Below are 224821 nucleotides of genomic sequence, written 5' to 3'. Positions count from 1 at the left end.
TCAACATCTGCGCGCAGATCTGGCTGGCGCTGGCGCGCAACCGCCGCCGGCACAGCTGGCTGCCCTACGCCACCACCACCTACGACGTCACCACCACCACGCTGGTGCTGGCGCTGCTGCACCTGAGCGACCCGGTGGCGCCGTTCAACAGCATCATCGTGTGGGTGTTCTACCTGATCTCGATCAGCATGACCGCGCTGCGCAACGACGGCCGGCTCACGCTCTACGCCGGCGGCATGGCGATGCTGCAGTACTCGCTGCTGGTCGGCATGCTGCTGGCGATGGCCGAGTCGCCCGAACAGCTGGTGTCGGTGGATTACGGCACGGTGTCGGTGGGCGCGCAGATCGAGCGCGTGGTGCTGATGCTGCTGATGACGGTGCTCACCGCGACCGTGGTCTACCGCATGCAGCGGCTGATCGAATCCTCCGGCAGCGACGGCCTGACCGGGCTGCCCAACCGCTCGTGGCTGGTGCAGCGCATGCCGCGCATCCTCGAAGCCGCGCGCGAGGACAACCAGTCGCTGACCGTGGCCCTGCTCGACCTCGACCGCTTCAAGCGCATCAACGACCAGTACGGCCACCTCACCGGCGACCGCGCGATCCGCCACATCGTCGGCTCGATGCGCGAGATCCTGCGCGAACGCGAGCGCCTGGTGCGCATCGGCGGCCAGGAGTTCGTGCTGGTGATGTACTGCCCGATCGGCAACGCCTGGGAACGCCTGGACCGCCTGCGCCAGCTCATGGCCGAGCGCCCCTTCGTGCCCGAGCGCGGCGGCGACCCGTTGCACATCACCTTCAGCGGCGGTCTGTCGGCCTATCCCAGCGACGGCAACAACGTCTCCTCGCTGCTGCGCACCGCCGACCGTCGCCTGCAGGTGGCCAAGCACGAGGGCAGCAACCGGGTCGTGGCCCGGGATACCTGAATGGAGGCGACCCGCAGCCTCGCCCGGGCCCCTGTTGCCCGTACGCCCCCCACTGGCCTACCCTGCCGGGGTTTGGGCCGACCGGCCCGACGATCGGCCCACCACCGGGCCACCTAATCGGCACGGGGAGACGTGATGGAAGCTTTGATGCGGGTCGGATTCGGCCTGTTCGGACTGGCGGTGCTCATCGGCATCGCGTGGGCGTTCTCGAGCAACAAGAAGGCGGTCGACTGGAAACTGGTCGGCACCGGCGTGGCGCTGCAGATCGCGTTCGCGGCCTTCGTGCTGATGACCACCTGGGGCAGCGCCATCTTCGAAGGCCTCGGCTCGGTGTTCGTCAAGCTGATCGAGTTCACCAACGCCGGCTCGCAGATGATCCTCGGCGGCATGGCCGACCAGGAGAAGTACGGCTTCGTCTTCATCTTCCACGCGCTGCCGACGGTGATCTTCTTCGCCTCGTTCATGGCGGTGCTCTACCACCTCGGCGTGATGCAGTGGGTGGTGAAGATCATGGCCCTGGCGATCACCAAGGTGATGAAGGTGTCCGGCGCGGAAACCACCAGCGTCTGCGCCAGCGTGTTCATCGGCCAGACCGAGGCGCCGCTGACCGTGCGCCCGTACATCAACAAGATGACCGAGTCCGAGCTGCTGACGATGATGATCGGCGGCATGGCGCACATCGCCGGCGGCGTGATGGCGGTGTACATCGGCATGCTGGCCGGTGCCGACACCGTGCAGCAGCAGATCTACGCCAAGCACTTCCTCGCCGCGTCGATCATGGCCGCCCCGGCCACCCTGCTGATCGCCAAGATCCTGATCCCGGAGACCGGCACGCCGCTGACCGCGGGTTCGGTGACGGTGCACATCGAGAAGGAAAGCAAGAACATCATCGACGCCGCCGCCGCCGGCGCGTCCGACGGCATGAAGCTGGCGATCAACATCGCCGCGATGCTGCTGGCCTTCGTCGCCCTGATCGCGATGATCAACCACCTGATCGGCTGGGTCGGCGACTGGCACATCCCGGGCTACCAGAGCATCAACATGATGCTCAACGACGGCGCCGTCGCGGTCGCCGAGCAGAAGACGCGCCTCAACCTCGGCCTGATCCTCGGCTACGTGCTGGCGCCGATCGCCTGGGTGATCGGCATCGACTGGAACGACTCGGTGATCGCCGGCGGCCTGATCGGCCAGAAGATCGTGCTCAACGAGTTCATCGCCTACCTGCAGCTGTCGCAGACCCCGGTCGGCACCGGCCCGGGCGAGATCAGCGAGAACTCGCGCCTGATCCTGACCTACGCGCTGTGCGGCTTCGCCAACTTCGCCTCGATCGCGATCCAGATCGGCGGCATCGGCGGCCTGGCCCCGGAGCGTCGCGGCGACCTGGCCCGCTTCGGCCTGCGCGCGGTGCTCGGCGGCTCCATCGCCACCCTGATGACCGCGACCATTGCCGGTGTGCTGATCCACTTGCGTTAATCTCCCCGACCCCACGCGCCCCCGCGCGTCGTCGTCGATTCAATTCCTGTTCCACCGACACCTCCGGAGCGATCCGGGGGTGTCTTTTTCAGAGCACCCACATGTCCACCCAGCCTGCCTCACCCGACGTCGTCGTCGTCGGTTCCTTCAACGTCGACCACGTCTGGCGCACCGACGCCCTGCCCGCGCCCGGCGCCACCCACGGCGGCGAATACGCCAGCGGCCCCGGCGGCAAGGGCTTCAACCAGGCCACCGCCGCCGCCCGCTCCGGCGCGCGCACCGCCTTCGTCTGCGCACTGGGCGACGATGTCGGCGGCCAGCTCGCCCGCGCCCTCGCCACCGCCGACGGCATCGACCTGCGCGACCAGCGCAGCCCCTCGCCGACCGGCACCGCCGGGATCTTCGTCGATGCCCAGGGCCGCAACAGCATCGTCATCGGCCCCGGCGCCAACGCCTGCCTCGACACCGGCTTCATCGACGCCCAGCGCGACACCATCGCCGCTGCGGGCGTCACGCTCGCCCAGCTCGAATCGCCGATCGAGGCGGTCACCGCCGCCCTGCGCCATGCCCGCGACACGGGCCGCCTGGCGATGCTCAACCCGGCACCGGCGAACGTGGCCGTGCCGCGCGACCTGCTGGCGATGGCCGACCTGCTGACGCCCAACGAGACCGAGTGCGCCGGCCTGTTCGCCCGCCACCTCGGCGAGCGCATCGACGGCGACGCCGTGGCCTACCTCGACTCGCCGCGCCTGCATGCGCTGTGCCGCGACCTCCTGCCCGGCGGCACCGTGGTGATCACCCTCGGCGCGGCCGGTTGCTTCGTCTCGCATCCGGACAACGCCACGCGCGGCGACGACACCGCCTGGTACCGACTGGGCGCGGAGACCGTGGCCGTGGTCGATACCACCGGCGCCGGCGACGCCTTCAGCGGCGCACTGGCCGCCGCGCTGGCCACGCGCCCGGGCGAACCCTTCGCCGCCCTGCTGCGGGACGCCTCGCGCTACGCCGCGCTGTCGACCGAACGCCCCGGCGCCGCCACCGCCATGCCGACCCGCGAGGAGGTCGCGGCGCGCTTCGGCGGCTGAGCTTCCGTCCGGCGACAAGCGGTCGCCAAGGCCCGCCGGGTCTTGGCTAAGCTCGACGGTACCCAACACGGAGTACCGCAGATGGCCGGCAAGTTCGTGATCAGCAAGCGCAAGAACGGGGAATTCCAGTTCAACCTCAAGGCCGGCAACGGCCAGGTCATCCTGACCAGCGAGGGCTACGACACACTGCAGGGCTGCGAGAACGGCATCGCATCGGTGCGGAAGCATGCGCAGGACGCGGCGAATTTCGACAAGAAGACCGCGAAGGACGGCAGCCCGTATTTCTCGCTGATGGCGAAGAACGGCGAATCCATCGGCAAGAGCGAGATGTACAAGAGCACCAGCTCGCGCGACAACGGCATCCGCTCGGTGATGACCAATGCGCCCGGCGCGGCGGTGCAGAACCTGATCGCGAAATAAGCGCGAACACCCCGAGTCATCTGCCGATCCGACGCTCGCCCCCTTTGCAAAGGGGGCCGACGCGCGAAGCGCGGCGGGGGGATTTGCTCTTGCGACCGACTCGCAATCGCGGGGAGCGCTGACCGCGCAAATCCCCCGCGGACGCTGCGCGACCGCAGCCCCCTTTTTCAAAGGGGGCAAGCGCTGCCCTACAATGCCGCGCATGCGGATCGGCCCCCACACCATCGACCCCCGCGTGATCCTGGCCCCGATGGCCGGGGTCACCGACAAGCCGTTCCGGCAGCTCTGCAAGCGCCTGGGCGCCGGGCTGGCGGTGTCGGAGATGACCATTTCCGATCCGCGCTTCTGGAACACCCGCAAATCCCTGCACCGCATGGACCACGAGGGCGAGCCGGCGCCGATCAGCGTGCAGATCGCCGGCACCGTGCCCGAGCTGATGGCCGAGGCCGCGCGCTACAACGTCGACCATGGCGCGCAGATCGTCGACATCAACATGGGCTGCCCGGCAAAGAAAGTCTGCAACGCCTGGGCCGGTTCGGCGCTGATGCGCGACGAAGCCCTGGTCGGCCGCATCCTCACCGCGATGGTGAAGGCGGTCGACGTGCCGGTGACGCTGAAGATCCGCACCGGCTGGGCCGCCGACGCGCGCAACGCGCCGACGATCGCGCGCATCGCCGAGGACTGCGGCATCGCCGCACTGACCATCCACGGCCGCACCCGCGACCAGCAGTACACCGGCACCGCCGAGTACGAGACCATCGCCGCGATCAAGGCGATGCTGAAGATCCCGGTGATCGCCAACGGCGACATCGATTCGCCACAGAAGGCCCGGCACGTGCTCGACGTCACCGGCTGCGACGCGGTGATGATCGGCCGCGCCGCGCAGGGTCGGCCGTGGATCTTCCGCGAGGTCGCGCACTTCCTCGCCACCGGCGACACGCTGCCGCCGCCGACGCTGGCAGAGATCCGCGACATCCTCATCGGCCACCTCGAACACCTGCACGCGTTCTACGGCGAACCGCAGGGCGTGCGCATCGCGCGCAAGCACCTGGGCTGGTATGCCAAGGACCGCCCCGAGAACGAAGCCTTCCGCGCCGTGGTCAACCGCGCCGCCACGGCGGACGAACAGCTGCGGCTCACCCGGGCGTATTTCGATGCGTTGATTGCGGGTGTGCCTGCTGTCGCGCAGGCGGCATGAATCACCGATATGGCGCACCGAGCCTTTTCCCTATGGCTGGAATTCGAGGAATACGCCGCGCCTTATCCGCAGCCTGGCGATGACCCCACTTGCGATTTCTGTAACGCGATCATCACGCTGGATGGCCGCAGCTGCGGCATCGATATCTGGACGTTCGGCTTCATCGAGTACACGCGGCATTTCGACGAATCCACCGGATTGCCCAGGCCCGAACCCGAACGCTTCCTTCTCGCACCAGACCTGCTGGTCGAACGCCTGGAGCGACCGCTGATCGAAGCCGCTCTGTCCACCTTGCTGGACCGCGAGGGGTGGCCAGCACACTGGGCATGGGAAGACGCCGAAGAGAGAACGACATGAGCGATTCCGAATCCCACACCTACCTCCACGGCTACACCTCCACCGAGCAGGACCGGCTGCGCCGCCAGGCGCGCTTCCTGGAAGCGGCGGTGTTCCGCGACATCGATTACCCCGGCGCGCAACGGCTGATCGAAGTCGGCAGCGGCGTGGGCGCGCAGACCGAGGTGCTGCTGCGCCGATTCCCCGACCTGCATGTCACCTGCGTGGACCTCAACCCCTCGCAGATCGAGGCTGCGCATCGCAACCTCGACGCCATCCCCGAATGGCGCGGGCGATACAGCCTGCAGCAGGCCGACGCGACCGCGCTGCCGTTCGCCGATGACAGCTTCGACAGTGCCTTCCTGTGCTGGGTGCTCGAACACGTGCCCTCGCCCGCCGGCGTGCTCGCCGAAGCCCGCCGCGTGCTCGCGCCGGGCGCGCGGATCCACATCACCGAAGTGATGAACGCCTCGCTGTTCATCGCACCGCATGCGCCGAACACCATGGCCTACTGGTCGGCGCTCAACGACTTCCAGCGCGAACAGCACGGCGACCCCTTCGTCGGCGCGAAACTCGGGAACCTGCTGCAAGCAGCGGGCTACCGCGACATCAGCGTCCGCGCACGGACCTTCCACCTCGACAACCGCGCACCGGCCGAACGCGCCGCGATGTTCGCCTACTGGGAAGACCTGCTGCTGTCCGCCGCCGATCAACTGCGCGCGGATGGCCGCGTCACCGCGGAGGTGGTCGAAGGCATGCGCAGCGAAACGCGTGCGCTGATGAACGACCCCGATGCCGTGTTCTTCTATTCCTTCGTCCAGGCGCGCGCCACTGCCTGAATGAGCGAAGAAGCTGCGCATGCATGCGCAGCAGGTCCCTGTCGCCAGCCCGATGCGTCCCGCAGGGCAAACAGGTGCGGCAGAAGGGATACAATGTCTCGTCGACTGCGATGGGGATCGCGGACGATGGTGTGCCCACCGATGAAGGCGCGTCGAACCGGCACGGCCGGATCACGTTCCGACCATCGGAAGCCCGCAGCCCAGCGCAATGCCGGACTGCGCTCTTCATCCGATCGCAACGATCAAGGAGTTCCCCATGAAGCACCGGTGGTTCTGTGCAAGCCTGTTCCTGCTCTCCCTGTCCGCCCATGCGCAGATGACGCCTGCGGACAATGTGTCGTCCCCCATCATCGCCGCGAACAACGCGGCACTGAAGAACACCAGTCTCGATCCGGCCATGGCCGATGCCTGGCTCGACGCGCCCCTGTCGGCCAATGGCGATGGCTGCTACCTGGCCACGCACGGCAAGATCACGCCGCAGGCCGAATATCCCGAAACGCTCCGGCATATCAGGACCTGCGGCGGTTTCGACGCGCCCTACAGCAATCCGCAGTGGGTGAAGAAGACCTGCCAGCGCGGCATGACCAAGTCGTGCGTCAACACCAGTGCGACCGGCACCTACGCGTTCACGTCCTTCGCCAGCGGGCTGACCGATGTGGTCAACCTCTGGTTCACCAGCATCCATCATCCCGGCGGCAGCGAGCGTCTCGCGTTCATCCACGAAGAGAACGTCGGCTACACCGGGTTCAACGCGCCCGGACAGGGCTGGGAAGGCCGCACCCGCATCGGTCTCGCCTACTCGAACGACAGCGGCAACACGTGGAAATACCTCGGCCGCATCGCTTCGCCGCACCAGGACCCGATGCCGTTCAATGTCCAGGGCACCCCCTATTTCGTCCATGAGGGGCATTTCTACATCTGGTACAAGGACAGGAACGCTTCGGGTATCGAAGGCTATGCCGTATCGAAGGCCGACGTGTCTTCGGTGTTGACGGCGGCGCGCGCCGGCCACCTGGGCAGCAACCTGTGGCAGAAGAAGACCCCGTCCGGCTGGAACAGCAACATCGCCTCCGAGCCAGCGTTCCCCGCCGGGGCTGCGGAAGGCGTGATCCATTCGCAGGCCGCGCGCGCGGCGGACGGCAACTACTACATGCTGTCCACCATCATGGTCGGCAGTTCCTGGGGAACCACGTCGACCTACGTCCAGTTGTTCACCATCGACCCCACCACGCTCGCGTGGACGAAGAAGATGCACGTGGTGAACGAAGGCAGCGCAGCCTTCGACCCGAGCGCTGCCGGCAAGGGCTACCAGTACGCGAGCATCGTCGATCCCGAGGGTCGCGCGAATGGCGAGGTGGGCTCGTCCTTCTACGTCTACTCGGGCAAGTTCCAGGATACGGCCGCACCGTTCAAGCAGGCGCTGTACCAGTGGCAGGTCAACCTGTCGCCACCGCCCGGCTTCTACAAGCAGTCGCGGGGCTTCCCGTCCGGCACGCAGGGGCAGAACCACTGGAACTACGCCGCCGTGCTGTCCGGCAACCACATGTCCTGGAACGGCGGCGGTTTCTGGTGGCAGCCGACCGACATCTACAACCGCATCTACAACGGCGGCGCCAGCACCGGCCAGAACGACGGCTTCCTGATGATCTGGACCGCGCCGCAAACCGGCAACGTCCGCGTGCGCCAGACCGTGCGCAGTGCGCAGCCCACGCCATCCTGCGGCGACGGCGTGCTGTTCGCCTTCCAGAAGAACGCTTCTGTGCTGTTCTCGGGAAGCGTCGCCTGGGACGACACCCTCGGCCACAGTTCGTCGCTGAACGTGCCGGTGACCGCTGGCGACCAGCTGTACTTCTACGGCACCAAGGGCGGCAACAACTACTGCGACAACCTGTTCTGGGATCCGTCGATCGCGTACCAGTGATCCCGGGCCAGCTTGGCCATCAATGCCCGTCCTCGACCCGCCGGCGTTGCCCGGCGGGTCCTCCCGGCGAAAGCGGCGACCCGTGCAGCACCGGGTCTCGCCAGATCCTGGCCCACACTCCGCGCAGTCGGCCGGCGGCATCCCAGGGCCACTGCAATTGCTGCGGCGGGATCGCGCGCCAGCGGTCGCCGTCGCGTTCGGCGACGGCGAAATTGAAGATGTAGTCCGGCTCCAGGCCCATGCGCAAGTCGCTGACCACCACACGGCCGTCGACGACGCTGGCCTTCATGAAGCCGTGGTTGAACCAGCGCAGGCGCTGCACCGCGGGCAGGTCGGCGACTGCGCGCATCGCCTCGACATCGGAGGCGAGGGCGCGGAAGCGCATCGGGCCGCGATCCGCGACCAGCGAACGTTCGGCCTCGACATGGCCATCCGGTGTCATCGCGACCACGCGCCACAGCAGCGTGTTGAACGGCATCGGCACGCTGAAGCGCGGCGCATCGGCCAGACCCATCGCGGCGAGCGCTTCATCGGCGGCGCGATCGACCTGGTGCTTGGCGACGAGCGACCAACCGAGGTAGGCCGTACTCAGCATCAGCGCGGCGACCAGCGCACGCTGCGCGAGCAGGCGTTCGCGCGCGACCCACGCGACCACGCAGGCGACGAGCAGCCATAGCGTGTACAGCGGATCGATGATGAAGACGCTGGACCACATCGTCGGCGACACCGGGATCGGCCACCACAGCTGCGTGCCGTAGACGGTGAAGGCATCGAGCAGCGGATGGGTGAACAGCGCGAGCTGGATCGCCCAGAACCAGCGCATCGGCGCTTCAGCGACGCGCCCGCCTCCGAACCGGCGAAACAGCCACCAGATCAGCGCGCCGAGGAACGGCAGCACGAACAGCGAATGGCTGGCGCTGCGATGCCAGGTCATCAGGTCGACCGGGTCGCGGGTCAGCAGCGGGATGACCAGCGAATCGAGGTCGGGCAGCGTGCCGAGCGCGGCGCCGGCGAGCAGTGCGGCGCGGCGGTGCCCGGCGGGGGCGATGGCGGCGGCGAGCGCGCCGCCGAGAACGATCTGGCTGAGGGAATCCATCCGGCGATGCTATCGGTCGCGACCGGATGCGGACGTGCCGGAAGCCATGCCCGGGCGCCGGCAGGCATGGCCGCGTTCAGCCGACTGCACCGGGCCCTGCGGCGTCACTGTACCCGGCCTCAGTCCGGGAAACCCTGCTCGATCCACGCCGCGAAGCGCGCGACTTCCTGCTCGGTCAGGGGCGTGTACGGCGGCGGCGGCATGTTGCCGCTGCGGATCCGCGCCAGGATCGGCCGCGCGTGGGCCTTCACGTCCTCGTGCTTCGTCATGTCGAAACGCCACAGCATCGCGGCGCGATACAGCTTGAACATCGGCGCGATGTCGCGCTCGAACGAAACCTCGACACTCGCTTCCGCGTCGCTCATCCCTGCGTTCCTGGTCCTGTCCTGCCGGGCGCCTGCGGCGATCGCACGCCCTCGTGGCGCTGATCTTTCGCGATCCCCGGCCCCGGGGTCAAGCGCCGCGACACTCAAGCAATCAGGCTGCCCTGGGCCAATCTCCTGCAACAGGCATCGGCATGTCCTGCCTCGGCGGCAACGCTGCCAGCACCTCGCCGCGATGCGAGAGCAGGCGCAGGGTGCCATCGGGCTCCTCGACGAAGGCGGTCAGGCTTTCCACCCAGTCACCGTCGTTGGCGTAGACCAGGCCGTCGCGCTCGTGCAGTGCGGCGCGGTGGATGTGGCCGCAGACGATGCCGTCGAGGCCACGGCAGCGGGCATCGGCCAGGCCGGCGTCGACGAAGCGCGCGATGTAGCGTTCGGCGGCGCCGCTGCGCTGTTTGAGGAATTCCGCCAGCGACCAGTAGCGCAAGCCGAGTCGGCGGCGCACGCGGTTGAGCAGACGGTTGCCGGTGAGGATGCGTTCGTAGAGCCAGTCGCCGAACTTCTCCTGCAGGTTGCCGAACTGTGTGATGCCGTCGTAGTCGTCGCCGTGGACCACGAGCAGTCGGCGACCGTCGGCGGTGACGTGGATCGCGCGGCGGCGCACGCGCATGGCCGGCAGTGTCAGCCCGCAGACATGGCGCAGCGGGCGGTCATGGTTGCCCGGGATGTAGACGATCTCGGTGCCCGCACGGCGCATCGCATGCAGGCGTTCGAACACGCGCTGCTCGGCGGCGGTCCAGCGCATGCGGCGGCTGGCCATCCACCACAAGTCGACGATGTCGCCGACCAGGTAGAGGCGCTCGCAGTCGATCGCGCCGAGGAAATCCGCCAGTTCCGCCGCATGGCAGTGGCTGGCGCCCAGATGCAGGTCAGACAGGAACACCGCGCGGCGACGTCCCTGCAGCGCGTTCACGCCGCCGCCTCGCGCGGCTGCAGATAGCGCTGGCGCTTCTTCGGCAGGATGCGCTGCATGTCCACTTCGATCAGGCCATCGATGCTGTCGCTGAACGCCGGATCCACGCCGAACGCGAGGAAGCGCGCGCCACCGGGTTCGCACAGCTCGGTGTACTGCTTGTACAGCACCGGCACACTCGCACCGTGCGCGGCGAGGTTGGCCTTGAGTACGTCGTAGGCGGTGTCGGCATCGAGGTCGCCGAAGTCCGGCGGCGCCGCGAAATAGCGGAACGGTCGCAGCGAGGCCACGGCATCGTCCGCGCCGTAGTAGCGCGAGTAGTACGCGACCAGATGCTCGCGCGCCGGCAGCGGCAGCGCCGCGCTGATCGACACCGCGCCGAAGAGATAGCGCACCTGCGGATGCTTGCGCAGGTAAGCGCCGATGCCCTGCCACAGGTAGTCCAGGCTGCGGCTGCCCCAGTACTCGCGCGCCACGAAGCTGCGGCCCAGCTCCAGCCCCTGGGCGATGCGCGGCAAGGCTTCGTCGCCGTAGTGGAACAGCGAGGCGGTGTAGAGCCCGGCCAGGCCACGCCGCGCCAGCACGCTCGCACCGCGCGCCACGCGATAGGCGCCCGCGATGCGGCCGGCAGCCGCGTCCCAGACCAGGATGTGTTCGTAATGCGTGTCGAAGTCGTCCAGGTCCAGGCTGCGGCCGGTGCCCTCGCCCACCTCGCGGAACGTGGCCTCGCGCAGGCGGCCGATCTCGCGCAACAGCGGCGCCTCGGCGTCGAGCCGGGCCAGGCGGATCTCCTTGCCGTCGCCGGTCCGGCCGAGCAGCTCCGTGCACGCCACCGCCATCAGCAGGGTCGGCGGATCGACGGGTGAGGCCACCGGCGCCTCCAGCGGCGCCGGACCGGCGAGCGACGCACCGCGTCGCCCCAGCGCGTACAGCGCCTTGCGCACCTGGCGCAGCGTGCGGACCGGGTCGGCATCGGCCTCGATGCGCAGCGGCGTGCCGATGTGCAGCCGGACGGGCCGGCCACGACGAGCGAACATCTCGCGCGCCAGCAGCGCCGTGCCGACCGGCTTGTACAGCGCCGAGGCGCCGTAGAACAGCGCGGAGTTGCGCGCCGCGATCCGCACCGGCAGCACCGGCGCGCCGCAGCGCCGCGCGAAGCGGACGAAGCCGTGGCGCCAGCGGGTGTCGCGCACGCCGGCCCAGCCCAGCCGCGAGACCTCGCCGGCCGGGAACACCACCACGCACTGGTCGGCCTCCAGCGCCTGCTCGATCGCGCGCAGGCTGTCCGGCGACGGCCGGCCGCCGAGGATCCTCACCGGCAGCAGCAGGCCGGCCAGCGGTTCGAGCGTGCCGAGCAGGTCGTTGGCGACGATGCGCACGTCGCGACGCACCCGGCCCAGCGCCTGCAGCAGCGCCAGCGCGTCGAGCGCGCCCGACGGGTGGTTCGCCACCACCAGCAAGCGACCGACCGCCGGGATGTTGGCCAGTCCGGCCTCCGCCACCTCGCAGCGCAGGCCGAGGAACCCGGCCGCCGCATCGACGAAATCGAAGCCCCGGCGGTCGCCGTGGCCATCCAGGAAGGTCTCGATGGCATCGAAGCGCGACCAGCGGCCGATGCCCTTGAGCAGCGGACGGGCCAGGCGGGCTCGGTGCCCGGTGAACCACTGGGGATAGCGGGACTGCAGGTGCTGTTCGAGCGCGCGCATGGCAGGAACCGTCGGCCGGGATGGCCGCCAGCCTGCCGCCGCGCCGCGACAGCCCGATGGCGGTTTCGCGGCGGCCGGATGACAACCCTGCCGCCCCGCGCCCCTGCCCCGGCGCTGTCCCCGATACGCCGCTAAGGCCGTCACACGGGGCGGGCCGGAATGCGGTACAACGACCACCCGGGCCCCGAAGGGCCGGTACGGTGCAAACCGTTCCGGGGGGGTGTATCATGCCCGGCCATCTTTTCATCCCGATCAAGGGATAAATCTTCAGACAAAGGAAAACGACCACGATGTCCAGCTATCTCTTCACCTCTGAATCGGTGTCCGAAGGCCATCCGGACAAGATCGCGGACCAGATCTCCGACGCGGTGCTCGACGCCATCCTGGCCCAGGACAAGCGCGCGCGCGTGGCCTGCGAAACCCTGGTGAAGACCGGCGCCGCCATCGTGGCCGGCGAAGTGACCACCACCGCCTGGGTCGACATCGAAGCGCTCGCCCGCGACGTGATCAACAAGATCGGCTACAACAATTCCAACGTCGGTTTCGATGGCCACACCTGCGCCATCATCAACATGCTCGGCAAGCAGTCGCCGGACATCGCCGCCGGCGTCGACGGCACCGACAAGAAGGCCAAGAAGCCGGAAGAGCAGGGCGCGGGCGACCAGGGCCTGATGTTCGGCTACGCCTGCAACGAAGCCCCGGAATTCATGCCGGCGCCGATCTACTACTCGCACCGCCTGGTCGAGCAGCAGGCCAAGGTCCGCAAGCAGAAGAACAGCAAGCTGCCGTGGCTGCGCCCCGACGCGAAGTCGCAGGTCACCCTGCGCTACGACGGCAACGCCATCGTCGGCCTCGACGCCGTGGTGCTGTCCACGCAGCACGACCCGGGCATCAAGCACAAGGACCTGGTCGAAGGCGTGCGCGAACACGTGCTGAAGCCGGTGCTGCCGAAGAAGTGGCTCGACGCCCTGCCGAAGAACAAGATCCACATCAACCCGACCGGCATCTTCGTGATCGGCGGCCCGGTGGGCGACTGCGGCCTGACCGGCCGCAAGATCATCGTCGACAGCTACGGCGGCATGGCCCGTCACGGCGGCGGCGCGTTCTCGGGCAAGGATCCGTCGAAGGTCGACCGCTCGGCCGCCTACGCCGCGCGCTACGTGGCGAAGAACATCGTCGCCGCCGGCCTGGCCGACAAGTGCGAAGTGCAGGTGTCCTACGCGATCGGCGTCGCCGAGCCGACCTCGATCTCGGTCACCACCTTCGGCACCGGCAAGATCCCGGACGCGCAGATCGAGAAGCTGATCCGCAAGCACTTCGACCTGCGTCCGTACGGCATCGTGAAGATGCTCGACCTGATCCACCCGATCTACCAGGACACCGCTGCCTACGGTCACTTCGGCCGCAAGCCGTACGAAGTCGCCTACACCGACAGCGACGGCAAGAAGCAGAAGGCCACCGCCTTCTCCTGGGAAAAGACCGATCGCGCCGCCGACCTGCGCAAGGACGCTGGCCTGAAGTAATCGGCCACGTCGCAACGGTACGCAACGAAGGGCGCCGCGAGGCGCCCTTCGTCGTTTACCGGCCGGCGCGATGCCTGCGAAGCGCCGTGCCCGTCCGGGTGGCCTGGCCCCGCGTGGTGTAGCATGGTCGCGGATGCACGGTTCGCCGCCGTCATCGGTGCGGCGCAACGCACTCGCCGCATGCCGGGCAGATCGCGCCCGAATCTCCATCCAGGCCAACGCCGCGGTGCCGCAATCGCACCGATTCCACCCGCACGACCGCTCCGCGCGAATCACGCGCGCCCCCTCCCCATTCCGCGAGAACACCGCCTTGGCCAAGCCCAACTACAACTTCGAAAAGCGTCAGCGAGAAATCGCGAAGAAAAAGCAGCAGGACGAAAAGCAGGCGAAGAAGCGCGCCGCACGCGAAAGCGAAAAGGCCGCAGGCACGGCGCCGACCGACCCGCAGTGAGCGCGAGCGAGACCCCGACGCCGCAGATCTGGGTCGACGCCGACGCCTGCCCCGTCGTGATCAAGGAGATCCTGTTCCGCGCCGCCGAGCGCGGACAGGTGCACGTCACCCTCGTCGCCAACCAGTGGCTGCGCACGCCGCCTTCGCGCTTCATCCGTGCACTGCAGGTCCACGGCGGCTACGACGTCGCCGACAGCGAGATCGTCGACCGCCTGCAGCCCGGCGACCTCGTCGTCACCCAGGACATCCCGCTCGCCGCCCGCGTGATCGAGAAAGGCGGCGACGCGATCCATCCGCGCGGCGACCGCTACACCCCCGACAACATCGCCGAGCGCCTGTCGATCCGCAACTTCATGGAAGACCTGCGCGGCGCCGGCGTGCAGACCGGCGGCCCGCCCACGCTGCACGCACGCGACCGCCAGGCCTTCGCGAACGCACTCGATCGCTGGCTGGCGCAGCGGCCGAAACCCGCAGCATCGCGCGAGGCCTGACGGCACGCTGCGTCGCGGCTCAGATCAAATCACAAACGCCATGCCGCACAGTCATGCGGGCCGATCACCTCGCCCGCTGGCTATCCATCCCGGTGGCGTCGCCAAAGACGCCGCACTGCGAACACGGGCGCGGTGATCACGGCGCACAGGATCATCGCCACTGCGGAGAACGGTCGATCCAGTGCATAGGCGGTGTCGACATAGCCACGCATGCCATCGGTGCTGCCACGCACTGCGGCGCGGAAAAAGTATCGGTGGGCCATGCGGGTCTGTGGCGGCGATGCACGCATGAGGCATTCGGCGAGACCCACCCAAGCCTCGGAATTCGCGCCGAGTCTTTCGGCTTCGCGGAAGTTCACAAGCGCGAATCGTCAGTCCTGCGGAATGCTGCCGACGATGGCTGCCGCGACACGCGGATCGCTCAGATAGCCGGTGACGCCATGCGGATCATCGTAGCCGTTCTCGACATCCGGATGGTTCTCGATGCCCGGCGCGAAGTTGTCTGCGGTCAATGCCGCATGCAACGCGACGAAGTCTTCCGGATCGGCGAAATTCATCCAGCGCTGCACATGCGCCGGCCTTGTCCGGGGCTTGGTGAAGCCCTTGCGGACACTGTCGATACCGAGCGGTGAGCCCAGGGTGAGCAGCAGCGGCACCTCGCGTGGACGGCCGTTCCGGGAGAACTCGCGCAGCAGTGCCAACGACACGACCGTTCCCAGCGAATGCGAGACCACGATGCAGGGTTCGTCGTCCTCGAACAGCGGACGTACCAGGTCGTTCACCTGCTCATGGACATGCGGGTTGCGGATGTAGGCGTGCGCCTGGCCCAGCACGCGCAAGGCGAGCGTGCCGCGCAGCGGAGACACGCGCTCGATGACACGCGCGATCGCCTTGATCCACGTCTTGTGGATACCCGCGCCCTGCGGAACCGCCACGGTCGCAGCTTCGCTCGCGAGATCCGACTCGGCAATCCCCATGCGCAGGGCCATCGCCTTCAACGCAGTCAACGCGAATTCGTCGAAATCGTCGGAGGCCTCTTCGGCGCCCATCGCGATGGTGCGGCCCGCCAGCAACACGGAGCTGAGCCTTTCAAGCGTGTCGCCATAGAACGCAGTGTCGATGCGGGAAAGCCGGTCGAGCGGATCCTGCCCTTGCCTCGCGAAGTTCGCGCGAAGCGCGGCCAGCCATTCGTCGTGGACGATGCGGTCGCTCTTGCCTTGCTGGTTGATGCCATGGACCAGGATCATGCGCATGGAAGACTCCTGTGGAGTGTCTGGAACGTCGCCGGGAACCCGAGCTGAAATCCGGCCTGGAACACCTCGCCTAGCAGGTCGCCAGTGCCATCTCCCGTTCCGGCATGGCATCGCCCCCCGCGAGCACGGCCAGCGCATCACGGCCATCCGCTGCGACATGCGTGAACGCCCCCGGACCCAGGTGCGCCATCGCCGCGAGCGCCTGGCTGCGCCATGCCTCGGCGCTGGCATCGCACGATGCGGTCGCGATCGCACCCCAGGCATGGCGCATCCACGGGATCCGCCCGGCGATCGGGTGCTGCTCGAAACCCGGCGTGGCTTCGTACGCGAAGCCCTGACGCGCTTCTTCGGGCGTGCGCGGCTGCCGCGCCGGAACCCCGGGAATGTCCGCGAACAGCCGTCCGTCCGACTCGCTGATGCGGCCTCCGCCGTAGAGCACGATGTCCAGCGGCACGGGCTGACCATGCTGCGCGTAGAAGCTGGCCATCGAACGCAGGCTCCAGGCATCGCGGATGACATCGTAGAACTGCGCGGCGATGCAGCCGAGCGTGATGACCCGATGCTTGCCGTGGCGCAGGAACGCAGCGGCGTCGACGATCTCCTCCGGGCTCAGCAACCCGGCGTGCGCCCGCGCGAGCAGATCGATGGCGAAATGGCCTTCGTGGCTGGCCGCACGGAGAGGCCGATGGAACAGACTTGCCGATCTTTCATCCAGGACATGCAACGCGGCGACGAAGCCCTGCACCATGCACACGGCGTGGGTGTGCCCGTTGTCGAGCGTCACCAGGCAATCGCTCGACGCGAGGCTGTTCGATTCCTCGCCGAGGCGCACCCGGAACCAGTTCGGCGGTCCGTCCACGCGGGACACTTCGCCGTACGCGGCCACCACGGAGACGACATCCGCACCGCTCACGCACAGGCCGCAACCGGTCTCGAAATGATCGCGCACCGTGACGCTCTCCACCTCGTCGCGAAAGGCCCTGCGCTGCGCCTCGCGGCTGTCCGCCAACGCATCGTCTGGCGTCTCCGTTCCTGGCTGCGAAGGCTTGGGCCTTGCCAGCGTGACGCGCTCGACCGAACGCGGGCGCGGCGATGGCATCTGCGGAGGCACGCCGATCCCATGGCTGTCATGCGGCGGGCGGTGTACGGCATCGATGTCCGGCGGCGGCATCTTCAGATAGATGCAATCGGTGTAGAAGCCCGGCTTCGGGCGCGGAATCATGCGCACGCCGTACTTGCCCGCTTCCTTCGACACGACGCGGTCGAGATGCCGCGCCAGCGACTGGCTGGTCACGGCCCAATGCCCATCGACCTGCTCCAGCGCCGTGGATGTCGCGTCACCTTCCAACGCATCGAGCAGGACTTCGGTAAACAGGCAGAAATCCTCCTTGCCGTCCACCGCCTTGATCATGAACGCCTGCTTCGCCGTGTCGACCGCGAAGAACTGGTCCAGTTCGTAGGGGCGCTGATCCTCGTCGGGCATGTCCAGCACCGGACTGCCCACAATGTCGATGAACTTCGCCGAGAACTCCTGGCAGGCATCGCCGATGATCGCGACCTGCCGGGGTCCGTAGTATTCCAGCATGCGCTGCAGCGAAGACACCTTGATCGCTTCGGTGGGACGCTTCTTCCAGTGGGTCAGGATCCAGTACTGGTCGCCGACCGCCATCGCGGCGCCATGGCCTGCGAAGAACACCACCAGGCGCTTGAGCTCGGTCGTGTCGGTCACCCGTTCGATCGCCGATGCGATGGCATCGCGCAACAGGTCCACCGTGACCTCGGCATGGGCCTGATCGTGGATCAGTACGGTGTCGTAGCCCTGCGCGGTGGCCCACCCCGCCATGCGCTCGGCCGCCTTGATCGCGCCGGGCAAGGGGTCGAGCCCGCCGCCGGGCTTCGAAACGCCGATGGAAACGAAGATCCGATCCGATGCGTCTGCCATGTCCTGTCTCCTTTGCGACACCGCACGGCTGGTGCCGGCTGGGTCGCCCGCAATCCTGCTACCGCGGTCACACAAACGCAAGGCAACGACAGCCGCAGGGGCTGCCCTCCGCGATTCGGAGCCGCATCACCCCATGACGCACAAAGGGCGACGCGACGGACCGAAGCCCGTCGCGCCCGTTGCCGATCAAGCGAGTGCGCGGCAACGCATCACGACGCTCACAGCCACAGGTTCATGGCGTGGTTCGCGACCGGGTTGATCGAAACCGAACTGCCCCAGTAGGTGCAGCCGTTGTTGCTGCCGACGTGCTGCAGGCCCACCGGCACGGCCCACACCGGATCGAGGTTGCGACAGAACACCTCGACCTTCGCGGTGCCGAGGGCCGAGACCAGCTGCGTGCGGAAGCTGGCATTGCCCACGCGCGCCGGGTTATACGCTTCCAGGTTCGGCCGCTTGCTGCGGATGGTGAACGCATAGGCTTCCGCCATGCCGCCGCCGAGGCTGTGTCCGGTCACCCGGTAGGTGTTGTTGCAGGCCACCGCGTTGACGGCCGAGCGGTAGCTGTTGAGACGACTGGCGTAGCCCGAACCGATCCTCGCCGCGTTGGACGAGGACTCGCCGGGCACCGCGACCGCGCCACCGAACTGGTTTTCGATGTTGTTGAGCCAGTCGCCTGCGGTCGAGCTGCCGCGCCAGGAAACGATGCAGTCCGTGGTGCCGCCGCTGGTGCTGCGCCACACCTTCACCACATCGCGATTCAGCGCCACCGTGTAGCTGCGCGTGCCCAACGTGCGATTGCTCGCTGTCGCCTGATAGGCATTGTTCGCGAACCAGGCGTAATTGCTGCCGGGTGCGATGGCCCGCGTCGCGAACGCACTGCGCATCAGCGCCTTCGCTTCCGTGGTCTGCAGGTAATCGATGCCCACCTCGACCGCCGCCTCGGTCGGCGTGAGATCGGTGATCAGCGTGCTTCGCTTGTCGGCCGCGATGCGCACCGCGACGTTCTGCAGGCCCTTCGTCTCCACGCCCGGATAGTACGCAGCGAGGAAGGCGTGCAGGCGCGGCACGTTCCAGCTGCTGCTCTCGGCCATCACCACCCAGCCCAGGTCGCGGGCGAGGTCGAGGATGGCCTGCGTCTTCCTGCGGTTGAGATCGAGGCTGTCCACATCGAGATAGACGATGGCATCGGTCGTGTTCATCGGCAGCCGGGACAGGCCGACGCGCGGCGTTCTGCCATCGAACATCTCGAAACCGACATCGCCCATGGTCGATGTCAGCGACACGACCGGCGTGCGGCCGTGGTCGACGGCAGGCATTGCCGGCTTCGATCCCGGGCGAGCGGCCTGCAGCGCGGACGCGCCGCTCCCGGCCATGGCGATCGTGCTTGCTGCGATCGTGGTTGCTGCGATCCATGCGGCCATCAGGCCGACTTTCATTGCATTGCGCTGAGTCTTCATGCTTGTCCTTAAACCTGAGTAGGTCATGTTGTCCGTTTCATTGCGAATGCCGACGACGCGCGCGCCGCCGGGCTGCCGGTCGACCTGGATGGCAAGGTCGTTGTCCCCAAAAGGCCGCATCCGCGACCGCTTCGATATCGGCGCCCCCGTGATGAACCAAGCGCACCGATGTTTCCCCGCCGCAACTCGGAGATCGCCCTGCAGCTCAATGGAGTCTAGCCGCTAGGTGCGGCGCACAATCGGCCCATCGACACGCAAGTCAGGGCCGCGGGCAGGCCATGCAATCGATTTCATGGCGAAGCAAAAGCCACTTCGCCACGGTCTCGGCCATGCCATGAGTGACGGATGGCCGCAGGAGATTGCGGCGTCCTGCCCGTGCAGCGAAAGCGACATCGCGACGCGTGATAACCCACGTCCACTGAACAATCACGCGTCGCCCATCGTGCGATACATCGCCCCGACCTTGCATGCGGTCGGGGCATGGCATCGAAGTCAGCGCGCCAGGCACCCGGCATTTCCTGACGAAGCCTTCACAGGATCGATGCGCACGCTGTCCGTTTGGGGATGCAGGGCGGATCAATCCGGCAGAGACTGCCCGCGCGACACCTTGAGGTAGCCGGCGACTTCGTAGGCAACGTTCTTTTCCAGGTCGGGCATGCTCTTCGAGGCACCGAGCCCACCCCCCCAGGCCCACGTGCCCTTGGGTTCGAACTGGGCCAGCGTCTGGCCGGATTCCGCGGAAACCAGCTCCACGATCATCTCGATCTGCACGTTGCCCGCACCTGCGATCATCAAGCGTGCGAGTTCGTTGCCCGGCTTGTACTGCGTGATGCGTGCACGCATCACGACGGTGCCTGCGGCATTCCCGCAACTGGTTTCCCTGCGCACGTCGGTGAAGACGTCCGGGCCCAGTTCATCGAGCACCAGCTGCGCGATGCGATCCGGCGCCGACTCGACAAGATACTGCTGCTTCACGTCCTTGGCCTTGGGATCGGCCATCACGAAGGGTTCCACGCACAGGGTGGAATACGTCGAAAGATCCGTCTTGGGCCAATTGGCGATATGGGCGGCACGACGCTGCAGGCTGGTGGCGCGCGTCCTGTCGTCAGGTCGCTTCGCGGCGCTCGCAACGGCCTTCCCGTATCGCTTGCTGGCCATCTCGGCAGCCTTGGCCGTTTCGCGCGGCGTCGGCGTTGCGTAGGCGGACACGCCGTCGATGAAAGCCTTGCCGGACTTTTCGTCGAGTGGATCGAACGTCATCCAGATGGCGTAGTAGTAGGTCTTGCCCGCTTCGACCTCGATCGTCGTGTTGAGCTGCGCCCAGTTGAGCCAGAGCAGATGCTTTCCCGGCGACAGGTAGGCATAAGTGTAGCTGTCGCTGTCCAGCGTGCCGAGGAAGGTCTGGTCGGCGAATACGAACATCGTCCGGCCTCCGCCGGTAAACCGCTTTTCACGGATCAGGTAGACCAGGGCCTTGTCCGGCTGCACTTCAGCCATCTGCTTGTTCCCGGTCAGGTTGGCGCCGGCCGACATCCCGGCAATGGCCAACCATCCGATAAGAATCCACACGACGGCGCTCAAACGGAATGCATGCATGCCTTGCCCCCTGGCTGGCGAATACGGATTGCGATCGATGTTGCAGGCACGACATGCCCGACCGGCCGTGTTCTACCCCACGAGAGGGGAGCACGTCAATGAAGTCCAGGACTCGGCCAGTCGCACCGACTTTTCACATCTGCGTGAACAAGGCGGTGCGCCGAGGCACACCCTGTTCGGGAATCCGGGCGCGGGGATCGGACGGCAACGATGGACACACCCACACCGTTTCAGCAGCAGTGGCTGTTGCAGGGCGGGCTCATGCCAGCCATTACCATGCAAATGATTCTGCACATGGCCAAAGACGTAGCACGGAGACGCGCCGCATCTTGTGGTTCGCAGTTCCTTTGCGGCGGACTTGGGCCCGCCCTGCGGCCCGACGCGGACGGAACAACAGCACGCAATCCCCGACCATGTCAGGCAGTCTGCATCCGCGCCTTCCGCACGGCATGCAGTGCCAGCACGAGATAGGCAGCACTGAAGACGATCGTGGAGTCCACAATGCTGCGAAACATCAGGACCGGCCATCCCGCCTCTGTTCCAAGCTTCAGCAACGCAATGGCGAGCCCCAGGACTGCAGACAGCAGGGCCGCTGTCACCAGCGGCAGGCTTTCACCCAATGCAGGGAATCGCAGGCAGGCTTCGCCCCCCACCGTGCGCGCCAGCCAGCGACCGTACGCGAAGCCGATCACCAGGATGCCGAAGAGCGTCCCGGCGTGTTGCAGGATGTTGTAAGTCGCAAACCTGCGGCCTGAGACCTCGAACAGCACCTCGCGCAGTGGCGCGATGATCGACACCATCATGCCGCTGGCATGCGTGAACGAATCCCAGGCCACATGCGTCATCGCCCCGATCCACAGCGCTGCGATCATCCTCGCGGCATCCGATGCCGGCCAGCATGATGGCGAAGGCAGGCTTTCGATCGCCCGGCGATGCAGCAGCGGGAGTGGCGCAACCAGGACACGGCGCAGGCGCAGCAGGACCAGCAGCAGCACGAACGCGCTCGGCAAACAGACATCCAGCGTCCCGCGCAGCGTGTGCGCATGCGTGGCCAGTCCGAAGGCGCCGATGTAGTAGCCGAAGTCCGGCGACAGGCTGCCGACCACCAGCCCCGACAGCGGCAGCGATGCGCCGCCGAAGCGCCGAACGAAGATTGCGGCGGCGGGATGCGCGAAAGTCCAGGGCATGCGTCGTCGATTTCAGGTGTGGGCAACGCGTCGATCGTGGCCATGGACCGTGAGCCGTGCACGAAGCCAACGTGAAGTGACGTTCGACGCATCGTGAACGCGCGGGCATTGCGTTATCCAGGCGCGGGGGCGACCCGCGCCCGGTGAAGCATCACGCCGCGGCGCCATCCAGCGGCACCAGCCGGTCATCCTCGTCGTAGCGGAGGCCGCAGAGCATCGCGGCCATGCCGCGCAGCACCGCTTGCGGGCTGGCACCGCTGGCTTCGCACAGGGCGATGAACTGCGGCGGGACTTCAACCAGAAGCACGTTGGACGGCTGGAACTGCGACTTCGGCTTGGACATGACGGCACTCCGTTTCGCCCGGCGCCCGGAGTGGACGCCGTTGGCGATTCAGATCCGCATCGCGCGCAGGCGCGTCAAGGTTTGCGCCGCAACTCGCCTCGACCTTGACGCGCCGAGCACGGTGCGAGGATGGGAAGGCAACGGTGGGCACATCTTAGGAATGACTTCGCTTGCCTCGTAGGCTGGGTGCCGTGCACCAAGCGCTCTTGGAGTGGGCGAATCGCTGGGTCGATGACCCAGTCTGGGCACTGCAAGGATGGCGAAACAGCAGGCCTGTAAGAAGTGACAGGGTCGCCTGGTTGCCATCACTGACTACTCAAGAAATTACTCTATTGCCTAGCTTAGGATACTTATCTCCGTCACCACCCACCACCACTCAGGGCCTTCAAATGCGAACGCCGGGCTATTCGGTTTCCCAGAAGATTGGAACTCTTGGAAAGCGCGTATTTGTCGGAGGCCACCCCGACTCTTGGTTCACAGAAAGCGAGCCCGCTCAGAATTCTGACTTCGGCTTCGACATGAGCATGTGGCTAGAAGGGCTTGGCAATATCCGTGGGCGGTTCTCGGTTCAACTCAAATCCGGCGCTAGTACTAACTTTGCTGGCACCGCAGCGGAACAGTTCATCCAAGTTGGACTGACACCGGAGACATGCAACCTTTACCTTCAGGATGGACAGCCGGTACTCTTGGTCTTTGTAGCGCTTAAGGACGAATCAAGCACTGCCGGCGCACAAATGTATTACCTGTGGATTGAAGACGAGTTGCGGAAGCGATTAGAAGGCCGCCTAGAGTTTGACGACTCAGATCCAGACAGTATGACATTTCGCGTACCTGTAGCTAACCGGCTGACACAGGAATTGGATGTTTCGACTCATCTTGATACTTATTGGACGCATACGAGAATCTCGAATCAGCTTCGAAGCCCGGAAGGCATCGGGGCACTTAGCACAATTTCTTCGCTAAGCCCTCGCGCGCAGTCCGCCCTGACGGCTACTGGCCACAAGAGTTTGGATCGTTGGCTCACGAATGAAACCATGTCAGGCGACAACCTCTGGCCGACGCCTAAATCAGGAACGGCCGTTGCTAAAATAAAACAAATAAACGATGCCCTGAACAATGGAAATGCAACTGAGGCCGATCGGCTTATAGATGAACTGAACCGAGAACAATTAGAAGACTTTGAAGTACTGGCAGAGCTCAGATATCAAGAAGGTCGGCGCGCCTTCCTCGATGGAAACCCGAAGCACGCGCTAAATCGATTTACAGAAGCGGTAACGCTTCAACCTGATAGTGCGAGATTCTATGCTGCAGAGATTGAGGCTGCAGTCGCTGCCAACATGGGAAATACACCACCAATTCCGCCCGGACTTCTGGCACGAGCAGACCGCTTTGACTCGGATGAACATGTACAATTCCAACTAGTTCGCATCTTCGCTCTAGAAGAGAATTATGAAAAGGCCGAACAACTTATCGCAAGCCTCACCGGGCCAACCAAGTCTAAAGCGGAAACTCTATATTTCACAATCAAAGACGATTGGGCGGCAGCCCTGTCCTCTGCAGATCGCGGCCTTTCCACGCATGCAGACACGCGCATCGTCACCTTCTTGAAGATATTGCGGCTACGGGCTTTACTCAACATCGCCACCGGCGGGCAAGGCAGCATTACAGTTGGAGGACACCCAGACCTCAAGGCATCTGACGCATTAGCTCTTCGCGATGCCACTCTAGAATCACTTCGTGAGGCCCAAGCATCTGGGTGGCCAGCAAACTCTCAGATGATCCTCGACTGTGCATCAGCGGTCTGCTTGACATTCGGGCCAGATCGCGAGCTATTCAATCTTCTAACTGACTTTGCACAGAAGAGACCAAGGTTGCGGGAAGCGCAAGACGCCTTGGCCCGCGTCGCAACCTTCATCGATGAGCCATCAATCGCGGTATCTGCGCTCAAGAGGATTGACAACCCAGATCCTGCAGATCTGGCTAGGCTCGTTCTTTTGTATAGCGAGTCTGGATCGCACACAGAGGCCGTTGAGGTCGCACTTGCACACCTCATCGATAAGCCGCACGACACTCTCGTCGACATAGCTGCCGCAACGGCAGCCGTGTCTGCTTATAGGCTCGGCTCAAGCGCGGAAGAAGCAAAACTTCGCTCATTTGTGGCAGAAGGCGACCCGGCCTCCCAGTCGCTGCTTAATTTCATTACTGACTCGCTCAAGAACCGACAAAATCGCGAAGAAAACTTGGATCGTCTCTGGGATGATGCAACGCGAAGCGGCGGAAATGAGACACTACAAGACAACCTATTCCAGTACCTAAGACCAGATCGCGATGCCGACATCGATCGGATTCTAGAGATCGGCACGATCACCTCACGCAGAAGAAATCTTACAGAGATGGAGGCAGCAAAGTTCTCTGCCGCCCTCCTGAGGCGCGAGCGGTTCCAAGACTTAATCGACTTCACCGCGAGAGCTCAAGAGTTCTACCCACAAAACGAGAATGTAGGACTTACCAGAGCCATTGCGTTAGAGCGAATTGGCCAGTCGTCTGCTGCGGAACGAGTCCTTCGGCGATTTGATCATTCGTTCCGCGCAGATCTTGTCAGCGCGCGGACGCAACTTCTGCTCCGAATCGGCGATGTAGATTCACTCGTTTACCTAACCAAGCGCGCCCTCGCAGCGGCAACGGATCGTGAAGATCGCTTTCACTACCATCGCTTACTTGCAACGTTGTATTCGCGTGTAGACCGCTCGCAATACATGGAATCAGTGTGGCGTCTCGGCGAGGCCGCAGACAAGGACCTAGAAGCCGAAGAAGGAGCATTCCTTCTGCACTTCGTGATGGCAACGGCCAGCGCCGGTGCTGAGGTGTCGCAGCAGAGAGTTCAAGAGTTCCAAGAGAGGGTCAAACGCTTCACAGACAAGTTCCCCAATTCATCTATTCTTCGCGTTGGCCATATTTCGGAAGGTGCCAGCCCGGAAGATTTTTTGTCGCAGCTGCAGCGGATGGCTGGGATTTCTGAAGAGCTCGCAAGGGCTCAACAGAAGGCACGAGCGTTCGGCGAGCGGAGCGGATCGCATATTCCCTACGCATTTCGACCCCGCACCTACGCTCCATACGTTTCTAATGTCGCGGACTTGCTGCGTATCACCATCAATGCTTGGCACCGGGGTGAGTCGTCGAGGATCATCGTCGGAGACATTTCATTTCCTCGAACCGAGCCATCGTTACCGCCGATCCTAGACCTCGTTTCCGTGTGCCTCCTGGTGGAGCTTGAATTGTTCGATAAACTGTTCTCGGTTTGGACCGCCGTAGCTATCCCTAAGGAGTCGTTGATCCATCTATCAGAGCTGATGTTCGGCCCTCTCGATGTAGGAAATTCAGATTTGATAGACAAAGTCGCCGAGGCGATCCGTCGGAATCACTCTGCAATAGTTCAACCCGGCCTACCAATTGGAGTAGAGGTGCAATATCCTCACGGCGAGTTCGCGACTATCGAAGCTGAGGTCGCATCTAAACGCTACGAGTATCTGACCGTAGACCTTGCGACGGCCTCAATTCTTGGCGCCGGCGAGAGCATCACTGGACGCTGCCGCACCCTCTGGGACTTTTTACAATTCGCTGAGGCAAAGGGCGCGCTCAGCAAGACGGACGCAACGTTGACGCGCCTTCGAGTCGCCTCGTGGAACACACATGGCACGCCACTGGAGCCAACAGATATTGTCGCGGCAGCGCTAGGAGCCATCACCTCTTCAGATGCGGGAGACGATACGCCCGCAGCGCGTGCCGCCATCAAGTTCTTTGCGGCGCCGAATCTACATCAAACCCTTATAGGCACGACGGCAGTTCTCGCAGACTTGGCGAGCAGATCTGATTCCACTCGCGGTGATGCAGCCGCGTGGTTTGTGCGCATCTTCTATAGGGAGGCAATACTTGCTCGTTCTATTGGATTCAATGGCACAACCGACGACCTAACGGCGCAGCTTGCTGTTTTGTGCGTCGTGAAGACGCACGAGGATCCGAATGCTCAGACAATAATGGAGTTCGTCTGGCACGTACTTGAGAGTGCGCGTGCCACACTCGGTGGAAGTTCAGACCGCAACAAATTCTTCAAGCTCGTTGGCAGGCGCGCCGCAGGAATTTTTGACGAAATCGTTAAAAAGCATGGCCTAGCAGCCATGTCGGTTGAAGGACAGATCACCAATCTTCTCTTCTCACTTACCACACCCGGAACCCAAGACCGCGCTGTACTTGAAGATGCGTACTTTGAGGAGACAAGAATGCTACAGATGTGAGTACAGGCCCCGCGCATCTCAGTGCGCCTTCGATCAAGTGCGCCCTAAATACCCCTTGCTTTTTTTTGCGCCGATTGCGTATTCAAGTCCGAGGGACATCCGGAAGAAACTCGTAGTGAATAACTGCTATGAGTCGATTCCAGCCCCTCAACACGTCCAATAAACCCGCCTCCTCAAATCCACCACCTCCGGCCCATCACTGCACCCGCCCACCTCTTCGGCAGTGCGATCCGCCGGGTTGTGGCCGAGAACCCACTGCTTCGACGCGGCATGCCACATCAGCTCGCCCTCGGCGACAACGCCAAGCGGAAACACGGAGGACGGCTTGCGATTGACCAGCACGATGCGCGTGCCGGTGATGTGCGCGACCAGCGGGGGCGCGGGGAAGTTCGAGTGTTCGGCGGAGCGATGCCGGAAGGCGTATTCGCCATCACGGAGGGGCAGGCGCTCGACGGCGCCGGCCGCGAGCGGCAGCAGACCAAGCAGCAACAGTACGCGCGATCCCATCATGCGAAGCCGGTGACATCCCCTGTGTTCCGGACAGCCTAGCGCAGCCGCGCGCGGGCAGCAGCACCGCTCGGCGGAATGCGCCGAGGTCGGTGTGCGAACTGATGCCGAACTGATCCCGGCGGTCGCAAATCCCCCCGCCGCGCGGTGCGCGTCGGCCCCCTTTTGCAAAGGGGGCGATGTGGCCGGCGACATCGGTAATGGCTACGCGCCCCCTGTACTTACCTGCTGAGGACGGCGCGCACCGAGGCAGGCCGTGGCACTCACTTCGCCTTGGCGTCGCCCGGCTTCTCGTACGCGGCATGTTCCAGCTTCACCCAGTTCGCATCCGCCTTGCGGATGAAGCCGGGGCGGTCCTGGTTCCAGGTGCTCTGCACGGGCTTGCTGTAGTTGAGGTACAGGCGGCCGTCGACGATGGCGAAGGCGTCGGGGTCGGTGGAGACCTTGTAGCCCTGCGCGGTGCCGTAGGCGCAGAAGCCGCCGTAGCGCGGGGCGTAGCGTTCGGGGTCGGCGGCGAAGCGGTCGCGGTTGGCGGTGCTGGCGAAGCGCCACGTGGCGCCGTTCCATGCGTGGGTGATGTCGGCCTTGCCGCGCACCGCCTTGGACTCGGTGTGATAGGCCACGGGGTCGTAGCCACGGATGGCGCCGTCGGCGGTGGCGAAGACTTCGTCGGCGGCATTGGCGCTGCTGCAGCCTGCCAGCGGCATGAGCGCGGTGCAGGCCATGAGCAGGGACAGCATGAGGGTGCGGAACATCGGGATCTCCCGTCGGGTGTGTGGTGCTGACAGGAGGCGGGCATGGCGCGGATGGTTGCGTGGGGACCCTGGATGAGCCCGCTTTGGCCAAGGGGCGAAGGCGGGTCGAGGCTTTCGCACCGCCATGGCGAACTCAATCGCGGGCGAACACCACCCGCACCCCGCCGGGGCCGAGCACTTCGGCCAAGCCGTCGATGTTCTGGACACGGCCGAGCCAGGTGTAGCGGTAGGACGAGGGGAAGGTCCTGTAGAAGACGACGATGGTGTTCGCGCCGTAGAGCATCACGTCGCCGGCGCGGATCGTGCCGGGCCGCTGGGCGTCGACGGGCAGCGCCGGGTGGATGTCTGCGTGCTTCTCGTTGCCGTTGAGTTCGGCCATGTCCAGCGTGAACGGCAGCCGTGCGGCGAACGCGCGTGCGGCGGCGGTGTCGGCGAGCTCGACGGTGAAGGCATGGGCGCCGATGGTCATCTGCATGCGGGTGTTCTCCAGCGGTGCACCGGCCGCCTGTTGCCGTGCCGGTGCGGCGGGCGTTGCGGCACTGCACGCGACGATCGCGGACAGGCTGCAGGCGAGGCCGAACGCACGCGCCCGGCCGGTGGCGATGCGCATGGCCTCAGGTGCCCGCGAGATGGCGATCGAAGAACTCCGCGAGCCTGTCGAAGGGAATCACGTCCGCGCGGTCGTACAGATCGACGTGATTGGCACCGGGGATGATCAGCAGTTCCTTCGGCTGCGCGGCGGCGGCATGGGCGGTTTCGCTGAAGTAGCGCGAGTGCGCGCGTTCGCCGTGGACGAAGAGGATCGGTCGCGGCGCGATCTCGCGGATGTAGGTCAGCAGCCGCATATTCATGAAGGACAGCGGGGTGGTGATCGTCCAAGATCCGTTCGAGTTGACCGAGCGCGGATGGAAGCCGCGCGGCGTCTTGTAGTAGTCGTGGTAATCGACGAGGAATTGCGCTTCGCCGCCCTTGAGAGTGTTCATCGGCGGACCGTAGGCCGGCGCGCCCTGCTCGGCGTCGCGCCAGCGCTGGCGACCGAGTGCCTCAAGCGACTGCGTGCGCTGTTCGAGGGTCACGCTGTCGTTGTAGCCCTTGGACATGACGCGGGTCATGTCGTACATGGTGCTGGTGGCGATGGCCTTGACGCGCTTGTCGACGGCGGCGGCGTTCAGCGCCATGCCGCCCCAGCCGCAGATGCCGAGGATGCCGATGCGCTCGCGGTCGACCTCGGGCAGCATGCCGAGGGCATCGACCGCGGCGCTGAAATCCTCGGTGTTGATGTCCGGCGAGGCGACGTTGCGCGGCTGGCCGCCGCTTTCGCCGGTGTATGACGGATCGAACGCGAGGGTGACGAAGCCGCGTTCGGCCAGGGCCTGCGCGTACAGGCCCGAGGATTGTTCCTTCACCGCGCCGAACGGGCCGCCGACAGCGATGGCGGCCTGCCTGCCGCGCGTGTTCTTCGGCACGTACACGTCGGCGGCGAGGGTGATGCCGTAGCGGTTGGTGAAGGTGATCTTGCGGTGGTCGACCTTGTCGCTCTTCGGGAAGACCTTGTCCCAGTCCAGGGTCAGGCGCAGGGCTTCGCTGCGATCCGCCTGCGCGTTCGATTGCGCGAAGACCGGCGTGCCGGCTGCGGCGGCGATGAGGGCGCCCACGCCGGCGACCTTCAGCAGGCTGCGGCGTGGGCGGCTGCCGATGTGCGTGTCGCTCGTTTTCATGTCGGTGGTATTCACGAGGATGTCTCCGTGTCTGCCGCGCTCAGGCGGCCAGGGTGGCGTTGTCGATGACGAAGCGGTAGCGCACGTCGCCCTTGAGCATGCGTTCGTACGCGGCGTTGATGCCGTCGGCGCGGATGAGTTCGATGTCGGCGACGATGCCGTGTTCCGCGCAGAAATCGAGCATCTCCTGGGTCTCGGGAATGCCGCCGACCATCGAACCGGCCAGGGTGCGGCGCCGGGTGATGAGGTTGAACACGTTGGGCGAGGGATGCGGCGTGGCCGGCGCGCCGACCAGCACCATCGCGCCGTCGCGCCTGAGCAGGGCGAGGAAGGCGTCGAGGTCGTGCGGCGCGGCCACAGTGTTGAGGATCAGGTCGAAGCTGCGGGCGTGCGCGGCCATGGCGTCGACGTCGCGCGAGACCACCACGTCGTCGGCACCCAGGGCATGCGCTTCGGCGCGTTTGGACTCCGATGTGGTGAAGGCGACGACGTGCGCGCCCATCGCATGGGCGAGCTTGAGACCCATGTGGCCGAGGCCGCCGATGCCAACCACGCCGACCTTCCTGCCGGGACCGGCCTGCCAGTGGCGCAGCGGCGAGTAGGTGGTGATACCCGCGCACAGCAACGGCGCGACGGCGGCGAGCTGTGCTTCGGGATGGCGAATGCGCAGCACGTATCGTTCGTCGACAACGATCTGCTGCGAGTAGCCGCCGAGCGTCCAGCCCGGGGCATCGGGTGTGGGGAAATTGTAGGTGCCGACCATCCCGTCGCAGTAATTCTCGAGGCCGCTGTCGCAGTCCTCGCAGTGGCGGCAGCTGCCCACGATGCAGCCGACACCGACGAGGTCACCCGCGGCGAAGGCGGTGACATGGGCGCCGACCTCGGCCACGCGGCCGACGATCTCGTGGCCGGGGACGCAGGGGAAGCGGGTGCCGGCCCATTCGGCGCGGACCTGGTGGAGGTCGGAATGGCAGATGCCGCAGTAGGCGATCTCGATCCGGATGTCGTGCAGGCCGGGGGCGCGGCGGGTGATCTGCATCGGTTCGAGGGGCTGGTCGCCGGCGTGGGCGCCGTAGGCGTGGACGGTCATGGCGATTCCGGGGTCGGAAGGGAATGGCCAGTCTGCGCGCGCACGACCCGTCTGATTAGACGCGGAATGCTTTTAAGGTCTATAAGTCAGGCTAATCAATCGGGCATGCCACACTGGGCCATGGCACGACGCAACCTCAACGACCTGCTTGCCTTCATGACCGTGGCCCGGGAAGGCAGCTTCACCCGCGCAGGTGCATCCTTGGGCGTGTCGCAGTCGGCATTGAGCCAGGCGATCAAGGCCCTGGAGGAACGGCTGCAGATCCGCCTGCTTACGCGTACCACGCGCAGCGTGTCGCCGACTCCGGCCGGGGAACGCCTGCTGCAGGCCATCGGCAACCGCTTCGAGGAAATCGAGTCGGAGTTGGACGCACTGACCGCGTTGCGCGACAAGCCTGCGGGCTCTGTGCGCATCACCTGCGGCGACCACGTACTGCGCACGATCCTGCTGCCGAAGCTGCTGCCGGTGATGCGGCGCTATCCGGACATCCGCATGGAGTTCGACGTGAGCTACGGCCTGCGCGACATCGTGGCCGACCGTTTCGATGCGGGCGTGCGCCTGGGCGAAAACATCGACAAGGACATGATCGCGATGCCGATCAGCCCGATGCTGCGGATGGCGGCGGTAGCCTCGCCCGACTACTTCGCGCGCCACCCGGTGCCGAAGACGCCCGGCGACCTCACCGCGCACAACTGCATCAACATCCGCTTTCCCACATCCGGCGGGCTGTACGTATGGGAGTTCGAGAAGCGCGGGCGGGAGGTCAACGTGCGCGTGGACGGACAGGCGATCTTCAACACCTCGCCGCACATCGTGCAGGCCACGCTGGACGGGCTGGGCATCGCCTACCTGCCCGAGGAGGAATTTGCGCCGCACATCGAGGGCGGCCGCCTTGTGCGCGTGCTGCAGGACTGGTGCCCGCCCTTCTCCGGCTACCACCTCTACTACCCGAGCCGCCGCCAGCATTCGCCCGCGTTCGCGCTGGTGGTGGAAGCGTTGCGGCTCTAGGCACGGGGCGCATTCGCACGCCCCACCCGCCTCACGTCGACAGATCCGTATCGTCCCAATCCACGCCGGGTGACAGCGTCCAGGTGAGTGCGTGGCGGCGTTCGTGGGTGGTGCCGCCGTCGCGGACGGGGTGGAACTGCGGCGGGAGGGTGTCGCTGCCGGTCTGCGCGCTGCGCACGGCGTTGTGGGCGCAGTAGTAGAGGTCTTCGAGGCGCGCGATGTCGGCGACGGGGCGCAGCGTATGCGAATCGATGAAACCGGCGACGGTGGCGTCGAGGTCGGGCAGGAAATCGAACAGCATGCGTTCGATCACGGCCTTCGGCAGCTGGCCCTGGAAGAAGGGGGGCTCGGGTTCGAAGCCGAACATCCATGACAGCGCCCACATGTTTTCGAGGCGCCAGCCGATGCTGCCGGCGTGTTCCTCGCGGGCCTGTTCGCGCGGCAGGTCCAGCACTTCGGCTTCGTCGGCGGTGAGATGTTCGCGCACGGCGTTGCGGGCGATGAAGGCCTGCAGGCGTTCGGTGGTGGCGACGTCTTCCGAGGTGCAGGCCCAGAAGAACAATGCATGCAGGGCGAGCAGGCGCGCGGCGATCTCGTCGGCGGGGCGCAGGCGATCGATGTGGTCTTCGCTGCGATGCAGGGGCAGCCAGCGCGTGCAGAGGAAACCGCGTTCGGCGAGCAGGCGGTAGTGCTGTTCGCGCTGCGCGACGCGTGCGGGGTCGCAGCCGTCGGTCGGCGCTTCGTGGCGAAAGGCGTCGGGGTCGACTTCGCGCAGCGGCGGCGGCTCGGATGCGGCATCACCATCGCCTACCGCCATCGGTCCGACGAGGAAACGGCCATCGGGCAGCAGCAGGCTGTTGAACACGAACATGAAGCCATCGAAGCGCGCGATCAGCGCCATCAGCGACGCGAACGAGGGCGAGTCGGTGGAGACCGGCTGCGGCAGCGAGACGCCGACGGCGGCGCGGGTGCGCGCGATGCGCTGCAGGGCCTCGTCGCGGGCTTCGCCGCTGCCCGGCGCCTGGGCGACGTAGCCCCGGAAACCCTGCAGGTGCCCGGCGAGGTCGGGATGCTGCAGGTGCAGGCGGATCGGGCCTTCGCCAGCGTCGTATTCGAACCAGGTCGGCGCGCGGAACAGGCCGCCGTCGGAGCGACCGTTCGGAAAGACGGATTTGAGTGGGAGTTTGTCGAGCGGGAAGTACAGCGCGCAGGCTTCGATGGTCATGCGAGGTCGTGTGGTTCGGTGGCTGCGGCACCGTAGCACGCCATGGAAACACAGTGCATGCATGAGCCCCCTTTGCAAAAGGAGGCGGCGCCAGCGGCGGATTTGCGTGCTGATCGATGCCTGCGGCATGTCGCGCACAACACTTGCGATCGCAAATCCCCCCGCCGCGCTGTGCGCGTCGGCCCCCTTTTGCAAAGGGGGCGATGGATTACTGCGAGGCCTTGGTCTACGGGCAGCGGACAGGCCTCGGTCAATCTTGGCCGACCACCCTTGCCGCACGATGGAAGCCCCAGGCCGAGGCCAGCCAGGCGGCGACGAAGACCACGGCACTGACGCCGGCTTCGATCGAGCCGATGGCGAGGCCGTAGACGCCGGTGAGCGCATGGACACTCGCGGTGACGACCATCGCGCGAGCCATGCCGGCAGGACGCAGGCGGGCGAAGGCGGCGCCAATGGCGGCAACCGCGAGCACGCCCGCATAGACGAGGTTCTCGGCGTTGTTCTCGCTGCCGATGATGCCGACGGCGAGGTTGATCCACACCAGCGCGAAACCGGTGCCGACGGCGATGGCAGCGGCGAAGCGATAGGCATGGCTGCGCGAAGCCCACATCGCCAGTTCGCAGGCACCGCAGGCGATGGCGAGCATAGTGCCGAAGACGAGGAAATCGAAGCCGTCCCAGTTCACCTCAGTGCTGTTGAACTGCATGGCGATCCACGGCAGCGGCAGGAGCATGCCTGCGCCGCCCCACAGCAAAGCCCGCAGGACGTGTTTCGTCGGCAATGCGCGTTCGTGTCCGTGACCTGTCATGGCGAACCTCTCCCCGTGTCGTGGTGTCATGAGGCCGCCAGCCTCGTGCGGCCGGGTGCACCCGCGATGTCGACACGGTGAAGCCTGCGTGAAGCGGGCCCGTCGCCGGGCCCGCGTCGTCCTGCAAGGCCAATCGAGCGTCAGGCCTTGCGGTAGAACCGGTTCAGGGCATCGAGCATCTGCGCGACGCCGGTGTCGCTGCCGTAGCTCAGGCGCTGCAGGCGCGCGGCGATGGTGTCGCCGTCGTTGCAGCGCTGTGCCGGGTTGACCTGCAGCTTGGCCAGGCCCATGAAGCCGCGCACGTTGCGCGTGGCAGCGGCGTAACACAGCGGGCTGTCGTTGTTCAGTTCCGGCAGCGGACCGCTGAGCGCGACGGCGTCGGCCAGCGGCGCGATGCCGTAGGCCATGCGCGCGTTCTGCCAGCGCAGGCTGCAGACGACCAGCGAGGTCGCCGCGACCTTCGGCGCCGGGCTGGTGTCGAGCACCATCTTCGCGACCGTGGTTTCCACGCCGGAACGGCAGATGCCTTCGCCGAGTGCGCGCGGTTCGGGCGCCATCGCCAGCAGGCGCTGCATCGCGACCTGGCTGGCGCCGATCGGCTTGCCGTCCTTGTCGAGTCGCTCGGCGGCCTTGCGGATCAGCGCGGCGGCGACGATCGGCACCTTGCGCGCGGGGAACCAGTCGTCCGGCACCGGCTCGATCACCTGCAGCACGACTTCGGCGCGCGCGTTGTCGGTGAGCAGGTAATCGGCGAAGTCCAGGCGCACGTTCCAGGCCTGCGGATTGCGCGCGAGGAAGGCGTTGACGATGCGCGGGTATTCCGCCATCCGGCCGGTCTTGCGCAGCACCACCTGCAGGTGGTTCAGCGCGGTGACGTGCACGTGCACGCGGCCCTCGGGCTGGCCAAGGGCCGCCTGCAGGTAGTTCGCGGCGGCGGCGTAGTCCTGCTTCGCGTAGGCCAGGTCACCACGCAGCAGGTTCAGCAGCGGATGTTCGGGTTCGATCTTGCTCGCCGTGTCGAAGGCCGTTGCGGCTTCATCGTCGCGGCCCTGCAGGTAGCGCAGGCGACCCTGCTGCACGTGCGCATCGGCGAGATCGGGCTTGAGTTCGATCGCCTTGGCCAGGAAGCGATCGGCCTGCTCGTAGTTCGGAGCCTGGATGACCGCGCGCAGCTGCTCGCCGGTGACCGGCATGCGCGGCGCGGTCATCAGCGCGGCCTCGGCGAGCAGCGTCTTGATCGCGGCATCGGCCGGATCCATGCGCTCGGCCTGCGCCAGCTTCACCTGCGCATCGGCGGCTGCGGCGGGCGTGCCGATCTGGTGCAGCGAACGCCGCGCATCGGCGACCAGCGCTTCCTTGCCGGCCGCACCGCCGGGCAGCACGGTCTGCACGTTGTTGCGGTCGAACTGTTCGACCAGCTGCTCGTACCAGGCGCCGGCGCGGAAGTCGAAGGCGCTGTTGAGCGCGACGTAGTAGTCGCCGGCGAACGTGCCTTCGACGAAGTTGAGGTAATCGGCGAGGTCGCCGTCTGGAATCTTGACCAGGGCCGGCGCCAGCCAGCCGTCGACCACGGTCTCCATCGCGACCGGCGACGGCTTGGGCGGTGCGGCCTGCGGCGCGGACTCGAGCACGACCGCCAGCGCTGCGGCTTCATCCTTCGCCACGGCGTCGATGTTGGCCTGGATGCGCTGCAGCAGCATCGCCGACGCGATCCCGCGCAGCAGCGCCCGGCGCTTGTCGGTCATCTTCGCGTCTTCCTCTTCCGAGGGCGCCGGCTTGCGTGTCCAGATCGCGGTGGTGATCGCGCGGGTCTCCGGCTTGCGCGACCAGGCGTCCATCGAAGCGATCCCCTCGCGCTGCCCGCTGATGCCGGTGAGCAGGCACGCGGTGCGCTCGCGCAGGCGCGCGTCGGCGAAAGCCTGGTCGAGCACGGGCTTCAGGCGTGGCATCAGCTGCGGATGGCGCTGGGCGAGCAGGCCTTCGAGGGTTGCGCGATGCTGCGCGAAGCGGCGGTTGACCTCGGCGATGTCGCCGGTCCGGTCCATCGCACGCACCAGGACCGCGAACGCCTTCTCGTCGTACTCCGCATTCCCGCACTGCGGGATCGGCAGCTGCGGACCGGTGTCCTGCGCTTCCTTCTTGCAGCCCGTGGCCAATACCGCAACAGCCAGCCCGACTCCCATCACGATTGCACGCATCTCGCATCCGCTCCCGTACCGACGATGGCCACAGGATAAGGCCAAACCCGTGTCATCCGCCTGCACGACCAGCAGGCCCGGCGGTCGCGGTCCAAGCTGCGCCCGGGCGCCATGCGGATCAATGCCCGCAGCCCGTGTGCAGCCCCCCTCGCAACGCGTTCAGGCGTGTCTGGCCGAATCCGGAATGGGGGCACAGGCGCTGCATCGCGGTCGACCTCGACGTGGAAGGCGATGATTCAGGGCCGGCAGGCCCTCAGCCCTCCCGGCCCCGAGATTCGCGGCGCGAGCAGGCTCCGGCGCAGTCCGCATCACTGCGGGTCGCACCGATGCCATGCCTATGGCGTCGCCGCCTCGCCCAGCATCCGCGCCATGGCCTCGACGGCCTTGTCCTCGCGGCGAAGCCAATCGATCTTGCCCCTGAGGTCGCGTCCGTCGGAGCATTTCCGCGCGGGATCGGCCTTTGCGTCGAGCAGTGCCTTGAACGCCTCCGGGCTGCGGTGCAGCATCGCCAGGCACAGCGGCATTTCCGGCTCCGGCAAACCCGACATCGTGTTCACGTCGGCGCCCAGCTCGATCATCGCAACGACGGCCGGCACATTCTTCATCATGACCAGACAGCCGAGGATGTAGGTCGCCGTCGCTTGCGGTTCGGCGCTGAAGCGAACGATCGAGCGGAAGGTCCCTGCATCGCTCGGGCTCAGGCAGTGGATCCTCGCGAGGTTCTTCGCGCCGACCAGCGCGATCGCTTCGCGCATCAGGTCGGCATTCTTGCCACTCAGCTTGCCGCGCTTGTCCGCGCCCTGCTGCGCCAGTCCCGACATCGCGAACGCACGCCACTCCACCATGCCATCACCGTCGCTCGCGGTGTCGATGATCCTGAGCGCTGCCGCGAAATCGCGCTTCCGGTTCATCAGGTAGGCGACGTAGGGCTCGCCGACGCGCATGTCGCCGGGGTTGCGCGCGAGATAGGCATCGCCGACCGCGCGAAGATCGACGGCCGTGCCGTCTTCGAAGGCGATGCCGGCCAGCTTCTCGAACGCGGCTCTCCGCGTCGCGCCGCTGCTCTCGGGATTGTCGAGCGCCTTGCGGTAGGCCACGACGGCGGCGGCTCGATCTTGCTTCGCCGCGAACAGATCGCCTTCGTACAGATCGAGCCGCGCGCACGGGCAGCGATGCTCGCGCGCGAGCGCGTAGAACCGCGTGGCTTCGGCATCGTCCTTCACCTGGAATCGTGCACGACCCAGCGCCAGGTAGGCGAGCGCGAGGGTCGGATCGAGCGCGATGGCCTTGCGCAGGTAGGTTTCCGCTTCGGCGAAATGATCGGGCTTCGCGTCCTTGCGCAGGTCGATGAAGTCCGGCAGCTGCGCTTCGCGCATCGTCATCGACACCAGCCCGAGGTACAGCTGGATCTGCGCGTCCTTCGGCTTAAGCGCTTCGGCGCGCAACAGCAGGCGCTTGGCCTGGTCGTACGCCCGCGCGCCACCGCTGCCGTAGAGTTCCTTCGCTTCCGCGAACAGCGCATCGGCTTCGACCGGCGTCGATGCGGCGACGGGCTTCGGCAACGCTGCGGCGGCCGCCTTCGCGAAGTCGTCGTGCCAATTGGTCAATATGCCCTGGGAATGCACCAGTCCGAACCTGGGATAGTACGACTGGCCGGCTTCGCCTTCGGCGAAGACCAGGAAGCGCGCCAGGTCTTCGTTGGACACGTCGCCGAGCACGGGGGCAAGCCATTCCATCGCGAATGTCTCCTCGCCCGGCCCTCTCCAGTAGCGCGACTCGCGGAATGCGGCCAACGCCGACGAGGCGGGGTCGCGCGCGTCCTCGACCGCCGCGATCAGGAATTCGACCTCGCGCAGGCGACCTCCCAGGAGCTCGTCCGAGTGCATGGCATGTGCCAGCCGCACCAGCAGCGTCAGGCGCGTCTTGTCCGGCGCAACGGCCGACGGCGTGCGCTGCGGCTGCTGCATGATCAGGCCATGGATCCGCTCCATCACCGGATCCGCGATCCATGCTTCCCACGCCGGAATGCGTTCATCGAGCATGCCGCCGACGAACTGGCAGCGCGCACGATCGAGCAATTTCGCATCGGAGAAATAGTCGTCGAAGACGGGCTTGAGCCTGGCCTCGACCGCCGGATCGTCCGACACCATCGCCTCGAGCAGAGGGCGAGGCACGCGCATCGCGTCCATCATCCGCGCGATGTCGCCGGACGACGCCGCAAGCGCCAGCGTCCTGCGCGTCTGTTCCGGGAAGTAATCCTTCATCCGGCAGCCGGGGACGATCACCGCATCCGCGGGCTGCGGAGGCAGCGACTGCTCCTGGGCATCCGCGAACGGAACGAAACAGATCGCCGCGAGTGCGATCGCCAGACAACCGAGACCACGACGCATCCTGATGTCCTCGCAGGTTGAAACGGATGGCATTGCCGGTGGGGCATCCGTGTCCGCAGGCTTCACAGCCTGTGGACCCGGAACTTGCGGCCCTTGATCTTGCCGCTGCGCAGCCGGGCCAGGGCGGTGTCGGCCTGCTGGCGGGCGATCGCGACGTAGGACCGGGTGGGATAGACGTCGATCTTGCCGATCATGTCGGCTTTGAGGCCGGCCTCGCCGGTGAGGGCGCCGACGATGTCGCCCGGGCGGAGCTTGTCGGTGCGGCCGGCGTCGATGCGCAGGGTGGCCATCGGCGCGGGCGAGACGCCGGACGGGCGGCCGGTCAGGGGCGCCATGCGCTCGTAGCGCAGCGACTTGCCCAGGCGCAGGGAAATGGCGCTCTCGCGCGACATGTCGGCCGGGGTGCACAGGCTCAGCGCGAGGCCCTCGCGGCCGGCGCGGCCGGTGCGGCCGATGCGGTGCAGGTAGGTGTCGGCGTCACTGGGCAGGTCGTAGTTGACGACCGCGGCGAGGTCCTCGACATCGAGGCCGCGCGCGGCCACGTCGCTGGCGACCAGCACGCTGCAGCTGCGGTTGGCAAAACGCACCAGCGTCTCCTCGCGATCGCGCTGTTCCATGTCGCCGTGCAACGCCAGCGCGCTGAAACCGTAATGGGTCAGCGAACCGACGACTTCCTCGGTGTCCTTGCGCATGTTGCAGAACACCACGCACGAGGCCGGTTTGTAGTTCAGCAGCAGCGCGGCGAGCAACGGCGCCTTGCGCTCGGGTTCGACCTCGAAGAACAGCTGTTCGATCGTCGCCGGTTCCGCACCGCCGTCAACGCTGACCTCGACCGGATCGCGCAGCATGGCGCTGCCGAGCGCGCGGATCGCATCGGGAAACGTCGCGGAAAAAAGCAGGCCCTGGCGGTCCTTCGGCGTGCGCTTCACGAGATCGCGGATCGCGTCCTCGAAGCCCATGTCGAGCATGCGGTCGGCTTCATCCAGCACCAGCGTGCGCACGCCCGACAGCGACAGCGCCTGCTTCTGCACCAGTTCCTGGATGCGCCCCGGCGTACCGACCACGACCTGCGGCTCGTGCGCCAGCGAGGCCAACTGCGGGCCGAGCGGAATGCCGCCGCAGAGGATCGAGATCTTCAGGTTCGGAATGCCGGTGGCGAGCCTACGCAGCTGCTTGCCGACCTGGTCGGCCAGCTCGCGCGTGGGGCAGAGCACAAGGGCCTGCGTGCGCACGGCGCCGGCATCGATGCGATGCAGCAGGCCCAGGCCGAACGCCGCAGTCTTGCCGCTGCCGGTGGGCGCCTGGGCGATCACGTCGCGGCCGTCGAGAATGGCCGGCAGCGCCTGGGCCTGGACCGGGGTCATCGTGGTGTAGCCGAGGGCGTCGAGCCCCTGCGCCAGAGTGGGGTCCAGCGTAAGCGCCGAAAAGTCGTTGGGTGCGTTCATGCGGACATGATCGCAGACCCTCGGGCAAAACGCAGGCGATGCGCGCTTTTCCGGGGGTTCCACGGCGGGCATCGCGCACGCCGCCGTGCCGTTTGCACGTTCATGAAACATCGCTGAGCACGGCCGTGCGGTTTCATCCGCGGTTTGGAAACGCATGGGGAGACTGCGGCCTCCCCCACCGGAGATCGCCTTCATGAAGACCATGCACCATGGCAAGACGACGCACCCCGCCAAGCGCACCGGCATCCTGCTGGGACTGGCCCTCGCCGCCGCGCTGTCTGCCAATGCCCACGCGGGCGACGACACGGCGCTGACCGAGGCGCAGGTCAAGGCCACCCTGGAAGCGCAGGGCTACAGCAGGATCAACGACCTCAAGTTCAAGGATGGCGTCTGGAAGGCGGATGCGCGCAGCGCCGACGGCAATCGCGTCGATGTACGCCTCGACCCCAGGACCGGTCAGGTCTTCCCCGACGAGCAGGTCGCGAACCTGAGCGAGGCCGACGTCAAGGCCCGGTTGTCCGCGCAGGGCTACAGCGACATCCACGACGTGAGCTTCCGCAACGGCATCTGGAACGCCAAGGCCGACAACGCCGCCGGCGTCGAGATGGCCCTGCGCCTCGACCCGGCCACTGGCGACGTGATCGGCGCCGACAAGGATTGATCCACGCCGGAGGCTTGCTGCGTCAAGCCTGCGCACTCACGGCGCCGCCCGACAGCGGCGCCGTGTGCGTATTGCAGCCGCCTCTTCCACGGACGGACCGCTCCCGCAAGTGAGCGCGGACTGATACCAACCCGCCCGCGCCCCGGGTTACCCTTTCTGCTGCTACGACGCACCGAACCGCACGCAGAAGGAGAAAGGACATGGGGAGCCATCGAGTCACGCTGAGCAACCAGCAGACGGTGATGCTGGCGGACTGGCACGATCAGCGCCCGACGCAGCACGGCGACACCCTGCGCGACAAGCCCTGGGATCGCAGCCACGATCGCAACGGCCTGGCCTTCTACGAATCGACCGTGAACCTGATGCGCAACGAGCAGGCCGTGGCCCTGATGCCATCGGTGGTCTTCACGCACGAAAACAAGACCTATCGCCTGTTCATGAGCGAGAAGACCGGCACCTGGCACAGCCCGGAGGCGCTGGACATCGACCACGTGAAGGAGTGGAAGAAGCACCTGATCGACAAGAAGGTCACCAACTACGCCGATGCGAACATGGCGTACAACGACACCGACAACCTGCGTCTTCTGCCGTCGTCGTACAACCGCTCGCGCAACAAGGTGGACCGCCTGCTCGAAGGCGGAGTGGATTCGGATGAATGGCGCGCGTGGCTGAAGGAAAACGCCGAGTTCGACCCGAACGCACCGCATCGCGAGTTCGATCCGCAGAAGGACAACGCCCGGCGCAAGGCGAGTACGCTCAACGCGACCTGGTCGCCCGAGGACGGGCGCGGCGACCTGTACTTCGACACCCGGGTCAAGAGCATCTGGCTCGAAAACGAGCTGTCCAAACGCTATGCGCTGACCGTCGACATTCCCGATGCCGAGACCGGCGAGCTCGCGTACTCCGTCCCGCTGTTCCACTGCGCGACGACCGGGCAGCTGGTCACCCGCGATGCCTTCGACATCGACCACCGCCGCCCGATCAGCGACGTACTGCAGGAGATGTGCGACAACAGCGACACCGGCACGATCAGCAAGGCCGCGGCGCTGGATGCCTACAACGACGTCGGCAACCTGCAGCTCGTGTCGCGCAGCGCGAACTGCTCGCACGAATGGGAGCGCGACGCGCTCGGCCGGTTCGATGGCGACTACGACTTCGGCAGCGAGGACGATCTCGCGGATTTCATCGACGACCGCGACCCGCAGGTCGTCGCACTCGAAGGCCAGGCGTTCGAAGACGAGGTCCTCGCCACTAACGACGAGCAGATGCCCGATGAGCCGGCACCTTCCGGCGTCAAGCGGGATAACCGCGATTTCGACAATCGCGTCACCGCGAGCTGGAACCCGGACGACCTCTCGCAGGACAGCGATCCGCCGGCACGCAAGCGCATCACACTGGGCCCGCCCGAACCCCTGCCCGAGCGCCCTGCGCAACTCAACGACGCGATGCATCCGCAAAACCGCCTGTATGTCGATGCGTGCGTGGCCATGGATCGATACGACCCGACCGGCCAGATCTTCGGTCACGGCAAGGAACGCGAGAAGATCGCCGCCGCGCTCACGGTCGAAGCCCATCGCAGCCAGCTGCAGCGCATCGATCATGTCACCGCCAGCGGCAGAAGCATCTTCGCGACCCAGGGCGACCTGGGCGCGCCCACGAGCCTGAACGCCCGAACGACCTTTATCCACGCGACCTCGCGCACCCTGGTCGAACATACGCAAGCGATCGACATGCTGCCGCAGCCGCCGCAGCCGAACGTGCAGCAGCCGCCGCAGGTCGTGTCGATGCAACGGTACTGACGCCGCTGCGAACCGGCCGGGCACGCGCCGCCCGGCCCGCCCCTCAGTCGAACCCGGCGCCGTAATACAGGTCGTAGCGCTCGCGGCGGCCCACACGCTCGATCGCGGCCTTCACGTCGTCGCGCGCCAGCAGCGCATCGCGCTGCACACGCAGGCGCGCGAGGGTCGGCGTCGCTTCGACTTCGCGATACTGCTGCAGCGCCTCCAGCGTGGCGGCGCGTTCCTTCGGCGACTCCAGCAGGCCGATCAGCACCTGCGCGGCTTCGTCCAGACGCCCCAGCATCACCAGCGCCTCCAGGTGGATCGTCTGGGCGTGCGTCCGCCCCTTGCGGATCGTCTCGAACGCGCGCTGCATGCCCTTCGTGTCCTGGGACAACCACGCCGCGCACAGGCGCACGCGCGCCTGGAACATCCGCCCGTAGTCGCTGGTCCGACCGCCGTCGATCGCATCGGCCATGCGCCGTGCGTCTTCGGCGCGGCCGAAGCTGCAGTGCATCTCGCCGAGGTTGAGCGTCTGGCTCACGTTCGGGCCAGCCTTGTCCGCCAGGCGCCGCGCGCGTTCCATGTCGGCGAGCGCCTCCTCCGCGCGCCCGAGGCGATACAGTGCGACCGCGCGGTTGTTGAGCAGCCAGGCCTGCGCCTGCTCGCGGCTGTCGGCCTCATCGCCGCCCCGGGATGCGGCTGCGGGCGCGGGCGCGGCCAGTGCGTCATCGACGAGGCGGATCGTGGCCGCATGGTCGCCGGCACTCAGCAGCGCATAGGTGAACTGCACCTTCGCGTCGAGGTCGTCGGGCCGGCCATCGACCTTCGCGCGCAGGGCCTCGACGGCACGCTCGGCGGCGCGCGTCGGATTGAAGGCCCAGGCCTCGCGATCGACGATCGGATCGAAGCGCCTGTCGCTGCGCATGGCGATGATGGCGCCCGGCTGCACGATGCGGCGGGCTGCGGCACGCGCCGCATCGATCTCGCCGCGCGCCAGGCGCATCCGCGCCAGGTGGTACCACAGGAAGCTCGCATCGCCGCCGGGATCGTCCCACCGGGCGTCGAACAGGGTCTGCAGGAAGGCCAGCTTTTCGGGCGAATCCTCGGGCAATGCGGCCTGCAGCCGGTAGACCTCGCCGGCATCGATGTTGACCAGCAGCTCCGGCCAGCGCTCGGCCAGTTCGGTGAAGGCTTCGGCTGCCGACGCATGCCTGCCGCGCGCATCTTCGTTCAGCGCAAGCCAGTACCAGACATCGGGATCGTCGTCGGCCGCTTCGATCGCGCGCCGCAGCCGCTCGCTCGCGCGCTCGAAACGCTGCGCGGACATGTCGACGCGCGCCAGCACCGCCCACGCCAGCCGACGATCCTCCGCCGGCAACGCATCGAAACCCGGATCGCGCAGCACCGCATCGAGCAGGCGTCCGGCGGCCTCGCGATCGCGCGCGTCATACAGCGACTGCGCGCGGGTGATGTCGGCGCGCAGCGCGCGCACACCCGGCGTCGACCCGGACGTCGAGTTCGCGTAGCGCTTGGTTTTCTCGTTGAGCTGCGGGGGACAGCCGCCGCCAGGGCACGCAGGCTGCGGTTGGGACTGGGCGACGGCCTGACATGCGAACAGCAGCAGGGGAAGGACGATCCGCGATCTTGGCGCCATGCAGCAGGGTTCCCGTTGGAGGCCGGCGCATCGTGCCGTGATGACGCTTGCGCGGCACCGCCAATGTGCCGCAGCGCTGCGGGCGTGGCAACAGGCGCAACCCGCCGGGATGCCGCCGTCAATGACGCGCGGCACCGCCATCGAGCACGGCCAGCGCGGCCTTCGCTTCCACGTCGCCGCGCGCGACGGCTGCGGCGAGGATCTGCCGTGCGCTGCCACCGGGCCGACACGGCCGCTCGATGTCGGCGCCCGCCTTGATCAGCAGCGCCAGGCTCCGATCGTCGCTGCGCGCGGCCGCGCCGCAGACCGCCGGATTCTGCCAGAGCGCGTTGATGGGCATGTTCACGTCCTTGATCGAAGGCAGGATCATCGCCAGCACATGCGGGCGCCGATACTCGATGGCGCAGCCGAACAGCGCGTTGTCCACCTCGTTCGCAGCGTGCTGACCCGACCTCGCCGCGCGCACCACCGGAATGACGGCAGGATCATGTGCCCTGCAGGCGGCGACGCCATAGCGGTTGGTGTCGAAGCTCTTCGCGAACTCGCCCTTGGCGACTTCGAGGCGCGCAGAAGCAGGTGCATCGATGATGCGCTGCACGGTCAGCCGGCTGCGGAGATCGGACATCAGGTCCGGCAACCAGCCCTTCGGGATCGGCGCGACCAGTGCCGCGACTTCGCCGGACTTCGCGCCCTGGTCCAGCAGGATATGGGCGTAATCGTGGTGCCGCTGCCAGCCCTCAGGGGTCAGGGGCAATTGGGACCTGACCAGATCGGCCCGTTCTTTCGATCGCCCGGTCGCATCCAGCACGAGCCCGAGATGCATGACCGCGCGATGACGCGTGAGCATGCGGTCGCCCGCCTTGGCGATCGCGGCGCGGTACAGCTTTTCCGCCTTGGGGTACTGCTTCTGCGCATAGGCGAGATCGCCTTCGAACAGGGCCAGCAGCGGGTTGCCGGCGTCGATCCGACGCGCCTGCGCGAAGTGCTCCGCAGCCTTCGCATCGTCCAGCTTGAGGAAGGCGAGATGCCCCGCCAGGGCATGCGCGTCCGCATCGTCCGCAGCCACCGCGAGCGCGCGTTCGACGGCGACCACGAAATAGCTGTAACTCTGGAATTCGGACGCGTCGGGGGGCAGGTCCGAGTCGCGCAGCAGGCGCATGTCGCGCGGGCGCGCCATATCGGACGGGCCTCCGGCGACATCCAGTTCCAGCTTCGCCAGCAGCACCCTGATCCGCGGGTTCTCGCGGTCGCGCAAGGCCAGGTTGTTCAGCTTGTCGCGCAGGGGATAGCGGTTGTAGATCGTGTCCGGGATCTCGAGCAGCCTGCCGATCTCGTCCAGCTGCGCCGCGATCTGGTCGTTGCCGAACGACACGACCATGGGCGCGATCCGCGTCCTCACCTGTTCGCCGAGCAATCCCGCCCAGTCCCGTTGCGCACTGGTGTAGGTCGCTGTCAACGCACGGTAATAGGCCTGCCCGGGCCCGGATTCGGCCCAGGCGAGGAAGGCCTCGACATCGCGGTCGGGCACGCCCGACAGCCGCTGCGCAAGGCGCACGTCGACGCCGGCCTGCTCGGTTTCCTGCACAGGGACGGGCACTCCGTAAGCAAGACGATATTCCGAGACGAGGGGATCCAGTCGGGCCTCGACATCGGCGGCGATGCGCTGCAGGACCTGGCGTCTGGTCGCGGCGAGATCGATTCGGCCGGTGGCCGTCCACACGCGCAGCAGCAGTGCCCGCCTTGCGCCGCTTGGCGCTGTGCTCGCGGCGACCGGAGCCGCTGGCGCATCCGAGACGATGCGCTCGTGGAGTTGCCGCAGACGGGCATCCGACACCCAGGCGCCCCAGGCATCGATCATCGGCGGGTTGCGCGAATAGCGGGTGAAGTCGCATGTGGCCTGCTTGCGCACCGATTGCTCGGAGAACAAGGGCGCGAGCACGGGCGCCGCCTCCGTCAGTGCCGCCGGATTGCGTGCCTTGAGGACGCGCTCGACCTCGGCGCGCACGGCGTCGTAGTACGCCTGCGCGCGCGCCAGGTCACCGCTGCGCTTCACGATGTCGATCGTGCGCGTGTAGGCCGGGTAGTCGATGCTGCGATCCGCGACGCAGTTGGGCGCGATGGCGGTGAGCGGATCGTAGGCGATCGGGCGCGGCTGGTCGGCGGCGGGCGAGGCCGCGTTCGTGCAACCGGACACGACGACGATGCCGAGCGCAGCGCACAGGGACCAACGTTGCATGCAACCTCCGGATGTTCGATGCGATGAAGCGGCGCGCGGCGCCGTAGATGCGATGTCAGCGGCCGCCATCGTGGCGATCCAGCAGTGCGAGCATGTCCTTCGCGGCCTTTTTGAAGGCAGGCTCGGCGTCCGGCCTCGTCGCGCGTTCGGCCAGGAACTCGCGCACGGTCTTGCCGTCGCCGCAGCGCAGGCTGGTATCCGGCTTCGCCTTGAGGATCGTCTCGAACACGACGGGGTCCATCAGGACGGCGGCGCTGCACAGGGGTCGTCCGCCCTGCATGGCCGCGTTGGGCTGGTCGATGTCCTTGACCATCGGCAGGACCCGCTCGATGAACGCGCGATCGCGGCCCCACATGCCGCAGGCGAGCAGGTTGTCGGCAGCCGCACTGGGCTGGTCGCTGGCGGCGACCACCTCGGCAGCGATCTGCTGCCGCACCCGCGAATAGCAGGCTGCATCGACCACTTCGGGCGAAGACTCGGCCATGTCGTAGGCGCGCTGCACTTCGCGGGCGCGCTGCGCCGGCGCTGCCGCACCGGCACGCAGCAGTTGCAGGCGGACCTCCAGGTCACGTTTCGCGTCGGGCAGCCAGCGCTCCGGCACCGGCGCGATCATGGCTTCGATCTCGGCCACGGTGCCATCGGTCTGGATCAGGCGGCGGGCCTGGTCCAGCCGGAAGTCCCACATGTCCGGATGACGCTTGAGCTGCGCGTTCGCGACCTCGCGGAATTCGCGCTCGCGTCCCTGCTTCGCAAGCACGTGACGCAGCCGCCCCAGCGAGTAGTAGTGGTCATAGGCACGCACTTCGGGCGCGGCGAGGATCTGCCGGTGGATGCGCTCGGCCTTCGCGTAATCGCCGCGCACATAGGCCAGGTCGGCCTCGAAGTAGGCCAGTGTCGGGCCCTTCGGGTCGAGCTTGCGCGACAGCGCGTACAGTCGGGTCGCTTCGTCGTCCTTCGACTGCAGGAACTGGGACCGCCCCAGGTAGAGATGCGCCTCGGCGTGCTTCGGGTCGAGCTCGATGGCGCGACGCAGGCGGCCCTCGATCTCCGCGTAATCCTGCGGTCGCGCCGGATGCATGCGATCGATGACAGCACGGATCTGTCCCTCGACGCCGGTGTCGATGCGTGGCAGGGACCTGAAGGCGATCCGGGCGAGCAGGACCTGGATGTCGGCGTTGTCGGGATCCAGCTGCTCCGCGCGCAGCAGCAGGGTGCGCGCTTCGGGCACCACCACGCGGGTGCCGACCTGGTCGTAGAGGCGACGCGCTTCGGCGAGCAGCTTCGCGGCCTCGGCAGGATCGCGCTCGACGGCCTTCGGCTGGACGCTGGACTTCAGCGCGGCGGAGAGTCGCTGCCCCCACGGCCCCGCCGACCTGAAATAGCGGTCGCGCAGGGTCTGGTAGTAGGCCTGTCCTTCGCGCGATTCGGCGAACGCGAGGAAGCGCTGCAGATCGGCATCGGAGACATCGTCGAGGGCCTTGGCCAGGTAGTGATCGACGATCACCTGCTCGGGCGGCACGCCCAGGTCGTCGCCATTCATCGCGAGATCCTGCCCCAGCGAAGACGAAGGATCGAGCGCGGCTTCGGCGATGGCGACGATCTGCCATTCCACCGCCGTCAGGGCATGCAGGTACACGCGCAGGTCGGTGGCGCGCGACACCCGCAGCAGCTGCGCCCGACGCGCGTCGGGCACGGACGATGCACGCTGGGGAATGTCATCGCTGCCGATGTCGACGATCGCAGCGTGGATCTCGCGCATCCGGGCATCGAGGGACCAGGCGTCCCAGGCTTCGTACTCGGGCTGGGCGCGGTCGAACTGGATGAAGGCGCAGACGGCGAGCTTCTCGATCTCGCCGGCGGAGAACAGCGCGTCCAGGGCCGGCTTCGCGCGTGCGGGGCCGGCCGGGTCTGCATCGGCCAGCTGCGCTTCGAGTCGAGCCCGCACGCGCTGGAAATACCCCTGCGAACGTTCGACCTCGCCATTTCGCCGCAGGATGTCGACGATGATCGAGAATCCTTCGAGATAGGGGCTGTGGGAGGGCGCGCAATCCGGAAGGCCCGCGCCAGGCGAGGCGCCTGCGCTGGAGAGCTGCGGCTGCGGGTTGTAAGCTTCGGAACATCCCGTCGCCAGGAAGATCACCATCGCCAGACTGAAAGGCCTGATACGCATGTCCATTCGTCGCTCCTTGGGTCGGAGAAGGATATCGTGAATTCGCATGCAGGCCCGCCGTCCGGACGTTCATCCGCGTCATGACCGACCCCGTCTCCGCGAGCAGGTTCCTCAGCCTGGTGCTGCGCCACCGCCCTGATCTCATCGGCCTGTCCCTCGACGACGCGGGCTGGGCGGAGATCGATGCACTGGTCCGACTGTCGCAGGGGCATCGACCACTGACGCGCGCACTGATCGAAACGGTGGTCGCGACCAGCGACAAGCAGCGGTTTGCGATCAGCGAAGACGGGCTGCGCATCCGCGCGAACCAGGGGCATTCGATCGACGTCGACCTGGCGCTGGAGATCGTCGCGCCGCCCGAGTTTCTGTACCACGGCACCGCCACGCGCTTCGTCGAGGCGATCCGTCGCGAAGGCCTGTCGCGACGCAATCGTCACCACGTGCATCTGTCGGCGGATGTCGAGACCGCGACGCGTGTGGGCACGCGTCACGGCAAGCCGGTGGTGCTGGTCGTGCGCGCGGCCGGGATGGCGGCAGCCGGCCATGTCTTCCATCGCTCGGCCAACGGCGTGTGGCTGACCGAAGCGGTGCCGGTCGCGTTCATCGACTTCGGCGACGCCTGACGCATCCCATCGGCAACAATCGTCCGGGAATACGATTTCATCGGCCGCCGCGCGCCTTGTGGCAGGGGTCGGCATCGCGCAGAGTGCAACGCGATCCGTCGCTGAGTCATGCGCGATGGATGCCGCACGACATGCCGCACTGCAGCATCGCAAGCGCGCACGTCGCACCCGATGCGAGACCCGACGCGATACGCCCTGGAGGCCAGGATGCGCCCGACCCGATACCGCCACGGCCGTTCGTTGCCGTTGTCCTTCTTCATGTCGCTGCTGATGACGTTGCTGCTGGCCGGCTGCGAGCTGCCGTTCGCGATGAGCAGCACCGCCTTGGCCAGCGATGTGCCTTCTCTCACCACACCGGCATCGCGCAAGCACACGCCGGCCGGCATCTGCGAGGCCACCGACGTCAGCCAGGTGCTGCTGCCGGTGCCCGCGCAACCGCGCGATGGCGCGCCGCGCGACGTGCGCGTGCGCTATCGCCGCGAGGATGGCGCGTACGGCGGCTGGGGCCTGCACGTGTGGCAGGTCGACGCCGCCGGCCAGTACATCGCCGACTATCCGGGCGTGACCTGGAACGGTCCGCTCGCGCGTGCCGGCGTCGATGCCTACGGCGCCTATTTCGACATCCGCGCGACCGCGTTCACGCATCCGGCGGCAGCGGGCTTCGGCTTCATCGTGCATCCGCCGGGACAGGGCGGCGATCCCGGCGTCGACCGGCTGTGGTCGTTCACCGACGGCGGCGAACTCTGGCTGCGTTCGGGCGATGCGACCGTGTATCGCAACGATCCCGTCGCTTCCACGCCCGACATCGCGACCGTGCGCGTGCACTACCGTCGTTTCGACAACGCCTACGACCAGTGGGGCCTGCACCTGTGGCCGACCAGCGGCATCGATGTCGCGCGACTCGGCGGGCTGACGCTGGACCAATGGAACGCGCCGGTGGCGCTGTCGTCGATGCCGAACCATGCGGTCGGCGCGAACGAGATCGCCTTCGACCTGCCGGTGCTGAACCCGCGCGACGATGCGTCGCGGCGCGCGGTCGAGTTCATCGTCCACGGCATGCCATCGAAGCCGAACGGCGGCGTGAACGACAAGGACGGCTGGAACGACAACATCCGCGTGCCGTTCGCGGCGCTGACCATCGCCGATGGTGTCGGCCATGTGTGGCTGGTGCAGGGCACGCCGAAGATCTTCACCGCGCCGCCGGACCTGCGCCGCGTCTCGACGAGCGATGCGCGTGCGTTCTGGCTGAGCCGCGATCGCCTGCAGTGGCCGCGCGCGGATGCCGCCGGCACCTTCAAGCTCTATCACTCGGCCGAGGGCCGGATCATCGCCGCGCGCGGCGAACCGGTGCAGGACGCCGACGGCGCGCTGACCCTGCGCGTCGGCGGCGACGTGCCCGATGCGATCGCCGAACGTTTCCGCTGGATCGAAGCCGGCGTGCGCCTGTCGGTGGAACCGGCCGACGTGCCGCGCCTGGATACGCTGGCCACCCAGCAGCTGCTGCTCGTGCAGGAAGACGCTGCGGGCCGCGTGCTCGCCGCGACCACGGCGCAGCTGCCGGGTTTCCTCGACGACCGCTATGCCGCCGCCGAGGCCATCGATGACCTCGGCGTCAGCATCGATCGCGGTCGCACCGCGTTCAAGCTGTGGGCACCGACCGCGCGCAAGGTCTCGCTGTGCCTCGATCCGGCACGCGGCGGGCATGGCAGGCACGGCAGCCGCATCGAGCGCCCGATGCGCCTCGATCCCGCCACCGGCACCTGGCAGCTCGAACTGCGCGGCGAGCACCACGGCGGCCATTACCGCTATGCCGTCGAAGTCTTCGTGCGCGGCGTCGGCGTGGTCCGCAACCTCGTGACCGATCCCTATTCGCTCAGCCTCGACGCCGATTCGCAGCGCAGCTACATCGCCGACCTAGACGCGCCGTGGCTGATGCCGCGCGGCTGGCGCCAGTCGCGCGCTCCGGAGAAGGTCCGCGCGCAGGAAGACATGGCGATCTACGAACTGCACGTGCGCGACTTCTCGGTCGGCGACGCGACCGTGCCGCCGCAGCATCGCGGCAAGTACCTCGCCTTCGCCCAGCGCGACAGTGCCGGCATGCGCCACCTGCGCGCGCTGGCCCGCGCGGGCATGACCGACGTGCACCTGCTGCCGGCCTTCGATTTCGCGAGCACGCCGGAACGCAACTGCATCACGCCGATGATTCCGCAAGCCGCGCCCGATTCGGACGCGCAGCAGGCGGCAGTCAACGCGGTGCGCGCGAACGACTGCTTCAACTGGGGCTACGACCCCTGGCACTTCACTGCGCCGGAAGGTGGCTTCGCCAGCGACCCTGACGACGGCGCGGCGCGCATCCGCGAGTTCCGCGCGATGGTCATGGGCCTGCACGAAGCCGGCCTGCGCGTGGGCATGGACGTGGTCTACAACCACACCAGCGCCTCCGGCCAGGATCCGAAGTCGGTGCTCGATCGCATCGTGCCCGGCTACTACCACCGCCTGAACGCCAGCGGCGACGTCGAGCGCTCGACCTGCTGCGAGAACACCGCGACCGAACAGCGGATGATGGGCAAGCTGATGATCGACTCGGTGAAGACGTGGGCGACGCAGTACCGCATCGACTCCTTCCGCTTCGACCTGATGGGCCACCAGCCGCGCGCGGTGATGGAACGGCTGCAGCAGCAGGTGAACGCAGCCACCGGTCGCCAGGTGCAGCTGATCGGCGAAGGCTGGAACTTCGGCGAGGTCGCCAACGGCGCGCGCTTCGTCCAGGCCTCGCAGCTGTCGCTCAACGGCAGCGGCATCGGCACCTTCAGCGACCGTGCGCGCGACCACGTGCGCGGCGGCTCGGGCTTCGACAGCGGCGTGTCGCTGCTGCGCAACCAGGGTTACATCAACGGCATGCACTACGCCGACAACGGCAGCGGCAGCGGCAAGACGCGCAACGACCTGATGTGGTCGGCGGACCTGATCAAGGTCGGCCTCGCCGGTTCGATCCGCGACTACACCATGACCACCCACTGGGACGCCACGCTGCGCCTCGACCAGCTGGACTACGGCGGCCAGCCGGCGGGCTACGTGGTCGATCCGCAGGAAGTGGTGAACTACGTCGAGAACCACGACAACTGGACGCTGTTCGACAACAACGCGTTCAAGCTGCCGGCCGGCACCTCGCGCGAAGACCGCGCGCGCGTGCAGATCCTCGGCGCCGCGATCAACAGCTTCAGCCAGGGCGTGGCCTACTGGCACGCGGGCATCGACACCCTGCGCAGCAAGTCGCTGGACCGCAACAGCTACGACAGCGGCGACTGGTTCAACCGCATCGACTGGACGTATCGCGACAACGGCTATGCCGCCGGCCTGCCGCCGCAGGGCGACAACGGCGCCAACTGGGACGTGATGCGTCCGCTGCTGCGCAACCCCGACATCGCACCGAGCGAGGCCGAGATCCGCTGGACCCGCGACGCCTTCCTCGACCTGATGCGCATCCGCGCCAGTTCGACGCTGTTCCGCATGCGCACCGCAGAGGACATCCGCCAGCGACTGCGCTTCCGCAACACCGGCAGCGCGCAGGTGCCGACGGTGTTGGTCGGGCATCTCGATGGCCGCAGCCATGCGGGCGCAGGCTTCCGCGAACTGCTGTATTTCGTCAACGTCGACACGACGGCGCAGACGCTGACCCTGTCCGAAGACGCGGGCAAGGCCTGGCGCCTGCATCCGGTGCACACCGCGCCCGAGGCCGCGGATCGCCGCGCGCGTCAGGCGACGGTGGACACCGCGACCGGTCGTTTCATTCTGCCGCCGCGCACGGCCGTGGTGTTCGTGGTGCGCTGACGGCAAGCACCATGCATCGCGATGACGACGACGGCGGCCAATGGCCGCCGTCGTCGCATGTGCGCTGCGTCAAACGCACTTCGGCCAGCAGGTATTCACGCGATCGGCCGGGTTCGGCAGATCGGGGCGCGTTTCCGGCTGCGCGCGATCGATCTGCGGCGGATCCGACACCGAGCCTTCGTAATCCTGGTACTCCGGATCGATCAGGATGATCGTCCCCTTGCGATCCGGGATGTTCTCCGGGTCGACTTCGATCGCCTGCCAGCCGAAGACCGTGCGCTTGGTCGCATCGCGCACGCGCTTCCAGGCTTCGATCTGCTCGTCGGTCGGCTCGCCGTCGCCGGTGTCGGCATCGGGATTGGTGTAGCCCGAGCCTTTCTTCGGGAAACCGTCCGGACCCGTGCGCTCGTAGCTGCCATCCTTGTGGATGAGTACTTCGTCGCCATCCTCGAGCTTGATGAACAGGTCGCCGTTCTCGAACTTTTCGCTGTAGACGACCTTGGGACCCTCCTCAGGCACATCGCCGCCATCGTCGGCGCCCGCACTGATCAGCGAGATGTCGACGCCACCGACGCGGCGCACCGGCTTGTTTTCCTTGTCGAAACCGCGCACCAGCGTAAAGCCGTCGGCTTCGGCCGAGATGCCGAAGCCGGCCATCTGTTCCGCGTCCAGGCCGAGCCGAGTCATCGCATCCTTGCGCTCGCCGAGCGGAAACGCCGCCAACGGCGATTCCGGCAGCGAACCGCCGTACTCCTCGAGCGCAGCGTGCAGATCGGCAGGACGGACCACCATCTTGCCGACGCCGAATTCGAAGGTGGGCAGCAGTTGCGCACCGATCATCTCCACGATCAGCGGCAGCGGCGGACGGCTGCCCGGGTCGAGCGGATCGGTGCCGGCCACCACTTCATCGGCATCGCTGACGCCATCGCCGTCGGAATCGACCACGTTCCAGGCGTAATAGCAGGCCGACACGTCGCACAGGCGCACGTGGCGGAGTTCGGGCTCTTCGGCACGCGCCGCAGGCGCAAGTCCCGCCAGCGCGAGACCGGCGGCGATCGCCGAAGCAATCAACGTGAGTTTCATAAATCTCCTTGTCGTATCAACTGTCGGGGGATATCCATGCCGGCATGTACCGATCCGCCGGCAAGGCGAGCTAACGCTTAAGTAACGAAGCTCAGGTCAGCGCGATGCGATAACGGACATCCATCGCAAAAGCGTGCGCGAATCGCGCGGCATGGTGTCCCCGTCCGATGCATTCCCGCGTTTGGGCAGCCCGTGCGGCCACGGACGTCGTGCGCTAGAGTCATGCACTCCCGCCATGGATTACGCGCATGCGTTTCGCCATCTTCGTCCTTGCCGCGCTTTGTTTCCCGCCGGCCTTCGTCCACGCGGAAGGTCCGCAGGCGACGATCGATCGCCGCATCGCGGTCACCATCGACGACCTGCCCTGGCAGCGCATGGCCGACACGCCGCCGGATGCGCTGCAGGGCCGCCACGACGCGCTGATGGCGCAGCTGCGCATGGCCGGCGTGCCGGTGGTCGGCTTCGTCAACGAGGACAAGCTCGAAGTCGACGGCCAGCTGCAGCCGGCACGCGTGAAGATGCTCGAAGACTGGCTCGACGATGGCCACGCACTGGACAACCACACCTACGGCCATGTCGACCTGCACGTGGTCGGCATGCCCGCGTACCAGGCGGCGATCCTGCGCGGTGAGCGCGTGCTGCGACCGATGCTCGCCGCACGCGGCATGACGCCGCGATGGTTCCGCAATCCCTACCTGCGCGCCGGCAGGACCGCCGAAGACAAAGCCGCGCTGGCGGCGTTCCTCGCCGAGCACGGCTACCGCCTGGCGCCGGTGACCGTGGACAACGGCGAATGGGTCTGGGCCTTCGCCTACGCGCGCGTGCTCGACGGCCAGCCGGACACGGCCGAACGCGAGGCGCTGCTCGAACGCCTGCGCCTGGGCTACGTGCCGTACATGCTCAACAAGCTCGACTACTACGAGCGGCAGTCGCAGGCCCTGCTCGGCTACGCGTTGCCGCAGATCTGGCTGCTGCATGCCAACGAACTCAACGCCGTCGCCTATGCCGAACTCATCGCCGGCGCGAAACGGCGCGGCTACCGCTTCGTCACCCTCGACGAGGCGATGCGCGACCCCGCCTACGCGCGCACCGACGGCTACCACGGTCGCTACGGCCCGAGCTGGCTGCACCGCTGGGCGATGGCAGAGAAGAAGCCGAAGGCGTTCTACGCCGGCGAACCTGTGGTCCCGAAGTGGGTGCTGGACCTCGCGGGCGTGGACAGCGAATAGCGGTCCAGGGCGACCAGACCGCCCGCGCCGGTCGCCCGCGTTGCGGCCTGCGGTATCGTCCGGCGCTACTCCTGCGGTCGCGCTTGTGCCGGGACGACGGGCCCGCCTTTGCTGTGGTCAGTCCCCCAGGAACGACGACCATGTCCGCCGCCCTTGCCCCCGCGCCCTGCCCTGTCGAGAACGACGTCCACAGCGGACTGAATCCCACCCGGCACCTGCGCGCCTTCGCACCGCGCGATGTCGACGAGGTCGTCGACCTGCTGCAGGCCGCGCGTCGACAGGGCCGTCGCCTCGCCGTGGCCGGCGCGCGACATGCCATGGGCGGCCAGCAGTTCGCCGAAGGCGGCTGGCTGCTCGACACGCAGCAGCTGTCCGGCGTGCACGCCTTCGACCCGGTCAGCGGGCGCGTGCGGGTCGGTGCCGGCACGCGCTGGCCGGCACTGCAGGCCTTCCTCGCGGGACAGCGCGACCGTGAAGGACAGGGCTGGGCGATCCGCCAGAAGCAGACCGGCGCCGACGACTTCAGCATCGGCGGCGCGCTCGCGGCGAACATCCATGGGCGCGGACTCGACCAGCGTCCCTTCGTCGACGACATCGAAGCGTTCACGCTGGTGCGGCCAGACGGACAGGTCGTGGAAGTCGACCGCCAGCGCGCGCCGCACCTGTTCTCGCTCGCCGTCGGCGGCTACGGCCTGTTCGGCGTGGTGACCGACGTGACCCTGCGCCTGGCGCCGAGGCGCGTGCTGCAGCGACGCGTGTCCCTGCTCCGGCGCGGCGAGCTGATGCATGCGTTCGAGCAGGCGCGCAGCGATGGCGCGCTGTACGGCGACTTCCAGTTCTCGATCGATCCGGACGACGAGCGCTTCCTCGACGACGGCATCTTCGCCTGCTACTACCCGACGCACCTGCGCGACTTCGCGTCATCACCGAAGCATCACCTGTCGGCCGAACAATTCCGCTCGCTGCTCATGCTGGCGCACACCGACAAGCGCGAGGCCTTCGAACGCTACTGCGCCTTCTATCTCACTACCCATGGCCAGCACTACGGCAGCGACGACCACCAGTTCGGCGTCTACCTCGATGGCTACCACCGCGACATCGACCGCGCGCTGGGCCACGTCGGCTCGGAAATGATCACCGAACTGTACGTGCCACCCGGCGATCTCGACGCCTTCCTCGGGCAGGTCGCCGACGACTGCCGCCGCCACGGCACCGACATCGTGTACGGCACGGTGCGCATGATCCGTCGCGAGACCGACACCCTGCTGGCCTGGGCGCGCGAAGACTGGGCCTGCGTCGTGCTGAACCTGCATGTGCGACACGACGAGGCGGGGCGGCAGAGGATGCGCGCGGACACGCAGCGCCTGATCGACCGCGCTCTGGCGTTCGGCGGCAGTTTCTACCTGACCTACCACCGCGAGGCGCGCGCCGACCAGCTGCGCGCGGCCTATCCGCGCATCGACGCCTTCCTCGAAGCGAAGTCGCGGATCGACCCGGACCACGTGCTCGACAGCGACTGGCATCGCGCCCTGCGCGCGACCCTGTCGGCGAATCGATGATCCCGGGCCGGCCCAGCGCGACCGCGCTGATCGTCGCGCTGTCGGTGGCGCGTCGCGGCGTTGCTGCGGGCCTGCCCGACACCTCGCTGCGCATCGCGGCCCGCGCGCTCGACGCTGCAGGCGGGCACTGGCGCGGGCTCGGACGACTGGCGCGACACCGCTTCGGTCGCACGCTGCTCGATTTCGTCGAAGGGATCGCGCTGCCGGGCCTCGCCGCGCATCACTGCGCGCGCAAGCGCTGGTTGCTCGATCGGCTGCGCGCCATGCCTCCACTCGGCGACCTGCTCTGGCCTGCGGTCGGTTTCGACGGCACCGGCGCGAGCCTCGTGGACACCGATCCGCGACTGCGCGTGCGCGAATACGACCATCCGGACACCCTGCGCCTGCGTGCACGCATCGCCGGCACGCAGGCGCGCGTGTCCCGCGCACCGATCGACCTGCCGGACGGCATCGCCGATCTGCGCGCGCAGGGCCTCGACCACCTCGCCACCACGCTGATCGCGGAGGGCGTGGCGATGTACCTGCCGCCGCGTCCGCTGCTGCGCGCACTGCGCATGCTCGCGCGCTGGCCGGTGCCGCCACGGCTGCTGCTGACCGCGCTGGCGCCGATCACGGCGCAGGGTCGCGGTTTCTCGGCGGATTCAGGGCTGGTGCGGCGCTGGCTGTCGGCGCATGGCGAACCTTTCCTCTGGCGCTGCGCGCCCGAGCGGCTCGAACGCCTGCTGCAGCGGCATGGCTATGCGATCGAGGCGCGCTGGGACGGCGCAGGCTACGGCGAGTACGCGCTCGACGCCCGGCACGCGCGCACGCCACCGTTCAAGACCGGCGCGTGATCACGGCTCTGCAGGTACGGCCAGCGGCTTCGCGGCAGGCGCGGCGGCACTGGTAAACGCCTCGCCGTTCACGTCGGCGGCGGTCCAGCCGCGATCCATGTCCAGACCGGTCACCCACCAGGTGTGTGCGTCGATGCGCAGTGGGCCGCGCACGCGTTCGTGGAAGCGCACCGGGAACAGGTAGCCGCCGACCTCGCGGTAGTCGAGGAAGGTGGTGTCGACGTGCGCGCCCTGCGTGGTCGCGAAGCCGTTGAGGCTCATGTGGATGCGATACAGGCGATCGGTCTCGCGATCGATCCACAGCACCAGGTCGTCGCGCTCGGCATCGCCGAAGCCAGGCACCGCCACGCCGGCAATGCGGCGATACACGCGGCCCTCCTCGGTCGCGTCGTCCAGACGACGCCAACTGGCGACGCGGTCGACGAACCAGCTCGGCCCGAAATGGAACATGCGGAAGGCATCGTTGGTCATCGCCGTGGCGCTGCGCCGCGCCGGGTCCTCATTGGCGCGGCCGTTGTAGGCGATCGACAGGCCGTCCGCGCTGCGCACCACGCGCTTGCGCCCCTGCGGGCCGTCGTGGTCGATCGCGTACAGGCCCTCGGACGGGCGATAGCGCTCCTGCGAACGGATGCGGAAGCCGCTGTCGCTCACCAGCGGCTGGATGCGCTGGATCAGCGCGTACCAGCGGCCGTCGGTCGAGAGGTTGATGTCGCCGGGATGCCGACGCAGGTCGCCGCCATGCGCCGCGAGCGTGCGTGCGAACACCGCGTCGCCGTCGAGCGTCTCGCCGGGCGCATCGGCCACGCGGGGGGCAGCGGGCGCCTCGGGGGGAAAGCCGCCGCCAGTGGCGCAGGCGGCGAGCAGGAGGCTGGCGATGGGCAGGCACAGGGCCCGGGGCAGCGCGAACGGCATGGCGGTCTCCGGCAGGGGGCGGACGACTGCGTTGACGGTGATGCGGGCCGTCCGGATGCAGCGCGTCAGCCCAGCGGTTCGACCGCGTCGCCCACCCGCAGCGTGCCGGTGCCGCGTGCGATCAGGTTCATGCCGAAGGTGATGCCCGCCGGGGTGCGCCGGTACTGCTTGAGGATCTCCAGCGGCTCGCCATCCTCACGCCGCCTGCCCAGGGCCGGGTCGACGGTGGTGAACACGCAGCGGGTGCAGGGCTTGACCGCGTCGAAGTCGATGCCGCCGATGCGCACGCGGCGCCAGCCGTCCTCGGCGTGCGCGTCGACACCATCGACGACCAGGTTCGGGCGGAAGTGCGCCATCGTCAGCGGCGCGCGGCCGGCGGCGGACAGGCGGGCGTTCAGGCCGTCGAGCGCGGCCTGCGAGATCACCAGCAGCGGATAGCCGTCGGCGAAGCTGACCTCGTCGCCGTCGTGGCTGTAGGCGGGATCGACGGTGCGACGCGCGGCTTCGTCCATGCGCACCAGGCGCACCTCGCGCTGCAGGAACGCGCTGAGCCAGGCATCGGCGGCGGGATCGGCGCGCGGCGCGTCGATCGTGTCCTTCCACACCGTCACCATCGCGCGCGGCGCGTCCGGCGGCGGCACGGCGACGTCGAGCGGCACCATGCCCGGTGCGGACAGGCGCAGGCCCTCGCCCAGCGGCTCGGCGCGAACCAGGACCAGCTCGCTCACCGCCCGCGCGGTGACGAAACGCCCTTCGGCATCCACCACCAGCCAGCGCCGATCGTGGCGCGGCCCGCGCGACTCGACCTCCAGCGATTCGACCGCGAGTGGCGCGCAGGACTTCAGCGGATGCAGGGACAGGGCGGACAGGTGCATGCGCGCGGCTCGTCGGGGGCGGTGCGCCATTGTGCCGCATCCGTTCCGCCGCCCGGCGCGTATCCGTCTCACGGAACGAGACGGATACGGCGACAATCTCCCCATGCAGATCACCCGCAAACTCGCGATCCTGGCCGACGCCGCGAAGTACGACGCCTCCTGCGCGTCCAGCGGTGCGGGCGGGCGCAATTCGCTGAAGTCCGGCGGCATCGGCAGCACCGAGGGCATGGGCATTTGCCATTCGTACACGCCCGACGGCCGCTGCGTGTCGCTGCTGAAGATCCTGCTCACCAATTTCTGCATCTACGACTGCGCCTACTGCGTGAACCGGGTGAGCAGCAACGTGCCACGCGCACGCTTCGCGGTGGACGAAGTGGTGCGGCTGACCCTCGACTTCTACAAGCGCAACTACATCGAGGGCCTGTTCCTCTCCAGCGGCATCATCCGCAACGGCGACTACACGATGGAACAGCTGGTCGAGGTCGCGCGCAGCCTGCGCGAGGACCACCGCTTCGCCGGTTACATCCACCTCAAGACGATTCCCGAAGCCTCGCCCGAGCTGCTCGCACTGGCCGGTCGCTACGCCGACCGCCTGAGCATCAACATCGAGCTGCCGACCGAAGACGGGCTGAAGAAGCTGGCACCGGAGAAGCAGTTGCCCGGCATCCGCGCGGCGATGGGCACGGTCTCGGCGAAGATCGAGGAAACACTGGAAGCACGCAAGCCGGCGACGACCAGCAACGCCACGCCGAAGCGACGTCGCCCACCGCGCTACGCGCCCGCCGGGCAGAGCACGCAGATGATCGTCGGCGCCGACGATGCCGACGACCGCAGCATCCTGCTCACCTCCAGCGGCCTGTACGGCGATTTCCGCATGCGTCGCGTGTACTACTCCGGCTTCAGTCCGATTCCGGACGCGTCGTCGTCCCTGCCGGTGAAGCCGCCGCCCCTGCTGCGCGAGCACCGGCTCTACCAGGCCGACTGGCTGCTGCGCTTCTACGAATTCGGCGTCGAAGAGATCGCCCCCGATGCCAAGGCCGGCGGCAGCGGCATGCTCGACCTCGACATCGACCCCAAGCTGGCCTGGGCACTGCGCCATCCCGAGAAATTCCCGGTGAACCTCAACACCGCGCCGCGCGAAATGCTGCTGCGCGTGCCGGGTCTGGGCACACGTAACGTCGACCGCATCCTCATTGCGCGCCGCCACGGCCGCCTGCGCATGGAGGACATGGCGCGGCTGCGCGCACCGCTGCAGAAGATGCTGCCCTTCATCCAGCTGCCGGACCATCATCCGCGCAAGCGCCTCGACGATCCGGCGACGCTGCGCGCGCAGCTCGCGCCGAAGCCACGCCAGCAGGATCTGTTCGCGTGAGGGGCAGCGCGACATGAGCCGCTTTCGCGCCGAAGTCGAGCCCGGCTGGGATCTCGATGCCTGGCGCAGGCTCGCCCGCGCCGGGCTGTGCGCGGGCATCGCGCCGGAAGACATCGACTGGGACGGCGATGCGCAGGCCACCCTGCTGGCCGCGCCGGATCTTGTCGCTGCCCCCGCGACCTTCCCCGCGCCGCAGGTGCCCAGCGCGCTGTTCGAACTCGCTGCGGCGGTGCTGTGTCATCGCGACCCGCAGCGACACGCGCTGCTCTACCGCATCGCCTGGCGCATCGCGCAGGGCGAGAAGCACCTGCTCTCGCGCGTCACCGATGCCGACGTACGTCGCGCCTCGGAGCTGGCCAAGGCGGTCGGTCGCGACACGCACAAGATGAAGGCCTTCGTGCGCTTCCGCGAAGTGCCGGGCGAAACCGACGCCTTCATCGCCTGGTTCGAACCCGCGCACCAGATCGTCGACCGCGTGGCACCGTTCTTCGCGCGCCGCTTCGCCGGCATGCGCTGGGCGATCCTCACGCCGGACCGCAGCGTCGCCTGGGACGGCACGGCGCTCGCGTTCGGTCCCGGCGGGCAGCGCAGCGATGCGCCCGCCGACGATGCGCGCGAAGACCTGTGGCGCACCTACTACGCGCACATCTTCAATCCCGCGCGCCTCAATCCGCGGATGATGCGGCAGGAGATGCCGCAGAAATACTGGAAGCACCTGCCCGAGGCGCAGCTGCTGCCGGAACTGATCCGCACCGCCGGCCAGCGCGTGCGCGAGATGCAGGAACGCGAGGCGCAGGCGCCGAGGCGACGGATTCCGAAACGCCGGGCGAGGACGCGCCCGGGCATGAAGACATCCCGGAAAACACCTGACAGTTGTCACGTGACGCGACCGGACGCGGCGGGAACAATCTCCGCACGCCCACCGACCTTGCCGGACCCCGCCATGACCGACAGCCTCGCCAGCCTCCGCGCCGACTTCGAAGCCCGCAGCCGCCGCTCACTTTCCCTGCCGATCGCCGGCCTGATCGTCTGGGCCGCCGCCGGCGCCTTCGGCTGGAACCTCACCGACCGCAGCGCGGCGCTGCTGCTGGTGATCGCCACCGGCGCGATCTTCCCGATCGCGATGCTGGTCGCGCGCATCCGTGGCGAGCAGGTGCTGTCGAACGTCAATCCGCTGGGCCGGCTGATGGGCCTGTGCGTAGTGATGGTCAATCTGCTCTGGGCCCTGCACGTGCCGCTGCTGGTGCACGCGCCCGAATACGTGCCGCTGAGCCTCGGCCTGGGGTTGGGCCTGCACTGGATGGTGTACTCGTGGATCGTAGGCCACCCGGTCGGCCACATCCATGCCATTGTCCGCACAGTCGCCCTCTCCGCTGCATGGTGGCTGGCCCCCGAGCACCGCCTGTCCGCCTGCGCAGCCGCCGTCGTACTGGCCTACGTGATCTCGATCGCGATGATGGCGACGCGCCCGATCCCCGCTGCAGTTGCGGCCGACGCGCGCTGAGGGAACACTTCGGCATCCCTTCCACGGAGTCGCGCATGACAAGCCCCACCCGCGCCGGCGTCTTCATCTACGCCAAGGACCTGCCACGCGTCGCCGCGTTCTACGCCGCCGTGCTCGGCATGCGCCAGGTGCATGCGACGGACGAGATGGCCATCCTCGCCTCAGCGGACCTGCAGCTGCTGGTGCACCGCATCCCCGCGCACATCGCGGCGGACATCCACATCGAAACGCCACCGGTGCGTCGCGAGAACTCGGCGATCAAATTCTTCGCCACCGTGGCCAGTCTCACCGAAGCCGGCGCCACTGCAGCTTCGCTGGGTGGCGCGCTGTTCGACGAGCGCTGGCACGGTCCGGGGTTCGTCGTCTGCAACGCGATGGATCCGGAAGGCAATGTCTTCCAGCTCCGTGAACCGGCCGCCTGAGCCGATGCGGGTTCAGGCCAGATAGCCGCCATCCACCGCCAGACACGTCCCGGTGACGTAGCTCGCCGCCGGCGAACACAGGAACAGCACGGCCGGTGCGATTTCATCGGGCTGCGCGCTGCGACCCAGCGGGATCAACTGCGACATCACCGCCATCACCTGCGGATTCGAGGTGATCGGCGAGGCGAACTTGGTGTCGGTCAGGCCGGGCAGCACCGCATTGACGCGGATGCGCTGCGGCGCGAGTTCCTTGGCGAAGCCTTCGGTCATGTTGACGATGCCGGCCTTGGTGATCGAATACGCGCCCTGCCCGAACGGCGGGCGCTTGGCATTCACCGAGGCGATGTTGACGATGCTGCCGCCGCCCTTCGCCCGCATCCGCTTCGCCGCCTGCACGCTGCACCAGAAGTAGCCGCGCAGGTTCACGTCGACGATCTTCTGGAAGCTGACCAGGTCCTGGTCGGCCATCGCCCCGTAGTAGGGATTGGTCGCCGCATTGTTGACCAGGATGTCCGGCGCACGACCGGCGGCGTCGAGCGCGGCGAACACGGCCTCGATCGCCTCGGGCTCGCCGACGTGCAGCGCATGCGCCTCGGCCGAGCCGCCGGCCTCGATGATCGAGCGCGCCACCGCGTCGCAAGCCTCCAGTTGGCGCGAGGTGCAGACCACGTGCGCACCGTGCGCGGCGAGCAGGCGGGCGATAGCTTCGCCGATGCCGCGCGAGGCGCCGCTGACGAGGGCGGTCTTGCCGGACAGGTCGAACAGCGGGTCGTGACGGGACATGCAGCGGGCTCCAAACGGACTGGTATGCTCCGAGCCTATCGCAACCCATCGGCTTCCGCATGCAGCGACGCATCCTGATCACCGGCGCCGGCAGCGGCCTCGGCCTTGCCCTGGCGCATCGCTATGCCCGCACCGGCGCGCGGGTCGCCTGCGTGGACCTGCTCGGCGAGCGCGCCGAAGCCGCGCGCGCCGCCCTGCATGGCGACGGTCATCTCGCCCTGGTCGCCGATGTCGGCGACGACGCCTCGATGCAGGCCCTGCACGACCGCATCGTCGCCGAATGGAACGGCCTCGACGTGCTGGTCAACAACGCCGGCATCGCCTCCGGCGGGCCGATGATCGGGACGACGATGGAGGAATGGCGACGCATCCTCGACATCGACCTGCTCGGCGTAGTGCGCGGCTGCCGGCTGTTCCTGCCGATGATGCTCGCAGCGAAGCGCGGCCGGATCGTCAACACCGCCAGCCTCGCCGGCCTCGCCGCCGCGCCCGGGATCATGAGCTACGGCGTGGCCAAGGCCGGCGTGGTCGCGCTCTCGGAACAGCTGCGCGCCGAACTGCACGGCAGCGGCGTGGGCGTGACCGTGCTCTGCCCCGCGTTCTTCCGCACCAACCTGATGGAGACCGCGATCATCGCCGACGACGCGAAGCGCTTCGCGCAGAAGATGATGGACCGCTCGCGCGACACGCCCGACCAGATCGCCGACCGCTGCTTCGCCGCGATCGAACGCGGCGATTTCCTGGTCCTGCCGAGCCGGCTCACGCCGTGGCTGTGGCGGGTGAAACGGTGGTTGCCGGGGGTGTATTTCCGGCAGATGGCGCGGATGGCGAAGCGAACGACCGCATCCCCGATGCATTGACTCCATCACGAAAAGGGGCTGGCAGTGCCAGCCCGCAGTTCGTCCACTTCGATCAACGGAAGAAGTCGCGATCCCAGTCGATGCTCTCCCACCACGGCGGCGGCACCGGCTGCGGCGGCCACGGCCAAGGCGACGGCGGAAACGGACGCGGAGGCCAAGGGAAAGGCCAATTGCGTGGCGGCCTCGGCCAGCGCGGCCATTTCGGCGGCCATTGGTCCGGCGGCAGCGGTGTCAGCCCTGCCAGCGACTTGGTCGCGGCGAATGCGGAGTCCAGCCCGCCGGCTTGCGGCCCGGCAGACTCGACATACTGCCCGATCACGATCGCGGCTTCGTTCGCCTCGACGAGAACCATCGCATAATCGGACTCGTTCTTCGCGGATGCAGCTGCTTTCCCCGCGTCGCCGAGCTCCTTCATGCAGATGGGCAACGCCGCGTCCGGAAACGTGACGCTGCCTTTGCGCAATGCGATTGCATAGTTCCGGAGGTGCAAGCTAACCGCGATCAGTTGCATTTGAAGCTTGGAGTTCTTGGCCTTGCCGGAAACGGCTGCGACCGCGATCGCCGTCTCCTCCAGTGCGGAGATGAAATCGTCCATCGTCATCACCTATCGTCGGGGTCTGGCGGATGGCGATTTCCGCGACGGCACCCGCCAGTGCACCGTGCGTCGCATGTGGATCGAAATCGTCGGCCCAGAACACGCCGACATCGCGCATTTCAAATCGGAATGCGCCGGATCAGAACGCTCCGATCAGATCGATGAACAGCGAAGCGACCCGGAAGAAGTAGGCGCGCTGCAGTTTCATGAAACGCGCTTTCTGCCTGGCGTTCATGTTGCCTTCGACCAGACCTACGAGTTCATGATGCGATTGGCCAGCGAGGTACATCAGCCCGGCTTCCGGGTGCGCGCAGAAGTGCTGCAGCGGCATTTTGGTACGGGCCATGCAGCTCTCGTAGCGCCGCGTCGCAGCCCACTGCGCATCAATGCCGGCGTAATGCCTTTCGATGATGTGGCCTCTCACGGCATCGGATGCACGACCGTCAACGGCACGAATGATGTTGAGATTCGTGCTGAGAGCCTCGGTTGCATTCTTCAGACTGCTGTCACGCATCAACCATTTGCTCAATGCCACGAACGCGGCATCGGCATGCGGTCCACGCTCGCGAACCAGCGCGCGGATCTCGGCAGCGCTGCGCGTATCCTTCGCCATCTCATCGATCAGCCCGACGAGCCCCTGAATCGCCGCCGTTTCATCCTTGTCCAGCGGATCCTGTTTCTTGAACAGATCGAACAGCACTTTGAGATCGGCTGCCGCCTGCTTGAACGCATCTGCTGCCTTGAGTTCGGGATCCGCAGATGCTTCCGCCAGCGCCTCCAGGTAACTCGCGACGAAGTCCAGCGCAGCGTACTGCTTCGCGAACGTGGCACGATCGATGTCCTCGCTCGGTACTTTTGAATGAGGAGTCGGCTCCGTGACGCACCTAATTCCCTCATCGTTTTTATCTACAAGGCCATCATTGTTGGTATCAGAATCGAAATAGCTAACGCGCAAGGATCGTGGCGTGCAATTACGATCGAATTCATGCAATGCGACCCACAGCGCACGGTCGCTTGCGATGATGCCGTCATAGAACGCGCGCCCGCCCGCTTCTGCATGCTGGGCCGTGGCGACGTAATCCTTCGTTTCCATGCGCAGCAGCTGATTGTGTGCGCACCCGGATACAAACAGCGCTGCGGAAGCGGCAAGCAGACGGAAGATGCCGTTCATCGTGATCTTCTCCCATGCGCTCGGACCTCCCGGCGCCTGGGATATTGATTGCACGAGGCCGCATGTCAGCACAGACCATCGTGGCGTCGGATCGGCCGCTGGCCGGCATCAATTCGGTTCAATTCCGCACCCGCCCTCAGCGCCGCTCCTTCATAGCCATCACCACCCCAAGGCCGGCGAGCAGCGAGACCGCTGCGGTGCCGCCGTAGCTGAGCAGGGGCATGGGCACGCCGACCACGGGCAGCAGGCCGGAGATCATGCTGGCGTTGACGATGACGTAGACCGAAAACGCGAGGCCGAGGGCGCCGGCGAGCAGGCGCGAGTAGGTGTCGCGGGCTTCGCTGGCGATCCAGAGGCAGCGGCCGACGACGAACACGTACAGCGCGAGGACCACGGCAACGCCGATCCAGCCGAATTCCTCGGAGAGCACGGCGAAGATGAAGTCGGTGGTGTGCTCGGGCAGGTAGTCGAGATGCGACTGCGTGCCCTGGCCCCAGCCCTGCCCGGTCCAGTGGCCCGAGCCGATCGCGATCTTCGACTGGATGATGTTCCAGCCGGTGCCCAGCGGATCGCGCTCGGGTTCGAGGAAGGTGAGGATGCGGTCCTTCTGGTATGGGCGCAGCAGCCAGAACCAGGCGATGGGCGCGATGGCGGCGCCGCTGGCGCCGGCCACGGCGAACCAGCGCCACGGCAGGCCGGCGAGGAACAGGGCGAACGCGCCGCTGGAGGCGACCAGCATTGCGGTGCCGAAGTCCGGCTGCAGCAGGATCAGGCCGGTCGGCACGCCGATGATGACGCCGCAGGTCACCACGGTCATGAAGCGCGGCGGCAGGCGCTGCTGCTGCAGGTACCACGCGGCCATCATCGGCAGGCTGAGCTTGAGCAGTTCCGCCGGCTGGAAATAGAACACGCCGAGGTTGATCCAGTGGTTGCCGTGCTTGCCGTCGCCGATGAACAGCACCGCGACCAGCGGCAGCAGCGAAGCGGCGAACACCAGCGGCGTGACGCTGCGCAGCTGCGTCGGAGACACCCGCGAAAGCAGCCACAAAGCCCCCAGACCGACGCAGTAGCGCGCGCCCTGCGCGATCACCAGGCGCGGGCTTTCGTTGCCGGCGCTGTACAGCACCATCAGGCCGACCACCATCAGCGCGATCAGCGCGCCGAGCAGCGGCAGGTCGAGCGTGCGCGTGAAGCGCAGGAACAGGTCGTAGAGCCAGCGGACGAAGGTCTTCATGGCGTCGGCGGTGTCCGGGGCAACTGCGCGGCGGGTGTGGCGGGCTTTCGCTGCGATGCGATCGGCGCCTGCGACACGGCAGGACTCGACGGCGTTGCGGCCGTGGCAGGCGCAGCTTCGGCCGGCGATGCGGCCTGCGCTGCTGCAGGTACCGGCGTCGCGGGCTTTTCCGGTTCTTCAGGCATCTTGCCGAGCAGCCAGGCGTCGAAGATCTTGCGTGCGATCGGCGCGGCGGTACTGCCGCCGTAGCCGCCGCCTTCGACCACCACCGCCAGCGCGATCGTCGGGTTGTCGGCGGGCGCATAGCCGACGAACAGCGCGCGATGGCGCAGGTGCATCGGCAGCTTCTTCGGATCGAGGCTGGCGCTGCCGCGACGGCTGATCACCTGCGCGGTGCCGGTCTTGCCGGCGATGAGGTAGGGAATGCCGTGGCTGATCGCGCGCGCGGTGCCGCCGGGGCCGTGCACGGTGCGGATCATGCCTTCGCGCACCACCTGCAGGTGCGCCGGACTGCGACTGATCAGGCGCGGCGGCGGCTGTTCCAGCGGCGTCCACGGCTTGTCGAAATCGTCGCGGCGGTCCTTCACCAGATGCGGGCGGCGCAGGCGGCCGTCGTCGGCCAGCGCGGCGGTGCCCTGCGCGAGCTGCAGCGGCGTGGCCTTCCAGAAGCCCTGGCCGATGCTGGTGATGACGGTGTCGCCGAGATACCACGACCCCTGTTTCTTCGCGTTCTTCGCCTTCCACTCGGGCGACGGCAGGATGCCGCCGGATTCGCCCGACATGTCGATGCCGGTGGGCGCGCCGAAGCCGTACAGCGCCAGGTATTCGTCGAACCGGCGGATGCCCATGTCCAGCGACAGCTTGTAGTAGTAGGTGTTCACCGAATCGGCGATCGCCTTGCGCGCATCGGTCCAGCCATGGCCGCCGCCGTGCGAATCGCGATAACCGCGCTTCTGCCCGGGGATGCGGAACTCGCCGGTCGACAGCACGCGGTCGTCGGCGGTGCGCAGGCCGCTGTCCATGCCGGCGAGGGTGATCAGCGGCTTGAGCGTGGAGCCGGGCGCGACGCCGCCGAGCACGTTGCGATTGAACAGCGGGCGCGCCGGGTCGTCCATGAAACGGCGGTAGTCGGTGTGCGAGATGCCGTTGACGAACAGGTTCGGGTCGTAGGCCGGCAGGCTGACCATCGCCAGCACCTCGCCGGTGCGCGGATCGACCGCGACCGCAGAGCCGGTGAGATCGCCGAAGGCGATGCTGGCGGCGCGCTGCAGGTCGGCGTCGATGCTCAGGCGCAGGTCCGCGCCGGGCGTGGCCGGGATGCGGCCGAGGCTGCCGATGATGCGGCCTTCGACATTCGTCTCGATCTGCTCGAAGCCGATCCTGCCGCGCAGCACGTCGTCGTAGAAACGTTCGAGCCCGGCCTTGCCGGTATGGCTGAAGGCTGCGGTGCCCTCGCCCATCTTCTCGAGATCGCGCTTGTCGATGCGGCCGACGTAGCCGATCACGTGGCCGAAGAGGTCGCCATAGGGATAGCGCCGCGTGAGATACGGCACCAGTTCGACGCCCGGGTAGCGCCAGCGGTCCACGGCGAAGCGCGCGGCTTCCTCGTCGGTGATCTTCAGGCGCAGGGTCACCGGCAGGAAGCTGCGCGTGGCGCGGCGCGTCTCGTGGAAGCGCGCGATGTCCTCGGGCGTGAGCGCGATGATCTTCGACAGCGAGGCGACCAGTGCGTCGATGTCGCCGGCTTCGGCCGGCACCACGTCGAGGCGGTAGGCCGGCACGTTGTCGGCCAGCACGCGGCCCTTGCGGTCGTAGATCAGGCCGCGCGCCGGCACCTCGGGGCGCTGCTTGACGCGGTTTTCCTGCGATTTCTTCGCGTAGTCGGTGTGGTCCAGCACCTGCAGCTTGAAGTACCACCCCGCCAGCCCGGCCAGCGCCAGGCCGACGCACAGGAAGCCCAGCGCGGCGCGCCGGCGGAACTGCTCGGCCTCCAGCGCGGAATCGCGGATGTAGCGGCGGCGCATGCGATCAGGCGCTCAATGCTTCCGGCCCACGCGCAGGCCGTCGAGCAGGACGAACAGCGGCGGCCACAGCGCCGCGCCGATCACCGGCGTCCACCAGTGCATCCAGCCGTCGAGCGGTCGGCCGATCACGAAATGGATGGCGGTGGCGATCACCAGGTCGTTGAGCAGCAATCCGCCGATCGCGAAGGCCTGCTGCGCCATCGGGAAGAAGCGCAGCTGCGGGCGGAAACGCTGGAGGATGAAGGTCAGCACGGTCAGGCGCAGCGCCTGCTCGCCGAGCAGGCTGCCGAAGGCGATGTCGGCGACCAGGCCGAGGACGAACGCGGTGACGAGGCCGACGCGTTCGTGGTCCTCCAGCAGCCAGTAGGCCAGCACCAGCGCCAGCCAGTACGGGCGCAGCGGCGCGACCATGGCGGGCAGCGGCAGCAGGCCGAGCAGCAGGGCCATGAACAGGGTGACCGGGAACAGCCAGGGGCGACGGACGCGGCTCATCGCACGGGCTCCTGCGCGGCGGGCGCGGGTGTCGCAGGCGTCACGCCCGCAGGTGCGGGCGCCGCCGCAGCGGGGTCCGGCCCGGACGCGCTCCCGGCAGGCGGCGTGGCCTGCGTCGTGCCCGGCGCAGGGCCCACCGCCTCGGTGCCGGCGGTGGTGGCGGTCGCGTCCGGCGCCGGGCCGATCGGCGCGCGGGCCGGCGCGCGGCGCAGGAGCAGGACATCGCGACCGCGATCCAGCTGCGCCGCCGGCCTGAGGTCGCCGACGAGGAAGGCCCGGCTTTCGTCGCGCCGCAGGTGAGTGATGGTGCCGACCGGGAACCCGGGCGGAAAACGGCCGCCGAGGCCGGAGGTGACGATCAGGTCGCCCACCTTCACGTCGCTGGAGGTCGGGATGTTGGCCAGTTCCAGGCGATCCCCACGGCCATAGGCGACGAGGCGGATGCCATTGCGCGAGACCGCCACCGGGATGGCGTGATCGGGATCGGTCAGCAGCAGCACGGTCGCGGTCGACGAACGCACCTCGGTCACCTGGCCGAGCACGCCGCCGGCATCGAGCGCCGGCTGGCCGACCACCACGCCCTGCTTCGCGCCGATGTCCAGCAGCAGGCGCTGGCGGGTGGGATCGAGGGCGACATCGAGGACCGGCGCGAGCTGCACGTCCAGCCCGCCCTGCTCCACCGCGCCGAGCAGGCCGCGCAAGCGCGCGTTCTCGGCCGCCGAGGCCTGCAGCCGGGCGATGCGCGCGCCGCTGATCAGCAGGGCATTGCGCAGGGTCTCGTTCTCCTGCGCCAGGCGCGCGCGGGTCGCGGCGTCGTCGCGCACGCTGTCGCCCAGCTTGGCCGGCAGGCCCGCCAGGCGCCACACCGGTTGGGCCACGATCTCGATGTGCCCGCGCAGCGTGGCGAGCCAGCCGCCGCGATGGTCGAGCACCATCAACGCGACGGCCAGCGCCAGCGCGACCAGCAGCCGCAGCGTGCCGGCGATGTCCTCGGAACGGTGTGCGGAGGGGCCGGCGTAGGGAGGCACGTCTGGGGTTCGGGATGAGGGCGCGGCGAGGGGGACGCGTGGCGATGGAAGCGATCCATGCGGGGAACCGGCGCCATCAGCTGCGAACAACATGCTACGGACAGGCTGCGGACCGGCTGCGGCCCCGGGCAGGCACCACGCGTGCTGCCCGGAGCCCGGGAGCGGGCCGGAGGATGGCCCGCCCCGGAGACGCTTATTCGGGAGAGAAGAACTCGTTGCCGTGCATGTCGACCAGCTCCAGCGCACGGCCGCCGCCGCGCGCGACGCAGGTCAGCGGATCGTCCGCGACCTGCACGTGCAGGCCGGTTTCCTCGCTGATCAGCTTGTCGAGGTCGCGCAGCAGGGCGCCGCCGCCGGTCAGCACGATGCCGCGCTCGGCGACGTCGGCGCACAGTTCCGGCGGGGTCTGCTCCAGGGCCAGCTTGACCGCGCTGGTAATGCCGCCCAGCGGCTCGCGCAGGGCTTCCAGCACTTCGTTGGAGTTGAGCTTGATCATGCGCGGCACGCCTTCGGCGAGGTTGCGGCCGGAAACTTCCATCTCCAGCACGCTGGCCTGCGGGTAGGCGCAGCCGATTTCCAGCTTGATGCGCTCGGCGGTGGCTTCGCCGATCAGGGTGCCGTGGGCGCGACGCACGTAGTTGATGATGGATTCGTCGAAGCGGTCGCCGCCGATGCGCACCGACTGCGCGTAGACGATGCCGTTGAGCGCGATCACCGCGATCTCGGTGGTGCCGCCGCCGATGTCGATGACCATCGAGCCGCGCGCTTCGGTGACCGGCAGGCCGGCGCCGATCGCGGCGGCCATGGGTTCCTCGATCAGGTAGACCTCGCGCGCGCCGGCCTCCTCGGCCGATTCCTTGATCGCGCGGCGTTCGACGTTCGTCGAACCGCAGGGCACGCAGACCAGCACGCGCGGGCTGGGCTTGAGGAAGCGCGACTTGTGCACCTTCTTGATGAAGTACTTCAGCATTTCCTCGGTGTAGGTGAAGTCGGCGATCACGCCGTCCTTCATCGGACGCACCGTGGTGATGTGGCCCGGGGTGCGACCGAGCATCTGCTTGGCTTCGGCGCCGACCGCGGCGACCGAGCGGTTGCCGCCGCTGGCGCGGTCGTGGCGCACCGCGACCACCGAAGGTTCGTTCAGGACGATGCCCTGGCCGCGCACGAAGATGAGGGTGTTGGCCGTGCCCAGGTCGATGGACAGGTCGTTGGAGAACATGCCGCGGAACTTCTTGAACATCGGATGGCGTGCCGGTGGATGCGGAAACGGAGGGGGATGGGGAGACTTCGAAGCCGGGACGGACGCTGCGGCGGCCCGGAAATGCCGGCGAAACCGGGGTCGGGCGCACCATGTCGTGCGAACGCGCTAGGTTAGCAAAAAAACGGGAGAAGACTGCGCGTTCGCTCCCGGAATCCGGCCAACGGGTTCATCCCGGCTGCATCCGTCGCCACCGCGGCGATGCGCGATCGGCGGATGGCCGGCCCGGCCGCCGACATGCGGAACGGACAGCGGATCGCCCGGGGCACAGGGCGCACCGCCCGCGCGCCGACCGACCGCCGGACCGGCGGAAACTGGCCTCGCACCGGCCCAGCGGCTACGCTATCGCGCTCATTTCCCGACGAAGACACGACACGATGGCAGCCCTGATCTGCGGGTCCCTGGCCTACGACACCATCATGGTGTTCCCCGACCAGTTCAAGAACCACATCCTGCCGGACAAGGTCCACATCCTGAACGTCTCGTTCCTGGTGCCGCGCATGCGCCGCGAATTCGGCGGCTGCGCCGGCAACATCGCCTACAACCTCAAGCTGCTCGGCGGCGACCCGATCCCGATGGCCACCGTCGGCGCGGACTTCGGCCCGTACCGCGAGTGGTTCACCGAAATGGGCATCACCCTGGACCGCGTGAAGGAAATCCCGGAGCTGTTCACGCCCCAGGCCTTCATCACTACCGACCACGACAACAACCAGATCACCGCCTTCCACCCGGGCGCGATGATGCGGTCGTACGAAAACCACGTGAAGGACGTGCCGGGCGTCACCTTCGGCATCGTCAGCCCGGATGGTCGCGAGGGCATGATCCAGAATGCGAAGGAATTCGCCGAGGCCGGCATCCCGTTCGTCTTCGATCCGGGCCAGGCCATGCCGCTGTTCAACGGCGAGGAACTGCGCGCCTTCATCGAGCAGGCCGACTACGTGACCGTGAACGACTACGAGTCCAGCCTGTTGCAGGAGCGCACCGGCTGGGACGAGGCGACCATCGCCGGCAAGGTGAAGGCCTACATCGCCACGCAGGGCCCGCGCGGCGCCAAGATCTACGCCGACGGCACGACCTACGACATCCCGCCGGCCCACGAGACCCGCGTCACCGACCCCACCGGCTGCGGCGACGCCTTCCGCGCCGGCCTGATCTTCGGCATCGAGAAGGGCTACGACTGGCCGACGATCGGCCGCATCGGCAACCTGATGGGCGCGCTGAAGGTCGAGCACCCCGGCACCCAGAACCAGCGCTTCGACTACGCAGAGTTCGCCGAGCAGTTCCGCCAGCAGTTCGGCTACGCGCTCTGACCTGACCTGACCTGACCTGACCTGACCTGACCTGACCTGACGCGACCGGGGCGTGCAGGCACAGGCCTGCACGCCCCGCCGGATCGCCAGCGCATGGGCTACCCTGCGGGCTCCCCCGACACGCACGGAGTCCGTCTTGGCCATCGCCTACTGGTGCATCCTCATCGCTGCCGCCCTGCCCTACCTCTGGGTCGGCATCGGCAAGTCCGCCGGCGAGCGCTACGACAACCGCGACCCGCGCGGCTGGGCCGCGAAACAGTCCCACCCCCGCGTGCAGCGCGGGGTGTCGGCGCAGCTCAATGCCTTCGAAGCCTTCGCCCCGTTCGCGGCCGGCGTACTGATGGCGCAGGCGGCGGGCGTGGATCCTTCGCGGATCTCCCTGCTGGCGATGCTCTTCATCGGCTGCCGCATCCTGCACGGCGTCTTCTACCTGGCCAACCTGCACCTGCTGCGCTCGCTGAGCTGGTTCGGCGGCATCGGCTGCGTGGTCGCGCTGATGGTCCAGGCCGCGCTCTCCGCCGGCTGACGGCGCTGCGGGCATCGACATCGACAGCTCCCCGGACCGAACCCGGGGCCGGGCGGCCTATCGCCGCTCCCGATGGCTCATCCAGTTGATGCCCGTCCGGCGCGTGGCTGTCTGCGCGGCCCGTGCGCGCATGCCTGGATTGGCGGCTGGCGTCCGTGGATTTTCCGGACGCGCAAACAAAAAGAGCGCGCACATATAGTGCGCGCTCCCGGAGAAGACCATCCTGACGTCACCCGTGCAGGTGCGTTCCCCCCCTTGCAACCTCCGTATTGCAGCCAGCGTCCCTACCGGCTGGAGTGAGAATACCGATGCATTCTGCAATGCCAAGATGGGCGAATCGCACGAAACGGCCAATCCCGGTGAGCGGGCATGAGCAACGCGCGCTATCTCCCTGATTCACATGCTATCTATGGTGGCATGCTACCAAAAGCGGACAATGTGCAGCCAATTTTGATAGCGACGTGAATATCACTGTCATTTGCCATATCCTCAACAGAAGTGTTTCGATAACAGGCAAACCCGCCTATTCGGTGAACTGGGTCACACAAACATGCACTCACAGGACCGGATACGACTCGCACGCAGGCATGCCGGGCTCTCGCAGGCCAAGCTGGCCGAGGCCATCGGCGTGCAACGCAGTGCAGTCAGCCACTGGGAGTCGCCCCAGGGCAAGAATCCCAGCGTCGACCACCTGCGCACCGTGGCCACGGTCACCGGGGTGGCGTTCGAGTGGCTGGCGACCGGCCGCGGCAAGATGCAGCTGTCCGAGGACGCGGTGCTGGACTCGGTGTCCGCCGCCGACGCGATCCTGGTCGAGGATCCCCTGGAGCTGCGCCTGGTGACCTCGTTCCGCGATGCCTCGCCGCGCACCCGCATCGCGATGGTCGAAATCCTTGAGGAGCTGACCGCCAGGCGCCTGGGCCGGAACCGGCCGCGCCGACCGACGCTGGCGGCGGAATGAGCGCCGGCGTCGCCGACGACGATGTCCTGGCCTGCTTCTGCACCTGCCCGGACCTCGACGGCGCCCGGGCGCTGGGCAGGGCGCTGGTCGAGGAACGCCTGGTCGCCTGCGCGCAGCTGCTGCCCGGGGTCGAATCGATCTATCGCTGGGACGGCCGGATCGAAGCCGCCGGCGAGGTCCTGCTGATCCTCAAGACCACCCGGGCCTGTTTCGATCGACTGCAGGCGCGACTGGTCGCGCTGCACCCCTACGACGTGCCGGAACTCGTGGCGTTGCCGGCTGTCGCAGGCTTGCCCGCCTACCTACACTGGGTCGCCGACAGTACCCGCGCCGCCGACGGCGCGACGGATGCGGCGCCCGCCATCGACTGAGCGCTTTGTTCATGCCCCCCATGTTTCGACGCCTGATCGGCGCCCTCGCCCTGCTGCCGCTGTCGATCGCCCTGCCCGCCGCAGCCGCCATCGACGAGGACGACCTGCTGCCGGTCGACCAGGCCTACGTGCTGAGCGCCGAGGCCGACGGCGCCGATGCCGTTGCGGTGCGCTGGAAGATCGCCGAAGGCTATTACCTCTACCGTCATCGCATCTCGCTCGAAGCCACCGGCCCGGCGGGCGTGCGCAGCGGCGCGATGCAGCTGCCGAAGGGCAAGCCGCATGAGGACGAATTCTTCGGCAAGACCGAGATCTACCGCGGCCAGCTGGTGGCCACGCTGCCGCGCATCGTCGGCAGCGGCGGCCAGGTCACGCTGAAGATCAAATACCAGGGTTGCGCCGACGCCGGCCTGTGCTACCCGCCGCAGACGCGCACGCTGACCGTGTCGCTGCCCGGGGGCTCGGCGTCGAAGGCCGCCTCGCCGCAGCCCGCCGCGACCGCGCCTGCCGCGTCCGACGCGGACGACTTCAATCCGCTCGCCCGCAACGGCGGCGGCGGTCTCGCCGGCGGCCTGCGCGGTGCGCTGGGCGGTGGCGGCGACGCCGTGCGCACCGCACTGCCCGAGGACCGCGCTTTCGGCTTCGAGGCGATCGTCGGCGACGGCAACACCCTGCTGCTGCGCTTCACGCCCGCGAACGGCTATTACCTGTATCGCGACCGCACCGAGGTGTCGCTCGACGCCGACGGCATCACGCCGGGCGCGCCGAAGTGGCCGCCGGGCACGTCGCACCACGACGAGCATTTCGGCGCGGTCATCGTCTATTTCCGGCAGATCGACGTGCCGCTGCCGCTGTACCGCAGCAAGCCGGACGCGCAGACGGTGACGCTGCGCGTGACCTTCCAGGGCTGCGAGACGGACGGCATCTGCTACCCGCCGATGACCCGGCGGGTGAAGCTGGCGCTGCCGCGCGGCGAAGTGCGCGCGGCGCCGGCTGCCAGTCCGGTCGCCGCGAAGGCCACGACGCCTGCGTCCACGACGGGTAGCGCAGCGACGCCAGCGGCGATACCGGAGAATGCGACGGCCGCGGCGCCGATCGCGCGCGATGCAGGCACGGCGTCTCCGGCCGCCGACATGACTGCGGAGACCGGTGCCGACACCCGCGGCAATGCGCCGTCGGCAGCGCCACCGTCGGACGACGCCCCCGCCGGCCTGCTCGCGGCGATGCTGCTGGCGCTGCTCGGCGGCCTGATCCTCAACCTCATGCCCTGCGTGCTGCCGGTGCTGTCGATCAAGCTGCTCGGCCTGGTCGAGAGCAACGACGGCGCCGCGCGCGCCAAGGCGCATGCGCTCTGGTACGCGGCCGGCGTGCTGGTCAGTTTCGTCGCGCTGGGCGCAGCGGTGCTGGCATTGCGCCATGCCGGCGAGGCGCTGGGCTGGGGCTTCCAGCTGCAGAAGCCGGGCGTGGTCGCGGCGCTCGGCCTGGTGATGTTCGCCTTCGGGCTGAGCCTGTCCGGTGTCTGGCACATCGGCGGGCGCTGGGTCGGCGCCGGGCAGGGCCTGGCCAGCCGCAGCGGCGCGGCCGGGGATTTCTTCACCGGCGTGCTCGCCGTGGTGGTCGCGGCGCCCTGCACCGCGCCGTTCATGGCGCCGGCCCTGGGCTGGGCGTTCACCGCACCCACCGCGTCGGCGCTGCTGGTCTTCGCCTGCCTTGGCCTGGGCCTGGCGCTGCCGTTCCTGCTGGTCGGCTTCGTGCCCGCGCTCGCGCGGCTGCTGCCGCGCCCCGGCGCGTGGATGGACACGCTGAAGAAACTGCTCGCGTTCCCGCTGTACGCCACCGCGATCTGGTTGCTGTGGGTCCTGGCGAAACAGCGCGGCGCGGATGCGGTCGGCCTGTGGGCGGTCGCCGCGCTCGCCGTCGCCTTCGCTGCCTGGGCGTGGACGCATGCGCGCATGCACGCCGCGCGCTGGGGCTTCGTCGCTGCGCTGCTCGCCCTGCTCGCCCTGCCGTGGGCGCTGTCGCGCATCGCCGCACTGCCCGCACACGAGGCCGCGCGCGTCAAACAACCTGCCGAAAGCGTCACCGTGCCCTATTCCGCGCAGCGCCTCGCCGACCTGCGCGCCGCGAATCGCGTGGTGCTGGTCAACATGACCGCCGACTGGTGCGTCACCTGCAAGGCCAACGAGAAGACCGTGTTCGCGCGCGAGGGCTTCCGAGACGCGCTGGACAAGCACGACGCCGTCTACATGGTCGGCGACTGGACCGACGTCGATCCGGAGATCACCGCGTACCTGCAGCGCTACAAGGCCTACGGCGTGCCGCTGTACGTAGTCTATCCGCGCGGCGGCGGCGAAGGCAGCAAGCTGCCGACGGTACTCACGCCGGCGCTGGTGGAAGACGCGCTGGCGAAGGCGGCGCAGTGATCGATCGCGTTGCATGACGTACCGACCCGCATGAGCACCCGCACTGTCCTCATCGTCGCCTTCCTCGCCGCCGTGCTCGGCGCCGTGGCCGGCCTGCTTGTCAACGGTCCCGGACCGCTGTGGCGAAGCAAGCTCGGCCAGCAGGTGCTGCAGGAGACCATGGACGCCCGCGCGCCCAAGCCACCGGCCGGCCTGCCGATCGCCGAGATCGGCAAGCCCATCCCCGCGCTGCGCCTGCCCGATCTCGACGGCAGGCACACCGACGTGCCCGGCGCCTGGCGCGGGCGACCGCTGCTGATCAACGTCTGGGCCAGCTGGTGCGGGCCCTGCATCGAGGAAATGCCGGAACTGCAGCGGTTCAGCGCGAAGGAAGGCGCGAACGGCGTGCAGGTGGTCGGCATCGCGCTCGACGAGCCGGAGGCGGTGCGCGCCTTCCTCAAGCGCGTGCCGGTCGACTATCCGATCCTCATCGAGACCGCCGGACCTGCCGATGCCAGCGTCTCGCTGGGCAATCGCAAGGGCGTGCTGCCTTATTCGGTGCTGATCGGCGCCGATGGCCGATTGATCGAGCGTCGGGTCGGCCCCTTCGTCCCGGGCGAACTGGACGACTTCGTCGCCCCAGCGCGCTGAGGCCGGCGACGAGCACCGGAGACTGCCCCCGGGCGCCAGCATGCACCGCCGCATGCGACACAGCGCGGCACCCGTCTGCCCCCCTGCGGCACCCCGCGCTGGCCTGTCCTGCGGACAGGCTTTCGGCCATCCGCAGCGCCGCGAGTCGCGTGCGCGCTGATTTTCCGGCGCCTTTCCTCCGATACGACCGCAGCCGGCCCCTGCAAGTCCTGACAGGGGCACTTGGCACGAAGGATGCTTGTGTTCAGGCAGGCGACGCACCCGCGCCGCCGCACCCCGGGCGCCGTCTTCGACGGCACCCGCCCCGCCACCCCCGGTCGACCGCCATGTCCGCGAATACCGTGCCCTTCCCCGCGCAGAGCAGATTGTTCGGCAAGTACTTCGAGTACAGCCGCTACAACGACGTCGTGCGCGCGATGCACGGCATGCTGGCAGGCATCCCGGACGGCCAGGCCTGCGTGCTGTCGACGTTGGAAGGCCACCACCTCGCCCACGCCGCCGCGCCGATGCTCGACGCCCCCCGGCTGGCGGCGGTGGCCAGCGCCCTGTCGAACATGGCAGAGACCCTGACCCGCGATCTGGGCCAGCACGGCTTCACCGACATGGTGGTCCACACCGACGCGGGCATCGCGGTGATCCAGCGCGTGCCGCGCCCGGGCCACCAGATGGTGATGCTGACCGCGACCGGCCACGAGACCAACCCGGGCCTGCTGACCAGCCTGACCCGTCACTGCGCCACCACCATCGCCACGCTGTGTTCGGCAGCCCACCTGGACCGCTGACCGCACCGCCTCCCGACCCTTCGAATCCCCGCAGCCCGGACGCCACATCCCGGCTGCAGTCGCGCCGACAGGCCGCGACGACCCGACAACCCGTGCAGGGCGACGGCCCCAGGCAGCAATGCCGGGGCCGTAACTTTTTGGGCGTCCGCAGCGCCTCCGTTTCAAACGCGCGATTGAAAATGAGGCGATCTTCGCCGATCTGGACAGTACTCCGGCTTTCGCGCAGACTGGCTTCCCAATCGTCGGACCAGTTCCATGGCGCGGCTCCTCGTCCTGCACGGCCCCAACCTGAACCTGCTCGGCACCCGCGAACCCGGGATCTACGGGCATGCGACGCTGGCGGACATCGACGCGGACCTCGCCGAGCGCGCCGCAGCCGCCGGCCACCAGCTGGCGTCGTTCCAGTCCAATGCCGAGCACGCCCTGGTCGATCGCATCCAGGCCGCGAAAGGCCAAGTCGACTTCATCCTGATCAACCCGGCCGCCTTCACGCACACCTCGGTCGCCATCCGCGACGCCCTGGCGGCCGTGGCCATCCCTTTCATCGAAGTGCACCTGTCCAACCCGCATACTCGCGAGCCGTTCCGCCACACCAGCTACTTCACCGACCTCGCGGTCGGCATCGTCGCCGGCTTCGGCCCCCTGAGCTACGGGTTGGCCCTGGCGGCGGCCATCCGCCGCCTGGACACCTGATCCCCCGAAAGTTCTGCCTGAAAGATTTCCCCGAAACGACGCCGTGGCCCGCCGCGGCACCGAACGAGAACGAGACCACCTCATGGACCTGCGCAAAATCAAGAAACTGATCGATCTGCTGGAAGAGTCGAACCTTGCGGAGATCGAGATCAAGGAAGGAGAAGAATCCGTTCGCCTCGCCCGCGTGCCGAAGGGCGGCGTGGCCATCAGCGCGCCGCCGCCGGCACCGCTGCAGCTGGAACACACCCCGCGCGCCGCGCAGCCGGTGATGCCGATGCAGTCGCCGGTCGAAGCCGCCACCGGCGGTCGCCCGGGCAACGACCTGCCCGCCGGTCATGTCGTGCGCTCGCCGATGGTCGGCACCTTCTACGCCTCGCCGTCGCCGGACAAGCCGGCCTTCGTGAAGGTCGGCCAGACCGTGAAGCAGGGCGAAACCCTGGGCATCGTCGAAGCGATGAAGATGTTCAACCCGATCGAGGCCGACGTCTCCGGCACCGTGCTCGCGATCCAGTGCGAAAGCGGCCAGCCGGTGGAATTCGATCAGCCCCTGTTCGTGATCGGCTGAGGACCTTCCCATGCTGGATAAGGTCGTCATCGCCAACCGCGGCGAGATCGCACTGCGCATCCTGCGCGCGTGCCACGCGCTGGGCATCAAGACGGTCGCGGTGCATTCCACCGTCGATCGCAACCTCAAGCATGTCGCCATGGCCGACGAGTCGGTCTGCATCGGCCCGGCGGCCTCCAGGGACAGCTACCTCAACATGCCGGCGATCATCGCCGCCGCCGAGGTCACCGACGCCCAGGCGATCCACCCGGGCTACGGCTTCCTCAGCGAGAACGCCGACTTCGCCGAACGCGTCGAATCCTCCGGCTTCATCTTCGTCGGTCCGCGCGCCGAGACCATCCGGATGATGGGCGACAAGGTCGAGGCGATCCGCGCGATGAAGGCCGCGGGCGTGCCCTGCGTGCCCGGCAGCGGCGGCCCGCTCGGCGACGATGCGAAGGAGAACGTGCGCATCGCCCGCGAGATCGGCTACCCGGTCATCATCAAGGCCGCCGGTGGCGGCGGCGGACGCGGCATGCGCGTGGTCCACACCGAGGCCGCGCTGGTCGCCGCGATCCAGACCACCCAGAGCGAAGCCAAGGCCGCGTTCGGCAACGAACAGGTCTACATGGAGAAGTTCCTGGAGAACCCGCGCCACGTCGAGATCCAGGTGCTGGCCGACGGCCAGGGCAACGCGATCCACCTCGGCGAACGCGACTGCTCGATGCAGCGCCGCCACCAGAAGGTGGTCGAGGAAGCGCCGGCACCGGGCATCACCCCCGAACAGCGTGAACAGATCGGCCGCGTCTGCACCGAAGCCTGCGTGCGCATCGGCTATCGCGGCGCCGGCACCTTCGAGTTCCTGTACGAGAACGGCCGCTTCTACTTCATCGAGATGAACACCCGCATCCAGGTGGAGCATCCGGTGACCGAGATGATCACCGGCATCGACCTGGTGAAGGAGCAGCTGCTCATCGCCGCCGGTCAGAAGCTGTCGATCAGGCAGAGCGACATCGTGCTCAACGGCCACGCCATCGAGTGCCGCATCAACGCCGAGGACCCGGACACCTTCCTGCCCTCGCCCGGCCTGATCAAGCACTTCCACGCCGCCGGCGGCCCCGGCGTGCGCGTGGACTCGCACATCTACGAAGGCTACGCGGTGCCGCCGAACTACGACTCGATGATCGGCAAGCTGATCGTGCACGCGCCCGACCGCGCCACCGCGATCGCGCGCATGAAGGTCGCCCTGAGCGAGATGGTCGTCGACGGCATCAAGACCAACATCGCCCTGCAGCAGCGGATCATGGCCGACATCGGTTTCCAGACCGGCGGCCAGAACATCCACTACCTCGAAAAGCGCCTCGCCGAGCGCAAGGAAAAGACGCTGTCGATCCTCTGATCGCGCCAAGGTCCTGCGGACAAGAAGTCGCCCCGGTTCGCCGGGGCGTCTTCGTTTGGGCGATGCGGTGCGGAGCGCTCAGCCCTCGCGCGCGTCGCCCGTCACCGTGTCGACGATCACCGCCGGGCACTGCGGGTTGCCGCCGAACACGAATTCCGGGTTGCCGCCCACGCCCGCGCGCAGGGTCACGGTGACGTAGGGATCGATCCAGGCCGCTTCTTCCTTGCGGTTGTCGGCCTCGGGCAGGTCCATCTCGATCGGCCAGTCGATCGGACCACCGACCGGCGGCGGCGGGTCGAGGCGACGCAGCTCGCCGAACTCGCGGTAGCCGGTCTCCTCCAGCATCAGCACGGTGCCGTCGTCGTTGCGGAACAGCACCTTGAGGCGGTCGATGGCCATGGGCGTGCTGGTCGGGCCGGAAGAGCACCAGCCCTGCGCGCCGTGCAGGCACGCATTCGGGAAGCGGGACCTGATGAGGTCGACCGCGACCGCGACGCGTTCGTTGAAGCTGCCCATGGCCATCGATGGATCCTTACCGGAGTGGGACGCGGCATCCGGCCGCGACGGTGCGCAGGCGGGGAAGGATCGGGACAGATGCACGACGGGGCCATGGGCCGACGCCGGACTCGACGACCACGTCCCCCTGGCCGTGGCGGGCCCGGCAACACCGGTCCCGACCACTGAAACGCGATTCGGCGCATCGATCGGACAGCGGCTTGCGCATCGGCGCCGTATCATCGGCATATTCCACAGCGTCTCCAGGGAAGGCCCGGACAGGTGAACAGCGAATTCCACGTCGTCGGCAGCGACCCGCGCAAGATCGAGGCCGATCTGCGCACGCTCTCGCAGCGCATCGATACCGTCCTGCGCCGACACTACGCCACGCTCGGCATGATCCGCCTGCTCTCGCCCCCGAAGCACCTGCGCCAGCGCGGACGACGGGTCCGGATGCATGTGCCGTCGCGCTGGCTGGTCATCGCGTCCGCAGTGCTGATCCTCGCCTCGGCCGCGACGATCTGGCTGGCGCCGCTGATCTCGCCGCGCTGGATCCCGTCCGCCTGGATGCCGCCGGAACTGTCGCCGATCACCGTCGGCATCGTCATCGCCGCGCTGCTGCTGTTCGAACGCCTGGTCTATCCGCGCATCGTGCTCGCCGGATACACGTTCAGGCTCATGCGCCTGGAACGCATCGATGCCGGCGGCGAATTCCCCTGCGCCTACACCGTGGCGCCGGTCCCGGACACCGCCAGCGGATTCGGCTGGGAGGCCTGGAAGCGCGCGCAGAACCTCGCGCCGGGCGATCTGGTCATCGCGGTTTCCGATGCGCAGAACAACGGCCGCGGCCTGATCCTGCTGCGCACCGAGGGTCGCCTGCCCGCGCTGATGTGGGACCGCAACCTGCTGCAGGTGGACGCGTTTCCCGCGCTGCCCAAGGACGTGCGCCTGCTCGCGCAGCACTTCGACCGCGCCTGCGACCGCCATGCCGCGCACGCCGATCGCATCGAGCGCAGCCGCAACCTCCGCTCGGGGCAGATGGAGACACCCGCGCCCGTCGATCCAGCCAAGGCCTGGGAAGGCGTGGCGCTCGCGCCCGCGCTCAAGCAGCGCCTCGCCACGCTGGCCGCGCACTTCGTCGAAGGCCGCGCGACCGCCACGCACGGCCTGCTGCTGTACGGCCCGCCGGGCACGGGCAAGACGCGCATCGCGCGCGCCTTCGCCGAATGCATGGGCTGCACGTTCTATCCGCTGTCGCTGCCCGACCTGAAATCCGGCTACGTCGGCCAGAGCGGCGAGAACGTGAAGGCGCTGTGGCGCAAGGCCGTGGCCGAGCCCTGCGCGGTGATCTTCGTCGACGAATGCGAGACCGTGTTCGGCCGGCGCGGCGGCGTCGGCACCGACAGCTTCGTCGAGGAGATCGTCACCGCCTTCCTCGCCCAGTGGGACGGCTTCGAGAAGCAGAAGCACGTGTGGGTGATCGGCGCGACGAACCGGCGCGACCTGATCGACCCCGCCCTGCTGTCGCGCTTCGAGGAGCAGATCGAGATCGGCCTGCCCGAGGATGCGCAGCGCCTGGGCATCCTCGCCGAGGAATTCGCGCGCCTGGGCATCCCGCCGCCGCTGCCGCCGCGCACGGTCGCGCTGACCGTCGGACTCTCCGGCCGCGATCTGGTCGGTCTGGCCAAGCGCGCCGCGCGCGAGCACGGGACGCAGCAGGCGCTGGGCGACGATGCGCTCGAAAGCCTCACTAAGGCCCTGCGGAAGCAGGGCTCCACGGCGACCGATGCGCGCGCCAGCTGGGACACGCTGATCCTGCCGGAAGCGACGCTCAAGGAACTGAAGACCACCGCCGGCCTGCTGCAGCACGCCGACACCTTCCGCAAGCGCGGCATCGGCGTGCCGCGCGGGCTGCTGCTCTACGGCCCGCCGGGCACAGGCAAGACCCAGGTCGCGCGCACGCTCGCCAACGAGACCGGGCTGCGCTTCATCGGCGCGTCCACGGCCGACATCAAGCAGGGCTATCTCGGGCAGAGCGGGCAGAAGGTGCGCGAACTCTTCGAGCGCGCGCGCGAGGCCGCACCCTCGCTGCTGTTCATCGACGAACTCGACATCATCGCCGCCACGCGCGGCGGACAGAACGACGCGATCCTGACCGAGATCGTCGGCCAGCTGCTGCAGGAAATGGACGGGATCGCCGCGCAGACGCAGCCGGTGTTCGTGCTCGCCGCGACCAACCGCCGCGACCAGATCGATCCGGCCGTGCTCTCGCGCCTGCCCAAGCAGATCGAGATCCCGCTGCCCGACCGCGACGCGGTCGCGCGCCTGATCGCCGTGCTGCTCGACGGCAAGCCGCTGTCCTTCCCGGTCGCCGACGGCGCGCGCACGCTGGCCGCACGCGTCGACGGCAAGAGCGGTCGCGACCTGCGCAGTTGGGTGGAAAGCGCCGAGCATCGCGCCGTGGCGCGCGCGATCGAGGCCGGCGATCCGGATGCGGTCGCGATCGCGTTGGCCGATTTTGATTGATGCGTTCGACTGATGCGTTCGACTGATGCGTTCGACTGAGCGCGCGTCGCCGCGTTCAGTGCGCGCGGCGACTGAGGTAGACGATCAGCAACTCCAGGTCCGCATCGCCATCCTGCAGGATCCCGTGCGTGCTGCCTGCCCGCGTCAGCAGGGCATCGCCTGCGGCGACCGCATGCTCGCGGCCATCGAGAAAGTAGCGCCCGCGCCCGGCGAGCACGTAGTAGATCTCGTCGTGGTCATGCGGATGCAGACCGATGCCGGCGCCCTTGCGCAGCACGCGACGGCGGAACTGGAACGGCATGTCCTGCGCATCGGCGAACATCGGATAGGCCATGGTCTCGCCGGGCCCGCCATGCGGACCGGGCTGCGCGCGCGGCACGATGGCATCGCGAGGCAGCACCACCGAGGGCTGCGCCTGCGATGCACGATCGGCGAGCGATGTCGGTTTCGCACCGCAATCGGTGTCGCGCACGACGGTCGGCGCGAGGGCCGGATCGAGCATCTTCCATGCGTCGACCACGAAACAGGCCACCGCCACCGCACCCGCATCGCGCAGATGGGTGTCGTCGGCCTGTGGCTCGTTCGGGCTGTGCGCTTCCGGCACGTGCATGAAGAAACGCTTCGACGGTTCGTCTCCCAGCGCGCGCAGCCAGTCCATGCTGCGCGTGTTCAGATCGATCAGCCCGATGCGTTCGCGCGCGGCGAGATCGCGCACGGACTGGGTGTAGAGCCCGTGCGTGTCGAGCAACTGGCCTCGGTCGAACTTGCGTCGCGCGACCGGCGTGACGAGGATCGGCGTCGCGCCGCGTTCGCGCGCCAGCGCGACATAGCGCATCAACCATGCCGGAAACGCGTCGCGCGGCTCGTTGTAGCGCGCCGGGTCTTCGACTTTCGCGTCGTTGTGACCGAACTGGACCAGCAGCACGTCGCCGCGCCGCAACTCCTTCGCGATGCCGTCCAGCCAGCCCTGCTCGATGAAGCTGCGCGCACTGCGCCCGCTCTGCGCATGGTTGCGCACCGACCACGCCTTCGCATCGAGGAAGGACTGCAGCTGCATGCCCCAGCCCTGGCGCGGGGCGCGCTCGGGACCATACGCGCTGGCGGTGGAATCGCCGGCGATGAACACGCGACGCGGCCCCGTGCTTTCCTGCATGTCGTTCGCGTGCGCTGCGGTCGCGCACGCGAGCCAGAGGCACAGCGCGAGCACGACGCGCAGGTCCATCGCCTCAGCGCGCCAGCCAGCCGCCGTCGACGGGGATGATCGCGCCATTGACGTAGTCGGATGCGCGACTGGCGAGGAAGATCGCCGCGCCGGCGAGATCGCCGGGCTCGCCCCAGCGACCTGCAGGAATGCGATCGAGGATCGCCTTGCTCCGCTCGGCATCGGCGCGCAGCTGCGCGGTGTTGTCGGTGGCCATGTAGCCCGGTGCGATGGCGTTGATGTTCACGCCCTTCGCGCCCCACTCGTTGGCGAGCAGACGGGTGATGCCGGCGATGCCGGACTTGCTCGCCGTGTACGAGGGCACGCGGATGCCGCCCTGGAAGGACAGCATCGAGGCGATGTTGATGATCTTGCCGCCGCCGTTCGCGATGAAGTGCTTGCCTGCGGCCTGGCACATGAAGAACGCGGACTTGATGTTCACGTTCATCACGTCGTCCCAGTCCTGCTCGCTGAAATCGACGGCGTCGGCACGACGGATCAGGCCGGCGTTGTTGACGAGGATGTCGAGTCCACCGAGGCCGGACAGGGTTTCCTCGACGATGCGCGCAATGGGTTCGACCGACATCAGGTTGGCCTGGATGTCGATGAAGCGACGACCGAGCGCGCGCACCTGCGCGGCGGTGTCCTCGGCCGGGACGATGCCGGCGACCGCGATGTCCGCGCCCGCCTGCGCCAGCGCCAGCGCGACGCCCTGGCCCAGGCCGGTGTTGCCGCCGGTGACCAGCGCGACCTTGCCGGTCAGATCGAACAATGCATTGCTCACGGGATTGCTCATGCGCGCCTCACTTGAGTTGGCAGATGTCGAGCTGGTGCATGTCGGTGTAGTCGAGGTTCTCGCCACCCATCGCCCAGATGAAGCCGTAGTTGCGCGTACCCGAGCCCATGTGGATCGACCACGGCGGCGACACCACCGCTTCCTCGTTGCCGATCACGAGGTGGCGCATGTCCGACGGTTCGCCCATGAAGTGCATGACCTTCTGGTCGTCGCCGAGGCCGAAGTAGAAATAGACCTCGCTGCGGCGGTCGTGCAGGTGCGGCGGCATCGTGTTCCACACGCTGCCGGACTTCAGCAACGTCAGCCCGAGCAGCAGCTGGCAGGACTGGCAAGTCGCCGGCACGATGTACTGGTAGATCGTGCGTTCGTTCGACGTCTCCAGCGCGCCGCGTTCGAGCGGCACCGCGTCGGCGATCGAGATGTGCTTCGTCTCGTAGCGCGCATGTGCGGGCGTGGAAAACAGGTAGAAACGTGCGGGCCCATTGGGACCTTCGGCATCGGCGGAGGCGAAGGTCACCTCCGCGCTGCCCATCGGCACATACAGCGCATCGCGCGACTTGAGCGTGTAGGCGACACCGTCGACGGTCACGGTGCCGTCGCCATCGGCGACGTTCACCACGCCCAGTTCGCGGCGTTCGAGGAAGGGTTTGCCGGCCGCGGAGGCCGGCTGGGTCTGCACGGGCAACGAAAGCGTGGAACCCACCGGGGCGGCGCCGCCGACCACGATGCGTTCGTAATGGGTGTAGTTCAGCCGCACCGCATCGGCGACGAACAGGCCGTCGATCAGGTAGCGGTCGCGCAACTGCTGGTTGCTGGCGCCTGCCATCGAATCGGGATGGCAGGCGTGAAGGGTCTTCTCGAACATCAGTTCCCCCAGTGGGATCCCTCGGTCGGGATCGATCATAGCGAGGTTTTCGACAAATTGACACCGGTTACCAAGCGAGACATACAACGCAGCGCCACGGCTGCGACGAACGGAATTGGATGGACGTCAGCCTGCCTGCGGCGGCAGGCAGGAATCGCGGGCGACGAGGTGCGGGGTCACGCTGGCCATCACCGCGACCTGGCTGGCGTCCTGCGCGAGCAGCAGCGAGGCCGCCTGGCGGCCCACGTCGCGTACCGGCAGGCGAACGGTGGTCATCGCCGGCCACAGCTGCGAGGCCAGCGGGCTGTCGTCGTAGCCGACCACGGACAGCTCGACCGGGATCGAAATGCCCATGCGCTGCGCGGCCTTGTACACGCCGGCGGCCATTTCATCGTTGCAGGCGAAGATCGCGGTGGGGCGGTCCGGGCGAGACAGCAGCTGTTCCGCGCCGGCCACGCCGGACTCGAAGGTGTAGCCGCCTTCATACACATTCTCGGGCGGCACCTGCACGCCGCGCTTCGCCAGCGCATCGAGGAAACCGCCCCCGCGCTCGATCGAGGAACGGTAGCGCTTCGGACCTGTAATGAGGCCGATGCGGCGATGACCGAGCGATTCGAGGTAATCCGCCGCTTCCGCACCGGCGATGCGGTCCTGCGTGACCAGCATGCGACCGGCCTCGTCGAAGGGCACCGATGCGATGCGCACGTAGCGGCAGTCGATCTCGCGCAGTGCTTCGGCCAGGGCCTGGTCTTCGGACACGCGCGGGATCAGGATCACGCCGTGCAGCTTCTGCTGCAGCACGAAGCGGCGGATGCCGTCGATGTAGCCTTCGCGCTTGCTGTCGCAGGGATGCACGACGAGCTCGTAGCCGGTGTCGCGCAACGCGTCGAGGACGCCGTACTGCATGTTGACGATGTACTGCGCGGTCGGGTTGTCGAACACGAGACCGACCAGGAACGATTTGCGGAATGCGAGGCCGCGCGCCTGCGGATCTGGCGCATAACCGTATTCGCGCATCAACGCATGCACTTTCGCGCGTGTGTCCGGCTTGACCAGCGGCGAGTCGTTGATGACCCGCGACACCGTTTTCTTCGACACGCCGGCGAGCCGGGCGATGTCGTTGATGGTGGCCTTGCCCGGCGCCGGCGGCTGCTGGGCGGTGGTACTCCTGGGGACGGTGGTTTTCGCGGTCATGCGTGGATTATGGACCGAATCCGCAGGGGTGTGTCTCCGGGTGGACATTCGATCCTCACAGGATGGTGGGCAGCCACAGCGTCACGCCCGGCACGAAGGCGACCGCGAGCAGCACGCACAGCGCGGCCAGCCAGAACGGCCAGATGGTGCGCAGGGCCTCGCCGATGCCGATGCGGCCGATCGCGGTACCGACGAACAGCACCGAGCCGACCGGCGGCGTGACTAGGCCGATGCCGCCGGCGAGGATCAATACGACACCGAATTGAAGCGGATCGATGCCGTAGGCCTTGGCCACCGGCAGGAAGATCGGCGTGCAGATCAGGATCATCGGTGCCAGGTCCATGAAGGTGCCGAGGAACAGCAGCACCAGCACGATCAGCAGCAGCACCATCACCTTGTCGTGCGCGATCGCGCGCAGCGCCTCGACCGTGGCGGCCGGCACTTCGAGATAGGCCAGCATCCAGCCGAACGCGGCCGCCGCCGCAATGACGAACAGGATCGCGCCGGTGGTGCGCGATGCATGCGCCAGCGTTTCGAGGAATGCGGACCAGCCGAGCGATCGATAGGCGAGGCCCGCGACCAGGAGTGCGTAAAGCACCGCGACCGCCGCGCTCTCCACGGCGGTGAAGATGCCCGCGCGGATGCCGAAGAAGATCAGCGCCACCAGCAACAGGCCGGGCAAGGCCGACACGAAGCGCCGCGCCAGTACCGCGAATCCCGGGAAGGCCTCGGTGCCGTACCCGGCACGGCGCGCCAGCACGTAGGCGGTGACCATCATCGCCAGGGTCATCAGCAGCGCCGGCAGCATGCCCGCCGCGAACAGGTCGATGATCGACACGCCACCGCCGGCCGCCGCGGAAAACAGGATCAGGTTGTGCGACGGCGGCACCAGCAGCGCGACCAGCGCGGCGTTGATGCTCACGTTCACCGCGTAGTCCTTCGCATAGCCGCGCTGCACCATCTGCGGGATCATCGCGCCGCCGACGGCGGACACGTCGGCGATCGCCGACCCGGACACGCCACCGAAGAACAGCGAGGACACGATGCTGACCTGCCCGAGCCCGCCGCGCATGCGCCCGACCAGCGCGCTGGCGAGGCCGATCAGGCGCTCGGAAATGCCGCCGCGCATCATGATCTCGCCGGCAAGGATGAACAGCGGAATCGCGACCAGCGACGAGGATCCCGCGCCGGCGGTGACCTGTTGCACCAGCACCAGCGGCGGCAGGTCCACGTAGAGCAGCGTCGCCAGGGTCGCGACGGCCAGCGCGTACGCGACCGGCACGCCGATCGCGAGCAGCAGGGTGAATGCGATGAAAAGCAGTGCGATCGCCATGTCAGCGGGACTCCCCATGCGTGCGTGTCGCCATGCAGCGGCCGATCGCGAACACCACCATCAGCGCGCCGCCCACCGCGACCGGCGCATACGGCAGCGATTCCGGAAACGGCGCGCCCGCTGCGCGCACGTCGGCGCCGTCGAGGAACAGCCGCGTCGCCCACCAGGCCAGGCCCGCGCCGAGCAGTGCGATCAGCCCCTTCGTCGCGATGAACAGCGCGCGACGCAGCGAGGGCGGCGCAGCATCGGCCAGCAGCGTGAACGCGAAATGGCGCTCGTGGTGCACACCGGCCGCCGCGCCGAACGACATCGCGCCGGTCAGCAGCACCGCCGTCGCCGGTTCGACCCAGCCCGGCGAATGATCCAGGACGTAGCGTGCGAACACCTGCCAGCCCTGTACCGCGACCAGCAGCGCCAGCGCGGTCGCCGCCACGCCGACTGTCCATGCCGCCAGGCGGTCAAAACCGCTGCGCGGCGCCGATGCACTCTCTCCGGTCATGCCTCGTTCCTCATGGTCAGTCTCCTCAGCCCGCCGCATCGCGAATGGCGGCATGCAGCGCGCGCAGCGCCGGATCGCGCAGCAGCTCGCGGACCAGCGGCTCGGCCGCCTTCCGGAACGATGGGCCATCAACGGTGTTCGACTGGATGCCCGCCTCGGCCAGCGCACGGCGCGCCTCGGCTTCCGATGCATCCCACAGCCGACGCATGACCTTGACCGATTCGCGCGAGGCATCGAGCAGCAGCACACGATCGGAACGCGACAACCCGTCGAGCGTGCGCTTCGAGACCAGCAGCGCGTCGGGCGCATAGGAATGCCCGGTCTGCGACCAGTAGCGGGCGGTTTCGAAGTGCCGGCTGGCGTGGAAACTGCGGATGTTGTTCTCGGCGCCATCGATCAGATGCGTTTCCAGCGCGGAGAACACCTGGCCGATCGGCAGCGGCGTGGGATTGCCGCCGAGCAGGCCGATCAGCTCGATGAAGATGTCCGAAGGCGGAACGCGGATCTTGAGACCGGCGAGGTCGCGCGGCGAATGCAGCGGTCGGCGCGTGTTGTAGAAGCAGCGCGGCCCGCTGTCGTACAGCGCCAGGCCGACCACGCCGCGCGTCTCGAACCCGCGCAGCACCTCGGCGCCGACCTTGCCGTCGTGCACGCGGCGTTGGTGTTCGGTCGAATCGAACGCGAACGGCATGCACAGCGCACGGGTCAGCGGAAAGGCGTTGTTGAGCGCGCCGGTGTACACGCGGGCGAAGTCGATCGCACCGTAGCGCGCCATCTCCAGCGTCTCGGATTCGCGACCGAGCTGGCCGGCGTGGTACATGCGGATGCGCAGGCGCCCGTTCGTTTCGCGTTCGAGCGTCTCGCCGATCCAGCGCACCGCCGCGACCGTCGGATAGTCCTTCGGATGCACGTCGGTCGCGGTGAACACGCCGGGCGCACGACGGTCCGAGGCCAGCACGCCCGTCGCATGCGCGGCGCCCAGCGCGCACAGCCCAGCGAGCAGCCGCCGACGGCCGCGATCGGCCTGACTGCCGGTGTCGTGATCTCCTGTCATGCCCCTCCCTCCGGCCGCACCTGATGCATAGCCGCCTGCTGCATCGTCGCCTGCTGCATCGTCACGTGGATTTCGGCGACGCCATCGAAGACCACGCGCGCATGCTGTCCTGCGATGACGTCATGGATGCCGGTGGCCGCGCCGGTCGACACCCACTGCCCCGCGCGCAGCGGCATGCCGCGTTTCGCGCAGCGGGTCAGGGCGAAGCGCAGCGCAGCGACCAGCCCGCCGGCGATGCCGCTGGCGCGCCCCTGCCCCACCTCGACATCCTGGACGAAGGTGCGGCAGACCAGGTCGTCGCGCAGCGCGGCGCGCCAGTCGACGACTGCCGGTCCGAGGATCAGGCCGGCGTTGTTGCCGAAGTCCGACACCACGATCGCCGGCCCCAGGTCGTTGATCATCGGCATCGGGCTGCCCGCCAGTTCCGCGCCGACATGCAGGCTGGCGACCATCGCCAGCGCTTCCTCGTCGGACCACTCGATCTTGCCCGGCGCCGCATCACGGGCGATGCAGAACACGAATTCCGCCTCCACGGCAGCGAAGCCGCCGGGAATGACTTCGAAAGTCCCTGCGTGTACCGGCAGCCCCTCGGCGGATCGCGAAACCGCAGGCGGCGCCTGCACCGCACCGGCGAAGATCGGCCCGACCAGACGGTCCTCGCCCATCCGCGCCAGCCAGGCATCGGGAATCCTGCCGACCTTCCAGCCGGCGACCGGGCGCTCCCAGAGCGCGATGGCCGCGTCCTGGCAGGCGTATCCCGCCTCCAGCGAGGGCGGCTGCGCACCGGGATAGACCGTCAGCGCCTCGGCGCGCCGTCGGGCGCCGGTCAGTCGCCGTGCGATCTCCCAGCTCTCGGCATCGTCTCCCATTGCGGTCTCGGTCATCGGTGCGCCGTGTGGTCTCGTCGAGGGGGAGTTGTATAGGAAACCGGTGTCATTGACAATCTGCAGTGCACGATAGGGCAACCCCGGGAGGGACCAGGCATGACCCGCAGCACCGTCCGCACCGCTTTCCGCAGCCTCGCGGCCATGACGCTCGCCATGGCCTTCGCCGTCGGCGCCGCCGCTCCGGCGCCCCACGCTTCCGCGACATCCCAGCCGGCCTTCCCCGGCGCGCAGGGCTGGGCCGCGCATACGCCAGGCGGACGCGGTGGACGCATCGTCCGCGTGACCACGCTGGCCACGGAGGGTCCGGGCTCGTTCCTGGAAGCGGTGAACGCGAAGGGGCCGCGCATCGTGGTCTTCGAAGTCGGCGGCGTGATCGACCTGCAGCTGAAGACGGTGAAGATCCGCGAGCCCTTCCTCACCATCGCCGGACAGACCGCGCCGCAGCCGGGCATCACCCTGATCCGCGGCGGCATCGACATCGCCACGCACGATGTCGTCGTCCGCCACATCCGCGTGCGCCCCGGCGAAGCCGGCCAGGCCAAGCGCAGCGGCGTGGATTTCGACGCGATCTCCACCGTCGGCGCGCGCGACGTGATCGTCGACCACTGTTCGCTGACCTGGGCCACCGACGAGAACCTGTCCGCCTCCGGCCCGCGTTTCGGCGGCGACACGCCGGAGCAGTGGCGCGCGAACACCTCGCACCGCATCACCTTCAGCAACAACCTCATCGCCGAAGGCCTGGCGCATTCCAGCCATGGCAAGGGCGAGCACTCGAAGGGCTCATTGATCCACGACAACGCGCGCGACATCCTCATCGTCGGCAACCTCTACGCGCACAACAACGAGCGCAACCCGATGTTCAAGGGCGGCACGCAGGGCACGGTCATCAACAACCTGATCTACAACCCCGGCCAGCGCGCGGTGCACTACAACCTCGTCGCCGCCGAATGGGAGGGCCACCCGTACCAGGACGGTCGCCTGTCGCTGATCGGCAACGTCATGCGCGGCGGCCCCGACACGCCGCAGAGCGCGGTGTTCTTCATGTTCGGCGGTTCCGGCGGGCTCGACCTCTACCTGCACGACAACCTCGCGGTGGACCGCATCGGCCAGCCCCTGCCGATGCAGGGCCGCTACAGCACCGCGCCGGCCGGGGTGCGTGCGCTGAAGACTGCGCCCGCCCTGCCCTTCGGCGTGAAGCCGCTGGCGGCGAGAGACGTGCAGGACGCGGTGATCGCCAACGCCGGCGCGCGTCCGTGGGATCGCGACGACATCGATCGCCGCATCCTCGCCGACACCATCGAGGGTCGCGGCGAGATCATCGACAGCGAGCAGGAAGTCGGTGGCTATCCGAAGCATGCCGAAACCCGGCAGGCCTTCGTCGAAGCCGACTGGAATCTCGACACCATGGAGCCGCTCAAGCCGCTGCCGCGTCGCGAACCGCTGCGCTGAGATCGCAATGGCGCACGACGGCATCGATTCGACACGACGCCGCCTGCTGCTGGCCGGCAGTGCGCTCGCGCTGATGCCGATGTCGACGTTCGCCGTCACACGCGGTGGCAGGACACCGACGGTGCGTGTGCGCGGCGGTCGATTGCAAGGCGCTCGCGACATCCTCGCCGATGGTCGCGAAGTGCTGTCCTTCCGCCACGTGCCCTACGGCGCGGACACTGCGCGCCATCGCTTCCAGCCGCCGCAGCCCGAGCCGGCCTGGCGCGGGGTGCGCGACGCGACCCACTTCGGGCCCGTCGCCGCGCAATCCGGCGCGCTCGGCCCGGGCAGCGAGGACTGCCTCTCGCTCAACATCTGGACGCCTTCGACCGACAAGGCCAAGCGCCCCGTGCTGGTCTACATCCACGGCGGTGGCTACACCACCGGCGGGGGCAACGATCCGCTCTACGACGGCACGCGCCTCTGCCTGCGCGGCGATGTCGTGGTCGTCACCGTGCAGCACCGGCTCAACCTGTTCGGCTACCTCTACCTCGGCGAATTCGACGAACGCTTCACCGCGTCGGGCAACATCGGCCAGCTCGACCTGATCGCCGCGCTGCATTGGATCCGCGAGCACATAGCAGCGTTCGGTGGCGATCCCGGCAACGTCACCCTGTTCGGTCAATCCGGTGGCGGCGCGAAGATCGCCACGCTGATGGCGATGCCGGAAGCGGCCGGGCTCTTCCATCGCGCGATGACGATGAGCGGGCAGCAAGTCACTGCCGCCGGGCCGCGCGCTGCCGCGCAGCGCGCGCGGCTGTTCCTCGACGCGCTCGGCATCGCACCCGATCGTCTCGATCCGCTGCTCTCAATGCCGGCCGCGCGACTGCTCGACGCCGCCCGCACACGCGATCCTTCGCGGGTCGAGGAGATGGCCCTGTACTTCGGCCCCGTGCTCGATGGCCGCGATCTGCCGCGCCATCCCTTCCATCCCGATGCGCCGCCGCAGTCCGCCGCGATCCCGATGATCATCGGCAACACCCGAGACGAAACCCGGGCCTTCCTCGGCAAGGATCCGGCACACCACGCATTGACCTGGGCGACCCTGCCGGACGCGTTGCGTCGCCACCAGTACGTCGATCTGCCCACGGACGTTGTGATCGCCGAGTACCGCCGGCTGTATCCGGACGACACACCCAGCGAGATCTTCTTCGCTGCAACCACCGCCGGGCGCTCCTGGCGTGGCGCAGTGCTCGAAGCCGAAGCGCGCGCACGACAGGCTGCACCGACCTGGGTCTACCAACTGGACTTTCCGTCACCGCTCGATGGCGGCCGCGACCGCGCGCTGCACACGCTCGACATCCCTCTGGTCTTCGACAACATCCGCCAACCCGGCTCGCGGACCGGAAACTCCGACGACGCCCAGCGCGTCGCGGATGCGATGAGCGACGCACTGCTCGCCTTCGCACGCCATGGCAACCCCAACTACGCCGGCCTGCCGCACTGGCCGCGCTACGACTTGGCGCAGCGCGCCACCATGATCTTCGACCGCGCTACGCGCGTGGAAAACGACCCGCGCGGCGGCGAACGCCGGCTCTACGAGCAGGCACCGTTCGTGCAGCGCGGGACGTTCTGATCATCGCGGGTTGGAAACTGGGTGAAGAAGACGTGGTGAAGAAAACCGGGTGAAGAAGACGAGGCCGGGTTCGCTTCCTCCGAAGTGAGCCCGACCCAGTTTTCACGCCCGCGAATGCGCAAAAAAAGAAGGCGGTCGCGCCCACCGTCAGGGGCGCGCCGCCAAGGGGGATGGAAAGGGGAGGGATTTCTTCAGAACGAGTAGCGTGCGCCCACGAAGAACTGACGGCCGGTGTGGTGGTAGACCGAGGCACGGTCTCCGCTCGAATCGACGAATTGGTCGTTGAACTCGTCGGTGAGGTTGATGCCTTCCAGCGTGACCGAGAAATTGTCGGTGATGCTGTACTTCAGGGACGCGTCGACGTTGAAGGTCTCGCGCTTGCCTTCGACATCGTTGTTGTTGCGACCCGGCACGACCTGCAGGTAGTCGTCGCGGTACGAGCCCGAGACACGCGCGCTGAAGCGCTTGTTCTCGTAGTAGAGGGTCGCGTTCCAGGCATCGGGCGACAGGTTCACCAGGTTCTCGGTGACGAACAGGCTGCTGGTCGGCGAGATCGCGTAGTCGATCTCGGATTCGACGTGGGTGTAGTTGATCAGCACGCCGAATCCGCTCCAGAAGCCCGGCAGGAACGAGAACGGCTGCTGATAGTTGATCTCGAAACCCTTGAGCGGGCCGCCGGGCGTGTTCACCGGGGAGGTGATGTCGAACGGCGTGTCCGCCGGCAGGCCGACCGGGTTCAGCAGCTCCAGCGGCAGGCCGGTCGTGTTGTACGGACGCGTCTCGCGCAGGGTCTGGATGTAGGTGTCGATGTCCTTGTAGAACAGCGAAACGCCGAGCAGCGCGTTCTCGCCGAAGTACCACTCCGCCGACAGGTCGTAGGTCGTCGCGCGGAACGGATCGAGCAGCGGGTTGCCGGTGGTGATCGTGCGCAGCGTGGTGTTGACCGTGCCGCCCGGATTCAGGCTCGGCAGCTGCGGCCGCGCCATCACTTTCGCCGCACCGAAGCGCAGCACCAGATCGTCGGTCAGGTCCCACGCCAGGTTCAGCGACGGCAGGGTGTCCGTGTAGCTGTTCTTCACGACCACCTGGCTGCCACCCCCGGTGGCGAGATAGCCGATCGCCGCGACTTCGGTGGAGGCATAGCGCACGCCGACGTTGCCGCGCAGTCGACGACCGATGAAATCGGTGTCGAAATCGAGCTGCACGTAGCCGCCCTGGTCGGTCTCGGTCACCGCGAAGTTGTTGCCGCGCGCGTTGCCGACGGTGATGCTGCCCAGGCGGAAGTCGTCGCCATCGCCCGATGTGCCCGGCGTCGGATCGCAGTTGCAATAGATGTTGAACAGCCGCGCGATCGCGTTGAGATCCGGGATCAACCAGCCGTTCGCGTTGCCACGCGGCTGACCCAGGCCGGAGCCGAAACCGCTGAAGGTGCGCGTGATGTCCGCGACCGACACGCCCGCAGGCAGGCCGGGCACACGCGTTTCGTTCGCGCGACGGAACTCGAAGGTTTCGAAGTCGTATTCCTTCCACACCAGGCCGGCCTTCAACGCGAAGGTCTCGTTGATGTCGAAGATCAGGTTGACCTTGGCATTCTGGAATTCGTTGTCCGCGCCGAGCGGACGCACGCGGATTTCCGAGCCCGTCGAGTTCGCTGCCGGACTGCTGATCCACTGCCAGGCGGTCGGGCTGTTCACGTCGAAGGGATAGGTGATCGCAGGCGTGCGGTCGTTGCCGCGGAAATCCCACGCATAGCCATCGACGTTCTGGATGTCCAGCGTCACCGTGGTCTGGATCGGATTGCGGAACTCGGACTTCGAACGCCCGGCCTGCGCGTTCATCGTCAGCCGGTCGCTCAGTCGGGTCTGCAGGTCGAAACCGATCTGCGTGAAGGTGGTCTCCAGCTCGTCGAAGCGCGATTCCGAACGCACGTCGACGTTGTTGAACACGCCGTAGACCAGATTCCCGCGACCGTCGACTTCGGCCGAGACCACTTCGGTCTGCGGCTTGCCGCCCTGCGCCGCCGTGCGGCTGAAGGAAATGGTTTCGAGGAAGTCTTCCTGGCGCGTCGCTTCTAGCTTGGAGTACAGCGCATCGACCGACAGGGTGGTGTCGTCGGTCAGCTTGAACTGCAGGCTGCCGGTCACGCCGGTGCGCTCCTGTTCGTGGCGCAGGCGCCCGTAGCGCGGCAGGCGCGGATGGAACACGCCGGGCGCCATCGCGGTGTTGTACGCACTGACGTTGGACGCGGTGTTGGCCGGTCGCGCGATGCCGGTCGCGCAGTTCGCCGCCGACGAGCCGGGTGCCGTCGAGGCCGGGGTCACGCCGACCGGGCTGCAGAAACCGCCCGATGCACTGCTCGGCTCCCAACGCACCGCGCTGAAACCTTCCTCCAGCAGCCCGCGTTCGCTGTACGCGACCGACAGCGCCGCGCCGATGCGGCCATCCGCCCACACGTTGCTGATCAGGCCCGCGAAACGCGGATCCCAGTCGCCGGACAGATCGTTGTAGCTCATCTGCCCGCTCACCGTCGCGGTGAATTCGCGGTAGTCGAACGGACGACCCGCGCGCAGGTCGACGGTCGCGCCGAGCGAACCTTCATCGATCTCCGCCGACTGCGTCTTGCGCACCGTGAGGTTGCTGAACAGCTCGGACGCGAAGACGTTGAAATCGAAACCGCGTCCGCGGTTCGCGCCGCCCGAACTGTCCGTGCCGCCTGTCGTGGACAGCGCTTCCATGCCGTTGAGGCGCACGCGGGTGAAGTCCGGGCCGAGGCCGCGCACGGTGATCGAGCGGCCTTCGCCGGCATCGCGGTCGATCGACACGCCCGGGATGCGCTGCAGGGATTCGGCCAGGTTCTGGTCGGGGAACTTGCCGATGTCCTCGGCGACGATCGCATCGATCTGCTCGGCCGAATCGCGCTTCTCGTCCAGCGCGCGGATCAGGCTGGCGCGGAAGCCCGTCACCTTGATGGTGTCCAGGTCTTCTCCGCTTGGTTCGCCCTCCGTCGCAGGCGCCTGTTGCGCCTGGGCGCTCGCCGACAGCGCTGCGAACTGCAGCGCCAGGCCGATCGAGGCGGCGAGAATGGTAACCGGTGTCTTTTTCCTGCCGTACTGCCTGTGCATCGACATCCCCTTTCTTGAAGAAGCAGGCCCGATCTCTGCGGATTCCAGCATCTGCCAGCATCGGACCGAGGTTATGATGGCCCCGGGCGGCACCGAATGACACCGCTGGCCAAAGACGCTATCAAAACCCAGACCGCATTGCATGCTGCAACGCAGCAGCATGATGCCATCCCATGAGGAGGACGCATGCCACACCCCGTCGCCTGTTTCGGTGAACTGCTCCTGCGCCTGTCCGCGCCGGGCCGCGAACGCCTGCTGCAGCATCCTGCATTCGATGTCCATGTCGGCGGCGCGGAAGCCAACGTCGCCGTCTCGCTCGCACGCTTCGGACACGACGCCGAGCTGCTCGGCACGGTCGCGGACAACGCACTGGGCGAAGCCGCGCTCGGCGAATTGCGCAGGCACGGCGTGCATGTCGAGCGCATGCGTCGCGCACCCGGTCGCATGGGCCTCTATTTCCTCTCGCAGGGCGCGGGACTGCGTCCCAGCGAAGTGCTCTACGATCGCGCAGGTTCCGCATTCGCGACCACGCCCGCGCATGCCTACGATTGGCCGCGACTGCTGCAGGGCACGCGGCTGTTCCACGTCTCCGGCGTGACGCCCGCGCTCGGCCAGGCCACGGCGGATGCCGCGATCGACGCCGCGCGTGCCGCGCGCGAAGCCGGCGCGCTGGTGTCGTTCGACGGCAATTTCCGCGCGAAACTCTGGGCTGCGTGGGACGGCGATCCTGCGACCATTCTGCGCGCACTCATCGGCGAAGCCGCGCTCGCCTTCGCGGATCATCGCGACATCGCGGTCGTGCTCGGCGAGGATGGCGGGGACGCGCATGATGCCGAGTTCGTCGAACCCGGCGCGCGCTTCGCGTCGGCGGCAGCGCGCGCCTTCAATGCGTTCCCGCGTCTGCAGCGCATCGTCACGACTGTGCGCACGCAGCACAGCGTCGACGACCACGGCCTGGGCGCGCTGATGGCCACGCGCGATGGCGCACTGCATGTCGCCCCTGCGCGCGCGCTGCAAGGCATCGTCGACCGCATCGGCGCCGGCGACGCCTTCGCAGCCGGCGTGCTCCATGGACTGCTCACCGGCATGCACGACGGGGACAGCCTTGCCTTCGGTCTCGCCGCCGCCTGCCTCAAGCACAGCCAGCCCGGGGACTTCCATCTGTCCGATGTCGAGGATGTCCAGGCCCTGGTGCGCAACGATCGACTGGACGTGAAGCGATGAGCGACCTCGAAGACACCTCTCTCGAAACAGGCACGATCGGCGCGCGCAGCGCGGCGCTCGACGCACTCTTCGAACGCACGTGCATCGTGCCGGTGCTGGTCGTCGAATCGCTCGACGATGCCGAACCACTGGCCCGCGCGCTCGTCGACGCCGGCCTGCCGGTGCTCGAAGTCACGCTGCGCACCCCCGTCGCGCTGCAGGCGATCGAACGCATGCGCCGCGTACCCGGCGCCATCGTCGGCGCAGGCACCGTGCTGGATGCGCGCGACCTGGATGCAGTCGCACGCGCCGGCGCCGCATTCGCGATCTCGCCCGGCGCCACGCCTGCACTGTTGCGCGCCGGAAACGGCCATGTGATGCCGCTGCTGCCGGGCATCGCCACGGCGAGCGACCTCATGGTCGCGCGCGAGCTGGGTTACCGACGTTTCAAGTTCTTCCCTGCGGAATCCAGCGGTGGCGTCGCGGCGCTGCGCAGCCTGGCCGGCCCTTTCGGCGACGTGCGGTTCTGCCCCACCGGCGGCATCGATGCAGCGAAGGCACCTGCGTATCTCGCACTGCCGAACGTCTTCGCGGTCGGTGGTTCGTGGATGGTGCCGGCGAACTCCGTGCGCATGCGCGATTGGGCTGCGATTCATGCGCTTGCGCGCAATGCCGCCGCGCTGCGACGTGCCTGAACGCTTTCCGAAAGTTCCCGATGCCGGGACCTGAAAATTAAGGTTTCGTTAGGCGCCGATGCCGAGAATGCGCATCACCGGATCGGAATGCTTCTCTCTCCCCCACGTCCCACATTCCGCGACGGCCTCACACACGACAACAGAACAAGAGGTCATTCCATGAAGCGCACCCTCCTCGCCCTCACCTTGCTTGCCGCCATCCCGTTCGCCGCATCGGCAGCGGAAGGCGTGTCCTACAACCACGTGCAGGGCGGTTACGCGGCCACCAACGGCGACGGCAGTGCCGATGCCAAGGGCTACGGCATCGACGCCTCCGTCGCGGTCCATCCCAAGTTCCATCTGTTCGGCGCCTACAGCAACCAGGAAATCGACGACACCAACATCGACTTCGACCAGTGGCGCCTCGGCGTCGGCTTCAACCACGAGCTGTCCAAGAAGGCGGATCTGGTGGCCCGCGTCGCCTATGAAAAGACCAACTTCGGCTCCGGCCTGGACTTCGACGGCTACAGCGCCGAAGTCGGCGTTCGCGGCGCGCTGGCCTCGCATTTCGAAGGCTACGCGATGGCCGGCTACGAGGACTACGAGCAGTTCGACGGCGATTTCTACGGCCGCCTCGGTGCGAACGTGAAGTTCAACGAGAACTGGGGCCTCAACGGCGACGTGAAGTTCGCCGATGGCAACACCCAGTGGTTCGTCGGCCCCCGCTTCACCTGGTAAGGCCCGACGGCGCGACACGCACCCGTGCAGGCGTGGCGGACGCCCCCACATCCGCCCTTCGCGCACTGCGGCCCTCCCCTCCGCAACGCGACCTGGAAACCCGGCTCCGGCCGGGTTTCCTTGTTCTGGACAGCCGTCCGGGCGGATCGGCGTACGCTTGGGTACACTCGGCGGCCCCGCGCCGGAGGGCGCGGACAGGACCCACAACACCATCCGCAAGTCAGGGACATCCATGAAGAAGCTCCTCGCGGCCGCAATGCTGCTGGCCATCACGCCGTTCGCGGCGTCCGCCCGGGACAGCCTGGGCAGTTTCACCTACGTCGAAGCGGGCGTGCAGCGCCTGAGCGTCGATGACGGCACCGACAGCCTCGATTTCGACGGCGTGGGCATCCGCACCTCGATCGAGCTGTCGGACAACTTCTACGTCTACGGCGGCTACGCCTGGGCGCGCAACGACGACCTGGCGGTCGACATCGACGCGCGCGACATGCAGATCGGCCTGGGCTATCGGCACACCGTGTTCGACAACGCCGACCTCACCGCCGAGCTCGGCTTCCAGCACACCGAGCTGGATTCGGACCTCTTCCGCGACAACCTCGACGGTGCCCGCCTCTCGCTCGGCCTGCGCGGCGCGCTTTCGAACAACTTCGAAGGCTGGGTGAAGGCGAACTACGTCGACGGCAGCGATTACGAAGGCGAGTTCAGCGGCACGCTCGGCGGCCAGCTCATCATCAACGAGACCTGGGGCATCGTCGGCGAAGTCGAAGCCGGCGACCTGGCCTCGCGCTACACGCTTGGCGTCCGCGCGAGCTTCTGACATCGCGATCGCCTGGCTGTCGCGTCGTGCGGCAGCCAACAGCGCAACGGCCCCGATCGGGGCCGTTGTCGTTTCCAGAGGCAGAAGGAGCGGAAGGATCAGTCGCCGAACAGGCCCGTGGGATATTCGGGTTTCTGTTCGCGCGCCATCAGCCGGCGCAGGCCCTCGGCGGGCGTGATGCCACCGTGCAGCACGTCGCGCACGGTGGAGGTGATCGGCAGCTCGACGCCGTGTCGATCCGCCTGGCGCATGACTTCATCGGCGGTCTGGATCGATTCCACCACCTGGCCGATCTCCCGCACGGCGTCGGCGATGGATTGACCGCGGCCGAGCGCGAGGCCGAGGCGACGGTTGCGCGAGAGGTCGCCGGTGCAGGTCAGCACGAGGTCGCCGAGGCCGGCGAGGCCCATCAGCGTTTCGACCTTGCCGCCGATGGCGACGTTGAGGCGCAGCATTTCGTTGAGACCGCGCGTGATCAGCCCGGCGCGGGCGTTCAGGCCGAGGTCCATGCCGTCGGCGACGCCGGTGGCGACCGCGAGCACGTTCTTCATCGCGCCACCGAGCTCGGCCCCGAGCATGTCCTCGCCGGTGTAGGCGCGGAACGCGGGTCCGTGCAGCGTGTCGGCGACCTGCTGCGCGAAGGCGGGCGTGTCGGAATGCACGGTGAGCGCGGTCGGCAGGCCGGCGGCGACTTCCTTCGCGAACGAAGGACCGGTGACCACGGCCAGCGGCACGTCGTCGGGCAGGATGCCGCCGGCGACTTCATGCAGGAACCGGCCGGAGCCGGGTTCGAAGCCCTTGGTCGCCCAGGCCACGCCGGCATGGGCCGGGCGTAGCGGCGCGAGCGCATGCAGGGTTTCGGCGAAGGCGTGCGAGGGCGTCACGACGAGGACCAGGTCGCAGCCGTCGAGGGCAGCGGCGAGGTCGGGCGTGGCGCGGAGGGTGTCTGGCAGGGGAATCCCCGGCAGATAGCGGGGATTTTCGTGGCGGCCGTCGATGGCCGCCACGGTGTCGCGATCGCGACCCCAGAGCACGGTGCGGTGACCGTGCCGGGCGATCAGGGCGGCGAGTGCGGTGCCCCAGGAGCCGGCGCCGAGGACGGCGACGGCGGGTCTGGCGGCATCGCCATCCGGAGTGTAGGTCGGGTGTCCGGACATCATGCGCGCCCCGTCTGCATCACCAGCGGACGCCGATCAGGCGTTGCCGGCGGTCTCGGTACCAGCGAGGTCCTGCTGCGCGGCGCGCTGGCGCAGGCCTTCAGCGTACAGCGCTTCGAAGTTGATCGGCTGCAGCAGGAACGGCGGGAAGCCGCCGGCCGTGATCAGGTCGCTGACCGTCTGGCGGGCGTACGGATACAGGATGTTCGGGCAATGCACGCCGAGCATCGCGTCCAGGGTCTGGTCGTCGAAGCCGCCGAGACCGAACAGGCCGGCCTGGCGCACTTCCACCAGGTAGATGGTCTTCTCGGCCAGCTTGCAGCTCAGGGTGACGCCCAGTTCGACTTCGAACAGGTTGTCGGCGACGCGCTGGACACGCTGGTTGAGGTTCATCTCGAGGTTGGGCTGCCCCTGTTCGGTGAACACCTGCGGCGCGCCGGGGGCTTCGAACGAGACATCCTTGACGTAGATCTTCTCGACCGCGAAGGTCGGGCCATTGTTTTCGGCGGCGCCGTTGGCGACGGGTTCGGACATGACAGGGCTCCTGAAAGGGGAAAGGCGGAAAAGAGGTCGATTATGGCATGGCACCGGCGGGGAGGCGCCGGAGGGACCTGGACGGTCCGGGCCGTCGCCACGGCTCCATCCGATCTGGGAGCGCCCGCGCGGTTTTCAACCTCGACGGCATCGTCCCGGCCCCGGAGGGCCGGGCGCCGGGGGCGTCAGCCCTTGCCCTTGACCAGCGGCAGTTCGGCTGCCTGCCAGGCGGTGATGCCGCCATCGAGGATGTGCACGTGCTGGAAGCCGGCCTGCTTGAGGCGCTTGGCTGCGCCGGTCACGGTCACGCCGTTCTGGCAGACCAGCACCACCGGCAGGGCCTTGGCCGGGGCCAGCTGCTTGCCTTCGGGGTCGAACTGGCTCATCTGCACGTTCTTCGACCCCGCGATGTGGCCCTTCTGGAAGTCGGCGATCGCGCGCAGGTCGACGACCAGGGCGTTCTCGCGGTTGATCATCAGGACCAGTTCGGCGGGGCGCAGGGTCTTGTAGCTGCGGAAGAAGCGCGACAGCTCGTTGACGATGATCGCCACGGTCAGGCCGCCGAGGGCGATGCTGTAAACGGGGTTGCGGCCTGCGAAGGCCCACAGTTCTTCGAAATTCACGGGAAGTCTGACCAGTCGGCGCGGCGGGGCCGCGTTGGGGGCGGCATTGTCGCCTGCCCCGGGCGCGCTGGCAAAACCGCAGGCGGCGCGCCCGCCGGAGACACGGCGGACAGGCCGATCAGCGACCGTCCCAGAAGTCCGGCAGGCCGGCGACCCACCAGGCCTTGGTCTTGGGGTCGTAGCGCCAGATTTCCGTGAAACGCACGCGGCGCTGGGTGAGCGTGTTGCGGTTGACGACCTCGATCTGGATCTCGCGCAGTTCGGTGCCGGGCTCCGGGCCGGGCATGGCGGCGAGGTCGCGATAGCCGGTGACCTGGATCTGTTCGTAGCGGGAGAAGTCCGCAGCGGTCATCGGCTTCTCCTCGCGGACCTTGGGATCGACCAGCGACCAGGCCCCCTCGAAGTCGCCCCAGCGGATCGCGGCCGAGTAGGCGTACTGGTTCTTCTCGAGCGTGCTGCGCTTCTTGCTCGCCATCGCCATGCCGGCCATGGACAGCAGGAGGACGAGCACGAGCAGGCGGGTCAGGAGTCGCATCGGGGCGGCGGCGGGCATGTCGGATCCTGCGAAAGGCGTCCGGCGGATGCTACCGCTTCAGGATCGCCGCGTAACGCGACCGGCTCTCGGTCGCCACCCCGCCTTCAGGCAGCGGTACGGTCGCCTGCACCGTCAGCCTCGCCCGGCCCCGGCTGTGCAGGGTGGCGAGGAAGGCGTCCCAGGATTCGCCATCGGCCAGCGCGGCCACCGCTTCCAGGTCGCCGTACAGGGGGGCGCGATAGCGGATCTCGCTGTCGGCGACGAAGACATCGGCGTCGAGGCCGGCTTCGGCGAGGCGCAGGCTGATCAGGCCCCAGCCGGCGAGGGTCAGCAGCGAGGTCAGGCTGCCGCCGAAGGCGCAGCCCTTGTCGTTCACGTTGGCCGAGAGCGGCGCGCGCAGCCGCAGGCGGCCGGCATCGTCCAGCCCGGCCACGCGCAGGCCGAGGGCGGCCACCGGCGGCATGGCGAGCAGTTCGTCTTCGAGGGCGTGCAGCGGGTCATGGGCATGCGGGGAGGCATGCGTGGGGGCATGCAGGACTGCGGCGTTGGACATCGGGTGCGGGGGCTCGTCTTGCGGGGACTTGGTCTTGCGGGGCGTGGTGTTGCCCAGCGTGTGTTGCAGGCCAGGGATCGAATGGCCAAGCTGCCCGGATGTCGCCATCCCGCAGCCCGCGCCCATGCTACACATCCGCTACGGCATACGATGCCGCACGGTGGCAGGACGCTGCGTGCGCGCCGCTGGTGGTATCGCTGCGCCCGGCGAACGACCACGGCGCGATGCGCCGTGCCGCCGCCGCACACGGCCTGCGGGTGCTGGCCCTGTCGCCGTGGCGCATCGCGGTGCGCGACGATCCCGACACGCGCCGGGCGCTGCGCGCCGCGCTGGCTGCGGACATCGTGATCGCCACCAGTCCGGCCGCGGTGCGCGCGGCGAGCACGCTGGCCACGCTGCGCGCACGACGCGGCCAGGCGTTCTGCGCGGTCGGAAGCGCCACCGCCGAGGCGCTGCGCCGGGCCGGCATCGACCGGATCCACGCGCCCGAACGCATGGACAGCGAAGGCCTGCTGGCTCTCGACGTGCTGCAGCCGGTGCGCGGCCTCGTCGTCGGCCTGCTCACCGCGCCCGGCGGCCGCGACCGCATCGCTCCGACCCTGCGCGCACGCGGTGCCAGCGTGCATCGCGCGGACGTCTATGCCCGTGAACCGATCGCGCCCTCGCCGCGCGCGCTGGCGCAACTGCGCGCATTCGACGGCCCGCTGCTGCTACCGGTGAGCAGCGGCGAGGCGCTGACGACGATCCTGGCGGCAGTGCCGGACGACATCTCCGCGCGACTGCGCGGCGCGCGCATCCTGGCGGCCAGCGAACGCCTGGCCGCGCTCGCCCGCGAGGCCGGCTGCGCGGACGTGCGCATCGCCGACGGGCCGCGTCCCGCGCAGCTGCTGGCCTGCGCGGCGCGCGACAGCTGAACGCGGCAGCGGCGGGCGCTCCCCCCTTGCCGTAACATGCCCGCGAGCGCCCCACCCGCCATCGCGCGACGCCATGACCGAACACGACACGCCGCAGTCCGCCGAACCCGGCCCGCCGGCGTCCGCCGCCACGCCGACACCCCCGACGCCGCCGGCCGCCACGACACCGCCTGTGCCGCCAGCGCCCGCACCGACGGCGTCACGCAACGGCCTGACGATCGCCGTCTTCGTGCTCGCCATCGCCGCCGGGGGCGGTTGGCTGTGGCATGTGGCGCAGGAACGCGCCGAGCGCGAAGCCCGCGCCGAGGCCGAGGCCGCGCAGCAGCTCGACGCCATGCAATCGCGCGTGGACAGCCTGCGTCGCGACGTGCGCGGCCACAGCCAGCGCCTGCAGCAGGCCGATGCGACCAACCGCGTGCTGCGCGACGAACTGATCGGCATGGGCCAGCGCGCGACCGTGCTGGAGGACCAGGTCGCGAAGCTCGCCGACGCCAGCCGCCACGGCGCGCAGGCCCTGCGCATGGACGAGGCCGAACTGCTGCTGACCATGGGCGAACAGCGCCTGCGCCTGGCCGGCGACCTCGACGGCGCGCGCCGCGCGTATACGCTGGCCGCAGGCGTGCTGCAGGGTGTCGACAGCCCGGCCGCGCTGAATCTCCGCCAGGCGCTCGCGCAGGAGCGTGCGGCGCTCGACACCCTCGACATCGATCCGGGCCTCGAAGCGCTGGCCGGCCTCGACGCCTTCGCGCGCGCGCTGCCGCCGGACGATGCGGCGCCCGCGCAGGGCACTGCGGTCGATGCCGCTGCGCCGTGGTGGGAACGCGTGCTCGCACGGCTGGTGCAGGTGCGTCGCGCCGACGAGGCGCTGGCGGTGTCCGCGCACGACCGCGCCGCCGCGCGCATCGGCCTGGAGCTGGAACTCTCGCTCGCGCGCGCCGCCGCAGAACGACGCGACGCGACGGCCTACCGCGCCGCGCTCACGCGGGCGGAGGCCTGGCTGCCCCGGCTGTGGCCCCGCGGCGGCGGCCGTGGCAAGGAACTGCAAAGGCTCCGCGCGCTTCCGCTGGTCGCGGACATGCCGACCCTGGGCAGCACGCTCGAACTGCTGCGCGCGCAGCGCGCGGGGCGCGGATGACGCTGTTCCGCAACCTGCTGCTGTGGCTACTGTTCGCGCTGTCCGGCGCGCTGCTGGCGCAGGCGCTGATCCAGGATCCCGGATTCGTGCTGGTGCGCTATCTCGGCACCGAGATCGAGACTACGCTCGCCGGCGGCCTTCTCATGCTGTGCCTCGCACTGGGCGCGCTGTGGGGCCTGTGGAAGCTGGCGACCCTGCCGTTCCGGCTGTGGCGCTCGCGACGCGAACGCGCGGCGCGCGCGCGACTGGCCGACGGCCTGGATGCGCTGCATCGCGGCGAGCATGCGAAGGCCGAGTCCCTGCTCGATGTCGCCGCACAGGATCCGCAGTTCGCGGTCGTCGCACGCGTGGCTGCCGCGCGCGCCGCGCATGCGCGCGGGGACCTGGCCGCCGCCGTGGCGCATCTGCAGGCGCTGCCCGAACGCCATGCCGCGTCGCGGGCGCTCGCACTGGCCGACCTCGCGCTCACCGATGGCCGCCTCGACGACGCACGCGACGCACTGGCGTCGCTGGATGCGCAGAACGCACCGCCGCGCGTGGCGACGCTGCGCGCGATGCTGGACGGCACGCCCGACGACATGCCCGACAACGACGCGCCGCCGGCTGAACCATCGCCGCTGGCGGGCGACCGTTGAGCGACGCACACGCGCCGCGCCCTCGGCTATCCTGCCGCGAACGCATGCCCGACACCCGATGACGCCCCCCGCCGCCACCGCCCCCCGCATCGAACCGGATCCGCAGGACGCGGGCCACGTCCGTCTGCTGGGCGAATGGACGCTGCAGCACGCGCTCGCGATCGGTGCTGCGCTGCGCGAACTGCCCGACGATGCGCGCATGCTCGACGCCAGCGGCGTGGCGCGACTCGACTCGCTGGGCGTCCTGCAGCTGCTGCGCCACGCCAGCCGCAATGGCCTCGATGCCGATGCGCTGCGCTTCCACGAAGACCATCGCGCGCTGGTGCAGGTGATCGAGGACGTGCGCGACGGCCGGCCGAAGGCGAAGAAAACCTACGGCTTCGCCGCCGCGCTGGAACGCCTGGGCCATGCGGTGCACGACAACGCCCGCGAAGTGGTCGCGTTGGTCAGCTTCCTCGGCGAAACCCTGACGAAGATGGGCCGCACGGTGGTGCAGCCGCGCCGCCTGCGCGCGATCTCGACCGTGCACCACATGGAGCAGGTCGGCCTGGATGCGGTGCCGCTGGTGGCGCTGCTGTCGTTCCTGGTCGGCGCGGTCATCGCCTTCCTCGGCTCGAACATCCTCGCCGACTTCGGTGCATCGATCTATGTCGTCGAGCTGGTCAGCATTTCCTTCCTGCGCGAGTTCGGGGTACTGCTCACCGCGATCATCCTCGCCGGACGCACCGCCAGCGCGTTCACCGCGCAGATCGGCTCGATGGTCAACCGCGAGGAGGTCGACGCGATCCGCACGCTGGGCCTGGACCCGGTGGACCTGCTGGTCATCCCGCGCCTGATCGCGTTGCTGGTGATGCTGCCCCTGCTGACCTTCATCGCGATGCTCGCCGGCCTGCTCGGCGGCATGGTGGTGGGCATGACCAGCCTGGACATCCCGATGCAGGCCTACTACGGCCGCATGCAGGAAACGATGGAATTGCGCCATTTCCTGGTCGGCATGGCCAAAGCCCCGGTCTTCGCGATGGTGATCGGTCTGATCGGCTGCCTGGAAGGCCTGCAGGTCACCGGCACCGCGCAATCGGTCGGCGAGCGCACCACGTCGAGCGTGGTGCAGACGATCTCGCTGGTGATCGTGTTCGACGCGTTCGCGGCGATCTGGTTCATGCAGGTGGGGTGGTGATGGCGACAACGACCTCTTCCCGCATTGATGGCGATCTGCAGACCGCTCTCTTCGAGGTGAAATCGACCTGTTACTTGGCGAGCAGATCGCTCTATGTCATCGCGGGTGAGATCAAGTCTGGAGCCGTGCGAGCAGGCATGCAGATCGAGATTTCTCTCAACAGCGCCATCACGATGAACCTCGATGTTGCAGGCATCGAATTCATACGGCAGCCGGAGAGAGAACTTGTCGCATTGACGGTCATGGTCGACAGCAAAGCAGAAGCCGATCTCATCGATGCCATGAACATTGCCGGCAGTCAATTGCAGCTCGCGATGCCTGCTGGTCGTAGTGAGCATCCCGGAGAGCGCTCGACATGACGGCCTCCACGCTTGAACCCATCATCCAGGTCCGCGGCCTGCGCAACCAGTTCGGCGAACAGGTGGTGCACGACAAGCTCGACCTCGACGTGCGACCGGGCGAGATCATCGGCGTGGTCGGCGGTTCGGGCAGCGGCAAGTCGGTACTGCTGCGCTCGATCATCGGCCTGCGCGACCCTGACGCCGGTGACGTGCAGGTGCTCGGCGTCGACGGGCGTTCGCGCGACGACGAGGACCGCCGCCACATCGAGCGCAATACCGGCGTGCTGTTCCAGGACGGCGCGCTGTTCTCGTCGCTGACCGTGGGCGAGAACGTGCAGGTGCCGCTGAAGGAACACCATCCCGAGCTGCCGGAATCGCTGCTGTACGAACTGGCGCTGCTGAAGGTGAAGCTGGCCGGGCTGCCGCCGGATGCGCTGGACAAGCTGCCGTCGCAGCTGTCCGGCGGCATGCGAAAGCGCGCCGGCCTGGCGCGGGCGCTTGCGCTGGACCCGCCGCTGCTGTTCCTGGACGAGCCCACCGCCGGGCTGGACCCGATCGGCGCTGCGGCCTTCGACCATCTCACCCGCACCCTGCAGCAGGCGCTGGGCCTGACCGTGTTCCTGATCACCCACGATCTGGATACGCTGTACGCCATCTGCGACCGCGTCGCCGTGCTCGCCGAGAAGCGCGTGATCGCGGTCGGCCCGCTGGCGGAGATCGAGCGCATGGACCATCCCTGGGTGCAGGAGTATTTCAACGGTCCCCGCGGGCGCGCCGCGCGCGACGGCCACCGCCGCATCGTCGAGACGAGAGACTGACATGGAAACCCGTGCCAATTACGTGCTGATCGGCGCCTTCACCCTCGCGGCGGCGGCCTTCATGCTGCTGTTCGGGCTGTGGGCGGCGAAGTACACCTCCGCCAAGGACTGGCGCCACTACGACGTGGTCTTCGACGAAGCCGTGACCGGCCTGACCGAAGGCGGCAGCGTGCAGTACAACGGCATCAGCGTGGGCACCGTCGACGACCTGCGCCTGGACCCGGACGATCCGCGCAAGGTGATCGCACGGGTCAAGCTGCGCGCGGAAACACCGGTGAAGACCGACACCCACGCCAAGCTGTCGTTCACCGGGCTCACCGGCACGGCCTTCATCCAGCTGACCGGCGGCAGCCCGACCGCGCCGCTGCTCGCCAGCGAGAACGGCGACGACGTGCCGGTCATCGAGACCGAAGCCTCGGCGCTGCAGAACATCGCCGAGACCGCGAACAAGCTGGTGACGCGGCTCGACCAGGTGTTGAGCGAAGACAACATCCGCAACATCACCGAGACCCTGAAGAACCTGGAGAACGCCACCGGCGCGATCGCAGACCAGCGCCAGGACCTCGGCGCGCTGATCAGCAACGCCCGCGTGTCGAGCGAAAAGCTCGCCGCAACGCTGGACACGACGCAAGGCGCGATCGCCGACATCGACCGCGAGCTGGTCGACAAACTGCCGGGCCTGATCGCCAAGCTCGACAGCACGCTGACCCGGCTCGATTCCGCCGCCGGCAACGCCAATTCGCTGCTCGACGAGAATCGCGGCGCGATCCGCAATTTCACCGAGGATGGCCTGGCGCAGCTGGGGCCGACGCTGGAAGAACTGCGCGTGCTGGTACGCGACCTGCGCCGGATCAGCACGCGACTCGACGACAACCCGGCCGGCTACGTGCTGGGTCGACAGAAGCCCAAGGAATTCGAACCCGAATGAGCCGCATGAGCCCATCGCGCCGATCGAGCGCCTCCATTCGACTTCACGCACCGCTGCGACTCGCCGCGCTGTCCGCGCTTCTCGCTCTCGGCGGCTGCGGCCTCCTGCCGAAGAACGAACCGATCGCGCTCTATCGCCCCGAGCCGCGCGTGGCCATCGACGCCGCCTGGCCGAAGGCGGACTGGCAACTGCAGATCGCCCGTCCCGTCGCCGACGCCAGCAGCGACTCCGCACGCATCCTCGTGCGCCCGCGCGCCGGCGAACTGCAGGTGTACAAGGGCGCAGCGTGGACGCAGCCTGCGCCGGACATCGTCCACGACGCGCTGATGCGCGCCTTCATCGACAGCGGTCGCTTCGCCGGCGTCGCGCGGCGCGGCGAAGGCGTGAGCCCGCGCTACGAACTGCTGCTGGACCTGCGCCGCTTCGAGTCCGACTACGCCGACGCCGGCACGCCGACCGTGCGGATCGCCGTCGGCGCGCGCCTGGTGCACAACGCCGACAACCGCATCGTCGCCAGCCGGGTGTTCGAGGCCGACGTGCCCGCCGAAGGCACCGACGTGCCGCGCATCAACCGCGCCTTCGAACAGGGCCTGGGCGATGTGTCCGCCGCGATGGTGGGCTGGGTGCTGGCCGAAGGCGGACGCAGCAGCGACCGGGGCAGGTAAGCCTGCCCCAGCCGACGCTGCGCCGGTTCACGCCATGCGCGGCGCGCTCTGGCGCTGCTGCTGTTCCTGGGTCTCCTGCGCGACGGCCTGCGTACGCGAGGTGTCCAGCGCCGCGGCGAAGCGATCCATCACCTGCTCCGTCGGCTTGCTGGCCAGGGCCATGTCGACGGGCGCGACGCGTGCGGCCGGGTCGGTCTTCTCGCGATCGGTGACGAAAGCGGTCTGGCCGTTCTGGCCGAAGGCCACGTCGCCGATCGACTTGAAGCGGTTTTCCGCCGCGACCCCGGCGATGCCCGCGAGCAGGCTCGGGTTCTGGGTGTCCTGCGGCGCATCGGGCACCGCCCGCGCCAGCGCCGTCGAGGCCTGCTGGATCATCGGATCGGCATTGAACCGGTTCCAGTCCACTGCCGCGCCGGGGGTCGCGGGGGTCACGCCGGCCACGCGCACGTCCTGTTCGCCGGCATCGCTGCGCTGCTGCGCCGGGGCCAGGCCGTTGAAACGCTGGCGCATGGTCTCGGCGGCGGCATCCATCATCTCCGGCACGCTCTGCACCGCGCCGTGGTTGGCCAGGCCGTTGGCGCCGAACGGCGCGTTCGGGAAGTCGTAGTTGCGCGTGACTTCGGTGTTGTAGTTCGCACGCGCCATCGCCAGGCGGATCACGCCGTCGCCGGGCGTGTTGAAGTGGGTGTGCGCGAACTTCACGCCGTCCGCCTGCACCCGGTCGCGCGCGGTGTCGGGGTTTTCCGGACCCCAGGTGTAGGCCGGGGTGGACAGCGTGGTGACGTGGATCGCGGCGTTGATGCCGCGCTGCTTCATGCCTTCGGAAATCTCGTCCGAGGCCAGGATCGAGACGTTGCCGCCGTGGCTGAAGCCGACGAGGTTCAGGGTCAGCGGCTTGTTGCGGTCGAGATCGCCGCGTTCGATCGCGTTGTCGACCTGCTGCAGCACGTGCGCGGCGAAGCGCTCCGAAGCGATCTCGCGGTCGCGGGTGCCGTTCATCTGGTGGGCGGTGCCCGGCACGTTCTGGGAGACGGGCGCCTCGCCCATGTAGATGCCCTGGGGGTCGAACTGCGGGCGCATCACGGTTTCGGTACGGGCGCGCCAGTCGAAACCGTTGTCCCAGAGGTTGGCGCCTTCGGTGGTCCTGCCCACGGCGGCACTGATCCGCTGGGTGACCTCGCGGACGTTCTCGGGGGTGTTGATGGTGCCGTGCACGCCGAAGGTGAAGATCTGGGCGTCTTTGGCGTAGGGGTCGGACATTGCGGGTGCTCCTTGTCTGCGGGGGAAGAGGTGCGTCGGTCGGTCCATACGGTCCCGTTCGGCGCCCCTTGTGTCGCATCCCGCCCCGCTCAAGTCCTCTCGGCATCCTGCGGAAAAGCTCTCGGAAAGATTGTCCTTTCCGATCAACGCGTTGCCAGCACCCCCGAGGTGGCCGTCAGCCGGGCCGCGAAGCGGTCCTCGGCCGCCCAGCCGGGCAAGGGCCGAGGACGACAGGCTGCGGATCGCCGGCACAGCGCGTCGCGGAGGAGCTGCGCGCCCAGTCGAAGGCCCGGTCCGGCGCCATCCAGGGCCGCGATGCGGTCGACCGCCTGCGTCGCCCGGGCCAGCAGCGCCGGGTCGGCCTCGGGCAGGAGCGCCGCGTGGCGGGCCACCAGCGCCAGGGCCTCGCCCTCCTGCCGAGTGGGTTCGGGCAGCGCGAGCAGAGCAAGCAGACGCGGGCGCAGCAGCGTCCAGGCCGCGCGCGACTCGCCATCCAGCATGCGCTGGCGCGCGGCGGCGACCAGGCCGAAATCGGTCTGTTCGTGGCTGCGCGCGCCGTCGTTGCAGCGCTCGAGGTAGGCGCTCGCACGGTCACGGCGCCCGGCCTCGGTCAGCACCCAGGCATGGAAGCAGGGGTTGGGCGAGGCGGTGATGTCCAGGCCGGCCCGCTCCATCGCGTCGATCCCGGCGACCGCGTCGCTCATCTCGTCGCGCCAGAAGTGCGATTCCACCTGGAGGTACAGAGCCCAGGCCTGCGCGCGCGGATGCGGACTCGGCACGCGCGCCAGGGCATCGATCTCGACCAGCGCCTCGCCGTAGCGACGCGCGCCGACGACTTCGCCGACCACGAAGTAGGGATGCAGGCTGTTGCCGCCATCCAGACGCGCCTCGCGGATGCGGGCGCGCGCGCGATCGAGGTGCGCACGCCAGGCGTCGGGTCGATCGCGGTCCATCCTCGCGAGCAGCAGCAGGGCCTCGATCTCGGCGCGCAACCGGCCGGAGCCGCGCGCCTGGGCGACGATGCCGCGCAGGGCTTCGCGGCGCGCGGCGAGCGCGGGGCCCGGCACGATCGGTTCCGCGCGCTGCACCCAGATCCGGCTCTCGGCGGCCGATCCGGTGTCGCCCAGCGCGGCGAACCCGTCCGCCACCTGCGCCTGCGCCCGGGCCGCCGCACGGCGTTCGCCGCGATGCATGTGCAGCGGCCCGAGGTTGGTGCCCAGGCGCAGCGCCGCATGGCGCCAGCCAGCCCGCTCGGCGACGGCGCGAGCGCGATCGATCTCGTACTTCGCGCGCTCCAGTTCCTGCAGGCGCAGCAGGGCGAGGATGTAGGCATCCTCCTGCTCCAGCCATTCACCGGCACCGGCCGGCGCGGCGTTCAACCGTTCGATCTCGCGCAGGGCGTCGCGCAGCTGCAGGCGCTCGACGCGCGCGACCATCGCCGCACGGGCGCAGGGCGCGGGACCGAGACGGTCGGGCTCGACCCGCGCCAGCAGGCGTTCGATCCGGCAGCGACGCACCGGGTCGTCGGCGCCCGGACCGGCCAGCGTACGGGCCACGTCGCGGGCCTCGTCGGCCTGGCCCTGCTCGAACAGCAGGCCGGCCAGGGCGATGCGCGCATCCGCCATCCCGGCATCCAGGGCGAGCGCACGCCGGAATTCCAGCACGGCGGTAGCGCGATCGAAGCGCGCTTCGGCCAGACGCCCGGCCACGTAGGCGTCGGTCGCCGCGCCCTGCGTCCGCATCGGCACCGGCATCTGGCGCGACAGCAGTGCGCGCATCGCGGCCGCCAGGCCTTCCGCGGGGCCGCGATAGCGTTCGCGGAGCATGGCGTCGCCCTGCGCGAGCGACAGCTCGGCCTCCAGCGCGCGCGGCTCGGCCTGCACGATCTGCACCTGCAGGTGCGGCCCACGGAACGGATTGCGTGTCTGCGCGCCCTGGAAGACCACCACCTCCACGTCGCGGAGGTGGGCCTGTTCGATCGCATCGCGCAGCAGGGTGTCGCGCAGCCACGACAGCGACGAGGGGGCGACGACCGCCACGCTCATCTCGATGTGCGGATCGAACGCGATGGCCTCGTCCGCGGGCGACGACACCCGCCAAGCGACGAGCCCCGCACACGCGATCGCCAGCGCCGCAGCCGCGACCAGCGGCCATCTCCGGCGTCTACCGCGCTGCGGCGGGGCGGCGGGCTCGACAGGGACGACGGGCGCCACGTCCGCCGGGGCCTCGGTCGACGGGGCCTCGATCGACGGGAGCGCGGCCGGCCGGATCCAGGCTGCGTCCGGCACCACCAGCACGTAGCCACGCTTGGGACGGGTCTGCAGGATGTCCTTGCCGTCGCCGCCGAGCGCGCGACGGATCTGCCACACGCAGTGGGTGATCGCCGCATCCTCGACCACCCGCCCGGCCCAGACGGTCTCCAGGATGTCCTCGCGCGAGACCAGCATGTTCGCCCGCCGTGCCAGCAGGAGCAGCAGGTCCTCCGCACGCGGCGTCAGCCCGCTGGCCCCGCCCTCCGCGGACAGCACCACGCCCTGGTCGAGATCGATCGTGAGCGACCCCAGCCTGAAGCCCGTGAACACCGGCTGCCTCGATCCGTCGTGTGATGGCATGGACCCAGTCTATGCGCTCCGGCAGCCTCTCCGGAGGTGCACGACCATGACACCCGTCATGGGTCGGTCATCCGGCGTCGACGGCGGGCCCTGTGGAGACGGAGCGCAGACCGGGCAGCAGCGGTGCTGCCGGCAGGAAAGGTCGCTGTTCAGCGGCGTCGCAGCTGCACCGGCAGGATCGGCAGCGCGCGCAGGTATTCCTCGCTGCAGCCGGTGAATCGGGCCATGCGCTTGTCGATGCGGCGCGGCAGCATCACGCGTCCCTTCGTGCTGCCGAAAACGAGCGCGCCCAGCACCAGCAGCACCGCCACGCCCGAACCGACGAGCCCGCCCAGGTCCCCGGCGATGGCGGCGATGCCGCCGCCGATGAACGGCGCGGCCAGTGCGGTCGCCCAGGCGCCGAGGATGATCTGCCCGCGCGCCTTCGCGTGCGCCTCGCACAGCGCGGCGGGATGGACCGATTTCTTGCGCACGATCGCCACGACGATGAGGGCGATGAGCAGGTTGATCAGGACCAGCAGGAACAACCACGGCGAATGCCAGTAGAACGTGCGCGGCTTGATCGTGCCGTGGACCGGACGGTTGCACTTCACGCAGCGCGGCGGCAGCGGCGCATCGATCAGGGCCACGAGCTCGTTGCCGTCCCGCCAGACCTTCACCTCTCCCTCTGGCGCGAGACCGCCGAACATGGGCTCGATGGCCGCCGTCGGCGGGCTGTACGGATTGAAATCGTCGTTGCGCATGCGCTCCCCCGGGCGATGGCGGAAAAACGCATCTTACGCGGCCGGCGCCAGGCCTGTGGCGCCGGCCGCGAACGCGATCAGTCCGCAGCGTCGGGGCGCGGCGGCGGTGTGCGACGTGCCGCGCGCGACACCGTCCACTTCCGCAGCCCCCACAACCCCAAGCCGCCCAGCAGCCACAGCGGCCACACGTGCATCAGCGCGACGAACACGTCGAGCACCGCGTACCAGCCGGTGCGCAGCGCTTCGCCGAGGCGGACGAAGAAGCTCGGGCGATGGCTGTCGAACATCGCATCGGTGTCCACGGACTCGTTGCGCTCCACCTTCGGCGACTGGTACAGCGACAGGTCGATGGTGCTGAAGGCGACCTTGTCCTCGAACTCCTTCCGCTGGATGAGCGCTTCGTCGCGCTGCAGCTTCGCGTCGCCCTGCGCGGCGATGACCTCGGCCTTGCGATCGAGCCGGTCGCCCGCCTGCACCGCATCACCGAGCGCCTGCTGGGTCTGCTGCTCGCGCTGCCACACCAGCTGCTGGCGCAGGATCTGGAACTGGACGTCGGTGGCTTCCAGGCTGCGCTGGTCGAGGAAGGCCATCTGCGGCGCGATCGCACGCAGGAAGGCCTGGGTGCGATCGCTCGGCACGCGCACGACCAGCGAACCCTGCACGGTGTATTCGGTCAGCTGCAGGCGCTTGCCGTCGCCGACGGGATGGCTGACCGCGCGCAGCGTCTGCGCCTGGATGTCGTTGCGCAGCACGAAACCGCCCTGCTCGGCCACGGCGTCCTCGATCGCCATGGCGGCGGCGTAGACATCCTTCACCCGGAAACTGGCGCGCGCGGTGCGCATGAATCGGCGCGCCGGATCGGCCTGGCTCGCGGCGATGGAGGTGAGTTGGCCAGGGTCGACGCGCGTGTCTTCCTCGCGCGTCCCGTATTGCTGCGTGGCATCGGCACCCTGCGCCATGTATGCAGCCGCTTCGCGCTCCGCAGCGTTGCTTCGCATCGGCATCTGCGCCATCGGTGGCGCGGCAGGTGCAGCGGCATCCGCAGCGGCCACCTCGACCGACGTCTTTTCGGCGGCCGCTTCCGCTGCGGACTCGTGCCTGCTGCAGGCCGCGACGGCCGCAGCCAGGGCGGCGGCCGTGAGGCAGGCCGCGATTCTCGAACGCGTGGACGATTGCATCGCACTTCCCTCGTGGTTGGGTCGCGGCCGGGTGGCTGCGAACACGCGAAACCAACGTAGGGGATCCCCGCGCGGGGTGAACATCGGGGCATCCGCCCCCGGCGTCTCCCGCGCCACCGCCGTCACCGGCGGGGCGCGGACTGCGTTCCGATCAACGCATCGGTCAACGCATCGATCAGCGCTCGAGGATGGCGACGACGCCCATGCCGCCAGCGGTGCAGATCGAGATCAGGCAGCGACCGCCGCCGCGTTCCTTCAGCTGCTTGGCGGCGGTGGCGACGATGCGCGCACCGGTCGCGGCGAAGGGATGGCCGGCGGCGAGCGAGGAACCGACCGGGTTCATCTTCGCCGGGTCGATGCTGCCCAGCGGCGCGGCCAGGCCGAGACGATCGCGGCAGTAGTCGGCGCTTTCCCAGGCGCGCAGCGTGCACAGCACCTGCGCCGCGAAGGCTTCGTGGATCTCGTAGATGTCGAAATCCTGCAGGGTGAGGTTGTTGCGCGCGAGCATCTCGGCGACGGCCACGGTCGGCGCCATCAGCAGGCCTTCGCCGTGGATGAAGTCGACGGCGGACACATGCACGTCACGGATGTGGCACAGCACTTCGTGGCCGTGCTGCGCGGCCCACTCGTCGGAGGCGATGAGGCAGGCGGCGGCGCCGTCGGTGAGCGGCGTGGAGTTGGCGGCGGTGAGCGTACCGCGGCCGGAGGTGCGGTCGAAGGCCGGCTTCAGCGTCGCCAGCTTCTCCAGCGTGGTGTCGGTGCGCAGGATGTTGTCGCGCGACACGCCGCGGAACGGCACGACGAGGTCGTCGAAGAAGCCGCGCTCGTAGGCGGCGGCGAGCTTCTGGTGCGAGGCGAAGGCCAGCGCGTCCTGTTCCTCGCGCGGGATGTGCCACTCCTTCGCCATGTCCTCGCAGTGCTGGCCCATCGACTTGCCGGTGCGCGGTTCGCCCACGCCGGGCAGTTCGGGCTTGAGTTCCTTGAACGAGAACCCGTTCGTGAAGCGCGCCAGGCGGTCCATCGCGGTCTTCGCGGTGGACACCGAGATCAGGCGCTTGCGGAAGGCCGGGCTGAACACGATCGGCACGTCCGACGTGGTGTCGGAACCGCCGCCGATGCCGGACTCGATCTGTCCGGTGGCGATCTTGTTCGCGACGTGGATGATCGTGTCCAGCGAGGTGCCGCAGGCGCGCTGCATGGTGATGCCGGGGGTCAGCGGCGACAGGCCCGAGGACAGCGCGGCCTCGCGGCCGAGGTTCCAGTCGCTGCTGTGCTTGAGCACCGCGCCCAGCGCGACTTCGCCCAGCTGCTGGCCGTGCAGGCCGAACTTCTCGACCACCGCGCCGAGGGTGCGGACCGACATGCCCAGGTTGCCGACATCGGCATAGGCCGTGTGCTGGCGACAGAAGGGGATACGGGCGCCGCCCAGGACGGCGACGGGACGACCATGCAGCATCGGACACCTCTCGGATTTCGGGATGCGCCGGCGGCGGGACGCCGGGGCGCGGGACGGGTCGATTTGACCCGCAAACGCTGGAGCTTCGCCTCTAAACCCGCCGCGAAACGACGCCTGCAGCGGATAATGGCCGAGTTTACCCCCGCACGCAGAGACCATGAGCGCACATCCGACCGCCACGCCGTCCCCGAAGCCGCGCCTGTTGGTGCGCGGTGCGCTCGCCCTGGAACTGGTGCCGGGCACCCGGCCGGGCCGGGCCGCATTGCGCCAGGCCGAAGCCGGCGCACTGGCCGAACGGATCGGCCACGACCTCGCGCTGCTGGCGCCGCAGGCGGCCTCGCTCGACCTGGTCCTCGCCGGCGCGCATTACGACCCCGCCGAACTGCTGCGCCCGGGCTGGCCGTTGCACCGCCGGCTGGAGGAACTCCACGCGCGCGCCCCGCAGGCCGGCGGACCGCGGATCATCGCCTTCGGCGCGGATGCGGATGGCGTGGTGCCGCTGCCGCTGCGCGCCGAACCGGAACTCCAGGACGGCCCACTGCGGGTGGTGCCGTTCCTGCTCGTCGGCGACGCCGCCGAAGTCACCGCCGTGGCGACGACGTTCGAGGAGATCCTGCTGGAGCGCGGCATGGCTCGCGCCGAAACCGCGCTGGCCGCGCAGGACGGCTTCGCAGCGCGGATCGAACATGCGCGCTACCTCACCGCCTACGATCTCGCCGCGATGATGGCGCTGCAGTACGCGAACGTCGGCCTGGACGGCCTGTGGACGCTGCTCGAAACCGCGCTGCTGGTGCCGCAGCGGGAAGCCTGGCTGGACGCACCGCCGGAACCGCTGCTGCGCTACGCAGACGGCCAGGTGCGCGCTGCCGCCTTCGATCGCGACGGCTGGCGCACCCGCTACGGGCCGCAGGAGAACGACGACGCCCGCATCGATCGCGGCTTCGCGCACTTCCAGGCTCGACAGCGGCAGCTGGTCGCGATCCTGAAGGTCCATGGGCTCGACGTGGAACCGGTGCCCTGCCCCGCGCATGCGGATGCGCGGGCGTTGTTGGGCGCCGGCAACGGCTGAGCCGCGCAGGGTTTTCTTTGCGATCAGCCGGGAATGGCGCCGGCGGCTTCCGGCTGGTACTGGATGCCGGTGACCGTGAGCCGCAGCGTGCGGCCGCCGGGCGCCGGCCAGTCGATGTGCTGGCCCACCGACAGGCCCAGCAGCGCGCTGCCGACCGGCGCGAGCACCGAGATCTTGCCCTGGTCGGCGTCGGCATCCTGCGGATAGACCAGGGTGAGCAGGCGCGACTCGCCGCTGTTTTCGTCCAGGCAGGCGACCACCGAGTCCATGCTCACCACATCGGCCGGCATGTCGGCCGGGGCGACGACGTTCGCGCGCGCCAGCTCTTCGCCCAGCGCGTGCGCGGCGGGCAGCTGGCGCAGCGCCGGGGACTCGAGCATGGCTTCGAGGCGGGCGATGTCCAGGGACGAAACGGTGATCGGCGGCAGGCTGCTCATGAGGAACTCCAGAAAGACAACGGGCGACGCGTTCGACGCGCCGCCCGGTGATCAACAGATTGTGGAAGGGACCATAGCCCGCCGCAGTGGCGGCTTCAAGCCCCGGGCATCGGTCAGGGCGCGATCTCGATCACGCCGCAGGCAGCGCGGGCGCCGGCATTGCCGGTAGGCTGGCTGACGTAGTCGTCGACGCCGGCGTGGACGATGATCGCGCGACCGAGGACATCGTTGGCGGCACCGCTGCCGAGGGTGACGCCATCGGCACGCACATCGACCTTCGCCACGCCGCGCGCATCGGCGACGATGTTGTCCATGTCGCCGGCATGGTGCGCACCATGGCCGACGCGGCCGTGCGCGGCGGCGGCGGGGTTGAAATGACCGCCGGCGCTGCTGCCGTCTGCGGCAGTGCAGTCGCCGCGTTCGTGGATGTGGATCGCATGCGTGGCGTTGCGGCCGAGGCCGCCGAGTTCGCCTTCGATGCGCACGCCGCCATCGACCGCGAACACCAGCAGCTTGCCGCTGACCAGCGTGCCGGAGACCGGCGCCATGTTGGCGATCGCACGTTGCAGGCGGTGCTGCGGCGCTGCGGGCTGCGGTTTCGGCGGTGGCGCGCTGGTGCAGCCGGCGAGGGTTGCGAGCGCGAGGGACGAGAAGACGATGGCGAGGCTGCGATGGCGCATGCGGGGGACTCCTTGCGGTTCATCGGGGCGCGAGATGCGCGAGGGACAGGCAGCTTATCGCGTCGACGGCATGCAGGCGTTGCCGGCAGCACAACGGCGCGTCGCGCGCCGTCGGACACATCATTCCATCGCGCGCGGCTTGCGCCCGGGGCCGAGCCTGCGCGTGATCGTGTTGCGCCCCAGTCCCAGCCGCGCCGCCGCGTCCGAACGATGGCCGCCGGTGTGCGCCAGCGCGGCCTCGAACAGGGCGCGCTCGAAGCGTTCGCGGGCATCGGCGTGCAGGTCGGTGCAGCCTTCGTCGAGGCGGCGCGCGGCCCAGGCCGACAGGGCGGCCTCCCAGTCGCCTGAATGCGTCGATCCCACGACGCCGCTGCCACCGGCCGGCATCGGGATCGCGGGCACGAAGGCATCGTCGAGATCAGCGACGCCGATGACGTCGCCCGGCGCCAGCGCGGCCAGGCGCCAGCACAGGTTCTCCAGTTCGCGCACGTTGCCCGGCCAGCGATGCGCCATCAGCCGCTGCAGCGCGGCCGGCGCCAGGCGCTTGGGCGGCGCGTCGAACTTCAGCGCCGCCGCGCGCAGGAAGCGTTCGGCGAGCTTGCCGATGTCCTCGCGCCGCTCGCGCAGCGGCGGCAGCTGCAGGCGGACCACGTCGAGGCGATGCAGCAGGTCGGCGCGGAAGCGACCGTCGGCGACCAGCGCGTCGAGGTTCTGGTGGGTCGCGGCGATCACGCGCACGTCGACGCGGATCAGCTCGCGCCCGCCGACGCGGAAGAATTCGTTCTCGGCCAGCACGCGCAGCAATCGCGTCTGCAGCGGCAGCGGCATGTCGCCGATCTCGTCGAGGAACAGCGTGCCGCCGTCGGCCTGTTCGAAGCGGCCGACGTGGCGCTTGCCGGCACCGGTGAACGCGCCCGCCTCGTGGCCGAACAGTTCGCTTTCGAGCAGTTCGGCGGGAATGGCGGCGGTGTTCAGCGCGACGAAGGGCTTGCGTGCGCGCGGCGATTCGCGATGCAGCGCGCGCGCCACCAGTTCCTTGCCGGTGCCGGTCTCGCCGGTGACCAGCACGCCCAGCGGCGCCTGCGCGAGCCGGCCGATGGCGCGGAAGAGCGCCTGCATCGCCGGTGTGTCGCCGACCAGCGCGTCCTCCGCAGGCGGCGACGCGACCGCCGTCGCGGTGCCGTCGTCGCTGCCGCGCGCGCGGCCCGGCGTCGGTGCGAGCACCTGGGCCGCGAGGGCCACGGCGGCGTCGAGGTCGAAGGGTTTCGACAGGAATTCGTGCGCGCCGCCGCGGAACGCGCCGGCCGTGCTGGCGATGTCGGTGTAGGCGCTCATCACGATCACCGGCAGCTGCGGGTGACGCGCCTTGATCGCATCCAGCAGCACCAGGCCGTCGTCGCCGGGCATGCGCACGTCGGTGAACAACAGTGCAGGCGGGCGCCGGGTCTCCAGCGCATCGAGCACAGCGCGCGCGGCCTCGAACGCGGTCACTTCGTAGCCGGCTTCGCGCAGCGCGGTGGCGAGCACGAAGCGCACCGCGCGGTCGTCGTCGACCACCCAGACGGTGGCAGCGGCATCAGGCATCGTCGGCCTCGTGGGTGTAGGGCAGCAGCAGGGTGAACACGGTGTGGCCGGGGCGCGAGCGGTAGCTCAGCGAGCCGCGATGCTCGCGCGCGACCTGCTGCGCGAGCGCGAGACCGAGCCCGGTGCCTTCGGCGCGACCGCTGACCAGCGGCAGGAACACCTGCTCGGCCAGCGATTCGGGCACGCCGCGACCGTCGTCGGCGATCTCCAGGCGCAGCGCGTGCGCGTGGATGCGGTCGCCGATGCGCACGCTGCGTTCGATGCGCGTGCGCAGGCTGACGTTGGCGGCACCGGCTTCGATGGCGTTGCGCACCAGGTTCCACACCGCCTGCGTGAGCCGGTCGGCGTCGCCGAGCAGCTCGGGCAGCGAGGGGTCGTAGTCGCGGACCAGCTTCACCGCCCAGCCAGCGTCGCTCTCGGCGAGACGCAGCACGCGTTCGAGCACGCCGTGGATGTTCAGCGCTTCGTGTGCGCGCGCCGGCTGCGGCGACAGCAGGCGGTCGATCAGGTCAGTCAGCCGCCCCACTTCGGATTCGATCAGGCCGGTCAGCTCGCGCGCCTCGTCGCCCTCGACGCGCCGGGCGAGCAGTTGCGCGGCGCCCTTGAGGCCGGCCAGCGGGTTGCGCAGCTCGTGGGCCAGGCCCTTGAGCGCGGCCGACAATGCGGTCGGCAGGACCGTCGCCGGATCCTCGCCCGGGAATTCGTCGACCGGATGCGCCTCCAGCCACCAGCCGCCGCCCTCGCGCCGGGTCAGCAGCACGTCCGCGTACTGCTGCGCCTCGCTGCCGGGGAACCCGAACGGCAGCCGACGCAGGCGGACCTGGTCGCCCGGCGGGGGCGCTTCGACCACCTGCGCGAGGCGCTGGCCCTCCGCCTCCAGCGCCGCCATCGGCAGGCCCGGCAACCGGCGTGGACTGATCCCCAGCCAGCGCGAGAAGGCCAGGTTGCCGCCTTCCACCCGCCCCTCGGGATCGGACCAGACAATGGGCGTAGCGAGTGCATCGAGGGGCGCGGAAGGTGAGGTCATTGCACCAATTTAGTGCAAAAGAGTGGCGAAGACGAGGTATTTGCCCCTCCAGAGGGCAATTCGCCGACAAAACGCCCGGTACAGCGCGGGCCGGACCGCCCACCCACCCGTTCAACCGACCGCCGGTGACCTGCCCTTCACCCCCGTGAGGTAGGATGGCCGGGCATCTGCGCCATTCGCGCGTCGCTTCCGGCACCTGATCCGAGCCTCCGGTCGTTCCGCTCCCTTTCATGCGTTGCCTCACCCGTCGGGTGGGGATCCCGGGAGCCTGCCATGTCCGGTCACCATCCTTTCTCCATCGCCCAGGTCGCTCGCGACCGCCCCCGCCGGTCGGCATGCGCATGAGCCGGCATCCCCGCGCGCACTGCAGCCGCTGCGACGCCCTCTGCTGCCGCCTGACCGTGGTGGTGTTCCCCGAGGACGACATTCCCGCGTACCTGACCGACACCAATGCGCAAGGCGTGACGGTGATGGCCCGCGACCCCGATGGCTGGTGCGTCGCGCTCGACGGCGCGCGCATGAACTGCGGCATCTACGAGACGCGACCGAGCATCTGCCGCAAGTTCGCCATGTCCGGCCCCTACTGTCTCGACGTGCGCGCCGAAGCCGCGCGGGCCGCGCAGGCGATCCCGATCCGCGTCGTGGCCTGACACCCCTTTCCTCCGACCCGATGGCCCCATGACCAGACCCGATACGACCCGCCACTTCGAGCAGCGCAAGGACGACAAGCGCAAGACGCTGACCCACGAGCAGATCGCCACCGACCTGGATGCGTTCAAGCGCGCGGGCGGCAAGATCGAGGTGCTGGGAAACACGCTGACCCTGCGCACGATCCCGATTTCCACACGCCAGGACGGCACCGCGGCGCCGGTCGCCGCAGCGACGAAGAAGAGCAAGCCGGCGGCAGGCTGATCGCCGGAGTGCAGCGCACGGCCCGGCGACAACCCCCGCATGGCGGCTGCGCGCAGGCTGCCACTACACTTCGGGGATGAACAGAACGCATCCGACCCGCACACGTCCGATCCGGGCCCGCCTGGCCTGCACGCTCGCCGCCGCCCTCCTCGCCCTGCCTGCCGTGTCCGTCCATGCCCTCGACGGCAAGTGGACGCCGCAGCAGGTACTCGACATCGACGCTCGCTGGCTCAAGCAGCAGGGCCTGAAGCTGCCGCCATCCGCGCTGTGGGACGGCGAGCGCGGCACCGGCCTGCTCACCGGCACGGTCAACATCGCCGGCTGCTCCGGCGCCTTCGTCTCGAACACCGGCCTGATCGTCACCAACCACCACTGCCTGTTCAACCTGGTGCAGGAACACAGCTCGCCGCAGCGCGACCTGATCACGAACGGTTTCCTCGCACGCACGCCGGCCGAGGAGCTGCCCGGCAAGACCACCCGCGTCGAGATCCCGAAGCGCTTCACCGACGTCACCGCGCGCCTGCTCGCCGCCGTACCCGCCGGCGCCACGCCGCAGCAGCGCCTGAAGGCAATCGACGAGGCGCAGAAGGCGATCGTCGCAGAGTGCCGCAAGCAGGCGGACATCAAGTGCAAGGTCTCGGCTTTCGACGACGGCGTGACCTACACGCTGATCGAATCGATCGAACTGCGCGACATCCGCCTGGTCTACGCGCCGCCGCGCGCGATCGGCGAATACGGCGGCGAGATCGACAACTGGTCGTGGCCGCGCCATACCGGCGATTTCGCCATCGCCCGCGCCTGGGTCGGCAGCGACGGCCGCCCCGCAGACTTCGCCGAAGGCAACAAGCCCTTCGCACCGGAGTTCTTCTTCCCGATCTCGAACGACGGCGTGAAGGAGGGCGATTTCGTCATGGTGCTGGGCTATCCCGGCATCACCTGGCGCTCACTGATCGCCGACGAGATGCGCGAACGCCGCGAACGCTTCTTCGTGCGTCGCGAGGACCTGTTCGGCGAATGGATCGCGATCCTCGAAAAAGCCAGCGAAGCCGATGCACAGGCGCGGATCGCCTTGGCCGCGAACCTCAAGGGCATCCACAACCGCTACAAGAACGCGCAGGGCCAGATCGCCGGGCTCGATCGCGGGCGCATGGTCGACAAGCAGCGCGCGGCCGACGATGCCGTCGCGGCCTGGGCTGCGAAACAGCCCGCGCATGCCGACGCCATCACCGCGCGCGACGCGCTGCGCGAAGTGCTCGCCGAACGCGAACGCAGCTGGGAGCGCGACTTCCTGCTGAACCTCATTCCGATGGGCAACGACAGCGTGGCCGGCGGCATCCCGCCGCTGCCCAAGGGCTTGTATTTCGCTGCGACGCTGGCGCACAACGCCGTCGAGCAGGGCAAGCCCGACGAGGCCCGCGCATCGGGGTGGACCGCTGCCGAGCAGTCGCGCCTGCGCGACCGCCTGCGCCGCGAGCAGGCCAACTATTCCATCGATGCCGACCGCCGCGTGTTCGCCGCGCTGGTGCGCCGCGCACTGGCGTTGCCGCAGGACCAGCGCATCGCCGCGATCGATGCGCGCTTCGCCGGCAAGACCCCGGCGCAGATCGACGAGGCCATCGCCGCGCTGTATGCGGGCACGCCCGTGTTCGACGCCGCCGCGCAGGACGCGATGCTCGGCGAAGGACTCGACGCACTCTCGGCGCGCAAGGATCCGCTGCTCGACCTCGGCATCGCCTGGAACCGCGAACTGCGTGCACTGCGCGAACGCGAGCGCGACTGGAACGCCCGCGCCGCGCTGCATCGCCCGGCCTGGCGCCGCGCCGTCGCCGCGCATGCCGGCAAGCCGATCGCGCCCGACGCCAACGGCACGCTGCGCATCAGCTTCGCCCACGTGCAGGGCTACGCGCCGCGCGACGGCATGCAGTACACGCCGTTCACCACGCTCGCGGGCGTGCTGGAGAAACACACCGGCAAGGAGCCGTTCGACGTGCCGGCGAACGTCCGCGCGGCGGCCGCCACGCAGCCGACGCGGCGCGTGAACTTCCTCGCCGACGGCGACACCAGCGGCGGCAATTCCGGCAGCCCGGTGATCGATGGTCGCGGTCGTCTCGTCGGCCTGAACTTCGATCGCGTGTGGGAAAACGTCGCCGGCGACTTCGGCTTCAACCCGGCGGTGTCGCGCAACGTCAGCGTCGACATCGGCTACATGCTGTGGCTGCTGCGCGATGTCGAGAAGGCCGACACGCTGCTGCAGGAGCTCGGCGTCGCCTCGCGCAAGTGAGCACGCGAACACGTTGTTGTAGAGCGGAGCTTGCTCCGCTCATGCGTTCAGGGGAAAAGCGAGCGGAGCAAGCTCCGCTCTACGCGGGTGCAGAGGGCGGTGCGGATCGATGCGGCCGCCGTCAGCGGCGATAGGCATCCACCCACTGCACGCGCAGCGGCTTGCCGGGCATCGCGACGTCAGCCGGCAGCGTCACCTCGAGCCAGGCGCGTCCGGCCTCGACGCGCATCGTCTCGCGCGTCGCCATCACCTTGCCGCCGACCGACAGATCGAGGCCTTCCAGCGTGCGGAACGGGCGGCCCGGCGCGTAACGCAGTCGCAGGCGCAGCGGCGAAGGCCAGGCCTTGCCCGAAGCCGGCGCGAGCGTCATCCGCCCGATGCCGGACGGACTGGTGACATCGATCATCACGCCGCGTCCATCGCGTGCCTGGCGCACGGTGTCCTGCGCGCGTTCGGTCCGCACCGACAGCGGCGCGGGCTTCGCCGCGCTCGCGCACAGGGCCAGCGCCATCAGGCCGAGGGCCAACGCCCCCCGGCATCGCCATCCATCCTTGTGCCATCGCCATTGCATCGTCGCGCTCCCGATCGGCATCCCGGTCCAATGACGTCGACTGTAGGACAGGTTCGGGCATGATGGACATCCATCACCTGCCGCTCACCGGATCCGCTCATGCACGAACCCGCCCTGCCGAGCTGGACGCAACTCGTCCGCGATATCCACGACTTCCCCAAGCCCGGCATCGTGTTCAAGGACATCACCCCGATGCTCGCCGATGCCCAGGGCTTCGCCGGCGCGATCGACACCCTCGCCGCCCCGTGGCGCGACGCGTCCATCGACGCCATCGTCGCCGTCGAGGCGCGCGGCTTCATCTTCGGCGCGCCGCTCGCCCGCGCGCTCGGCATCGGCTTCGTTCCGGTACGCAAGCCCGGCAAGCTGCCCGGCCGCACCGTGCGCCAGACCTACGCGCTCGAATACGGCGAGGACACCCTGGAAATCCATGCCGATGCGCTGCACGCCGGCGCCCGCGTGCTGCTGATCGACGACGTGCTCGCCACCGGCGGCACGCTGGACGCCACGCGCGCCCTGGTCGAACGCCTCGACGCACGCGTGATCGGCGCCGGCGTGCTCATCGAACTGGCCGCGCTGCACGGCCGCGCCCGCTGGAACGGCACGGCACCGCTGCGCGCAGCGTGGGTGGTGTAGCGACACGCGTTCGACGCGCGCTCCCGACGCGGCCCTCGAATGGTCACCGGACGGACCCGGACGCGTGCTAGCGTCGGCCTGCGCCGTCGCGACGATGCGCGGTGCTTCACCCGGCCATCACTCAAGGAGGATTCCCATGTCGTTGTCGCGTCGCTGCCTGTCGTTGCACCTCATCCTCGCCACTGCACTCGCCTGCTGCGCGAGCACCGCCGCCGCATCGGATTTCCCGCGCCTCGACCAGGCCCTGCCTTCGGGCGCGAGCATCGATGCGATCCATCCGGTCTTCGACTTCGATGGCGACGGCTGCCTGCCCAGTGCCGGCATCAGCCGCTACGGCGAGCAGAACGGCGGCCTGGCCACCTCGGGCAGCATCACCGGCGGCTGTCGCCGCAGCGATTTCATGGCCTACAGCAACACGCTGCACCGCTACGCCTGCATCGACAGCGGCGGCAGCCGTTACTGCGGGCACTTCTTCGCGCTGTACATGCTCAAGGACCAGGTCACCGCGCTCGGCGGCGGTCATCGACACGACTGGGAACATGCCGCGGTGTGGACCCGCAATGGCGTGGTCACCCATGCCGGCTACAGCGCGCACGGCAAGCTCTACAACGCTGCTGCCTCGTCGCTGCCGATGCAGAACGGGCACGTGAAGATCGTGTACCACAAGGACGGCGTGGGCACGCACGCGCTGCGCTTCGCCTCGGCCAACGAAGTCGCCGAGAATCCCTACGGCCAGTTCGTGCTGCCGGTGCTCACCAGCTGGCACACGCTGCGCGGCGCCAGCCTCGACAACGCCGCCATGCGCAGCCGGCTGAACAGCTACAACTACGGCTCCGCGACGATCCCGATGAAGGATTCGAACTTCCTCGGCAACCTCAACACCTATCGCCCCTCGGGCTATCCAGCCTTCACGCAAGCGTCGATCGACGCCTCGCGGTGAACGCGACCGGGCGACCGGCCAACGCCGGCCGCCCGTCGTTCAGAAGGGGTTCCCGCTTCACTTGATCTCGATGCGCACGCCGTCGACCGCTTCCTGCAGGACGGCCTTGTGCATGGCCAGCATCTGCTCGAAGTTCTCGGTCGCGACGATGATGACCATCGACACGTACAGATCGTCGATCTTGCGGAACAGGATCAGCTGACCGCCGCCGGTCGCAGGATTGGTCACCGACAGCGCGGTGTAGCCTGGCTTGCTGAAATCGCTGCGTTCCTGCACCGAGGCGGGATCGAAACCGATTTCGCCCAGGCGGGTGAACACCACCTGCTGGTATGCCTCGATCGTGTCGACATCCTGGCCGAATTCGGCGACGAGCAGATCGACGGTGGCGCTCACGCCGAGCTTGAAACGCAGCTCGCTCCTGGGTTCGACCACGGCGAAGTAGCGGGTCGTGGTTTTCGGACTGCGCCAGGACTGCGGCGGCGTGGTCGCGATGTGCACCCGCGACTCGTGGCGCTTGAGCAGGGCAGAAAGCGCGGGAACCGTGTCGCCCTTGCCGACGGAGGCCGCCATCCTGTGAAGGTTGTCGGTGCGCATGAGGCCGCCGACGATGCCCTTGCCGAGCACCTCCTGCACGGCGGGCATCTGCGCTTCGAGGAAACCGCGATCGGTCAACGCCTGCTCGAGGGGGATGCGGGTCAGGCTGTTGCCGCCGATGCGCTCCCTGAGCAAGCGGTTGCCCTTCGCGGTCTCGTACAGGTCGTAACGGATCGTCATCGCCACCGACACGTCATGCGTCGGCGATGCCATGCCGCCGGCGGAGATCCCGGCGAACTGCTCGTCGACCAGCAGCACGTAGCCGACGCCCTGCGATTTCGCCCGCTGGATCAGCGCCTGCTCGTCCTTGTCGCTGTCGTATGTCGCGCCATCGTCGATGATGTCGAACACCGGATACTTGCCCTCGAACGCCTTCTCGATCGCGGCGACCAGGCTCGGACGACGATCGAACGGCCCGATGGTCGCGCTGTATTCCTTGCTGCGCGCATCGAACGCGATCGCATTGCCCATGCCTCCGAAAGGCAGGAACAGGCCGCGCGCCACCGCGCCCTTGGTGACGAAGTCGACCTGCAGGGTCTGCTGGGTGTCCTTCGTGGCCACGAGGACGCGGACCTTCGCCGGATCCTGCGCAGCGGCGCCGCCGATGGCGAACAGGAACAGGCAGGCGCCCGCGCACCACGCGCGGGTCCAGCGGGCAAAGCGATGCGCAGGGTGCGACATGGGGTCTCCGGAGGCAGGAAGGCCGCGCCATTCTAGGGCCTCCGTGCGCCGGAACCGTGCCTTGCGGTCGTTGCATCGGCGCGCGGCATGACTTTCGCGACATGCGCGGACGCGCGGTGCGTGGTCCCGTGGCATCGCGCCAAGCGCCGCACAGCGCGAGCGGTGCGGGACGGCGATGATGGGACCGGATGCCGCGCGCCCGCCGGCGTCCGCATGCAGCCACGCGCGGCCATGCCGCGCCACCGCAGGAGTACGGATGATGACCTCCCGTCGCGATTTCCTGACCACCGCATCCCTGGCCGGCGCCGGCCTCGCACTGTCGCCGCTCGCGGCCTGCGCGCGCGAACGTCCGCCTGCCGCGAGCGGCAAGACCACGTCCACATCGGCACGCGCCGGCACGCTGGCGATGCGCGCCATTCCTTCGACCGGCGAGCGCATCCCGGCGATCGGCGTGGGCACCTCGGGCAGTTACGAGGTCGCGCTGGATTCGCCGGCGTTCGCGGCGTTGCGCGACGTGGTGAAAGTGTTCTTCGAGGGCGGCGGCACGCTCATCGACACCTCGCCGAACTACGGCAATGCCGACGAGGTCGTCGGCGCGCTGCTGGCCGAAGGCGGCTGGCGCGAGCGCTGCTTCCTGGCGACCAAGCTCGCCGCAGACGACCAGGAGACGCTGGAGCGGCAGTGGGCCGAATCGAAGCGTCGCCTGCGCACCGGCAAGGTCGAACTGCTGCAGGTGCACAACCTGCGCAACATGGCGCAGGCCTGGCCGTACGCCCGCAGGCTCAAGGACGCGGGCGAAACGCGCTACATCGGCCTCACCCATTTCCAGGCGCGCGCGCATGCCGAGCTCGCGCGGTGGATGCGCGAAGAGAAGCCGGACTTCGTGCAGATCAACTATTCGCCGGTCGCACCGGAAGCGGCCGACACGATCTTCCCGCTGGCGCAGGAGCTGGGCATCGCGGTGATCGTCAACCGCGCCTTCGACGACGGCCGGCTGTTCGCGCGCGTCGCCGACAAGTCCCTGCCCGGCTGGGCCGGCGAGGTGCAGATCGATTCGTGGGCGCAGCTGTTCCTGCGCTTCGCCATCAGTCCGCCCGCAGTCACCGCTGTGATCCCCGCGACCGGCAAGCCCGAGCGGCAGGCCGACAATCTCAAGGGCGGCATCGGCCCGATGCTGAGTGCCGCGCAGCAGGCGGACGTGCGCCGGTTGTTCGCCTGATGCGCGACCTCGTCGCCCGGCTGTTCAACCTCGAACGCCACGAAGCGGGCGCGGTGATCGCGGGCTTCGGCATGTTCTTCCTGCTGTTCGCCGGGCTGTTCATGCTGCGCCCGGTGCGCGAGACCATGGGCGTGGCCGGCGGCGTCGACAACCTCGCGTGGATGTTCACCGCGACCTTCGTCGGCATGCTGCTGGCGATGCCGGTGTTCGGCTGGGTCGCGGCGCGCGTGGCGCGACGTCGCATCCTGTACTGGGTGTTCGGCTATGTCTCGGCCACGCTGCTGCTGTTCGCGGTGGGCATGGCGACGTCGCCGGAGGATCCGTGGATGGCGCGCGGGTTCTATGTCTGGTACTCGGTGTTCAACCTGCTCGCGATCTCGGTAGCGTGGAGCGTGCTCGTCGACGTGTTCGCGATCGGCCAGGCCAAGCGCCTGTTCGCGCTGATGGCGGCCGGCGCCAGCCTCGGCGGCCTGTGCGGTCCGCTGCTGGCGGATCGGCTGGTGACGCCGCTGGGTCACGCCGGCCTGCTGGCGCTGTCGGCGCTGTGCCTCGCCGCCTCGGCGTTCGCCGCCTCGCGCGTGCAGCGCTGGCGCGACCGGCACCCGCTGCCTGCGGACGCGGAGGCGCCCCGGCAGCAGCCTCTGGGCGGCAATCCCTTCGCCGGCGCGATCGACGTGCTGCGTTCGCCCTACCTGATGGGCATCGCGGTGTTCGTGCTGCTGCTGGCGACGCTCAACACCTTCCTCTACCTGCGCCAGGCGGAACTGGTGGCCGAGATGTTCCCCGATGCCACGCGGCAGACCCAGGTGTTCGCGCGCATCGACTTCGTGGTCCAGGCGCTGTCGCTGCTCGCGCAGTTGTTCGTCACTGGGCGCCTCGCCCAGCGACTCGGCGTGCGCGTGCTGCTCGCCGGCGTGCCGCTGGTGATGGCCGCGGGCTTCCTGTGGCTGGCGCTGGCGCCGACCTTCGCGGTGTTCGTGGTGGTGATGGTGGCGCGCCGCGCCGGCGAATACGCTTTCATCCGTCCCGGCCGGGAAATGCTCTACACCGTCGTGCCGGCCGAGCAGAAGTACAAGGCCAAGAATTTCAACGACACCGTGGTCTATCGCGGCGGCGATGCGGTGAGCGCGTGGGTCAAGACCGCCATCGACGCCGTCGCGCAGCAGCCGATGATCGCGATGCTGATCGGTGCGGGGATCGCACTGGCCTGGACGATCAATGGTGCCTGGCTGGCGCGCCGGCTCGATGGGCGCGCGGGAGATGGTGCTGCGTGAGTTGATGATCGTCCGCTATTGAGCGGCAGGCAATACGGTGCCTGGTTGCATTTGCATGATCGTGAGTCAAGAGCGATTGAATGGCACCTGGAAAGCCTTTCGGCGCGTCCCTGTGTTTCGCTCGCTGTCGCGAGCGAGTTACTTTTCTTTGCTTGTGCAAAGAAAAGGTAACCAAAAGAAAGCACACCCCGTCGGTTGCGCCCGGCGCTGTGCGCCGGGTCCACGGTCTTCGCGGGGTTTTTCGACAGCACATCCATGTGCTGGTCGAAAAACGCGCGGCGTCCTGCCGCGCGCCCTGCGGGCCTGATCCGCGAAGCCCGTCGCAACCAGGGGCCCCGGTAGATCAAGATCAAAACCTGAGCTATCCGTCTTTCAAGGCAAAGGGGACGGATTTCACAACCGCGTGATCCGCAGCCAGTTGAAGTTCCAGCCGCCCTGCGGGGCGTAGACGCCGAGGCTGTAGGTGCCGGCGGCGACCGTGACCGTGTGCGACACCGTCGTCCAGCTCTGCCAGCCGCCGGTCGCGGGCACCTGCACCTGGCCGAGCAGGATGCCGCCGGCGTTGAGGTCCAGCGACAGCGCGCCGCCGGTCGGGCTGGCGACGCGGTATTCGACGCGATAGCTGCCGCTGCTCGGGAAAGTGACGTTGTTGTAGGCCATCCAGTCGCCGGCGTCGATCCAGCCGACGTTCGAGCCGCCTTCGGAACACGGCTCGACCTGCACGCCGTTCTGCGCGCTGAAGTTCTCGGCCTGCAGCGTGGTCGACCAGGGCTGGCTGTATTTCGCGACGACGACCGAGGTCGCGCGATCGTTGAAACCGTCGCCGGTGAGGCAGGCGGTATCGGCGGTCTTCGTCACGCTCGGCCCGGTGAAGTTGTCGTCCTGGTACAGCGTCACCTGGTAGCCGGCGTTGACGCGCAGCGACGACAGGTCGTCGTTGGCGATGCCGCGCGCCTGCAGCTGCGAGAGCGTGTAGCGGCCTTCCGGCAGGGCCACGCCGTAGCCGCCGTAGTTGCAGTGCTGGTACATCGTCGCGACGCCCGTGCCACCGGAACCGGGCGTGTACACGCGCACGTAGTCGACCAGCATCTTCGAGGGGAACTTAGTGTCGTCGACGGTGAAGCCCGGCCAGTTGCCGCCGATGGCGAAGTTCAGCAACAGGAAGAAGTCCTGGTGGAATTCCTCGGTGCCGTTGATGCCGTTCTGGATGTTCACTTCATGGAACTTCGCGCCATCGAGGTACCAGCGGATCGCGTTGGCATCCCATTCGATCGCATAGACGTGCCAGTCGGTGACCGTCACCGGCGTGTTGCCGCCGTACTGCGCGTAGTTGCCGTTGTGGTCGCGCCAGTGGATCGTGCCGTAGGTGCGATCCTCGTTGTTGACGTGCTCCATGATGTCGATCTCGCCGGCTGCCGGCCAGCCCGCCGTCGGCAGGTTCGCGCCGAGCATCCAGAACGCGGGCCACGCGCCCATGAACGACGGCAGCTTCATCCGCGCCTCGATGCGCCCGTACCTGAAGGTCTTCACGCCCTGCGTCTTCATCCGCGCCGAGGTGTAGCGGAAGCCGCCGACATCCTCGCGCTTCGCGGTGATCGCCAGCGCGTTGTTCTCGATCGTCGCGTTCTCGCGCCGGTAGTACTGCAGCTCGTTGTTGCCCCAGCCGCTCGCGCCGTTGCCGGTCTCGAACACCCAGCTCGGTCCGATGGACCCGTTGAATTCGTCGCTCCAGACCAGTTGCCAGTTCTGTGCCTGCGCACCGCCCGCGAACAGCGCGGCGGCGAGCATGACCATGCACTTCATCAGTTTCATGATGCGTCCTCTGTGTGGGGGATGGCGTGTGCCACGCCGATGCCGACCTGCTTGCCGGCGACCCTGCCGGCGGCATCGGAGCGCGTCGATCCTATGCGAGCCCGCAGAGCACAAAACGGACAGTCCGCTGGACAACATCGCGGAATTGCGATGCGCATCGCTGTGCGCATCCGATGAGCTGCGACGACACGCGACATGCTGTCGCACGCACTGGCCCGCCGGGACAGCAGCAGCGGACAATGGACACCGCGCATGGACAGCAGGATGGACATGCGTGGTGGACATGCGCCTGCCCGCCGCCTGTATCCTCATGCCTCTGCCGAGGCCGCCATGATCGACCGCGAACGACTCCACGAGGACGGCTACGTCCTGCTCCGCGATGCCATCCCCGCCGACTGGCTGGATCCCCTGCGCGACGCCTTCGATGCCGGCGTGCTGCCGTCGTCGCAGTGGCCCGTGCCGCGCGGTCCGGACTGGCGGCATTCGCAGCTCGACCTCGACCCGATGGTGGAGGCCGTGTGCCGGTTGCCGGTGCTGCTGTCCGCAGCCGGCGCGCTGATCGGCGAACGCTTCTTCCTCGCCCAGGTCGAGGGCCGCGAGCCGCTCGGCGGCGGCGGCCAGCAGGGCCTGCATCGCGACTACTCCGCCGAACGCCCTGGCGACACGGTGAACGCGCTCGCCTTCTTCGACGACTTCGGCGCGGACAACGGCGCGACCCGCCTGATCCCCGGCACGCATCGTCCCGCGCCGGACGCGCTGCACATCGATCTTTCGGAGGAATCCCGCGCGATCCAGCTCAGCGGCAAGGCCGGCGACATCCTCGTGTTCGACGCCGACCTCATCCACGCCGGCACGCTCAATCCCTCGGGCGCGCGACGCCGCTCGATCCTGATCGGCTACTTCGCCGAATCGCGCCACGCCTCGCACCTGCAGACCGCGCACCTGCGCGGCGTGCGGATGGACACGAGCGAACGATTCGAGCCCTGATCCACCCCGCGCTGACGCGCGTGATAGCGAACGACCTCACACCGCCTGCGGCGCGACCTCGGCAAGCGCCGAGAGGCGCTCGGCGCATTTCGCTTCGAGGAACACCCGCAGTTCGCGGATCGCGGGGCTGAGCTGGCGTCGGTCGGCGCAGACCAGGTGCAGCGGCGTCGGTTCGGCGCGCCATTCGGGACACAGCGCGACCAGGCGTCCGGCGAGCAGGTCGTCGGCGATGTCGAGCGCGGACTTGCAGGCGACGCCGTGGCCATCCAGTGCCCAGCGACGCACGACATCGCCGTCGTCGGACACGCGGTCGCCGCGCACGTCGACGATGCATTCGCCTTCCGGCCCGGTGAAGCGCCACTGGTCGTGGACTTCGTCGCCGAGCACGAAGCACAGCGCATTGCGATCGGCGAGTTCGCGCGGATGGTGCAGCGGGCCGCTGCGTGCGAGCCATGCGGGCGAAGCACACAGCACGCGGCGGTTGGCCGGCGCCAGCGGCAGCGCGACCAGCGTGGAGTCGGCGGGCAGGCCGTAGCGCAGCGCGACATCGACCGGCTCGCGATACAGGTCGCTGCGCCGGTCGGTGGGCCGCAGGCGCAGCCGCAGGCCCGGGTGGCGCGACTGGAATTCGTCCATCCAGGTCCTGAGCGCGTTGCGGCCGAGGTCGGAGGGCGCGGTCAGCAGCAGCGTGCCGCGCACCGCATCGCTGCCGCCGGCGATGGCTTCGCAGCCCTCGTCAAGTGCCTGCAGCGCCTGCTCGCAGTGGCGCAGGAAGGTCTCGCCCTCGCGGGTCAGGCGCAAGCTGCGGGTCGATCGCACGAAGAGCGCCGCGCCCAGGCTGCGTTCCAGGCGTTTGAGCGACGCGCTGGCCGCCGCGGCCGTGGTGTCGAGCTGGCGCGCGGCGGCGGACAGGCTGCCGGCATGGGCGGTGCGAACGAAGAGGCGGAGGTCGCTCAGGGATTTCATTTTCAACGGAATCGTGAAAGTGAATCCCAATTTAGCCGCTTCCGCGGAGGAATCGCGCGGCGGATGATGCCGTCCATCCTGTTGCCGGCCGATGCCCATGTCCCGTCTGTTCGCCCCCCTGCCGCTTGGCCCGATCACCCTGCCCAACCGCATCGTGATGGCACCGATGACGCGCGCGCGCAGCACCGCGCCGGGCGATGTGCCGAATGCGCTGATGGCCGGGTACTACGCGCAGCGCGCCACGGCCGGGCTGATCGTCAGCGAGGCCACCTGGATCTCGCCGCAGGGCAAGGGCTACAGCTTCACTCCCGGCATCCACACCGACGCCCAGGTCGCCGGCTGGCGCGGGGTCACCGACGCCGTGCATGCCGCCGGCGGGCGGATCGTCCTGCAGCTGTGGCACGTCGGCCGCAAGTCGCACGGCGTGTTCCATGCCGATGGCCTGCCGGTGGCGCCCTCGGCCATCGCGTCCGGCTCGCAGGTCTGGGTCGCGGGCGAGGACGGCGTCGGCCGCATGCTCGACTGCCCGACACCGCGCGCGCTGCGCATCGAAGAGATCCCCGGCATCGTCGAGGACTACCGCCGCGCCACGGCGCGCGCGCTGGAGGCCGGCTTCGACGGCGTGGAGATCCACGGCGCCAACGGCTACCTGATCGACCAGTTCCTGCGCACGACCTCGAACCATCGCGACGACGCCTACGGCGGCGACGTGGCGCGTCGGGTGCGCTTCCTCGAAGAGGTGACGCGGGCGGTCGCGGACGAGGCCGGCGCCGAACGCGTCGGTCTACGCCTGGCACCCTTCGTCGCCGGGCCGGGCATGGACTGCCCCGAGATCGTGCCGACCATCCTCGAAGCCGCGCGCCGGCTCGCGCCACTCGGCCTCGCCTACCTGCATCTGTCCGAAGCGGACTGGGATCTGGCACCCGAAGTCCCGATGGACTTCCGCCATGCCCTGCGCGAGGCCTGGCCGACCGCGATTGTCGTGGCCGGTCGCTATACCCGCGAACGCGGCGAGGCCCTGCTCGACGCCGGCCTGGTCGACGCCATCGCCTTCGGTCGCCCCTTCATCGCCAACCCCGACCTGCCCGCGCGTCTCGCGGAGGACCTGCCGCTGGCGACGCCCGACCCCGACACCCTATTCGGCGGCGACGCGCGCGGCTACACCGACTATCCCCACGCCGCGTGAGCGCGGCCGACACGACACGGACCTCCACATGAAAGCCATCGGTTTCTTCCACAACGGCCCCATCGACCGCGACGACGCCCTCGTCGACCTCACCCTGCCCGACCCGGTGCCCGGCCCGCACGACCTGCTGGTCGAGGTGCGCGCGGTCTCGGTCAATCCGGTCGACACCAAGGTGCGCCGCAACGCCACGCCGCCCGCCGGCGAGGCGCGCATCCTCGGCTACGACGCCGCCGGCGTGGTCCGCGCGGCCGGCAGCGATGTCACGCTGTTCAAGCCCGGCGACGCGGTCTGGTATGCCGGTGCCATCGGCAGGCCGGGCACGAACGCGGAACTGCACGCGGTCGACGAGCGCATCGTCGGTCGCAAGCCGGCGTCGCTGTCCTTCGCCGACGCCGCCGCGCTGCCGCTGACCGCGATCACCGCCTGGGAGCTGCTGTTCGACCGGCTCGGCGTTGCGCAGGGTGGCGGCGATGGCGACGCGATCCTCGTCACCGGCGCAGCCGGCGGCGTCGGCTCGATCCTCGTGCAGCTGGCGCGCGCACTCACCGGACTCACCGTGATCGGCACCGCCTCGCGTCCGCAGACGCAGGCCTGGGTGCGCGAACTCGGCGCACACCACGTCATCGACCACGCGCAGCCGCTGCAGCCGCAGCTCGACGCGATCGACATTCCGCAAGTCCGCTATGTCGCCAGCCTTACCCACACCGATCTGCATTACGACGCACTGGTGCAGGCGCTGGCGCCGCAGGGCAGGCTCGGCCTCATCGACGACCCCGCGACGCCGCTCGACGTGATGAAGCTCAAGGGCAAGTCGCTGTCGCTGCACTGGGAAATGATGTTCGCGCGGCCGATGCACCAGACCCCGGACATGATCGAACAGCACCGGCTGCTCGACGCCGTCGCCGACCTGGTCGACGCCGGCCGCGTACGCGCCACCGTCGGCGAGCACTTCGGCCGCATCGACGCCGCGAACCTCAAACGCGCGCACGCGCTGATCGAGACGAATCGCGCGAAGGGCAAGATCGTGCTGGAAGGGTTCTGAGCAATGAGAGGATGATCTGCGATCGATCGGATCCATCTCTGTCATCCCGAGCCGAAGGCGAGGGACCTGCTTATCGCTTCTTCAACGCAGTTGGAAGGGTTCTCTGCTCGTCCTATGTTTCGCTCGCTGTCGCGAGCGAGTTACTTTTCTTTGCTTGTGCACTGCGCCGCTTGCGGCGCGAACGGCGCAGCCGGCCCGAAGGGCGAGCACCGCAGGTGCGAGTCAAGAAAAGGTAACCAAAAGAAAGTACACCCCATCGGTTGCGCCCGGCGCTGCGCGCCGGGTCCACGGGCTTCGCGGGGTTTTTCGACAAGACGTCCGTGTCTTGTCGATGCATTTGATATGAATGCCCGCGCGGCGTCCTGCCGCGCGCCCTGCGGGCCTGATCCGTGAAGCCCGTCGCAACCAGGGGCCCCCGGTAGATCAAGATCAAAGGCAGCGCCGGCTGATGGATGACTGGGTAAACGCGCAATTACTGAAAACCACTAGGGAAATACGAGGTGGAAGCTCAGAGTGAACACCCGCTACCCCGCCTACCCCGCCTGCGCCGCCCGTGCCCTGCGCAGGCTGTCGGTCATGAACAGGGCGAGCGCGATCCAGATGAAGACGAAGCCGATCGCGCGGTCCCGGTCGAAGGGCTCGTGGAAGAAGAACACGCCGGTGAGGAAGGACAGGGTCGGCGAGATGTACTGCATCAGGCCGACGGTCGACAGCGGCACGCGGCGCACCGCGTAGGCGAAGCCGATCAGCGGCAGCGCGGTGAGCGCGCCGCCGAAGATCAGCAGCAGGTCGACACCCCAGCCCCAGGCGCTCGCGCCGGGCAGGAAACCACCCTGCCCCGAGAACTCCTGCGACACCAGCAGCGCCAGCGCCGGCAGCAGCAGCACCGCGTTCTCGAAGCCGAGGCCCGCCACAGAATCCACCGGCGCGAGCTTGCGGATCAGGCCGTAGGCGCCGAAGCTCGCGGCCAGTGACAGCGCGATCCACGGAAAGCTGCCGTAATTGAAGGTCAGCCAGAGCACGCCGCAGGCAGCGATGCCGACCGAGGTCCACTGCAGCGCGTTGAGCCGCTCGCGCAGGAACAGCACGCCGATCAGCACGCTCAGCAGCGGATTGATGAAATAGCCCAGGCTGGTTTCGACGACGTGCCCGGCGTTCACCGCCCAGATGAACAGGCTCCAGTTGAGACCGATGCACAGGCCGGCGAGCGTGAGCATGGCGGCGAGTCGGCGGTTGCGCAGGATCGCAGCGAACCAGCCGCGCGCCTGCGACCACGCGAGCCACAGCGCGACCAGCACCGCGCTCCACAGCACGCGATGGGCGACGATCTGCAGCGCGGGCACGATCTTCAGCAGGTGCCAGTACAGCGGCATCAGTCCCCAGATCACGAAGGCGCCGATGGCGATGGCCAGACCCTTGCGGTCCAGCCCGGGCGACACGGTCGGGCTCATGCGTCGTTCGCCTCGCGCGGCGTCACGGCCACTGGCGCATCGCCGCGCGACTTCGCGCGCGCGATCGCGATGACGCCGCAGAGGATCAGCGCCAGCGCGCCGAGGTCGTGCAGGCCGAAGCGCTCGCCGCCGAGCCAGGCGCCGAGCAGCACCGCGATCGGCGGATTGACGTAGGCGTAGCTCGACGCCAGCGCCGGGCGCACGTGGTCGAGCAGCCACAAGTAAGCGCCGAAGCCGACGATCGAACCAAAGATCGCCAGGTACGCCAGCCATGCGGTGCCGTGCGCGGTCGGCGCGGTCGGCAAGCGTTCGCCGGTGATCAGGCCCAGCGCGACCAGCAGCACGCCACCGACCAGCATCTGCGCGGCGGCGGCCATGAACGGCGACGGCAGGTCGCGGCCGCGCGACCACACCGAACCGAAGGCCCAGGCGATCGGCGCGATCAGCAGCAGCACCAGGCCCAGCGGCTGCGCGGACAGGCTGCTGCCGGCGTTGAGCCAGAGCACGCCGGCGAAGCCGATGGCGATGCCCAGCCATTCGCCGCGACTGGGATGACGCCCGGCCATCGCACCGAACAGGCCCATCCACAGCGGCATCGAGGCGATGGCGATCGCGGCCAGGCCCGAGGAGACGGTCTTCTCCGCCACCACCACCGCGCCGTTGCCGACGAACATCATCAGCGCGCCGAGCACCGCCAGGGTGGGCCACTGCGCGCGGGTCGGCGGGGCGACGCCGCGCAGTCGCAGCACCGCGTAGAGCAGCATGCCGGCGAACAGCATGCGCCCGCCGGACACGCCCAGCAGCGCGGGCCAGCCGCCTTCCAGCGCGAAGCGGATGCCGAGGTAGGTCGAACCCCAGATCAGGTAGACCGCAGCCAGCGCGATCGCGACGGCGAGCGTGGAAGCGGTCGGCGAAACGGAACGCGGCGAGGCCGCGGATGGAGCAGCCATCGCAGGATCCGGGGGAGAAGAAGGAGAGGAACGATCGGCGGCGACGGATCGCAGGCCGTGCCAGCGCATTCTACGCGGGCGGCCCGAAGCATTGACGCCGACTGCGGAACGCTGGAGAGCGCGCGCTGCGACGCCGGACGACAACGCTCAGGCCGGCGCCTGGCCCGACGACTCGCGCGCCAGCAGGCCGCGTTTCACGTCCGGCCCCCAGCGATAGCCGCCCAGGCTGCCGTCGCCGCGGATCACCCGGTGGCAGGGCACCACCACCGCCACGCGGTTGCGCGCGCAGGCGCTGGCGACCGCCCGCGCCGCGCGCGGCGCGCCCAGCGATGCGGCCAGTTCCGCATAGCTGCGGGTCTGCCCGCTGGGAATCTTCATCAGTGCATCCCAGACCCGCTTCTGGAACGCGGTGCCGACCAGCGCCAGCGGCACCTCGACCGCGTTGCCCGCGAGCGCTTCGGCGACCGCACGCACGCGCGGCGCGAGGAATTCGTCGCGACCGGCATCGACGCGCTGCAGCCGCGCACGCGGGAATTCGTCGCGCAACCTGGCTTCCAGCGCATCCGCATCCTCGCCGAGTTCGACCATGCAGATGCCACGCTGCGTGGTCGCAACCAGCGCCTGGCCGAGCACGGTGTAGACCAGGCTCCAGCGCACGTCCTCGCCGTCCCCGCCGGCCCGATACCGCGCTGGCGTCATGCCCAATCGCGCGGCGCCGGTCTCGTACACGCGCGACGGCGAACCATAGCCGGCGTCGTACAGCGCGGCGCTGATGTCGCGGCCCTCGCGCAGCGAGGCGCGCAGGCTGCCGAGCTTGCGCTGGGCGAGGTAGTCGGCGGGGCTGAGCCCGAAACGGCGGCGGAAGCTGCGCTGCAGGTGCGACACGCTCAGGCCGACCGCCGCCGACAGCTCGGCCAGCCCGGGTTCGCCGGCATCGAGGAGCCGGCGTGCCTGCTCCAGCGGGTCTCCCGCCGCAGGCCCCTCAGCACGAGCCCTCCGCTGCGCCTTGCCGTTTTCGGCCACCCGCATGCCCGCCATTTCCGCGATCTCCACCCGTCGTGACATGCCCGCAGCCTACGCCCGCACCGGCGCCCCCGCTATCCGCATCCTGCGCTTGCCTGCCCGTCCGCGTGGTGCGCATACTCGGACCGGGTTGTCGACAGTCTGGGGACAGGACGGCAACGATGGCCACGCGCAGCATCCGCAAACGCCTGCTCATCAGCCTCACGCTGCTGGCGACCGCCGTGGTGGGCATCAGCCTGCCGCTGTCGCACTGGCTGATCGACCGCGAATTCGAGCGCTTCGTGATCGACAAGGCCGAAGGCGAGGCGCACCGGCTCGAACTGCTCCTGCAGGAACGCACGGCGCGCCTCCGCGCCAACGCCATCGACTACGGCGACTGGAGTTCGACCGTCGGCTTCATCGAAGGCAGCGAACCGGGCTACCTCGACGAAAACCTCTATCCGGCGGTGCTGCGCAACTTCGACGTCGATGCGGTGTTCATCGTCGATCGCACAGGCGCCGTGCGCTATTACGCCGGCACGCCCGCCGACCCGCGCGACGACCCGCAGGGCCTGCGCCCGCTGCCGCCCGAATCCCTGGCCCCGGTGCTGGCCGAGCCGCGCATCCGCAGGCTGCTGGAACGCGCGCGCGGCACCGGCCTGATCCTGCGCCTCGACGGCCGCTGGCACATGCTCGGCGCCAGCTCGGTCAGCCACCCCGGCGGCGGGCCCGACAGACCGGTGCACGGCGTGCTCGGCTACATCGCCGAACTCACGCCGCAGCGCATGCAGCGCATCGCCACGCTGGCAGGCGTTCCGTTCTCGCTCGACCGCGTCGACGGCCACGCTGTCGACGTGCGGATCGTCGATGGCGACGTCGTCATGCACCGGCTGCTGCGCGACGAACAGGGCCAGCCGATGGCCGCGCTCGACATCCGCTATCCGCAGCCGCTGGCCGAGCAGATCACGGCCACGCGACGGCTGCTGCTGGTGATGGCCCTGGGATTCTTCGGCGCCGGCGCCGCGCTGATCTGGTGGCTGGTGATGCGTGGCGTGATCACCCGGCTCGAACGCCTGCACGACGACCTGCTCGCGGTAGCGCGCGGCGACATCGACGCACTGCCGACCAGCGGCAGGAACGACGAGGTGGACCACGTCGCGGCCGGCATCAACCACCTGCACGCGGAACTCAAGCGCATCAACGGCGAATGGCGCCACGAGGCGCTCCACGATCCGCTGACCGGGCTGGGCAACCGCGCCCAGCTCCTGCAGCGCATCGACACCGCGCTGTCGGATGCCGTGTCGATGCGCACGACCGGCCTGCTGCTGATCGACCTGGACGGCTTCAAGACGGTCAACGACCTGTTCGGCCACATCGTCGGCGACGACGTGCTGCGCCACGTCGCGGCACGGATGGCGCTGGCCCTGCCGCCGGGCGCGCATGGTTTCCGCCTGGGCGGCGACGAGTTCGCGATCCTCACCGACGGCCTGCACCTGACCGCGATCCGCGCGCTGGCGCACATGGTCAATGCGACCATCCGCGCGGACGACAGCATCGGCCCCGCGCACATGCTGCTCAGCGCCAGCATCGGCGTCGCCCTGCACGATCCCGCGGACGGGCCGATCGCGACGGGAGAACTGCTGCGCCGCGCCGACATCGCGCTGTTCTCGATCAAGCGCCGTTCGCGCAACGGTTTCGCGGTGTTCGACGCGTCGATGCTGCGCGAGATGGAACGCGACAACACCACGTTGCGCTGCCTGCGCGAAGCGCTGCAGGCCGGCAGCATCGACGTCTGGTACCAGCCGATCGTGGCCGCCGACGACGGCCGCACGCTCAGCTTCGAAGCGCTGGCGCGCTGGCGCGACGCGGAACTCGGCGACGTGCCGCCTTCGCGCTTCGTCACCATCGCCGAGGAACATTACCTCGGCGCGGCGCTGGACAGGATCGTGCTCGAAAAGGCCATCGCCGGCCTGCTGCAGCTGCGCACGCTGGCGCCGGAGGCGACGCTGTCGGTGAACGCCTCGGTGCAGAGCCTGCTCGACGCCGGCTACGTCGCACGCGTGCCGCACGCGCTGGCGAACGCCGGGCTCGACGGCCACGCCCTGCGTCTGGAAGTCACGGAGAGCACGCTGGCCGCGAACGAGGACCTGCTGTTCCACCAGCTCGAAACGCTGCGCGGACATGGCGTGAGGATCGAACTCGACGACTTCGGCACCGGGCATTCCTCGCTCGGTCGCCTCGCCAAGCTGCAGCCGCTCGGCATCAAGCTCGACCGCAGCTTCATCCGCGACCGGCACATCGGCGGCGACCGCGTCTGCCGCGCGATCATCGGCCTGGCCCAGCAGCTCGGCGTCGAAATGATCGCCGAAGGTATCGAGAGCGAAGACGATGCGCACTTCGTGCGGGAGGCCGGCTGCGACGCGCTGCAGGGCTACCTGTTCTCGCGCCCGCTGCCGCTCCCGGCCATGCTCGACTGGCTGCGTGCGCGCGGCGCGACGCAGGGCTGAGAAGTCCTTCGCAACGCAGCATCCCCTGCCCCGAAACGCCGACGGCCCGCACGAGGCGGGCCGTGGGGAAGAAACCTGCGCAGGCGAACGATGCGATCAATCGGTCCAGCGCGTCGCGGAGGCCTTCTCCGAGAGCACCTGCGCCGACAGGCGACGGTCGCTGTCGAGCACCTGCAGGGCGTCGGCCAGGATCGCCGCCGACTCGCGCAGCAGCGGGTCCGGACGCTTCTCGGCGGCCTTCTCGCGCTTGGCTTCCTCGGCGATGTTGCGCTCGCTGGACGTCAGGCCGTCGTCGGTCTCGTCGCCCAGCGGGTCGAGGTCCAGGCCCAGCGCCCTGCGCTCTTCCTGGCGCTGCTTGCGCTTGGCGGCGTCGCGGTCGCGCTCGGCACGGCGCTCGGCTTCGTTGAGCGAGACCCACTTCTTCGCGGTCTCCTCGCGGAACTGGGCGATGTCCTCACGCCACCACTGGAACTCGCGGTCCTTGGCCACGCGCGCGTCGTGCAGGGTCTTCAGCTGCGGCAGCAGCGCGGTGAAGTCGCCATAGCGGATGTGCGGGACAGCGGCGATCCGCGTCCACGGCAGCGCATTGTCGTAGGTGCTCTCGCCGAACTCGCTGGCGTCCACGCTGACCGGGAACGGGATGTCCGGCACCACGCCCTTGTTCTGCGTGCTGCTGCCGCCGGGCAGGAAGAACTGCGCGATGGTCAGCTTGACCTGGCCGAAGCGCTTGCCGTCGGCCATCGGCCAGCGGTCGAGGTCGACCAGGTTCTGCACCGTGCCCTTGCCGAAGGTGGTCTCGCCGATGATCAGGCCGCGACCGTAGTCCTGGATGGCGCCGGCGAAGATCTCCGAGGCCGAGGCCGAGCCGCGGTTGATGAGCACGGCCAGCGGGCCTTCCCAGGTCACGCCCGAGGTGGTGTCGCTGTCGACCTGCACGCGGCCGCCGGATTCGCGGACCTGCACCACCGGGCCGCGATCGATGAACAGGCCGGTCAGTTCGACCGCCTCGCCCAGCGAGCCGCCGCCGTTGTTGCGCAGGTCGATGACCACGCCGTCGACGTTCTGCTCGCGGAAGCCGACCAGCAGGCGCTGCACGTCGCGGCTGGCCGACGCGCCTTCGCCATTGTTGCGGCGGCGCGCGTCGAAGTCCTGGTAGAAGGCCGGCAGCTTGACCACGCCGATGCGGCGCGCGGGCTGGCCGTCGACGCCCGGCACAGTGAGCACCTCGCCCTTGGCGGCCTGCTCTTCCAGGCGGATGCGCGCGCGGTTGAGGGTGATGCGGGTCGGCTTGCTGTCGAGCACGGCCTCCGCCGGGACCACGTCCAGGCGGACCTGGGTGCCCTTCGGGCCCTTGATCTTGGCGACGACATCGTCGATGCGCCAGCCGATCACGTCTTCCATCGGGCCGTCGCCGTTCTGGCCGACGCCGACGATGCGGTCGCCGGGCTTGAGCTTGCCGCTGAGCATCGCCGGGCCGCCGGGGACCAGCTCGCGGACCACGATCACATCGTCCTGGCGCTGCAGCTGGGCGCCGATGCCTTCCAGCGAGAGGCTCATGCTCTGCTCGAAGCGCTCGGCCGCACGCGGGTCGAAGTAATCGGTGTGCGGATCGATCGACGTCGCGTAGGCGTTGAGGAAGGTCTGGAAGGCATCGATGCCGTTCAGTTCGCCGATGCTGCGCGAAATGTTCGCGTAGCGCTTGTCGAGGGTCTTGCGGATCTCCTCGGGCGCCTTGCCGGCGAGCTTCAGGCGCAGCCAGTCGTTGCGCACCGACTGCTGCCAGAGCTTGTCCAGCTCGGCGGTGTCGGCGGCCCACGGCGCATGCTCGCGGTCGTATTCCCAGCGATCGCTGCCTTCGAAGGTGAAGATGTCCTTGCCCAGCAGCGCGCGGGCATGGGCGACGCGTTCGTTCACGCGCGTCTGGTAGAGATTGAAGATCTCGAAGGCCGGGCCGACCTCGCCGCTCTTGATCGCGTCGTCGAGGCGGGCGCGATAGCCCTCCAGCTTGGCGACGTCGGCAGCGGTGAAGAAGAGTTTCCCGGGGTCGAGCGATTCGAGATAGCGCTTGAAGACCTCGGCGGACAGCTTGTCGTCCAGCGCGCGCGGGCGGTAGGCGTAGCGGCTGTCCGACAGCAGGCCGTAGACGAGCTTGGCGGCGGTGGCCTGCTCGGCGGACGGGCTGCCGGCGTCGGCCTGCGCGGTCAGCCACGCCACCGGCGCGGTCAGCGCGAGGGCGAGCAGGGAAACCGGAAGGATCTTGGCGACTTTCATGGCGATCTCGTGTGGGAGGGGCGCGAGCCCGCGAGGTGCATCGTGTGACAGCCCGAGAGTACCGGAAGTTGCGCGGCGCACACACCGCCCAAGGTCATGATCCGCCGACGAACGCGTTCGATCCGACGGCCGGTGGGCGGCGATTCATGCTTGCGCGAACGAAGGCGCAGCGTGTCCGGAACGCTGCGTTTCCCGCGAGAGGACGCGTGGTGCGCCGGCCTGCTTACGCGAAACCGGCGTCGGCCGCCTGCTTGTCGGCGTGGTACGAGCTGCGCACCATCGGACCGGAGGCGACATGGGTGAAGCCCAGGGCCATGCCGAAGTCCTCCAGCGCCTTGAACTCGTCCGGCGTCCAGTAGCGCATCACCGGGTGGTGGTGCGGGCTGGGCTGCAGGTACTGGCCGATGGTCACCATGTCCACATCGTGCGCGCGCAGGTCGCGCAGCGTCGCTTCGACCTGTTCCATGGTCTCGCCCAGGCCAAGCATGATGCCGCTCTTGGTCGCCACCTCGGGATGCTGGGCCTTGAACTTCTGCAGCAGGGTCAGCGACCACTGGTAGTCGGCGCCGGGGCGGACGTTGCGGTACAGGTCCGGCACGGTTTCGAGGTTGTGGTTGAACACGTCCGGCGGGTTCGTCGCGAGGATCTCCAGCGCGCGCTCCATGCGGCCCTTGCCGCGGAAGTCGGGCGTGAGGATCTCGATCTTCGTGCCCGGGCTGTGCTCGCGCACGGCGGCGATGCAGTCGACGAAATGCTGGGCGCCGCCGTCGCGCAGGTCGTCGCGGTCGACGCTGGTGATCACCACGTATTTCAGGCGCATGTCGGCGATGGTGTGCGCCAGGCTCAGTGGTTCCGCCGGGTCCGGCGGCTTCGGCCGGCCATGGGCGACATCGCAGAACGAGCAGCGTCGCGTGCAGACCTCGCCGAGGATCATGAAGGTCGCGGTGCCGTGGCTGAAGCACTCGTGGATGTTCGGGCAGCTCGCTTCCTCGCAGACCGTGACCAGGCGGTTCTCGCGCAGCTTGGCCTTGAGGTTCTGCACCGCGTTGCCGGACGGAATCCGCACGCGGATCCACGACGGCTTGCGCAGCACGGGCGCGTCGGCGAACTGCACCGGCGAGCGCGCGATCTTGTCGCCGGCCACCTGTTTGACGCCAGGTGCAAGCGACGCCGGCGCGTCGGCGACCACGGTCAGCGGGATGGATTTCTCGGCGGGGGTGGACATGGTCAGGACGCCTGTTCGACCGCGGCGAGGGCCACGGCATGGGGAGAATGCGCCGCGAGTGCGGCCAGGTCGGGCGGCACGTCGTCCTGCAGGCGCAGGCCGAACTGGGCGGCGAGATGGCGCAGCAGCACCGGCTTGACCGCATCGAGGCCGGAGGGGCCGCCGAGGTCGAGCATCGAGGTCACCTGCAGGCCGGCATAGCCGCAGGGATTGATGCGGTGGTACGGCGAGAGATCCATCGCGATGTTGAACGCGAGGCCGTGGAAGGTGCAGCCGTGGCGGACACGGATGCCCAGCGCCGCGACCTTGGCGCCGTTGACGTACACGCCCGGCGCGCCGCACTGGCGTTCGGCGTGGATGTTCCACTCGCCGAGGGTGTCGATGATCGACTGTTCGATCTTGCACACGTAATCGCGCACGCCGACCTTGAGGCGGCGCAGGTCGAGCAGCGGATAGGCGACGATCTGGCCGGGACCGTGGTAGGTCACCTGGCCGCCGCGATCGACCTTGATCACCGGGATGTCGCCGGGCATCAGCACGTGTTCGGGCTTGCCGGCCTGGCCGAGGGTGAAGACTGGGTCGTGTTCGACCAGCCAGATCTCGTCCGGGGTGTCGTCGTCGCGCAGGTCGGTGAAGCCCTGCATGGCGCGCCAGACCGCTTCGTAGGGCTGGCGACCCAGGTCGCGCACGCGCGCGGGCGGCACGGACACGGCGTCGCTCACAGCGTCCACTTGATCCCCGGCTCGGCGCGCAGCGCGGCATGCGCGGCTTCGTACCGCTGGCGATCCTCGGCGTGGATGCTCACCCGGATCGACACGTACTTGCCGCCGGTGGAATTGCGCGTCGCGACGGTCTCGCGCAGGACGGGGATGCCGATGGCCTCCAGCACTTCCGGGATGCGCTCTTCGAGGCCGGCGCCGGCCGGCCCCATGGCGGTGATCTCGAACAGGCCCGGGAACTGGAACCCGTGGTCGGGGTTGTCGGAGCGAATGGTCATGCCGGAATTATGAGGCCCGGGGCGGCACAACCCAAGCGCGGAAACGGCATGAGCGTCGGCCAGAAACGCGGGTGGCGAGGCGGACCGGACAGAACGGCCTGTTCCACGACGATGCCGCCGATGGAACGCTCCTGCCTGTCCGCGCGGGCTGCGTTCCACCGTGTCCCGGGTAACGACCTCCCCGGATCACGTCCCATGCCCGCCAGCCTGTCCCTGCCGATCACCCGGCCGCCGACCCGCGGCACCCCTGCGTCGACGTTCCTGGCCCTGGCCGTCATGGCGACTCTGGCCCTGGCCGCCGTCGCCGCAGGGGCGCGCCTGCTGCAGGCCGCCGGCGACACCGTCCGCAGCGAGGTGGCCTCGTCGGCCGCACCGGCGCTGCGGGGTGAAACGCCGGACCCGCGCGCGCAGATGGAAGCGAACATCGCCCTGCTGGATGCCCGTTACGCCGTCGAACCGATCGATCCCGACTGGGCGGCCCGCCACGAGGCCCATGTCCGCGATTTCTTCGACGGGCAGCGCCTCGCCGCGCAGGGACTGGCCGGGCCGGCCAGCCTGGAAACCAGCTGCCACAGCCAGACTTGCCGGGTCAGCGTGCGCTATGCGGATCCGCTGGCGGCCGAACTCGCGACCCAGCACCTGGCCATGCACGTTTCGCCGCGCCTGCCCTTCGCCGCCGTGCTGCCCCGCGCGCTGGGCGACGGCAGCATCCAGGTCGAGGCCTGGTATTCGCGCAATCGCGCGACGCTCTGAGGCGATCGCCCGGGTTACCAGCCCGGCAGGCGCGAGGGATCCAGTCCGCCGACCTCGAACAGCGCGCTGCGCTTGCCCTGGCCCTTCACCGGGAATTCGATCTCCAGGGTCTTCGCGTCCTTCGCGATCGCCCACAGCGCGCGATCGTCCTCGATGAACATCGCGATCGCCTCGTCGGTGTCGGGACGCGATCCCGGCAGCGATCGGGTCTTGTCGCCGTCGATCTTCACCTGCACGCGGCAGCCGCGATAGCAGTCGAAATCGCCGCCCTGCAGCACGAGATAGCTGCTGCGGCCCCACGACGGATGGTCGCGGAAGATCAGGCGCACCTTGCTCGGGCCCTTGCCGTCGACGTCCACGTCGTCCTTCGCGTAGATCGACGCCGCGCGCTGCAGGCCACCGCTCACGCCCTGGGTGTCGTAGCTCCACAGCGCGGCGGTGCGCTTGGACTCGCGGGTATCTTCCAGAGTCTTCGCCACGGCGTCGTAGCCGGCACGCACGCGTTTGGCGGCCTGCGAATCGGGATGGTCGGCGAACAGGATGTCGGCCTGCGCCTTGGCCAGCGCCCAGTTCTTCTGCTTCACCGCCTCGTCGAACGCGGCGGCGCCGGCTTCGGCCTTCGCCTCGGCCTCGGCGGCGCGCGCGGCAGCCTCGGCCTTCAGCGCCTCGGGATCGGGCCCGCAGGCGACCGCGAGAACGGCGGCACAGGACAGCGCCACCGCGCGCAGGACAGGCGTTGCGTTCATTCGTGTTTCCCCGGCGGCAGCGCGGGCGCGCCGCGCGCGATGTTCCATGCGATGGCGTCGGCGGTTTCGCGCGGGCGCTCCATCAGCGACATGTGTCCGCAGTCCTCCAGCATCACCTGGCTGGCGTGGCGGATGCGCTGCGCGTACAGGCCCATCGCTTCCGGCGGAATCACCAGGTCGTGCCGGCACCACAGCAGCAGCGTCGGCTGCTCGATCTTGACCGCGCGCCGGCCCGGTTCGAAACGCTCTTCGTCGCGACCGATGCGGGTGAGCACCCGCGCCTCGAAATCCGCCTGGCTGCGGCGCTGGGCGATGTACAGCGAGGTCCCGGGCCAGGGCAGCCACGGCCGCGCCTCGCGGACGTGGAAGACCGTCGAGAGATAGCGTTCCAGCGAGGCGTCGTCGGTCAGCACGAACGGGTTCTGGCCGGCCAGCACCTCGCGCGCGAACTTGTTCGGCGCGAAGCGCACGCCCGCGGCGTTGACCAGCGCGACGTGCGAAACCAGCGTCGGATAGTCGGCCGCGAGCAGCGCGGCGATGCCGCCGCCCATCGAATGTCCGGCCAGCGCCACCGGCTTGCCGTGGCTGACCTCGGGCTGCTGCAGGAACGCGGCGACACGCGGCGCCTGCGCGAGATAGCCGTAGTCCGTGTCCTCGCGACGCTCGCTTTCGCCCCAACCGGGCAGGTCCGGCATGATGATGCGGTAACGACCGCGCAGCGCCGTGGCCACGCGGTACCAGTTCTCCTTGCTGCCGGTGTAGCCGTGCAGCAGGACCAGGGTCGGCGCGTCGGGCTTGTCCGCGGGCAGTTCCGCGTAGACCCAGCGATGGTCGCCGACGACGACGCTGTGCGATTCGGCGCCGAGGCGGATCCGCTGCTTGGCGAATTCCGCACGCATCGCCAGTCCGGGGTCGCGCCAGAGCGCGACCACGAAGAGCAGGATCAGGGCGCCGGCGATGCCGTTGGCGATCCAGGCCGTCCGGGACGAGAGTGCCACCTCGCCGGCCCGGTCAGCCGGCCGAGCCGGCGGCTGGCGCGGCAGCGGCGTCGGCATCCGGCGGCGTCGCCGGCTGCGCGACGGGCGACGGCTCAGCCGGTGGGCGGGCGTTGGCGATGATCGCCTCTATGCGCGCGATCGTGATCGGGTGGTAGGCAGGCTTGGCCTGCTCGAAGACCTGAGTGGCGAGCGCAAGACCGCCCTGGGTCTGCACCAGCGCCTGGTAAGTCGGTGCGATCAGCTTGATGCGGCCCACGCGCTTGAGAAAGTCGGCGATCGCGTCGTTGGCCTGGGTGTAGCCGTTGTTGATCGCCAGCGGATACCAGCGCTCCGCGATTTCGGCGTTCGGGGTGCCGGTGAAACCGTAGGCAGCGTCCAACTGCGCGAGCTGTTCGATCGTCATGGCGTCGGGCAGGCTCTCGATGAAATGGATCCATTCCTGCGAGATCCATGCATCGGTGATCACCCGCGGCGGCAGCTGGCGGCTGCCCAGCCAGGCCAGGCGCGCGGAATCGACCACGCCGAAGCGGCGTGCCTGCACGTGCGGCGCGTTAGCCGGGATGCCGGGCTTGTACAGCCATTCCTCGAACTCGCTCTGGCTGACGATGTTCGGATACTTGTCGAGCAGGTTGGCCTTGGCGTATTGCGCGAACTGCTCGGAATCGATGCTCTGGAACGCGAAATGATCGAAATAGCCGCGCAGGAAGGCGTCGAACTTCTCGCGGCCGAAGCGCTCCTCCAGGAAGTGCAGCAGCCACGCGCCCTTGGTGTACACGGTCGCGCTGCTGCCGTCATTGTCCGGATCGGCGAGCACGCCCGGCGCGGTGGCCAGCACCTGCAGCTTGGGATCGATCTGCGCGAATTCCTTCTTCAGCGCATTGCGTTCGATCACGCTCTGCATGTCGGCCTGGTCGCGTCCGTACAGGGCTTCGACGATGCGGTTCTCGACGTAGTTGGTGAAGCCTTCGTTGAGCCAGGCGTCCTTGGCGCTGGAGAAGGTCACCAGGTTGCCCGACCAGCTGTGCGCCAGTTCGTGCGCGATCAGCCACACCAGCGACTTGTCGCCGACGATGACCGTGGGCGTGAGGAAGGTCAGGCGCGGGTTCTCCATGCCGCCGTACGGGAACGACGGCGGCAGGACCAGCATGTCGTAGCGCTCCCAGCGGTAGCGGCCGTACAGGCCTTCAGCGGTGACGATCATCTTCTCGGTATCGGCGAATTCCTGCACCGCGCGATCGAGCATCGTCGGCTCGGCCCAGACGCCGCTGCGGTCGGAAATGAACTGGAACTTGAGGTCACCGGCGGCGATCGCCATCAGGTAGGACGGGATCTTCTGCGGCATGCGGAAGGTGTAGTCGCCGTCGCGCACCGCATTCGGATCGTTGTCGGCGCTCATCAGCACCATCACGTCGGGGCGGGACTTGATCCGCGCGCTGTAGGTGTAGCGCACGCTCGGCGTGTCCTGCAGCGGCACCCACGAGCGTGCGTGGATCTGCTGCGACTGGCTGTACATGAAGGGCAGCTGCTTGCCCTCGGTCATGGACGGCTCCATCCACTGCAGGCCGGAGGCCTTTGGCGAGGTGCGATAGGTCACGCGCACCTTCGCATTGCGCTTCGGGGTCTCGACGGTGAGCTTGGCGCCCAGGATCGGGTCAATGCCCGCCAGGCGGAATTTCAGCGGCACCCAGCCGCCCTTGCCGTCGTCGCCCTCGGCTTTCTCGATGGTCAGGTCGCGGGTGTCCAGGCGCAGCTCGGTCGCGGTCTTGTCCTTCCAGTCCAGTGTCAGGATCGCGGTGCCGGCGAGGGTCTTGCTGTCGAAATCCAGGGCCAGGTCGAGGGCGAGGTCGCTGACCACCACCTTCTGCGGTTCGGCATAGGAATGCTCGTCGACCTGCTGCGGCGCGGCAGCGGCGGGAGCCGGCTTCACGGCGGCCGGCGCGGCATCTTCGGGCTTGCAGGCGGTGATCATGAGGGTGGCGAGCAGCGGCAGGGCCAGGATCGAGGCGCGCATGGCGTGGAACCGGGAGGACAGGGAGGACATCAGTGTAGCGCCGGCGCACGCGCACCGAAGCTTCACCGGCCGGAGTGGCGGGCCTGCAGCCCGGGTCGGGCCCCGTGCCCGAGCGCCAACCTGAACGAACCCGCGCGCCAGGGCGACGGCTGTCCTTCCCGTCGCGTCCGCTCCGTTCTTCCCTGCGTGGCCATCCGGCGCGAGGTGTCTTCGCAACGCGCCAGGGCTTACGATTCCCCGCTGCACTCCACATTCCACTTCCCAAGGCGTCGCCCTCCATGACCCAGATCGTCCGCGCTTCCGTCCTGCTCAAAGCCAGCCTGCTGACCCTCGCCCTCGCTGCCGTCTCGCTGCCCGCCAGCGCCCAGCGCCAGAGCGCGCAGGACCAGCGCAAGCAGAAGATGGCCGAGATCCCGACCTGCACGAAGCCGCTGGGCACGCTGTCGGTGATCGAGCCGGAAGACGGCACCAACTGGTGGACCGGCCAGCAGCTGCCGGCCCCGTCGAAGCTGATCAAGGTCTTCGTCAGCAAGTCGCGCTGCTTCACCCTGGTCGACCGCGGCGCCGGCCTCGACGCCGCACAGCGCGAGCGTGCGCTGGGTTCCAGCGGCGAGCTGCGCGGCCGCTCCAACGTCGGCAAGGGCCAGATGAAGGCCGCCGACTACGTGATGATCCCCGACCTGATCTCGGCCAACAGCAACGCCGGCGGCAACGCCATCGGTGGCCTGCTGGGCGGGCTGGTCGGCGGCAAGGCCGGCGCCGTGATCGGCGGCCTGGACTTCAAGCGCAAGACCGCCGACGTGGTGCTGACCATCACCGACGTGCGTTCGACCGAGCAGGTCGCGATGGCCGAAGGCAGCGCCAAGAAGACCGACATCGGCTGGGGCGCCGGCGGCGGCCTGTTCGGCTACAGCGGCTTCGGCGCGATGGGCGCCGGCGGCTACGCCAACACCGAGATCGGCCAGGTCATCACCCTCGCCTACCTGCAGGCCTACACCGACCTCGTCACCCAGCTCGGCGGCCTGTCCGGCAACGCCTCGGCGTCGAACGCGCAGCAGGCGGTCACCGTGACCAAGCCGGCGCGCCTGTTCACCACCGCCAAGGGCACCAAGGTCGTCCGTTCGCTCGACCCGGGCATGATGCTGTACCCCACCGGCAACAAGGAGGGGCTGATGTGGGAAGTCGAGGACGAGCTGGGCAACAAGGGCTGGATCTCGTCGACGCTGATCGAGCTCTCGCGCTGATCGGACCGACATCGACAAGCAACGCAGACAGGGCGCTTCGGCGCCCTGTTTCGTTTCCGGCCTCCTGGCGGCGCGACGGATGGGCCGGGGCTGGATGTCCGGTTCCTGCGCGGCGGGGCGAATGAAGAGTCAGGACCGGCGCTGCTCCCCGCCCGCGCGACTCCGACCATCTCCCTGCACAGAAGAGGTGCGAACCATGAAACGACACGCCTGGCTGGCGGCTTTCGCCTTCCTCCTCGTCGTCGCGGCAAGCCAGACGATGGCGAACGCGCGCGTCGACCTCAAGGTCCTGCTCAACCAGCAGAATTCCATCAACCGGCAGATCGAGGAATCCCCGGACGGCATGGGGATCGACAGCATGCAGCTGGACCGCCTGCGCAGGGCGCAGAAAACGGTCGCCGACATCGCCGTGAAGAAGAGCAGCCTCGACCAGCTCAGCCCCGCCGACCAGATCAAGCTGCGCAACGCGCTGGGCGAGGTCTACGCGATCCTGAAAGGCACGCGCGTCGCGCAGGAACAGCGCGATGTCTGCTGGCGCGAACGCAAGATCGGCTCGCAGATCCAGAGCACGCGCTGCGCCACCTTCGAGGAACTGCTGCTGACCCGCGAAGGCGCGCGCAACTGGATGGAGAAATCGCCGGTCTGCGCCAGCCAGGGCAACGGCTGCGGCGTCGGCGGCATCAACTGACCGCGTCCCGCAACGCCCCACTTCCACCGAAGCACCGAAACGTCCCACCCCGGCGCTGCAGGACGCAGCGCCACCTCCATGCTCCCGGCATCGCGGCTCCCCTGCACGATGCCGCTCTCCTCCTCCTGCTTCCCCAGCAGGAGGTTTTTTTTGCGCGCGGTTCGCGAAGGGATGACGCGGGAGCAACCGCGACGACGGCGAGTCGTCAGACGCGATAACCGGTATGGATCGCCACGATCCCGGCGGACAGGTTCCTGAATCCGCAGCGCGCGAAGCCGGCGGCTTCCATCATCCCCTTCAGCTCGGCCTGCGGCGGGTGCTTGCGGATGGATTCGGCGAGGTACTGGTAGCTGCCGGCATCGCCGGCGAACAGACTGCCCAGCTTCGGCAGGATCTTGAACGAGTGGAAGTCGTAGATCGGCTTGAACCAGTCGGCGGTGACTTCCGAGAACTCCAGCACGCGGGCCTGGCCGCCGACCTTGAGCACGCGGTGCATCTCGCGCAGCGCGGCGGCCTTGTCGGTGACGTTGCGCAGGCCGAAAGCAATCGTGACCAGATCGAAGCTGGCGTCGGGGAACGGCAGCTTCTCGGCGTTGCACTGCACGTACTCGAAGCCGCGCACGTTGCCGCGATCGGTCATGCGGTCGCGGCCGACGCGCAGCATCGCACCGTTGATGTCGCCGAGCACCAGCTCGCCGGTGTCGCCGACGCGATCCTTGAGCAGCGCGGCGATGTCGCCGGTGCCGCCGGCGAGGTCGAGCACGCGGTCGCCCGGGCGCACCTGCGCGGTGGCGACGAAGTAGCGTTTCCAGACCCGATGGATGCCGAGGCTCATCAGGTCGTTCATCAGGTCGTACTTGCCAGCGACCGAGGAGAAGACCTCGGCGACCAGCTTCTGCTTCTGCTCGACGGGCACGTCGCGGAAGCCGAAATGGGTGGTGTCGGCGGGCTTGCCGCCGTCGCGGCCGGGGACTTGCGGATCGGAGGTGCTCATATGCGCAAGTGTACCGCGCGGGACCCGGGCCGCCTCCGGCTTGCCGGCGTGCGGCACCGGCCGATAACGTGCGCGCTGCCCTCCGCGATACCCGCCATGATCAGCCCGCCCGCGCTCGACGCACGCCCGACCACCTTCGACAGCGCCGATGGCCCGGTGCCCTGCGTCGACCTCGCGTCCGGCGCGGCGCAGGCGTGCGTCGCGCTGCAGGGTGCGCAGCTGCTGTCCTGGGTGCCCGCGCGCGGCGGCGAACGCCTGTTCCACGGCACAGCGACCCGCTACGGCGCGGGTCGCGGCATCCGCGCCGGGATCCCGGTGATCTTTCCGCAGTTCGCCGACCAGGGGCCGCTGATCCGCCACGGCTGGGCACGCACCGCCGACTGGAGCTTCCTCGGCATCGAGACCGACAGCGGCACGCCTGCGGCCGTATTCGCGCTCGACGACGACGCGACCAGCCGCGCGCAGTGGCCACATCGCTACGCCCTGCGCCTGCACGTCGGCCTGGACGGCAACACGCTGACGGTCGCGCTGGAGGTCCGCAATCGCGGCGATGCACCCTTCGACTTCGCCTGCGCCCTGCACAGCTACCTGCGCGTGGGGTCACTGGCGGCGACGCGGCTGGACGGCTTGGCCGGTCGTGCGTTCACGGACCGCAGCAGCGGCGAGACGCGGATCGATGCCGCAGCGTCGCCGCGCTTCGACGGCGAGGTGGACCGTACCTACCTGGGCTGCGACGGCGAGCGCCGGCTGTCGGACGGCCATGCGGCGCTGCGCATCGAGACGACCGGCTTCGCCGACACCGTGGTCTGGAATCCCGGCGCAGCACTGGCGGCGGGCCTATCCGACCTCGCGCCGGGCGAGCACGACCGCTTCGTCTGCGTGGAACCGGCCTGCGTGGAACCGCGCATCATCCTCGCGCCGGGGGCTTCCTGGCGCGGCACGCTGCGGATGGCGGCCTGCGAGGACGCTGCATCCGACTGAAGGCTGCGCTCAGTTGACGATGACCCGCATCACGCAGGCATGGGCGCGCTTGCCCGCTGGCTCGTCGGCTTCGCCCCGGGTATGCACGATCACCGACAGGCCGTCGCGGTCGAAATTCTCGTGGACCACGCGGCCGTTCTCGCCGAGCAGGCTCTCGTGCTCGAAGCCCATCGCCTTCAGCTCGGCGGCGAACGCGTCGTAATCCATCCCGCAGATCCCGGCAGCCGACGGAAAGGTCCCGGCGCAGTCGGGGCGGAAGGCCAGTTCGAAACTCGGACCGAGGGCGCCGTCCGGATCCAGCTCGATCGAGGACCACCAGTCGCGGCACAGGCGCTCGCCGAAGCCCAGGCGGCCCTCGTCCAGCTCGAAGTCGACCTCGAACGCACGACGGACCCGGGCGCGGGACAGGTCGGCGATGTCGCGACTGTCGCGGAGCAGGTCGAGCAGGCGACGCAGCAGGTCTTCGGCTGGGCGGACGGGCGGATCGATCGGGGCGGCGGTCGTCGTGGGCATGACGGCATCCAGGCACTGGCACGGTGGAAACGGGCGACCATGCGCAAGGACGATGACGGGCTCGCACCCCATGCCGGCATGGCCGGCCCGGGCTGGCCACGAGCATCCCCTGCGATGACCTGCGCGAATACTACCGCGTGCCGCGCCCGGCGCAGCGCGGACGCCAATCGATGCACGGCAATGTGACCCAGTTCGCGGGCGGCCAGGACGTCGCGCCGCGATCTGATCCCGATCAAGCATTCCGCGCCGGTTGGCGCGATACTGGGAGCGCTTTCAGGGGGAAGCACATGGCCTACGCAACCGTCGCATCGTCGGCGCCGTTGCTGCTCGACAGCGACGAGGCGCTCGACCGTTACCTGCACACCTATCCGAACATCGCCTTCGCGCAGGGACCGCGACAAACCGGCATCGACCTGGAGACCTGGATGTCGCTGGGCGACGATGCCGTCGAAACCTCGTGGCAGGAAGCCCGGCAGCTGGGCGTGCCGCTGGTGCGGCTGGATCGGCTGCACCCGGAATCGAAGGCGATCGCCCTGCTGACGCCGGATGTCGCCCGACAGCTGCGCGCGGTGCCGCTGCGCGTGCACGGCGGCATGGTCGCGGTGGCGATGGAGCGCCCCGGCGCGCGCCAGGTGCAGGACATGCTGGAATTCCTCAGCCGCGACCGCGTGCTGCCGGTCGTGGCCTCGCCGCGCGACATCCGCGAAGGCATCGCGCGCTACTACGACCGCGTCGAGGATCGCAACGTCGCCCTGCTGCTCGGCCTCGATCCGGAATCGACGAACCTCGAGACCAACGTGCAGGAAGCGCAGCGGCTGGCGAAGGAACAGCCGGTGGTCAAGATCGTCAACACGCTGATCCGCGACGCCGTGTCGCGGCGCGCGTCGGACATCCACCTGCGTCCAGGCGAACACGAGACCGAGGTGCTGTACCGCATCGACGACGAACTGGTGCCGGTGCGCCAGCTGCTGCCCGCGCTGCGCCCGGCGGTGGTCAGCCGCGTGAAGGTGCTGGCCAACATGAACCTGGCCGAGCATCGCCGCCCGCAGGATGGTCGCACCACCTTCGTGCTGGACGACGGCCGCAAGGTCGACCTGCGCATCTCGGTGCTGCCGGCGGTGTTCGGCGAAAGCGTGGTGATCCGCCTGCTCGACACCAACGAAAGCCTGTGGAACCTCGAACAGCTCGGCCTCACGCCCGAGGACCGCCAGCGCATCGACGACGTGATGGACGCCAGCCACGGCATGTTCCTCACCACCGGGCCGACGGGCTGCGGCAAGTCGACGACGCTGTACGCCATGCTGCTGGAGATGCGCAAGCGGCGGATCAACATCCTCACCATCGAGGATCCGGTCGAGTTCCACATCCAGGACATCCAGCAGATGCAGGTGAACCCGGCCACGGGCTTCACCTTCGCCAGCGCGATGCGCAATTTCCTGCGCCACGATCCGGACGTGGTCATGGTCGGCGAGATCCGCGACCGCGAGACCGCCGACATCGCGGTCGAGAGCGCGCTCACCGGGCACCTGCTGCTGAGCACGCTGCACACCAACACCGCCGCGACCACGGTCACCCGCCTGCTCGACCTCGGCGTGGAAGCCTACCTGCTGCGCGCCTCGCTGATCGCGGTGATGTCGCAGCGCCTGGTGCGCCTGACCTGCCCGCACTGCCGCGAAGTGGAACCGGTCGACGCGCACGTGCGCGAGACGCTGGGCGTCGGCATGGACGAGGTCTTCCACATCGGCCGGGGCTGCAACCACTGCGAAGGTCTGGGCGTGTACAAGCGCCAGGCTGTCTACGAACTGATGATCGTTACCCCGAAGATCCGCAGCCTGATCGTGCCCGGCGCCGAAGCCGACGCGATCCACGGCGCCGCGATCGAAGGCGGCATGGTGCCGATCACCCAGGCCGCGGTGCGCCTGGCGCGCGCCGGCACGATCTCGCTCGCGGAAGCCTGGCGGGTGCGCGCGGACTGACGCCCGGATCGAGAGTGGCGCGACCCGGGCCGATCGCCTGTCGGCTCAGCGGATCAGCACCATCTCGACGCAGGGGTGCGCGGTCTTCTCCGGCGGCGCTTCCGCTTCGCCGCGGGTATGGACCTGCACGGTCATGCCGGGGCGCTCGAACTGTTCGTGGAGGATGCGGTTGTGCTCGGCGCGGTAGGTTTCGTGGCGGAAGCCCATGGCTTGCAGTTCGGCGGCGAACGCCTGGTAGTCGAGCGCGCAGATGGCGGTGGCGGCCGGGTTGGCGTTCGGCGGGTCCGGACGGAACGCGAACTCGAAGCGCGGGCCGTAGGCGCCGTTCGGATCGAATTCGAACGAGGACCACCAGTCGCGATCCAGGCGCTCGGCGAAGCCGTGGCGACCCGAGGACTCGGTGAAGGACACGCCGAAGACCTCGCGCAGGCGGTCGGCGGTGATCTCCCCGATGCTGCGGCTGCCCCGGATCAGGTCCAGCAGGCGGCGCAGCGACTGCTCGGCGTCGAGCTTCGGCGCGAACGCCTCGGCGGCAGGGGTCGTCATCGGGGCATTCTCCCTGGAGGAACGGTCACGGGCGGACGGCGCATGCGCGCAGGCGGCGAGCGCGAGCACGAACGGGCATGCGAGCGGAACGAAAATCGCGACACGGGGGGCCGACATCGGCGGACGTCCTGTGGAGTTGTCGGAGCCACGACGATACGTCGCGCGGATCGGCCAATGCACGGCCCCGCACCAGCCCGCGTTGCGGGGCGGTTCAGCGATTCCGGACGCACGGCCGGGGCATTGCCGGCCATGGTCCGCTTCGGCGTTCCCGGTCGAACGATCAGAGGATGTAGCGCGACAGGTCCGGATCCTGCACCAGCGCGCCGAGGTGCTGGTCGACGTAGGCGCGGTCGACGAGGACCTGCGCGCCGCCGCGATCCGGCGCTTCGTAGCTGAGCGCGTCGAGCAGGCGTTCGAGGATGGTGTGCAGGCGGCGGGCGCCGATGTTCTCCTGGCGCTCGTTCACGGTGGTCGCGATCTCGGCCAGGCGTTCGATCGCATCGGGCGCGAACGACAGGTCCACGCCCTCGGTCTTCAGCAATTCGACGTACTGCAGGGTCAGCGAGGCCTTCGGTTCGGTGAGGATGCGCACGAAATCCTCCTTGCCCAGCGCGCCGAGTTCGACGCGGATCGGGAAGCGACCCTGCAACTCGGGGATCAGGTCGCTGGGCTTGGCGAGGTGGAACGCGCCGCTGGCGATGAACAGGATGTGGTCGGTCTTCACCGCACCGTACTTGGTGCTGACCGTCGAGCCCTCGACCAGCGGCAGCAGGTCGCGCTGCACGCCTTCGCGGCTGACATCGGCGCCGACGCTCTCGGAGCGCTTGGCGACCTTGTCGATCTCGTCGATGAACACGATGCCGTGCTGCTCGCAGGCCTCGATCGCGGCCTCGCGCACATCGTCCTCGTTCACCAGTTTGCCCGCTTCCTCTTCGAGCAGCTGCACGCGCGCGGCGCGGATGCTCAGCTTGCGGGTGTGGGTCTTGCCGCCGGACAGGTTCGAGAACATCTGCCGCAGCTGCTGGCCCATTTCCTCCATGCCCGGCGGCGCCATGATGTCGACGCCGACGTTGACCGAGACATCGACCTCGATCTCGCGATCGTCCAGCTCGCCGGCGCGCAGCTGCTTGCGCAGCTTGGCGCGGGTGTCGGCCTGCGGATCCCTGGTCTCGCCGCTGCCGACATCCAGCGTGGCAGGCGCGTCGGCGCCGAAGCCGAACGGCGTCGTCGCGGCCTGACGGCGAGGCAGCAGCGCATCGAGGATGCGGTCCTCGGCGCGCGCCTCGGCCTGCGCACGCACGCGGGCCTTGGCCTGCTCGCGGTACATCTTCACCGCAGTGTCGGCGAGATCGCGGATGATCTGCTCGACATCCTTGCCGACGTAGCCGACTTCAGTGAAACGGGTGGCTTCGACCTTCACGAACGGCGCGTTCGCCAGCGTGGCGAGGCGGCGCGCGATCTCGGTCTTGCCCACGCCGGTCGGGCCGATCATCAGGATGTTCTTGGGCATGACTTCGTTGCGCAGCGCCGGATCGAGCTGCATGCGCCGCCAACGGTTGCGCAGCGCGATCGCGACCGCGCGCTTGGCCGCGGACTGGCCGATGATGTGGCGGTCGAGTTCCTGCACGATCTCGCGCGGGGTCATCGTGCTGTTGGCGTGTTCGGTCTTGTTGGGCATGGCCTGGATTCTTGTAGGAGCGACACGGTCGCGGCGGGATCATGGGCGCTGCATGGGTCGCGACTCGCGTCGCTCCCACATCAATGCATCACAGTTCTTCGACCACGATGTTCCGGTTGGTGTAGATGCAGACGTCGCCGGCGATGTTCAGCGACTCGGTGGCGATGCTGCACGCATCCAGTTCGGTGTGCGCGAGCAGTGCGCGCGCGGCGGACAGCGCGTACATGCCGCCGGAACCGATCGCGACCAGGCCATCCTCCGGCTCGATCACGTCGCCGGTGCCGCTGATGATCAGCGAGGTATCGCGGTCGGCGACCGCGAGCAGGGCTTCGAGCTTGCCGAAGCGGCGCTCGGTGCGCCAATCCTTGGCCAGCTCGACGGCGGCGCGGGTCAGCTGGCCGTGCTTCTCCAGCTTGGATTCGAACAGTTCGAACAGGGTGAAGGCATCGGCGGCGGCGCCGGCGAAACCGGCGAGCACCTGGCCGTCGCGGCCGAGCCGGCGCACCTTGCGCGCGTTGGATTTCATCACCGTGTGGCCGAGGGTGACCTGGCCGTCGCCGGCCACGACGACGCGGCCGTTGCGGCGCACCGACACGATGGTGGTGGCGTGGAAGACGTGGGGGTTCTGGCTGGGGTCCATGGAACAGCGGATCCATCGTGGCGGGTCCCGTCGTTGTGGGGACGCCGGCACGGCGGGGCAAGGGGTGACGGATGGCAGGGCGGCGATGCGACCACCTCCCCGGAGCCCGTCATAGGGTGCGCTACAGCGCACCGCTCTTCGGTTTGCGGCGGTTACAAATGGCTCGCGTTGCGCCGGTTCTCTGGTCTCGGCGGAAAAAGCGGTGCGCTGTAGCGCACCCTATGGCTGTGGTTTCCGCTTCGCCCGCGGATGCGCGCCGTCGTAGACCTTCGCCAGGTGCTGGAAATCCAGGTGCGTGTAGATCTGCGTGGTGGCGATGTCGGCATGGCCGAGCAGTTCCTGCACGCCGCGCAGGTCGCCGGAGGATTCGAGCACGTGGCTGGCGAAGGAGTGGCGCAGCAGGTGCGGATGCACGCGCTTGAACAGGCCCTGGCGCTGGGCAAGCTGGCGCAGGCGGATCTGCACCGCGCGCGCGCCGATCGGGGCGCCGTGGCGGCCGGGGAAGACCGGGCGATCCGGCTGTCCCTGCGATTCCTTTCGCCATGCCTCCAGCGCGCGCAGCGCATGCGAGCCGACCGGCACGGTGCGCTGCTTGCTGCCCTTGCCCAGCACCGTGACCAGGCCCTGGTCGACATCCAGGTCCTGCCAGCGCAGCGCGCACAGTTCGCTCAGGCGCAGGCCGGAGCTGTAGAACAGTTCGAGCATGGCGCGGTCGCGCAGGCCCAGCGGCGCATCGGTCGGCAGTTCGACCAGCTGCACGGCCTCGTCGACATCGAGCACCTGCGGCAGCTTGCGCGGTGCCTTCGGCGCGCGGAGACCGGCAGCTGGGCTGGCCGCGACGCGCCCGTGCTTCAGCAGCCACAGGTAGAAGCTGCGATACGCCGACAGGCGCCGCTGCAGGCTCTTCGGCGACAGGCCACGCCGGTGCTCGGAGGCGATGAAGGCGCGCAGCTGCTCGGCGTGCAGGGTGGTCGGATCGTCGATGCCCTGCCCGCCCGCCCACGCGGCCAGCGCGTCGAGGTCGCGACGGTACGCGTCGAGCGTGTGCGCGGACATGCGCCGCTCGATCTGCAGGTGGGCCAGGAAGTCGTCGATGGACGACGGCGCCGCCATGGTCAGGGATCGAAGCGCCGCATCGCCGCGACGAAGGCGTCGCCCATCATGCGCAGGAACAGCGTGCCCATGCCCGGGAAGAAACGGTTGGGTTCGCGGCTGCCCACGGCGATCAGGCCCAGCCCCGGCAGCGGCAGCAACGCGCTGGACTGCACCTCGTCGCTGCGCAGGCCGTAGAGGAGCGCGTGCTTGTCCGGGTTGAGGCGGCCGCAGATCGGCTCGCCGTCCTTCAGGCAGTCGCGGAACGGGGCGAGGCGCGGATCAGCCTCGGCGACGACCTGCAGCCAGTCGGTATCGTCCAGGCCTTCGACCGGGGACAGCAGCACGATCCGCACCAGGTCGCCGCTGAAATCCTCGGCCAGGCTGGCGGCCATGGCGCGCGCGGTGTCGGCGGCGGCGCGCTGCTTCATCAGCGCGAGGGTCAGCTGGTGGGTGCGCACGGCGAGGCGTTCGTTCTCCTGCGCGTTGCCGAACAGCTCGTGCAGGCGCCGCGACAGCTCGCGGTTCTTGTCGCGCAGGATTTCCAGCTGGTAGCTGGCCAGCGAGGCCGCCGGGCCCTGCTCGCGCGGCACGACGAGACTCAGCGCGAGGTCGGGGAACTGCTGGAGGAAGGTCGGGTGCCGGCGCAGCCAGGCCGCGACCTCGTGGGGGGCGATCTTGTCTTTGTCCGGCATCGATGCGTCCTGGGATGAAGGGCTGTGGCGATCGGTCATGCGCGCCATTCGCCTTCGAAGACGAACACCGCCGGGCCGGTCATGGCGATGCTGGCCGCGTCGTCGGGCCAGGCGATGCGCAGCGTGCCGCCGGGCAGTTCGATCGAGACTTCGCGATCGACGCGGCCGCGCCGCATCAGCACCGCAGCCGCCGCGCAGGCGCCGCTGCCGCAGGCGAGCGTCTCGCCGACGCCGCGCTCGTACACGCGCAGGCGCACGCGGTCGCGGGCGACGACCTGGGCGAAACCGACGTTGACCGAATCGGGAAAGGCCGCGTGGCGCTGCAGCGCCGGGCCGAGGCTGGCGACCGGCGCGGCATCGACATCGTCGACCTCGATCACGGCATGCGGGTTGCCCATCGACACCGCACCGAACACGATGCCGCGACCGTCGATCTGGACCTCGTAAGCGTCGCGCGGCGCGTCGAAGCCGTGCAGCGGGATGCGCTCGGGCGCGAAAGCCGGGCGGCCCATGTCGAGACGGTAATGGTGCAGGTCGATCACGTCGACCGCGTGGGTGCCGGCCGGGCTGTCCAGGTCGAAGCGGGCAGCGAGGCAGCGCTCGGGGTCGCGCTGGGCGCTGTCGCGCAGCACCCAGGCGGCGACGCAGCGTGCGCCGTTGCCGCACTGCCCGGCCAGCGAACCGTCGGCGTTCCAGATGCGATAGGACGCGGCCGATGTCGCGGCGCGCGGCGGCTCGATGGTCAGGATCTGGTCGCAGCCCACGCCGGTGTGGCGATCCGCCAGGGCGCGGCACAGCGCGGCATCGGGCGCGAGGCTGTCGGGCGCGCGCAGGTCGATCACCACGAAGTCGTTGCCGGCGCCGTGCATCTTGCTGAAGCGCATCAGGGCCAGTGGCGCGTGGCTCATCTCAGCGATCGGGCGTCTTGGCCTCGTCGGCCGGGGCCGGCTGGGCGGTGGTGCCGTCGGCGGTCGCGCCTTCGGCAGGCTTGTCGGGAAGCACCAGCGGACCCTTGTTGCCGCAGGCGGACAGGGCCAGGCACAGCAGGGCGATGGCGGCGAACACGAAGGCAGGGCGTCGATTCATGGGCGCAGTGTAGCCAAGGCGCCGGGAGGGGGGAATCGCGGCGGGCTTCAGCCCGGCTCGCGGTCCTGTCCGCCGTCCTGTTTGGCGTCCCGCGCATGCCGCTGTCCGGGCTCGGGCCTGAACCACAGCCAGGTCGCGACGATCGCCATGATCGCGGTGCCGGTGGCGGCCATCCACCACTTCGGCGCGGTCAGGAACATGATCACGGCGCAGGCGCTCATCATCGTGGTCGCCAGCCATTTCGCACGTCGGCTGACCGCACCCTCGGCCTGCCAGTCACGGATCATCGGCCCGAACTGGCGATGCGCCAGCAGCCAGGCATGCAGGCGCTGCGAGCCGCGCGCTGCGGCGAAAGCCGACAGCAGCACGAACGGCACCGTCGGCAGTCCGGGAACGACCACGCCGATCAGGCCGAGCAGCAGGCTGGCGTAGGCCAGCAGCCACCACAGCCAGCGTGTGCGGCGTGGAGCGGTGGTGGGGGCAGTCCGTGCGGGTTCGACCATGGAGGCAGTATCGACGAAGCGCACGCCCGGGAACATGCCTGCGGGGACATGCCTGCGGGAGCATGCCTGCGGCGCATGTCCCGGGGGCTCCTGCGGAAACGGCGAGGCCGGGACAGTGCCCGGCCTCGCGCGTGCTTCAACGGCGGTGGTGCAGGTGCGGCGGCTCAGCGCTGCGGTTCGGCGCTCACCCCGAGCTGGTCGAGCATGAACGCGAACATCTCGGCCTGCTCGCGGAAGCGCTGGAAGCGGCCGGACTTGCCGCCGTGGCCGGCTTCCATGTTCGTGCGGAACACGACCAGGTCCTTCGACGTGTTCAGGTCGCGGAGGCGGGCGACGTACTTCGCCGGCTCCCAGTACTGGACCTGCGAATCCCACAGGCCGGTGCCGACGAACATCGCCGGGTAGGCCTGCTTCGACAGGTTGTCGTACGGCGAGTAGGACAGCATGTAGTCGTAGTAGTCCTTCTTCTCCGGGTTGCCCCACTCGTCGTACTCGTTGGTGGTCAGCGGGATGGTCGGGTCGAGCATGGTGGTGACCACGTCGACGAAGGGGACCTGCGACAGGATCACCCGGTAGGTGTCCGGCGCCATGTTCGAGATCGCGCCCATCAGCAGGCCGCCGGCGCTGCCACCGAAGGCCGCGACCCGGTCCTTCGCCGCGTAGCCTTCCCGCACCAGGTGATGGGTGACGTCGATGAAGTCGGTGAAGGTGTTCTGCTTGCGGAACAGCTTGCCGTCGTCGTACCACTTGCGGCCCATTTCCTGTCCGCCACGAATGTGGGCGATGGCGTAGACCATCCCGCGATCGAGCAGGCTGACATTGACCATGCTGAAGTTCGGATCCATCGACACGCCGTAGCTGCCGTAGGCGTACTGGAGCATCGCGGCGCTGCCGTCGCGCTTGAAACCCTTGCGGTAGACCAGCGACACCGGGATCTTCGCGCCGTCGCGCGCGGTCACCCACACGCGTTCCGTGGCGTACTTCGACGGGTCGTAGCCGATCACCGGCTGCTGCTTGAGCAGGCGGCGCTCGCTGGTGTTCGTGTTGACCTCGTAGGTCGTGGACGGCGTGGTCAGCGAGGTGTAGGTGTAGCGCAGCCAGGGCGTGTCGGCTTCCGAATTCACCGCCAGGCCCATCGAGTACGCCGGCTCGTCGGCCTTCACGTACTCCTCGCCGTCCTTCTTCAGCAGGCGGATCCGCTCCAGCCCGTCCGAACGCTCGGCGATCGCGGTGAAGCCGTCGAACAGTTCGAAGCCTTCGATGAACACGTCGTCGCGATGCGCCACCCAGTCGGCCCACTGCGCGCGCGATGTGCTGTCGCTGGGCGCGGTGACGATCCTGTAGTTCGGCGCGGACTTGCCGTCGGCGCCCGGGGCGTTGGTGCGGATCACCCAGCGGCCGCCGTGGTGGTCGGCGCTGTACTCGACATCGCGCTCGCGCGGGGCCAGCACGACGAACTCGCCGGGATTCGCGGCCGGCGTGCAGCGGGCTTCGCTCGACACCGTGCTGTCGACGGCGATGCAGATGTACTTGTCGTCGCGGGTACGGCCGATGCCCATGTAGAAGCTGTCGTCCTTCTCCTCGTACACCACCGCGTCCTGCGCGACCGGCGTGCCGAGCACGTGCTTCTTCACGCGCACGGTCAGCAGGGTCTCGGGATCGTTCTCGACGTAGAACAAGGTCTTGTTGTCGTCCGCCCAGACCAGGTTCGGCGATACGCCCTGGATCACGTCCGGATAGAGTTCGCCGGTCTCCAGGTTCCTGAAACGCACCGTGTACTGGCGACGGCCGTTGGTGTCCTCGGCGTAGGCCAGCAGGCGGTTGTCCTGGCTGACCTCGTAGTCGCCGATGTCGTAGTAGCCCTTGCCCTTGGCCAGCACGTTCAAATCGAGCAGCACCTGCTCGTCCTGGCTCTGGCTGCCGTCGGCGGCGGCACGGGCACGGACGTAGACCGCGTAGTCCTGCCCGGTCTTGAAGCGGGTGAAGTACCACCAGCCGCGCTCGCGGTACGGCACCGAGTCGTCGTCCTGCTTGATGCGGCCGACGATCTCGTTGTACAGCGCCTCCTGCAGCGGCTTGAGCGGCGCCATCACCTTGTCGACGTAGGCGTTCTCCGCCTGCAGGTAGGCCAGCATCTCCTTGTTCTCGCGCTTGTCGTCGCGCAGCCAGTAGTACTCGTCGTTGCGGGTCGCGCCGTGCGGCGCCTTGACCTGGTGGGGCTTCTTCGCGGCGTCGGGCGGGGGCGGGAGGTCGGCGGAGAGGGCGGACAGCGGTAGCGTCATGAGCAGCGCAAGGGTGGTGAGGCGGAGGGACATGATGAAGGACTCGGCCGGAGGGATGTGAGCGGCGATGGACGGCAACGGGCGGCGGGCGACCCCGCGCCCCATGGCGCCGGGGCAGCATAGCGACAATCCCGGCGGCGCCGATCTGCCGGAAGTGATGGATCGCGCTCGCCCGCATTGCGGCATCGGTCACATCCGATCCGCGCAGGCCGTTGCTGCCCGGCATCCCGGTCGCCGCCGGCGCCCGCCTTCGCGTTGACAGGACGCGCCGGCCCCGCTACAGACTGTACGTCTGCGTACGGACCACCGGCAGCGCCGGAGCGCAGGCTCGCACCGCCGGGACAGCCGCTGCCCCGGCCCACCCCGAAGATGGACTTGAGGAGCGCAACGGCATGAGCGGAATCCTGAGAGAGGCCACCGACGAAGACCTGCGGTCGTTCGACGAGGCGCGCGCGACCATCCGCGCGCACACCACCCACGACCCCGGCTTCGACACCACCCGCAATCCGCACCTGCGGATCTTCTTCGCGAACTTCGACGGCACCGGCAACGACGTCGAGGTCGCCCCGGAGAAGGGCACCAACGTCGCGCGCATCCGCGACGACATCCAGTCGCTCAACGAGCGCGGCCTCAACGCCGTCCGCACCCACTACGTCGAGGGCCCCGGCACCCAGGCCGGCCGCCTGGCCTCGACCCGCGACCAGGCCACCGGCGACACCTTCCCGCTGCGCCTGGAGGCGATGTACGGCGCGCTGTGCGAGCAGACCCTGAAATGGAAGCGCGAAGACCCCGAGGCCGAGATCCGCGTGGTCAGCGTCGGTTTCAGCCGCGGCGCCACCGAAGCGGCCGGCTTCACCAACCTGCTGGAGCGTCGCGGCATCCAGGATCCGACCCAGGCGCGCATCGAACGCGAGGTCGAGCCGGTGCAGTCCTCGCGCAACTGGGTCTTCAACAGCCACGAGAACGTGCGCATCTTCGACGGCCCGCCGCTGGTCGCGCCCGGCGGCGTGAAGCAGGCGGTGGTGCTGTTCGACCCCGTGGCGACCGGCGGCCCGGAGCGCTACGACCGCGCCCTGCCCGACTCGGTGGTGGCCGGCCTGCAGATCACCGCGAAGGACGAGCACCGCACCCTGTTCCCGGTCAACGAGATCATCGACCGCACCCGCAATGGCGACGGCCGCTTCCTCAACGTGCAGGTCAACGGCGCGCACTCGGACATCGGCGGCGGCTACTCCGAACGGCAGGGGCTCGCCGGGCACTCCGGCAACCTGGCGGCGGACTACCTCAACACCCTCACCGGCCATCGCATGTTCCACCAGGTGGAGGTTGCACGCGAGGACTGCGCGGTGCACGACTCCAACAGCACCATGTTCCGCACCCTGGCGCGGATGCAGGGCCTGCCGCCCGAGGTCGACCGCAACGTCGAAGGCAGCCTCGGCGTGGCCGAGCGCACCGTGCCGCAGGGCCGCGACATCCGCCTGGACGCGGCGCACCTGTACGGTCAGGGCAGCCACGACGCGGAGCGGACCAACGACCGCACCGGCATCGCCGACCCGCGCGCCCACGAAGCGCCGCGCGATTCCGAGCGCCCGCAGACGAAGACCGTGCCGGCGCGCGAGCCCGGTCCGGGCGCGCCGCACGACGCCATCCTGATGCAGTCGATGACCGCCGTGGCGCGGCTCGGCGACAGCCCGGCGTTCCGCGAGACGCTGGGCAAGTGGGCGCTGGACAAGGGCGAACGCGAGGGCACGATCGATCCCAGCGGCCTGTCGCTGCCGCCCGAGCAGCGCAACGAGCGGGGCATGCGCGAGCACGCCCTGCAGCGCCTGGACCTGGACGGCGAAAGCCCGCGCATGCGCCTGGCCGCCGCCATCGCCCTCGAATCGAAACGCGACGGCATGCAGCGGGTCGACGAGGTGGTGCTGAACACCGACGGCACGAAGCTGATCGCGATCCAGCGCAACGACGGGCATCCGGAACTGGCCCGCCGCGTCGCCGTGGACATCGACGCCGCGCTCAGCGTGCCGCTCGCGGCCACCGCCGGCGAACTGCGCGAAGCGCCGCAGCGAGAGGCCTTGGCGCGCGAGCAGGCCCGCCAGGACGCACCGCAGCAGCAGGAAGCGGTCCTCCCCGACGCGCCCGGCCTCGGCCCGCGCCGGCTCTGAACGGGCCTGTCCTGAGCGGGCCGGCTCCGAGCACGCAGGCCTGGAGCCCGCACATGCGAACGGCCATGCCCGGAGGCATGGCCGTTCCTGTCTGCATCGAAGCGGACGGCTGGCTCAGCCGGCGATGAGTCGTACCCGCTTGAAGTTCTGCTTGCCGATCTGCAGCACACCCTCGAAGCCCGGCGACAGCGTCGTCGCGGCGTCCTCGACCACCGCGCCGTCGATCTTCACCGCGCGCTCCTTGAGCTTGCGGTTCGCCTCGGAGTTGCTCGGCGTGATCCCCGCCGCAGTGAGCAGTGCGGCGATGCGCAGCCCCTCGGCGGGAACGACCACGTCGTGCAGCGGCAGCAGCGAGGTGTCGCCCTGCCCGGTCACCGCCGCATGCCAGCCGGCGATCGCGGTCTCGGCAGCAGCGGCATCGTGGAAGCGCGCGGCCAGCTCGCGGGCGAGGCGCAGCTTCACGTCGCGCGGGTTGAGCTGGCCAGCCTCGATCTCGGCCTTCAGGCGCGCGGCCTCGGCGACGCCGATCTCGAAGCTGAGCAGGTCGATCCAGCGCCACATGAGGTCGTCGCCGATCTTCATGGTCTTGTTGACGATGTCGATCGCCGGCTCGGCGATGCCGATGTAGTTGCCGAGCGACTTCGACATCTTGTTCACGCCGTCCAGACCTTCCAGCAGCGGCATGGTCAGCACGATCTGCGGCTTCTGGCCGAAGTGCTCCTGCAGGCCGCGACCCATCAGCAGGTTGAACTTCTGGTCGGTGCCGCCCAGCTCGACGTCGGCCTCCAGCGCCACCGAGTCGTAGCCCTGCACCAGCGGGTAGAGGAACTCGTGGATCGCGATCGACTGCTGCGCGGCGTAGCGCTTGGCGAAGTCGTCGCGCTCGAGCATGCGCGCGACCGTGTGCTGCGCGGCGAGCTTGATCATGTCGGCGGCGCTCATCTTGCCGAACCACTCGCTGTTGAAGCGGACCTCGGTGCGCTCACGGTCCAGCACCTTGAACACCTGCTCGGCGTAGGTCTCGGCGTTGGCGAGCACGTCCTCCCGGGTCAGCGGCTTGCGGGTGACGTTCTTGCCGGTCGGGTCGCCGATCATCCCGGTGAAGTCGCCGATCAGGAAGATCACCTGGTGCCCCAGGTCCTGGAACTGGCGCATCTTGTTGAGCAGCACGGTATGCCCGAGGTGCAGGTCGGGCGCGGTCGGGTCGAAGCCGGCCTTGATCCGCAGCGGGCGGCCACCCGGCTGCATGGACGCGGCGAGGCGGGCGACCAGCTCCTCGCGCTTGAGGATTTCATCGGCGCCGCGTTCGATGAGCGCGAGGGCGGCCGGGTCGAGGGATTCGGTGGACATGAGGGAAAACCGGGAAAGTGACGGCAGGGAAACGGGACGGCCATGGAACGATCCGGCCGCAACAGATGAACAAGGCGTTAAAGCCTAGTTAAACCGAAAGGCAGAAAAAAACCAAGCCGGTCAAGGATTTGACGCGATCTTTTCGACTAACTTATGGTACTGCTCTTGGCCGTCCCGACAGGGGGATTCCGTTCGATGTCCACGCCGTCGAGTCGCACGCTGCGCAACCGCTTGATCCGTCTGCGCAATCTGCGCCAGGCCCAGGCCCAGGAAGCCCACCAGGCCGATCCCTCCCAGACCCTGTCCCCCGGCTTCAACGGCCGCTGGACCCGCCGCCAGTGGGCCCAGGCCAGCCTGATGGCGACCATGGTGGCCCTGATCGGCGCCATCGTCCCCGGCTTCTCCTCCGTGCTCGAGCCCGTCGACGGCCAGGCGCGGGTCCAGACCCAGACCATGTCGCTCAAGCTGCCGCCGCTGTCGCTGATCCGGCGCCAGGGCAACCCGGGCGACAGCTGGCAGAGCGTCACCGTCAAGCGCGGCGCCTCGCTCCGCCACATGTTCACCACCCTCGGCGTCTCCGAGGACGACCTCAAGCGCGTGCTCGCCCATCCGGGCGTGAAGGAAGCCATCGGCTACGTCACGCCCCAGGCCCAGCTGTCGGTCGACCTGCCGGTCGGCGGCAAGCTGCGCGCAGTGCGCTACCTGCGCGAGGACGGCCAGCGCGTCCAGCTCGACCTGGTCGACGGCAAGGTCCGCGAGACCGTCGTCAAGCGTGACGTCGACGTGCGCACGGTCGTGCTCAGCGGCAAGGTCGGCCGCTCGCTGTTCCGCTCGGCGCGCAAGCAGGGCCTGACCAGCGTCCATCTCGACCAGCTCACCGACGAGATGTTCAAGTACGACATCGACTTCGATTCGGACCTGGACGACGACGACCGCTTCAGCGTGGTGGTCGACCAGATGTGGGTGGACGGCGAACTGGAGAACACCGGCCCGGTGCTGGCCGCCGCGTTCACCGTGGACGGCAAGCTGCACACGGCCTTCCGCCACTACCGCAACGGCAAGCCGGAATACTTCACCTCCGACGGCCGTCCGCTGAAGAAGAACTTCATCCGCATGCCGATTCCCTACGCCCGGCTGAGTTCCAGCTTCGGCGCGCGCCGCCACCCGGTGCTGGGCCGCATGCGCATGCACAAGGGCGTGGACTACGCTGCCGGCACCGGCACGCCGATCCAGGCCGCCGGCGACGCGCGCGTGCAGTTCGTCGGCTGGCAGGGCGGCTACGGCAAGACCGTCGTCCTGGACCACGGCCGCGGCACCACCACGCTCTACGGGCACATGTCGCGCTTCGGCAGCATCCGCCAGGGCCAGCGTGTCGCCCAGGGCACGATCATCGGTTACGTGGGCAGCACCGGCATGTCCACCGGCCCGCACCTGCACTACGAATTCCGCATCAACGGCGTGCATCGCAACCCGCTGAGCGTGACCCTGCCGCCGCCGGAGCCGCTGCGCGGCCCCGAGCTGGCCAGCTTCCGCGCCGAGACCCAGCGCGCGATGACCAAGATCCGCACGGTCGAGAACATCGTCTTCCCGGCCGGCATGGAACCGATCCAGGTCGCCGCCGCCGACAAGCCGGGCGCCGCGAAGAAGAAGGGCTGACGGTCGCCGCACCGTCCCTCCGCGCCGCCGCTGGCGGCGGCGCGGGCCATCGCCGATCATGGCGCGATGCATGACGCCATGACCGCTCCGCCCGACGCCACCCCACTGCCCGACAGGCTCTACCTGGGCATGATCTCCGGCACCAGCGCCGACGGGATCGACGTCGCCATCGCTCGCTTCCACGACGCCCCGACACCGCGCGCCGAGCTGGCGTTCGGCCGCACCTATGCCTGGGACCCGGCGCTGCGCGAGGTCCTGGTGGAACTGGGCCAGCGCGCCCCGGCCCTGACCCTGGACGAGATCGGCACGCTCGAAACCCGCATCGGCCAGGCCTTCGCCGATGCCGCCGAGTCCGCGATCCGCGACAGCGGCATCGACCGTGCCGAGCTCGGGGCGATCGGCTCGCATGGCCAGACCCTGCGCCACCGACCGGACGGCCCGCGCGGCGACGGCGAAAACCGCTTCACCCTGCAACTGGGCGATGCCAGCCTGATCGCCGAGACGACCGGCGTGCTCACGGTCGCCGACTTCCGCCGCCGCGACGTCGCGGCCGGCGGCCACGGCGCGCCACTGCTGCCGGCCCTGCACGCGGCCCTGCTCGCCGCGCCGGGGGAGGATCGCGCGGTGCTGAATCTCGGCGGGATCGCCAACCTGACCCTGCTGCCTGCCGACGGCGGCGCGGTGCGCGGCTTCGACACCGGCCCGGCCAACGGCCTGATGGACGCCTGGTGTCTGCGCCACACCGGCTGGCCCTACGATCGCGGCGGCAGCTTCGCGGCATCCGGCCGGGTGGACCCGGACCTGCTCGCACGCCTGCAGGACGAGGCCTGGTTCGCGCTGCCGCCGCCCAAGAGCACCGGGCGCGACCAGTTCCACCTGGGCTGGGTCGAATCGAAGCTGGCGGGGCACGAAACACCCGCCGACGTGCAGGCCACCCTGCTCGCCCTGACCACGACGACCGTCGCCGATGCACTGCACGCCACCCTGCCCGGCGCGCGTCGGGTGATCGCCTGTGGCGGCGGCGTGCACAACCCGGCGCTGATGCGCGCACTGGCGGAGGCGCTGCAGGACGTGGCCGTCGAGTCCACCGCCGCACACGGCATCGACCCGGACATGGTCGAAGCGCTCGGCTTCGCGTGGCTGGCGCGACAGACCGTGCTCGGCCGCCCCGGCAACCTGCCCAGCGTCACCGGCGCGCGCGGGCCACGGGTGCTGGGCGTGATCCACGCCCCCTGACGGCCGTAGACGGAGCTTGCTCCGCTCTGGCTTTCCCGGAAAAGGCATGAGCGGAGCAAGCTCCGCTCTACAAGATCGAAGCGGAGCAAGCTCCGCTCTACACGCCGCCGAGCTTCGCGCCGATGGGCACGTCGCGAAGCGCGCGCTCCAGCTCGTCGGGATCGAATTCGGCCGGAGGTGGCGGCTCGGCCGGCGCGGTGGCGCCGAGACGACCGATCAGCGAGAACCCCGGATCATTCGGCAGGGTTTCCAGCGACGCGATCACCGACTGCATCACGTCCGATTCCTTCGAATCGAAGCGCAGCGCGCCGCCCTCGGTTGCATACAAGCCGCGCTCGATCAGGTGCAGGATCGTCTCGTGCATCGTCCAGCCGTTCATCTCCGCGACCTTGCGGATGCGCGCGGCCATGTTCGGATCGATGTCGCGGAGCACGAGATCGGTCATGCGCTCATCCCGTCGCCGGCAGCGCGGCTTCGGCCGTCCTGTGCGCGTGGCGGACCAGCCACAGGCACAGCAGCAGGGCCGGGATGCCGATCAGCGCCGTGCCGACGAAGAACAGCGCATAGGCATCGACCAGCGCGTGCGTCTTCGCCAGGCCGTCGACCGCCGCACCGGAGAGGCCCTTCAGGAACTTGCCGGGCATCGCGTAGAACGAGCTGAGCAGCGCGTACTGCGTGGCCGTGTAACCCAGCGAGGTCAGGCTGGACATGTAGCCGACCAGGGCCACGCCGGCGAAGCCCTGCGAGAAGTTGTCGATGGCCATGGCGATCGAGAAGGCCTGGGTATCGGCACCGTGCCAGGCCAGCCAGGCGAAGGCGAGGTTCGAGGCCGGACCGACCACCGCGCCGATCATCAACGTGGTGACGAAGCCCAGGCGCAGCGCGCTGAGACCGGCGATGACGATGCCGACGGTGGTCGCGATCCAGCCGACCGAGCCCCGCACCGCGCCGACGGTTTCCTTGGCGATGCCGATGTCGTTGTAGAACGGATTCGCCATCGGCCCCATCACGAAATCGGGCAGGCGATAGAGGCTGATGGCGAGCAGGATGAGCAGCGCGGCCTTGCCGTGGTCGCGGAAGAACATCAGCAGCGGGCCGACGGCGGCATCGAAGAAGCGCAGCAGCGGCTGCACCAGCGGACGCGACCAGGTCGCGTCGCGGATCGGTGCGTCGCCCGGCGTGCGGCGAGTCAGCAGCCAGATCGCGACCGGCGTGCCGATGGCGAACGCGGCGTCGCCCCAGTCCCAGCCCTTGTCCCAGAAGTTGTGCGCGACGACGAGGAAGGCCACCGACGCGACGCCGAGCAGCAGCGCCACCAGCCAGCGCACCACCATGCCGTCGGAGACGCCCAGCGTGCCGGCGCGCGGATCGGGCAGTTCGACCACCGGCCCGACCTGCGGCTTGCGCGATTCGCGGGCGAAGAACACCGCGATCATGCCCAGGCCCATCAGGCCGGCGATGAGTTCGTAGGACGCGACCCAGCCGATCTTCGCCGCGATCACCAGGATCCACGCGTCGGTGAGCAACAGCGCGAAGCGGTAGCCGAGCTGGTAGGCAGCGCTGAGCAGCGACAGCTCCTCGCCGTCGTCGGCGCTCTCGATGCGCCAGGCGTCGATGACGATGTCCTGCGTGGCCGACGCGAAGGCCGCGACCAGGGCCAGCGAGGCGAACGCGATCAGGCCGCCCTGCGGCGTGATCAGCGCCATGCCGACCAGGCCGATCGCGACCACCAGCTGCGCGAGCAGCATCCAGCCGCGCCGGTGGCCGAGCAGGCGTCCGAGCACCGGTACGTGGACCTTGTCGATGATCGGCGCCCACAGGAACTTCATCGAATACATGATGCCGACCCACGACAGGAAGCCGATCGCGGTCAGTTCGATGCCGCCCTCGCGCAGCCACAGGCCCATCGTGTTGCCGACGAGCATGAACGGCAGGCCGGCGGACAGGCCCAGCAGCAGCATCGCCAGCACCTTGCGCTGGCGCAGGCCGCGCAGCACGTCGCGCCAGCCGGGGCGCTTCGGCTTGGGTTTCTCAGCGCCCGGGGCCGCGTCGGTCGTCGTCGCGGTGCCGGTCACTCGGCGTACTCCACGACGAAGGGCGCATGGTCGGAGAAGCGCGGTTCCTTGTGGACCGCGCAGGCCTTCACCCTGTCGCGCAGCGACGGCGTGATGAACTGGTAGTCGATGCGCCAGCCCACGTCCTTGGCGCGCGCGGCGCCGCGCTGCGACCACCAGGTGTAGTCCGTGCCTTCGGGATGCAGCACGCGGTAAGCGTCGACCCAGCCGCTTTCAGGCGCGGGCGTGCCGTCGCCGCAGGCGTCGGCGATCTGCGCGTTGAGCCAGGCGCGCTCCTCGGGCAGGCAACCGGAGTTCTTCTGGTTCGAGGTCCAGTTCTTGATGTCATTGCGCGCGCGGACGATGTTCCAGTCGCCGCACAGCACGTAGTCGCGGCCGCTGCGCAGCCATTCGTCGAGGATGGGCTTCAGCCACTGCATCACGTCGAACTTGAACGCCTGGCGCACGTCGCCGGACGAACCGGACGGGATGTAGAACGAGACCACGCTGAGGTTGCCGAAGCGCGCCTCGATGTAGCGGCCCTCGTCGTCGAACGGTGCCCAGCCCAGCGAGGTGCGGATTTCGTCGGGCTCGCGACGGCTGTAGATGCCCACGCCGCTGTAGCCCTTCTTCGTGATCGCGTCCTTGAACCAGGCGCGGTAGCCCTCGGCCTGCAGTTCCGGCGCGGCGAGCTGGTGCTCCTGCGCCTTGGTCTCCTGCACGCAGAGCACATCGGCGTCCTGCGCGCGGAACCAGTCGAAGAAACCCTTGGTGGCTGCGGAGCGCAGGCCGTTGGCGTTGAAGCTGATGATGTTCACGAGGCGGGGGATGGTCGTCGGACGGAGGAAGAGGCCGAGGGCATGCGCGCGCATCGGGCCCGGAGTGAGACTAGCGGATCGGCTGGGCCAAGGCACGCCATCGCCCTCCCTTCGGGCACCCTGCCCGCGACTTCGCCGGCGTTCGCCTTTACGATGCCCGCTCTCAACTGCCGATGCCCGCGCCACCGTGACCGACCACCGCACCCGCTTCCTGCAACTGGCCCTCCGCGTCGATGCCCTGCGTTTCGGCGAGTTCACCCTGAAATCCGGGCGGGTCAGCCCGTATTTCTTCAACGCGGGGCGGTTCGACACCGGCGCGGCGATCGCCGGCCTGGCGCGCTGCTACGCCGACGCGGTGGACACCGCCGGCCTGGACTTCGACCTGCTGTTCGGCCCGGCCTACAAGGGCATCCCGCTGGCGACCGCCCTAGCCTGCGAGTACGCCGGACGCGGGCGCGACCTGCCGGTGGCGTTCAACCGCAAGGAAGCCAAGGCGCACGGCGAGGGTGGCACCCTGATCGGCGCGTCGCTGGCCGGCAAGCGCGTGCTGATCGTCGACGACGTGATCACCGCGGGCACCGCGATCCGCGAGGCGCTGGGCCTGATCCGCGACGCCGGCGGCGTGCCGGCCGGCATCGTGATCGCACTGGACAGGCAGGAGGTGGCTCCGGGCGACGGCCCGCCGATGTCCGCCGCGCAGGCAGTCACCGCCGAGGCCGGGATTCCCGTGATCCCGGTCGCAGGACTGGACGACCTGCTTGCATTCGCCGGCGAAAGCGCCGACCTTCTCGACCAGCGCGACCGCCTGCTGGCCTACCGGGCCCGCTACGGTTGCGCGGCAACCTCCACGACCTGATCCGTCCATCCAGGGGGATGGCGAGATGAACATCCTGCGCAACTCACTGCTTTCCGGGACCACGGTCCTGCTCGCCGCCGCGCTGTCGACCGTCCTGCTGTCGACTCCGGCGTCCGCGCAGCAGAAGGACAAGCCCAAGAAACTCTACTGCTGGGACGAAGGCGGCCGCCGCGTCTGCAGCGACACCCTGCCGGCCTCGGCCGTCGGCCACCAGCGCACCGAACTCAGCGCCAGTACCGGCTCGGCGATCAGTCGCGTCGCACGTGAGCTGACCGCCGAGGAACGCGCCGCCGCCGCCCTGCAGGCCAAGGCCCAGGAAAGCGAAGCAGACCGTCTGCGCCGCGAGATGGCGATGGTGGTGTCCTACACCACGGAGAAGGACCTGCAGCGCGCCTTCCAGGAGCGCTTCGCGCTCGTCGACGAGGGCCTGAAGTCGTCCTCGATGGCGCACACCAACCTGCACAAGAGCCTCATCACCCTGCTCCGCCAGGCCAACGACCTGGAGCTGGCCGGCAAGCCGGTCGGCAAGCAGCTGCGCAACCGCATCCTGACCCAGCATCGCGAGCTGGGCATGCTCGTGTCCACGCAGCAGCGCCTGCGCACCGAACGCGGCACCCTGCAGGCCGAATACGAGCAGGCCTTGCGCCGCTATCGCGAGCTGAAGGGCACCGCAGTGACGACCGCACCCGCGGCGCCGACGCTCGCCAGCGGCGGCTGAGCCTAAAAACGAACGACGGGGTCAGGTTCACTTCGGGCGGAAACCGAAGTAAACCTGACCCCGTTGCTTGTCTGGCTCAGAACGGCAGCACCATGTCCGGCTTGAGCTGGAGCAGGCGCGTGCGGAACGCGCCCTGGATGCGCAGCAGCGCCTCCTGGTCGTCGGCTTCGAAACGCAGGACCAGAATGGGGGTTGTGTTCGAGGCGCGCACCAGGCCCCAGCCGTCCGGCCAGTCCACGCGCAGGCCGTCGATGGTCGACGGGCGCCCACCCTCGAACTGGGCGTGCTCGCGGAAGCGATCGACGAAGGCGTGCGGATCGATGTCGCCCATCTCGATCTTCAGCTCCGGCGTCGAAACACCCTTGGGCAGGGCGTGCAGCACTTCGTCCGGGAATTCCGGCGAGGCGGCGAGGATCTCCAGCAGGCGCGCCGCCGAGTAGATGCCGTCGTCGAAGCCGTACCAGCGTTCGGCGAAGAAGAAGTGACCGCTCATCTCGCCGGCCAGCTCCGCGCCGGTCTCGCGCATCTTCGCCTTGATCAGCGAATGCCCGGTCTTCCACATCAGCGGGCTGCCGCCGTGGCGCAGGATGTGCGGCGCGAGTCGGCCGGTGCACTTCACGTCGTAGACGATCATCGCGCCCGGGTTGCGCTCCAGCACGTCGGCGGCGAACAGCATCAGCAGGCGGTCGGCGAAGATGTTCTCGCCGTCGCGGGTGACCACGCCCAGGCGATCACCGTCGCCATCGAACGCGATGCCGAGGTCGGCATCGAGGCGCTGCACCATGTTGATCAGATCCTGGAGGTTGTGCGGCTCGCTCGGATCCGGATGATGGTTCGGGAAGGTGCCGTCGATCTCGCAGTACAGCTCCTCGACATCGGCGCCGATGGCCTCCAGCACGCGCGGGCCGATCTCGCCGGCCACGCCATTGCCGGCATCCACGACGACCTTGAGGCGGCGGCCCAGCTGCACGTCGGAGGCGATGCGCTGCACGTAGTCGGCGCTGATGTCGCGCTCGCTGTAGGTGCCCTGCGTATGCGGCTGGTGCAGGCGGTTCTCGGCGATGCGCGCGTGCAGGTCGGTGATGGCGTCGCCGGACAGCGTCTCGCCGCCGACGACGATCTTGAAGCCGTTGTAGTCCGGCGGGTTGTGGCTGCCGGTGACCGAGACGCAGCAGCCGGTGCGCAGGTGGAAGGCACCGAAGTAGACCACCGGCGTGGGCACCATGCCGATGTCGATGACGTTCACGCCGGCCTTGCGCAGGCCCGCGACCAGGCCTTCGACCATCGTCGGGCCAGAGAGTCGGCCGTCGCGACCGACCACGATGTCGCCGAGGTCCTGTTCGCGCATCAGCGAGCCGATGGCGTGGCCGATCAGTTCGGCGACGCCGGCATCCAGCGTCTTCCCGACCACGCCGCGGATGTCGTAGGCGCGGAAGATGCTGCGTTCGATCAGCACCTGCGGCGACTTCGGCGTCTCGCGCACGTCGATCGGCGGCGGCACCGCCGCGCCTGGCGTCGCCGCTGCCTCGCTGGCCACGGATTCCATGAGGGTGGGCGCATCGTCGACAGGACCGGCGCTGCTCGGCTGCAGGCGGCTCAGGCGGAACGCGACGTAGGCGAGCAGCACCAGCAGCACGGCGGCCACCATCGCCGGGATGCCCCCCAGGCCGGCCATCGCCCCGGGCGGGGCCGAGGTCGCGGCGACCACGCGCAGGCCGGAATCGGACACGTCGCGCGCCATGCGCTCCGCGCCGCCGGTGTATTCCATGTTGCCGCGCTCCCAGACGGTCGCGCTGTTCTGGCGCAGGCCGAGGTAGCTGTCGTCGTCGAGGCCGAGGGTGTCCAGCCCGGTCGTCAGCTCGGACAGCGGCAGCTGCGCGAAGGCCACGCCGATCACCCGGTCGCCCTGCTTCACCGGCGCGGACAGCGCCAGATGGGGCTTGCCCTTGCTGCTGACCACCCAGCTGCGCACGCGGTTCTCGGCCAGGGCGGACTCCAGCACCGCCAGGCGCCCGAAGCCGATCTTCGTGGCCTCGGCGTAGGCCGCTTCGAGGTCGGTACCGTACACCTGCACCATCGACACGTTCGGCCAGCCGGTGCGGATCGCCTTCGCGGCGCCGGCCAGGTCGCCCGTCGCCAGCGCCGCCTGCACGGTCGGCCGCTCCATCGCCTCGGACAGCTGTTTCTGCTGGCGCAGCATGGCCTGGTGGACCAGCTGCATGCCGTTGTCGCGGGTGAGTTCCAGGGCCTCGCGGCGCTGGTCGTGCATGAACTGCGCCACGCCGCTCCAGCCCATTACCACGGCCAGCACCAGGCAGAGCGCGGCGATCGGCAGCAGGGCCGGACGAATCTGGAGGATCTGCTGGCGTGTGCGGTCTTTCATCGATTGGGTCCCGAATCTGGAGTATCCAGCGCCTGCCCCTGCGGGACCGGCGCGCCTGCCCCGGCGTCGCTCAGCGAACGCCCGTATGGCCGAAGCCGCCCGCCCCCCGGGCGCTGTCGGCGAAAGTATCCACGACCTCGAAGGTCGCGCGAACGATCGGAAGGATGACCAGCTGCGCAATCCGGTCGCCCGGCGCGATGGTGAAGGCCTCCCGCCCGCGGTTCCAGGTGCTGATCAGCAGCGGCCCCTGGTAATCGGCATCGATCAGCCCCGTGCCGTTGCCCAGCACGATGCCGTGTTTGTGGCCCAGGCCCGAGCGCGGCAGGATCACCGCGCACAGCCCGGGGTCGGCGATGTGGATCGACAGGCCCGACGGCACCAGCGCGGCGTCGCCCGAGGCCAGTGTCAGCGGCGCATCGAGCGCGGCGCGCAGGTCCAGGCCGGCGCTGGCCTCGGTCGCGTAGGCCGGCAGCGGCCATTCGTCGCCGAAGCGGGGATCGAGGAGCTTGACCTGCAGGGTGTGGTGCATCGAATCGTCCAGACGGGGCGCGGGCTCAGAGCCGTGCGCGGATCAGGTCCAGCAGGGCGTCGGCCAGCACCGTCTTCGGCGCCGAACCCAGAGAATGCACGCGCTCGGCATCGATCACGGTCAGGGCGTTGTCGTCGCTCTCGAACCCGCTGCCGGCGCAGCCCACCTGGTTGGCGGCGATCATGTCCAGCTGCTTGCGCACCAGCTTGTCGCGGGCGTAGTGCTCGACATCGTGGGTCTCGGCGGCGAAGCCCACGACCACGCGCGGACGCTGGGCATGGGCCGCGACCTCGGCCAGCACGTCGCGGGTGCGCACCAGCTCGATCGTCAGCGTGTCGCCACCGTCGGGCTGGTCGGATTTCTTGATCTTCTGCGACTGGATCTCGCGGGCGGTGTAGTCAGCGACGGCGGCGGCACCGATGTACACGTCCGCCGGCAGCGAGCCCAGCACCGCGTCGTGCATTTCCGCCGCCGAGCGCACGTTGATGCGGCGCACGCCGGGCGGGGTCGGCATGCTGACCGGGCCGGCGACCAGCACCACCTGCGCACCGCGTCGCGCGGCCGATGCAGCGATGGCGAAACCCATCTTGCCGCTGCTGCGGTTGCCGATGAAGCGCACCGGGTCCAAGTCTTCGTAGGTCGGCCCAGCGCTGATCAGGATGCGGCAGCCGGCCAGGTCAGGCCCGGACGAGAGCGAGGCGGCCAGCACCTCGACGATCGCCGGCGGCTCGCTGAGCCGGCCGGGGCCGATCTCGCCGCAGGCCTGCGAACCGCTCTCGGGGCCGATCACCGACACGCCACGGGCGCGCAGCGTGGCCAGGTTCGCCAGCGTGGCCGGATGCAGCCACATGCGGTTGTTCATCGCCGGCGCCACGAACAGCGGCGCGGTCGTGGCCAGGCACAGGGTCGTCACCAGATCGTCGGCCATGCCATGGGCCAGCCGGGCCAGCACGTCGGCCGTGGCCGGCGCCACCAGCACCGCGTCGGCCCAGCGCGCCAGCTCGATATGGCCCATCGCCGCCTCGGCGGCCTCGTCCCAGAGCGAGCCGCGCACCGGCACGCCGGACACCGCCTGCAGGCTGGCCGCGCCGATGAACCGCTGGGCGTTCTCGGTCATCGCGACCTGCACTTCGGCACCGGCTTCGCGCAGCCGGCGCACCAGCTCCACCGACTTGTAGGCAGCGATGCCGCCGCAGACGCAGAGCAGGATGCGTCGACCGGCCAGGGAGTGCGCCATGCGGGGTTTTCCTACGAAACGGACCGGCGGACAGCTTACCCGATGACGACGCAAACCCCGACAGCCGGGCCCTCGTCGAAGCGCTGCAATGGGCGTCCCATCCCACCCCCGACCCGAACGCCGCCATGCAGATCCGAGACTGGCCCGACGACGAACGCCCCCGCGAGAAACTCCTCAAGCACGGCCCCGCCGTGCTCTCCGACGCCGAACTGCTGGCGCTGTTCCTCGGCTCCGGCCGGCGCGGCGAGGACGTCGTCGCCTGCGCCCGACGCCTGCTGAGCGCGCAGGGTTCGCTGCGCGCCCTGCTGGAACTGCCGCCGAGCCGACTGCTCCGGCTGCCGATGGTCGGCCCGGCCCGCGCCTGCGCCCTGCTCGGCGCGCTGGAACTTGGCAACCGCCACCTCGCCATCGCCCTGGAACGCGGCGATGCCCTGCGCGACCCGGACAGCGCCGGCCGCTATTTCGCGCAGCGGCTGCGTGGCCTGCCGCACGAGGTCTTCGCCGTGCTGTTCCTCGATACCCGCCACCGCGCCATCGCCTTCGAGGAAATGTTCCGCGGCACCGTGGACGGCGCCGAGGTCCACCCGCGCGAGGTCGTACGCCGCGCCCTCGCCCACAACGCCGCGGCCCTGATCGTCGGCCACAACCACCCCAGCGGCAACGGCGATCCCAGCGCCGCCGACCGCGCCATCACCGCCCGCCTCAAGCAATCCCTGGCCCTGGTCGACATCCGCCTGCTCGACCACTTCGTCATCGGCGACGGCAGCCCGGTGTCGCTCGCCGCAAGGGGATGGGTGTGAGGCCGCGGGGGCAGCGCGCACAGTCCCGGAGCCGGCGGGGTTGTCGGCTACAATGACCGACCGCCGCACACCAGCCCGCACGCGAAAAATCCCCGTGAAATCACAGCTCCGCGCCCTCATCGAGCAGGGCATCGCCAACCTCCGCGCCCAGGGCATCCTGCCCGCCGACCTCGCCACGCCGGACTTCGTCGTCGAGCGACCGAAGGACCGCAGCCACGGCGACTTCGCGACCAACGCCGCGATGACCCTCGCACGACCGGCGAAGAGCAATCCGCGCGCGATCGCGCAGGCGCTGATCGACGCGCTGCCGCAGAACGACGGCATCGGCGCGGTCGAGATCGCCGGCCCCGGCTTCCTGAATTTCCGTCTCTCGCAGAACGCCTGGCAGCGCCAGCTGCGCGCCGTGCACGCCGAGGGCGCACGCTACGGGCGCAACGCCAGCGGCGGCGGCCGCGTCGCCGGCGTCGAATACGTCTCGGCGAATCCGACCGGCCCGCTGCACGTCGGCCACGGCCGCGCGGCGGCGATCGGCGACTGCATCGCGCGCGTGCTCGACGCCAACGGCTGGGCAGTCAAGCGCGAGTTCTACTACAACGACGCCGGCGTGCAGATCGAGAACCTCACGAAATCCACCCAGGCGCGCGCGCGTGGCCTCGGTCCCGGCAGCGAAGGCTGGTCGGAGGATTTCTACCAGGGCCACTACATCGCCGACGTGGCGAAGGCCTATCTCGACGGCGCTTCGATCGAAGTCGACGGCCAGGTCATCACCGGCGCGCGCGATCCGGAGAACACCGACGAGATCCGCCGCTTCGCCGTCGCCTACCTGCGCCGCGAGCAGAACCTCGACCTCGAAGCCTTCCGCGTGTCCTTCGACGTCTACTACCTCGAATCCTCGCTGTACCGCGACGGCAAGGTCGAGGAAGCCGTGCGCGAGCTGATCGCCCACGGCCACACCTACGAGGAAGGCGGTGCGCTGTGGCTGAAGTCGACCGACTTCGGCGACGACAAGGACCGCGTGATGCGCAAGTCCGACGGCACCTACACCTACTTCGTGCCGGACGTGGCCTACCACCTGACGAAGTGGCAGCGCGGCTACGAGCGCGCGATCACCGAACTCGGCGCCGACCACCACGGCTCGCTGGCGCGCGTGAAGGCGGGCCTGCAGGCGCTGGACTGCGGCATCCCGCAGGACTGGCCGGAATACGTGCTGCACCAGATGGTCACGGTGATGCGCGGCGGCGAGGAAGTGAAGATCTCCAAGCGCGCCGGCAGCTACGTCACCCTGCGCGACCTGATCGACGAAACCGGCGCCGATGCCGTGCGCTGGTTCCTGATCGCGCGCAAGCCCGATTCGCAGCTGGTGTTCGACATCGACCTCGCCCGCTCGCAGTCGCTCGACAACCCGGTGTACTACGTGCAGCTCTCGCATGCGCGCACCTTCGGCGTCGTGCGCAAGATGGCCGAGCGCGGCCTGTCCTTCGACCTGGACGCCGGGCTGTCGCAGCCGATCGACATCGCCGACCCGATCGTGCGCGACGTGCTGATCGACCTGTCGCGCTGGCCGGAAATCGTCGAGCAGGCCGGCGTCGACCTGGAACCGCACCAGATCGCCACCTATCTGGTCGAACTGGCGCAGGCCTTCCAGCGCTACTACAACGCCAACATCTTCCTCGTCGACGACGCCGACACCCGCAACGCCCGCCTCGCGCTGGGCTTCGCAGTGCAACGCGTGCTCGCCAACGGCCTTGAACTGCTCGGCGTGTCCGCGCCGGAAGAAATGTTCTTCGCCGACACCGACGGCGCGGAGGCCGCGTAAATGGCCGGCAAGCGCAACACCAAGTCGCAGGCCCGCCGCAATTCCGGCGGCGACAGCACCGCCATCCCGGGTGGCATCTGGATGCTGGTCGGCCTGGGCCTGGGCATCGCCCTGTTCCTGTTCCTGCCGAAGTTCCTCGACGGCAGGAGCGCGAACGATTTCTTCCGGCCCAAGCCCAACGCCGAGGCCCAGCCGCCGGCGATCGACGCGACCAGCGACAAGACGCCGATCGCGCAGGATGGTGGCGAGGAAGGCACGGCCACCGACGCGGCACCGGACAAGACGCAGGAGCAGGAGTACGACTTCTACACCCTGCTCTCGGGCGAGGAGACCGCGCTGAGCGACACCGAGGTCGCGGCCCGTGCACGCGCCGAGGAAGCGGCACGGCAGCAGGCCGCAGACGCTGCGGACCCGGCGGAGACGAAGACGCCGGCCGACGACGCGAAGACGCCACCGCCCGCGATCGATGCAGCCCCCATCGCCGAGACCAAAACGCCGCCGAAGCAGGACGACAAGGCGGACCAGACCGCCTCGGCGACACGCGACGACACCCGCTACCTGCTGCAGGCCGGCGCGTTCCAGGCCTCCGGCGACGCCGAAGCCCTGAAGGCGAAGATCGCCTTCCTTGGCCTGAGCGCACGCGTCGAGTCCGCCCAGATCCAGGGCCAGACGGTCTATCGGGTGCGCATGGGCCCTTACGGCAGCGCCACCGAACTGGCCGAAGCCAAGAAGAAACTCGCCGGCGGCGGCCTGCCGGCGATGGCGGTCAAGGCCAAGTAAGATCGATCCCAAGCCACTGAAATAAAAGGGCTTTGCGTCTCACGGTCGCGATCCGTGAGACGCCCCGGCGGCATACTCTCGTCCCAAGAGGAGAGAACGCCATGACGCTCGAAGCCGCCCTGCTCCGACCCTCCCTGTTCAGGCCAGTCTTCAAGCCCGTCTTCGACGCCCTGCTGGCGCGTCTGCAGCAGCGCAGGCGCCGCGAGCAGCGACGCGGCGGCGAAGCCGCGATGCGCGACGCCATCCGCGAACTGCTCCTGCCCCAGCCCGACGAACGCCGCATCGAGGCCCGCCTCGCCCTGGCCCGCGCCAGCGGCGTCTCCGCCCACGACATCCGCCTCGCGGAAGCGATGCTGGCGCGCCACCGCGAGACCCGCGAGGCCACGCGCGGCAAGACCCACCGCAGCCGGCGTCGACATACCCTTCACTGATCGGGCTTCCACCGCCTGCCCGCCACACCATGCCCGCTACAATCGGCGGATGAAGACCATCCTCATCACCGGCGCCACCTCCGGGTTCGGCCGTGCCGCCGTCGAACGCTTCCACGGCGCCGGCTGGCGCATCATCGCCACCGGCCGCCGCGCCGAACGCCTCGACGCGCTGGCCGACGCGCTCGGTCGCGAGCGCATCCACACCACCGCCTTCGACATCCGCGACGAGGCCGCGATGCGCGCCGCGCTCGACGCACTTCCTGCCGACTTCCGCGATATCGACGTGCTGGCGAACAACGCCGGCCTCGCGCTCGGCACCGCGCCGTCGCAGCGCGCCGACCTCGCGCAGTGGAAGCAGATGATCGACACCAACGTCACCGCGCTGGCCACGCTCACCCACGCCCTGCTGCCGACCCTGATCGCGCGGCGCGGCGCGATCCTCAACATCTCCTCGGTCGCCGCCACCTATCCCTACACCGGCGGGAATGTGTACGGCGGCACCAAGGCCTTCGTCTCGCAGTTCTCGCTCGGCCTGCGCAGCGACCTGCACGGCACCGGCGTGCGCGTGACCAGCATCGAACCGGGCATGGCCGAAACCGAGTTCACCCTCGTCCGCACCAGCGGCGACCAGGGCGCCTCGGACACCCTGTACAAGGGCGCCGACCCGATCCGCCCCGAAGACATCGCCGAGACGATGTTCTGGATCGCCAACCTGCCCCCGCACCTCAACGTCAACCGCATCGAAGTGATGCCGGTGCGTCAGTCGTTCGCGGGATTCCAGGTGGCGCGGGATTCCTGAACGCATCGATGTCGCTCAATCAAGCAATGTGGCCGAAATGAAGAACATCGCCGCAGTACTCGTACTGTCGCTCACCGCATTGGCGGCCGGAACGAGCCGAGCGCAGTCGACCGAAGAAAGTTACAGCATCAGCGAAGAGCTGATGACATCGCTGAAACCGCATATCGGCAACGGACCTGTGTTGCCCATGCCCGCTGCCATGTCGTCGACACAGACGATCTGGAACAAGGGCAATTTTGGAATGAAGGTCTACTACGACGAGAAGATCCGCTACAGGATGCTCGAAAATCGCCTTCATCACGTTGAGGGCACTGGAGGCTTCCGCAAAGGCCAGGCAGGAGGCTCCGGCACGAGCCTGTCCCTCTGCGGCCTTCTCCCTCTGGTCAGCGTCAGCCAGTCAAGCACGACTAACAAAGGCTTCATCAGTGTCGTCGGCATCGGCATCCACACCAGTTCGACGGTCGCGTTCGCCAATCGAAGCAGGATGATACGTCTCGAAACGACGGCGCCGTCGCTTTGCGGAATCACACCGGGGCAGCATTTCACCTACCGTGTCGACGCCGAATCGACGCGGAGAGTCGAAGGCGACTACATCCGCGACCGCACGATTGAGGAAGTGGTCAATGGGCCACTCGTCACCTGCACGGCGCGCCAGGACATATTGCCCGCCAGCAGCATCGCCCCTCAGCTGGTTGGCGACTACATTCCTGTCGAGTGCGTCACCCAAGATGCGAAGAACAGGCCTTCATCGACTCATCTTGCCTATCTAGCCTCGTATCGCTTCTATCTCGTGATGGCAAACAAGTCCAAATGGCAAAGAAGCGAGCATGCGCATGTGGTCGAGCCCGCTGCGCCGGATAGCACATCTTCTCCACCGCCGCCCTGAATGATTGACCGGCCAGCGCATGGATATTCAGTGCGTCGGCACCGCTGCATGCGGCACCCTGCCTGCTCTGAAACGCCTGCCCAACCGCAACCCCGGCCGCTCCACCGCGTAATACACCAGCGCCGCCGCGAGCAGCGATGCGATGCCGTACGCCGCGAACGTGACGTAGCCGTTGCCGATGCGTTCCAGTACGTCGCCCAGATGTTCCGCCACCAGTCCGTACACCGGCTTGTGCACCAGGTACAGGCTGTACGACACGGCTGCAAGCCAGGCTGCGCCGGGGAACGCGCGACGGCCGATCCAGCTGCCGGATTGCGTGCCGGCGAAGACCAGCATCGCAAGCCCGAGCGACAGCACCGGCCAGCCGATGCTGTTGCCGAGCAGGCCGGTACGCTCGCGGAACAGCCAGAAGCTGAGCGCCATCGTCGCAAGACCGACGATGAACACCAGGTTCGCGCGTGCAGCGACGCGACCCCATGACGCCGGGCGATAGGTCTTCCAGGCCGCGAGCAGCACGCCGGCGAGCAGGCCGTCGAGCCGGTTCCAGGTCGGGTAGTAGATCTCTTCGACGAACCAGTTGTAGTCGGGGGCCAATGCGTCGAAATGCAGCCAGATCGCACTGCGCAGCGCGATGCCGCCGAGCACCAGCGCGACGCAGAACAGCGCGAGCGCGATCCCCGAGCGCAGGCGGGCGAAGCCCAGCGCCAGGATCGGGAACAGCAGGTAGAAGTGCTCCTCGACGCACAGCGACCACGCATGCGAGAACGCGGCGTTGCTGCCGTAGTCGATCGACAGGTTCACGAAGAACAAGGCGAACTTCCACCACGGCTCCATGCCCGGCGCCTCGCGGAATCCCGGCCACAGCAGGTACACGGCGAGCACCGCCCAGAATGCGGGCAGGATGCGGAATGCGCGGCGCAGGTAGAAATCGCTGAAGGACAGGCGCTCGCCGCGCGCCAGCGGTGCGAGCACCTGCAGGCCGATCAGGAATCCGCTGAGCACGAAGAACAGGTCGACGCCCATCCAGCCGTATTGCTGTGCCCATTGCCAGTCGTCGCCCAGGCCGCCGACAAGGAAGGAATGGAACAGCATCGTCCAGACCACCGCGATGGCGCGGAGCGAATCGAGACCTGGCAGGCGGATGGGCGGGACGTGCATGAGTTCGGTCTCGGTGTGCGGGCAGCGAGATGCGGCTCGCGAAGCGAAGGATTCTATGCGTCGCGCGGAATGCGCGACGCAGCGTGACGCCCGTTACGCGACGCCGTCGGGATCCATGCCGGCGAGCCTTCGCAGCAGCGGATCGATGTAGCTGCGGCTCGCACGCACCGGCGTGCCGTCGCGCAGGCGCAGGATGGCGTCGCGGTTCGCCAGCGGCTGCAGTTCGTCGATGCAATCGACGCGCACGATCGCCGAACGATGGACGCGGACGAAACGGGCGGGATCGAGCTTCTCCATCAGCCTGCCGAGCGTGTCGCGGACGAGATGGCGCTGTCCATCGACATGCAGGCAAGCGTAATCCCCGTCCGCTTCGATCCACGCGATCGCATCGGCATCGACATACCGCATGCGACGCCCGACACGCACCTCGAATCGGCGCACACGGGCCGAGGCGGATGCGACATGGGTCGCGGTCGTCGGCGCGGACTGCCAGCGCCAGCGATGGAGTTCGCGGGCACGGTCGAGCGCTTCCTCGAAGCGCGCATCGTCGACCGGCTTGAGCAGGTAGTCGATCGCACGGAGGGCGAAGGCCCGCACCGCGAAGCGGTCATGGGCGGTCAGCAGGATCGCCATCGGTCGCACCGGCTCGGGCAACGACGCAAGCACATCCAGCCCCGAGGCTCCAGGCATCTGGACATCGACGAAGGCGAGATCCACCGGTACTGCGCGGAGTCCTTCGATCGCAGCCGGCCCGTCGGCGTACTCGGCGGCGACCTGCAGGTCCGGATGCGCGGCCAGGCGCGCACGCAGGCCGCTGCGGGCCAGCGGTTCGTCATCGATGATGACCACGCGCATCACGGCTTCGCCTCCGCAATGGCCGAGAGCGATTGCCCAGCATGACTTGCCCCATCGCGAGCGGCGCCATCACGGTACGGCAGATCGAGCTCGACCCGGAAACCACCGCCGGCGACGCGCTCGGCACGCAAGGCGTGGTCGCCCGGGTACAGCGCGTGCAGGCGCTCGGCGAGATTGCGCAGGCCGATGCGCTCACCGGACCCTTCGACCGGCGGCGCCGTGTCGCCGGTATCGTTTTCGATCCGGATGCGCACGCGATCGTCCACGCGATCGATGGCGATCTCCAGCCGGCCAGGCGTCAGTCGCGGCGCGATGCCGTGGCGGATCGCATTCTCGATCAGCGGCTGCAGCAGCAGCGTCGGCACCCGCGCGCGCAGCACGTCGGCGCCGATGCGCCATTTCACCTGCAGTCGCGAGCCGAGCCGCGCGCGCTCGATGTCGAGATAGCCTTCGGCATTGGCCAGTTCCTCGGCCAGGGCGACTTCGTGCGAGGCATCGGCATCGAGCGTGGCGCGCAGGAAATCGCCGAGCCGGGCGATCATCGCCTGGGCCTCGGCGTTGCGCGCTTCCGCGACCAGCCCGGACACCGCATTGAGGGTGTTGAACAGGAAATGCGGCTGCAACTGGTAGCGCAACGCGCGCAGCTCCGCGTCACGCGCGGTGGCGCGAGCCTCGGCATGGCGCGCCTGTTCGTCGCGCAGCTCGAAGGCATACATCAGCACGGCATGGGTCGCGCAGAACGCGATCAAGGCCAGCCAGCAGGATTCGAGACCTTCGAACATGCCGGCGACGCGGAACTCGGACACGGGTTTCCAGCCCATCGACCATCCGAGCACGAAACCGAACCCCTTGTTGACCACCGACATGCCGTAGGTCAGCACGAAGACCGTGAGCGCGAGCGTCCACCAGGCGATGCCACGACGCCACAGCCTGCGCTGCAGCCATGCCAGGAGCGGCATCCAGAGGATGCACAGCGCGATGTAGAGCGTGCCGTAGGCAGCCGCGCGGGGGCGATCGAGCTCCAGCAGCACCATCAGCGCCAGCGACGCACAGGCCGGCAGACCCGCCAGCAAGGGCAGCCATGCCGGCAGCACGGCCATGCGGCGCGGGGACGGATCAGCGCGGCGATGGAATGACGACATCGAGGGACGGCCTCATCGCGATGCCAGCGGGGAATGAACGGGCAGCACGGCCATCATCCGGAAGGCGCCCATGCGGCAACAGACCATCCAAAAAAACCATCCGATCATGACATCCGCATCGCCGAGCAACACCGCATCTCAACACAGGGATGGCCGAGACTGAGGTTCCGAGGCAGGACGCTGCGCCGAAACGGTGGATGGCGCGTCCGACGGGTGCCGGACGCGCCTGCGGACTCAGCCCAGCGGCTCGTCGCTCAGGTAGGTGTAGGCGGTCAGGCCGTTCTCCAGCGCCTCGTTGAGGCGGGCGGCCTCGCTCTTGCTGAGATCGACGGCACCGACCTTGGCGCGGTAGATCCTGCGCAGGTCGTCGATCTTGTAGCCGACGTAGTCCAGCATCACGTCGGTGGTGTCGCCGCGACGCTGCTGCACGATGCGGAAGCCTTCGTCGTCGCAGCGCACTTCGACCGCGTCGGTGTCGCCGAAGAGGTTGTGGATGTCGCCGAGGATTTCCTGGTACGCGCCGACCAGGAAGAAACCAATGCGGTAGCGCTCGCCGGGACGCGGCGCGTGCAGCGGCAGCGAGCTGTCCAGATCCTCGTTCTCGACGTAGGTGTCGATCTTGCCATCGGAGTCGCAGGTCAGGTCGGCGATCACGCCGCGACGCTCCGGACGCTCGTCCAGGCGCTCGATCGGGGTGATCGGGAACACCTGGTCGATCGCCCACACGTCGGGCATCGACTCGAACAGGCTGAAGTTGACGAAGTACTTGTCGACCAGGCGCTCGTTCAGCTCGTCGAGCAGGTCGCGGTGGCTCTTCTCGTCGTAGGTCAGGCGCGCGCGCACCGCGTGGGCGATGGCGTAGAACAGGTCGTCGAGCCGCGCGCGCGCGACCAGGTCGATCTGGCCCAGTGCGTACAGGGACAGGCCTTCGCTGTGGTGGTGCTGGGCTTCGTGGAACAGCTCGACCGCCGGGCGCGTCTCGATCTCGGCATGGATCTCGCGCAGATGGCGGATCACCGCCGCTTCGTCGTCGTGCGCGGGCGGCACGCGGCCTTCCGGTGCGCGCTCGACCTCCGACACGTTGGTGACCAGCATGGCGTGGTGCGCGGTCATCGCGCGGCCGCATTCGGTGACCAGGCGCGGCGGCGTAAGGCCGTACTGCTCGCAGGCTTCGGCGACCGGCTGGACGATGCTCGACGCGTACTGGTGGATGCCATAGTTGATCGAGCAGTAGCTGCGCGAGCGCGTGCCTTCGTAATCGATGCCGAGGCCGCCACCGACGTCGACATGGCTGATCTTCGCGCCCAGCTTCGACAGTTCGACGAAATAGCGGGTCGCCTCGCGCATGCCGTTGGCGATGTCGCGGACGTTGCTGATCTGCGAGCCCATGTGGAAATGCAGCAGGCCGAGGCAGTCGCCCATGCCGGCATCGCGCAGGGTCTTCCACAGGTCCAGCACCTGGCGCGGCGAGAGACCGAACTTGGCCTTGTCGCCGCCGCTGTTCTGCCACTTGCCCGCGCCCAGCGAGGCCAAGCGCATGCGCACGCCGAGACCCGGGGTCACGCCGAGCGCCTTCGCCTCTTCCATCACCAGCGGCAGCTCGGACGGCTTCTCGACCACGATGAAGGTCTGCATGCCGAGCTTGCGGCCGATCAGCGCCAGGCGGATGTATTCGCGGTCCTTGTAGCCGTTGCAGACGATCAGGCCGCCGGGGCGGCTGAGCGCGAGCACGGCCATCAGTTCGGGCTTGCTGCCGGCTTCGAGGCCGAAGCCCTCGCCCGCGTGCGAAGCGAGCGTGCCGGCCACGCCGGCGTGCTGGTTGACCTTGATCGGATACACGGCGGTGTAGCCGCCGGTGTAGTCGAAATCCTGCTGCGCCTGCGCGAACGCCGCCTGCAGCTTGCCCAGGCGGTCGCCGAGGATCTGCGGGAAACGCACCAGCAGCGGCAGTTTCGCGCCGCTCGACAAGGCCGCGTCGACCACCTCCGGCAAGGCCACGCCCGGGGCCTGCGCGCCGCGCGGATGCACGACGATGCGGCCGCGTGCGTCGATGTCGAAATACCCCTCGGCCCAGTGCGGGATCGAGTAGGTCTTGCGGGCTTGGTCGATCGACCAGGCGGTCATGGGCGTGCTTCCGGACGGCAGGGGGGCGTGCATTGTATGGCCTGCGGCCGCCTGCACGGGGTCAGCGCCCCCGCCGGTACACCGGCGTCCCGCAGACCGCCCGCACCCGCCGGGCCAGGGCGCGCCGGGCCGAGTCGCCATCGCCGAAGACGGTGACGCTGCCGGGCAGGCGCAGGGCCGAGACCAGGCGCTTGAGCCCGGCCGCCTCGCTGGCCACCGAACCGCGCCAGGCGACCAGCAGGGTGTAGTGCGCGGCCTCGCCGGGCAGGTCCAGGCGCTTGCGCACCAGCCAGGCCTCGGCGACCTGCGGCAGCGCGCGCAGGCTGCCGGAGAGGGCCTGCAGCGCCTCAGCATCAAGGTCGTGGGCGACCAGTTCGTCGTCCACGTCGACGCCATCGCGGGCCTGCAGCGAGGCGGCCTGCGCGGCGAAGGTCTCGCGCAGCCGTTCGAGGGCGGCCGCAAGATCTGGCGCCACGGTGGCATCGCGACGCCAGGCATCGAGACGCTCGAACACCGGGACGATCGCGGCCGGGTCCAGGGTCATGGCCCGCGCCAGCTGGGCGACGCCCTCCGGGTCGCCGGCGTCCACGCGCAGCACGCCGACCCGGAACAGTGCGGACGGGTTGTCCGGGAGGCGGGCCAGCACCTGCTGGTACAGGCGCAGGGGATCCTGCTCGGGGCGCAGGGTCTCGGACAGTCGGGCATGGGCGAGCAGATCGGCCTCGGCCGGCCCGCCGTCGCGCTCCAGTTCGGCCAGGCGCTGGCGCTCGGGCTCGGCGGCGGCATGCGCCTCGGCCCAGCGCGCCTGCAGACGCTCGCGCCACTGCGCGTCGAGGATGCGCTCGATGTCGGCCAGCAGTGGCGCGCCCAACAAATGCACGACTGGGGTGCCAGGCCCCACGGCCTCGGGAACACCGTCGCCGGCCGCCAGCCGCTTCGACAGCACCGGATGGGTGTCGTCGACATCGTGCTCCCGCTCGGCAGCGGTGACCACCCGGGCCACGTCCAGCGGCGGCAGTTCGCGCAGCAGACGTGCCTGTTCGGCGCTGATCGACAGCGGCGGCTTCGGCTGGCCGCGCACGCGGTCGGCCATCGGGCGGTGAAGGCGCTTGTCGAGCCAGGCCGAGGCGTGTTCCAGGCGGATCAGCCCGGTCGCCAGCGGCCCGTGGCCGACCAGCCGCCGCGCGACCGCGTCGGCCTCGAACTCCTCCTCGCGCGCCAACACGAAGCTGACCGCGTCGAAATGCGGCGCGTACCAGGCGAAGAAGCGCGACAGCAGCAGCGGCGAGAGCAGGCCGCTGGTCGCCACCGCTTCGGCCATGCGCCACCAGCGCAGGCGCAGGCGGTAGATCCAGGCCATGAACCGGCCGTTGCCGCTGCGGAAATGGCCGAATTCGTGGGCGATGACCGCCAGCAGCTCGTCGCGGTCGAGCAGGCGCAGCAGCGGCAGGCCGAGGACGAGATAGCGGCGCTCGCCCAGCAGTCCGAACATGCGCGGGCAGGTCACGGCGGCCGCGTTCAGCTCGGCGTCGATCACCACGCCGTCCAGCGGCGGCGCACCGGCCTCGCGGCGCAGGCGCTCGATCTCGGCCGCCAGCTCCGGCACGTGATCGGCCCAGAGCGCATAGCCCGGCGGCGGCGCCACCGGCACCCACAACGCGCGCAGCACGCCCGCGCCCATCGCCAGCAGCACGATGATCCCCACCGAGGCCTGCACGTCCCATTCCCGGCCGGTGGCGAACATCGCCCCGATCGCCAGCACCGGCAGGCCCAATCCCAGCAGTGCCAGCGCACCCAGCACGACATAGCCCAGGGCCGCGAGCAGGGCGACCCGGCGACGATAGGCCGCCGGCGCCTCCCGGGACTCGGCTTCCAGCCGCGCCACCCGCGCCTTGCGTCGTCGTTCGTCGGCGGTCTCGCGCATTCCGGTCTCCAGGCCCTGTCCCGGCGGGCATCGTAACGGAAGCACTTCCCCCTCTCCGGTACAATGCCGCCCCCTCCCAACCTCCCGGGCCCCGCGCCATGACCGAGACTTCCTGGCATTTCGAGCAGTTCGAGCCCACCGGCTCGGCCATCGGCTACCGCATCACCCGCAAGCTCGACGAGGTGCAGTCGCCGTTCCAGAAGATCGAGATCTACGAGAGCACCGACTGGGGCAACCTGATGCTCATCGACGGCGCGATGATGCTCACCGCGCGCGACAACTTCCTGTACCACGAGATGATCTCGCACCCGGCGCTGTTCACCCATGCGAACCCGGAGAACGTGGTCATCATCGGCGGCGGCGACTGCGGCACGCTGCGCGAGGTGCTCAAGCACCCGGGCGTGAAGAAGGCCGTGCAGTGCGACATCGACGAGCAGGTCACGCGCATGGCCGAGAAGTGGTTCCCGGAACTGTGCGACTCGAACGACGACCCGCGCGCCGAGCTGCTGTTCGACGACGGCATCGCCTACATGGCCAACGTCGCACCGGGCAGCCTGGACATCGTCATCGTCGATTCGACCGATCCGGTCGGCCCCGCCGAAGGCCTGTTCAACAAGGCCTTCTACGCGAGCTGCTTCCGCGCGCTGAAGGACGACGGCATCCTGATCCAGCAGTCGGAATCGCCGCTGATGCAGCTCGCGCTGATCCAGGCGATGCGCGACGAAATGGGCAAGGCCGGCTTCACGACCTTCAAGACCCTGCCGTTCCCGCAGCCGTGCTATCCCACCGGCTGGTGGAGCGTCACCCTTGCGCGCAAGGCCGGCGGCTTTGATTTCCGTGAAGCCGACGCGCGCGCGAAGGCGTTCAAGACGAAGTACTACACGCCCGACCTGCACCGCGGCGTGCTGGTGTCGCCGCCGTTCGTGGCGGACGTGCTCGGCGACTGATCGACATCGATGGAAACACGACGGGCCGCAGAGATGCGGCCCGTTCGCATTCCAGGGCGACACAACGGTTTCCGAACATCCGCATCATGCTGGCTTAAGGCGCGCGGGCTACAACAACACGGTCTTCTCCGGACCCCGCCATGATCCGCAAGCTTCCACACAGCGCACGCCTCGTTCGCGGCGGGCCACTGCGCCTGCCGATGCCGCTGCCGCTGCCGCTGCCGAATCCTGCCGCACTCGACGACGCGAGCCGTTTCGCCTGGAGCCACCTGTGGCTGCCGCTGCTGGCATGGGTGCTGGCGGTGTGCATGATCGGGGCGCTGGACATCGACTGGCGCCTGTCGCACGCGCTGTACGCCTGGGAAGGCTATCGCTGGCTGCTGCGCGACGCGACGCTGACCGAAGCCTTGCTGCATCGCGGTGGCCATGCCTTGAGCATCGTGGCCTGGGTGGGCGCGCTGGTCGCGTGGATCGTCGCCCGCCGGCGGCGCTCCGCCCTGCAGCGCCCGCTCGCCTGCCTGCTGCTGTCGGTGCTGGCCTCGACGCTGCTGGTGTCCTGGGTCAAATCCTGGTCGAACATGGACTGCCCCTGGGACATCGACGGGCTCGGCGGCACGCGCCCCTATCTCGACCTGCTCAGCTTCCGTCCCCCGGAGCTGCCGCAGGGCCGGTGTTTTCCCGCCGGGCATGCCAGCGGCGGCTATGCCTGGGTCGGCCTGTACTTCTTCTTCCTGACGATCCGGCCCGCCTGGCGCTGGCATGGACTGGGGATCGGGCTGGGCGTAGGCGCCCTGTTCGGCGCGGCACAGCAGCTGCGCGGCGCGCATTTCCTCTCGCACGACCTGTGGACGCTCGGCATCTGCTGGTGCGTGGCCTACGGCCTGCGGTCGGTGATGCTGTCGCGCTGACGCGCTTTCACTCCAGTTTCAGAGCGCGTCCCCGTCCATTTCGCCGGTGCGGATGCGCACCACCTTCTCCAGGTCCCAGACGAAGATCTTGCCGTCGCCGATCTTGCCGGTGCCGGCGGACTGCATGATCGCCTCGACCACGGTGTCGACCTGGTCGTCGGTCACCGCCACTTCCAGCTTGATCTTCGGCAGGAAGTCGACCACGTACTCGGCGCCGCGATACAGCTCGGTGTGGCCCTTCTGCCGGCCGAAGCCCTTGACCTCGGTGGCGGTGATGCCGGCTACGCCGGCCTCGGCCAGCGCCTCGCGCACATCGTCGAGCTTGAACGGCTTGATGATGGCCATGACCATCTTCATGAACGGGTCTCCGGGTCGAATGTCGTCTGCCCGGAAGGATAGCCGGGGTCGGCGACCGGTGTCGGACTTTTCCCACACCCAGGCGCGGACTTCCCCGATGGTGCGCCGACGGCGGCGACGCGATGCTGGGCACCGCGCTACAATCCACGGAGCATGCCCATGATCGACCTCAGCCAGATCGACGACCTCGCCCGCCGCCTCAGCGGCCTGGTGCCCCCCGCCCTGCGCGAGGGCCGCGAGGAGATGCAGGAGAACTTCAAGGCCGCCCTGCAGGCGGGCCTGAACAAGCTCGACCTGGTGACCCGCGAGGAATTCGACGTGCAGCGTGCCGTCCTCGCCCGCACCCGCAGCCAGCTCGACGAGCTGCGCGCCCTGGTCGAACAGCTCGAAGCGCGTCTCGCGGAACCGCGCATCGCCGCTCCCGACGGCAACGACACCCCGCCCCAGGCCTGAGGGGCACCCCATGACATTGGCCCTCGTGCACACCCGTGCACGGACCGGCGTGCGCGCGCCGTCCGTGAACGCGGAAGTCTTCCTCGCCGGCGGCGTGCCGCGCATGTCCATCGTCGGCCTGCCCGAGGCGGCCGTCCGCGAGTCCAAGGACCGCGTCCGCGCTGCGATCCAGTGCGCGCAGTACGAATTCCCGGCGCGCGTCATCACCGTCAACCTGGCCCCGGCCGACCTGCCCAAGGACGGCGGTCGCTTCGACCTGCCGATCGCCCTCGGCATCCTCGCCGCCAGCGGCCAGATCCCGCTGGAGGCCCTGCGCGATTTCGAGTTCCTCGGCGAACTCGGCCTGACCGGCGAACTGCGCCCGGTCGACGGCGTGCTCCCCGCCGCGCTGGCCGCCGCCGCGCAGGGCCGCAAGCTGATTGTCCCCGCCGGCAACGGCGCCGAAGCCGCGCTCGCCGCCGAGGTCGAGGCCTTCACCGCGCGTACCCTGCTCGAAGTCTGCGGCCATCTCAGCGGTTACAAGACCCTGCCGCGCGCCATCGCCCCGCCGTGCGGCTACGACCATGGCCCGGACCTGCGCGACGTGCGCGGCCAGACCCGGGCCCGGCGCGCGCTGGAGATCGCCGCCGCTGGCGGCCACCACCTGCTGCTGGTCGGCCCGCCCGGTTGCGGCAAGACCCTGCTGGCCTCGCGCCTGCCCGGCCTGCTGCCCGATGCCAGCGAGGCCGAAGCGCTCGAAGCCGCCGCCATCGCATCGATCAGCGGACGCGGTCTCGACCCGACCCGCTGGCTTACGCGCCCATTCCGCAGCCCGCACCACACCGCCAGTGCCGTGGCGCTGGTCGGCGGCGGCGCGGAACCGCGCCCCGGCGAGATTTCCCTTGCGCACCAAGGTGTTCTGTTCCTCGACGAACTCCCGGAATGGGACCGCAAGGCGCTGGAAGTGCTGCGCGAACCGCTGGAATCCGGCGTGGTCACGATCTCCCGTGCCGCGCGGCAGAGCGAATTCCCCGCACGCTTCCAGCTGGTCGCGGCGATGAACCCCTGCCCCTGCGGCTGGGCCGGCGACCCCTCCGGCCGCTGCCGCTGCCATCCCGACGCGATCCTGCGCTACCGCAGCAAGATCTCCGGCCCGCTGCTCGAACGCATCGACCTGCACCTCGAAGTGCCGCGACTGCCGCCAGCGGAACTGCGCCCCGATGCGCCACCGGGCGAATCCAGCGACGCCGTGCGCGAACGCGTGGTGCAGGCGCGGGCGCGGCAACAGCAGCGCGCCGGCTGCATCAACGCGCGGCTCGACCAGTCGCAGACCAATGCCGTCTGCCGGCTCGCACCCGAGGACCAGGCCATGCTGGAGAACGCGATCGACCTGCTGCAGCTCTCGGCGCGCTCGATGCACCGCATCCTGCGCGTGGCACGGACGATCGCCGATCTCGCCGGCAGCACCGACATCCTCGGCCCGCACGTGGCGGAGGCGATCGGCTATCGGCGGGGGGAACGCCCGGCCGCGCACCGGGCTGCATGACGGGATGACGCCATCGTCCGGGCGTGGCATCGTCCGGGCAGGTTCGATGGCGGACATGAAGGAGCGCGCGCGATGACCTCATCCCACGGCGGCTGCCTCTGCGGCGATGTCCGCTTCACGGTCGAATGGCCCAGCAAATGGGTCGCGCACTGACACTGCTCGATGTGCCGGCGCGCGCACGGGGCCGCCTTCGTGACCTGGTTCGGTGTCGAGGACAGTCAGGCGCGCATCGAGGACCCCGTCGGCGCCCTGCGCTGGTACGTCTCCTCGCCCGGCGCGAAGCGCGGCTTCTGCGCGCACTGCGGCAGTTCCCTGTTCTTCCGCTCGGAACGCTGGCCCGGGGAGCTGCACGTCACCCTGGCCAACCTGGAGGGCCCTGCGGACAAGGCACCGATGGTGCATGTGTTCTGGGATACCCACGTCGCATGGGCGGATGTGGACCCAAGCGACGGCCTGCCGCGGACAGGAACACCGCAGCCGGGTTGAGCGACGGAGAGGCTGGCGTCAGCCGTCGCTCAGCAGTGCATGCATGCGCGCGAAATCGGCGCGGTACTGCTTCGCCAGCCCGGTCTTCTGCGCCGGCTTGAGCAGCTTTCCCGATACCTGGAAGAATTTCTTCTCTTCCTCGCGCAGATGATGATGGACCTTTTCCGACAGCTTGCGGGCCTTCGCGAGCCATCCGCGATGGTTCACGCCCAGCGACTGCATGTCTTCGATCAACTCGTCGATCTGGTGATGCTCGGACAGGGCATGTCGCGACGAGGACAGACCGGCGTCGCTCAGCAGGATCGGCATGTAGAGGTAGCGCTCCTCGGCTGCGGCATGCGCGGCGAGTTCGACGCGCAACTCGGTGAACAAGGCCTGCCGCTCGCGCGTATGCGGCTTCGAGCGCAGGAGCCTGCGGCACAGGGATCGCTGGGTGTCGTGGCTTTCGCGCAGCGCGTCGTAGATGGTTTCCGGCATCGCGGGCTTCCCTGATCGAAAGGAAGCACCATGCTAGTGCCCGCACGCCACAGTGACCCGCTCTCCCGTGCCGCGCGTCCAACCCTGTTCAGGCTAGGTCCGACCTCAGAAGGCCCGGACCTCGTGGATCATCTCTTCCTTGGGCGGCGACAGGGACTCGGCGCGCACGCAACGCACGCGGGTCACGCGACTGCCGGTCCGGTTCCGATGGGTGCAGACCAGCTTGCGCTCTTCGGCCGCGCTTGAACCATCGATGGCGGCGTTGATGCTCTGCAGCGCATTCCACAGATCGATGCGCCGGCTGGGAGCGAGTTCATCGAGGGAGGATCGTCCGGCCAGGATCGAGAAGATCCTGCGCTGCTCGCGATGGATGATCTGCCGCTGGCGCGGGCTGATTTCCTCGTTGGCGCTTTCGAGCTGGATGGCGATCGCCCGCTGCCGTTCGAGAATGTCGGCCAGATCGCGATCGATCTGCGTCACCGACGCCGTCGGTGGCGGGGCGGCGAACACGGTCGATGTGACTAGCAGGCCCAAGGCCAGGGTCAAGGCCTTCAACATGGCACGGCTCCCGGCAAACCATACGAACAGAAGCCCCACAGTACTGAATTCGCCTCGACTCAGGCAAGTGCCTGCGCCGGACGGCAGCTGCGCAGGCGGCAGCTGCGCCAGCACGGCAGCGGGGCCGCTTCAGTTCGCCAGCAGGATTCCGTCCGCATCGCGGTCCGCCATCTCCCGCTGCAGGCTGTACTGACCGACGGTCGCACAGCGCAGCCGGGTCACGTGGCTGCCCGTCGGGCGTTCGCGACGACACATCAACCGGGCTTCTTCGGCAGCACGGGTGCCCTGCATGGCGGCATTGATCCGCTCCTGCGCATTGACCAGTTGCACCCGCTGCTCGCGGCTCAGCTCCGCAATCGACGCGCGGCCCTCGATCAGGGCCAGGATCCGTCGCTGCTCGCTCCGGATCGTATGGACGCGGGCGGGGCCCAGCGCGTTCCTCGCATCCTCGATCCGCTCGGAAATGGCGCGCTGCACTTCGCGGATGCGCGGCACATCGACTTCCGGGGGCATAGCCGGACCGGCGGCCATCGCCGCGAAGCCGGACTGCGCGACGATGCAGAGGCAGAGGCAAATGCGCGATGCGATCGACGGCATGTTGGAGACTCCTGTCCTGGCGACGGAAACAGCATGCGATCGGGGGCGTCGGCGAAGCAAGTCCGCCCTTCGTCCCGCTGCCGGCACTTCGACATGCCGCGCCACGGCGGCATGTCGATTCACGCGTATCGACTTACGGCCTGCCGCGCTGCTGCCTGTCGAGTTCGCGACGGGCTTCTTCGCGTTCGACATCCAGCTCGGCTCGCGTACGGCACTTGCGCTTGGCCAACTGGGAACCGATCTTGCGCTCCTGCCTGCAGGTCAGGCGCTCGTCCGCAACGGCAGGATTCTGCGCGATCAGCGAGTCAATCACCTTGGTCGCGTTCCACACGCGCTGGCGTTCGTCGGGCGTGAGCGCGGAAGGATCGGGCGTGACCTGGACGATATCGTCGATGACCCGCTGCTGGCGCAGCATTTCGTCCTTTTCGCGGTCCGACAGGTTCGAGAGGATCCACTTGACCTCGCTCGGGCTGCGCTTGCGCGCTTCGAGCATGGCGGTGACCTGCTGGTCGGTCTGGCTCTGCGCCGCGACGGCCGTCGAGCCGACGGTCAGCAGTACGGCCATGAGGATCGCAGCGGAAGATTTACGGAAGAGCATGTACGGGCTCCGGAATTCGGCCTCGTGAAGGAGCGCATACACTGCCAGAGGAATGCCGGAATTCAAGTGCCGTTCGTCCCCCTATGCCAGAGGGACGAAACGGACGAACGACGGGCCGGCAAGCGATCCGTCGACACCGCGGGATTCATTGCTGGAACTTCACGCCCTGCGTGCGCTGCTGCTCGCGCATCTGCTCGCGGCGCGATTCGCTCATGCACTGCAGCTTCGGACGATTGGAGCCCAGCACCCTGACCCGCTCGCACACCGTCTTGTCTTCGGGGCTCTGCTCGAGCTGGGACTTCTGCGCCATCAGCAGGTTGGCCAGGCGCAGGCGGTTGTCCTCGCCCAGTTCGTCCACGCTCTGCTTGCCCTCGATGAGACCGTAGATATTCGACTGCTGCTCGCGCAGGGTCTTGCGCTGCGATTCCGAGTACCGGGCGTAGGGGCCGTCCTTCTTTTCGAGCGCAGCCTTCAGCGCATCCTGCGCCGCGCGGATTTCCGGCAGCTCCTGGACGATCTGGATCCGGTCATCGGACGCGAGGGCCGCAGGGGCCATGAACACGAGGCTGAACGCGGACAGGCACAGGGAAAGAAGAACGGACTTGCGCATGACGATATCCCGCAGATTGGACCGAAGGGGGCCCGTCCGCGCTCGGCGCTGGACGGGCGACATGGATCGGCCTCGCCCTGTGACGACGAATGGCCGCGCAGAGGCGGCCATCCATCGGAACAACCGCCTCGCCCAACTGCCTTCGCCGCTTCCGCGCGGGACCGGACACGGCCCGCGCGACCGCTCGTCGGCGGGATGCGCTCAGGCGGCGCGGGCGGCGCCGTCGTGGAACTGCTCCTCTTCGGTCGACCCCTTCAGGGCCACCGTCGAGGACTGTCCGCCCTGGATGGTCTGGGTCACGCTGTCGAAATAGCCCGTACCGACCTCGCGCTGGTGCTTCACGGCGGTGAAGCCGCGCTCGGCGGCGGCGAACTCGGCTTCCTGCAGTTCGACGAAGGCGCTCATCTGGCGGCGGGCGTAGCCGTAGGCCAGATTGAACATCGAGTAGTTCAGCGAATGGAAGCCGGCCAGGGTGATGAACTGGAACTTGTAGCCGTAGCTGGCGATTTCCTTCTGGAACTTCGCGATGGTGGCGTCGTCGAGGTTCTTCTTCCAGTTGAAGCTCGGCGAGCAGTTGTAGGCCAGCAGCTTGCCCGGATACTTCGCATGGATCGCTTCGGCGAACTTGCGCGCGAATTCGAGATCCGGCTTGCCGGTCTCGCACCACACCAGGTCGGCGTAGGGCGCGTAGGCGAGGCCACGCGAGATGGCCTGGTCGAGGCCGTTCTTCGTCTTGTAGAAGCCTTCGACGGTGCGCTCGCCGACGATGAACGGCTTGTCGTTGTCGTCGACGTCGCTGGTGATCAGATCGGCGGCTTCGGCGTCGGTGCGCGCGACGATGATCGTCGGCACGCCCATCACGTCGGCGGCGAGACGCGCGGCGACCAGCTTCTCGACCGCTTCACGGGTCGGCACCAGCACCTTGCCGCCCATGTGGCCGCACTTCTTCACGCTGGCGAGCTGGTCCTCGAAATGCACGCCCGAGGCACCGGCCTCGATCATCGCCTTCATCAGCTCGAACGCGTTGAGCACGCCGCCGAAACCGGCTTCGGCATCGGCCACGATCGGCTGCAGGAAATCGATGTCGCCGGTGCCTTCGGCGCACTGGATCTGGTCGGCACGCAGCAGGGTGTTGTTGATGCGCTTGACCACCTGCGGCACCGAGTTCGCCGGATACAGCGACTGGTCCGGATACATCTCGCCGGCGATGTTGGCGTCGGCTGCGACCTGCCAGCCGCTGAGGTAGATCGCCTTGAGGCCGGCCTTGACCTGCTGCATCGCCTGGTTGCCAGTCAGCGCGCCTAGCGCGTTGATGAAGTCCTCGGTCTGCAGCGACTTCCACAGCTTCTCGGCGCCGAGGCGGGCGATGGTGTGGTCGACCGGGATCGTGCCGCGCAGGCGCACGACTTCCTCGGCGCTGTACGGACGGGTCACGCCGGCCCAGCGCGGGTTGTTGTTCCAGTCCAGCTTCAGTTGTTCGGCGGTGGGGAGCGTGGTCTTCATGGCGTGTCTCGCGTGGGGAGGTGAAATTCGTCTTGTGGGAGCGACGCAAGTCGCGACTGCTTTTCATGGCGCATGGGTCGCGACTTGCGTCGCTCCCACGAAACGCCGATCAATCGAAGGTGTCGTACGCCGGGAGGGTGAGGAACTCGGCGAGCGTGTCGCGATGGGTGAGCTCGGCGAGCATCGCGATCGCGGCGTCGACGCGCGATGCGCCGACCACGTTCGGGTCGTTGCCGAGCTTCGAGGGCAGGCCGATCAGCGCGCGTTCGAGCAGGGCGAAATCGACCGGCGTGCCGTCGTCGAGATGCAGCGGCTCGCGCCCATCGTCCGGGAAGTGGAGCCACTGCCACAGCTGCGCGCGGGAGATCTCCGCAGTCGCGGCGTCTTCCATCATTCCGTGGATCGGCACGCAGCCGTTGCCGTCGAGCCAGGCCGCGAGATAGCGCACGCAGACTTCGACGTTGCCGTAGAAACCGGCCTGGGTGATCGTGCCCAGCGACGGCTTCAGCAGGTCCTCGGCCGTGACCTTCACGTCGTCGCGGTTGACGTCGTGCTGGTGCGGGCCAGGCATGCGCGCGTCGAAGATGCCGCGCGCCAGCTCGACCAGGCCCGGATGCGCGACCCAGGTGCCATCGTGACCCGCGGTCGCTTCGCGCAGCTTGTCGGCTTCGACGCGTGCCAGCGCGGCGGCGTTCGCCACGGGATCGCGCGGATTGGGAATCTGCGCGGCCATGCCGCCCATCGCGTGCGCACCGCGATGGTGGCAGGTCTTGATCAGCAGTTCGGAATAGGCGCGCAGGAACGGCTGGGTCATCGTCACCTGGCCGCGCTCGGGCAGCACCCGGTCGCGGTGCGCGCGCAGCGTCTTGATGTAGCTGAAGATGTAGTCCCAGCGTCCGCAGTTCAGGCCGACGATGCGGCTGCGCAGCGCGTGCAGGATCTCGTCCATCTCGAACGCGGCGGGCAGGGTCTCGATCAGCACCGTCGCCTTCATCGCGCCCTGCGGCAGGTTCAACTGCACTTCGATCTCGTCGAGCACCGCGTTCCACAGCGCGGCTTCTTCCATGCACTGCAGCTTCGGCAGGTAGAAGTACGGGCCGCGATCCTTCGACACCAGCGTCGCCGCGTTGTGGAAGGCGAACAGGCCGAGGTCGAACAGGCCGCCGCTCATCCGCTGGCCGTCGACGCGCACATGCTTCTCGTCGAGGTGCCAGCCGCGCGGACGCACGATCAGCACCGCGCGCTCGGCTTCGGGCTTCAGGCGGTAGGCCTTTCCGGGCTTGCCATCGACGGCAGGCGCATCGAATTCGAGCGTCCCGGCCACGGCCTCGCGCAGGGCGCGCTGGCCTTCGAGCAGGTTCGCCCAGGTCGGGGCGGTCGAATCCTCGAAGTCCGCCATGTAGCAGTTGGCGCCCGAGTTCAGCGCATTGATGACCATCTTCGGGTCGACCGGGCCGGTGATCTCGACCCGGCGGTCGAGCAGGGCCGCCGGGATCGGCGCCACGCGCCAGTCGCCTTCACGGATGCTCCGGGTGTCCTCGCGGAAGTCCGGCAGCGCACCGGCATCGAACCGGGCCTGGCGCTCGACCCGCGCCGCCAGCCGGGCCTGGCGCTCGGCGTCGAAGCGACGTTGCAGGCCAGCGAGGAAGGCCAGCGCGGCCGGGGTCAGCAGGGCGTCCTGGCCGTCGACGCGCCCGAGAACCTCGATCCCGGCCAGCGTTTCGGGGGGCTCGGCCTGGGGCTTGAGCACTGCGGACATTCGGGGACTCCATCGCAACGTGGGAGTTCCACCATCCGCCCGGGTACTGTATTTGACAATTGAGTTTTCTCAATGCCAGATATAAGTCCAGCTTATAAGCATGCGAATCAATGACCTCCGACGGCGCCAGTGCCCCGCGTTTCGCCTACAAGGCCGACCGCCTGAAGCCGCTGCGGGCCTTCTGCCAGGTGGTCCGGCTGGGCTCGATCTCCCGCGCCGCCAGCGCCCTGTACGTCAGCCAGCCGGCGATCACCCTGCAGTTGCAGGCCCTGGAGCGTGAACTGGGCGTCCGGCTGTTCGAGCGCACCGGCCGACGCCTCACCCCCACCCGTGAGGGCGACGCCCTGTACGAACTGGCCCGGCCGCTGGTCGAGGGCATCGACGCCCTGCCCGCCACCTTCCGCGAACAGCTCCGGGGCCTGGACGCCGGGGAGCTGCACGTCGCCGCCGGCAGCTCGACCATCCTCTACCTGCTGCCGCGCATCGTGGAGGCCTACCGCAAGGCCCATCCCGAGGTCCGCCTGATCCTGCACAACGTCACCGGCGCCGGCGGCCTGGACCTGCTGCGCTCCGACGGCGTGGACCTGGCCGTCGGCTCGATGCTCGACGCCCCCGGCGACCTGGACTATGCCCCGGTCTACCGCTTCGAGCCCATGCTGATCGCCCCGCCCGGCCATCCGCTGATGGCGAAGCCCGAGATCAAGCTCGAAGACCTCTCGCCCTACGGCCTGATCCTGCCGCCGCAGCGCCTGACCACCTATCGCCTCGTCGATCTTGTCTTCCAGCAGAACCGCGTGCCCTACACCGTCGCCCTCGAAGTCGGCGGCTGGGAGGTCATCAAGCAGTACGTCGCGATGGGCCTGGGCATCAGCATCGTCACCTCGATCTGCCTCACCGACGCCGACCGCCAGCGCCTCGCCGCCCGCTCGCTGGCCAAATACTTCCCCTCGCGCAGCTACGGCGTCGTCGTGCGCAAGGGCAAGTACCTGTCGCAGCAGGCCCGCGACTTCATCGACCTGATCCAGCCGCAGATGCTCGCGCCGCGGGAGTACGACGAGACGGGGCATTCGGGGCGGTGAGCATCGCAACCCACTGTCCAGGTGTCTTCATCAGGAACATCCACCATCGAGACCCGCATGCAGGACATGATCCACGTATCGCTCGACGACCTGACCCAGTGCGCCCTGATCGTGCCGGCGAAGACGGGGATCTTCTACGAGAACCAGTCAAGCGGCGCACAGTGCGCGCGACCTTCGCAGGAGGGCTATCTGCTGCCGATCGCGCATGACGCGCCACTCGATCAGCCGGAACTCGCACTCGAGTCGAGGGTGGGTTCGCTTTTCCCGCAAGGCAATCCGGGAGTGATCGACAAGCAGCTCGCTTCGAAGCTGGAGGATATCCTCGCATCCTCGGTATTCACGCGCGGAATTTCGGTCGACTGGTCGATGCTGCAGGCCTCCACGGAATCCTGGGTGCACGTGATCGTCGACCACATCGGAACCCTCGGGCAAGGCCATCAGCGATTCACAGCGATCCTGACGTGGCCGAACAGCGACTAGTGCGGCCAGCAAGCGCCCTGTCACTTGTGACAGTCTGGCCCGAGGACGATGCCACGAGACAATGCCGGCCGATCGTCGCGCAGCGTGCGTGGCGGCATACACAGGGGAAGAAGTGATGTCAGAGGAAAAGAGCGCGTTCGAACAGGCGTATTCAGACGAAGGGTTCTGGGACAAGCTGGTCCGCTACGCCAAGACGGCAGGCAAGGAACTTGTCGAAAAGGCGCTCTGGCTCTATTACGCGTCACAGCAACCTGCGACTCCATTGTGGGCGAAAGGCGTGATCTACGGTGCGCTGGGGTATTTCATCCTGCCGGTCGATGCCATCCCTGACGTCATGCCTGGAGTCGGCTTCACCGACGACCTCGGCATCATCGCCGCAGCGCTTGGCACAGTCGCCATGTACATCGATGATGAGGTCAAAAGACTGGCCACGCAGAAGCTCCGCGATTGGTTTGGCGACTGAGGACGTTCCCGCGCTCGCTTCGCATCCGATCCCGAACTGATCCCGCCGCGCATTGCGTTCGCCGCCGAGGCGGGCGCATCATCGCGGCATCGTCGAACACGGATCGTTTGCCATGAACCGCATCGCCTCCAGAGCACCGCTGCTCAGCGACCGCCAGGGCTTCGATCGGCGCTGGTTCGCGCCGGGGTTGGAGGCGGTGTACGTGCCGACGCGGATCGACGAGGTCTCGGCGGCGGTACGCGATGCGGTGGTGCAGTACGGGCGCGGCGTGAAGATCACCTCGGGCCGGCACTGCTACGAGAACTTCGTCTACAGCGACGACACCCGCGCAGTGATCGACATGTCGGCGCTGAACCAGGTCGGTTTCGACGCCGAGCGCAATCTCTACTTCGTCGATGCCGGCTGCGAGAACTGGACGGTGTACCGCACGCTGCTCAACGGCTTCGGGCGGACGCTGCCGGCGGGTTCGTGCTATTCGGTCGGTGCGGGCGGGCACATCACCGGCGGCGGCTACGGCCTGCTGTCGCGGCTGCGCGGGCTGACCGTCGACCACCTGCATGCGGTGGACATCGTCACCTGGGATGCCGCGCGCGGCGAAGCGCGCCTGCGCCATGTCTCGGCGCAGAGCAGCGACCCCGCCGAGCGCGACCTGTTCTGGGCGCTGTGCGGCGGAGGCGGCGGCAACTTCGGCGTGATCACGCGCTACTGGTTCGCCGAACTGCCCGAGGCGCCGGAGCACGCGACGCTGTGGACGCTGGCTTGGAACTGGAGCGACATGTCGCTGCCGTCGTTCCGCGCGCTGCTCGCCGAGTACGCCGAGCTGATGAGGGAACTGCCGGACAACGCCTTCACCCTGCTCAAGCTAAACCACGCGAGCGCCGGCCAGCTGGGCCTGGTGCTGCAGGTCGCCTCGCCGCCCGACACCTCGCATCGCGAACATTGCCTGCACGCCGAACGCCACGTCGAAACGCTGCAGGCGCGTTTCGCGCGCGTCGCACGCAGCACGCCGCTGCTCAGGCCGCTTGGCGGTCATCCGGGCTACATGCATACGCTGCCCGCGAGCGAACAGGCGCAGCACCTGACCTATCTCGAAGCCCTGCAGACGCTCAACGGCTCCGGGCCGAACCAGTTCGGCAAATACAAGTCGGCGTACATGAAGCAGGCGTTCCCGATCGAGCAGGTGGACGCGCTCCATCACTGGCTGCAGGTCGTGCCGGAAGGCGTGCAATCCACCGACATGGCACAGAGCCTGCTGCAGGTGGACAGCTACGGCGGCGCGATCAATCGCCGTGCGTCCGATGCGACCGCCGTGCCGCAGCGCAGTTCGATCATGAAGCTGCAGTACCAGACCTACTGGAACAACGATTCCGCGCCCGGCACGAGCAACCACCCGCCATACACGACGCAGGAAGCCGCGCATGTCGGCTGGATCGACGGCATGTACCGCGATGTCTATGCGGCCTACGGCGGCACGCCCGATCCCGCACGCGACACGCAGGGCGTCGTCGACGGCTGCTACTACAACTATCCGGACAGCGCGCTCGGCACACACGCCGATGGCGGCATCGAGCGCGCGATGTGGCTGTATTTCCTCGACAACTACCGCAACAACCCGCGCAACCTCGTCGACATCAAGCGCCGGTGGGATCCGACCGACGTCTTCCACCATCCGCAGTCGATTCCGGTGTCCTGAGCCGTCCGCGAGATCGTCCACGACGACCTCGCGCGCGGCGCATCCGCGACCGGTGGATGCCCGTATCATCCGCGCCATGCACAGCGCACTCAGGACCTTCACCGCCCCCGCCACAGCACGCATCCGCGCGTGGGTGCTCGACGTGTTTCCGCGCGGGCGCAGCGGCATCGACTACGAGGCGCCGGCGGGCGATCCGGGACTGTTCGGACCGGACAGCGTGACCTGGCGGATCCATGCCGACTTCCCCGGCATGCTCTCCGGCGGCCTGTGCGCACTGATGCTGCAGACCCTGCATCCGCGGGCGCTGGCCGGGGTCTGGGACCACTCGAATTTCCGCGAGGACCTCGTCGGGCGGCTGCGCCGCACCACCGACTTCGTCGCCGGCAGCACCTATGCCGGACGCAGCGAGGCCGAACGCCTCATCGCGCGCGTGCGCAGCATCCATGCTCGGGTGCAAGGAACGACAGCGGACGGCACGCCCTATCGCGCCGACGACCCCGCGCTGCTCACGTGGGTGCACGTGACCGAGAGCTACGGATTCCTGCAGGGCTATCGCCGCTACTGCCGCCCGGTGCCGACGCCGCTGGCGGACGCCTACTACGCCGAAGTCGCCGACGTGGCCCATGCGCTCGGCGCGAGCGACGTGCCCGTGCGCGAGGCGGAGGTCGATGCGTATTTCGCCTCGGTGCGCGAGACGCTGCGCTTCGATGCGCGATCGCGCGAAGTGCTCGCGGTCCTCGCGCGCATGCGCCTGCCGGTGCCGATGGCCGGCCTGTCGCGCGACCTGTTTCTCGGCGCCGGCGCCGCGCTGCTGCCGGAGTGGGCGGAACGCCTGCTGCAACGCACGGCCGTGCAGCAGCTCCAGGCACGCATCGCCGCGCGCACGCTGGCCGGTGCCGCGCCACTGTTCCGCGCCGCGCTGCCGGACGGAATCGCGCCGCGCGCCTGCGCGCGGGTCGGCGTGGACCCATCGAGCCTGTCGCGATGGCCCTTGGCGCATCGCGCCTCCGCACCGCCTTCGACCGCCGTGCAGGAAACGCCATGACCGATGCATCGCCGAACCCGCGCCTCGCGCAGGGCCTGACCTACGCCGGCACGCTGCCGCTGATCGCCTGCGCCGTACTGGCCTGGGCGCCTTCTCTCGCAGGTGGTGCAGACCTCGCGAACGCAGCGACGATCGCCCTCGCCTACGCAGCGGTCATCGCATCGTTCATCGCCGGCATCCACTGGGCGGCATCGCTGTTCTTCGCGGAGCGCTGCGGGCAACTGCCGATGATCGCGAGCAACGTCGCCGCGCTGTTCGCCTGGTCCACCCTGCTGCTCGGCGACCCGCGCCTGGGCTGCCTGGTGCTGGTGCCGTGCTTCATGTCGCTGCTCGCCATCGACCACGGCCTGCGCACGAAAGGCGTGCTGCCGCCGTGGTTCTTCGCCCTGCGCCGCAACGCCACGCTGATCGTGGCATCCGCGCTGCTGCTGGTCGCCCTCGCGCCGCGTTGACTCGACGCGGACAGGGCGGTGGCGCCTCGCCGCCACGCATCGCGACGATCACTTCCGCGTTGGCGTACAGTCACGGCCTTCACCCGGAGGTCCCCATGCACCCCGACACCCTCCAGTACCACGCCGCGCTGGCGCCCGATGACCGGGCGATCTGCGAACGGCTAGCCGAGGAGATCGCACGCCATCTGCCCGAGGCCGACAACAAGGTGTGGCGCGCGCACCCGGTCTGGTTCATCGATGGCAATCCGATCGTCGGCTACAGCACGCTCAAGCACTGCGTGCGCCTGCTGTTCTGGAGCGGGCAATCCTTCGACGAACCCGGTCTGGCGAAGGAAGGCAAGTTCAAGGCCGCCGAGGCGCGATACACCTCGATCGACCAGGTCAACAGCGAAGACCTCGCGCGCTGGCTGGCGAAAGCACGCGACATCCAGTGGGATTACAAGCACCTGGTCCAGCTCAAGGGCCGGCTGGAGCGGTTGAAGTAGGCCCGCGACGGATCCGGCACCACCGCAGCGGTGCCGGAGGGCGCGTCCGCGCAGCGATCAGTACAGCACGCAGATCCCGCCGGGATTGAGGTCGCAGACCATGTACAGCTGCCAATAGCCGCTGTCGCAGTAGTAGGTGATCTCGAGATGCTCGTGCCAGCGCGAGCGATATTCCACCGTGGTGGTCGTGCCCTGGTTGGCCTCGTTGCAGGGCGTGGTGGGCTGCGGCCAGCCGACGGCCTGCGCGGAGCCGGCGGTCATCAGGCCTGCGAGCAGGACGGTGGCCAGGCCGATGGACAGATTGAGCTTCATGCACTTCCTCCTGAAATGCGCCGCCGCAGACGATCGGCATCCTGCGGTCGGCGGCGTCCCGCGCGGAGGCGTCGGGCGAGGCCCGAGTCGCCATCTGACACCAGTCGCGCACACGAAACCGTGACCGCAACTGCAGGCCGGAACGCCGGGCGCAGTCGTCGCGTCAGTGTTCCAGCGGCACCGGCATTTCCAGGGCCGCGTCGTATTCGCCCTCCGGCAGCGGCGACGGGACCGGCTTGCGCCGCGCCTTGCTCAGTTCCGCCTTGGCCACGCGCGAGGCTTCCTGCGCGGCGAGGAAACGCTTGCGGTCCGGGCACATCACCTGCATGTAATCGGCGTCGAAGTTGAGGCGGTCGACGAGGAAGTCGACGAAGGCGCGCACCTTCGGCGAGGTGACGCGTCCGCGCGGGAACACCGCGTTGAACGCGTATTCCGGCCCGGTCCAGCCGGCGAGCACGCGCTGCACGTGTCCCAGCTCGATGTGCGCCTTCATCATCACGTCGCTGGCGAGCATCAGGCCTTCGCCGCAGATCAGCGCGCCGGTCAGCGCACCGGGATCGTTGGCGACCAGCACCGGATCGATGCGGACCTCGTCGTTGCGCTCGCCGTCGCCGAGCGGCCAGAAATACTGGCCGTTGCGGCGATGCTTGGGCATGGCGAGGGTGCGGTGGTGCTGCAGGTCGTCGGGCGTGAGCGGTTCGCCGTGGCGCTCGATGTACTGCGGGCTTGCGTAGACCTGCGAGCGGAAGACCGACAGCTTGCGCGCAACGAGGTTCGAATCGGGCAGCGGGCCGCCGCGCAGCGCGACATCGATTTCCTGGTCGATCAGATCGATCGGCTCGTTGCTCAGCAGCATCTCGATGCGCACTTCCGGATGCATGGCGTGGAACTCGCCGAGCAGGGGCGCGACCCAGGTGATGCCGATCGAATACGGCGCGGTGAAGCGCAGCCAGCCGCGCGGACCGCCCTGCAGCTGGCCGACCGCGCTTTCGGCCTCGTCGAGTTCGCGCGCGATGCGCTGGCAATGCTCGAAGTACACGCTGCCGGCCTCGGTAAGGCCGAGCTTGCGCGTGGTGCGATGGAGCAGCTGCGCGCCGAGCCGGGTTTCGAGATCCTGCACCTTGCGGCTGACCGTGGTCTTGGGCAGGCGCAGTGCGTTCGCCGCGCCGATGAAGCTGCCGTGTTCCACCACTTTGACGAAGACCAGCGTGTCGTTGAGATCGCGTTGCATGCGGGCCTCCCGGGACCGTGAAGTTGGGCCAATCCGTCGATTGGCCCATTCGAGGGACAATTATTCCCCGATCCACGGACTAATCAAGCGGCGGCCCGAGGCCTAGAGTGCACGCCATTCCCGGATCGGAGTGCCGCCGTGAGCACCGTCTCCCGCCGCAACCTGCTGCGCCACAGTCTCGTCCTGATGATTCTCGTCGACCTGTCGGCAGGCTTCGCATTGCTTTCGAATCAATTGCTTGGCATGCAGCCGACCTGGTCGTGGGCGGTCGGCGCGCTGCTCGCCCTGCCGATCGGCCGCTGGCTGCATCGCTGGGCCGACGGCGTGGTCTCGGGCCGCATCCAGAGCGTCGAAGTGATGTTTTCGGGAGAGAAAATCCCGTGAACGGGACAATCCAGGATTATCCCGCCCACGACACGCTTGGCGACGGCGCCCTGCTGGTCATCGGCGCGACCGGCTGCCTCGGCGGCGCGCTCGTCGCCTCGGCGCTGGAGGCCGGCCGCCCGGTGATCGCCGTCGGCCGGGACGCGGAGGCGCTCGACGCGTTGCGCATGCAGCACGCGGGCGCGGCGCTGACGGCGCTCGCGGCCACGGTCGCCAGCGATGCCGAAGCAGCGGAACTCGCCCGCCGCATCCGCGCACTCGACCTGCCGATCGCCGGCGTGATCGCCGCGATCCGCGGCGCGCCGGTGCGCGGCCGCCTGCTCGACCAGCCCGGCGACGCGCTGCGCAGACGGCTCGACGAAGACCTGCTGCCGCACCTGTTCGCTGCACGCCACCTGCTGCCGATGCTCTCCGCACAGGCGCGCGGCGCCTACGTGCTGATCGGCGGACCGGGCGCGGACTATCCCTGGGCCGGCTACGGCCACGATTCGATTGCCGCCGCCGCGCTGCGCATGCTGGCGCGGGTACTGCACGACGAAGCGCGCGCGCTCGGCGTGCACGTGCACCTGCTCGGCGTGGATGCACCGCTGCGCACGCCCGGCAACGAACGCCATGCCTGCCCCGAATGGCCGAGCCTCGGCGCGGTCGCGCGACGCGCGGTGGCGATGGCGACCTCGCCCGGCACCGTGCGCGATGCGGTCGTGCGCTTCGGCGACACGAGCCCGCCCTCGGCGTTCTGGTCCGACGACGTCGACGCCCTCGACACCGCGCCGCCGGAACGCCGCGTTGCGCCCCGGGCGCAGGATCCGGATGGCCCAGGCGCCATCGATGCGGAACGCTCCCTCCACGACGCGCGCAGGCTGCTGCGCGGCATCGCGTCCTCCCCACGACTCAAAGACAGGCTTTCGCCATGAACCTCAGATCGCAAGCCCGAACGGGCACCCGTTTCCCTCTCTCCACCCTGCTGCTGGGCGCGGCGATCGCTGTGGTCGTCTCCGCGTGCAGCAGCGAAGCGGCGGCGCCGCACGGCGCGCCACCTCCGCCGGAAGTCAGCGTCGCGCAGGTGCTCCAGCGCGACGTGACGCAGTGGAACGACGTCACCGGCCGTGTCGCGGCGGTGGAAAGCGTCGAACTGCGCCCGCGCGTCAGCGGCTACATCGAACGCGTCTCGTATCGCGAAGGCGACGAGGTGCGCAAAGGCCAGCTGCTGTTCGTGATCGATCCGCGTCCCTATCGCGCCGCACTGGCGCAGGCGGAAGCCAATCTCGAACGCGCACGCAGCGAGGCGCGACTGGCGCGTTCGCAGGATGCCCGCGCGCAGGCGCTGGTCGACGCCCGGGCCATCTCGCGCGAGGAGTTCGACACGCGCAAGGCCGCCACCGCGCAGGGCAATGCCGCCGTGCGCGCGGCCGAAGCGGCCGTCGCCAGCGCCAGGCTCGACCTGCAGTTCACCGAGGTGCGCTCGCCGATCGACGGCCGTGCCGGTCGCGCGATGGTCACCACCGGCAACCTGGCCCAGGCCGACGGCACGCTGCTGACCACGGTCGTCTCGCTCGACCCGGTGCATGTGTACTTCGAGAGCGACGAACAGGCGTTCCTGCGCGACGGCACGGCATCGCGTAGCCGCGTGCGCGTCGGCCTCGCCGACGAAAGCGGCCATCCGCACGCGGGCATCGTCGATTTCGTCGACAACCAGGTCGATCCCGCTACCGGCACGATCCGCGCCCGCGCGGTGCTGGCCAATCCCGATCGCCGCTTCACGCCCGGCCTGTTCGCGCGCGTGCAGCTGGAAGGCGACGCACGCACGAAGGCGCTGCTGATCGACGACAAGGCGGTGCTGACCGACCAGGACCGCAAGTACGTCTACGTGCTCGGCAAGGGCAACCAGGCGATGCGCAAGGACGTGGTGCTCGGCCGCACGATCGACGGACTGCGCGTGATCGAGTCCGGCCTGAGCGCGCAGGACACCGTGATCGTCAACGGCGTGCAGAAGGTGTTCTTCCCGGGCATGCCGGTCGTGCCGAAGAAGGTCGCGATGGAGGGCGCTGCATCCACGCAGGCCCGCACCGTCGCCGCTGTCGAGACCAGGCCCGCATCGGCCGCGACGCAGACGCCATGAGCCATCAGCGCATGACCCTCCCCGCGTCGGCCTGACGGTCGCCGTTCCGTCACTGCATCCCCCGGCAGCGGCGGAACGGCGGCGCGTCACTGCGGCGCGCCGCTCGAACGCAAGACAACAACCCAACGCGACACCGCACCAGTCGGCCTTCGGGCCGGCCCTCGACGCGGCTTTGCCGCAACCAAGGATTTCCCATGGATTTCTCCCGATTCTTCATCGACCGGCCGATCTTCGCCGCAGTGCTGTCGATCGTGATCTTCGCCGCCGGCCTGATCGCGATCCCGCTGCTGCCGATCGGCGAATACCCCGAAGTGGTACCGCCCTCGGTGGTGGTGCGCACGGTCTATCCCGGCGCCAATCCCAAGGTGATCGCCGAAACCGTCGCCACGCCGCTGGAGGAAGCGATCAACGGCGTCGAGGACATGATGTACGTGAAGTCGGTCGCCGGTTCCGACGGCGTGCTCGCGCTGACCGTGACCTTCAAGCCGGGCACCGATCCGGATGAGGCTGCGGTGCGCGTGCAGAACCGCGTGGCGCAGGCGCTCGCACGCCTGCCCGAGGACGTGCGCCGACAGGGCGTGACCACGCAGAAGCAGTCGCCGGTGTTCCTGATGGTGGTGCACCTGGTGTCGAAGGACGGCAAGTACGACTCGCTGTACCTGCGCAACTACATGCGCCTCCACGTGAAGGACCAGCTGGCGCGCATTCCCGGCGTCGGCGACGCGCAGCCCTTCGGCGGCGGCGACTACGCGATGCGCCTGTGGCTGGACCCGGACAGGATCGCCGCGCGCGGCATGACCGCAAGCGACGTGCTGCGCGCGGTGCGCGAACAGAACGTGCAGGTCTCCGCCGGCCAGCTCGGCGCCGAGCCGATGCCCAACGGCAGCGATTTCCTGCTGCCGATCCACGCCAAGGGCCGCCTGCAGGACGAAGCCGAGTTCGGCGACATCGTGCTCAAGAGCGGCGATGATGGCGAAATCGTCCGCCTGCGCGACGTGGCGCGCATCCAGCTGGCGGCGGGCGACTACACGCTGCGTGCGCGCCTCGACGGCATGAACGCGTCGGCGATCGGCATCTTCCAGGCGCCGGGCGCGAACGCGCTGGAGATCCGCGACGCGGTCATCGACAGGATGGCCGAGATCCGCAAGACCCTGCCGCAGGGCGTGGAGATCGTGTCGGTCTACGACACCACCATCTTCGTCCGCGATTCGATCAAGTCGGTCATCACCACGCTGCTCGAAGCGACACTGCTGGTGGTGCTGGTGGTGATCCTCTTCCTGCAGACCTGGCGCGCGTCGGTCATCCCCCTGCTGGCGGTGCCGGTGTCGGTGGTCGGCACCTTCGCGGTGCTCTACCTGCTCGGCTATTCGATCAACACGCTGACGCTGTTCGGCCTGGTGCTCGCGATCGGCATCGTGGTCGACGACGCGATCGTGGTGGTGGAGAACGTGGAGCGGCACATCGAGCACGGCGCCACGCCGCTCGAAGCCGCGCACCTGGCGATGAAGGAGGTCTCGGGCCCGATCATCGCGATCGCGCTGGTGCTGTGCGCGGTGTTCGTGCCGATGGCCTTCCTCACCGGGGTCACCGGCCAGTTCTACAAGCAGTTCGCCGTGACCATCGCGATCTCGACCGTGATCTCGGCGATCAATTCGCTGACCCTGTCGCCGGCGCTCGCCGCGAAGCTGCTCAAGCCGCACGGCAGCCACAAGGACGCACCTTCTCGCCTGATCGACCGTCTGTTCGGCTGGCTGTTCCGTCCGTTCAACCGCTTCTTCAACAGCAGTTCGAAGCGCTACGAAGGCGCGGTGTCGCGCACGCTGGGCCGTCGCGGCGCGGTGTTCGCGGTGTATGCGGCATTGCTGGTCGGCGCGGGCGTGATGTTCCAGGCCGTGCCGGCGGGCTTCATCCCGGTGCAGGACAAGCTGTACCTGATCGCCGGCGTGAAGATGCCAGAAGGCGCCTCGATCGAACGCACCGATGCGACGCTGAAGAAGATGGCCGCGCTCGCCAAGCAGGTGGAAGGCGTGGAAAGCGAGATCGCGTTCCCCGGCCTGAATCCGTTGCAGTTCACCAACACGCCCAACAACGGCGTGGTGTTCTTCACCCTCAAGCCGTTCTCCGAGCGCACGCGCAGCGCCGCCGACATCACCGCCGAACTCAACCAGAAATTCTCGACGATCCAGGAAGGCTTCACCTTCGCGTTCATGCCGCCGCCGATCCAGGGCCTGGGCAACGGTTCGGGCTGGTCGCTGTTCGTCGAGGACCGCACGCGCCTGGGCTACGGCGCACTGCAGGGCGCGGTGCAGGCCTTCCAGGGCGCGGCATCGCAGACGCCGGGCCTCGGCTACCCGATCACCAGCTACCAGGCGAACGTGCCGCAGCTCGAAGCCGACGTCGATCGCGTGAAGGCGAAGGCGCAGGGCGTGCCGCTGACCGAATTGTTCGACACGCTGCAGACCTACCTCGGTTCGGCCTACGTCAACGACTTCAACATGTTCGGCCGCACCTGGCAGGTGATCGCGCAGGCCGACGCGCCGTTCCGCGACCAGGTCGAAGACATCGCCCGGCTGCGCACGCGCAATGCCGCCGGCGACATGGTGCCGATCGGTTCGATGGTGACCGTGCGGCAGACCTACGGCCCCGACCCGGTGATCCGTTTCAACGGCTACCCGGCCGCCGACCTCCTCGGCGAAGCCGATCCGCGCGTGCTGTCCTCCGGCGAAGCGATGGCCAAGGTCGCCGAACTCGCGCAGAACACGCTCCCGCAGGGCATGGGCATCGACTGGAGCGACCTGAGCTACCAGCAGGCTACGCAGGGCAAGGCCGCGCTGGTGGTGTTCCCGCTGGCGGTGTTGCTCGCCTTCCTCGTGCTGGCCGCGCTGTACGAAAGCTGGACCTTGCCGCTGGCGGTGATCCTGATCGTGCCGATGACCCTGCTGTCCGCGCTGTTCGGCGTGTGGCTCACCGGTGGGGACAACAACGTGTTCGTGCAGGTCGGCCTGGTGGTGCTGATGGGCCTGGCGTGCAAGAACGCGATCCTGATCGTCGAGTTCGCCCGCGAGCTCGAACTGCAGGGCAAGGGAATAGTAGAAGCGGCCCTGGAAGCCTGCCGCCTGCGCCTGCGTCCGATCGTGATGACCTCGGTGGCCTTCATCGCCGGCACCGTGCCACTTGTACTCGCCGGCGGCGCCGGCGCCGAAGTCCGCTCGGTCACCGGCATCACCGTGTTTGCCGGGATGCTCGGCGTCACCGCCTTCGGCCTGTTCCTCACCCCCGTGTTCTACGTCGCGCTGCGCAAGCTGGCCAACCGTCCCCTGGTGTCGCACGCACCGCAGGCGACGCACTCCGCAGACGGCGTCGCCGTCTGACGCTTCTCTCCAGACACGCCTTCCCCATCGATACACAAGGCATCCATCCCATGAGCACCGCACGGAAGATCGCACTCGTCGCTGGCGCCATCCGCGGCATCGGCCTCGAAACCCTCCGCCAGCTCGCCGCGTCGCGCTCGACCTTCGACACCAACCTGTTCGGCGTGATCTCGACCACGCAGGCCTTCCTGCCGCTGCTGCGCAAGTCCGTGGCAGGACGCATCGTCAACGTGTCCAGCCTGCTCGGCTCGATCGCCGAGCACATCGGCCCGCAGTCGCCGATCTTCGATTACAAGCTGCCCACCTGCAACGTGTCGAAGAGCGCACTGAACGCATGGACCGTGCATCTGGCGCACGAACTGCGCGACAGCGGCATCAAGGTCAATGCGATCCATCCCGGATCGGTGAAGACCGACATGAACGCCAATGGCGACCTCAGCATCGAACTGGGTGCGAAGAGCAGCGTCGCGATGTCGCTGATCGGCGACATCGGTCCCACCGGCGGCTTCACCCACCTCGGCCAGACCCTGCGCTGGTGATCGCACAACACGCACCGGCGCACGCATTCGCGCCGGTGCGTCCCACTTCGACAACGATTCAACCGCGATGCTTCGTGCGTCGCCCACGGAGCATTCCATCATGAACGCCTTTCCACGCGCCCTTCCCTCGCTGCTGACCATGGCTGCGCTGTCGCTGGCGATCTCCGCCTGCACTGTCGGCCCGGACCATGTACGCCCCGACCTGCCGCTGCCGGAACGCTTCGCACGCGATGCCGGACCGGTCGACGCCATGTCGACGCCTTCCGCTGATGCCGCGTTCTGGCGCGGATTCGGCGATGCACGGCTCGACACGCTCGTCGATGCCGCGCTGTCGGCCAACCACGATCTGCGCATCGCGCTCGCGCAGTACGACCGCGCCAACGCGCTGCTGCGCGGTGCGAAATTCGACCGCTTGCCGACGATCACCGCGAATGCCGACGGCCGCGACACGCGCGCCAGCAGCGACCAGATGCCGGGCGTCGATCGCGATGCGCGCGATGTCGAGTCCTACAGCATCGGCGCGAACGTCGCCTGGGAACTCGACCTCTTCGGCCGCATCCGTCGCAACGTCGAAGCTGGCCGCGCCGATGCCCAGGCCAGCGTCCTGGATCTCGCAGCAGCGCAGGTCGCCATCGTCGGCGAAGTCGCGCGCACTTATTTCGAATTGCGCGGACTGCAGGAACGCCTGCGCGTGGCGCGCGAGAACGCGGAGAACCAGGCGGAAACCCTGCGCCTGGTGCAGGCGCGCTACGACGCGGGTCGCGACAGTGAATTCGACCTGTCCCGCGCACGCGCGCAGCAGGCCGCGACCTCCTCGCGCATTCCCGCGCTGGAAGCGCAGGTGGCAACCGCAATACATCGACTCGCTGTGCTGACAGGGCGCGCGCCGGATGCGCTGATCGCCGAGCTGTCGGCACCCGCGCCGCTGCCCGCGCTGCCCACACGCATCGATCCCGGCACGCCCGGCGTCCTGCTGCGCCGTCGTCCCGATGTCGCTGCGGCGGAAGCGCGCCTGCATGCCGCGACCGCGCGGATCGGTGTCGCCACCGCCGACCTGTTCCCGCGCTTCACGCTCGGCGGGCTGATCGGCAGCCAGGCGATCGACACAAGCGCGCTGTTCGAACGCGGCAGCGAAACACGCCTCGTCGCGCTGGGCATCGATTGGTCGTTCCTCGACATCGGCCGCACGCGCGCGCGCATCGCCGCCGCCGATGCCGATGCGTCAGGAGCGCTTGCCGGCTACGAACGCAGCGTGCTGCTCGCGCTGGAAGACACCGAGAACGCCCTGGTCCGCCATGCCCGCGCACGCGAGGAGGACGCCCTGCTCGAACGCGCCGCCGTCGACAGCGCAAGGGCCGCGACGCTCGCGCGCACGCGCTTCGAAGCCGGCGCCACCGGCCTGCTCGAAGTGCTCGACGCCGAACGTACGCGCCTGCAGGCCGAAGACGCCTTCGCGGACGCACGCACGCGCAGTGCCACCAGTGCCGTCGGCCTGTTCAAGGCGCTGGCCGGTGGCTGGCCGCAATCGCCACCGGTGCGGATGGAGGTGGGGCAGCGCTGATCACGCGCTGTCATCCGGATCGTTTCGGTTCGGCCGCGACAATGCCTGCAGCAAAAAGCATCGTCATCCTCGCGCAAGCGAGGACCCAACCATCCGTAATGATCAAGTATGGGTCCTCGCTTGCGCGAGGATGACGTGCGTTTGACTGGCGCTTGAGTGGTTGCTGCGGAAACTCATCTCACCCGCCGCTTCAACTCTCCGATCAGTTCAGAGACTTCCGACGGGGCGAGCTTGGCGAAGCGTTCCGGCAGGAGGCTGCGGCGCGAGGATTCCTGCACGGCGAGCAGTTCCATGAGCTGGATGGTGTCGGTGTGCTGCGGCGGGATGAAGTCGGCGATCGCCTGCTCCAGGTGCGTGGCGGCGAGCGCGACGCCGTCGTTGCGGGCGATGTCGAGCGCGAGCAAGGCGATGGCTTCGAGGTCGGCGTTGGAATAGCCGTCGAGGCCAGCGAAGGCATCGCCGAGCGCGGCGATGCTGTCGTCGGCAAGTTCGACCCCGTTGCGCTTGAGGATCGCGCGGACGATGCGCAGGCGGTCCTCGCCGGTGTCGACGTAGAAGAAGGGAATCTTCCGATCGAGGCGGCCCGGGCGCTTGATGTCGACGTCGAGCTTGTCCGGTCGGTTGGTCATCAGGATCGTCAGCACGTGGCCGCGGTTGGCGGTGTCGGACATGAAGTCCTTGATCCGCGCGATCACGCGTGAGGAGGTGCCGCCGTCGCTGTCGCCACCTTCGCCGTTGCCGAAGCTGCGGTCGCCTTCGTCGATGACCAGCGCGATCGGGCTCATCGCGCGGATGATCTTGAGCACGCGTTCGAGGTTGGACTCGGTGGAACCGACCCATTTCGAGCGGAAGTTCTTCAGCACCACGCCGGGCAGGCCGGCTTCCTTCAGGAAGGCCTTGATGACGAAGGTCTTGCCCACGCCCATCGGGCCGACCGCGAGCAGACCCATCGGCGCGAGCTTGCGGTCGCCTGTCTTGATCGTGGCAGCGATCTTCATCAGCTCGGCCTTGATCTGGTCGTAGCCGCCGACCGCGTCGAGCCCGTACGAGGGATCGAGGAATTCGATGAGGTCGCCGCAGGAGCGCTGGATGATCTCGCGCTTTCGTTCGCCGATGATCGCGAGCATCGCGTCGAGCGGATCCTCGTTCGACGCCGGCGCGGCGTGACCGAGGATCATGAAGGCGATTTCCTCGCGGGTCTTGCCGGCGGTGACGCCCGCATACATCTCGGCGCGCTGCTGCGCATCGGGCGCGTCGCCGAGCAGCTGCAGCGCCAGCGCCTTGCGCTCCGCCTCGGGCAAACCGGCGGCGGGGCGTTCGGCGACGATGCTGTCGATCTCCAGGAGGCGCAGGCCGGCGGTGTGCTTGGCGACCAGCGCCTGCTGCTCCGGTGCCATGTGCGGCGCGGACTGCGCGACCAGCTGCATCCGTGCGGGTTCGTCCGGGTACGCGACCTCGATCGCGCAGATGCGCGGATTGGTGTTCAGCGAGGGATGGATTTCCGACAGCGAGGCGCACAGCAGCACGACGATGTGGTTGCGCTGCAGCAGCAGGCCGCTGAGCGACCAGTCGTGGAAGATCTCCAGCAGGCCGCGTTCGTCGGTGCTGAGGAAGGTGGTCTCGGCGTTCGGCACGAGATCGCCGGCATGCGGCAGCGCCAGGGCGATGCCGTCGCCGGTGCGCATGCGCAGTTCGAGGTTGGCCATGCCTTCAAGCAGGGAGTCGCCGCCATCGACCGGCTTGGTGCCCTCGCCGCGCCGTTTCAGCCCGGCGTGGCGCAGCGCGAGTTCGTAGCGCTGCGGCTTCGCCGCCAGCACCACGTCGTGCACGTAGTCGGAGAAGGGCTGCAGCTTGC

At 68.6% G+C, this 224821-nt stretch carries 200 protein-coding genes and 2 pseudogenes (2 of these 202 cut by a window edge); 96 read left to right on the top strand and 106 right to left on the bottom strand.

Features of this window, described 5'->3' with window-relative positions:
- The 8 genes from ACFQ0E_RS06565 to ACFQ0E_RS06530 form a co-directional block, all read left to right on the top strand.
- Window positions 1-923: the 3' portion of a GGDEF domain-containing protein gene (locus ACFQ0E_RS06565; RefSeq protein ID WP_386822871.1), read on the top strand. Its footprint begins 223 nt before the window's first position; the window shows 923 of its 1146 coding nt (coding positions 224-1146); its start codon lies beyond the left edge, outside the window; the stop codon is at window positions 921-923.
- 132 nt (window positions 924-1055) lie between these two features.
- Complete coding sequence (locus tag ACFQ0E_RS06560) at window positions 1056-2396, top strand: NupC/NupG family nucleoside CNT transporter (protein ID WP_386822870.1); 1341 nt, start codon at window positions 1056-1058, stop codon at window positions 2394-2396.
- Window positions 2397-2497: 101 nt separating this feature from the next.
- On the top strand, window positions 2498-3481 hold the full coding sequence (locus ACFQ0E_RS06555) for a ribokinase (protein ID WP_386822869.1): 984 nt from the start codon (window positions 2498-2500) through the stop codon (window positions 3479-3481).
- An 81-nt stretch (window positions 3482-3562) separates the two neighbouring features.
- Entirely contained in the window at window positions 3563-3901 is a 339-nt protein-coding gene (locus ACFQ0E_RS06550) for a YegP family protein (protein ID WP_386822868.1), read from the top strand.
- A 202-nt stretch (window positions 3902-4103) separates the two neighbouring features.
- Window positions 4104-5099 (top strand): tRNA dihydrouridine synthase DusB, encoded by a 996-nt coding sequence (gene dusB / locus ACFQ0E_RS06545; RefSeq protein WP_386822867.1) that lies wholly within the window; start codon window positions 4104-4106, stop codon window positions 5097-5099.
- Between the two features lie 9 nt (window positions 5100-5108).
- A complete protein-coding gene (locus ACFQ0E_RS06540; RefSeq protein ID WP_386822866.1) occupies window positions 5109-5456 on the top strand; it encodes a hypothetical protein in 348 nt (115 codons plus the stop codon).
- The gene (locus tag ACFQ0E_RS06535; protein ID WP_386822865.1) at window positions 5453-6274 is read left to right on the top strand and encodes a class I SAM-dependent methyltransferase; all 822 of its coding nucleotides are present in this window, start codon (window positions 5453-5455) and stop codon (window positions 6272-6274) included. Before ACFQ0E_RS06540 ends, ACFQ0E_RS06535 begins: the two co-directional genes overlap by 4 nt.
- A 256-nt stretch (window positions 6275-6530) precedes the next feature.
- A complete protein-coding gene (locus ACFQ0E_RS06530) occupies window positions 6531-8195 on the top strand; it encodes a hypothetical protein (RefSeq protein WP_386822864.1) in 1665 nt (554 codons plus the stop codon).
- 19 nt (window positions 8196-8214) lie between these two features.
- Here the strand turns inward: ACFQ0E_RS06530 and ACFQ0E_RS06525 are convergent, their stop codons facing one another.
- The 4 genes from ACFQ0E_RS06525 to ACFQ0E_RS06510 form a co-directional block, all read right to left on the bottom strand.
- Complete coding sequence (locus ACFQ0E_RS06525; protein WP_386822863.1) at window positions 8215-9291, bottom strand: metal-dependent hydrolase; 1077 nt, start codon at window positions 9289-9291, stop codon at window positions 8215-8217.
- A 119-nt stretch (window positions 9292-9410) separates the two neighbouring features.
- Entirely contained in the window at window positions 9411-9656 is a 246-nt protein-coding gene (locus ACFQ0E_RS06520) for a hypothetical protein (protein ID WP_386822862.1), read from the bottom strand.
- A gap of 112 nt (window positions 9657-9768) precedes the next feature.
- A complete protein-coding gene (locus ACFQ0E_RS06515) occupies window positions 9769-10587 on the bottom strand; it encodes a UDP-2,3-diacylglucosamine diphosphatase (protein ID WP_386822861.1) in 819 nt (272 codons plus the stop codon).
- The gene (locus tag ACFQ0E_RS06510; RefSeq protein ID WP_386822860.1) at window positions 10584-12293 is read right to left on the bottom strand and encodes a lysophospholipid acyltransferase family protein; all 1710 of its coding nucleotides are present in this window, start codon (window positions 12291-12293) and stop codon (window positions 10584-10586) included. Before ACFQ0E_RS06510 ends, ACFQ0E_RS06515 begins: the two co-directional genes overlap by 4 nt.
- Window positions 12294-12583: 290 nt before the next feature.
- Between ACFQ0E_RS06510 and metK the strand changes: the two genes are divergently transcribed.
- From metK to ACFQ0E_RS06495, 3 genes are all read left to right on the top strand, one after another.
- Window positions 12584-13816, top strand: coding sequence for a methionine adenosyltransferase (gene metK / locus ACFQ0E_RS06505; protein ID WP_386822859.1), 1233 nt, complete (start codon window positions 12584-12586; stop codon window positions 13814-13816).
- A gap of 133 nt (window positions 13817-13949) precedes the next feature.
- Window positions 13950-14267, top strand: a complete 318-nt coding sequence (locus tag ACFQ0E_RS06500; protein ID WP_386822858.1) for a hypothetical protein — start codon at window positions 13950-13952, stop codon at window positions 14265-14267.
- Window positions 14264-14758, top strand: coding sequence for a YaiI/YqxD family protein (locus tag ACFQ0E_RS06495; RefSeq protein WP_386822857.1), 495 nt, complete (start codon window positions 14264-14266; stop codon window positions 14756-14758). Before ACFQ0E_RS06500 ends, ACFQ0E_RS06495 begins: the two co-directional genes overlap by 4 nt.
- A 371-nt stretch (window positions 14759-15129) precedes the next feature.
- On the opposite strand, the gene ACFQ0E_RS06490 is transcribed toward ACFQ0E_RS06495, so the two are convergent.
- The 3 genes from ACFQ0E_RS06490 to ACFQ0E_RS06480 form a co-directional block, all read right to left on the bottom strand.
- Window positions 15130-16158, bottom strand: a complete 1029-nt coding sequence (locus ACFQ0E_RS06490; RefSeq protein ID WP_386822856.1) for a hypothetical protein — start codon at window positions 16156-16158, stop codon at window positions 15130-15132.
- A complete protein-coding gene (locus ACFQ0E_RS06485) occupies window positions 16082-17953 on the bottom strand; it encodes a caspase family protein (RefSeq protein WP_386822855.1) in 1872 nt (623 codons plus the stop codon). Before ACFQ0E_RS06485 ends, ACFQ0E_RS06490 begins: the two co-directional genes overlap by 77 nt.
- 218 nt (window positions 17954-18171) lie before the next feature.
- Window positions 18172-19236 (bottom strand): lipase family protein, encoded by a 1065-nt coding sequence (locus ACFQ0E_RS06480; RefSeq protein ID WP_386822854.1) that lies wholly within the window; start codon window positions 19234-19236, stop codon window positions 18172-18174.
- On the opposite strand from ACFQ0E_RS06480, the gene ACFQ0E_RS06475 reads away from it, so the two are divergent.
- Window positions 19217-19402, top strand: coding sequence for a hypothetical protein (locus tag ACFQ0E_RS06475; RefSeq protein WP_386822853.1), 186 nt, complete (start codon window positions 19217-19219; stop codon window positions 19400-19402). The two genes, ACFQ0E_RS06480 and ACFQ0E_RS06475, sit on opposite strands and share 20 nt — an antisense overlap.
- 584 nt (window positions 19403-19986) lie before the next feature.
- On the opposite strand, the gene ACFQ0E_RS06470 is transcribed toward ACFQ0E_RS06475, so the two are convergent.
- The 3 genes from ACFQ0E_RS06470 to ACFQ0E_RS06460 all read right to left on the bottom strand — a co-directional run bounded on the left by ACFQ0E_RS06470 (window position 19987) and on the right by ACFQ0E_RS06460 (window position 22536).
- On the bottom strand, window positions 19987-21006 hold the full coding sequence (locus tag ACFQ0E_RS06470; protein WP_386822852.1) for a DUF4410 domain-containing protein: 1020 nt from the start codon (window positions 21004-21006) through the stop codon (window positions 19987-19989).
- Window positions 21007-21422: 416 nt separating this feature from the next.
- Window positions 21423-22193, bottom strand: a complete 771-nt coding sequence (locus tag ACFQ0E_RS06465; RefSeq protein WP_386822851.1) for a DUF4184 family protein — start codon at window positions 22191-22193, stop codon at window positions 21423-21425.
- 151 nt (window positions 22194-22344) lie between these two features.
- A complete protein-coding gene (locus tag ACFQ0E_RS06460) occupies window positions 22345-22536 on the bottom strand; it encodes a hypothetical protein (RefSeq protein ID WP_386822850.1) in 192 nt (63 codons plus the stop codon).
- A 389-nt stretch (window positions 22537-22925) separates the two neighbouring features.
- On the opposite strand from ACFQ0E_RS06460, the gene ACFQ0E_RS06455 reads away from it, so the two are divergent.
- Window positions 22926-26828 (top strand): DUF4365 domain-containing protein, encoded by a 3903-nt coding sequence (locus ACFQ0E_RS06455; protein ID WP_386822849.1) that lies wholly within the window; start codon window positions 22926-22928, stop codon window positions 26826-26828.
- A gap of 147 nt (window positions 26829-26975) precedes the next feature.
- On the opposite strand, the gene ACFQ0E_RS06450 is transcribed toward ACFQ0E_RS06455, so the two are convergent.
- The 5 genes from ACFQ0E_RS06450 to ACFQ0E_RS06430 form a co-directional block, all read right to left on the bottom strand.
- Window positions 26976-27338 carry a hypothetical protein gene (locus tag ACFQ0E_RS06450; RefSeq protein WP_386822848.1) on the bottom strand — a complete coding sequence of 121 codons (363 nt, stop codon included), beginning with the start codon at window positions 27336-27338 and terminating at the stop codon, window positions 26976-26978.
- Between the two features lie 260 nt (window positions 27339-27598).
- Entirely contained in the window at window positions 27599-28090 is a 492-nt protein-coding gene (locus ACFQ0E_RS06445) for a YHS domain-containing (seleno)protein (RefSeq protein ID WP_386822847.1), read from the bottom strand.
- Window positions 28091-28223: 133 nt separating this feature from the next.
- Entirely contained in the window at window positions 28224-28700 is a 477-nt protein-coding gene (locus ACFQ0E_RS06440) for a cyclophilin-like fold protein (protein ID WP_386822846.1), read from the bottom strand.
- A 4-nt stretch (window positions 28701-28704) separates the two neighbouring features.
- Window positions 28705-29823, bottom strand: a complete 1119-nt coding sequence (locus ACFQ0E_RS06435; RefSeq protein ID WP_386822845.1) for an alpha/beta hydrolase — start codon at window positions 29821-29823, stop codon at window positions 28705-28707.
- Between the two features lie 25 nt (window positions 29824-29848).
- Entirely contained in the window at window positions 29849-30898 is a 1050-nt protein-coding gene (locus ACFQ0E_RS06430; protein WP_386822844.1) for an NAD(P)-dependent alcohol dehydrogenase, read from the bottom strand.
- Window positions 30899-31018: 120 nt separating this feature from the next.
- Between ACFQ0E_RS06430 and ACFQ0E_RS06425 the strand changes: the two genes are divergently transcribed.
- A complete protein-coding gene (locus ACFQ0E_RS06425; protein WP_386822843.1) occupies window positions 31019-31906 on the top strand; it encodes a LysR family transcriptional regulator in 888 nt (295 codons plus the stop codon).
- Window positions 31907-31937: 31 nt separating this feature from the next.
- Here ACFQ0E_RS06425 and ACFQ0E_RS06420 read toward each other — a convergent pair whose 3' ends face one another.
- The 5 genes from ACFQ0E_RS06420 to dbpA all read right to left on the bottom strand — a co-directional run bounded on the left by ACFQ0E_RS06420 (window position 31938) and on the right by dbpA (window position 39972).
- Window positions 31938-33131: a DUF4272 domain-containing protein gene (locus ACFQ0E_RS06420; protein WP_386822842.1), complete on the bottom strand. Its 1194-nt coding sequence runs from the start codon at window positions 33129-33131 to the stop codon at window positions 31938-31940.
- A gap of 250 nt (window positions 33132-33381) precedes the next feature.
- Entirely contained in the window at window positions 33382-33939 is a 558-nt protein-coding gene (locus tag ACFQ0E_RS06415; RefSeq protein ID WP_386822841.1) for a hypothetical protein, read from the bottom strand.
- A gap of 140 nt (window positions 33940-34079) precedes the next feature.
- Complete coding sequence (locus ACFQ0E_RS06410; RefSeq protein WP_386822840.1) at window positions 34080-36137, bottom strand: hypothetical protein; 2058 nt, start codon at window positions 36135-36137, stop codon at window positions 34080-34082.
- A 335-nt stretch (window positions 36138-36472) separates the two neighbouring features.
- Entirely contained in the window at window positions 36473-38527 is a 2055-nt protein-coding gene (locus ACFQ0E_RS06405) for a hypothetical protein (protein ID WP_386822839.1), read from the bottom strand.
- 62 nt (window positions 38528-38589) lie between these two features.
- Window positions 38590-39972: an ATP-dependent RNA helicase DbpA gene (gene dbpA / locus ACFQ0E_RS06400; protein ID WP_386822838.1), complete on the bottom strand. Its 1383-nt coding sequence runs from the start codon at window positions 39970-39972 to the stop codon at window positions 38590-38592.
- A 193-nt stretch (window positions 39973-40165) separates the two neighbouring features.
- Between dbpA and ACFQ0E_RS06395 the strand changes: the two genes are divergently transcribed.
- Both ACFQ0E_RS06395 and ACFQ0E_RS06390 read left to right on the top strand, forming a co-directional pair.
- Window positions 40166-40633, top strand: coding sequence for a PepSY domain-containing protein (locus tag ACFQ0E_RS06395; protein ID WP_386822837.1), 468 nt, complete (start codon window positions 40166-40168; stop codon window positions 40631-40633).
- 200 nt (window positions 40634-40833) lie between these two features.
- A complete protein-coding gene (locus ACFQ0E_RS06390) occupies window positions 40834-42432 on the top strand; it encodes an XVIPCD domain-containing protein (protein ID WP_386822836.1) in 1599 nt (532 codons plus the stop codon).
- A gap of 43 nt (window positions 42433-42475) precedes the next feature.
- Here ACFQ0E_RS06390 and ACFQ0E_RS06385 read toward each other — a convergent pair whose 3' ends face one another.
- The 3 genes from ACFQ0E_RS06385 to ACFQ0E_RS06375 all read right to left on the bottom strand — a co-directional run bounded on the left by ACFQ0E_RS06385 (window position 42476) and on the right by ACFQ0E_RS06375 (window position 48474).
- The gene (locus tag ACFQ0E_RS06385; protein WP_386822835.1) at window positions 42476-44068 is read right to left on the bottom strand and encodes a hypothetical protein; all 1593 of its coding nucleotides are present in this window, start codon (window positions 44066-44068) and stop codon (window positions 42476-42478) included.
- Window positions 44069-44186: 118 nt separating this feature from the next.
- Window positions 44187-46304, bottom strand: a complete 2118-nt coding sequence (locus ACFQ0E_RS06380) for a tetratricopeptide repeat protein (RefSeq protein WP_386822834.1) — start codon at window positions 46302-46304, stop codon at window positions 44187-44189.
- Between the two features lie 55 nt (window positions 46305-46359).
- Window positions 46360-48474 carry a tetratricopeptide repeat protein gene (locus tag ACFQ0E_RS06375; protein WP_386822833.1) on the bottom strand — a complete coding sequence of 705 codons (2115 nt, stop codon included), beginning with the start codon at window positions 48472-48474 and terminating at the stop codon, window positions 46360-46362.
- Between the two features lie 80 nt (window positions 48475-48554).
- Here ACFQ0E_RS06375 and ACFQ0E_RS06370 point away from each other — a divergent pair, with 80 nt between their 5' ends.
- The gene (locus ACFQ0E_RS06370; RefSeq protein ID WP_386822832.1) at window positions 48555-49097 is read left to right on the top strand and encodes an RNA 2'-phosphotransferase; all 543 of its coding nucleotides are present in this window, start codon (window positions 48555-48557) and stop codon (window positions 49095-49097) included.
- A gap of 207 nt (window positions 49098-49304) precedes the next feature.
- Entirely contained in the window at window positions 49305-52928 is a 3624-nt protein-coding gene (locus ACFQ0E_RS06365) for an alpha-1,6-glucosidase domain-containing protein (protein ID WP_386822831.1), read from the top strand.
- Window positions 52929-52997: 69 nt separating this feature from the next.
- Here ACFQ0E_RS06365 and ACFQ0E_RS06360 read toward each other — a convergent pair whose 3' ends face one another.
- Window positions 52998-54011: a thrombospondin type 3 repeat-containing protein gene (locus ACFQ0E_RS06360; RefSeq protein ID WP_386822830.1), complete on the bottom strand. Its 1014-nt coding sequence runs from the start codon at window positions 54009-54011 to the stop codon at window positions 52998-53000.
- A 248-nt stretch (window positions 54012-54259) separates the two neighbouring features.
- Between ACFQ0E_RS06360 and ACFQ0E_RS06355 the strand changes: the two genes are divergently transcribed.
- The 3 genes from ACFQ0E_RS06355 to ACFQ0E_RS06345 all read left to right on the top strand — a co-directional run bounded on the left by ACFQ0E_RS06355 (window position 54260) and on the right by ACFQ0E_RS06345 (window position 57632).
- Entirely contained in the window at window positions 54260-55240 is a 981-nt protein-coding gene (locus tag ACFQ0E_RS06355; protein ID WP_386822829.1) for a polysaccharide deacetylase family protein, read from the top strand.
- A 140-nt stretch (window positions 55241-55380) separates the two neighbouring features.
- On the top strand, window positions 55381-56799 hold the full coding sequence (locus ACFQ0E_RS06350; RefSeq protein ID WP_386822828.1) for an FAD-binding oxidoreductase: 1419 nt from the start codon (window positions 55381-55383) through the stop codon (window positions 56797-56799).
- On the top strand, window positions 56796-57632 hold the full coding sequence (locus tag ACFQ0E_RS06345) for a class I SAM-dependent methyltransferase (RefSeq protein ID WP_386822827.1): 837 nt from the start codon (window positions 56796-56798) through the stop codon (window positions 57630-57632). The genes ACFQ0E_RS06350 and ACFQ0E_RS06345 overlap by 4 nt, the downstream gene beginning before the upstream one ends.
- Here the strand turns inward: ACFQ0E_RS06345 and ACFQ0E_RS06340 are convergent, their stop codons facing one another.
- A complete protein-coding gene (locus ACFQ0E_RS06340; protein ID WP_386822826.1) occupies window positions 57633-58544 on the bottom strand; it encodes a hypothetical protein in 912 nt (303 codons plus the stop codon).
- A 65-nt stretch (window positions 58545-58609) separates the two neighbouring features.
- Window positions 58610-59419, bottom strand: a complete 810-nt coding sequence (locus tag ACFQ0E_RS06335; RefSeq protein WP_386822825.1) for an MOSC domain-containing protein — start codon at window positions 59417-59419, stop codon at window positions 58610-58612.
- Window positions 59420-59522: 103 nt separating this feature from the next.
- On the opposite strand from ACFQ0E_RS06335, the gene ACFQ0E_RS06330 reads away from it, so the two are divergent.
- Genes ACFQ0E_RS06330 through ACFQ0E_RS06320 form a run of 3 tightly spaced genes read left to right on the top strand, consistent with a single transcriptional unit; the run spans window position 59523 to window position 62717 of the window.
- Complete coding sequence (locus ACFQ0E_RS06330) at window positions 59523-60791, top strand: putative DNA modification/repair radical SAM protein (RefSeq protein ID WP_386822824.1); 1269 nt, start codon at window positions 59523-59525, stop codon at window positions 60789-60791.
- A gap of 13 nt (window positions 60792-60804) precedes the next feature.
- Window positions 60805-62295, top strand: a complete 1491-nt coding sequence (locus tag ACFQ0E_RS06325) for a TIGR03915 family putative DNA repair protein (protein WP_386822823.1) — start codon at window positions 60805-60807, stop codon at window positions 62293-62295.
- A 35-nt stretch (window positions 62296-62330) separates the two neighbouring features.
- Complete coding sequence (locus ACFQ0E_RS06320) at window positions 62331-62717, top strand: VOC family protein (RefSeq protein WP_386822822.1); 387 nt, start codon at window positions 62331-62333, stop codon at window positions 62715-62717.
- A 12-nt stretch (window positions 62718-62729) separates the two neighbouring features.
- Here the strand turns inward: ACFQ0E_RS06320 and ACFQ0E_RS06315 are convergent, their stop codons facing one another.
- On the bottom strand, window positions 62730-63500 hold the full coding sequence (locus tag ACFQ0E_RS06315; protein ID WP_386822821.1) for a glucose 1-dehydrogenase: 771 nt from the start codon (window positions 63498-63500) through the stop codon (window positions 62730-62732).
- A gap of 59 nt (window positions 63501-63559) precedes the next feature.
- Here ACFQ0E_RS06315 and ACFQ0E_RS06310 point away from each other — a divergent pair, with 59 nt between their 5' ends.
- Window positions 63560-64360 carry an SDR family NAD(P)-dependent oxidoreductase gene (locus ACFQ0E_RS06310; protein ID WP_386822820.1) on the top strand — a complete coding sequence of 267 codons (801 nt, stop codon included), beginning with the start codon at window positions 63560-63562 and terminating at the stop codon, window positions 64358-64360.
- Window positions 64361-64412: 52 nt separating this feature from the next.
- On the opposite strand, the gene ACFQ0E_RS06305 is transcribed toward ACFQ0E_RS06310, so the two are convergent.
- The 7 genes from ACFQ0E_RS06305 to ACFQ0E_RS06275 form a co-directional block, all read right to left on the bottom strand.
- Window positions 64413-64955 (bottom strand): hypothetical protein, encoded by a 543-nt coding sequence (locus ACFQ0E_RS06305; RefSeq protein WP_386822819.1) that lies wholly within the window; start codon window positions 64953-64955, stop codon window positions 64413-64415.
- A gap of 139 nt (window positions 64956-65094) precedes the next feature.
- The gene (locus tag ACFQ0E_RS06300) at window positions 65095-66126 is read right to left on the bottom strand and encodes a hypothetical protein (protein ID WP_386822818.1); all 1032 of its coding nucleotides are present in this window, start codon (window positions 66124-66126) and stop codon (window positions 65095-65097) included.
- 136 nt (window positions 66127-66262) lie between these two features.
- Entirely contained in the window at window positions 66263-67360 is a 1098-nt protein-coding gene (gene rodA / locus ACFQ0E_RS06295; protein ID WP_386822817.1) for a rod shape-determining protein RodA, read from the bottom strand.
- A complete protein-coding gene (gene mrdA / locus ACFQ0E_RS06290) occupies window positions 67357-69384 on the bottom strand; it encodes a penicillin-binding protein 2 (RefSeq protein WP_386822816.1) in 2028 nt (675 codons plus the stop codon). The genes rodA and mrdA overlap by 4 nt, the downstream gene beginning before the upstream one ends.
- Before the next feature lie 12 nt (window positions 69385-69396).
- Window positions 69397-69876 (bottom strand): rod shape-determining protein MreD, encoded by a 480-nt coding sequence (mreD, locus tag ACFQ0E_RS06285; RefSeq protein ID WP_386822815.1) that lies wholly within the window; start codon window positions 69874-69876, stop codon window positions 69397-69399.
- A complete protein-coding gene (gene mreC / locus ACFQ0E_RS06280; RefSeq protein WP_386822814.1) occupies window positions 69873-70904 on the bottom strand; it encodes a rod shape-determining protein MreC in 1032 nt (343 codons plus the stop codon). Before mreC ends, mreD begins: the two co-directional genes overlap by 4 nt.
- 193 nt (window positions 70905-71097) lie before the next feature.
- Window positions 71098-72144, bottom strand: coding sequence for a rod shape-determining protein (locus tag ACFQ0E_RS06275; RefSeq protein ID WP_137851209.1), 1047 nt, complete (start codon window positions 72142-72144; stop codon window positions 71098-71100).
- 395 nt (window positions 72145-72539) lie between these two features.
- Between ACFQ0E_RS06275 and ACFQ0E_RS06270 the strand changes: the two genes are divergently transcribed.
- From ACFQ0E_RS06270 to accC, 10 genes are all read left to right on the top strand, one after another.
- Window positions 72540-73472 (top strand): carbohydrate kinase family protein, encoded by a 933-nt coding sequence (locus ACFQ0E_RS06270; protein WP_386822813.1) that lies wholly within the window; start codon window positions 72540-72542, stop codon window positions 73470-73472.
- A gap of 136 nt (window positions 73473-73608) precedes the next feature.
- On the top strand, window positions 73609-73998 hold the full coding sequence (locus ACFQ0E_RS06265) for an MAPEG family protein (RefSeq protein WP_386822812.1): 390 nt from the start codon (window positions 73609-73611) through the stop codon (window positions 73996-73998).
- Window positions 73999-74548: 550 nt separating this feature from the next.
- A complete protein-coding gene (locus tag ACFQ0E_RS06260) occupies window positions 74549-74959 on the top strand; it encodes a helix-turn-helix transcriptional regulator (protein WP_386822811.1) in 411 nt (136 codons plus the stop codon).
- Window positions 74956-75330, top strand: a complete 375-nt coding sequence (cutA, locus tag ACFQ0E_RS06255) for a divalent-cation tolerance protein CutA (protein ID WP_386822810.1) — start codon at window positions 74956-74958, stop codon at window positions 75328-75330. The genes ACFQ0E_RS06260 and cutA overlap by 4 nt, the downstream gene beginning before the upstream one ends.
- An 11-nt stretch (window positions 75331-75341) precedes the next feature.
- On the top strand, window positions 75342-77753 hold the full coding sequence (locus ACFQ0E_RS06250) for a protein-disulfide reductase DsbD family protein (protein ID WP_386822809.1): 2412 nt from the start codon (window positions 75342-75344) through the stop codon (window positions 77751-77753).
- A gap of 30 nt (window positions 77754-77783) precedes the next feature.
- Window positions 77784-78383, top strand: a complete 600-nt coding sequence (locus ACFQ0E_RS06245; protein ID WP_386822808.1) for a TlpA family protein disulfide reductase — start codon at window positions 77784-77786, stop codon at window positions 78381-78383.
- Window positions 78384-78709: 326 nt separating this feature from the next.
- Complete coding sequence (locus tag ACFQ0E_RS06240) at window positions 78710-79165, top strand: roadblock/LC7 domain-containing protein (protein WP_137851202.1); 456 nt, start codon at window positions 78710-78712, stop codon at window positions 79163-79165.
- Between the two features lie 255 nt (window positions 79166-79420).
- Window positions 79421-79858: a type II 3-dehydroquinate dehydratase gene (aroQ, locus tag ACFQ0E_RS06235; RefSeq protein ID WP_386822807.1), complete on the top strand. Its 438-nt coding sequence runs from the start codon at window positions 79421-79423 to the stop codon at window positions 79856-79858.
- An 82-nt stretch (window positions 79859-79940) separates the two neighbouring features.
- Window positions 79941-80423 carry an acetyl-CoA carboxylase biotin carboxyl carrier protein gene (gene accB / locus ACFQ0E_RS06230; RefSeq protein ID WP_386822806.1) on the top strand — a complete coding sequence of 161 codons (483 nt, stop codon included), beginning with the start codon at window positions 79941-79943 and terminating at the stop codon, window positions 80421-80423.
- Between the two features lie 10 nt (window positions 80424-80433).
- Window positions 80434-81801: an acetyl-CoA carboxylase biotin carboxylase subunit gene (gene accC, locus ACFQ0E_RS06225; protein WP_386822805.1), complete on the top strand. Its 1368-nt coding sequence runs from the start codon at window positions 80434-80436 to the stop codon at window positions 81799-81801.
- Between the two features lie 78 nt (window positions 81802-81879).
- Here the strand turns inward: accC and ACFQ0E_RS06220 are convergent, their stop codons facing one another.
- Window positions 81880-82323 (bottom strand): hypothetical protein, encoded by a 444-nt coding sequence (locus tag ACFQ0E_RS06220; RefSeq protein WP_386822804.1) that lies wholly within the window; start codon window positions 82321-82323, stop codon window positions 81880-81882.
- A gap of 255 nt (window positions 82324-82578) precedes the next feature.
- Here ACFQ0E_RS06220 and ACFQ0E_RS06215 point away from each other — a divergent pair, with 255 nt between their 5' ends.
- On the top strand, window positions 82579-84822 hold the full coding sequence (locus ACFQ0E_RS06215; protein ID WP_386822803.1) for an AAA family ATPase: 2244 nt from the start codon (window positions 82579-82581) through the stop codon (window positions 84820-84822).
- Window positions 84823-84877: 55 nt separating this feature from the next.
- Here the strand turns inward: ACFQ0E_RS06215 and ACFQ0E_RS06210 are convergent, their stop codons facing one another.
- The 8 genes from ACFQ0E_RS06210 to ACFQ0E_RS06175 form a co-directional block, all read right to left on the bottom strand.
- Window positions 84878-86044: a cupin domain-containing protein gene (locus ACFQ0E_RS06210; protein WP_386824062.1), complete on the bottom strand. Its 1167-nt coding sequence runs from the start codon at window positions 86042-86044 to the stop codon at window positions 84878-84880.
- A gap of 4 nt (window positions 86045-86048) precedes the next feature.
- Window positions 86049-86819 carry a 2-dehydro-3-deoxy-D-gluconate 5-dehydrogenase KduD gene (gene kduD, locus ACFQ0E_RS06205; RefSeq protein WP_386822802.1) on the bottom strand — a complete coding sequence of 257 codons (771 nt, stop codon included), beginning with the start codon at window positions 86817-86819 and terminating at the stop codon, window positions 86049-86051.
- Between the two features lie 7 nt (window positions 86820-86826).
- Window positions 86827-87684 carry a 5-dehydro-4-deoxy-D-glucuronate isomerase gene (gene kduI, locus ACFQ0E_RS06200; RefSeq protein ID WP_386822801.1) on the bottom strand — a complete coding sequence of 286 codons (858 nt, stop codon included), beginning with the start codon at window positions 87682-87684 and terminating at the stop codon, window positions 86827-86829.
- Window positions 87685-87810: 126 nt separating this feature from the next.
- Entirely contained in the window at window positions 87811-88878 is a 1068-nt protein-coding gene (locus ACFQ0E_RS06195; protein ID WP_386822800.1) for a LacI family DNA-binding transcriptional regulator, read from the bottom strand.
- A gap of 55 nt (window positions 88879-88933) precedes the next feature.
- Window positions 88934-90211 (bottom strand): TRAP transporter large permease, encoded by a 1278-nt coding sequence (locus tag ACFQ0E_RS06190; protein WP_386822799.1) that lies wholly within the window; start codon window positions 90209-90211, stop codon window positions 88934-88936.
- Between the two features lies 1 nt (window position 90212).
- The gene (locus tag ACFQ0E_RS06185; RefSeq protein WP_386822798.1) at window positions 90213-90710 is read right to left on the bottom strand and encodes a TRAP transporter small permease; all 498 of its coding nucleotides are present in this window, start codon (window positions 90708-90710) and stop codon (window positions 90213-90215) included.
- Between the two features lie 25 nt (window positions 90711-90735).
- Window positions 90736-91764: a TRAP transporter substrate-binding protein gene (locus tag ACFQ0E_RS06180; protein ID WP_386822797.1), complete on the bottom strand. Its 1029-nt coding sequence runs from the start codon at window positions 91762-91764 to the stop codon at window positions 90736-90738.
- On the bottom strand, window positions 91761-92648 hold the full coding sequence (locus tag ACFQ0E_RS06175; protein WP_386822796.1) for a 2-keto-4-pentenoate hydratase: 888 nt from the start codon (window positions 92646-92648) through the stop codon (window positions 91761-91763). The genes ACFQ0E_RS06180 and ACFQ0E_RS06175 overlap by 4 nt, the downstream gene beginning before the upstream one ends.
- A gap of 99 nt (window positions 92649-92747) precedes the next feature.
- Between ACFQ0E_RS06175 and ACFQ0E_RS06170 the strand changes: the two genes are divergently transcribed.
- Together ACFQ0E_RS06170 and ACFQ0E_RS06165 are read left to right on the top strand one after the other, a co-directional pair.
- The gene (locus ACFQ0E_RS06170; RefSeq protein ID WP_386822795.1) at window positions 92748-94100 is read left to right on the top strand and encodes a pectate lyase family protein; all 1353 of its coding nucleotides are present in this window, start codon (window positions 92748-92750) and stop codon (window positions 94098-94100) included.
- Between the two features lie 7 nt (window positions 94101-94107).
- Window positions 94108-95715 (top strand): carboxylesterase/lipase family protein, encoded by a 1608-nt coding sequence (locus tag ACFQ0E_RS06165; RefSeq protein ID WP_386822794.1) that lies wholly within the window; start codon window positions 94108-94110, stop codon window positions 95713-95715.
- A 191-nt stretch (window positions 95716-95906) separates the two neighbouring features.
- On the opposite strand, the gene ACFQ0E_RS06160 is transcribed toward ACFQ0E_RS06165, so the two are convergent.
- A complete protein-coding gene (locus ACFQ0E_RS06160; protein ID WP_386822793.1) occupies window positions 95907-98843 on the bottom strand; it encodes a TonB-dependent receptor in 2937 nt (978 codons plus the stop codon).
- Window positions 98844-99023: 180 nt separating this feature from the next.
- Here ACFQ0E_RS06160 and ACFQ0E_RS06155 point away from each other — a divergent pair, with 180 nt between their 5' ends.
- The 4 genes from ACFQ0E_RS06155 (at window position 99024) to ACFQ0E_RS06140 (ending at window position 102269) form a co-directional block, all read left to right on the top strand.
- On the top strand, window positions 99024-100061 hold the full coding sequence (locus ACFQ0E_RS06155; protein WP_386822792.1) for a sugar kinase: 1038 nt from the start codon (window positions 99024-99026) through the stop codon (window positions 100059-100061).
- Window positions 100062-100096: 35 nt separating this feature from the next.
- Window positions 100097-100735, top strand: coding sequence for a bifunctional 4-hydroxy-2-oxoglutarate aldolase/2-dehydro-3-deoxy-phosphogluconate aldolase (eda, locus tag ACFQ0E_RS06150; protein ID WP_386824060.1), 639 nt, complete (start codon window positions 100097-100099; stop codon window positions 100733-100735).
- A 159-nt stretch (window positions 100736-100894) separates the two neighbouring features.
- Entirely contained in the window at window positions 100895-101452 is a 558-nt protein-coding gene (locus ACFQ0E_RS06145) for an OmpO family porin (protein ID WP_386822791.1), read from the top strand.
- A 232-nt stretch (window positions 101453-101684) separates the two neighbouring features.
- Window positions 101685-102269 (top strand): outer membrane beta-barrel protein, encoded by a 585-nt coding sequence (locus ACFQ0E_RS06140; RefSeq protein ID WP_386822790.1) that lies wholly within the window; start codon window positions 101685-101687, stop codon window positions 102267-102269.
- Window positions 102270-102367: 98 nt separating this feature from the next.
- On the opposite strand, the gene ACFQ0E_RS06135 is transcribed toward ACFQ0E_RS06140, so the two are convergent.
- From ACFQ0E_RS06135 to ACFQ0E_RS06115, 5 genes are all read right to left on the bottom strand, one after another.
- Window positions 102368-103426 carry an NAD(P)H-dependent glycerol-3-phosphate dehydrogenase gene (locus ACFQ0E_RS06135; protein ID WP_386824058.1) on the bottom strand — a complete coding sequence of 353 codons (1059 nt, stop codon included), beginning with the start codon at window positions 103424-103426 and terminating at the stop codon, window positions 102368-102370.
- 36 nt (window positions 103427-103462) lie between these two features.
- On the bottom strand, window positions 103463-103960 hold the full coding sequence (gene secB, locus ACFQ0E_RS06130; RefSeq protein ID WP_386822789.1) for a protein-export chaperone SecB: 498 nt from the start codon (window positions 103958-103960) through the stop codon (window positions 103463-103465).
- Window positions 103961-104145: 185 nt separating this feature from the next.
- The gene (locus ACFQ0E_RS06125; RefSeq protein ID WP_137851182.1) at window positions 104146-104583 is read right to left on the bottom strand and encodes a rhodanese-like domain-containing protein; all 438 of its coding nucleotides are present in this window, start codon (window positions 104581-104583) and stop codon (window positions 104146-104148) included.
- 118 nt (window positions 104584-104701) lie between these two features.
- Complete coding sequence (locus ACFQ0E_RS06120; protein ID WP_386822788.1) at window positions 104702-105136, bottom strand: hypothetical protein; 435 nt, start codon at window positions 105134-105136, stop codon at window positions 104702-104704.
- A gap of 31 nt (window positions 105137-105167) precedes the next feature.
- Complete coding sequence (locus ACFQ0E_RS06115) at window positions 105168-105671, bottom strand: YiiD C-terminal domain-containing protein (protein ID WP_386822787.1); 504 nt, start codon at window positions 105669-105671, stop codon at window positions 105168-105170.
- A gap of 224 nt (window positions 105672-105895) precedes the next feature.
- On the opposite strand from ACFQ0E_RS06115, the gene ACFQ0E_RS06110 reads away from it, so the two are divergent.
- The 8 genes from ACFQ0E_RS06110 (at window position 105896) to ACFQ0E_RS06075 (ending at window position 112284) form a co-directional block, all read left to right on the top strand.
- Window positions 105896-106585 (top strand): uroporphyrinogen-III synthase, encoded by a 690-nt coding sequence (locus ACFQ0E_RS06110; protein WP_386822786.1) that lies wholly within the window; start codon window positions 105896-105898, stop codon window positions 106583-106585.
- A 73-nt stretch (window positions 106586-106658) separates the two neighbouring features.
- Window positions 106659-107720, top strand: coding sequence for a hypothetical protein (locus ACFQ0E_RS06105; protein WP_386822785.1), 1062 nt, complete (start codon window positions 106659-106661; stop codon window positions 107718-107720).
- Window positions 107717-108355 carry a heme biosynthesis HemY N-terminal domain-containing protein gene (locus ACFQ0E_RS06100; protein ID WP_386822784.1) on the top strand — a complete coding sequence of 213 codons (639 nt, stop codon included), beginning with the start codon at window positions 107717-107719 and terminating at the stop codon, window positions 108353-108355. Before ACFQ0E_RS06105 ends, ACFQ0E_RS06100 begins: the two co-directional genes overlap by 4 nt.
- Window positions 108356-108413: 58 nt before the next feature.
- The gene (locus ACFQ0E_RS06095; protein ID WP_386822783.1) at window positions 108414-109532 is read left to right on the top strand and encodes an ABC transporter permease; all 1119 of its coding nucleotides are present in this window, start codon (window positions 108414-108416) and stop codon (window positions 109530-109532) included.
- The gene (locus tag ACFQ0E_RS06090) at window positions 109532-109891 is read left to right on the top strand and encodes a hypothetical protein (protein ID WP_386822782.1); all 360 of its coding nucleotides are present in this window, start codon (window positions 109532-109534) and stop codon (window positions 109889-109891) included. Before ACFQ0E_RS06095 ends, ACFQ0E_RS06090 begins: the two co-directional genes overlap by 1 nt.
- Window positions 109888-110691 carry an ABC transporter ATP-binding protein gene (locus ACFQ0E_RS06085; RefSeq protein WP_386822781.1) on the top strand — a complete coding sequence of 268 codons (804 nt, stop codon included), beginning with the start codon at window positions 109888-109890 and terminating at the stop codon, window positions 110689-110691. Before ACFQ0E_RS06090 ends, ACFQ0E_RS06085 begins: the two co-directional genes overlap by 4 nt.
- A 1-nt stretch (window position 110692) precedes the next feature.
- The gene (locus tag ACFQ0E_RS06080; protein ID WP_386822780.1) at window positions 110693-111619 is read left to right on the top strand and encodes an MlaD family protein; all 927 of its coding nucleotides are present in this window, start codon (window positions 110693-110695) and stop codon (window positions 111617-111619) included.
- A 5-nt stretch (window positions 111620-111624) separates the two neighbouring features.
- Window positions 111625-112284 (top strand): ABC-type transport auxiliary lipoprotein family protein, encoded by a 660-nt coding sequence (locus tag ACFQ0E_RS06075; protein ID WP_386822779.1) that lies wholly within the window; start codon window positions 111625-111627, stop codon window positions 112282-112284.
- A 27-nt stretch (window positions 112285-112311) separates the two neighbouring features.
- Here the strand turns inward: ACFQ0E_RS06075 and ACFQ0E_RS06070 are convergent, their stop codons facing one another.
- From ACFQ0E_RS06070 to ACFQ0E_RS06050, 5 genes are all read right to left on the bottom strand, one after another.
- Complete coding sequence (locus ACFQ0E_RS06070) at window positions 112312-113544, bottom strand: XVIPCD domain-containing protein (RefSeq protein ID WP_386822778.1); 1233 nt, start codon at window positions 113542-113544, stop codon at window positions 112312-112314.
- 143 nt (window positions 113545-113687) lie between these two features.
- Window positions 113688-116156 carry a winged helix-turn-helix domain-containing protein gene (locus tag ACFQ0E_RS06065; protein WP_386822777.1) on the bottom strand — a complete coding sequence of 823 codons (2469 nt, stop codon included), beginning with the start codon at window positions 116154-116156 and terminating at the stop codon, window positions 113688-113690.
- 149 nt (window positions 116157-116305) lie between these two features.
- Complete coding sequence (locus ACFQ0E_RS06060) at window positions 116306-116899, bottom strand: hypothetical protein (RefSeq protein WP_386822776.1); 594 nt, start codon at window positions 116897-116899, stop codon at window positions 116306-116308.
- Between the two features lie 77 nt (window positions 116900-116976).
- Complete coding sequence (locus tag ACFQ0E_RS06055; protein WP_386822775.1) at window positions 116977-118077, bottom strand: DUF4349 domain-containing protein; 1101 nt, start codon at window positions 118075-118077, stop codon at window positions 116977-116979.
- Window positions 118078-118252: 175 nt separating this feature from the next.
- Window positions 118253-119533 carry an acetyl-CoA C-acetyltransferase gene (locus ACFQ0E_RS06050; protein WP_386822774.1) on the bottom strand — a complete coding sequence of 427 codons (1281 nt, stop codon included), beginning with the start codon at window positions 119531-119533 and terminating at the stop codon, window positions 118253-118255.
- Window positions 119534-119690: 157 nt separating this feature from the next.
- On the opposite strand from ACFQ0E_RS06050, the gene ACFQ0E_RS06045 reads away from it, so the two are divergent.
- Window positions 119691-120602 (top strand): hypothetical protein, encoded by a 912-nt coding sequence (locus ACFQ0E_RS06045; RefSeq protein ID WP_386822773.1) that lies wholly within the window; start codon window positions 119691-119693, stop codon window positions 120600-120602.
- Between the two features lie 23 nt (window positions 120603-120625).
- Here the strand turns inward: ACFQ0E_RS06045 and rnk are convergent, their stop codons facing one another.
- The 4 genes from rnk to ACFQ0E_RS06025 all read right to left on the bottom strand — a co-directional run bounded on the left by rnk (window position 120626) and on the right by ACFQ0E_RS06025 (window position 124330).
- Window positions 120626-121039 (bottom strand): nucleoside diphosphate kinase regulator, encoded by a 414-nt coding sequence (rnk, locus tag ACFQ0E_RS06040; protein WP_386822772.1) that lies wholly within the window; start codon window positions 121037-121039, stop codon window positions 120626-120628.
- A 113-nt stretch (window positions 121040-121152) separates the two neighbouring features.
- Entirely contained in the window at window positions 121153-121719 is a 567-nt protein-coding gene (locus tag ACFQ0E_RS06035; RefSeq protein ID WP_386822771.1) for a superoxide dismutase family protein, read from the bottom strand.
- Between the two features lie 120 nt (window positions 121720-121839).
- A complete protein-coding gene (ntrC, locus tag ACFQ0E_RS06030; protein WP_386822770.1) occupies window positions 121840-123303 on the bottom strand; it encodes a nitrogen regulation protein NR(I) in 1464 nt (487 codons plus the stop codon).
- Window positions 123296-124330 carry a two-component system sensor histidine kinase NtrB gene (locus ACFQ0E_RS06025; protein ID WP_386822769.1) on the bottom strand — a complete coding sequence of 345 codons (1035 nt, stop codon included), beginning with the start codon at window positions 124328-124330 and terminating at the stop codon, window positions 123296-123298. The genes ntrC and ACFQ0E_RS06025 overlap by 8 nt, the downstream gene beginning before the upstream one ends.
- 335 nt (window positions 124331-124665) lie before the next feature.
- Between ACFQ0E_RS06025 and ACFQ0E_RS06020 the strand changes: the two genes are divergently transcribed.
- The 3 genes from ACFQ0E_RS06020 to ACFQ0E_RS06010 all read left to right on the top strand — a co-directional run bounded on the left by ACFQ0E_RS06020 (window position 124666) and on the right by ACFQ0E_RS06010 (window position 127523).
- A complete protein-coding gene (locus tag ACFQ0E_RS06020) occupies window positions 124666-124980 on the top strand; it encodes a YkgJ family cysteine cluster protein (RefSeq protein WP_137850564.1) in 315 nt (104 codons plus the stop codon).
- Window positions 124981-125008: 28 nt separating this feature from the next.
- The gene (locus ACFQ0E_RS06015) at window positions 125009-125242 is read left to right on the top strand and encodes a hypothetical protein (protein WP_386822768.1); all 234 of its coding nucleotides are present in this window, start codon (window positions 125009-125011) and stop codon (window positions 125240-125242) included.
- A gap of 76 nt (window positions 125243-125318) precedes the next feature.
- On the top strand, window positions 125319-127523 hold the full coding sequence (locus tag ACFQ0E_RS06010; RefSeq protein ID WP_386822767.1) for a S46 family peptidase: 2205 nt from the start codon (window positions 125319-125321) through the stop codon (window positions 127521-127523).
- A gap of 121 nt (window positions 127524-127644) precedes the next feature.
- Here ACFQ0E_RS06010 and ACFQ0E_RS06005 read toward each other — a convergent pair whose 3' ends face one another.
- The gene (locus ACFQ0E_RS06005; RefSeq protein WP_386822766.1) at window positions 127645-128049 is read right to left on the bottom strand and encodes a hypothetical protein; all 405 of its coding nucleotides are present in this window, start codon (window positions 128047-128049) and stop codon (window positions 127645-127647) included.
- 144 nt (window positions 128050-128193) lie between these two features.
- Here ACFQ0E_RS06005 and ACFQ0E_RS06000 point away from each other — a divergent pair, with 144 nt between their 5' ends.
- Window positions 128194-128727, top strand: coding sequence for an adenine phosphoribosyltransferase (locus ACFQ0E_RS06000; RefSeq protein ID WP_386822765.1), 534 nt, complete (start codon window positions 128194-128196; stop codon window positions 128725-128727).
- Between the two features lie 136 nt (window positions 128728-128863).
- Window positions 128864-129667 carry an NPP1 family protein gene (locus tag ACFQ0E_RS05995; protein WP_386822764.1) on the top strand — a complete coding sequence of 268 codons (804 nt, stop codon included), beginning with the start codon at window positions 128864-128866 and terminating at the stop codon, window positions 129665-129667.
- Between the two features lie 57 nt (window positions 129668-129724).
- Here the strand turns inward: ACFQ0E_RS05995 and ACFQ0E_RS05990 are convergent, their stop codons facing one another.
- Window positions 129725-130942 (bottom strand): hypothetical protein, encoded by a 1218-nt coding sequence (locus ACFQ0E_RS05990; protein ID WP_386822763.1) that lies wholly within the window; start codon window positions 130940-130942, stop codon window positions 129725-129727.
- Window positions 130943-131201: 259 nt separating this feature from the next.
- On the opposite strand from ACFQ0E_RS05990, the gene ACFQ0E_RS05985 reads away from it, so the two are divergent.
- Together ACFQ0E_RS05985 and ACFQ0E_RS05980 are read left to right on the top strand one after the other, a co-directional pair.
- A complete protein-coding gene (locus ACFQ0E_RS05985) occupies window positions 131202-132161 on the top strand; it encodes an aldo/keto reductase (RefSeq protein ID WP_386822762.1) in 960 nt (319 codons plus the stop codon).
- Complete coding sequence (locus ACFQ0E_RS05980) at window positions 132161-133435, top strand: NTP/NDP exchange transporter (RefSeq protein WP_386822761.1); 1275 nt, start codon at window positions 132161-132163, stop codon at window positions 133433-133435. Before ACFQ0E_RS05985 ends, ACFQ0E_RS05980 begins: the two co-directional genes overlap by 1 nt.
- Before the next feature lie 393 nt (window positions 133436-133828).
- Here ACFQ0E_RS05980 and ACFQ0E_RS05975 read toward each other — a convergent pair whose 3' ends face one another.
- Window positions 133829-135247: a carbohydrate-binding protein gene (locus ACFQ0E_RS05975; protein WP_386822760.1), complete on the bottom strand. Its 1419-nt coding sequence runs from the start codon at window positions 135245-135247 to the stop codon at window positions 133829-133831.
- A 252-nt stretch (window positions 135248-135499) separates the two neighbouring features.
- On the opposite strand from ACFQ0E_RS05975, the gene ACFQ0E_RS05970 reads away from it, so the two are divergent.
- Window positions 135500-136234 (top strand): phytanoyl-CoA dioxygenase family protein, encoded by a 735-nt coding sequence (locus ACFQ0E_RS05970; RefSeq protein ID WP_386822759.1) that lies wholly within the window; start codon window positions 135500-135502, stop codon window positions 136232-136234.
- 36 nt (window positions 136235-136270) lie between these two features.
- Here the strand turns inward: ACFQ0E_RS05970 and ACFQ0E_RS05965 are convergent, their stop codons facing one another.
- Window positions 136271-137200 carry a LysR family transcriptional regulator gene (locus tag ACFQ0E_RS05965; RefSeq protein ID WP_386822758.1) on the bottom strand — a complete coding sequence of 310 codons (930 nt, stop codon included), beginning with the start codon at window positions 137198-137200 and terminating at the stop codon, window positions 136271-136273.
- A gap of 97 nt (window positions 137201-137297) precedes the next feature.
- On the opposite strand from ACFQ0E_RS05965, the gene ACFQ0E_RS05960 reads away from it, so the two are divergent.
- Together ACFQ0E_RS05960 and ACFQ0E_RS05955 are read left to right on the top strand one after the other, a co-directional pair.
- A complete protein-coding gene (locus ACFQ0E_RS05960; RefSeq protein ID WP_386822757.1) occupies window positions 137298-138386 on the top strand; it encodes an alkene reductase in 1089 nt (362 codons plus the stop codon).
- Window positions 138387-138414: 28 nt separating this feature from the next.
- Window positions 138415-139428: a zinc-binding alcohol dehydrogenase family protein gene (locus ACFQ0E_RS05955; protein WP_386822756.1), complete on the top strand. Its 1014-nt coding sequence runs from the start codon at window positions 138415-138417 to the stop codon at window positions 139426-139428.
- A gap of 533 nt (window positions 139429-139961) precedes the next feature.
- Here the strand turns inward: ACFQ0E_RS05955 and rarD are convergent.
- The 3 genes from rarD to ACFQ0E_RS05940 form a co-directional block, all read right to left on the bottom strand.
- Complete coding sequence (gene rarD, locus ACFQ0E_RS05950; RefSeq protein WP_386822755.1) at window positions 139962-140879, bottom strand: EamA family transporter RarD; 918 nt, start codon at window positions 140877-140879, stop codon at window positions 139962-139964.
- A complete protein-coding gene (gene yedA, locus ACFQ0E_RS05945; RefSeq protein WP_386822754.1) occupies window positions 140876-141829 on the bottom strand; it encodes a drug/metabolite exporter YedA in 954 nt (317 codons plus the stop codon). Before yedA ends, rarD begins: the two co-directional genes overlap by 4 nt.
- 147 nt (window positions 141830-141976) lie before the next feature.
- On the bottom strand, window positions 141977-142858 hold the full coding sequence (locus ACFQ0E_RS05940) for a bifunctional transcriptional activator/DNA repair enzyme AdaA (protein ID WP_386822753.1): 882 nt from the start codon (window positions 142856-142858) through the stop codon (window positions 141977-141979).
- Window positions 142859-143013: 155 nt separating this feature from the next.
- On the opposite strand from ACFQ0E_RS05940, the gene ACFQ0E_RS05935 reads away from it, so the two are divergent.
- Window positions 143014-145338 (top strand): putative bifunctional diguanylate cyclase/phosphodiesterase, encoded by a 2325-nt coding sequence (locus ACFQ0E_RS05935; protein ID WP_386822752.1) that lies wholly within the window; start codon window positions 143014-143016, stop codon window positions 145336-145338.
- A gap of 96 nt (window positions 145339-145434) precedes the next feature.
- Here the strand turns inward: ACFQ0E_RS05935 and ACFQ0E_RS05930 are convergent, their stop codons facing one another.
- From ACFQ0E_RS05930 to ACFQ0E_RS05915, 4 genes are all read right to left on the bottom strand, one after another.
- Window positions 145435-147609, bottom strand: coding sequence for a carboxy terminal-processing peptidase (locus ACFQ0E_RS05930; protein WP_386822751.1), 2175 nt, complete (start codon window positions 147607-147609; stop codon window positions 145435-145437).
- A gap of 223 nt (window positions 147610-147832) precedes the next feature.
- Complete coding sequence (gene lipA / locus ACFQ0E_RS05925) at window positions 147833-148834, bottom strand: lipoyl synthase (protein WP_386822750.1); 1002 nt, start codon at window positions 148832-148834, stop codon at window positions 147833-147835.
- A 2-nt stretch (window positions 148835-148836) separates the two neighbouring features.
- The gene (lipB, locus tag ACFQ0E_RS05920) at window positions 148837-149565 is read right to left on the bottom strand and encodes a lipoyl(octanoyl) transferase LipB (protein WP_386822749.1); all 729 of its coding nucleotides are present in this window, start codon (window positions 149563-149565) and stop codon (window positions 148837-148839) included.
- On the bottom strand, window positions 149553-149831 hold the full coding sequence (locus ACFQ0E_RS05915; RefSeq protein WP_386822748.1) for a DUF493 family protein: 279 nt from the start codon (window positions 149829-149831) through the stop codon (window positions 149553-149555). The genes lipB and ACFQ0E_RS05915 overlap by 13 nt, the downstream gene beginning before the upstream one ends.
- Before the next feature lie 195 nt (window positions 149832-150026).
- On the opposite strand from ACFQ0E_RS05915, the gene ACFQ0E_RS05910 reads away from it, so the two are divergent.
- Window positions 150027-150584: a hypothetical protein gene (locus ACFQ0E_RS05910; RefSeq protein WP_386822747.1), complete on the top strand. Its 558-nt coding sequence runs from the start codon at window positions 150027-150029 to the stop codon at window positions 150582-150584.
- Window positions 150585-150598: 14 nt separating this feature from the next.
- Here ACFQ0E_RS05910 and ACFQ0E_RS05905 read toward each other — a convergent pair whose 3' ends face one another.
- Genes ACFQ0E_RS05905 through ACFQ0E_RS05895 form a run of 3 tightly spaced genes read right to left on the bottom strand, consistent with a single transcriptional unit; the run spans window position 150599 to window position 154339 of the window.
- Complete coding sequence (locus tag ACFQ0E_RS05905) at window positions 150599-151330, bottom strand: hypothetical protein (protein ID WP_386822746.1); 732 nt, start codon at window positions 151328-151330, stop codon at window positions 150599-150601.
- Window positions 151327-152328: an alpha/beta fold hydrolase gene (locus ACFQ0E_RS05900; RefSeq protein WP_386822745.1), complete on the bottom strand. Its 1002-nt coding sequence runs from the start codon at window positions 152326-152328 to the stop codon at window positions 151327-151329. Before ACFQ0E_RS05900 ends, ACFQ0E_RS05905 begins: the two co-directional genes overlap by 4 nt.
- A 13-nt stretch (window positions 152329-152341) precedes the next feature.
- Window positions 152342-154339 (bottom strand): M1 family metallopeptidase, encoded by a 1998-nt coding sequence (locus ACFQ0E_RS05895; protein WP_386824056.1) that lies wholly within the window; start codon window positions 154337-154339, stop codon window positions 152342-152344.
- 278 nt (window positions 154340-154617) lie between these two features.
- Between ACFQ0E_RS05895 and ACFQ0E_RS05890 the strand changes: the two genes are divergently transcribed.
- Together ACFQ0E_RS05890 and ACFQ0E_RS05885 are read left to right on the top strand one after the other, a co-directional pair.
- Entirely contained in the window at window positions 154618-155583 is a 966-nt protein-coding gene (locus ACFQ0E_RS05890) for a CsgG/HfaB family protein (RefSeq protein ID WP_386822744.1), read from the top strand.
- A gap of 196 nt (window positions 155584-155779) precedes the next feature.
- Window positions 155780-156271, top strand: coding sequence for a hypothetical protein (locus tag ACFQ0E_RS05885; RefSeq protein WP_386822743.1), 492 nt, complete (start codon window positions 155780-155782; stop codon window positions 156269-156271).
- A gap of 205 nt (window positions 156272-156476) precedes the next feature.
- Here ACFQ0E_RS05885 and ubiE read toward each other — a convergent pair whose 3' ends face one another.
- The gene (gene ubiE / locus ACFQ0E_RS05880) at window positions 156477-157265 is read right to left on the bottom strand and encodes a bifunctional demethylmenaquinone methyltransferase/2-methoxy-6-polyprenyl-1,4-benzoquinol methylase UbiE (RefSeq protein WP_386822742.1); all 789 of its coding nucleotides are present in this window, start codon (window positions 157263-157265) and stop codon (window positions 156477-156479) included.
- 96 nt (window positions 157266-157361) lie between these two features.
- On the opposite strand from ubiE, the gene ACFQ0E_RS05875 reads away from it, so the two are divergent.
- Window positions 157362-158246 carry a D-hexose-6-phosphate mutarotase gene (locus ACFQ0E_RS05875; RefSeq protein WP_386822741.1) on the top strand — a complete coding sequence of 295 codons (885 nt, stop codon included), beginning with the start codon at window positions 157362-157364 and terminating at the stop codon, window positions 158244-158246.
- A 9-nt stretch (window positions 158247-158255) separates the two neighbouring features.
- Here ACFQ0E_RS05875 and ACFQ0E_RS05870 read toward each other — a convergent pair whose 3' ends face one another.
- Window positions 158256-158759 carry a hypothetical protein gene (locus tag ACFQ0E_RS05870; RefSeq protein WP_386822740.1) on the bottom strand — a complete coding sequence of 168 codons (504 nt, stop codon included), beginning with the start codon at window positions 158757-158759 and terminating at the stop codon, window positions 158256-158258.
- Window positions 158760-159046: 287 nt separating this feature from the next.
- Here ACFQ0E_RS05870 and ACFQ0E_RS05865 point away from each other — a divergent pair, with 287 nt between their 5' ends.
- Complete coding sequence (locus ACFQ0E_RS05865) at window positions 159047-160735, top strand: GspE/PulE family protein (protein WP_386822739.1); 1689 nt, start codon at window positions 159047-159049, stop codon at window positions 160733-160735.
- Between the two features lie 45 nt (window positions 160736-160780).
- Here the strand turns inward: ACFQ0E_RS05865 and ACFQ0E_RS05860 are convergent, their stop codons facing one another.
- From ACFQ0E_RS05860 to ACFQ0E_RS05820, 9 genes are all read right to left on the bottom strand, one after another.
- Entirely contained in the window at window positions 160781-161281 is a 501-nt protein-coding gene (locus tag ACFQ0E_RS05860) for a hypothetical protein (protein ID WP_386822738.1), read from the bottom strand.
- Between the two features lie 280 nt (window positions 161282-161561).
- The gene (hslU, locus tag ACFQ0E_RS05855) at window positions 161562-162959 is read right to left on the bottom strand and encodes an ATP-dependent protease ATPase subunit HslU (protein ID WP_386822737.1); all 1398 of its coding nucleotides are present in this window, start codon (window positions 162957-162959) and stop codon (window positions 161562-161564) included.
- Between the two features lie 88 nt (window positions 162960-163047).
- Window positions 163048-163599 (bottom strand): ATP-dependent protease subunit HslV, encoded by a 552-nt coding sequence (gene hslV, locus ACFQ0E_RS05850; protein WP_386822736.1) that lies wholly within the window; start codon window positions 163597-163599, stop codon window positions 163048-163050.
- 219 nt (window positions 163600-163818) lie between these two features.
- A complete protein-coding gene (gene xerC / locus ACFQ0E_RS05845) occupies window positions 163819-164712 on the bottom strand; it encodes a tyrosine recombinase XerC (RefSeq protein WP_386822735.1) in 894 nt (297 codons plus the stop codon).
- Window positions 164713-164714: 2 nt separating this feature from the next.
- Window positions 164715-165386: a DUF484 family protein gene (locus ACFQ0E_RS05840; RefSeq protein WP_386822734.1), complete on the bottom strand. Its 672-nt coding sequence runs from the start codon at window positions 165384-165386 to the stop codon at window positions 164715-164717.
- Between the two features lie 35 nt (window positions 165387-165421).
- Window positions 165422-166294, bottom strand: coding sequence for a diaminopimelate epimerase (dapF, locus tag ACFQ0E_RS05835; RefSeq protein WP_386822733.1), 873 nt, complete (start codon window positions 166292-166294; stop codon window positions 165422-165424).
- A 1-nt stretch (window position 166295) separates the two neighbouring features.
- Window positions 166296-166472, bottom strand: a complete 177-nt coding sequence (gene lptM, locus ACFQ0E_RS05830) for an LPS translocon maturation chaperone LptM (RefSeq protein ID WP_386822732.1) — start codon at window positions 166470-166472, stop codon at window positions 166296-166298.
- A gap of 47 nt (window positions 166473-166519) precedes the next feature.
- Window positions 166520-166975, bottom strand: coding sequence for a YbaN family protein (locus ACFQ0E_RS05825; RefSeq protein ID WP_386822731.1), 456 nt, complete (start codon window positions 166973-166975; stop codon window positions 166520-166522).
- Window positions 166976-167139: 164 nt separating this feature from the next.
- A complete protein-coding gene (locus ACFQ0E_RS05820) occupies window positions 167140-169290 on the bottom strand; it encodes a S9 family peptidase (protein ID WP_386822730.1) in 2151 nt (716 codons plus the stop codon).
- A gap of 359 nt (window positions 169291-169649) precedes the next feature.
- Here ACFQ0E_RS05820 and ACFQ0E_RS05815 point away from each other — a divergent pair, with 359 nt between their 5' ends.
- Window positions 169650-171422 carry a phospholipase effector Tle1 domain-containing protein gene (locus tag ACFQ0E_RS05815; RefSeq protein WP_386822729.1) on the top strand — a complete coding sequence of 591 codons (1773 nt, stop codon included), beginning with the start codon at window positions 169650-169652 and terminating at the stop codon, window positions 171420-171422.
- A gap of 114 nt (window positions 171423-171536) precedes the next feature.
- Here ACFQ0E_RS05815 and tyrS read toward each other — a convergent pair whose 3' ends face one another.
- On the bottom strand, window positions 171537-172772 hold the full coding sequence (gene tyrS / locus ACFQ0E_RS05810) for a tyrosine--tRNA ligase (RefSeq protein WP_386822728.1): 1236 nt from the start codon (window positions 172770-172772) through the stop codon (window positions 171537-171539).
- Window positions 172773-172967: 195 nt separating this feature from the next.
- Here tyrS and ACFQ0E_RS05805 point away from each other — a divergent pair, with 195 nt between their 5' ends.
- Window positions 172968-174428: a M23 family metallopeptidase gene (locus ACFQ0E_RS05805; RefSeq protein WP_386822727.1), complete on the top strand. Its 1461-nt coding sequence runs from the start codon at window positions 172968-172970 to the stop codon at window positions 174426-174428.
- Between the two features lie 78 nt (window positions 174429-174506).
- Entirely contained in the window at window positions 174507-175664 is a 1158-nt protein-coding gene (locus ACFQ0E_RS05800; RefSeq protein WP_386822726.1) for an anhydro-N-acetylmuramic acid kinase, read from the top strand.
- 229 nt (window positions 175665-175893) lie between these two features.
- Here ACFQ0E_RS05800 and ACFQ0E_RS05795 read toward each other — a convergent pair.
- The 3 genes and pseudogenes from ACFQ0E_RS05795 to ACFQ0E_RS05785 form a co-directional block, all read right to left on the bottom strand.
- A pseudogene (locus tag ACFQ0E_RS05795) lies at window positions 175894-176109 on the bottom strand (hypothetical protein); the annotation flags it as partial.
- Window positions 176110-176113: 4 nt separating this feature from the next.
- The gene (locus tag ACFQ0E_RS05790) at window positions 176114-177739 is read right to left on the bottom strand and encodes an AmpG family muropeptide MFS transporter (protein ID WP_386822725.1); all 1626 of its coding nucleotides are present in this window, start codon (window positions 177737-177739) and stop codon (window positions 176114-176116) included.
- Window positions 177736-178536, bottom strand: a complete 801-nt coding sequence (locus tag ACFQ0E_RS05785) for an exodeoxyribonuclease III (RefSeq protein WP_386824054.1) — start codon at window positions 178534-178536, stop codon at window positions 177736-177738. Before ACFQ0E_RS05785 ends, ACFQ0E_RS05790 begins: the two co-directional genes overlap by 4 nt.
- Window positions 178537-178723: 187 nt before the next feature.
- On the opposite strand from ACFQ0E_RS05785, the gene pyrE reads away from it, so the two are divergent.
- Both pyrE and ACFQ0E_RS05775 read left to right on the top strand, forming a co-directional pair.
- Complete coding sequence (pyrE, locus tag ACFQ0E_RS05780; RefSeq protein ID WP_386822724.1) at window positions 178724-179392, top strand: orotate phosphoribosyltransferase; 669 nt, start codon at window positions 178724-178726, stop codon at window positions 179390-179392.
- Window positions 179393-179417: 25 nt separating this feature from the next.
- Window positions 179418-180110 carry a hypothetical protein gene (locus ACFQ0E_RS05775; protein ID WP_386822723.1) on the top strand — a complete coding sequence of 231 codons (693 nt, stop codon included), beginning with the start codon at window positions 179418-179420 and terminating at the stop codon, window positions 180108-180110.
- 76 nt (window positions 180111-180186) lie between these two features.
- Here the strand turns inward: ACFQ0E_RS05775 and ACFQ0E_RS05770 are convergent, their stop codons facing one another.
- The 3 genes from ACFQ0E_RS05770 to coaBC form a co-directional block, all read right to left on the bottom strand.
- Entirely contained in the window at window positions 180187-182493 is a 2307-nt protein-coding gene (locus ACFQ0E_RS05770) for a phosphomannomutase/phosphoglucomutase (protein ID WP_386822722.1), read from the bottom strand.
- A 70-nt stretch (window positions 182494-182563) separates the two neighbouring features.
- Complete coding sequence (gene dut / locus ACFQ0E_RS05765; RefSeq protein WP_386822721.1) at window positions 182564-183022, bottom strand: dUTP diphosphatase; 459 nt, start codon at window positions 183020-183022, stop codon at window positions 182564-182566.
- A gap of 25 nt (window positions 183023-183047) precedes the next feature.
- On the bottom strand, window positions 183048-184259 hold the full coding sequence (coaBC, locus tag ACFQ0E_RS05760) for a bifunctional phosphopantothenoylcysteine decarboxylase/phosphopantothenate--cysteine ligase CoaBC (RefSeq protein ID WP_386822720.1): 1212 nt from the start codon (window positions 184257-184259) through the stop codon (window positions 183048-183050).
- 125 nt (window positions 184260-184384) lie between these two features.
- Between coaBC and radC the strand changes: the two genes are divergently transcribed.
- The 6 genes from radC to ACFQ0E_RS05730 all read left to right on the top strand — a co-directional run bounded on the left by radC (window position 184385) and on the right by ACFQ0E_RS05730 (window position 189771).
- Window positions 184385-185059, top strand: a complete 675-nt coding sequence (gene radC / locus ACFQ0E_RS05755) for a RadC family protein (protein ID WP_386822719.1) — start codon at window positions 184385-184387, stop codon at window positions 185057-185059.
- Window positions 185060-185153: 94 nt separating this feature from the next.
- A complete protein-coding gene (argS, locus tag ACFQ0E_RS05750) occupies window positions 185154-186875 on the top strand; it encodes an arginine--tRNA ligase (protein ID WP_386822718.1) in 1722 nt (573 codons plus the stop codon).
- Window positions 186876-187655, top strand: a complete 780-nt coding sequence (locus tag ACFQ0E_RS05745; protein WP_386822717.1) for an SPOR domain-containing protein — start codon at window positions 186876-186878, stop codon at window positions 187653-187655.
- A gap of 101 nt (window positions 187656-187756) precedes the next feature.
- The gene (locus tag ACFQ0E_RS05740; protein WP_386822716.1) at window positions 187757-188086 is read left to right on the top strand and encodes a hypothetical protein; all 330 of its coding nucleotides are present in this window, start codon (window positions 187757-187759) and stop codon (window positions 188084-188086) included.
- 49 nt (window positions 188087-188135) lie between these two features.
- Window positions 188136-188885 carry an SDR family NAD(P)-dependent oxidoreductase gene (locus ACFQ0E_RS05735; protein WP_386822715.1) on the top strand — a complete coding sequence of 250 codons (750 nt, stop codon included), beginning with the start codon at window positions 188136-188138 and terminating at the stop codon, window positions 188883-188885.
- A gap of 37 nt (window positions 188886-188922) precedes the next feature.
- The gene (locus ACFQ0E_RS05730) at window positions 188923-189771 is read left to right on the top strand and encodes a hypothetical protein (protein WP_386822714.1); all 849 of its coding nucleotides are present in this window, start codon (window positions 188923-188925) and stop codon (window positions 189769-189771) included.
- Between the two features lie 27 nt (window positions 189772-189798).
- Here the strand turns inward: ACFQ0E_RS05730 and ACFQ0E_RS05725 are convergent, their stop codons facing one another.
- The 5 genes from ACFQ0E_RS05725 to ACFQ0E_RS05705 form a co-directional block, all read right to left on the bottom strand.
- Complete coding sequence (locus tag ACFQ0E_RS05725) at window positions 189799-190914, bottom strand: acyltransferase family protein (protein WP_386824052.1); 1116 nt, start codon at window positions 190912-190914, stop codon at window positions 189799-189801.
- Between the two features lie 108 nt (window positions 190915-191022).
- Window positions 191023-191784, bottom strand: coding sequence for a LytR/AlgR family response regulator transcription factor (locus tag ACFQ0E_RS05720; protein WP_386824050.1), 762 nt, complete (start codon window positions 191782-191784; stop codon window positions 191023-191025).
- Entirely contained in the window at window positions 191784-192926 is a 1143-nt protein-coding gene (locus tag ACFQ0E_RS05715) for a sensor histidine kinase (protein WP_386822713.1), read from the bottom strand. The genes ACFQ0E_RS05720 and ACFQ0E_RS05715 overlap by 1 nt, the downstream gene beginning before the upstream one ends.
- 234 nt (window positions 192927-193160) lie before the next feature.
- Window positions 193161-195050, bottom strand: a complete 1890-nt coding sequence (speA, locus tag ACFQ0E_RS05710) for an arginine decarboxylase (RefSeq protein WP_386822712.1) — start codon at window positions 195048-195050, stop codon at window positions 193161-193163.
- A gap of 61 nt (window positions 195051-195111) precedes the next feature.
- Complete coding sequence (locus tag ACFQ0E_RS05705) at window positions 195112-196974, bottom strand: M48 family metalloprotease (protein WP_386822711.1); 1863 nt, start codon at window positions 196972-196974, stop codon at window positions 195112-195114.
- Window positions 196975-197072: 98 nt separating this feature from the next.
- Here ACFQ0E_RS05705 and speE point away from each other — a divergent pair, with 98 nt between their 5' ends.
- Complete coding sequence (gene speE, locus ACFQ0E_RS05700) at window positions 197073-197921, top strand: polyamine aminopropyltransferase (RefSeq protein WP_386822710.1); 849 nt, start codon at window positions 197073-197075, stop codon at window positions 197919-197921.
- A 200-nt stretch (window positions 197922-198121) separates the two neighbouring features.
- The gene (locus tag ACFQ0E_RS05695) at window positions 198122-198829 is read left to right on the top strand and encodes a phosphatase PAP2 family protein (RefSeq protein WP_386824048.1); all 708 of its coding nucleotides are present in this window, start codon (window positions 198122-198124) and stop codon (window positions 198827-198829) included.
- A gap of 18 nt (window positions 198830-198847) precedes the next feature.
- Here ACFQ0E_RS05695 and ACFQ0E_RS05690 read toward each other — a convergent pair whose 3' ends face one another.
- Complete coding sequence (locus tag ACFQ0E_RS05690) at window positions 198848-199186, bottom strand: P-II family nitrogen regulator (protein WP_137850479.1); 339 nt, start codon at window positions 199184-199186, stop codon at window positions 198848-198850.
- A gap of 159 nt (window positions 199187-199345) precedes the next feature.
- On the opposite strand from ACFQ0E_RS05690, the gene ubiK reads away from it, so the two are divergent.
- From ubiK to ACFQ0E_RS05675, 3 genes are all read left to right on the top strand, one after another.
- Window positions 199346-199639, top strand: coding sequence for a ubiquinone biosynthesis accessory factor UbiK (ubiK, locus tag ACFQ0E_RS05685; protein WP_386822709.1), 294 nt, complete (start codon window positions 199346-199348; stop codon window positions 199637-199639).
- Between the two features lie 10 nt (window positions 199640-199649).
- Window positions 199650-201164 carry a YifB family Mg chelatase-like AAA ATPase gene (locus ACFQ0E_RS05680; protein ID WP_386822708.1) on the top strand — a complete coding sequence of 505 codons (1515 nt, stop codon included), beginning with the start codon at window positions 199650-199652 and terminating at the stop codon, window positions 201162-201164.
- 162 nt (window positions 201165-201326) lie between these two features.
- Entirely contained in the window at window positions 201327-201650 is a 324-nt protein-coding gene (locus ACFQ0E_RS05675) for a GFA family protein (RefSeq protein WP_386822707.1), read from the top strand.
- Window positions 201651-201668: 18 nt separating this feature from the next.
- On the opposite strand, the gene ACFQ0E_RS05670 is transcribed toward ACFQ0E_RS05675, so the two are convergent.
- The 7 genes from ACFQ0E_RS05670 to aceB form a co-directional block, all read right to left on the bottom strand.
- A complete protein-coding gene (locus ACFQ0E_RS05670) occupies window positions 201669-202127 on the bottom strand; it encodes a hemerythrin domain-containing protein (protein WP_386822706.1) in 459 nt (152 codons plus the stop codon).
- A 105-nt stretch (window positions 202128-202232) separates the two neighbouring features.
- Complete coding sequence (locus ACFQ0E_RS05665) at window positions 202233-202799, bottom strand: hypothetical protein (RefSeq protein WP_386822705.1); 567 nt, start codon at window positions 202797-202799, stop codon at window positions 202233-202235.
- A gap of 15 nt (window positions 202800-202814) precedes the next feature.
- Window positions 202815-203282: a hypothetical protein gene (locus tag ACFQ0E_RS05660; RefSeq protein ID WP_386822704.1), complete on the bottom strand. Its 468-nt coding sequence runs from the start codon at window positions 203280-203282 to the stop codon at window positions 202815-202817.
- A gap of 133 nt (window positions 203283-203415) precedes the next feature.
- On the bottom strand, window positions 203416-203880 hold the full coding sequence (locus tag ACFQ0E_RS05655) for a hypothetical protein (RefSeq protein WP_386822703.1): 465 nt from the start codon (window positions 203878-203880) through the stop codon (window positions 203416-203418).
- 145 nt (window positions 203881-204025) lie between these two features.
- Complete coding sequence (locus tag ACFQ0E_RS05650) at window positions 204026-204490, bottom strand: hypothetical protein (protein WP_386822702.1); 465 nt, start codon at window positions 204488-204490, stop codon at window positions 204026-204028.
- A 201-nt stretch (window positions 204491-204691) separates the two neighbouring features.
- A complete protein-coding gene (gene aceA, locus ACFQ0E_RS05645) occupies window positions 204692-205993 on the bottom strand; it encodes an isocitrate lyase (protein WP_386822701.1) in 1302 nt (433 codons plus the stop codon).
- A gap of 109 nt (window positions 205994-206102) precedes the next feature.
- Window positions 206103-207752, bottom strand: coding sequence for a malate synthase A (gene aceB, locus ACFQ0E_RS05640; protein ID WP_386822700.1), 1650 nt, complete (start codon window positions 207750-207752; stop codon window positions 206103-206105).
- 110 nt (window positions 207753-207862) lie between these two features.
- Here aceB and ACFQ0E_RS05635 point away from each other — a divergent pair, with 110 nt between their 5' ends.
- From ACFQ0E_RS05635 to ACFQ0E_RS05605, 7 genes are all read left to right on the top strand, one after another.
- Window positions 207863-208831 (top strand): LysR family transcriptional regulator, encoded by a 969-nt coding sequence (locus tag ACFQ0E_RS05635; RefSeq protein WP_386822699.1) that lies wholly within the window; start codon window positions 207863-207865, stop codon window positions 208829-208831.
- Window positions 208832-208888: 57 nt separating this feature from the next.
- Window positions 208889-209311 (top strand): DUF6210 family protein, encoded by a 423-nt coding sequence (locus ACFQ0E_RS05630; protein WP_386822698.1) that lies wholly within the window; start codon window positions 208889-208891, stop codon window positions 209309-209311.
- A 115-nt stretch (window positions 209312-209426) separates the two neighbouring features.
- Window positions 209427-209774: a YkvA family protein gene (locus tag ACFQ0E_RS05625; protein ID WP_386822697.1), complete on the top strand. Its 348-nt coding sequence runs from the start codon at window positions 209427-209429 to the stop codon at window positions 209772-209774.
- A gap of 112 nt (window positions 209775-209886) precedes the next feature.
- Window positions 209887-211467, top strand: a complete 1581-nt coding sequence (locus ACFQ0E_RS05620; RefSeq protein ID WP_386822696.1) for an FAD-dependent oxidoreductase — start codon at window positions 209887-209889, stop codon at window positions 211465-211467.
- Window positions 211468-211543: 76 nt separating this feature from the next.
- Window positions 211544-212512: an oxygenase MpaB family protein gene (locus ACFQ0E_RS05615; RefSeq protein WP_386822695.1), complete on the top strand. Its 969-nt coding sequence runs from the start codon at window positions 211544-211546 to the stop codon at window positions 212510-212512.
- Window positions 212509-212964 (top strand): DUF3429 domain-containing protein, encoded by a 456-nt coding sequence (locus ACFQ0E_RS05610; RefSeq protein ID WP_386822694.1) that lies wholly within the window; start codon window positions 212509-212511, stop codon window positions 212962-212964. The genes ACFQ0E_RS05615 and ACFQ0E_RS05610 overlap by 4 nt, the downstream gene beginning before the upstream one ends.
- Before the next feature lie 95 nt (window positions 212965-213059).
- Complete coding sequence (locus tag ACFQ0E_RS05605) at window positions 213060-213449, top strand: DUF1801 domain-containing protein (protein ID WP_386822693.1); 390 nt, start codon at window positions 213060-213062, stop codon at window positions 213447-213449.
- Window positions 213450-213506: 57 nt separating this feature from the next.
- On the opposite strand, the gene ACFQ0E_RS05600 is transcribed toward ACFQ0E_RS05605, so the two are convergent.
- Both ACFQ0E_RS05600 and ACFQ0E_RS05595 read right to left on the bottom strand, forming a co-directional pair.
- Entirely contained in the window at window positions 213507-213761 is a 255-nt protein-coding gene (locus tag ACFQ0E_RS05600) for a hypothetical protein (RefSeq protein ID WP_386822692.1), read from the bottom strand.
- A 163-nt stretch (window positions 213762-213924) separates the two neighbouring features.
- A complete protein-coding gene (locus tag ACFQ0E_RS05595; protein WP_386822691.1) occupies window positions 213925-214992 on the bottom strand; it encodes a LysR family transcriptional regulator in 1068 nt (355 codons plus the stop codon).
- Between the two features lie 138 nt (window positions 214993-215130).
- Here ACFQ0E_RS05595 and ACFQ0E_RS05590 point away from each other — a divergent pair, with 138 nt between their 5' ends.
- The 6 genes and pseudogenes from ACFQ0E_RS05590 (at window position 215131) to ACFQ0E_RS05565 (ending at window position 222966) form a co-directional block, all read left to right on the top strand.
- Window positions 215131-215376 (top strand): hypothetical protein, encoded by a 246-nt coding sequence (locus tag ACFQ0E_RS05590; RefSeq protein WP_386822690.1) that lies wholly within the window; start codon window positions 215131-215133, stop codon window positions 215374-215376.
- The gene (locus tag ACFQ0E_RS05585) at window positions 215373-216290 is read left to right on the top strand and encodes an SDR family NAD(P)-dependent oxidoreductase (RefSeq protein ID WP_386822689.1); all 918 of its coding nucleotides are present in this window, start codon (window positions 215373-215375) and stop codon (window positions 216288-216290) included. Before ACFQ0E_RS05590 ends, ACFQ0E_RS05585 begins: the two co-directional genes overlap by 4 nt.
- Window positions 216287-217495, top strand: a complete 1209-nt coding sequence (locus ACFQ0E_RS05580) for an efflux RND transporter periplasmic adaptor subunit (protein WP_386822688.1) — start codon at window positions 216287-216289, stop codon at window positions 217493-217495. Before ACFQ0E_RS05585 ends, ACFQ0E_RS05580 begins: the two co-directional genes overlap by 4 nt.
- Before the next feature lie 194 nt (window positions 217496-217689).
- A complete protein-coding gene (locus ACFQ0E_RS05575) occupies window positions 217690-220866 on the top strand; it encodes an efflux RND transporter permease subunit (RefSeq protein WP_386822687.1) in 3177 nt (1058 codons plus the stop codon).
- 95 nt (window positions 220867-220961) lie between these two features.
- Window positions 220962-221405 (top strand): annotated as a pseudogene (locus tag ACFQ0E_RS05570) (SDR family NAD(P)-dependent oxidoreductase); the annotation flags it as partial.
- Window positions 221406-221505: 100 nt separating this feature from the next.
- Window positions 221506-222966: an efflux transporter outer membrane subunit gene (locus ACFQ0E_RS05565; RefSeq protein ID WP_386822686.1), complete on the top strand. Its 1461-nt coding sequence runs from the start codon at window positions 221506-221508 to the stop codon at window positions 222964-222966.
- Window positions 222967-223139: 173 nt separating this feature from the next.
- On the opposite strand, the gene ACFQ0E_RS05560 is transcribed toward ACFQ0E_RS05565, so the two are convergent.
- Window positions 223140-224821 carry the 3' portion of an ATP-binding protein gene (locus tag ACFQ0E_RS05560; RefSeq protein WP_386822685.1) on the bottom strand. It continues 139 nt past the right edge of the window, so only the last 1682 of its 1821 coding nucleotides appear in the window; the start codon falls outside the window, past its right edge — the gene reads right to left on this strand; the stop codon is at window positions 223140-223142.

Origin of the sequence: Lysobacter brunescens (assembly GCF_042677005.1) — a bacterium.
Taxonomy (GTDB): Bacteria; Pseudomonadota; Gammaproteobacteria; order Xanthomonadales; family Xanthomonadaceae; genus Lysobacter_I; species Lysobacter_I brunescens.
This window is presented reverse-complemented; position numbering and strand designations above follow the sequence as displayed.

What these genes read in the sequence shown, in the direction of transcription:
- ACFQ0E_RS06555 (WP_386822869.1), top strand. Translation starts at nt 2,498, where the DNA reads ATGTCCACCCAGCCTGCCTCACCCGACGTCGTCGTCGTCGGTTCCTTC.
- ACFQ0E_RS06550 (WP_386822868.1), top strand. Translation starts at nt 3,563, where the DNA reads ATGGCCGGCAAGTTCGTGATCAGCAAGCGCAAGAACGGGGAATTCCAG.
- dusB (WP_386822867.1), top strand. Translation starts at nt 4,104, where the DNA reads ATGCGGATCGGCCCCCACACCATCGACCCCCGCGTGATCCTGGCCCCG.
- ACFQ0E_RS06540 (WP_386822866.1), top strand. Translation starts at nt 5,109, where the DNA reads ATGGCGCACCGAGCCTTTTCCCTATGGCTGGAATTCGAGGAATACGCC.
- ACFQ0E_RS06535 (WP_386822865.1), top strand. Translation starts at nt 5,453, where the DNA reads ATGAGCGATTCCGAATCCCACACCTACCTCCACGGCTACACCTCCACC.
- ACFQ0E_RS06530 (WP_386822864.1), top strand. Translation starts at nt 6,531, where the DNA reads ATGAAGCACCGGTGGTTCTGTGCAAGCCTGTTCCTGCTCTCCCTGTCC.
- ACFQ0E_RS06525 (WP_386822863.1), bottom strand. Translation starts at nt 9,291, where the DNA reads ATGGATTCCCTCAGCCAGATCGTTCTCGGCGGCGCGCTCGCCGCCGCC.
- ACFQ0E_RS06520 (WP_386822862.1), bottom strand. Translation starts at nt 9,656, where the DNA reads ATGAGCGACGCGGAAGCGAGTGTCGAGGTTTCGTTCGAGCGCGACATC.
- ACFQ0E_RS06510 (WP_386822860.1), bottom strand. Translation starts at nt 12,293, where the DNA reads ATGCGCGCGCTCGAACAGCACCTGCAGTCCCGCTATCCCCAGTGGTTC.
- metK (WP_386822859.1), top strand. Translation starts at nt 12,584, where the DNA reads ATGTCCAGCTATCTCTTCACCTCTGAATCGGTGTCCGAAGGCCATCCG.
- ACFQ0E_RS06500 (WP_386822858.1), top strand. Translation starts at nt 13,950, where the DNA reads ATGCACGGTTCGCCGCCGTCATCGGTGCGGCGCAACGCACTCGCCGCA.
- ACFQ0E_RS06490 (WP_386822856.1), bottom strand. Translation starts at nt 16,158, where the DNA reads ATGGCCGTGATGCGCTGGCCGTGCTCGCGGGGGGCGATGCCATGCCGG.
- ACFQ0E_RS06485 (WP_386822855.1), bottom strand. Translation starts at nt 17,953, where the DNA reads ATGGCAGACGCATCGGATCGGATCTTCGTTTCCATCGGCGTTTCGAAG.
- ACFQ0E_RS06475 (WP_386822853.1), top strand. Translation starts at nt 19,217, where the DNA reads ATGGTCGATGTCAGCGACACGACCGGCGTGCGGCCGTGGTCGACGGCA.
- ACFQ0E_RS06470 (WP_386822852.1), bottom strand. Translation starts at nt 21,006, where the DNA reads ATGCATGCATTCCGTTTGAGCGCCGTCGTGTGGATTCTTATCGGATGG.
- ACFQ0E_RS06465 (WP_386822851.1), bottom strand. Translation starts at nt 22,193, where the DNA reads ATGCCCTGGACTTTCGCGCATCCCGCCGCCGCAATCTTCGTTCGGCGC.
- ACFQ0E_RS06460 (WP_386822850.1), bottom strand. Translation starts at nt 22,536, where the DNA reads ATGTCCAAGCCGAAGTCGCAGTTCCAGCCGTCCAACGTGCTTCTGGTT.
- ACFQ0E_RS06455 (WP_386822849.1), top strand. Translation starts at nt 22,926, where the DNA reads ATGCGAACGCCGGGCTATTCGGTTTCCCAGAAGATTGGAACTCTTGGA.
- ACFQ0E_RS06450 (WP_386822848.1), bottom strand. Translation starts at nt 27,338, where the DNA reads ATGATGGGATCGCGCGTACTGTTGCTGCTTGGTCTGCTGCCGCTCGCG.
- ACFQ0E_RS06445 (WP_386822847.1), bottom strand. Translation starts at nt 28,090, where the DNA reads ATGTTCCGCACCCTCATGCTGTCCCTGCTCATGGCCTGCACCGCGCTC.
- ACFQ0E_RS06440 (WP_386822846.1), bottom strand. Translation starts at nt 28,700, where the DNA reads ATGCGCATCGCCACCGGCCGGGCGCGTGCGTTCGGCCTCGCCTGCAGC.
- ACFQ0E_RS06430 (WP_386822844.1), bottom strand. Translation starts at nt 30,898, where the DNA reads ATGACCGTCCACGCCTACGGCGCCCACGCCGGCGACCAGCCCCTCGAA.
- ACFQ0E_RS06425 (WP_386822843.1), top strand. Translation starts at nt 31,019, where the DNA reads ATGGCACGACGCAACCTCAACGACCTGCTTGCCTTCATGACCGTGGCC.
- ACFQ0E_RS06420 (WP_386822842.1), bottom strand. Translation starts at nt 33,131, where the DNA reads ATGACCATCGAAGCCTGCGCGCTGTACTTCCCGCTCGACAAACTCCCA.
- ACFQ0E_RS06415 (WP_386822841.1), bottom strand. Translation starts at nt 33,939, where the DNA reads ATGACAGGTCACGGACACGAACGCGCATTGCCGACGAAACACGTCCTG.
- ACFQ0E_RS06410 (WP_386822840.1), bottom strand. Translation starts at nt 36,137, where the DNA reads ATGCGTGCAATCGTGATGGGAGTCGGGCTGGCTGTTGCGGTATTGGCC.
- ACFQ0E_RS06405 (WP_386822839.1), bottom strand. Translation starts at nt 38,527, where the DNA reads ATGCGTCGTGGTCTCGGTTGTCTGGCGATCGCACTCGCGGCGATCTGT.
- dbpA (WP_386822838.1), bottom strand. Translation starts at nt 39,972, where the DNA reads ATGAACGCACCCAACGACTTTTCGGCGCTTACGCTGGACCCCACTCTG.
- ACFQ0E_RS06395 (WP_386822837.1), top strand. Translation starts at nt 40,166, where the DNA reads ATGAAGACCATGCACCATGGCAAGACGACGCACCCCGCCAAGCGCACC.
- ACFQ0E_RS06390 (WP_386822836.1), top strand. Translation starts at nt 40,834, where the DNA reads ATGGGGAGCCATCGAGTCACGCTGAGCAACCAGCAGACGGTGATGCTG.
- ACFQ0E_RS06385 (WP_386822835.1), bottom strand. Translation starts at nt 44,068, where the DNA reads ATGGCGCCAAGATCGCGGATCGTCCTTCCCCTGCTGCTGTTCGCATGT.
- ACFQ0E_RS06380 (WP_386822834.1), bottom strand. Translation starts at nt 46,304, where the DNA reads ATGCAACGTTGGTCCCTGTGCGCTGCGCTCGGCATCGTCGTCGTGTCC.
- ACFQ0E_RS06375 (WP_386822833.1), bottom strand. Translation starts at nt 48,474, where the DNA reads ATGCGTATCAGGCCTTTCAGTCTGGCGATGGTGATCTTCCTGGCGACG.
- ACFQ0E_RS06370 (WP_386822832.1), top strand. Translation starts at nt 48,555, where the DNA reads ATGACCGACCCCGTCTCCGCGAGCAGGTTCCTCAGCCTGGTGCTGCGC.
- ACFQ0E_RS06365 (WP_386822831.1), top strand. Translation starts at nt 49,305, where the DNA reads ATGCGCCCGACCCGATACCGCCACGGCCGTTCGTTGCCGTTGTCCTTC.
- ACFQ0E_RS06360 (WP_386822830.1), bottom strand. Translation starts at nt 54,011, where the DNA reads ATGAAACTCACGTTGATTGCTTCGGCGATCGCCGCCGGTCTCGCGCTG.
- ACFQ0E_RS06355 (WP_386822829.1), top strand. Translation starts at nt 54,260, where the DNA reads ATGCGTTTCGCCATCTTCGTCCTTGCCGCGCTTTGTTTCCCGCCGGCC.
- ACFQ0E_RS06350 (WP_386822828.1), top strand. Translation starts at nt 55,381, where the DNA reads ATGTCCGCCGCCCTTGCCCCCGCGCCCTGCCCTGTCGAGAACGACGTC.
- ACFQ0E_RS06345 (WP_386822827.1), top strand. Translation starts at nt 56,796, where the DNA reads ATGATCCCGGGCCGGCCCAGCGCGACCGCGCTGATCGTCGCGCTGTCG.
- ACFQ0E_RS06340 (WP_386822826.1), bottom strand. Translation starts at nt 58,544, where the DNA reads ATGCCGTTCGCGCTGCCCCGGGCCCTGTGCCTGCCCATCGCCAGCCTC.
- ACFQ0E_RS06335 (WP_386822825.1), bottom strand. Translation starts at nt 59,419, where the DNA reads ATGCACCTGTCCGCCCTGTCCCTGCATCCGCTGAAGTCCTGCGCGCCA.
- ACFQ0E_RS06330 (WP_386822824.1), top strand. Translation starts at nt 59,523, where the DNA reads ATGCAGATCACCCGCAAACTCGCGATCCTGGCCGACGCCGCGAAGTAC.
- ACFQ0E_RS06325 (WP_386822823.1), top strand. Translation starts at nt 60,805, where the DNA reads ATGAGCCGCTTTCGCGCCGAAGTCGAGCCCGGCTGGGATCTCGATGCC.
- ACFQ0E_RS06320 (WP_386822822.1), top strand. Translation starts at nt 62,331, where the DNA reads ATGACAAGCCCCACCCGCGCCGGCGTCTTCATCTACGCCAAGGACCTG.
- ACFQ0E_RS06315 (WP_386822821.1), bottom strand. Translation starts at nt 63,500, where the DNA reads ATGTCCCGTCACGACCCGCTGTTCGACCTGTCCGGCAAGACCGCCCTC.
- ACFQ0E_RS06310 (WP_386822820.1), top strand. Translation starts at nt 63,560, where the DNA reads ATGCAGCGACGCATCCTGATCACCGGCGCCGGCAGCGGCCTCGGCCTT.
- ACFQ0E_RS06305 (WP_386822819.1), bottom strand. Translation starts at nt 64,955, where the DNA reads ATGGACGATTTCATCTCCGCACTGGAGGAGACGGCGATCGCGGTCGCA.
- ACFQ0E_RS06300 (WP_386822818.1), bottom strand. Translation starts at nt 66,126, where the DNA reads ATGAACGGCATCTTCCGTCTGCTTGCCGCTTCCGCAGCGCTGTTTGTA.
- rodA (WP_386822817.1), bottom strand. Translation starts at nt 67,360, where the DNA reads ATGAAGACCTTCGTCCGCTGGCTCTACGACCTGTTCCTGCGCTTCACG.
- mrdA (WP_386822816.1), bottom strand. Translation starts at nt 69,384, where the DNA reads ATGCGCCGCCGCTACATCCGCGATTCCGCGCTGGAGGCCGAGCAGTTC.
- mreD (WP_386822815.1), bottom strand. Translation starts at nt 69,876, where the DNA reads ATGAGCCGCGTCCGTCGCCCCTGGCTGTTCCCGGTCACCCTGTTCATG.
- ACFQ0E_RS06275 (WP_137851209.1), bottom strand. Translation starts at nt 72,144, where the DNA reads ATGTTCAAGAAGTTCCGCGGCATGTTCTCCAACGACCTGTCCATCGAC.
- ACFQ0E_RS06270 (WP_386822813.1), top strand. Translation starts at nt 72,540, where the DNA reads ATGGCAGCCCTGATCTGCGGGTCCCTGGCCTACGACACCATCATGGTG.
- ACFQ0E_RS06260 (WP_386822811.1), top strand. Translation starts at nt 74,549, where the DNA reads ATGCACTCACAGGACCGGATACGACTCGCACGCAGGCATGCCGGGCTC.
- cutA (WP_386822810.1), top strand. Translation starts at nt 74,956, where the DNA reads ATGAGCGCCGGCGTCGCCGACGACGATGTCCTGGCCTGCTTCTGCACC.
- ACFQ0E_RS06250 (WP_386822809.1), top strand. Translation starts at nt 75,342, where the DNA reads ATGCCCCCCATGTTTCGACGCCTGATCGGCGCCCTCGCCCTGCTGCCG.
- ACFQ0E_RS06245 (WP_386822808.1), top strand. Translation starts at nt 77,784, where the DNA reads ATGAGCACCCGCACTGTCCTCATCGTCGCCTTCCTCGCCGCCGTGCTC.
- ACFQ0E_RS06240 (WP_137851202.1), top strand. Translation starts at nt 78,710, where the DNA reads ATGTCCGCGAATACCGTGCCCTTCCCCGCGCAGAGCAGATTGTTCGGC.
- aroQ (WP_386822807.1), top strand. Translation starts at nt 79,421, where the DNA reads ATGGCGCGGCTCCTCGTCCTGCACGGCCCCAACCTGAACCTGCTCGGC.
- accB (WP_386822806.1), top strand. Translation starts at nt 79,941, where the DNA reads ATGGACCTGCGCAAAATCAAGAAACTGATCGATCTGCTGGAAGAGTCG.
- accC (WP_386822805.1), top strand. Translation starts at nt 80,434, where the DNA reads ATGCTGGATAAGGTCGTCATCGCCAACCGCGGCGAGATCGCACTGCGC.
- ACFQ0E_RS06220 (WP_386822804.1), bottom strand. Translation starts at nt 82,323, where the DNA reads ATGGCCATGGGCAGCTTCAACGAACGCGTCGCGGTCGCGGTCGACCTC.
- ACFQ0E_RS06210 (WP_386824062.1), bottom strand. Translation starts at nt 86,044, where the DNA reads ATGGACCTGCGCGTCGTGCTCGCGCTGTGCCTCTGGCTCGCGTGCGCG.
- kduD (WP_386822802.1), bottom strand. Translation starts at nt 86,819, where the DNA reads ATGAGCAATCCCGTGAGCAATGCATTGTTCGATCTGACCGGCAAGGTC.
- kduI (WP_386822801.1), bottom strand. Translation starts at nt 87,684, where the DNA reads ATGTTCGAGAAGACCCTTCACGCCTGCCATCCCGATTCGATGGCAGGC.
- ACFQ0E_RS06195 (WP_386822800.1), bottom strand. Translation starts at nt 88,878, where the DNA reads ATGACCGCGAAAACCACCGTCCCCAGGAGTACCACCGCCCAGCAGCCG.
- ACFQ0E_RS06190 (WP_386822799.1), bottom strand. Translation starts at nt 90,211, where the DNA reads ATGGCGATCGCACTGCTTTTCATCGCATTCACCCTGCTGCTCGCGATC.
- ACFQ0E_RS06185 (WP_386822798.1), bottom strand. Translation starts at nt 90,710, where the DNA reads ATGACCGGAGAGAGTGCATCGGCGCCGCGCAGCGGTTTTGACCGCCTG.
- ACFQ0E_RS06180 (WP_386822797.1), bottom strand. Translation starts at nt 91,764, where the DNA reads ATGACAGGAGATCACGACACCGGCAGTCAGGCCGATCGCGGCCGTCGG.
- ACFQ0E_RS06175 (WP_386822796.1), bottom strand. Translation starts at nt 92,648, where the DNA reads ATGACCGAGACCGCAATGGGAGACGATGCCGAGAGCTGGGAGATCGCA.
- ACFQ0E_RS06170 (WP_386822795.1), top strand. Translation starts at nt 92,748, where the DNA reads ATGACCCGCAGCACCGTCCGCACCGCTTTCCGCAGCCTCGCGGCCATG.
- ACFQ0E_RS06165 (WP_386822794.1), top strand. Translation starts at nt 94,108, where the DNA reads ATGGCGCACGACGGCATCGATTCGACACGACGCCGCCTGCTGCTGGCC.
- ACFQ0E_RS06160 (WP_386822793.1), bottom strand. Translation starts at nt 98,843, where the DNA reads ATGTCGATGCACAGGCAGTACGGCAGGAAAAAGACACCGGTTACCATT.
- ACFQ0E_RS06155 (WP_386822792.1), top strand. Translation starts at nt 99,024, where the DNA reads ATGCCACACCCCGTCGCCTGTTTCGGTGAACTGCTCCTGCGCCTGTCC.
- ACFQ0E_RS06145 (WP_386822791.1), top strand. Translation starts at nt 100,895, where the DNA reads ATGAAGCGCACCCTCCTCGCCCTCACCTTGCTTGCCGCCATCCCGTTC.
- ACFQ0E_RS06140 (WP_386822790.1), top strand. Translation starts at nt 101,685, where the DNA reads ATGAAGAAGCTCCTCGCGGCCGCAATGCTGCTGGCCATCACGCCGTTC.
- ACFQ0E_RS06135 (WP_386824058.1), bottom strand. Translation starts at nt 103,426, where the DNA reads ATGTCCGGACACCCGACCTACACTCCGGATGGCGATGCCGCCAGACCC.
- secB (WP_386822789.1), bottom strand. Translation starts at nt 103,960, where the DNA reads ATGTCCGAACCCGTCGCCAACGGCGCCGCCGAAAACAATGGCCCGACC.
- ACFQ0E_RS06120 (WP_386822788.1), bottom strand. Translation starts at nt 105,136, where the DNA reads ATGCCCGCCGCCGCCCCGATGCGACTCCTGACCCGCCTGCTCGTGCTC.
- ACFQ0E_RS06115 (WP_386822787.1), bottom strand. Translation starts at nt 105,671, where the DNA reads ATGTCCAACGCCGCAGTCCTGCATGCCCCCACGCATGCCTCCCCGCAT.
- ACFQ0E_RS06110 (WP_386822786.1), top strand. Translation starts at nt 105,896, where the DNA reads ATGCGCCGTGCCGCCGCCGCACACGGCCTGCGGGTGCTGGCCCTGTCG.
- ACFQ0E_RS06105 (WP_386822785.1), top strand. Translation starts at nt 106,659, where the DNA reads ATGACCGAACACGACACGCCGCAGTCCGCCGAACCCGGCCCGCCGGCG.
- ACFQ0E_RS06100 (WP_386822784.1), top strand. Translation starts at nt 107,717, where the DNA reads ATGACGCTGTTCCGCAACCTGCTGCTGTGGCTACTGTTCGCGCTGTCC.
- ACFQ0E_RS06095 (WP_386822783.1), top strand. Translation starts at nt 108,414, where the DNA reads ATGACGCCCCCCGCCGCCACCGCCCCCCGCATCGAACCGGATCCGCAG.
- ACFQ0E_RS06090 (WP_386822782.1), top strand. Translation starts at nt 109,532, where the DNA reads ATGGCGACAACGACCTCTTCCCGCATTGATGGCGATCTGCAGACCGCT.
- ACFQ0E_RS06085 (WP_386822781.1), top strand. Translation starts at nt 109,888, where the DNA reads ATGACGGCCTCCACGCTTGAACCCATCATCCAGGTCCGCGGCCTGCGC.
- ACFQ0E_RS06080 (WP_386822780.1), top strand. Translation starts at nt 110,693, where the DNA reads ATGGAAACCCGTGCCAATTACGTGCTGATCGGCGCCTTCACCCTCGCG.
- ACFQ0E_RS06075 (WP_386822779.1), top strand. Translation starts at nt 111,625, where the DNA reads ATGAGCCCATCGCGCCGATCGAGCGCCTCCATTCGACTTCACGCACCG.
- ACFQ0E_RS06070 (WP_386822778.1), bottom strand. Translation starts at nt 113,544, where the DNA reads ATGTCCGACCCCTACGCCAAAGACGCCCAGATCTTCACCTTCGGCGTG.
- ACFQ0E_RS06065 (WP_386822777.1), bottom strand. Translation starts at nt 116,156, where the DNA reads ATGCCATCACACGACGGATCGAGGCAGCCGGTGTTCACGGGCTTCAGG.
- ACFQ0E_RS06060 (WP_386822776.1), bottom strand. Translation starts at nt 116,899, where the DNA reads ATGCGCAACGACGATTTCAATCCGTACAGCCCGCCGACGGCGGCCATC.
- ACFQ0E_RS06055 (WP_386822775.1), bottom strand. Translation starts at nt 118,077, where the DNA reads ATGCAATCGTCCACGCGTTCGAGAATCGCGGCCTGCCTCACGGCCGCC.
- ACFQ0E_RS06050 (WP_386822774.1), bottom strand. Translation starts at nt 119,533, where the DNA reads ATGCTGCATGGTCGTCCCGTCGCCGTCCTGGGCGGCGCCCGTATCCCC.
- ACFQ0E_RS06045 (WP_386822773.1), top strand. Translation starts at nt 119,691, where the DNA reads ATGAGCGCACATCCGACCGCCACGCCGTCCCCGAAGCCGCGCCTGTTG.
- rnk (WP_386822772.1), bottom strand. Translation starts at nt 121,039, where the DNA reads ATGAGCAGCCTGCCGCCGATCACCGTTTCGTCCCTGGACATCGCCCGC.
- ACFQ0E_RS06035 (WP_386822771.1), bottom strand. Translation starts at nt 121,719, where the DNA reads ATGCGCCATCGCAGCCTCGCCATCGTCTTCTCGTCCCTCGCGCTCGCA.
- ntrC (WP_386822770.1), bottom strand. Translation starts at nt 123,303, where the DNA reads ATGCCTGATGCCGCTGCCACCGTCTGGGTGGTCGACGACGACCGCGCG.
- ACFQ0E_RS06025 (WP_386822769.1), bottom strand. Translation starts at nt 124,330, where the DNA reads ATGACCTCACCTTCCGCGCCCCTCGATGCACTCGCTACGCCCATTGTC.
- ACFQ0E_RS06020 (WP_137850564.1), top strand. Translation starts at nt 124,666, where the DNA reads ATGCGCATGAGCCGGCATCCCCGCGCGCACTGCAGCCGCTGCGACGCC.
- ACFQ0E_RS06015 (WP_386822768.1), top strand. Translation starts at nt 125,009, where the DNA reads ATGACCAGACCCGATACGACCCGCCACTTCGAGCAGCGCAAGGACGAC.
- ACFQ0E_RS06010 (WP_386822767.1), top strand. Translation starts at nt 125,319, where the DNA reads ATGAACAGAACGCATCCGACCCGCACACGTCCGATCCGGGCCCGCCTG.
- ACFQ0E_RS06000 (WP_386822765.1), top strand. Translation starts at nt 128,194, where the DNA reads ATGCACGAACCCGCCCTGCCGAGCTGGACGCAACTCGTCCGCGATATC.
- ACFQ0E_RS05995 (WP_386822764.1), top strand. Translation starts at nt 128,864, where the DNA reads ATGTCGTTGTCGCGTCGCTGCCTGTCGTTGCACCTCATCCTCGCCACT.
- ACFQ0E_RS05990 (WP_386822763.1), bottom strand. Translation starts at nt 130,942, where the DNA reads ATGTCGCACCCTGCGCATCGCTTTGCCCGCTGGACCCGCGCGTGGTGC.
- ACFQ0E_RS05985 (WP_386822762.1), top strand. Translation starts at nt 131,202, where the DNA reads ATGACCTCCCGTCGCGATTTCCTGACCACCGCATCCCTGGCCGGCGCC.
- ACFQ0E_RS05980 (WP_386822761.1), top strand. Translation starts at nt 132,161, where the DNA reads ATGCGCGACCTCGTCGCCCGGCTGTTCAACCTCGAACGCCACGAAGCG.
- ACFQ0E_RS05975 (WP_386822760.1), bottom strand. Translation starts at nt 135,247, where the DNA reads ATGAAACTGATGAAGTGCATGGTCATGCTCGCCGCCGCGCTGTTCGCG.
- ACFQ0E_RS05970 (WP_386822759.1), top strand. Translation starts at nt 135,500, where the DNA reads ATGGACAGCAGGATGGACATGCGTGGTGGACATGCGCCTGCCCGCCGC.
- ACFQ0E_RS05965 (WP_386822758.1), bottom strand. Translation starts at nt 137,200, where the DNA reads ATGAAATCCCTGAGCGACCTCCGCCTCTTCGTTCGCACCGCCCATGCC.
- ACFQ0E_RS05960 (WP_386822757.1), top strand. Translation starts at nt 137,298, where the DNA reads ATGTCCCGTCTGTTCGCCCCCCTGCCGCTTGGCCCGATCACCCTGCCC.
- ACFQ0E_RS05955 (WP_386822756.1), top strand. Translation starts at nt 138,415, where the DNA reads ATGAAAGCCATCGGTTTCTTCCACAACGGCCCCATCGACCGCGACGAC.
- rarD (WP_386822755.1), bottom strand. Translation starts at nt 140,879, where the DNA reads ATGAGCCCGACCGTGTCGCCCGGGCTGGACCGCAAGGGTCTGGCCATC.
- yedA (WP_386822754.1), bottom strand. Translation starts at nt 141,829, where the DNA reads ATGGCTGCTCCATCCGCGGCCTCGCCGCGTTCCGTTTCGCCGACCGCT.
- ACFQ0E_RS05940 (WP_386822753.1), bottom strand. Translation starts at nt 142,858, where the DNA reads ATGCGGGTGGCCGAAAACGGCAAGGCGCAGCGGAGGGCTCGTGCTGAG.
- ACFQ0E_RS05935 (WP_386822752.1), top strand. Translation starts at nt 143,014, where the DNA reads ATGGCCACGCGCAGCATCCGCAAACGCCTGCTCATCAGCCTCACGCTG.
- ACFQ0E_RS05930 (WP_386822751.1), bottom strand. Translation starts at nt 147,609, where the DNA reads ATGAAAGTCGCCAAGATCCTTCCGGTTTCCCTGCTCGCCCTCGCGCTG.
- lipA (WP_386822750.1), bottom strand. Translation starts at nt 148,834, where the DNA reads ATGTCCACCCCCGCCGAGAAATCCATCCCGCTGACCGTGGTCGCCGAC.
- ACFQ0E_RS05915 (WP_386822748.1), bottom strand. Translation starts at nt 149,831, where the DNA reads ATGACCATTCGCTCCGACAACCCCGACCACGGGTTCCAGTTCCCGGGC.
- ACFQ0E_RS05910 (WP_386822747.1), top strand. Translation starts at nt 150,027, where the DNA reads ATGCCCGCCAGCCTGTCCCTGCCGATCACCCGGCCGCCGACCCGCGGC.
- ACFQ0E_RS05905 (WP_386822746.1), bottom strand. Translation starts at nt 151,330, where the DNA reads ATGAACGCAACGCCTGTCCTGCGCGCGGTGGCGCTGTCCTGTGCCGCC.
- ACFQ0E_RS05895 (WP_386824056.1), bottom strand. Translation starts at nt 154,339, where the DNA reads ATGCGCGCCTCGATCCTGGCCCTGCCGCTGCTCGCCACCCTCATGATC.
- ACFQ0E_RS05890 (WP_386822744.1), top strand. Translation starts at nt 154,618, where the DNA reads ATGACCCAGATCGTCCGCGCTTCCGTCCTGCTCAAAGCCAGCCTGCTG.
- ACFQ0E_RS05885 (WP_386822743.1), top strand. Translation starts at nt 155,780, where the DNA reads ATGAAACGACACGCCTGGCTGGCGGCTTTCGCCTTCCTCCTCGTCGTC.
- ubiE (WP_386822742.1), bottom strand. Translation starts at nt 157,265, where the DNA reads ATGAGCACCTCCGATCCGCAAGTCCCCGGCCGCGACGGCGGCAAGCCC.
- ACFQ0E_RS05875 (WP_386822741.1), top strand. Translation starts at nt 157,362, where the DNA reads ATGATCAGCCCGCCCGCGCTCGACGCACGCCCGACCACCTTCGACAGC.
- ACFQ0E_RS05870 (WP_386822740.1), bottom strand. Translation starts at nt 158,759, where the DNA reads ATGCCCACGACGACCGCCGCCCCGATCGATCCGCCCGTCCGCCCAGCC.
- ACFQ0E_RS05865 (WP_386822739.1), top strand. Translation starts at nt 159,047, where the DNA reads ATGGCCTACGCAACCGTCGCATCGTCGGCGCCGTTGCTGCTCGACAGC.
- ACFQ0E_RS05860 (WP_386822738.1), bottom strand. Translation starts at nt 161,281, where the DNA reads ATGACGACCCCTGCCGCCGAGGCGTTCGCGCCGAAGCTCGACGCCGAG.
- hslU (WP_386822737.1), bottom strand. Translation starts at nt 162,959, where the DNA reads ATGCCCAACAAGACCGAACACGCCAACAGCACGATGACCCCGCGCGAG.
- hslV (WP_386822736.1), bottom strand. Translation starts at nt 163,599, where the DNA reads ATGGACCCCAGCCAGAACCCCCACGTCTTCCACGCCACCACCATCGTG.
- xerC (WP_386822735.1), bottom strand. Translation starts at nt 164,712, where the DNA reads ATGGCGGCGCCGTCGTCCATCGACGACTTCCTGGCCCACCTGCAGATC.
- ACFQ0E_RS05840 (WP_386822734.1), bottom strand. Translation starts at nt 165,386, where the DNA reads ATGCCGGACAAAGACAAGATCGCCCCCCACGAGGTCGCGGCCTGGCTG.
- dapF (WP_386822733.1), bottom strand. Translation starts at nt 166,294, where the DNA reads ATGAGCCACGCGCCACTGGCCCTGATGCGCTTCAGCAAGATGCACGGC.
- lptM (WP_386822732.1), bottom strand. Translation starts at nt 166,472, where the DNA reads ATGAATCGACGCCCTGCCTTCGTGTTCGCCGCCATCGCCCTGCTGTGC.
- ACFQ0E_RS05825 (WP_386822731.1), bottom strand. Translation starts at nt 166,975, where the DNA reads ATGGTCGAACCCGCACGGACTGCCCCCACCACCGCTCCACGCCGCACA.
- ACFQ0E_RS05820 (WP_386822730.1), bottom strand. Translation starts at nt 169,290, where the DNA reads ATGTCCCTCCGCCTCACCACCCTTGCGCTGCTCATGACGCTACCGCTG.
- ACFQ0E_RS05815 (WP_386822729.1), top strand. Translation starts at nt 169,650, where the DNA reads ATGAGCGGAATCCTGAGAGAGGCCACCGACGAAGACCTGCGGTCGTTC.
- tyrS (WP_386822728.1), bottom strand. Translation starts at nt 172,772, where the DNA reads ATGTCCACCGAATCCCTCGACCCGGCCGCCCTCGCGCTCATCGAACGC.
- ACFQ0E_RS05805 (WP_386822727.1), top strand. Translation starts at nt 172,968, where the DNA reads ATGTCCACGCCGTCGAGTCGCACGCTGCGCAACCGCTTGATCCGTCTG.
- ACFQ0E_RS05800 (WP_386822726.1), top strand. Translation starts at nt 174,507, where the DNA reads ATGACCGCTCCGCCCGACGCCACCCCACTGCCCGACAGGCTCTACCTG.
- ACFQ0E_RS05775 (WP_386822723.1), top strand. Translation starts at nt 179,418, where the DNA reads ATGAACATCCTGCGCAACTCACTGCTTTCCGGGACCACGGTCCTGCTC.
- ACFQ0E_RS05770 (WP_386822722.1), bottom strand. Translation starts at nt 182,493, where the DNA reads ATGAAAGACCGCACACGCCAGCAGATCCTCCAGATTCGTCCGGCCCTG.
- dut (WP_386822721.1), bottom strand. Translation starts at nt 183,022, where the DNA reads ATGCACCACACCCTGCAGGTCAAGCTCCTCGATCCCCGCTTCGGCGAC.
- coaBC (WP_386822720.1), bottom strand. Translation starts at nt 184,259, where the DNA reads ATGGCGCACTCCCTGGCCGGTCGACGCATCCTGCTCTGCGTCTGCGGC.
- radC (WP_386822719.1), top strand. Translation starts at nt 184,385, where the DNA reads ATGCAGATCCGAGACTGGCCCGACGACGAACGCCCCCGCGAGAAACTC.
- ACFQ0E_RS05745 (WP_386822717.1), top strand. Translation starts at nt 186,876, where the DNA reads ATGGCCGGCAAGCGCAACACCAAGTCGCAGGCCCGCCGCAATTCCGGC.
- ACFQ0E_RS05740 (WP_386822716.1), top strand. Translation starts at nt 187,757, where the DNA reads ATGACGCTCGAAGCCGCCCTGCTCCGACCCTCCCTGTTCAGGCCAGTC.
- ACFQ0E_RS05735 (WP_386822715.1), top strand. Translation starts at nt 188,136, where the DNA reads ATGAAGACCATCCTCATCACCGGCGCCACCTCCGGGTTCGGCCGTGCC.
- ACFQ0E_RS05730 (WP_386822714.1), top strand. Translation starts at nt 188,923, where the DNA reads ATGAAGAACATCGCCGCAGTACTCGTACTGTCGCTCACCGCATTGGCG.
- ACFQ0E_RS05720 (WP_386824050.1), bottom strand. Translation starts at nt 191,784, where the DNA reads ATGCGCGTGGTCATCATCGATGACGAACCGCTGGCCCGCAGCGGCCTG.
- ACFQ0E_RS05715 (WP_386822713.1), bottom strand. Translation starts at nt 192,926, where the DNA reads ATGTCGTCATTCCATCGCCGCGCTGATCCGTCCCCGCGCCGCATGGCC.
- speA (WP_386822712.1), bottom strand. Translation starts at nt 195,050, where the DNA reads ATGACCGCCTGGTCGATCGACCAAGCCCGCAAGACCTACTCGATCCCG.
- ACFQ0E_RS05705 (WP_386822711.1), bottom strand. Translation starts at nt 196,974, where the DNA reads ATGCGCGAGACCGCCGACGAACGACGACGCAAGGCGCGGGTGGCGCGG.
- speE (WP_386822710.1), top strand. Translation starts at nt 197,073, where the DNA reads ATGACCGAGACTTCCTGGCATTTCGAGCAGTTCGAGCCCACCGGCTCG.
- ACFQ0E_RS05695 (WP_386824048.1), top strand. Translation starts at nt 198,122, where the DNA reads ATGCCGCTGCCGCTGCCGCTGCCGAATCCTGCCGCACTCGACGACGCG.
- ACFQ0E_RS05690 (WP_137850479.1), bottom strand. Translation starts at nt 199,186, where the DNA reads ATGAAGATGGTCATGGCCATCATCAAGCCGTTCAAGCTCGACGATGTG.
- ubiK (WP_386822709.1), top strand. Translation starts at nt 199,346, where the DNA reads ATGATCGACCTCAGCCAGATCGACGACCTCGCCCGCCGCCTCAGCGGC.
- ACFQ0E_RS05680 (WP_386822708.1), top strand. Translation starts at nt 199,650, where the DNA reads ATGACATTGGCCCTCGTGCACACCCGTGCACGGACCGGCGTGCGCGCG.
- ACFQ0E_RS05675 (WP_386822707.1), top strand. Translation starts at nt 201,327, where the DNA reads ATGTGCCGGCGCGCGCACGGGGCCGCCTTCGTGACCTGGTTCGGTGTC.
- ACFQ0E_RS05670 (WP_386822706.1), bottom strand. Translation starts at nt 202,127, where the DNA reads ATGCCGGAAACCATCTACGACGCGCTGCGCGAAAGCCACGACACCCAG.
- ACFQ0E_RS05660 (WP_386822704.1), bottom strand. Translation starts at nt 203,282, where the DNA reads ATGCCGTCGATCGCATCGCGCATTTGCCTCTGCCTCTGCATCGTCGCG.
- ACFQ0E_RS05655 (WP_386822703.1), bottom strand. Translation starts at nt 203,880, where the DNA reads ATGCTCTTCCGTAAATCTTCCGCTGCGATCCTCATGGCCGTACTGCTG.
- ACFQ0E_RS05650 (WP_386822702.1), bottom strand. Translation starts at nt 204,490, where the DNA reads ATGCGCAAGTCCGTTCTTCTTTCCCTGTGCCTGTCCGCGTTCAGCCTC.
- aceA (WP_386822701.1), bottom strand. Translation starts at nt 205,993, where the DNA reads ATGAAGACCACGCTCCCCACCGCCGAACAACTGAAGCTGGACTGGAAC.
- aceB (WP_386822700.1), bottom strand. Translation starts at nt 207,752, where the DNA reads ATGTCCGCAGTGCTCAAGCCCCAGGCCGAGCCCCCCGAAACGCTGGCC.
- ACFQ0E_RS05635 (WP_386822699.1), top strand. Translation starts at nt 207,863, where the DNA reads ATGACCTCCGACGGCGCCAGTGCCCCGCGTTTCGCCTACAAGGCCGAC.
- ACFQ0E_RS05630 (WP_386822698.1), top strand. Translation starts at nt 208,889, where the DNA reads ATGCAGGACATGATCCACGTATCGCTCGACGACCTGACCCAGTGCGCC.
- ACFQ0E_RS05625 (WP_386822697.1), top strand. Translation starts at nt 209,427, where the DNA reads ATGTCAGAGGAAAAGAGCGCGTTCGAACAGGCGTATTCAGACGAAGGG.
- ACFQ0E_RS05620 (WP_386822696.1), top strand. Translation starts at nt 209,887, where the DNA reads ATGAACCGCATCGCCTCCAGAGCACCGCTGCTCAGCGACCGCCAGGGC.
- ACFQ0E_RS05615 (WP_386822695.1), top strand. Translation starts at nt 211,544, where the DNA reads ATGCACAGCGCACTCAGGACCTTCACCGCCCCCGCCACAGCACGCATC.
- ACFQ0E_RS05610 (WP_386822694.1), top strand. Translation starts at nt 212,509, where the DNA reads ATGACCGATGCATCGCCGAACCCGCGCCTCGCGCAGGGCCTGACCTAC.
- ACFQ0E_RS05605 (WP_386822693.1), top strand. Translation starts at nt 213,060, where the DNA reads ATGCACCCCGACACCCTCCAGTACCACGCCGCGCTGGCGCCCGATGAC.
- ACFQ0E_RS05600 (WP_386822692.1), bottom strand. Translation starts at nt 213,761, where the DNA reads ATGAAGCTCAATCTGTCCATCGGCCTGGCCACCGTCCTGCTCGCAGGC.
- ACFQ0E_RS05595 (WP_386822691.1), bottom strand. Translation starts at nt 214,992, where the DNA reads ATGCAACGCGATCTCAACGACACGCTGGTCTTCGTCAAAGTGGTGGAA.
- ACFQ0E_RS05580 (WP_386822688.1), top strand. Translation starts at nt 216,287, where the DNA reads ATGAACCTCAGATCGCAAGCCCGAACGGGCACCCGTTTCCCTCTCTCC.
- ACFQ0E_RS05575 (WP_386822687.1), top strand. Translation starts at nt 217,690, where the DNA reads ATGGATTTCTCCCGATTCTTCATCGACCGGCCGATCTTCGCCGCAGTG.
- ACFQ0E_RS05565 (WP_386822686.1), top strand. Translation starts at nt 221,506, where the DNA reads ATGAACGCCTTTCCACGCGCCCTTCCCTCGCTGCTGACCATGGCTGCG.